The organism is Citrobacter sp. SX206 (assembly GCF_024181025.1).
GTDB lineage: Bacteria > Pseudomonadota > Gammaproteobacteria > Enterobacterales > Enterobacteriaceae > Citrobacter > Citrobacter youngae.
The window spans coordinates 863,502-1,094,187 of record NZ_CP049738.1; the positions used below are offsets into that span (position 1 = coordinate 863,502).

213 protein-coding genes, 8 tRNA genes and 7 pseudogenes (2 of these 228 only partly in view) are annotated in these 230,686 nt (G+C 51.5%); 136 read left to right on the forward strand and 92 right to left on the reverse strand.

Annotated features, from left to right (window positions below; all coding sequences use genetic code 11):
* From recC to recD, 4 genes are all read left to right on the forward strand, one after another.
* Positions 1 to 47: the final stretch of an exodeoxyribonuclease V subunit gamma gene (gene recC, locus G8S19_RS04200; RefSeq protein WP_048213104.1), read on the forward strand. It extends 3,322 nt beyond the left edge of the window; the window shows 47 of its 3,369 coding nt (coding positions 3,323-3,369); its start codon lies beyond the left edge, outside the window; it ends in the stop codon at positions 45 to 47.
* Positions 48 to 225: 178 nt separating this feature from the next.
* On the forward strand, positions 226 to 3,114 hold the full coding sequence (ptrA, locus tag G8S19_RS04205) for a pitrilysin (protein WP_199975368.1): 2,889 nt from the start codon (positions 226 to 228) through the stop codon (positions 3,112 to 3,114).
* Positions 3,107 to 6,652 carry an exodeoxyribonuclease V subunit beta gene (gene recB / locus G8S19_RS04210; protein ID WP_253686130.1) on the forward strand — a complete coding sequence of 1,182 codons (3,546 nt, stop codon included), beginning with the start codon at positions 3,107 to 3,109 and terminating at the stop codon, positions 6,650 to 6,652. The genes ptrA and recB overlap by 8 nt, the downstream gene beginning before the upstream one ends.
* Positions 6,649 to 8,469: an exodeoxyribonuclease V subunit alpha gene (gene recD, locus G8S19_RS04215; RefSeq protein WP_253686132.1), complete on the forward strand. Its 1,821-nt coding sequence runs from the start codon at positions 6,649 to 6,651 to the stop codon at positions 8,467 to 8,469. The genes recB and recD overlap by 4 nt, the downstream gene beginning before the upstream one ends.
* 47 nt (positions 8,470 to 8,516) lie before the next feature.
* On the opposite strand, the gene argA is transcribed toward recD, so the two are convergent.
* Complete coding sequence (gene argA / locus G8S19_RS04220) at positions 8,517 to 9,848, reverse strand: amino-acid N-acetyltransferase (protein WP_253686134.1); 1,332 nt, start codon at positions 9,846 to 9,848, stop codon at positions 8,517 to 8,519.
* A gap of 234 nt (positions 9,849 to 10,082) precedes the next feature.
* Here argA and amiC point away from each other — a divergent pair, with 234 nt between their 5' ends.
* The 10 genes from amiC (at position 10,083) to G8S19_RS04270 (ending at position 19,764) form a co-directional block, all read left to right on the forward strand.
* Positions 10,083 to 11,336: an N-acetylmuramoyl-L-alanine amidase AmiC gene (amiC, locus tag G8S19_RS04225; RefSeq protein WP_003034016.1), complete on the forward strand. Its 1,254-nt coding sequence runs from the start codon at positions 10,083 to 10,085 to the stop codon at positions 11,334 to 11,336.
* A 373-nt stretch (positions 11,337 to 11,709) separates the two neighbouring features.
* Complete coding sequence (locus G8S19_RS04230) at positions 11,710 to 12,279, forward strand: fimbrial protein (RefSeq protein WP_253686136.1); 570 nt, start codon at positions 11,710 to 11,712, stop codon at positions 12,277 to 12,279.
* Between the two features lie 61 nt (positions 12,280 to 12,340).
* A complete protein-coding gene (locus tag G8S19_RS04235; RefSeq protein WP_253686138.1) occupies positions 12,341 to 12,892 on the forward strand; it encodes a fimbrial protein in 552 nt (183 codons plus the stop codon).
* Between the two features lie 10 nt (positions 12,893 to 12,902).
* Positions 12,903 to 13,451: a fimbrial protein gene (locus tag G8S19_RS04240; protein WP_253686140.1), complete on the forward strand. Its 549-nt coding sequence runs from the start codon at positions 12,903 to 12,905 to the stop codon at positions 13,449 to 13,451.
* 12 nt (positions 13,452 to 13,463) lie between these two features.
* Positions 13,464 to 14,060, forward strand: coding sequence for a fimbrial protein (locus G8S19_RS04245; protein WP_253686142.1), 597 nt, complete (start codon positions 13,464 to 13,466; stop codon positions 14,058 to 14,060).
* 118 nt (positions 14,061 to 14,178) lie between these two features.
* Complete coding sequence (locus tag G8S19_RS04250; protein WP_124020865.1) at positions 14,179 to 14,865, forward strand: fimbria/pilus periplasmic chaperone; 687 nt, start codon at positions 14,179 to 14,181, stop codon at positions 14,863 to 14,865.
* Between the two features lie 40 nt (positions 14,866 to 14,905).
* Entirely contained in the window at positions 14,906 to 17,518 is a 2,613-nt protein-coding gene (locus G8S19_RS04255; RefSeq protein ID WP_199969718.1) for an outer membrane usher protein, read from the forward strand.
* A complete protein-coding gene (locus G8S19_RS04260) occupies positions 17,515 to 18,108 on the forward strand; it encodes a fimbrial protein (protein ID WP_199969720.1) in 594 nt (197 codons plus the stop codon). The genes G8S19_RS04255 and G8S19_RS04260 overlap by 4 nt, the downstream gene beginning before the upstream one ends.
* Positions 18,109 to 18,123: 15 nt before the next feature.
* The gene (locus tag G8S19_RS04265) at positions 18,124 to 18,708 is read left to right on the forward strand and encodes a hypothetical protein (RefSeq protein WP_101741622.1); all 585 of its coding nucleotides are present in this window, start codon (positions 18,124 to 18,126) and stop codon (positions 18,706 to 18,708) included.
* 12 nt (positions 18,709 to 18,720) lie between these two features.
* Positions 18,721 to 19,764 (forward strand): fimbrial protein, encoded by a 1,044-nt coding sequence (locus G8S19_RS04270; RefSeq protein ID WP_253686144.1) that lies wholly within the window; start codon positions 18,721 to 18,723, stop codon positions 19,762 to 19,764.
* Positions 19,765 to 19,905: 141 nt separating this feature from the next.
* Here G8S19_RS04270 and G8S19_RS04275 read toward each other — a convergent pair.
* From G8S19_RS04275 to G8S19_RS04285, 3 genes are all read right to left on the reverse strand, one after another.
* A tRNA-Met gene (locus G8S19_RS04275) sits at positions 19,906 to 19,982 on the reverse strand.
* Between the two features lie 152 nt (positions 19,983 to 20,134).
* A tRNA-Met gene (locus G8S19_RS04280) sits at positions 20,135 to 20,211 on the reverse strand.
* A 152-nt stretch (positions 20,212 to 20,363) separates the two neighbouring features.
* A tRNA-Met gene (locus G8S19_RS04285) sits at positions 20,364 to 20,440 on the reverse strand.
* Between the two features lie 205 nt (positions 20,441 to 20,645).
* On the opposite strand from G8S19_RS04285, the gene mltA reads away from it, so the two are divergent.
* Positions 20,646 to 21,743 carry a murein transglycosylase A gene (gene mltA / locus G8S19_RS04290; protein ID WP_042310759.1) on the forward strand — a complete coding sequence of 366 codons (1,098 nt, stop codon included), beginning with the start codon at positions 20,646 to 20,648 and terminating at the stop codon, positions 21,741 to 21,743.
* Between the two features lie 134 nt (positions 21,744 to 21,877).
* Positions 21,878 to 22,684, forward strand: coding sequence for a tRNA cyclic N6-threonylcarbamoyladenosine(37) synthase TcdA (gene tcdA / locus G8S19_RS04295; RefSeq protein ID WP_003825630.1), 807 nt, complete (start codon positions 21,878 to 21,880; stop codon positions 22,682 to 22,684).
* 68 nt (positions 22,685 to 22,752) lie between these two features.
* Here the strand turns inward: tcdA and csdE are convergent, their stop codons facing one another.
* Together csdE and csdA are read right to left on the reverse strand one after the other, a co-directional pair.
* Entirely contained in the window at positions 22,753 to 23,196 is a 444-nt protein-coding gene (gene csdE, locus G8S19_RS04300; protein WP_048213096.1) for a cysteine desulfurase sulfur acceptor subunit CsdE, read from the reverse strand.
* Positions 23,196 to 24,401, reverse strand: a complete 1,206-nt coding sequence (gene csdA, locus G8S19_RS04305) for a cysteine desulfurase CsdA (RefSeq protein ID WP_253686146.1) — start codon at positions 24,399 to 24,401, stop codon at positions 23,196 to 23,198. Before csdA ends, csdE begins: the two co-directional genes overlap by 1 nt.
* Positions 24,402 to 24,593: 192 nt before the next feature.
* Between csdA and G8S19_RS04310 the strand changes: the two genes are divergently transcribed.
* From G8S19_RS04310 to rlmM, 4 genes are all read left to right on the forward strand, one after another.
* Positions 24,594 to 24,821 (forward strand): YgdI/YgdR family lipoprotein, encoded by a 228-nt coding sequence (locus G8S19_RS04310; protein ID WP_048213094.1) that lies wholly within the window; start codon positions 24,594 to 24,596, stop codon positions 24,819 to 24,821.
* Positions 24,822 to 25,183: 362 nt separating this feature from the next.
* On the forward strand, positions 25,184 to 26,101 hold the full coding sequence (gene gcvA / locus G8S19_RS04315; protein ID WP_101741626.1) for a glycine cleavage system transcriptional regulator GcvA: 918 nt from the start codon (positions 25,184 to 25,186) through the stop codon (positions 26,099 to 26,101).
* 18 nt (positions 26,102 to 26,119) lie between these two features.
* Positions 26,120 to 26,515, forward strand: a complete 396-nt coding sequence (locus tag G8S19_RS04320; RefSeq protein WP_003034037.1) for a DUF423 domain-containing protein — start codon at positions 26,120 to 26,122, stop codon at positions 26,513 to 26,515.
* Positions 26,508 to 27,608, forward strand: coding sequence for a 23S rRNA (cytidine(2498)-2'-O)-methyltransferase RlmM (gene rlmM, locus G8S19_RS04325; RefSeq protein WP_048213093.1), 1,101 nt, complete (start codon positions 26,508 to 26,510; stop codon positions 27,606 to 27,608). Before G8S19_RS04320 ends, rlmM begins: the two co-directional genes overlap by 8 nt.
* A gap of 31 nt (positions 27,609 to 27,639) precedes the next feature.
* Here rlmM and fucR read toward each other — a convergent pair whose 3' ends face one another.
* The 4 genes from fucR to fucI form a co-directional block, all read right to left on the reverse strand.
* Positions 27,640 to 28,368 carry an L-fucose operon activator gene (gene fucR / locus G8S19_RS04330; RefSeq protein ID WP_253686149.1) on the reverse strand — a complete coding sequence of 243 codons (729 nt, stop codon included), beginning with the start codon at positions 28,366 to 28,368 and terminating at the stop codon, positions 27,640 to 27,642.
* 58 nt (positions 28,369 to 28,426) lie between these two features.
* Positions 28,427 to 28,849 (reverse strand): L-fucose mutarotase, encoded by a 423-nt coding sequence (gene fucU, locus G8S19_RS04335; RefSeq protein ID WP_124020860.1) that lies wholly within the window; start codon positions 28,847 to 28,849, stop codon positions 28,427 to 28,429.
* A gap of 1 nt (position 28,850) precedes the next feature.
* Positions 28,851 to 30,269, reverse strand: coding sequence for an L-fuculokinase (fucK, locus tag G8S19_RS04340; RefSeq protein ID WP_124020859.1), 1,419 nt, complete (start codon positions 30,267 to 30,269; stop codon positions 28,851 to 28,853).
* A 113-nt stretch (positions 30,270 to 30,382) separates the two neighbouring features.
* On the reverse strand, positions 30,383 to 32,158 hold the full coding sequence (gene fucI / locus G8S19_RS04345) for an L-fucose isomerase (protein ID WP_124020858.1): 1,776 nt from the start codon (positions 32,156 to 32,158) through the stop codon (positions 30,383 to 30,385).
* A 464-nt stretch (positions 32,159 to 32,622) separates the two neighbouring features.
* Between fucI and G8S19_RS04350 the strand changes: the two genes are divergently transcribed.
* From G8S19_RS04350 to fucO, 7 genes are all read left to right on the forward strand, one after another.
* Entirely contained in the window at positions 32,623 to 34,122 is a 1,500-nt protein-coding gene (locus G8S19_RS04350) for a sugar ABC transporter ATP-binding protein (RefSeq protein WP_199969736.1), read from the forward strand.
* Between the two features lie 3 nt (positions 34,123 to 34,125).
* On the forward strand, positions 34,126 to 35,109 hold the full coding sequence (locus tag G8S19_RS04355; RefSeq protein ID WP_003034055.1) for an ABC transporter permease: 984 nt from the start codon (positions 34,126 to 34,128) through the stop codon (positions 35,107 to 35,109).
* A gap of 73 nt (positions 35,110 to 35,182) precedes the next feature.
* Positions 35,183 to 36,133, forward strand: a complete 951-nt coding sequence (locus tag G8S19_RS04360; RefSeq protein WP_061068495.1) for an ABC transporter substrate-binding protein — start codon at positions 35,183 to 35,185, stop codon at positions 36,131 to 36,133.
* 53 nt (positions 36,134 to 36,186) lie between these two features.
* Positions 36,187 to 37,767: an FGGY-family carbohydrate kinase gene (locus G8S19_RS04365; protein WP_199969738.1), complete on the forward strand. Its 1,581-nt coding sequence runs from the start codon at positions 36,187 to 36,189 to the stop codon at positions 37,765 to 37,767.
* Between the two features lie 66 nt (positions 37,768 to 37,833).
* The gene (locus G8S19_RS04370; RefSeq protein WP_061068493.1) at positions 37,834 to 38,832 is read left to right on the forward strand and encodes a LacI family DNA-binding transcriptional regulator; all 999 of its coding nucleotides are present in this window, start codon (positions 37,834 to 37,836) and stop codon (positions 38,830 to 38,832) included.
* A 142-nt stretch (positions 38,833 to 38,974) separates the two neighbouring features.
* Complete coding sequence (fucA, locus tag G8S19_RS04375; protein ID WP_005130946.1) at positions 38,975 to 39,622, forward strand: L-fuculose-phosphate aldolase; 648 nt, start codon at positions 38,975 to 38,977, stop codon at positions 39,620 to 39,622.
* Between the two features lie 27 nt (positions 39,623 to 39,649).
* Positions 39,650 to 40,798, forward strand: a complete 1,149-nt coding sequence (fucO, locus tag G8S19_RS04380; RefSeq protein ID WP_124020856.1) for a lactaldehyde reductase — start codon at positions 39,650 to 39,652, stop codon at positions 40,796 to 40,798.
* Between the two features lie 75 nt (positions 40,799 to 40,873).
* Here fucO and xni read toward each other — a convergent pair whose 3' ends face one another.
* From xni to queF, 5 genes are all read right to left on the reverse strand, one after another.
* Positions 40,874 to 41,629, reverse strand: coding sequence for a flap endonuclease Xni (xni, locus tag G8S19_RS04385; RefSeq protein ID WP_061068492.1), 756 nt, complete (start codon positions 41,627 to 41,629; stop codon positions 40,874 to 40,876).
* 151 nt (positions 41,630 to 41,780) lie between these two features.
* Positions 41,781 to 43,148: an L-serine ammonia-lyase gene (locus tag G8S19_RS04390; RefSeq protein ID WP_253686151.1), complete on the reverse strand. Its 1,368-nt coding sequence runs from the start codon at positions 43,146 to 43,148 to the stop codon at positions 41,781 to 41,783.
* 53 nt (positions 43,149 to 43,201) lie between these two features.
* The gene (locus G8S19_RS04395) at positions 43,202 to 44,491 is read right to left on the reverse strand and encodes an HAAAP family serine/threonine permease (RefSeq protein WP_003034073.1); all 1,290 of its coding nucleotides are present in this window, start codon (positions 44,489 to 44,491) and stop codon (positions 43,202 to 43,204) included.
* 559 nt (positions 44,492 to 45,050) lie between these two features.
* Positions 45,051 to 46,415, reverse strand: coding sequence for a nucleotide 5'-monophosphate nucleosidase PpnN (gene ppnN / locus G8S19_RS04400; protein WP_005130941.1), 1,365 nt, complete (start codon positions 46,413 to 46,415; stop codon positions 45,051 to 45,053).
* Positions 46,416 to 46,528: 113 nt separating this feature from the next.
* Complete coding sequence (queF, locus tag G8S19_RS04405; protein WP_048213082.1) at positions 46,529 to 47,377, reverse strand: NADPH-dependent 7-cyano-7-deazaguanine reductase QueF; 849 nt, start codon at positions 47,375 to 47,377, stop codon at positions 46,529 to 46,531.
* Between the two features lie 68 nt (positions 47,378 to 47,445).
* Here queF and syd point away from each other — a divergent pair, with 68 nt between their 5' ends.
* The 8 genes from syd (at position 47,446) to G8S19_RS04445 (ending at position 55,829) form a co-directional block, all read left to right on the forward strand.
* Positions 47,446 to 47,991, forward strand: coding sequence for a SecY-interacting protein (gene syd / locus G8S19_RS04410; RefSeq protein WP_048213081.1), 546 nt, complete (start codon positions 47,446 to 47,448; stop codon positions 47,989 to 47,991).
* A gap of 633 nt (positions 47,992 to 48,624) precedes the next feature.
* Positions 48,625 to 48,954: a YqcC family protein gene (locus G8S19_RS04415; RefSeq protein WP_048213080.1), complete on the forward strand. Its 330-nt coding sequence runs from the start codon at positions 48,625 to 48,627 to the stop codon at positions 48,952 to 48,954.
* A complete protein-coding gene (gene truC / locus G8S19_RS04420; protein ID WP_253686153.1) occupies positions 48,954 to 49,736 on the forward strand; it encodes a tRNA pseudouridine(65) synthase TruC in 783 nt (260 codons plus the stop codon). Before G8S19_RS04415 ends, truC begins: the two co-directional genes overlap by 1 nt.
* A 19-nt stretch (positions 49,737 to 49,755) precedes the next feature.
* Positions 49,756 to 50,205: a flavodoxin gene (locus G8S19_RS04425; RefSeq protein ID WP_101741634.1), complete on the forward strand. Its 450-nt coding sequence runs from the start codon at positions 49,756 to 49,758 to the stop codon at positions 50,203 to 50,205.
* Positions 50,206 to 50,551: 346 nt separating this feature from the next.
* The gene (gene gudP / locus G8S19_RS04430; protein WP_061068486.1) at positions 50,552 to 51,904 is read left to right on the forward strand and encodes a galactarate/glucarate/glycerate transporter GudP; all 1,353 of its coding nucleotides are present in this window, start codon (positions 50,552 to 50,554) and stop codon (positions 51,902 to 51,904) included.
* A 2-nt stretch (positions 51,905 to 51,906) separates the two neighbouring features.
* Positions 51,907 to 53,247: an enolase C-terminal domain-like protein gene (locus G8S19_RS04435; protein ID WP_061068485.1), complete on the forward strand. Its 1,341-nt coding sequence runs from the start codon at positions 51,907 to 51,909 to the stop codon at positions 53,245 to 53,247.
* A 20-nt stretch (positions 53,248 to 53,267) separates the two neighbouring features.
* Positions 53,268 to 54,608, forward strand: a complete 1,341-nt coding sequence (gene gudD / locus G8S19_RS04440) for a glucarate dehydratase (RefSeq protein WP_124020852.1) — start codon at positions 53,268 to 53,270, stop codon at positions 54,606 to 54,608.
* Between the two features lie 78 nt (positions 54,609 to 54,686).
* Entirely contained in the window at positions 54,687 to 55,829 is a 1,143-nt protein-coding gene (locus G8S19_RS04445) for a glycerate kinase (RefSeq protein WP_115642959.1), read from the forward strand.
* A gap of 127 nt (positions 55,830 to 55,956) precedes the next feature.
* Here the strand turns inward: G8S19_RS04445 and barA are convergent, their stop codons facing one another.
* Positions 55,957 to 58,713, reverse strand: coding sequence for a two-component sensor histidine kinase BarA (gene barA / locus G8S19_RS04450; RefSeq protein WP_048213074.1), 2,757 nt, complete (start codon positions 58,711 to 58,713; stop codon positions 55,957 to 55,959).
* A gap of 57 nt (positions 58,714 to 58,770) precedes the next feature.
* On the opposite strand from barA, the gene rlmD reads away from it, so the two are divergent.
* The 5 genes from rlmD to eno all read left to right on the forward strand — a co-directional run bounded on the left by rlmD (position 58,771) and on the right by eno (position 66,573).
* Complete coding sequence (gene rlmD / locus G8S19_RS04455; protein WP_124020851.1) at positions 58,771 to 60,069, forward strand: 23S rRNA (uracil(1939)-C(5))-methyltransferase RlmD; 1,299 nt, start codon at positions 58,771 to 58,773, stop codon at positions 60,067 to 60,069.
* A 100-nt stretch (positions 60,070 to 60,169) separates the two neighbouring features.
* On the forward strand, positions 60,170 to 62,404 hold the full coding sequence (gene relA, locus G8S19_RS04460; protein ID WP_048213072.1) for a GTP diphosphokinase: 2,235 nt from the start codon (positions 60,170 to 60,172) through the stop codon (positions 62,402 to 62,404).
* A gap of 130 nt (positions 62,405 to 62,534) precedes the next feature.
* A complete protein-coding gene (gene mazG / locus G8S19_RS04465; protein WP_048213071.1) occupies positions 62,535 to 63,326 on the forward strand; it encodes a nucleoside triphosphate pyrophosphohydrolase in 792 nt (263 codons plus the stop codon).
* A 224-nt stretch (positions 63,327 to 63,550) separates the two neighbouring features.
* Positions 63,551 to 65,188 (forward strand): glutamine hydrolyzing CTP synthase, encoded by a 1,638-nt coding sequence (pyrG, locus tag G8S19_RS04470; protein ID WP_005130912.1) that lies wholly within the window; start codon positions 63,551 to 63,553, stop codon positions 65,186 to 65,188.
* An 86-nt stretch (positions 65,189 to 65,274) separates the two neighbouring features.
* On the forward strand, positions 65,275 to 66,573 hold the full coding sequence (eno, locus tag G8S19_RS04475) for a phosphopyruvate hydratase (RefSeq protein ID WP_003034129.1): 1,299 nt from the start codon (positions 65,275 to 65,277) through the stop codon (positions 66,571 to 66,573).
* Between the two features lie 69 nt (positions 66,574 to 66,642).
* Here the strand turns inward: eno and G8S19_RS04480 are convergent, their stop codons facing one another.
* Positions 66,643 to 67,752, reverse strand: coding sequence for an SDR family oxidoreductase (locus tag G8S19_RS04480; RefSeq protein ID WP_115601559.1), 1,110 nt, complete (start codon positions 67,750 to 67,752; stop codon positions 66,643 to 66,645).
* Positions 67,753 to 68,181: 429 nt separating this feature from the next.
* On the opposite strand from G8S19_RS04480, the gene queE reads away from it, so the two are divergent.
* Entirely contained in the window at positions 68,182 to 68,853 is a 672-nt protein-coding gene (queE, locus tag G8S19_RS04485; protein ID WP_048213069.1) for a 7-carboxy-7-deazaguanine synthase QueE, read from the forward strand.
* Between the two features lie 96 nt (positions 68,854 to 68,949).
* On the opposite strand, the gene queD is transcribed toward queE, so the two are convergent.
* Positions 68,950 to 69,312, reverse strand: coding sequence for a 6-carboxytetrahydropterin synthase QueD (queD, locus tag G8S19_RS04490; protein WP_048213068.1), 363 nt, complete (start codon positions 69,310 to 69,312; stop codon positions 68,950 to 68,952).
* Positions 69,313 to 69,617: 305 nt separating this feature from the next.
* Here queD and cysJ point away from each other — a divergent pair, with 305 nt between their 5' ends.
* The 3 genes from cysJ (at position 69,618) to cysH (ending at position 73,965) form a co-directional block, all read left to right on the forward strand.
* Positions 69,618 to 71,417, forward strand: coding sequence for an NADPH-dependent assimilatory sulfite reductase flavoprotein subunit (gene cysJ, locus G8S19_RS04495; RefSeq protein WP_253686155.1), 1,800 nt, complete (start codon positions 69,618 to 69,620; stop codon positions 71,415 to 71,417).
* On the forward strand, positions 71,417 to 73,129 hold the full coding sequence (cysI, locus tag G8S19_RS04500; protein ID WP_199969748.1) for an assimilatory sulfite reductase (NADPH) hemoprotein subunit: 1,713 nt from the start codon (positions 71,417 to 71,419) through the stop codon (positions 73,127 to 73,129). Before cysJ ends, cysI begins: the two co-directional genes overlap by 1 nt.
* Before the next feature lie 101 nt (positions 73,130 to 73,230).
* Entirely contained in the window at positions 73,231 to 73,965 is a 735-nt protein-coding gene (cysH, locus tag G8S19_RS04505; protein WP_048213065.1) for a phosphoadenosine phosphosulfate reductase, read from the forward strand.
* Between the two features lie 44 nt (positions 73,966 to 74,009).
* Here cysH and G8S19_RS04510 read toward each other — a convergent pair whose 3' ends face one another.
* A complete protein-coding gene (locus G8S19_RS04510) occupies positions 74,010 to 75,053 on the reverse strand; it encodes an aminopeptidase (protein ID WP_061068477.1) in 1,044 nt (347 codons plus the stop codon).
* A 254-nt stretch (positions 75,054 to 75,307) separates the two neighbouring features.
* Between G8S19_RS04510 and cysD the strand changes: the two genes are divergently transcribed.
* From cysD to rpoS, 12 genes are all read left to right on the forward strand, one after another.
* Positions 75,308 to 76,216, forward strand: a complete 909-nt coding sequence (gene cysD, locus G8S19_RS04515) for a sulfate adenylyltransferase subunit CysD (RefSeq protein ID WP_005130891.1) — start codon at positions 75,308 to 75,310, stop codon at positions 76,214 to 76,216.
* A gap of 9 nt (positions 76,217 to 76,225) precedes the next feature.
* Positions 76,226 to 77,653, forward strand: coding sequence for a sulfate adenylyltransferase subunit CysN (gene cysN / locus G8S19_RS04520; RefSeq protein WP_253686157.1), 1,428 nt, complete (start codon positions 76,226 to 76,228; stop codon positions 77,651 to 77,653).
* Positions 77,653 to 78,258, forward strand: a complete 606-nt coding sequence (gene cysC / locus G8S19_RS04525) for an adenylyl-sulfate kinase (RefSeq protein WP_048213061.1) — start codon at positions 77,653 to 77,655, stop codon at positions 78,256 to 78,258. The genes cysN and cysC overlap by 1 nt, the downstream gene beginning before the upstream one ends.
* A gap of 47 nt (positions 78,259 to 78,305) precedes the next feature.
* The gene (locus G8S19_RS04530; protein ID WP_048213060.1) at positions 78,306 to 78,629 is read left to right on the forward strand and encodes a DUF3561 family protein; all 324 of its coding nucleotides are present in this window, start codon (positions 78,306 to 78,308) and stop codon (positions 78,627 to 78,629) included.
* 215 nt (positions 78,630 to 78,844) lie between these two features.
* Positions 78,845 to 79,156, forward strand: a complete 312-nt coding sequence (gene ftsB / locus G8S19_RS04535) for a cell division protein FtsB (RefSeq protein WP_003034163.1) — start codon at positions 78,845 to 78,847, stop codon at positions 79,154 to 79,156.
* An 18-nt stretch (positions 79,157 to 79,174) separates the two neighbouring features.
* Positions 79,175 to 79,870 carry a 2-C-methyl-D-erythritol 4-phosphate cytidylyltransferase gene (ispD, locus tag G8S19_RS04540; protein WP_048213058.1) on the forward strand — a complete coding sequence of 232 codons (696 nt, stop codon included), beginning with the start codon at positions 79,175 to 79,177 and terminating at the stop codon, positions 79,868 to 79,870.
* A gap of 66 nt (positions 79,871 to 79,936) precedes the next feature.
* Entirely contained in the window at positions 79,937 to 80,416 is a 480-nt protein-coding gene (gene ispF / locus G8S19_RS04545; RefSeq protein WP_003034167.1) for a 2-C-methyl-D-erythritol 2,4-cyclodiphosphate synthase, read from the forward strand.
* Positions 80,413 to 81,462: a tRNA pseudouridine(13) synthase TruD gene (gene truD, locus G8S19_RS04550; protein WP_253686159.1), complete on the forward strand. Its 1,050-nt coding sequence runs from the start codon at positions 80,413 to 80,415 to the stop codon at positions 81,460 to 81,462. Before ispF ends, truD begins: the two co-directional genes overlap by 4 nt.
* Positions 81,443 to 82,204 carry a 5'/3'-nucleotidase SurE gene (gene surE / locus G8S19_RS04555; protein WP_003825728.1) on the forward strand — a complete coding sequence of 254 codons (762 nt, stop codon included), beginning with the start codon at positions 81,443 to 81,445 and terminating at the stop codon, positions 82,202 to 82,204. Before truD ends, surE begins: the two co-directional genes overlap by 20 nt.
* The gene (pcm, locus tag G8S19_RS04560; RefSeq protein WP_101741643.1) at positions 82,198 to 82,824 is read left to right on the forward strand and encodes a protein-L-isoaspartate O-methyltransferase; all 627 of its coding nucleotides are present in this window, start codon (positions 82,198 to 82,200) and stop codon (positions 82,822 to 82,824) included. The genes surE and pcm overlap by 7 nt, the downstream gene beginning before the upstream one ends.
* Before the next feature lie 186 nt (positions 82,825 to 83,010).
* Positions 83,011 to 84,093, forward strand: a complete 1,083-nt coding sequence (gene nlpD / locus G8S19_RS04565) for a murein hydrolase activator NlpD (protein WP_306308092.1) — start codon at positions 83,011 to 83,013, stop codon at positions 84,091 to 84,093.
* Positions 84,094 to 84,154: 61 nt separating this feature from the next.
* Complete coding sequence (gene rpoS / locus G8S19_RS04570) at positions 84,155 to 85,147, forward strand: RNA polymerase sigma factor RpoS (protein ID WP_000081498.1); 993 nt, start codon at positions 84,155 to 84,157, stop codon at positions 85,145 to 85,147.
* A 143-nt stretch (positions 85,148 to 85,290) separates the two neighbouring features.
* Here rpoS and G8S19_RS04575 read toward each other — a convergent pair whose 3' ends face one another.
* Entirely contained in the window at positions 85,291 to 85,695 is a 405-nt protein-coding gene (locus G8S19_RS04575) for a MarR family winged helix-turn-helix transcriptional regulator (protein ID WP_048213054.1), read from the reverse strand.
* A gap of 159 nt (positions 85,696 to 85,854) precedes the next feature.
* Here G8S19_RS04575 and G8S19_RS04580 point away from each other — a divergent pair, with 159 nt between their 5' ends.
* Genes G8S19_RS04580 through G8S19_RS04590 form a run of 3 tightly spaced genes read left to right on the forward strand, consistent with a single transcriptional unit; the run spans position 85,855 to position 88,122 of the window.
* The gene (locus G8S19_RS04580) at positions 85,855 to 86,448 is read left to right on the forward strand and encodes a non-oxidative hydroxyarylic acid decarboxylases subunit B (RefSeq protein ID WP_253686161.1); all 594 of its coding nucleotides are present in this window, start codon (positions 85,855 to 85,857) and stop codon (positions 86,446 to 86,448) included.
* Complete coding sequence (locus G8S19_RS04585) at positions 86,448 to 87,875, forward strand: non-oxidative hydroxyarylic acid decarboxylases subunit C (protein WP_061068472.1); 1,428 nt, start codon at positions 86,448 to 86,450, stop codon at positions 87,873 to 87,875. The genes G8S19_RS04580 and G8S19_RS04585 overlap by 1 nt, the downstream gene beginning before the upstream one ends.
* 10 nt (positions 87,876 to 87,885) lie before the next feature.
* A complete protein-coding gene (locus tag G8S19_RS04590; protein WP_061068471.1) occupies positions 87,886 to 88,122 on the forward strand; it encodes a non-oxidative hydroxyarylic acid decarboxylases subunit D in 237 nt (78 codons plus the stop codon).
* A 122-nt stretch (positions 88,123 to 88,244) separates the two neighbouring features.
* Here the strand turns inward: G8S19_RS04590 and mutS are convergent, their stop codons facing one another.
* Positions 88,245 to 90,806, reverse strand: a complete 2,562-nt coding sequence (mutS, locus tag G8S19_RS04595) for a DNA mismatch repair protein MutS (protein ID WP_253686163.1) — start codon at positions 90,804 to 90,806, stop codon at positions 88,245 to 88,247.
* Between the two features lie 152 nt (positions 90,807 to 90,958).
* Here mutS and G8S19_RS04600 point away from each other — a divergent pair, with 152 nt between their 5' ends.
* Positions 90,959 to 91,201 (forward strand): DUF4102 domain-containing protein, encoded by a 243-nt coding sequence (locus G8S19_RS04600; protein ID WP_323527945.1) that lies wholly within the window; start codon positions 90,959 to 90,961, stop codon positions 91,199 to 91,201.
* A gap of 23 nt (positions 91,202 to 91,224) precedes the next feature.
* Positions 91,225 to 91,734: pseudogene (locus G8S19_RS04605) on the forward strand (transposase); the annotation flags it as partial.
* 187 nt (positions 91,735 to 91,921) lie between these two features.
* Here the strand turns inward: G8S19_RS04605 and sitD are convergent.
* The 6 genes from sitD to G8S19_RS04635 form a co-directional block, all read right to left on the reverse strand.
* Positions 91,922 to 92,773: an iron/manganese ABC transporter permease subunit SitD gene (gene sitD / locus G8S19_RS04610; protein WP_048213041.1), complete on the reverse strand. Its 852-nt coding sequence runs from the start codon at positions 92,771 to 92,773 to the stop codon at positions 91,922 to 91,924.
* Positions 92,764 to 93,627 carry an iron/manganese ABC transporter permease subunit SitC gene (sitC, locus tag G8S19_RS04615; protein WP_121584979.1) on the reverse strand — a complete coding sequence of 288 codons (864 nt, stop codon included), beginning with the start codon at positions 93,625 to 93,627 and terminating at the stop codon, positions 92,764 to 92,766. The genes sitD and sitC overlap by 10 nt, the downstream gene beginning before the upstream one ends.
* 2 nt (positions 93,628 to 93,629) lie before the next feature.
* Complete coding sequence (sitB, locus tag G8S19_RS04620; protein ID WP_048213039.1) at positions 93,630 to 94,445, reverse strand: iron/manganese ABC transporter ATP-binding protein SitB; 816 nt, start codon at positions 94,443 to 94,445, stop codon at positions 93,630 to 93,632.
* A complete protein-coding gene (locus G8S19_RS04625) occupies positions 94,442 to 95,359 on the reverse strand; it encodes a metal ABC transporter substrate-binding protein (protein ID WP_048213038.1) in 918 nt (305 codons plus the stop codon). The genes sitB and G8S19_RS04625 overlap by 4 nt, the downstream gene beginning before the upstream one ends.
* A 182-nt stretch (positions 95,360 to 95,541) precedes the next feature.
* Positions 95,542 to 96,315, reverse strand: a complete 774-nt coding sequence (locus tag G8S19_RS04630; protein ID WP_061068468.1) for a DUF4886 domain-containing protein — start codon at positions 96,313 to 96,315, stop codon at positions 95,542 to 95,544.
* 10 nt (positions 96,316 to 96,325) lie between these two features.
* Positions 96,326 to 97,366, reverse strand: a complete 1,041-nt coding sequence (locus G8S19_RS04635; RefSeq protein ID WP_061068467.1) for a porin — start codon at positions 97,364 to 97,366, stop codon at positions 96,326 to 96,328.
* A gap of 405 nt (positions 97,367 to 97,771) precedes the next feature.
* Between G8S19_RS04635 and G8S19_RS04640 the strand changes: the two genes are divergently transcribed.
* On the forward strand, positions 97,772 to 99,142 hold the full coding sequence (locus G8S19_RS04640; RefSeq protein WP_124020834.1) for an adenylosuccinate lyase family protein: 1,371 nt from the start codon (positions 97,772 to 97,774) through the stop codon (positions 99,140 to 99,142).
* A gap of 46 nt (positions 99,143 to 99,188) precedes the next feature.
* On the opposite strand, the gene G8S19_RS04645 is transcribed toward G8S19_RS04640, so the two are convergent.
* Positions 99,189 to 100,082: a MurR/RpiR family transcriptional regulator gene (locus tag G8S19_RS04645; RefSeq protein WP_061068465.1), complete on the reverse strand. Its 894-nt coding sequence runs from the start codon at positions 100,080 to 100,082 to the stop codon at positions 99,189 to 99,191.
* A 353-nt stretch (positions 100,083 to 100,435) separates the two neighbouring features.
* Here G8S19_RS04645 and dcuC point away from each other — a divergent pair, with 353 nt between their 5' ends.
* From dcuC to G8S19_RS04660, 3 genes are all read left to right on the forward strand, one after another.
* On the forward strand, positions 100,436 to 101,803 hold the full coding sequence (gene dcuC, locus G8S19_RS04650) for a C4-dicarboxylate transporter DcuC (RefSeq protein ID WP_124020833.1): 1,368 nt from the start codon (positions 100,436 to 100,438) through the stop codon (positions 101,801 to 101,803).
* Between the two features lie 51 nt (positions 101,804 to 101,854).
* Entirely contained in the window at positions 101,855 to 103,549 is a 1,695-nt protein-coding gene (locus G8S19_RS04655) for an NAD-dependent malic enzyme (protein ID WP_061068463.1), read from the forward strand.
* 86 nt (positions 103,550 to 103,635) lie between these two features.
* Positions 103,636 to 103,980, forward strand: a complete 345-nt coding sequence (locus G8S19_RS04660) for a nitrous oxide-stimulated promoter family protein (protein WP_048213037.1) — start codon at positions 103,636 to 103,638, stop codon at positions 103,978 to 103,980.
* A 125-nt stretch (positions 103,981 to 104,105) separates the two neighbouring features.
* Here G8S19_RS04660 and G8S19_RS04665 read toward each other — a convergent pair whose 3' ends face one another.
* From G8S19_RS04665 to hypA, 7 genes are all read right to left on the reverse strand, one after another.
* Positions 104,106 to 104,534 carry a molybdopterin-binding protein gene (locus G8S19_RS04665; protein WP_003037421.1) on the reverse strand — a complete coding sequence of 143 codons (429 nt, stop codon included), beginning with the start codon at positions 104,532 to 104,534 and terminating at the stop codon, positions 104,106 to 104,108.
* Positions 104,535 to 104,578: 44 nt separating this feature from the next.
* On the reverse strand, positions 104,579 to 106,657 hold the full coding sequence (flhA, locus tag G8S19_RS04670) for a formate hydrogenlyase transcriptional activator FlhA (protein WP_061068462.1): 2,079 nt from the start codon (positions 106,655 to 106,657) through the stop codon (positions 104,579 to 104,581).
* Between the two features lie 128 nt (positions 106,658 to 106,785).
* Positions 106,786 to 107,796 carry a hydrogenase expression/formation protein HypE gene (gene hypE / locus G8S19_RS04675; RefSeq protein ID WP_124020832.1) on the reverse strand — a complete coding sequence of 337 codons (1,011 nt, stop codon included), beginning with the start codon at positions 107,794 to 107,796 and terminating at the stop codon, positions 106,786 to 106,788.
* Positions 107,793 to 108,914 carry a hydrogenase formation protein HypD gene (gene hypD / locus G8S19_RS04680; protein WP_137382771.1) on the reverse strand — a complete coding sequence of 374 codons (1,122 nt, stop codon included), beginning with the start codon at positions 108,912 to 108,914 and terminating at the stop codon, positions 107,793 to 107,795. Before hypD ends, hypE begins: the two co-directional genes overlap by 4 nt.
* Positions 108,915 to 109,187, reverse strand: coding sequence for a hydrogenase 3 maturation protein HypC (gene hypC / locus G8S19_RS04685; RefSeq protein WP_003037411.1), 273 nt, complete (start codon positions 109,185 to 109,187; stop codon positions 108,915 to 108,917).
* Positions 109,178 to 110,050, reverse strand: coding sequence for a hydrogenase nickel incorporation protein HypB (hypB, locus tag G8S19_RS04690; RefSeq protein WP_124020831.1), 873 nt, complete (start codon positions 110,048 to 110,050; stop codon positions 109,178 to 109,180). Before hypB ends, hypC begins: the two co-directional genes overlap by 10 nt.
* Positions 110,051 to 110,134: 84 nt before the next feature.
* On the reverse strand, positions 110,135 to 110,491 hold the full coding sequence (gene hypA / locus G8S19_RS04695; protein WP_101741655.1) for a hydrogenase maturation nickel metallochaperone HypA: 357 nt from the start codon (positions 110,489 to 110,491) through the stop codon (positions 110,135 to 110,137).
* Positions 110,492 to 110,689: 198 nt separating this feature from the next.
* On the opposite strand from hypA, the gene hycA reads away from it, so the two are divergent.
* From hycA to hycI, 9 genes are all read left to right on the forward strand, one after another.
* Positions 110,690 to 111,148 (forward strand): formate hydrogenlyase regulator HycA, encoded by a 459-nt coding sequence (hycA, locus tag G8S19_RS04700; RefSeq protein ID WP_048213032.1) that lies wholly within the window; start codon positions 110,690 to 110,692, stop codon positions 111,146 to 111,148.
* 142 nt (positions 111,149 to 111,290) lie between these two features.
* Positions 111,291 to 111,902 (forward strand): formate hydrogenlyase subunit HycB, encoded by a 612-nt coding sequence (gene hycB / locus G8S19_RS04705; RefSeq protein ID WP_043017341.1) that lies wholly within the window; start codon positions 111,291 to 111,293, stop codon positions 111,900 to 111,902.
* A complete protein-coding gene (gene hycC / locus G8S19_RS04710; protein ID WP_137382774.1) occupies positions 111,899 to 113,725 on the forward strand; it encodes a formate hydrogenlyase subunit 3 in 1,827 nt (608 codons plus the stop codon). Before hycB ends, hycC begins: the two co-directional genes overlap by 4 nt.
* Before the next feature lie 2 nt (positions 113,726 to 113,727).
* Positions 113,728 to 114,651, forward strand: coding sequence for a respiratory chain complex I subunit 1 family protein (locus tag G8S19_RS04715; RefSeq protein WP_137378908.1), 924 nt, complete (start codon positions 113,728 to 113,730; stop codon positions 114,649 to 114,651).
* 17 nt (positions 114,652 to 114,668) lie between these two features.
* The gene (hycE, locus tag G8S19_RS04720; RefSeq protein WP_005130590.1) at positions 114,669 to 116,378 is read left to right on the forward strand and encodes a formate hydrogenlyase subunit HycE; all 1,710 of its coding nucleotides are present in this window, start codon (positions 114,669 to 114,671) and stop codon (positions 116,376 to 116,378) included.
* A 9-nt stretch (positions 116,379 to 116,387) separates the two neighbouring features.
* Positions 116,388 to 116,930 (forward strand): formate hydrogenlyase subunit HycF, encoded by a 543-nt coding sequence (gene hycF, locus G8S19_RS04725; protein WP_115601580.1) that lies wholly within the window; start codon positions 116,388 to 116,390, stop codon positions 116,928 to 116,930.
* Positions 116,930 to 117,697 (forward strand): formate hydrogenlyase subunit HycG, encoded by a 768-nt coding sequence (gene hycG, locus G8S19_RS04730; protein WP_003037388.1) that lies wholly within the window; start codon positions 116,930 to 116,932, stop codon positions 117,695 to 117,697. The genes hycF and hycG overlap by 1 nt, the downstream gene beginning before the upstream one ends.
* Complete coding sequence (locus G8S19_RS04735) at positions 117,694 to 118,104, forward strand: formate hydrogenlyase maturation HycH family protein (RefSeq protein WP_005130585.1); 411 nt, start codon at positions 117,694 to 117,696, stop codon at positions 118,102 to 118,104. The genes hycG and G8S19_RS04735 overlap by 4 nt, the downstream gene beginning before the upstream one ends.
* A complete protein-coding gene (hycI, locus tag G8S19_RS04740) occupies positions 118,097 to 118,567 on the forward strand; it encodes a hydrogenase maturation peptidase HycI (protein ID WP_003037382.1) in 471 nt (156 codons plus the stop codon). The genes G8S19_RS04735 and hycI overlap by 8 nt, the downstream gene beginning before the upstream one ends.
* Before the next feature lie 53 nt (positions 118,568 to 118,620).
* On the opposite strand, the gene G8S19_RS04745 is transcribed toward hycI, so the two are convergent.
* The 3 genes from G8S19_RS04745 to ascF all read right to left on the reverse strand — a co-directional run bounded on the left by G8S19_RS04745 (position 118,621) and on the right by ascF (position 121,934).
* Positions 118,621 to 118,860, reverse strand: coding sequence for a SymE family type I addiction module toxin (locus G8S19_RS04745; protein ID WP_061068454.1), 240 nt, complete (start codon positions 118,858 to 118,860; stop codon positions 118,621 to 118,623).
* A 172-nt stretch (positions 118,861 to 119,032) separates the two neighbouring features.
* On the reverse strand, positions 119,033 to 120,457 hold the full coding sequence (locus G8S19_RS04750) for a 6-phospho-beta-glucosidase (RefSeq protein WP_253686165.1): 1,425 nt from the start codon (positions 120,455 to 120,457) through the stop codon (positions 119,033 to 119,035).
* A 22-nt stretch (positions 120,458 to 120,479) separates the two neighbouring features.
* Positions 120,480 to 121,934 (reverse strand): PTS cellobiose/arbutin/salicin transporter subunit IIBC, encoded by a 1,455-nt coding sequence (gene ascF, locus G8S19_RS04755; protein ID WP_253686167.1) that lies wholly within the window; start codon positions 121,932 to 121,934, stop codon positions 120,480 to 120,482.
* Between the two features lie 264 nt (positions 121,935 to 122,198).
* Here ascF and G8S19_RS04760 point away from each other — a divergent pair, with 264 nt between their 5' ends.
* The 3 genes from G8S19_RS04760 (at position 122,199) to hypF (ending at position 126,287) form a co-directional block, all read left to right on the forward strand.
* The gene (locus G8S19_RS04760; protein ID WP_048213491.1) at positions 122,199 to 123,206 is read left to right on the forward strand and encodes a LacI family DNA-binding transcriptional regulator; all 1,008 of its coding nucleotides are present in this window, start codon (positions 122,199 to 122,201) and stop codon (positions 123,204 to 123,206) included.
* 151 nt (positions 123,207 to 123,357) lie between these two features.
* Positions 123,358 to 123,903, forward strand: coding sequence for an electron transport protein HydN (gene hydN, locus G8S19_RS04765; protein ID WP_003037366.1), 546 nt, complete (start codon positions 123,358 to 123,360; stop codon positions 123,901 to 123,903).
* Between the two features lie 143 nt (positions 123,904 to 124,046).
* Entirely contained in the window at positions 124,047 to 126,287 is a 2,241-nt protein-coding gene (gene hypF, locus G8S19_RS04770; RefSeq protein WP_253686169.1) for a carbamoyltransferase HypF, read from the forward strand.
* A 161-nt stretch (positions 126,288 to 126,448) separates the two neighbouring features.
* On the opposite strand, the gene norW is transcribed toward hypF, so the two are convergent.
* The gene (gene norW, locus G8S19_RS04775; RefSeq protein ID WP_003037362.1) at positions 126,449 to 127,582 is read right to left on the reverse strand and encodes an NADH:flavorubredoxin reductase NorW; all 1,134 of its coding nucleotides are present in this window, start codon (positions 127,580 to 127,582) and stop codon (positions 126,449 to 126,451) included.
* Positions 127,579 to 129,027, reverse strand: coding sequence for an anaerobic nitric oxide reductase flavorubredoxin (norV, locus tag G8S19_RS04780; protein ID WP_003037359.1), 1,449 nt, complete (start codon positions 129,025 to 129,027; stop codon positions 127,579 to 127,581). The genes norW and norV overlap by 4 nt, the downstream gene beginning before the upstream one ends.
* 188 nt (positions 129,028 to 129,215) lie before the next feature.
* Between norV and norR the strand changes: the two genes are divergently transcribed.
* On the forward strand, positions 129,216 to 130,736 hold the full coding sequence (gene norR / locus G8S19_RS04785) for a nitric oxide reductase transcriptional regulator NorR (RefSeq protein WP_044713357.1): 1,521 nt from the start codon (positions 129,216 to 129,218) through the stop codon (positions 130,734 to 130,736).
* Here norR and gutQ read toward each other — a convergent pair.
* The 7 genes from gutQ to srlA form a co-directional block, all read right to left on the reverse strand.
* Positions 130,733 to 131,698, reverse strand: a complete 966-nt coding sequence (gene gutQ, locus G8S19_RS04790) for an arabinose-5-phosphate isomerase GutQ (protein WP_003037353.1) — start codon at positions 131,696 to 131,698, stop codon at positions 130,733 to 130,735. The two genes, norR and gutQ, sit on opposite strands and share 4 nt — an antisense overlap.
* Positions 131,691 to 132,464 carry a DNA-binding transcriptional repressor gene (locus tag G8S19_RS04795; protein WP_048213021.1) on the reverse strand — a complete coding sequence of 258 codons (774 nt, stop codon included), beginning with the start codon at positions 132,462 to 132,464 and terminating at the stop codon, positions 131,691 to 131,693. Before G8S19_RS04795 ends, gutQ begins: the two co-directional genes overlap by 8 nt.
* A gap of 68 nt (positions 132,465 to 132,532) precedes the next feature.
* On the reverse strand, positions 132,533 to 132,892 hold the full coding sequence (gene gutM, locus G8S19_RS04800; protein WP_048213020.1) for a transcriptional regulator GutM: 360 nt from the start codon (positions 132,890 to 132,892) through the stop codon (positions 132,533 to 132,535).
* A 55-nt stretch (positions 132,893 to 132,947) separates the two neighbouring features.
* Positions 132,948 to 133,727: a sorbitol-6-phosphate dehydrogenase gene (srlD, locus tag G8S19_RS04805; protein ID WP_005130555.1), complete on the reverse strand. Its 780-nt coding sequence runs from the start codon at positions 133,725 to 133,727 to the stop codon at positions 132,948 to 132,950.
* A gap of 17 nt (positions 133,728 to 133,744) precedes the next feature.
* Entirely contained in the window at positions 133,745 to 134,107 is a 363-nt protein-coding gene (srlB, locus tag G8S19_RS04810; protein ID WP_048213019.1) for a PTS glucitol/sorbitol transporter subunit IIA, read from the reverse strand.
* 13 nt (positions 134,108 to 134,120) lie between these two features.
* Positions 134,121 to 135,092: a PTS glucitol/sorbitol transporter subunit IIB gene (locus G8S19_RS04815; RefSeq protein WP_124020818.1), complete on the reverse strand. Its 972-nt coding sequence runs from the start codon at positions 135,090 to 135,092 to the stop codon at positions 134,121 to 134,123.
* Entirely contained in the window at positions 135,089 to 135,652 is a 564-nt protein-coding gene (gene srlA / locus G8S19_RS04820) for a PTS glucitol/sorbitol transporter subunit IIC (protein WP_048213017.1), read from the reverse strand. Before srlA ends, G8S19_RS04815 begins: the two co-directional genes overlap by 4 nt.
* Positions 135,653 to 135,916: 264 nt before the next feature.
* Between srlA and mltB the strand changes: the two genes are divergently transcribed.
* From mltB to luxS, 15 genes are all read left to right on the forward strand, one after another.
* Positions 135,917 to 136,996 (forward strand): lytic murein transglycosylase B, encoded by a 1,080-nt coding sequence (gene mltB / locus G8S19_RS04825; protein ID WP_048213016.1) that lies wholly within the window; start codon positions 135,917 to 135,919, stop codon positions 136,994 to 136,996.
* Positions 136,997 to 137,187: 191 nt separating this feature from the next.
* Complete coding sequence (pncC, locus tag G8S19_RS04830) at positions 137,188 to 137,685, forward strand: nicotinamide-nucleotide amidase (protein ID WP_115601590.1); 498 nt, start codon at positions 137,188 to 137,190, stop codon at positions 137,683 to 137,685.
* 92 nt (positions 137,686 to 137,777) lie between these two features.
* The gene (gene recA / locus G8S19_RS04835; RefSeq protein ID WP_003037330.1) at positions 137,778 to 138,842 is read left to right on the forward strand and encodes a recombinase RecA; all 1,065 of its coding nucleotides are present in this window, start codon (positions 137,778 to 137,780) and stop codon (positions 138,840 to 138,842) included.
* Between the two features lie 72 nt (positions 138,843 to 138,914).
* Positions 138,915 to 139,415, forward strand: a complete 501-nt coding sequence (recX, locus tag G8S19_RS04840; protein ID WP_101741666.1) for a recombination regulator RecX — start codon at positions 138,915 to 138,917, stop codon at positions 139,413 to 139,415.
* 128 nt (positions 139,416 to 139,543) lie between these two features.
* Positions 139,544 to 142,171, forward strand: a complete 2,628-nt coding sequence (gene alaS, locus G8S19_RS04845) for an alanine--tRNA ligase (RefSeq protein ID WP_253686171.1) — start codon at positions 139,544 to 139,546, stop codon at positions 142,169 to 142,171.
* Between the two features lie 238 nt (positions 142,172 to 142,409).
* Positions 142,410 to 142,595 carry a carbon storage regulator CsrA gene (gene csrA, locus G8S19_RS04850; RefSeq protein ID WP_000906486.1) on the forward strand — a complete coding sequence of 62 codons (186 nt, stop codon included), beginning with the start codon at positions 142,410 to 142,412 and terminating at the stop codon, positions 142,593 to 142,595.
* 336 nt (positions 142,596 to 142,931) lie between these two features.
* Positions 142,932 to 143,024: transfer RNA gene (locus G8S19_RS04855), tRNA-Ser, on the forward strand.
* 3 nt (positions 143,025 to 143,027) lie between these two features.
* Positions 143,028 to 143,104: transfer RNA gene (locus tag G8S19_RS04860), tRNA-Arg, on the forward strand.
* A 90-nt stretch (positions 143,105 to 143,194) separates the two neighbouring features.
* Positions 143,195 to 143,271 (forward strand) — tRNA-Arg (locus G8S19_RS04865).
* 39 nt (positions 143,272 to 143,310) lie between these two features.
* Positions 143,311 to 143,387: transfer RNA gene (locus G8S19_RS04870), tRNA-Arg, on the forward strand.
* Positions 143,388 to 143,426: 39 nt separating this feature from the next.
* Positions 143,427 to 143,503: transfer RNA gene (locus tag G8S19_RS04875), tRNA-Arg, on the forward strand.
* Between the two features lie 116 nt (positions 143,504 to 143,619).
* Positions 143,620 to 144,186, forward strand: coding sequence for a fructose-1-phosphate/6-phosphogluconate phosphatase (gene yqaB, locus G8S19_RS04880; protein ID WP_048213012.1), 567 nt, complete (start codon positions 143,620 to 143,622; stop codon positions 144,184 to 144,186).
* Positions 144,183 to 144,611 carry a YqaA family protein gene (locus tag G8S19_RS04885; RefSeq protein WP_253686173.1) on the forward strand — a complete coding sequence of 143 codons (429 nt, stop codon included), beginning with the start codon at positions 144,183 to 144,185 and terminating at the stop codon, positions 144,609 to 144,611. The genes yqaB and G8S19_RS04885 overlap by 4 nt, the downstream gene beginning before the upstream one ends.
* A gap of 77 nt (positions 144,612 to 144,688) precedes the next feature.
* The gene (gene gshA, locus G8S19_RS04890; RefSeq protein ID WP_115642987.1) at positions 144,689 to 146,248 is read left to right on the forward strand and encodes a glutamate--cysteine ligase; all 1,560 of its coding nucleotides are present in this window, start codon (positions 144,689 to 144,691) and stop codon (positions 146,246 to 146,248) included.
* 149 nt (positions 146,249 to 146,397) lie between these two features.
* The gene (gene luxS / locus G8S19_RS04895; RefSeq protein ID WP_005130532.1) at positions 146,398 to 146,913 is read left to right on the forward strand and encodes an S-ribosylhomocysteine lyase; all 516 of its coding nucleotides are present in this window, start codon (positions 146,398 to 146,400) and stop codon (positions 146,911 to 146,913) included.
* 175 nt (positions 146,914 to 147,088) lie between these two features.
* Here the strand turns inward: luxS and G8S19_RS04900 are convergent, their stop codons facing one another.
* The 15 genes from G8S19_RS04900 to G8S19_RS04970 form a co-directional block, all read right to left on the reverse strand.
* Entirely contained in the window at positions 147,089 to 148,432 is a 1,344-nt protein-coding gene (locus G8S19_RS04900; RefSeq protein WP_249932618.1) for a pentapeptide repeat-containing protein, read from the reverse strand.
* A 178-nt stretch (positions 148,433 to 148,610) separates the two neighbouring features.
* The gene (emrB, locus tag G8S19_RS04905; protein ID WP_061068443.1) at positions 148,611 to 150,149 is read right to left on the reverse strand and encodes a multidrug efflux MFS transporter permease subunit EmrB; all 1,539 of its coding nucleotides are present in this window, start codon (positions 150,147 to 150,149) and stop codon (positions 148,611 to 148,613) included.
* Between the two features lie 16 nt (positions 150,150 to 150,165).
* The gene (emrA, locus tag G8S19_RS04910; protein ID WP_048213008.1) at positions 150,166 to 151,338 is read right to left on the reverse strand and encodes a multidrug efflux MFS transporter periplasmic adaptor subunit EmrA; all 1,173 of its coding nucleotides are present in this window, start codon (positions 151,336 to 151,338) and stop codon (positions 150,166 to 150,168) included.
* Between the two features lie 127 nt (positions 151,339 to 151,465).
* Positions 151,466 to 151,996, reverse strand: coding sequence for a transcriptional repressor MprA (mprA, locus tag G8S19_RS04915; protein WP_005122929.1), 531 nt, complete (start codon positions 151,994 to 151,996; stop codon positions 151,466 to 151,468).
* A 90-nt stretch (positions 151,997 to 152,086) separates the two neighbouring features.
* Complete coding sequence (gene ygaH / locus G8S19_RS04920; protein ID WP_005122930.1) at positions 152,087 to 152,422, reverse strand: L-valine transporter subunit YgaH; 336 nt, start codon at positions 152,420 to 152,422, stop codon at positions 152,087 to 152,089.
* Positions 152,412 to 153,149 (reverse strand): AzlC family ABC transporter permease, encoded by a 738-nt coding sequence (locus tag G8S19_RS04925; protein WP_253686175.1) that lies wholly within the window; start codon positions 153,147 to 153,149, stop codon positions 152,412 to 152,414. Before G8S19_RS04925 ends, ygaH begins: the two co-directional genes overlap by 11 nt.
* Before the next feature lie 122 nt (positions 153,150 to 153,271).
* A complete protein-coding gene (locus G8S19_RS04930; protein ID WP_137378897.1) occupies positions 153,272 to 154,456 on the reverse strand; it encodes an MFS transporter in 1,185 nt (394 codons plus the stop codon).
* Between the two features lie 190 nt (positions 154,457 to 154,646).
* Positions 154,647 to 155,642 (reverse strand): glycine betaine/L-proline ABC transporter substrate-binding protein ProX, encoded by a 996-nt coding sequence (gene proX / locus G8S19_RS04935; protein ID WP_115601593.1) that lies wholly within the window; start codon positions 155,640 to 155,642, stop codon positions 154,647 to 154,649.
* 189 nt (positions 155,643 to 155,831) lie between these two features.
* Positions 155,832 to 156,896, reverse strand: coding sequence for a glycine betaine/L-proline ABC transporter permease ProW (gene proW, locus G8S19_RS04940; RefSeq protein WP_253686177.1), 1,065 nt, complete (start codon positions 156,894 to 156,896; stop codon positions 155,832 to 155,834).
* A complete protein-coding gene (gene proV, locus G8S19_RS04945; RefSeq protein ID WP_101742938.1) occupies positions 156,889 to 158,091 on the reverse strand; it encodes a glycine betaine/L-proline ABC transporter ATP-binding protein ProV in 1,203 nt (400 codons plus the stop codon). The genes proW and proV overlap by 8 nt, the downstream gene beginning before the upstream one ends.
* Before the next feature lie 354 nt (positions 158,092 to 158,445).
* The gene (gene nrdF / locus G8S19_RS04950; protein WP_253686179.1) at positions 158,446 to 159,405 is read right to left on the reverse strand and encodes a class 1b ribonucleoside-diphosphate reductase subunit beta; all 960 of its coding nucleotides are present in this window, start codon (positions 159,403 to 159,405) and stop codon (positions 158,446 to 158,448) included.
* 10 nt (positions 159,406 to 159,415) lie between these two features.
* A complete protein-coding gene (nrdE, locus tag G8S19_RS04955) occupies positions 159,416 to 161,560 on the reverse strand; it encodes a class 1b ribonucleoside-diphosphate reductase subunit alpha (protein ID WP_101742940.1) in 2,145 nt (714 codons plus the stop codon).
* On the reverse strand, positions 161,533 to 161,943 hold the full coding sequence (gene nrdI, locus G8S19_RS04960) for a class Ib ribonucleoside-diphosphate reductase assembly flavoprotein NrdI (RefSeq protein WP_199954456.1): 411 nt from the start codon (positions 161,941 to 161,943) through the stop codon (positions 161,533 to 161,535). Before nrdI ends, nrdE begins: the two co-directional genes overlap by 28 nt.
* Positions 161,940 to 162,185 carry a glutaredoxin-like protein NrdH gene (gene nrdH, locus G8S19_RS04965; protein WP_048213000.1) on the reverse strand — a complete coding sequence of 82 codons (246 nt, stop codon included), beginning with the start codon at positions 162,183 to 162,185 and terminating at the stop codon, positions 161,940 to 161,942. The genes nrdI and nrdH overlap by 4 nt, the downstream gene beginning before the upstream one ends.
* Positions 162,186 to 162,466: 281 nt before the next feature.
* Positions 162,467 to 162,898, reverse strand: coding sequence for a carboxymuconolactone decarboxylase family protein (locus tag G8S19_RS04970; protein ID WP_048212999.1), 432 nt, complete (start codon positions 162,896 to 162,898; stop codon positions 162,467 to 162,469).
* Between the two features lie 90 nt (positions 162,899 to 162,988).
* On the opposite strand from G8S19_RS04970, the gene G8S19_RS04975 reads away from it, so the two are divergent.
* Entirely contained in the window at positions 162,989 to 164,323 is a 1,335-nt protein-coding gene (locus G8S19_RS04975) for a PLP-dependent aminotransferase family protein (protein WP_253686181.1), read from the forward strand.
* A 248-nt stretch (positions 164,324 to 164,571) separates the two neighbouring features.
* Complete coding sequence (locus tag G8S19_RS04980; protein ID WP_003037262.1) at positions 164,572 to 164,922, forward strand: DUF2002 family protein; 351 nt, start codon at positions 164,572 to 164,574, stop codon at positions 164,920 to 164,922.
* A 36-nt stretch (positions 164,923 to 164,958) separates the two neighbouring features.
* On the opposite strand, the gene alaE is transcribed toward G8S19_RS04980, so the two are convergent.
* Positions 164,959 to 165,408, reverse strand: a complete 450-nt coding sequence (gene alaE, locus G8S19_RS04985; protein ID WP_016154144.1) for an L-alanine exporter AlaE — start codon at positions 165,406 to 165,408, stop codon at positions 164,959 to 164,961.
* Between the two features lie 554 nt (positions 165,409 to 165,962).
* On the opposite strand from alaE, the gene stpA reads away from it, so the two are divergent.
* Positions 165,963 to 166,364 carry a DNA-binding protein StpA gene (gene stpA / locus G8S19_RS04990; protein ID WP_048212996.1) on the forward strand — a complete coding sequence of 134 codons (402 nt, stop codon included), beginning with the start codon at positions 165,963 to 165,965 and terminating at the stop codon, positions 166,362 to 166,364.
* A gap of 35 nt (positions 166,365 to 166,399) precedes the next feature.
* Here stpA and G8S19_RS04995 read toward each other — a convergent pair whose 3' ends face one another.
* The 3 genes from G8S19_RS04995 to G8S19_RS05005 form a co-directional block, all read right to left on the reverse strand.
* A complete protein-coding gene (locus G8S19_RS04995) occupies positions 166,400 to 166,579 on the reverse strand; it encodes a hypothetical protein (RefSeq protein WP_048212995.1) in 180 nt (59 codons plus the stop codon).
* Between the two features lie 90 nt (positions 166,580 to 166,669).
* The gene (locus G8S19_RS05000; RefSeq protein ID WP_101742945.1) at positions 166,670 to 167,197 is read right to left on the reverse strand and encodes a rhodanese family protein; all 528 of its coding nucleotides are present in this window, start codon (positions 167,195 to 167,197) and stop codon (positions 166,670 to 166,672) included.
* A 9-nt stretch (positions 167,198 to 167,206) separates the two neighbouring features.
* A complete protein-coding gene (locus tag G8S19_RS05005; RefSeq protein WP_048212993.1) occupies positions 167,207 to 167,506 on the reverse strand; it encodes a helix-turn-helix transcriptional regulator in 300 nt (99 codons plus the stop codon).
* A gap of 184 nt (positions 167,507 to 167,690) precedes the next feature.
* Between G8S19_RS05005 and G8S19_RS05010 the strand changes: the two genes are divergently transcribed.
* Together G8S19_RS05010 and lysM are read left to right on the forward strand one after the other, a co-directional pair.
* Positions 167,691 to 167,849 (forward strand): YqaE/Pmp3 family membrane protein, encoded by a 159-nt coding sequence (locus G8S19_RS05010; RefSeq protein WP_003037242.1) that lies wholly within the window; start codon positions 167,691 to 167,693, stop codon positions 167,847 to 167,849.
* Positions 167,850 to 167,944: 95 nt separating this feature from the next.
* A complete protein-coding gene (lysM, locus tag G8S19_RS05015; RefSeq protein ID WP_124020809.1) occupies positions 167,945 to 168,394 on the forward strand; it encodes a peptidoglycan-binding protein LysM in 450 nt (149 codons plus the stop codon).
* 12 nt (positions 168,395 to 168,406) lie between these two features.
* Here the strand turns inward: lysM and csiR are convergent, their stop codons facing one another.
* The 7 genes from csiR to G8S19_RS05050 form a co-directional block, all read right to left on the reverse strand.
* Positions 168,407 to 169,093, reverse strand: coding sequence for a DNA-binding transcriptional regulator CsiR (gene csiR / locus G8S19_RS05020; protein WP_016150866.1), 687 nt, complete (start codon positions 169,091 to 169,093; stop codon positions 168,407 to 168,409).
* Positions 169,094 to 169,138: 45 nt separating this feature from the next.
* Positions 169,139 to 170,539, reverse strand: coding sequence for a GABA permease (gene gabP / locus G8S19_RS05025; protein WP_116360832.1), 1,401 nt, complete (start codon positions 170,537 to 170,539; stop codon positions 169,139 to 169,141).
* A gap of 142 nt (positions 170,540 to 170,681) precedes the next feature.
* Complete coding sequence (gabT, locus tag G8S19_RS05030; protein WP_115601603.1) at positions 170,682 to 171,965, reverse strand: 4-aminobutyrate--2-oxoglutarate transaminase; 1,284 nt, start codon at positions 171,963 to 171,965, stop codon at positions 170,682 to 170,684.
* A 25-nt stretch (positions 171,966 to 171,990) separates the two neighbouring features.
* Positions 171,991 to 173,439 (reverse strand): NADP-dependent succinate-semialdehyde dehydrogenase, encoded by a 1,449-nt coding sequence (gene gabD, locus G8S19_RS05035; protein WP_048212989.1) that lies wholly within the window; start codon positions 173,437 to 173,439, stop codon positions 171,991 to 171,993.
* 23 nt (positions 173,440 to 173,462) lie between these two features.
* Positions 173,463 to 174,731, reverse strand: coding sequence for an L-2-hydroxyglutarate oxidase (lhgO, locus tag G8S19_RS05040; protein WP_124021023.1), 1,269 nt, complete (start codon positions 174,729 to 174,731; stop codon positions 173,463 to 173,465).
* Between the two features lie 19 nt (positions 174,732 to 174,750).
* Positions 174,751 to 175,728, reverse strand: coding sequence for a glutarate dioxygenase GlaH (gene glaH / locus G8S19_RS05045; protein WP_048212987.1), 978 nt, complete (start codon positions 175,726 to 175,728; stop codon positions 174,751 to 174,753).
* A 259-nt stretch (positions 175,729 to 175,987) separates the two neighbouring features.
* Positions 175,988 to 176,590: a short chain dehydrogenase gene (locus G8S19_RS05050; RefSeq protein ID WP_253686183.1), complete on the reverse strand. Its 603-nt coding sequence runs from the start codon at positions 176,588 to 176,590 to the stop codon at positions 175,988 to 175,990.
* 98 nt (positions 176,591 to 176,688) lie between these two features.
* On the opposite strand from G8S19_RS05050, the gene G8S19_RS05055 reads away from it, so the two are divergent.
* Positions 176,689 to 177,585, forward strand: coding sequence for a LysR family transcriptional regulator (locus G8S19_RS05055; RefSeq protein ID WP_124021024.1), 897 nt, complete (start codon positions 176,689 to 176,691; stop codon positions 177,583 to 177,585).
* A 91-nt stretch (positions 177,586 to 177,676) separates the two neighbouring features.
* Here the strand turns inward: G8S19_RS05055 and G8S19_RS05060 are convergent, their stop codons facing one another.
* The 3 genes from G8S19_RS05060 to G8S19_RS05070 are packed head-to-tail and all read right to left on the reverse strand — an operon-like array spanning position 177,677 to position 180,628.
* Complete coding sequence (locus G8S19_RS05060) at positions 177,677 to 179,191, reverse strand: tripartite tricarboxylate transporter permease (RefSeq protein ID WP_115601608.1); 1,515 nt, start codon at positions 179,189 to 179,191, stop codon at positions 177,677 to 177,679.
* Between the two features lie 10 nt (positions 179,192 to 179,201).
* Positions 179,202 to 179,636: a tripartite tricarboxylate transporter TctB family protein gene (locus tag G8S19_RS05065; protein ID WP_086523429.1), complete on the reverse strand. Its 435-nt coding sequence runs from the start codon at positions 179,634 to 179,636 to the stop codon at positions 179,202 to 179,204.
* Positions 179,637 to 179,650: 14 nt separating this feature from the next.
* Positions 179,651 to 180,628: a tripartite tricarboxylate transporter substrate binding protein gene (locus tag G8S19_RS05070; RefSeq protein ID WP_061068421.1), complete on the reverse strand. Its 978-nt coding sequence runs from the start codon at positions 180,626 to 180,628 to the stop codon at positions 179,651 to 179,653.
* A gap of 153 nt (positions 180,629 to 180,781) precedes the next feature.
* On the opposite strand from G8S19_RS05070, the gene tctD reads away from it, so the two are divergent.
* From tctD to G8S19_RS05135, 13 genes are all read left to right on the forward strand, one after another.
* A complete protein-coding gene (gene tctD / locus G8S19_RS05075) occupies positions 180,782 to 181,456 on the forward strand; it encodes a transcriptional regulator TctD (RefSeq protein WP_048212982.1) in 675 nt (224 codons plus the stop codon).
* A complete protein-coding gene (locus G8S19_RS05080) occupies positions 181,443 to 182,855 on the forward strand; it encodes a sensor histidine kinase (protein WP_126320148.1) in 1,413 nt (470 codons plus the stop codon). Before tctD ends, G8S19_RS05080 begins: the two co-directional genes overlap by 14 nt.
* A gap of 450 nt (positions 182,856 to 183,305) precedes the next feature.
* The gene (locus tag G8S19_RS05085) at positions 183,306 to 184,721 is read left to right on the forward strand and encodes an undecaprenyl-phosphate glucose phosphotransferase (protein ID WP_061068418.1); all 1,416 of its coding nucleotides are present in this window, start codon (positions 183,306 to 183,308) and stop codon (positions 184,719 to 184,721) included.
* Positions 184,711 to 185,997, forward strand: a complete 1,287-nt coding sequence (locus G8S19_RS05090; RefSeq protein WP_253686185.1) for an outer membrane beta-barrel protein — start codon at positions 184,711 to 184,713, stop codon at positions 185,995 to 185,997. Before G8S19_RS05085 ends, G8S19_RS05090 begins: the two co-directional genes overlap by 11 nt.
* Before the next feature lies 1 nt (position 185,998).
* Positions 185,999 to 186,556, forward strand: coding sequence for a polysaccharide biosynthesis/export family protein (locus G8S19_RS05095; protein ID WP_048212978.1), 558 nt, complete (start codon positions 185,999 to 186,001; stop codon positions 186,554 to 186,556).
* Positions 186,557 to 186,558: 2 nt separating this feature from the next.
* Entirely contained in the window at positions 186,559 to 188,676 is a 2,118-nt protein-coding gene (locus G8S19_RS05100; protein ID WP_253686187.1) for a polysaccharide biosynthesis tyrosine autokinase, read from the forward strand.
* Positions 188,673 to 189,884: a lipopolysaccharide biosynthesis protein gene (locus tag G8S19_RS05105; RefSeq protein ID WP_048212976.1), complete on the forward strand. Its 1,212-nt coding sequence runs from the start codon at positions 188,673 to 188,675 to the stop codon at positions 189,882 to 189,884. Before G8S19_RS05100 ends, G8S19_RS05105 begins: the two co-directional genes overlap by 4 nt.
* Complete coding sequence (locus tag G8S19_RS05110; protein WP_048212975.1) at positions 189,881 to 191,266, forward strand: hypothetical protein; 1,386 nt, start codon at positions 189,881 to 189,883, stop codon at positions 191,264 to 191,266. Before G8S19_RS05105 ends, G8S19_RS05110 begins: the two co-directional genes overlap by 4 nt.
* A complete protein-coding gene (locus G8S19_RS05115) occupies positions 191,256 to 192,245 on the forward strand; it encodes a glycosyltransferase family 2 protein (RefSeq protein ID WP_048212974.1) in 990 nt (329 codons plus the stop codon). The genes G8S19_RS05110 and G8S19_RS05115 overlap by 11 nt, the downstream gene beginning before the upstream one ends.
* Before the next feature lie 14 nt (positions 192,246 to 192,259).
* A complete protein-coding gene (locus tag G8S19_RS05120) occupies positions 192,260 to 193,471 on the forward strand; it encodes a glycosyltransferase family 4 protein (protein WP_048212973.1) in 1,212 nt (403 codons plus the stop codon).
* A 1-nt stretch (position 193,472) separates the two neighbouring features.
* On the forward strand, positions 193,473 to 194,585 hold the full coding sequence (locus G8S19_RS05125; protein WP_048212972.1) for a glycosyltransferase family 4 protein: 1,113 nt from the start codon (positions 193,473 to 193,475) through the stop codon (positions 194,583 to 194,585).
* 2 nt (positions 194,586 to 194,587) lie between these two features.
* Positions 194,588 to 194,995, forward strand: a complete 408-nt coding sequence (locus G8S19_RS05130) for a hypothetical protein (protein WP_101742956.1) — start codon at positions 194,588 to 194,590, stop codon at positions 194,993 to 194,995.
* A 31-nt stretch (positions 194,996 to 195,026) separates the two neighbouring features.
* Complete coding sequence (locus tag G8S19_RS05135; RefSeq protein WP_253686189.1) at positions 195,027 to 196,418, forward strand: DUF4832 domain-containing protein; 1,392 nt, start codon at positions 195,027 to 195,029, stop codon at positions 196,416 to 196,418.
* 47 nt (positions 196,419 to 196,465) lie between these two features.
* Here G8S19_RS05135 and galE read toward each other — a convergent pair whose 3' ends face one another.
* The 7 genes from galE to G8S19_RS05170 all read right to left on the reverse strand — a co-directional run bounded on the left by galE (position 196,466) and on the right by G8S19_RS05170 (position 205,422).
* Positions 196,466 to 197,482 carry a UDP-glucose 4-epimerase GalE gene (gene galE, locus G8S19_RS05140; RefSeq protein WP_061068412.1) on the reverse strand — a complete coding sequence of 339 codons (1,017 nt, stop codon included), beginning with the start codon at positions 197,480 to 197,482 and terminating at the stop codon, positions 196,466 to 196,468.
* 65 nt (positions 197,483 to 197,547) lie between these two features.
* Complete coding sequence (locus tag G8S19_RS05145) at positions 197,548 to 198,486, reverse strand: hypothetical protein (protein WP_116360819.1); 939 nt, start codon at positions 198,484 to 198,486, stop codon at positions 197,548 to 197,550.
* A 153-nt stretch (positions 198,487 to 198,639) separates the two neighbouring features.
* Positions 198,640 to 199,275 carry a carbonic anhydrase gene (locus tag G8S19_RS05150; RefSeq protein ID WP_005122990.1) on the reverse strand — a complete coding sequence of 212 codons (636 nt, stop codon included), beginning with the start codon at positions 199,273 to 199,275 and terminating at the stop codon, positions 198,640 to 198,642.
* Between the two features lie 155 nt (positions 199,276 to 199,430).
* Positions 199,431 to 200,603 (reverse strand): MalY/PatB family protein, encoded by a 1,173-nt coding sequence (locus G8S19_RS05155; RefSeq protein WP_253686191.1) that lies wholly within the window; start codon positions 200,601 to 200,603, stop codon positions 199,431 to 199,433.
* A 141-nt stretch (positions 200,604 to 200,744) separates the two neighbouring features.
* Positions 200,745 to 202,205 (reverse strand): Na+/H+ antiporter NhaC, encoded by a 1,461-nt coding sequence (gene nhaC / locus G8S19_RS05160; RefSeq protein ID WP_253686193.1) that lies wholly within the window; start codon positions 202,203 to 202,205, stop codon positions 200,745 to 200,747.
* 194 nt (positions 202,206 to 202,399) lie between these two features.
* Complete coding sequence (gene melR, locus G8S19_RS05165; RefSeq protein ID WP_253686195.1) at positions 202,400 to 203,338, reverse strand: transcriptional regulator MelR; 939 nt, start codon at positions 203,336 to 203,338, stop codon at positions 202,400 to 202,402.
* A gap of 335 nt (positions 203,339 to 203,673) precedes the next feature.
* Positions 203,674 to 205,422 (reverse strand): sigma-54-dependent Fis family transcriptional regulator, encoded by a 1,749-nt coding sequence (locus G8S19_RS05170; RefSeq protein ID WP_137346407.1) that lies wholly within the window; start codon positions 205,420 to 205,422, stop codon positions 203,674 to 203,676.
* 380 nt (positions 205,423 to 205,802) lie between these two features.
* On the opposite strand from G8S19_RS05170, the gene dpaL reads away from it, so the two are divergent.
* From dpaL to G8S19_RS05190, 4 genes are all read left to right on the forward strand, one after another.
* Positions 205,803 to 207,017, forward strand: a complete 1,215-nt coding sequence (dpaL, locus tag G8S19_RS05175) for a diaminopropionate ammonia-lyase (RefSeq protein WP_040233393.1) — start codon at positions 205,803 to 205,805, stop codon at positions 207,015 to 207,017.
* Between the two features lie 33 nt (positions 207,018 to 207,050).
* Positions 207,051 to 208,235, forward strand: coding sequence for a YgeY family selenium metabolism-linked hydrolase (locus G8S19_RS05180; RefSeq protein WP_115643005.1), 1,185 nt, complete (start codon positions 207,051 to 207,053; stop codon positions 208,233 to 208,235).
* Between the two features lie 68 nt (positions 208,236 to 208,303).
* Positions 208,304 to 209,896, forward strand: coding sequence for an amidohydrolase family protein (locus G8S19_RS05185; protein WP_061068407.1), 1,593 nt, complete (start codon positions 208,304 to 208,306; stop codon positions 209,894 to 209,896).
* 78 nt (positions 209,897 to 209,974) lie between these two features.
* The gene (locus G8S19_RS05190) at positions 209,975 to 211,261 is read left to right on the forward strand and encodes an MFS transporter (protein ID WP_048212961.1); all 1,287 of its coding nucleotides are present in this window, start codon (positions 209,975 to 209,977) and stop codon (positions 211,259 to 211,261) included.
* Between the two features lie 868 nt (positions 211,262 to 212,129).
* Here the strand turns inward: G8S19_RS05190 and G8S19_RS05195 are convergent.
* Positions 212,130 to 212,588, reverse strand: coding sequence for a GNAT family N-acetyltransferase (locus G8S19_RS05195; protein WP_048212960.1), 459 nt, complete (start codon positions 212,586 to 212,588; stop codon positions 212,130 to 212,132).
* A 126-nt stretch (positions 212,589 to 212,714) separates the two neighbouring features.
* Between G8S19_RS05195 and G8S19_RS05200 the strand changes: the two genes are divergently transcribed.
* Both G8S19_RS05200 and G8S19_RS05205 read left to right on the forward strand, forming a co-directional pair.
* Positions 212,715 to 214,184 carry a PLP-dependent aminotransferase family protein gene (locus tag G8S19_RS05200; RefSeq protein ID WP_121584943.1) on the forward strand — a complete coding sequence of 490 codons (1,470 nt, stop codon included), beginning with the start codon at positions 212,715 to 212,717 and terminating at the stop codon, positions 214,182 to 214,184.
* 228 nt (positions 214,185 to 214,412) lie between these two features.
* Positions 214,413 to 215,138, forward strand: a complete 726-nt coding sequence (locus tag G8S19_RS05205) for a GNAT family N-acetyltransferase (protein WP_253686197.1) — start codon at positions 214,413 to 214,415, stop codon at positions 215,136 to 215,138.
* A 194-nt stretch (positions 215,139 to 215,332) separates the two neighbouring features.
* On the opposite strand, the gene G8S19_RS05210 is transcribed toward G8S19_RS05205, so the two are convergent.
* Positions 215,333 to 216,130: a hypothetical protein gene (locus G8S19_RS05210; RefSeq protein WP_253686199.1), complete on the reverse strand. Its 798-nt coding sequence runs from the start codon at positions 216,128 to 216,130 to the stop codon at positions 215,333 to 215,335.
* Positions 216,131 to 216,172: 42 nt separating this feature from the next.
* Positions 216,173 to 216,388 (reverse strand): annotated as a pseudogene (locus tag G8S19_RS05215) (tyrosine-type recombinase/integrase); the annotation flags it as partial.
* Here G8S19_RS05215 and G8S19_RS05220 point away from each other — a divergent pair.
* From G8S19_RS05220 to G8S19_RS05245, 7 genes and pseudogenes are all read left to right on the forward strand, one after another.
* A pseudogene (locus G8S19_RS05220) lies at positions 216,385 to 216,711 on the forward strand (terminase small subunit); the annotation flags it as partial. The pseudogenes G8S19_RS05215 and G8S19_RS05220 sit on opposite strands and share 4 nt — an antisense overlap.
* Positions 216,686 to 216,925 (forward strand): annotated as a pseudogene (locus tag G8S19_RS05225) (phage terminase large subunit family protein); the annotation flags it as partial. The pseudogenes G8S19_RS05220 and G8S19_RS05225, both read left to right, overlap by 26 nt.
* A pseudogene (locus G8S19_RS05230) lies at positions 216,919 to 217,722 on the forward strand (major capsid protein); the annotation flags it as partial. The pseudogenes G8S19_RS05225 and G8S19_RS05230, both read left to right, overlap by 7 nt.
* 45 nt (positions 217,723 to 217,767) lie before the next feature.
* Positions 217,768 to 217,848: pseudogene (gene gpFI, locus G8S19_RS22455) on the forward strand (DNA-packaging protein FI); the annotation flags it as partial.
* A 60-nt stretch (positions 217,849 to 217,908) separates the two neighbouring features.
* A pseudogene (locus G8S19_RS05235) lies at positions 217,909 to 218,646 on the forward strand (host specificity protein J); the annotation flags it as partial.
* 50 nt (positions 218,647 to 218,696) lie between these two features.
* On the forward strand, positions 218,697 to 219,236 hold the full coding sequence (locus tag G8S19_RS05240) for a DUF6453 family protein (protein ID WP_253686201.1): 540 nt from the start codon (positions 218,697 to 218,699) through the stop codon (positions 219,234 to 219,236).
* Positions 219,237 to 219,246: 10 nt separating this feature from the next.
* Positions 219,247 to 220,674 (forward strand): phage tail protein, encoded by a 1,428-nt coding sequence (locus G8S19_RS05245; RefSeq protein ID WP_253686203.1) that lies wholly within the window; start codon positions 219,247 to 219,249, stop codon positions 220,672 to 220,674.
* A gap of 53 nt (positions 220,675 to 220,727) precedes the next feature.
* On the opposite strand, the gene G8S19_RS05250 is transcribed toward G8S19_RS05245, so the two are convergent.
* A complete protein-coding gene (locus G8S19_RS05250) occupies positions 220,728 to 220,970 on the reverse strand; it encodes a DinI family protein (RefSeq protein WP_253686205.1) in 243 nt (80 codons plus the stop codon).
* A 77-nt stretch (positions 220,971 to 221,047) separates the two neighbouring features.
* Between G8S19_RS05250 and G8S19_RS05255 the strand changes: the two genes are divergently transcribed.
* The 3 genes from G8S19_RS05255 to G8S19_RS05265 are packed head-to-tail and all read left to right on the forward strand — an operon-like array spanning position 221,048 to position 223,413.
* Positions 221,048 to 221,467 (forward strand): translesion error-prone DNA polymerase V autoproteolytic subunit, encoded by a 420-nt coding sequence (locus G8S19_RS05255; protein WP_124021212.1) that lies wholly within the window; start codon positions 221,048 to 221,050, stop codon positions 221,465 to 221,467.
* Positions 221,468 to 221,469: 2 nt separating this feature from the next.
* Complete coding sequence (locus G8S19_RS05260) at positions 221,470 to 222,738, forward strand: Y-family DNA polymerase (protein WP_253686207.1); 1,269 nt, start codon at positions 221,470 to 221,472, stop codon at positions 222,736 to 222,738.
* Between the two features lie 60 nt (positions 222,739 to 222,798).
* Complete coding sequence (locus G8S19_RS05265) at positions 222,799 to 223,413, forward strand: hypothetical protein (protein ID WP_200048673.1); 615 nt, start codon at positions 222,799 to 222,801, stop codon at positions 223,411 to 223,413.
* Positions 223,414 to 223,437: 24 nt separating this feature from the next.
* Here G8S19_RS05265 and G8S19_RS05270 read toward each other — a convergent pair whose 3' ends face one another.
* From G8S19_RS05270 to G8S19_RS05290, 5 genes are all read right to left on the reverse strand, one after another.
* Complete coding sequence (locus G8S19_RS05270; RefSeq protein WP_253686209.1) at positions 223,438 to 224,109, reverse strand: SOS response-associated peptidase; 672 nt, start codon at positions 224,107 to 224,109, stop codon at positions 223,438 to 223,440.
* Positions 224,110 to 224,382: 273 nt separating this feature from the next.
* Positions 224,383 to 224,709 carry a hypothetical protein gene (locus G8S19_RS05275; RefSeq protein WP_200048675.1) on the reverse strand — a complete coding sequence of 109 codons (327 nt, stop codon included), beginning with the start codon at positions 224,707 to 224,709 and terminating at the stop codon, positions 224,383 to 224,385.
* A gap of 277 nt (positions 224,710 to 224,986) precedes the next feature.
* The gene (locus G8S19_RS05280) at positions 224,987 to 226,030 is read right to left on the reverse strand and encodes a hypothetical protein (protein ID WP_253686211.1); all 1,044 of its coding nucleotides are present in this window, start codon (positions 226,028 to 226,030) and stop codon (positions 224,987 to 224,989) included.
* Positions 226,031 to 226,074: 44 nt separating this feature from the next.
* Positions 226,075 to 227,097, reverse strand: a complete 1,023-nt coding sequence (locus tag G8S19_RS05285) for a site-specific integrase (RefSeq protein WP_253686213.1) — start codon at positions 227,095 to 227,097, stop codon at positions 226,075 to 226,077.
* A 1-nt stretch (position 227,098) separates the two neighbouring features.
* Positions 227,099 to 227,731: a phage repressor protein CI gene (locus G8S19_RS05290; protein WP_253686215.1), complete on the reverse strand. Its 633-nt coding sequence runs from the start codon at positions 227,729 to 227,731 to the stop codon at positions 227,099 to 227,101.
* 119 nt (positions 227,732 to 227,850) lie between these two features.
* Here G8S19_RS05290 and G8S19_RS05295 point away from each other — a divergent pair, with 119 nt between their 5' ends.
* The 8 genes from G8S19_RS05295 to G8S19_RS05330 form a co-directional block, all read left to right on the forward strand.
* Complete coding sequence (locus tag G8S19_RS05295) at positions 227,851 to 228,093, forward strand: Rha family transcriptional regulator (RefSeq protein WP_000102106.1); 243 nt, start codon at positions 227,851 to 227,853, stop codon at positions 228,091 to 228,093.
* A gap of 32 nt (positions 228,094 to 228,125) precedes the next feature.
* Positions 228,126 to 228,635, forward strand: a complete 510-nt coding sequence (locus G8S19_RS05300; protein WP_253686217.1) for a phage regulatory CII family protein — start codon at positions 228,126 to 228,128, stop codon at positions 228,633 to 228,635.
* Positions 228,636 to 228,642: 7 nt separating this feature from the next.
* A complete protein-coding gene (locus G8S19_RS05305) occupies positions 228,643 to 228,843 on the forward strand; it encodes a phage filamentation protein Fil family protein (protein ID WP_253686219.1) in 201 nt (66 codons plus the stop codon).
* Positions 228,807 to 229,148 carry a DUF5347 family protein gene (locus G8S19_RS05310; protein ID WP_253686221.1) on the forward strand — a complete coding sequence of 114 codons (342 nt, stop codon included), beginning with the start codon at positions 228,807 to 228,809 and terminating at the stop codon, positions 229,146 to 229,148. Before G8S19_RS05305 ends, G8S19_RS05310 begins: the two co-directional genes overlap by 37 nt.
* A 67-nt stretch (positions 229,149 to 229,215) precedes the next feature.
* On the forward strand, positions 229,216 to 229,449 hold the full coding sequence (locus G8S19_RS05315) for a DUF2732 family protein (protein WP_001244238.1): 234 nt from the start codon (positions 229,216 to 229,218) through the stop codon (positions 229,447 to 229,449).
* A complete protein-coding gene (locus tag G8S19_RS05320; protein WP_253686223.1) occupies positions 229,449 to 229,676 on the forward strand; it encodes a TraR/DksA family transcriptional regulator in 228 nt (75 codons plus the stop codon). The genes G8S19_RS05315 and G8S19_RS05320 overlap by 1 nt, the downstream gene beginning before the upstream one ends.
* Entirely contained in the window at positions 229,673 to 230,530 is an 858-nt protein-coding gene (locus G8S19_RS05325; RefSeq protein WP_253686225.1) for a DNA adenine methylase, read from the forward strand. Before G8S19_RS05320 ends, G8S19_RS05325 begins: the two co-directional genes overlap by 4 nt.
* Positions 230,521 to 230,686: the 5' portion of a replication endonuclease gene (locus G8S19_RS05330; RefSeq protein ID WP_253686227.1), read on the forward strand. 2,243 nt of this gene lie beyond the right edge of the window; the window shows 166 of its 2,409 coding nt (coding positions 1-166); it begins with the start codon at positions 230,521 to 230,523; its stop codon lies beyond the right edge, outside the window. Before G8S19_RS05325 ends, G8S19_RS05330 begins: the two co-directional genes overlap by 10 nt.

Sequence of the window (230,686 nt, forward strand, 5' to 3'; positions counted from 1 at the left end):
AGTCTCAGCGTTACCTGTTACCGATTTTTCGATTTAATCAGTCGTGATGATTGTATAAAAATTGCGCAATTTGATGGCTTCCACTATGATGCGCTTTCTGTCACGGACTGATTCTTACAAAGAGAAGAGGCTGACGCGTTCAGCACAGAGTCTTGCCCTGTTCAGAACACGCTTAATGCGTTGTTTGCAGTGAACAGGTGAATACGTTAATGATGAGGTTTGTGAATGCCCCGCAGCACCTGGTTTAGCGCATTACTGTTGTTCGTCGCCCTTTGGGTTCCCGTAAGTCAGGCTGATACCGGTTGGCAGCCTTTAGCTGAAACCATCCGTAAAAGCGATAAAGACACCCGTCAGTATCAGGCCGTGCGCCTTGATAACGGTATGGTCGTATTGCTGGTATCCGATCCGCAGGCCGTGAAATCCCTTTCTGCACTGGTGGTCCCCGTGGGTTCGCTGGAAGATCCGGACGATCATCAGGGGCTGGCGCATTATCTCGAACACATGTGTCTGATGGGGTCGAAAAAATACCCGCAGCCGGACAGCCTGTCTGAATTTCTGAAAATGCACGGCGGCAGCCATAATGCCAGCACCGCGCCTTATCGTACGGCTTTCTATCTTGAGGTTGAAAACGACGCGCTGGTGGGGGCTGTAGATCGCCTGGCAGACGCTATTGCCGATCCGTTACTGGATAAAAAATATGCCGATCGCGAGCGTAACGCGGTTAACTCCGAGCTGACGCTGGCGCGTACCCGAGACGGGATGCGTATGGCGCAGGTGAGTGCGGAGACTATTAACCCGGCGCACCCTGGTTCGCGCTTCTCCGGCGGAAATCTGGAAACATTAAGCGATAAACCGGGTAATCCGGTGGTACAGGCGTTACACAAATTTCATGAAAAGTACTACTCCGCGAACCTGATGAAGGCGGTGATTTATAGCAATAAACCATTGCCAGAGCTGGCGCGGATAGCGGCTGACACCTTTGGTCGCGTGCCAAACAGAAATATCGAAAAACCGGAAATAACCGTCCCGGTTGTCACCGACGCGCAAAAGGGCGTCATCATCCACTATGTTCCGGCAATGCCGCGTAAAGTGCTGCGCGTCGAGTTTCGTATTGATAACAATAGCGCGCAGTTCCGCAGTAAAACCGATGAGCTGGTGACCTACCTGATTGGCAATCGTAGTCCGGGCACATTGTCTGACTGGTTGCAAAAGCAGGGGCTGGTTGAAGGTATTCGTGCGGACTCCGATCCGGTGGTCAATGGGAATAGCGGCGTATTAGCCATTTCCGCGACGTTAACCGACAAAGGGCTGGCGAATCGCGATGAAGTTGTTGCTGCAATCTTTAGCTATCTCAACCTGTTACGTGAAAAAGGTATCGATAAACGCTATTTTGACGAACTGGCGCACGTGCTGGATCTCGATTTTCGTTATCCCTCTATCACCCGTGATATGGACTACGTTGAATGGCTGGCGGATACCATGATCCGCGTTCCCGTCGAGCATACTCTGGATGCGGTGAATATTGCCGACCAGTACGATGCCAAAGCCGTTGAGCAACGTCTGGCAATGATGACGCCGCAGAATGCGCGTATCTGGTATATCAGCGCGAAAGAGCCGCATAATAAAACTGCTTACTTTGTCGATGCGCCTTATCAGGTAGATAAAATCAGCGACAAAACCTTTGCCGACTGGCAGCAAAAAGCGCAGGGCATTGCGTTGTCATTACCGGAGTTGAACCCCTACATTCCTGATGATTTCACGCTGATTAAGGCGGATAAAAAATACGCTCACCCGGAACTGATCGTTGATGAGCCGGATTTACGCGTGGTGTATGCGCCGAGCCAGTATTTTGCCAGCGAGCCAAAGGTTGATGTCAGCGTGATACTGCGTAACCCGAAAGCGATGGACAGCGCCCGCAATCAGGTCTTATTCGCCCTGAACGATTATCTGGCGGGTATTGCACTCGACCAGTTAAGTAACCAGGCCGCAGTGGGAGGTATTGGTTTTTCTACTAACGCGAATAACGGCCTGATGCTTAACGCCAACGGCTATACTCAGCGTTTGCCGCAGCTTTTCCAGGCGCTGCTGAGCGGTTATTTCAGTTACACCTCAACAGATGAACAGCTGGAACAGGCGAAATCCTGGTACGCCCAGATGATGGACTCGGCGGAGAAAGGCAAAGCCTACGATCAGGCGATCATGCCGGTTCAGATGCTGTCTCAGGTACCGTACTTCTCACGCGATGAGCGCCGTAAGCTGCTGCCTTCCATCACCCTGAAAGAGGTAATGGCCTATCGCGACGCCTTGAAAACCGGGGCGCGTCCCGAATTCCTGGTGGTCGGTAATATGAGCGAAGCTCAGGCGAAAACCATGGCGCGGGATATCCAGAAGCAGCTTGGTGCGAACGGCTCACAGTGGTGCCGAAACAAAGATGTTGTGGTAGACAAGAAGCAGTCTGTCATCTTTGAAAAAGCGGGCAGTAGTACGGATTCCGCGCTGGCGGCGGTATTTGTGCCAACTGGATACGATGAGTACACCAGTTCAGCCTATAGCGCCATGTTAGGGCAGATTGTTCAACCGTGGTTCTACAATCAACTGCGTACTGAAGAGCAATTAGGTTATGCCGTCTTTGCTTTCCCAATGAGCGTTGGCCGCCAGTGGGGAATGGGCTTCCTGTTGCAAAGCAGCGACAAGCAACCGTCCTATCTCTGGGAACGCTATAAGGCATTTTTCCCCACGGCGGAAGCGAAGCTGCGGGCGATGAAACCTGAAGAGTTCGCACAAATTCAGCAGGCGATTATTGCGCAAATGCTCCAGGCCCCGCAAACGCTTGGGGCAGAAGCCTCGCAGTTAAGCAAAGATTTTGATCGCGGCAATATGCGCTTCGATTCACGTGATAAAATAGTGGCTCAGATTAAACTGCTGACGCCGCAAAAGCTTGCCGACTTCTTCCATCAGGCGGTGGTTGAGCCGCAAGGCATGGCGATACTGTCACAGGTTTCCGGCAGTCAGAACGGGAAAGCAGAATATGTGCACCCGGAAGGCTGGAAAGTGTGGCAGACCGTCAGCGCGTTGCAGCAAACCTTACCCCTGATGAGTGATAAGAATGAATGATGCCGCTGAGTCCCTTGATCCACTCCGCTTGCCCCTGACGGGCGAGCGCCTGATTGAAGCCTCTGCGGGCACCGGTAAAACCTTTACCATCGCCGCCCTGTATTTACGTTTACTGCTTGGACTGGGCGGCTCTGCCGCCTTTCCTCGTCCGCTGACCGTCGAAGAACTGTTAGTGGTCACCTTCACCGAGGCGGCTACTGAAGAGCTGCGCGGTCGAATTCGTAGCAACATCCATGAACTGCGTATTGCCTGCCTGCGTGAAACCACCGATAACCCGCTATACGCCCGTCTGTTAGATGAAATCGCCGATAAAAAACAGGCCGCCCAGTGGCTGCTATTGGCAGAAAGACAGATGGATGAAGCGGCGGTGTTTACCATTCACGGCTTTTGCCAGCGTATGCTCAGCCTCAACGCTTTTGAGTCAGGCATGCTGTTTGAGCAACAACTGATCGAAGATGAATCGCTGCTGCGCTATCAGGCCTGTGCGGACTTCTGGCGTCGACACTGCTATCCGCTGCCCCGTGACATTGCGCAGGTGATTTTTGAAACGTGGAAAGGACCGCAGGCGCTGCTGAGAGATATCGATCGCTATCTGCAAGGGGAAGCACCGGTTATCAAGGCTCCACCGCCCGATGACGAAACACTGGCAACCCGGCACGAACAAATCCTCGCGCGCATTAATCAAATTAAGCAGCAATGGCGCGATGCCGTTGATGAGCTGGATGGCCTGCTGGAAGCCTCCGGGATCGACCGGCGTAAATTTAATCGCGGTAACCAGGGTAAGTGGATCGAAAAGATCAGCGCGTGGGCGCAGGAAGAAACCCAAAGCTATCAGTTGCCTGATGCGCTGGAGAAATTCTCCCAGCGCTTTTTAGAAGAGCGAACCAAAGCGGGCGGCGTAACGCCTCAGCACCCGCTTTTCGTCGCTATTGATCAACTGCTTGGCCAACCGCTGACAATCCGCGATCTGGTGATCACCCGGGCACTGGCGGAGATCCGCACGGCGGTTGCCGAGGAGAAACGCCGCCGCGGCGAGCTGGGTTTTGACGATATGCTCAGCCGTCTGGATGCGGCGTTGCGCAGTGAAAGCGGTGATGCACTGGCGACGGCTATTCGTACCCGTTTTCCGGTCGCGATGATTGATGAGTTCCAGGATACCGACCCGCAGCAATACCGTATTTTCCGCCGTATCTGGCAGCATCAGCCGGATACCACACTTCTGCTGATTGGCGATCCGAAACAGGCGATTTACGCGTTTCGCGGCGCGGATATCTTTACCTATATGAAGGCGCGCAGCGAAGTCAGCGCGCACTATACGCTCGATACTAACTGGCGTTCGGCTCCTGGCATGGTCAATAGCGTGAATACGATTTTCAGCCAGATGAACGACGCCTTTATGTTCCGCGACATCCCCTTCAGCCCGGTAAAATCCGCAGAGAAAAACCAGTCGCTTCAGTTTGTTTTACACGGTGAAACGCAGCCAGCCATGAGTATGTGGCTGATGGAAGGGGAAAGCTGTGGCGTCGGCGACTATCAGAACTACATGGCGCAGGTGTGCGCCACGCAAATTCGCGACTGGCTTAAGGCCGGGTATTCTGGCGCTGCGCAACTGGTCAGCGGTAAAACGTCCAGGCCGGTACGCGCCTCGGACATCAGCGTACTGGTTCGTAGCCGTCAGGAGGCGGCGCTGGTCCGCGATGCGCTGACGCAACTGGCCATTCCCTCTGTTTATCTCTCCAACCGTGACAGCGTGTTTGAAACGCTGGAAGCGCAGGAACTGCTGTGGGTGCTGCAAGCGGTGATGACGCCGGAGCGTGAGAACACGCTGCGTAGCGCGCTGGCAACCTCAATGATGGGGCTGAATGCGCAGGATCTCGAAGCGTTAAATAACGACGAAAATGCCTGGGATGCGGTGGTCGAGGAGTTCGATGGCTATCGTCAGATCTGGCATAAACGCGGCGTGATGCCGATGCTGCGCGCGCTGATGTCAGCCCGCCATATTGCGGAAAACCTGCTGGCGACGGCGGGAGGCGAACGCCGCCTGACCGATATTTTACATATCAGCGAACTGCTCCAGGAAGCCGGATCGCAACTGGAAAGCGAGCATGCGCTGGTGCGCTGGCTATCTCAGCATATTCTTGAACCCGACAGCAATGCGTCCAGTCAGCAGCTCAGGCTCGAAAGCGACAAGCATTTGGTTAAAATCGTCACCATCCATAAATCGAAAGGGCTGGAATATCCGCTGGTCTGGCTGCCGTTTATCACTAATTTCCGCGTCCAGGATCAGGCTTTCTACCACGATCGCAGCTCCTTTGAAGCGGTGCTGGATCTCAGCGATGCCGCGGAGAGCGTTGAGCTGGCCGAAGCGGAACGTCTGGCAGAAGACTTGCGCTTGCTCTATGTTGCGCTCACCCGTTCGGTATGGCACTGCAGCCTTGGCGTGGCGCCGTTGGTACGCCGTCGGGGCGATAAGAAAGGGGATACCGATGTGCATCAGAGCGCCCTTGGCCGCCTGCTGCAAAAAGGCGAGCCGATGGATGCCGCGGGTCTGCGTGGCGCTATTGAGGCGCTGTGCGGTGAGGATATCGCCTGCCTGACGCCAGCTAAGCCTGACGGCGAACCCTGGCAGGTTGCGCAGGCTGTTAGCAGCGAACTGAGTGCAAAAATTCTGCAGCGTACGCCTGGTGACAGCTGGCGCGTGACCAGCTATTCCGGTCTGCAACAGCGTGGGCATGGTATTGCGCAGGATCTGATCCCGCGACTGGATATCGATGCCGCAGGCGTCGGTGAGGTTATTGAAGAGTCAGGACTCACGCCGCATCAGTTTCCGCGCGGCGCTTCGCCGGGTACATTTTTGCATAGCCTGTTTGAAGATCTCGACTTCACCCAACCGGTAGAGCCGCATTGGGTCGAAGAAAAACTGGCGTTGGGCGGTTATGATGCACACTGGACGCCGGTTTTGACCGCATGGTTGGACGCCATTTTGCAGGCGCCTCTCAACGAGACCGGCGTGAGTTTGAGTCAGCTTTCCGCGCGTGAAAAACAGGTGGAGATGGAGTTTTATCTGCCGATTTCGCAGCCGCTGATGGCCAGCCAACTTGATGCGTTGATCCGCCAATACGATCCGCTTTCGGCTGGCTGCCCGCCGCTGGACTTTATGCAGGTACGCGGCATGCTGAAAGGGTTTATTGACCTGGTGTTCCGCCACCAGGGGCGTTATTACCTGCTCGACTACAAGTCAAACTGGCTGGGCGAAGACAGTTCTGCGTATACCCAGCAGGCAATGGCCTCTGCCATGCAGGCGCATCGCTACGACCTGCAGTATCAACTTTATACCCTCGCGCTGCATCGCTACTTGCGCCATCGCATTGCTGATTACGATTATGAACGCCATTTTGGCGGCGTTATTTATCTCTTCCTGCGTGGCGTTGACCGTGAAAATCCGCAGCAGGGAATTTACGCTACCCGACCCGATGGGGAATTGATCTCGTTGATGGACGAGTTGTTTGCAGGTGCGGCTCTGGAGGAGATGCAATGACAATCCAGAAACGATTACTGGAGGCCGTGGAACAAAAACAGCTCCGCCCTCTGGATGCCCAGTTTGCACTGACGGTTGCCGGAAATGATAACCCTGCCGTTGCGCTGGCGGCGGCGTTGCTCAGCCGCGAAGCAGGAGAAGGGCACGTCTGCTTACCGCTTTCGCGGTTATCCCGAAGTGAGGACGCCCATCCTCTGTTAAGCGCCTGGCTCGCTGAAGCGGGAGAGCCCGAAGACTGGGCGGAATGCCTGCTGGCCTCCGGCGCGGTAAGCCGTGGCGAGCAATCGACGCCGATGGTATTGTACGGCGATCGCCTGTACCTGAACCGCATGTGGCATAACGAACGCGCGGTAGCGCGCTTTTTCGGTGAAGTTAACCACGCCATTGAGGTGGATGAACAACGGCTGACCCACACGCTGGCGGCGCTGTTTCCACCCGTTGAAGGCGTTAACTGGCAAAAAGTGGCGGCTGCTGTGGCGCTGACCCGCCGTATATCGGTGATCTCCGGCGGGCCGGGGACCGGAAAAACGACAACGGTGGCGAGGCTTCTGGCGGCGTTGATTCAGATGGCGGACGGTGAACGCTGTCGTATTCGTCTGGCGGCGCCAACGGGAAAAGCGGCAGCCCGTCTGACCGCCTCGCTGGGCGCGGCGCTGCGAGAACTGCCGCTGACCGATGAGCAAAAGAAGCGCATTCCCGATGATGCCAGTACATTGCACCGATTATTGGGCGCTCAACCTGGAAGCCAACGCCTGCGGCATCATGCAGGAAACCCACTGCATCTGGACGTGCTGGTGGTGGATGAAGCCTCGATGATCGATTTGCCGATGATGTCGCGCCTTATCGATGCGCTACCGCCACATGGGCGGGTGATTTTTCTTGGCGATCGCGACCAGCTCGCTTCCGTTGAAGCGGGGGCGGTGCTGGGGGATATCTGTGCTTTCGTCGGTGATGGCTTTACCCCGGAGCGTGCCCGCCAGCTTAGTCGCCTGACTGAAACCACTATTCCGGCAGGTTCGGGAACTCAGGCGGCTGCTCTGCGCGACAGTTTGTGCCTGCTGCAAAAGAGCTACCGTTTCGGTAGCGATTCCGGAATCGGCCAGTTGGCTGCGGCGATTAATCGTGGTGACAAAGCCGCGATAAAAACGGTCTTCCAGCAGGGATTTGACGACATCGAAAAACGCGCTCTGCACAGCAGCGAAGATTACGCAGCGATGCTGGAGGAAGCGCTGGCGGGTTATGGACACTATCTCGATTTACTGCGCGAGCGCGCCGAGCCGGATGCTGTCATTCAGGCCTTCAATGAGTATCAGCTATTGTGCGCCCTGCGGGAAGGCCCGTTTGGCGTGGGTGGCTTGAATGAACGCATTGAGCAGGTGATGGCGCAAAAGCGCAAAATTCACCGTTCGACGCATAGCCGCTGGTATGAGGGAAGGCCGGTAATGATCGCGCGCAATGACAGTTCGTTGGGATTATTTAACGGTGATATTGGTATTGCCCTCGATCGTGGGCAGGGCCTGAGAGTGTGGTTTGCGCTGCCGGACGGTTCAATCAAATCGGTCCAGCCCAGCCGCTTGCCGGAACATGAAACGACCTGGGCAATGACCGTCCATAAATCGCAGGGATCTGAGTTTGACCACGCGGCGTTAATTTTACCCAACCAGCACTCACCCGTGGTGACCCGTGAGCTAGTCTATACCGCCGTCACCCGCGCACGCCGTCGTTTGTCACTGTATGCCGATGAACGGATATTGAGTAGCGCCATTGCCACCCGAACCGAACGCCGCAGCGGATTGTCGGCGCTGTTTAATCAATAATATTTGCTGGCCGGATAAGGCAGTTATGCCGCATCCGGCAACCACTCTTATGCCAAATCCGCCATCAGCACTTTTGACCGCCGCTGATAGTTGTACATCTCTTTTTTGCTTTCCGGCAGCAGATCGATATCGACCGGCGTGAAGCCGCGCTCCTGGAACCAGTGAATGCTGCGCGTCGTCAGCACGAACAGCTTGCTAAGCCCCATTTGCCGGGCTTGCACGGCGATCCGCTCCAGCAAAACTTCGCCGCGCGAAGAGCTTCGATAGTCAGGGTGTACCGCCACGCAGGCCATTTCGCCAATTCTTTCTTCCGGGAAGGGGTACAGGGCGGCACAGGCGATGGTCAGGTTATCGCGCTGAATAATGGTGAACTTGTCGATCTCCATTTCCAGCTGCTCGCGGGAGCGACGAACCAGAATACCTTGCTGCTCCAGCGGGCGGATCAGCTCCAGAATCCCGCCGATATCATTGATGGTGGCGCGACGGATCTGCTCGGCACTCTCCATCACGATTTGCGTCCCTATCCCATCGCGTGAGAACAGTTCCTGCAACAGCGCACCGTCTTCCTGATAGCTAATCAGATGGCAGCGACGTACCCCACTGCGACAGGCTTTGACCGCACCACGCAGGAAGCGCACGGTGCCAGAGCTGTAATCGCCGATCTCTTCCTGTGCTTCAACGCGTGCCTGGGCCTCGTTGGGGAACAGTTCGGAAATAATATCGCCATCATCGTTGGTGACACCCTGAGACGAGCAAAAACCGATCATCTTTTCTGCTTTCAGTTTGATCGCCAGCTGCGTGGCGACCTCTTCTGACGTCAGATTAAAGCTCTCACCAGTGACGGAAACGGCGACCGGGCCCATCAACACAATCGCGCCGCTATCTAACTGGCGGTGAATGGCATCTTCATCGATGCGACGAATACGCCCGCTATGGCAGTAATCTACGCCGTCATCAACGCCCAGCGGCTGGGAGATAATAAAATTACCGCTGACCACATTGATGTGTGCACCCTGCAATGGCGTATTATTCAGGCTCATCGACAGGCGGGCGGTAATATCAAGCTGAAGTAGCCCTGCAGCCTGTTTGACCAGCTCCAGCGTTTTCGCATCGGTGACGCGCGTGTTTTTGTGGTACACCGGCTCATGATGATGCGCCGCAAGATTGGCATCAATCTGCGGTCGTGCGCCATAGACCACGACCAGGCGGATGCCGAGGCTATGAAGAAGACCAATGTCATTGACGATACTGGAAAAGTTTTCATGCTCGATGGCTTCGCCGCCCAGCATAATGACAAACGTTTTTCCCCGATGGGTATTGATATAGGGAACAGAATGGCGGAATCCCTGTACCAGTTCGGTTCTACGCTCCTTCACCACGGCACACCCTCATTGCATTATTATTCGTAATTTGTGTATTTTTATTCTGTTTTGGTTCTGTGCGCAAGCGTAATTTTTACCCATACCGAAGATTTTTATCAGTAATACCGTGAATATAAAAAGAATGTTTACCCTTTTATAGATGACAGATTATGCGTCATTCGCTAAAGTTTCCGGTCAATTCGGACGTTTTACGTATTACCTCAATACAGATTTCTTTTGCTCGGGAGAAGCATGTCGGGATCCAACTCAGCAATCAGTCGCCGCCGTTTACTGAAAGGTGCGGGTGCTATGTGGCTTTTAAGCGTCAGCCAGGTTGGTCTGGCTGCCGTGAGTCAGGTCGTTGCGGTGCGCATCTGGCCTGCATCCAGCTATACCCGCGTCACGGTAGAATCTAACCGTCTGCTGAAATACAAACAGTTTGCCCTGAGTAATCCTGAGCGTGTGGTTGTGGATATTGAAGACGTTAATCTGAACTCGGTGCTCAAGGGCATTGGGACGCAGATTCGTCCTGACGATCCGTATATTAAGTCGGCGCGCGTAGGCCAGTTTGATCCAAAGACCGTGCGGATGGTGTTCGAGCTGAAACAGAATGTGAAGCCGCAACTTTTTGCGCTGGCTCCGGTGGCAGGCTTTAAAGAACGTCTGGTGATGGATCTCTACCCCGCGAATGCCCAGGACGTTCAGGACCCGCTGCTGGCATTGCTGGAAGATTACAACAAGGGCGATCTGGATAAACAGGTGCCACCTGCGCAAAGTGGCCCGCAGCCGGGTAAAGCGGGGCGCGATCGTCCCATTGTCATTATGTTGGATCCAGGCCACGGCGGAGAAGACTCCGGTGCGGTGGGGAAATACAAGACGCGTGAAAAAGATGTGGTACTGCAGATTGCCCGCCGCCTGCGAGCCCTCATAGAGAAAGAGGGCAACATGAAGGTCTTTATGACACGAAATGAAGATATCTTCATTCCGCTTAAAGTCCGCGTGGCGAAAGCGCAGAAGCAGCGTGCAGACCTGTTTGTCTCGATTCACGCCGATGCCTTTACCAGTCGACAACCCAGCGGTTCTTCAGTGTTTGCGCTCTCGACCAAAGGCGCGACCAGTACCGCAGCGAAATATCTGGCGCAGACCCAGAACGCCTCGGATCTCATTGGTGGCGTCAGTAAGAGCGGTGACCGTTACGTCGACCACACCATGTTCGACATGGTGCAGTCGCTGACCATCGCCGACAGCCTGAAGTTTGGTAAAGCGGTATTGAATAAGCTTGGTAAAATCAACAACCTGCATAAGAATCAGGTTGAACAGGCCGGGTTTGCGGTACTAAAAGCGCCGGATATCCCGTCCATTCTGGTCGAAACGGCATTTATCAGTAACGTTGAGGAAGAGCGCAAACTCAAAACGGCGACCTTCCAGCAGGAAGTTGCAGAGTCGATTCTGGCAGGGATTAAAGCCTATTTTGCCGATGGGGCGACGCTGGCGAGAAGGGGATAAATACACGTCCTGGCATTCTGATGCGATATAAAGAATGATTGTCCAGGACGAAATATTATAGTGGGAATATTTACTGGTTCATCTAATATTATCGGATAAATTACCGATAACGTATATTCATAAAGTATCTGGTTGATTATATAATTTTAAAATTAATATATCTGTTTGAAGTTTATTTTTAATTATTTGGCGGTGTTATTTTATTTATTAATTGATAATTATTTTATATTGATGTTTTCCTAAAAATAAATCTGATGATGTTTTCTGGCACATAGTGTCTCTTCACTTGGGATATAATTTTATCGCATTACCTCTGGCAGGAATGCAGACACCATAAATTATGGTATTGGATATTTATCACCAAGGGAAAAAAATGAAAAAATTCACTATTGCAGCCATTGCTATGGCATTTGCAGGAAGCGCTTTTGCGGGCGATCAGGACTCTGCGGATATTCATTTTGCAGGTGAAGTGCAGACTAATATCTGTACGGCGGAGCTTTTAGGGGGAGGAACTTCAGTGCAACTGGATCCGACTGACGTTAAAACCGTAACGGCAGCCACCACTGACTCGGTAATGAAAAAAGACTTCACTGTCTCTCTGGATTGTACTGCTCAGGGCGCTAAAGACAAAATTACCGGTGCGAGCTATGCCACTGTAACAGGCTATCTGGCGGCGGCAAAAGGTACAGCGGTTAATGCCAGCACTTCTGCGCTGGATAACACTGACGTTACGGCTGCGGGTGCGCAAGGGGTTGGTTTCCAGGTGCAAAACAAAGACAGCAGCAATGCAGTCCAGACGTTTACCACCGCTGATCGCCAGGCGAAAGTGATCGATACTGCGGCGCCAATGCTGTTTAACTACAACGTCGGCTACCTGAAAACCGGCACCGTCAGCGGCGGTTTGGTTGCAGCTGACGCCATGTTTATCGCAACGTATCAGTAATATAAAAATAATGCCAGGCAGGGCCGTTGAGCCCTGCTTTTTCATCCAGGAGGGAGGGCGTATGCGTAAAGGAAAACCGTTATTGTTGCTCCTGATGATATTCGGCCTGTTAAGCGGGCAAATATCTTTGGCTGCTACCGGTGCCGAATTTATCGTACGGGGGAGTATTTATAAAACGACCTGTACCGTACAAACGCCGGGAGACGGTACTTCGATAGCGTTGGAGGAAGTGACCACACAGGCATTACTTGATGCACGAAGCTTTCCTGTTTCGCCGAAGGAATTTACCATTAATATCAGTTGTTCCACGCCTTCCGTGTGGCATGAAGTGACGGGCAAATTTACTACTGACGGGGAGATCGAAGGTTCCAATGTTTCTGCTCATTTAAAAAATACGATTACCGATACGACTGGCGCAAAATATGTCGGTCTACAAATTAAAGATAAAATTACTGATACTGTTGTTGATTTTAGTGCAACGCAGCAGTTCACGTTAGCTTTTAGTAATGAGAACAGCGCCTCATTTAAGTTTGAAGTGGGTTATATGCCTTATGGTGTACCGGAAAAAGGCGATGTACATGCGGCGGCGACCTTTACCCTGACCTATGCCTGACGGAGCGTCTGTGAATAAATTAATTGTTCTGATGCTGTCTGGGCTGACGTGGGTTAATTCAGCGGGTGCTGCTGATACGCTGGAATATGAATTTACCGGTCGGGTGACGGAGTCAACTTGTAAGGTGGAACTTTACTCGTGGGGAAGCGTAGTAGATAGTATTATTGGTAGTTCGAGCATCATGGTCAATACTATGCCAGCCATAGGCGATATTAGGTGGTTATCGAAAATGGGAGAGTATTATTTCCGCGTTTCCTGCCCGTCCGGGTATAAGGCGTCAGCAGTGACCGGAAAAATAAGTACATCGCAGGAGGTTGATGCCGCCACCCTCGCAATAAAATCTGAAGATAGAAATAATCAGTTTGGCTTCGTTTTTAAAGATACCGATCAGAATGTGATGATTGATTTTAGCACGGTGGAAAATACGCAGACCCTTGTCCAGGATGGCGATGTAAAAAGGGCTGATTTTAATTTTATCGTGGGGGTTGTGCCTTATGGTGTGAACGTGAACTACGGTGAGCTGCAAGCTTCTATTATGTTTACTGCCACATTTCAGTAATCGGGGAAGAAAATGAAATATTTATCATTCCTTTTTTCTCTGCTGGCCTTCAGTGCTTATGGCACCGTGACGATTGACGACACGATACAGACGCCTGAAATTGTTGTTTCGGCTTTCGTCGAGCCTATGCCCACACAATGTAAAGTATGGGTCGAGGTGGATGGCGTGAGCAGCACCACTATTGCGTTAGAGACGGCTTCCCTGAAGGAACTTCAGGGGGCGACTTCAGGCGCGCTGCATCAAAAGAATTTCGCTATACGTTCTGAGTGCACTCATGCCGAGGCCTATCAGCCGAATATTCGTTGGGTGACGAGCGGAGAGACCGACCCTGCAACCTATGCGCTAAAAAATACTACCTTATCAGGCGCGGTAAACGTTGGTTTCCTGGTACAGGATCAATCAACACCACCGGGCTCAGTCGTGAATTTCCAGACGGGTAGCCGAAAAGATTATGAAATAGTAGGTAGCGGCCGTTGTTATAGAATGTCTGACGATAGGGAGGGGTGCTATAACTGGGCGTCAACCTATTCCGTTGGTTATATCGCCTACGGTACTCCCGGCGCGGGCATTGTTACTGCCGATGCTACCGTAATTATTAATGTTGAATAAAATAGCTAAAATATATTTGGTTGGCTTATATATCAGCTCTACATAGTGTAAAAATATTGTTTCTGTCAAAGGGATTTATATGAAAAGGTATTCATGTTCGTTATTTATTGCGTGTTTAATGACGCTTACTACAACTTCATCACTGGCCAGCGTGGTGATTCAGGGAACGCGGGTTATTTACCCTGAATCGGCGAAAGAAGTAACGGTGAAAATGGTCAATGAGGGTAAGTCGCCTTTATTGGTCCAATCCTGGCTGGATGACGGTAATGAAAACGGCGACCCGGCCAAAATGAAGCTACCGTTTATTGTCACTCCCCCCGTCTCGCGTCTTGACCCACAAAAAGGCCAGAGCGTGCGTATTACCTGGACCGGTCAGGCGTTAGCGCAGGATAAAGAGAGTATTTTTTGGTTTAACGTGCTGGAAATTCCGCCTAAAGATAAGAATGCGGAAGGGAAAAGCAAGCTTAATCTGGCTTTACGTTCGCGGATTAAATTCTTTTATCGTCCGGCCTCACTGAAGGGCAGTTTTATTGATGGTTTAAATAATGTTAAGTGGTCGCTGGTTAATGACGCGGGTAACGTGGCGATCGTCCTGAAAAATGAATCGCCTTATTATCTCTCGCTGATTGGTGGCGCGGTATGGGCTGGGGCGAAAAAATATGACTACAAACCGAAAATGTTGAGCCCTTTTAGTGAGGAACGCTTTGTCGTACCGCAATTAACCACAACTTCCATTAATAAAGTGTCATGGGTTGCGTTGAATGATTACGGCGCGGATGCGGAAGTTGTCAAAACGGTTAAATAAAAAATACCCGCAGAGTAACAGGATTATTAATTAAAAGGGAATGATGGTGCGCCGATTATCGCGATCTATTTATTTATCGACGTTTCTGACTGGCTTTTTTTCGCTGACATCCGCACAGGCAGATGAAGGTACGCCCGATGAAAGCGCCAGCACCGAGATGGTGGAGTTTAGTGACGCCTTTTTAATGGGTGATGCGGGCAGCCAGCTTGACCTGAAGCGTTTTTCACGTGGTAATCCTGTTCTTGCCGGAACATACAACGTTAAAGTTTTCCTTAATGGCAAGGAAATGTTCAAAACTCCGCTGACTTTTCACGAAAACAATACGGATTATGCGTCGGCGTGTTTTACCCATGCGCTGCTGGAACAGCTCAATGTGGATCCCGAGTCGCTAAATCAGGAGGATGAGGATGGCTGTTATGATCTGGCCGCCACCCTGCCGAAGTCTTCCAGCCGCTACGACCCATTGACGCAGGAGCTGAATGTAACCATCCCGCAGGTCTATCTGGTCAGTCATCCTGCCGGCTATATTCCTCCTTCGCGTTGGGATTCCGGGATCCCGATGGCGCTGCTCTCCTATAACGCCAACGCCTGGCATTCCAAAAGCGACAATACCACGCAGGACACCTTTTACTCCGGGTTGATGTTGGGTTTGAACCTTGGCGCATGGCGTTTACGCTCAAATGGCGCATACAACTGGGATAACGATAACGGCGGAGAGTACAGCAGCTACGATCTTTTTATTGCACGCGACATTGTGCCGCTGCGTGCAAAACTGGAAGCCGGGGACGTACGCACCAACGCCAACATGATGGATTCCATTTCGCTGGACGGTGTGCACCTTTACAACGATGCGCAGATGGACCCCTCGGCTAACAGCTATGTGCCGGTGATTCGCGGCGTCGCGAACAGCAATGCCAAAGTAACGGTACGCCAGGAAGGTCGTATTGTTACGCAGGTCACCGTCCCGCCGGGGCCGTTCGCCATCAGCGACTACTATGCCGCACAAAACGGCAGCGATCTGGATGTTACCGTTGAGGAGTCTGACGGTAGTACGCGCGTATTTTCTATGCCCTATGCCTCTATTGCCCATTTGCTGCGTCCTGGTGAAGTGGACTGGGATATCGGTATCGGCACGGTGGATAAAGACACAGTTGATGAAACCCTGTGGGCGGGAGTCGCCACCGCCTCTTACGGCTTGAGCAATATGTTTACCGCCTACGGCGGCGTACAAATGGCAGAAAACTTATACACCGCCGGAATGCTCGGCATGGCAATGAATACCAGTATCGGGGCGTTTTCATTCGACGTGACGCACTCACAAACCACCGCCGATGACGTTGGCACCTTAAAAGGGCAGAGCTACAGCCTTAACTACAGCAAAAATTTCACGGCGACGGGGACCACCTTCAGCGTGGTTGGCTATCGTTTTTCCTCTGAAAACTACATGTCGATGAACGATGCGCTGTCACTCAAAAATACGCTGAATAATTATGCTTCCGATAAAAACACCACGACGCAGGAGGCGTATCACGCCTATACACGTACGCGCAACGAGATACAGGCCAACGTCTATCAGGATGTGACTATCAATGGTGAAAGTTATGGCTCGTTTTATCTGAATGGAACCTGGCGTAGCTATTGGGGCGATGATGGCAATACCTCGCAGTATTCCGTAGGTTATAGCAACTCTGTGGGGAGCGTGAGTTACAGCATTTCCGCCCAGCGCAGCTATGACGAATTTGGCGAAGAAGACGATAGCATCAACCTCGGTTTCTCTATTCCGTTGGGGTCAGGCTCCAGCGTGGACTATCGTCCGTTCTCCAGTATGAGCGTCAACAGCAGTAGCGACTTTAAAGGTAACGACAGCGTCAGCGCGATGGCGACAGGGAGTTCTCGGGACAATATGTATAACTACTCCCTGAACACCACGAGCAGCCGCAACAAAGACAGCGAAGACCTCACCACGATAGGCAGTTGGGTGACGCGCAACGGCGCGTACAGTACCACCTCATTGTCGGCGACGCAGGGGCTTAACGGCGATCAACAGTACTCGCTAAGTACAACCGGTGGCGTGGTGCTGCACAGCGGCGGGCTGACGCTGGCCTCCGGCTATTTAACGCCAGACTCGACGATGGCGCTGGTGCACGCCAGCGGGGCGAAAGGCGCGTCCGCCTCAATGGGCAATGGGCAGATAGACGGTTTTGGCAATATGGTCGTCACCAGCCTGAGTCCCTACCGGGAAAACACCGTCGGTCTGAATATTGACACGATGGAAAACGATGTGGCGATTAGTAATACCACCGGTGTCGTGGTGCCGACCAGCGGGGCGCTGGTGCGTGTGGATATCGAAACCGACGCCCGTAAAGCGTTTATGCTGGAACTGATGCGCGACGATGGCGGGTTTATTCCGCTGGCGGCAGATGTGCAGGATGGTGCTGGCAGCTCGGTCGGCACCGTAGGCCAGGCGGGGATTGCCTTTGTGCGCGGCATGGATGACAGCGGTACGCTCTCCGTCATTTGGGGCAGTGGCGCAGAAAGCCGCTGTCAGGTGAGCTATCAGTTAGATGGCAATGCCAGCATGATCGGTAAAACGCCGCTTATCTCCGGTCTGCGCTGCCGGATGTCCTCAACCAGCGTGAAGGTGACGCCATGATCCATCATCGAATTTTTCGCCATGTAGTATTAGGCCTGTGTTCATTTTGCTTTAGCGCTGCTGCTTTTGCTGATTGCCTGGCAAAAAGTGATCCGTTGAAATGTATGGGGAGTACCAAGACGGTTGATGTAACCTTTACTGCAACTCTTCAAACTCCTTCGTGCAATGTTTCTTTAGGGGGAGAGAGTAATCTGGGAGGAAAGTCTCTCGTTATTGATTTTGGTCAGATTATAGCGCGTGATCTGGATGTTAATGATGAACGTTATAACCGTCCTTTAGGTATATTTTTAACTGGTTGTGACAATATGCTTAATAAAGCAAAGGTGACTTTTTCCATAAATAGTGCTGATCTCTGTCCAGATCTCTATAAAACATGCCAGGGGACGGGGACAATGTTGGGATTAAAAATTAAGGATCGAGTCAAGGGAGATTTTATTGCATTCAACAGCGAGAGGGATATGACGTTGAATAGTAATGGTGAGGGGTATTTCACGATTTACGATATATATATTATGGCAGCCTTTGGGGGTGCTACAAGTCATTCTGGTTATTTCGAGGAATCGTTTCAAATCATTGTCCGTTATAACTAAATACCTGGGGTTATCATGCGCTATTATCTTCCTTACCTGTTCACGTTAATCCTGTCTTCTCCAGCGCTGGCGGCAGAAACGTTTATTGTTGCACCTACGATGGATGTTACTGTAACGGCAACAACCGTATTACCCGTATGTAATGTTAGTGTTGCACAGGAGATAACCCTTCCTGATACAGATATAAGCCAGTTTGCTGCCGGCGGTGTATTGAACGCTTTAGCTCCTACTGATTACAGTGGAGGAGATATCTATACGCCGTTTAATATTACGCTCACCAACTGTGGCAGCGAAACGGCGTCAATATCCAGAACAATGCGTTTAACGCTTCGTAATATAGGTGCCGAACCTATTATTGATGGCGTATTCAGCGATTATTTACAAAACAGTACCAACGTTGGCATTGTTATTTTTAATACGGATGGCGCCAGCGCAAGAAATGTCCTGCTGGATGAAATTATATTCACTAATCAAATTGCTACGAATAGTGAACAAGTCTTCCATTTCGCGACGCGTTTTCAGAAAGTGGGCAACGGCGAAAGTGGCGTCGCAAGCGGATTGTATGCAGCGAAAGTTTCCGTGACCGCAGCGTATGAATAAAAAGGATATGTTATGCTGAAAAAATATGGATTTATCATGCTGTTATTGCTGGGCTTATGTGGTGTTCGCGGCGCATTGGCGAGTTGTGCATTTACCACGCCAACGGGAACAAATATTGAGCAAACTATGGCATCGTCGCCCGTAACGGCGGTCATGCTGACAAGCACAAATTTGCAGCAGTTATTCCAAAGTTCATTACTGGCCGGTGGGCCGATTATTTCCACCTGTAATCCGTCCACGGGATCTGCCATCACCGTATCGGGGGATACTTTTTCTGCGGCTCCACTGTCTGAAACGATGCCTGATGGTGGTTTGCTGCTTTACACTAGCGCCAATGGATTTGGTTATGGATTCTGGTACACCGTGACCTATGGCGATGGCAGTGGAAGCGTTTCGGGGCATCTTAAAAAAGGGGGGATGTTCAGTGCGACGCCTGCCCAGCTTAATGGCGCCAGGTGGGAGTTTCAGGCCGAATTATGGTATGCGGGGGGATACTATAGCGATCGGGTTAAAGCGAGTCAGATTGCGGCAGAGAATATTACGTATTTTAAAGTGGGCTTTAGTAATGTTATGAAAGGGTTTCATTTTAATTCCCCTGCCATTCCGATTACGCCAACCACTTGTAACTTGTCTATTGACAGGTCAAAAGTCGATTTTGGTTCGTTTAACTTTCTGCTCTATGGCGGAACGGGGGGAGTTAAAAATGGGCCGTATCAAGAGATAAGTGTTAGTAACAATAACTGCAAGATGACGACTAAAATTGAGACTCGTATACTGAGTAATGGGAATCCGGTGAGTTCTGACCAGCATTTGTTGCTAAACAAACTGGCTGGTGATGATGCCGCCAGCGGTTTTGGTGTGGCGCTTTATACTTTTTACAATCCCCTTATCATTGATGCTCTTTCGGGGAACGGAGACATTCGTGGCCCGTTCACTTCCGCGCCGAAAGAGTTTGATACCTCTGGTCCTATTTACTTATATCTTGAGCCAGACGGTACGCCGCTAAGGAATGGGAAATTCGAGGCTACCGCTACTATTAACGTCAGCTACTATTAACCCCAATGAACGACCACTGCCTGTGTCTTTGATCGATACGGGCGGATGACAGAACGGCAGACACAAAAAAACCGCATAAAGCGAAACGCTTTTGCGGTTTTATTTTTCAAGGTCTTATTAAATGACCTTAACAGAATATGTTGGTTGCGGGGGCCGGATTTGAACCGACGACCTTCGGGTTATGAGCCCGACGAGCTACCAGGCTGCTCCACCCCGCGTCCGTCTTTTTGCTTCGTATTTCAAACCACATCTGCGTTGGCTTTCCTCGTTCACCTCAGTCACTTACTGGAGTAAGCTTCTAAAGATTCACTGCGTCGCCGCCTTGCTGTGCTTTGAACTACTTTGCAAAAATATTACATCAGATTTTAATTGGTTGCGGGGGCCGGATTTGAACCGACGACCTTCGGGTTATGAGCCCGACGAGCTACCAGGCTGCTCCACCCCGCGTCCGTTTTTTTGCTTCTTATTTCAAACCACACCTGCGTTGGCTTTCCTCGTTCACCTCAGTCACTTACTGGAGTAAGCTCCTAAGGATTCACTGCGTCGCCGCCTTGCTGTGATTCGAACTACTTTGCAAAAATATTACATCAAATTTTAATTGGTTGCGGGGGCCAGATTTGAACTGACGACCTTCGGGTTATGAGCCCGACGAGCTACCAGGCTGCTCCACCCCGCGTCCGTGGATGCGCACTATACTCTGCTAACGATTTCATGCAACCCTTTTTTCACCTTGATCACGTTTTTGAGGTGAAGATGAACAAAAACAACACCCTTTGGACTATTTTTTGCGCAAAATTTGCGTTGGGGTATGCATTCGCATTTCATTAGGTTCAGGGGTTTGTTATCTTCGTCTCGCATTCGGGCAACATAAGACGAGAACAATGAAAGGACGTTGGGCAAAATATCTTCTGGCGGGAGCAGTCGTCGCGATGCTCGCCGCGTGTTCCTCAAAACCCACCGATCGTGGGCAGCAGTATAAAGACGGGAAATTTACCCAGCCTTTCTCACTGGTGAACCAGCCTGATGCGGTTGGCGCGCCAATTAACGCCGGTGATTTCGCCGAGCAGGTTAATCAAATTCGCAGCGCATCGCCACGTTTGTACGGTAACCAGAGTAACGTTTACAACGCTATCCAGCAGTGGCTACGTGCGGGCGGTGATACGCGCAGTATGCGCCAGTTTGGTATTGACGCCTGGCAAATGGAAGGGGCGGACAACTACGGTAACGTTCAGTTTACCGGTTACTACACACCGGTTATTCAGGCGCGCCATACGCGCCAGGGCGAGTTTCAGTATCCTATCTATCGTATGCCGCCAAAACGTGGGCGCTTACCAAGCCGTGCCGAGATCTATGCTGGCGCGCTGAGCGACAATTACATTCTGGCGTACAGCAACTCCCTGATGGATAACTTCATTATGGATGTTCAGGGCAGTGGTTACATCGATTTTGGCGATGGCAGCCCGCTGAACTTCTTTAGCTATGCCGGGAAAAACGGTCATGCCTACCGCAGTATTGGTAAGGTGCTTATCGACCGTGGCGAAGTGAAAAAAGAAGATATGTCGATGCAGGCCATTCGCCATTGGGGTGAAACGCACAGCGAAGCCGAAGTGCGTGAGCTGCTGGAGCAGAACCCATCGTTTGTCTTCTTTAAACCGCAATCTTTTGCGCCGGTGAAAGGGGCCAGCGCGGTACCGCTGATTGGTCGCGCATCCGTGGCTTCTGACCGCAGCATCATTCCTGCGGGCACAACGTTACTGGCGGAAGTCCCGTTACTGGACAATAACGGCAAGTTTACCGGTCAGTACGAACTGCGCCTGATGGTGGCGTTAGATGTGGGGGGCGCGATCAAAGGGCAACACTTCGATATCTACCAGGGCATTGGCGCAGACGCCGGACACCGTGCGGGGTGGTATAATCACTACGGACGCGTGTGGGTGCTGAAAACAGCGGCCAACGCGGGTAACGTATTCAGCGGTTAATTGCCGGATGGCGCTTCGCTTATCCGGCCTGGATTATTGAGTAGGCCTGATAAGGCGTAGCCGCCATCAGGCAGTGATGCAGTCATCAAGGGCGGCATTTGTCCGCTCTTTTTGTTTTCTATATCTGAGGTTCTATGTCTGTGGTTATAAGTGATGCCTGGCGTCAGCGTTTTGGCGGTACGGCGCGTCTGTATGGCGAAAATGCGCTGCAACTGTTTGCTCAATCGCACGTTTGCGTGGTTGGGATTGGCGGAGTGGGGTCATGGGCGGCGGAAGCGTTGGCGCGAACCGGCATTGGCGCCATCACGCTTATCGATATGGATGATGTGTGTGTCACTAATACTAACCGCCAGATCCATGCTCTGCGCGATAACGTTGGCCTGGCAAAAGCTGAAGTGATGGCTGAACGTATCCGTCAGATTAACCCGGAGTGCCGGGTGAACGTAGTTGATGATTTTGTTACGCCAGATAACGTTGCAGAGTATATGAACGCGGGCTTTTCGTATGTCATCGATGCTATCGACAGCGTGCGCCCGAAGGCGGCGCTGATCGCTTATTGTCGGCGCAATAAAATTCCGCTGGTGACCACTGGTGGTGCGGGCGGGCAGATTGATCCTACGCAGATTCAGGTGGTTGATTTGGCAAAAACCATCCAGGACCCGCTGGCGGCGAAGCTACGTGAGCGACTGAAAAGCGATTTTGGGGTGGTGAAAAACAGCAAAGGCAAACTGGGCGTGGACTGTGTGTTCTCGACCGAAGCGCTGGTGTATCCGCAGGCAGATGGCTCGGTATGTGCAATGAAGGCTACGGCGGAAGGGCCGAAGCGTATGGATTGCGCATCCGGATTTGGCGCTGCCACCATGGTGACGGCGACATTTGGTTTTGTTGCGGTCTCTCACGCGCTGAAGAAAATGATGGCGAAAGCCGCGCGTCAGGCCTGATTGTATCGGATGGCGTGACGCTTATCCGACCTACGGTTCACGCAGCGTTGTAGGCCGGATAAGACGCATCAGCGTTGCCATCCGGCATCCTGAGCTGCCTCAATGAGCGCATTCAGCCCCTGACTACGTGACGCGCTCAGTTGTGCGCTTAAGCCCAACTCATCAAATAACGCCATCGGCGAACGCGTCTGTAACTCCGCGGTAGTTTTACCTTCGATAGCCGTGAGTAGTACCGCCAGCAGGCCGCGCACAATTCGGCCTTCACTATCACCGAAGAAGTGAAGTGTGCCATTCTCATGCAGACTGTACCCCAGCCAAACGCGGTTTTCGCATCCGGCAATCTCTTTTGCCTGCGCTTTCAGATCATCTGAAAGGGCCGGAAGTTGCTTGCCCAGTAAAATAAGTTGACGATATTTATCTTCCCACTGGGTGAGCGGGATAAAAGTATTCCGTAACGTCTCTTCCGTTACGATTGTGCCAAACGGGTGTCCGGCGAGCAGAGGGCTTGTCATTAGTCCACCAATATTTCCAGTGCGCGGTCAACGGCTGCGACCAACGCATCCACATCGCTTTGCGTATTATAAGGTGCAAATGAGGCGCGCAGCGTCCCGGAGACGCCCAGCTCCGCCAGCAGCGGTTGTGCGCAGTGCTGCCCCGCTCGCAGCGCAATGCCATATTCGGCCAGTAGCGTCACCATGTCGCTGTGATGAACGCCTGCGAAATCAAAGGCTAACAGACTGGATTCCTGGCAGCGGAAGGAACGAAATCCTGGCCGCTTTGCCAGCATATCTTCTGCCAACGTCGCCAGACTGCGGCTCCAGTTTTCGGCTTGCACGATATCAATATCCGCAAGCCATTCAAGCGCCGCACTTAATCCAATGACGCCCGCAACGTTCGGCGTGCCTGCCTCAAGCTTCCACGGTGCCGCTTGTGTGGAGAAACCATCAAAGCTGACTTCGCTAATCATTTTACCGCCGCCGAGCCACGGTGACATGGCCTCCAACAGTTCTGGTTTACCATACAATACGCCAATGCCCGTCGGACCATATAATTTGTGTCCGGAAAAGGCATAGAAATCAATATCTAACTGCTGAACGTCAGCGGGGAAATGTACAATTCCCTGAGCGCCATCCACCATCACCACCATGCCTGCCGCATGAGCAAGCGTAATCGCGCGGGCTAAGTCAGGGCAGCCACCGGTGACGTTCGACATCTGACCGAGAGCCAGAATGCGACTGCGTGGGGTGATGAGGTCCGCCAGACGCTCAGTGTCAGGCAGCAAATGGGCATTGAGCGGAAGCTTGATGACGTTGGCCCCCGTTTGCTCCGCCACCATCAGCCAGGGAACCAGGTTGGCGTGATGTTCCGCTACGCTGACGATAATCTCGTCGCCCGGTTGTAAGCGCGGACGCGCATAACTTTGGGCAACCATATTGATAGCTTCCGTCGTGCCACGGGTCCAGACGATTGTTTTGTCATCCGGCGCGTTAATCAGCCGTGCGACTTTTTCCCGCGCGGCTTCATAGCGCGCGGTCAGACGCTGGGCTTCAGCAAACTGGCTGCGATGGACGTTCCCGGCGCTCAGACTATAAAACTGATGGGTCGCCTCAATCACCGCCAGCGGCTTCAATGCCGTCGCGGCGCTGTCGAGATAGACACCTGCATCGTTGAGTGCGGGAAATTGTGCGCGAAACTGCGTGGGGTTAAAAGCGTTCATGGTATTCCTCAGTTCAGTAAACGGATCGTGGCGCAAAAAGGGCGCAGACACAAGGGTTGCGCTAACCATCGGAATCCTCTGGATATCCCCGCAAAGTCTGTGCAGTGTCTTATGCTAGATAGTGTTAGGCGAATAATTTTGCCTGTTATGAAATTCGTTTTATCTGGCATAAATTGCTGTGAGGAGAAGAATATGAAAAAGACTACCGCCATAATCTCTGCCTGTATGCTGACTTTTGCCCTGAGCGCATGTTCCGGTCCGAATTACGTGATGCACACCAACGATGGCCGGACAATCGTGTCTGACGGTAAGCCAAAGACCGATAATGAGACAGGAATGATTTCGTATAAAGACGCTAACGGCAACAAACAGCAGATTAACCGTACCGATGTGAAAGAGATGGTAGAACTGGAGAAATAGCCGGTCGTCATTGGCAGACACACGGACAAAAAAAAGCACCGCAATTTGGCGGTGCTACATTAATCACTATGGACAGACAGGGTAAATGTACAGGAAGTGAAAAAGGGTAGCTTTGCTACCATGGTCTGAATCGCAGACCAATTGCAAACACAACAACACAACATCACAACCGTAAGCCAAAAGCCCACCAGAACACGCATTCCGATAAAACTTTTCGTTCCGGCTTCAGGAAGTGCCGCCACTATAGGTATTTGCTGGTAGAACCTCAACGGACAATTTATAATGGCTCAGATAAAAAAAACTAATAGGTTACAGCCTGTTAGCTAATTGTTAAATTCATTTAACATCAAAGCCTAAAAGTCATGTCAAAACGATTACCACCCTTAAATGCGTTGCGTGTTTTTGATGCTGCAGCGCGTCATTTGAGCTTTACTCGCGCAGCAGAAGAGCTTTTTGTGACGCAGGCCGCAGTAAGTCATCAAATCAAGTCTCTTGAGGATTTCCTGGGGCTGAAGCTATTTCGTCGACGCAATCGATCTTTGCTGTTAACGGAAGAAGGTCAAAGCTACTTCCTCGACATCAAAGAGATTTTTTCGCAATTAACCGACGCGACGCGTAAACTTCAGGCACGTAGTGCAAAAGGTGCACTTACCGTCAGTTTATTGCCCAGTTTTGCGATCCAATGGCTGGTGCCCAGACTCTCTAGCTTTAACTCAGCTTATCCGGGAATCGATGTCAGGATCCAGGCGGTGGACCGTCAGGAAGACAAACTGGCGGACGATGTAGATGTGGCGATTTTCTACGGACGCGGCAACTGGCCGGGTCTGCGCGTTGAAAAATTGTACGCAGAATATTTATTGCCGGTCTGCTCGCCGCTATTACTCACCGGTGATAAGCCGTTGAAGACGCCCGACGATCTGGCTAAACATACATTATTGCACGATGCGTCGCGCCGTGACTGGCAAGCCTATACGCGCCAGCTTGGACTGAATCATATCAACGTACAGCAGGGACCTATCTTCAGCCATAGCGCCATGGTGCTACAGGCTGCTATCCATGGACAGGGCGTTGCGTTGGCCAATAACGTTATGGCGCAGTCCGAAATTGAAGCCGGACGTCTGGTTTGTCCATTTAATGATGTTCTGGTCAGCAAAAACGCATTTTATCTGGTTTGTCATGACAGTCAGGCAGAACTGGGTAAAATAGCCGCCTTCCGTCAGTGGATACTGGCGAAAGCGGCCACGGAACAAGAAAAATTCCGCTTTCGTTATGAACAATAATTTACGTAGGGTATTAACATGACCAGCCGTTTTATGCTGATTTTTGCCGCCGTCAGTGGCTTTATCTTTGTAGCTCTGGGAGCCTTTGGGGCACATGTTCTGAGTAAAACCCTCGGCGTTGTTGAAATGGGGTGGATCCAGACTGGCCTTGAGTATCAGGCATTTCATACGCTGGCTATTTTTGGTCTGGCCGTCGCCATGCAGCGACGCATCAGCATTTGGTTTTACTGGAGTAGTGTGTTCCTGGCATTAGGGACTGTGCTGTTTAGCGGCAGTCTGTATTGCCTCGCGCTTTCTCATTTACGCCTGTGGGCGTTTGTTACCCCTGTCGGTGGTTTTAGCTTCCTTGTAGGCTGGGCACTGATGTTAGTGGGCGCTATTCGATTGAAACGTAAGGGCGTAAGCCATGAATAAGGTTGTATTGTTGTGTCGCCCGGGTTTTGAAAAAGAGTGCGCTGCAGAAATTACGGATAAAGCAGGGCGTCGCGAAATCTTTGGTTTCGCCCGCGTCAAAGAAAATGCGGGTTATGTCATCTTTGAATGCTATCAGCAGGAAGATGCGGAAAAGCTGGTTAAAGAGTTGCCGTTTAGCTCGCTGATTTTTGCCCGCCAAATGTTTGTTGTCGGCGAGCTACTGCAATATTTGCCGCCGGAAGACCGCATCACACCGATCGTCGGTATGCTGCAGGGCGTGGTGGAGAAAGGCGGCGATTTGCGTGTCGAAGTTGCCGACACGAATGAAAGCAAAGAGCTGGTTAAGTTTTGCCGCAAATTTACCGTACCGCTGCGCGCCGCGCTGCGTGAAGCGGGCGTGCTGGCAAAACATGAAACGCCAAAACGTCCGGTAGTTCACGTCTTCTTTATTGCGCCAGGCTGTTGCTATACCGGCTATTCCTGGCCTGACAATAACTCCCCGTTCTACATGGGGATTCCGCGTCTGAAGTTCCCGGCGGATGCGCCGAGCCGTTCAACGTTGAAGCTGGAAGAGGCGCTGCACGTGTTTATCCCTGCCGATGAGTGGGATGAGCGTCTGGCCAATGGAATGTATGCCGTTGATTTAGGAGCATGTCCTGGCGGTTGGACCTATCAGCTGGTTAAACGCAACATGTGGGTGTACTCGGTGGATAATGGTCCGATGGCGCAAAGCCTGATGGATACCGGGCAGGTCACCTGGCTGCGGGAGGATGGATTTAAGTATCGCCCGAATCGCAACAACATCTCATGGATGGTGTGCGACATGGTGGAGAAGCCAGCGAAGGTTGCCGCGCTGATGGCACAATGGCTGGTCAACGGCTGGTGTCGTGAGACGATTTTCAACCTCAAGCTGCCGATGAAAAAACGCTACGAAGAGGTATCACAGAACCTGGCTTACATTCAGGCCCAGCTTGATGAACATGGCGTAAATGCCCAGATTCAGGCGCGTCAGCTTTATCACGACCGTGAAGAAGTCACCGTGCACGTGCGTCGTCTGTGGGCTGCCGTCGGCGGTCGTCGCGACGAACGATAATACTTATATGCCGGATGGCGGCGTGAACGCCTCATCCGGCGTGGGTTGTTTCAATCATTTCTGTATCTGAAATAATATGCGTCACATTTTCCAGATGCCCAATCTGCGTCTCACCCGAGCGATTAAATTTACTCTTATCAATCAATAATAATGACTGCGCCGCACGCTTAAGCAGGATGGATTTAAAATCGGCGTTGGTAGCGTTGGAATCCCAAAGTGTACCGCCACGGTCGATCCCCTCGCAGGAAAAGATGAACAGGTCGATATCAAGTGACTTTAGCTGTGAGATGAGCGATGGATTAACGTAGCAACCGTATTTACGCTCAAGGCGACCGTCGGAACTGATCAACTGAATATTTTCACGTTTACCCAATTCGAGGCAAATCGGTTGGCTATTCGTAAATACGTGAATGTTAATGTCTGGCAACAGGCGAGCCAGGTACCAGCAAGTAGAACTGGCATCCAGCGCGATCACCATACCTTCCTCTATCCACGTTAACGCGTCTCTGGCGATATCTGCTTTGTGGGAATAATGGCTTTTCAGTCTGATATGAAACGGCTCGCCGCAGTCCTGGTTTACCCGATGTATCACTTTGGCGCGCCCGTGATTACGCAGTACCTTACCCTGCGCCTGCAGTTGCGTAAGATCGCGACGGATAGTTTCTTTACTGACATTGAGCTGTGAGGATAAGGTTTCAGTCGTCAGACTTTTATGGTTGCTCAACAGATCCAGGATTGCTTGCAGGCGCGCTGCTTTCATGTTTTCTCACCCCATCATGCGATGAATGCCCGTACCTGTCGGGCATTCAGGTAAGAGATTATGGCGTTACCCCTTTTTTTAACAGGATATTTCCGTACTTTGCCCGCTCCCCTGTAATAACGATTGCGAATACTTTTTGTGCGCGTTCATAAAATGCATAACGGTCAATGCGAGTGATGTCCGGGCAAGGTGTTTGTAATGACAGTGCCTGCCGATATCGCGCTTCTACGTCGAGGTCGAGCGAGTCTCCTTCGACGGCGGCCATCATCACGAGTGGTGGGGCGTAACTGTCCAGTTCAAACAGTGGAATAATCGCCTGCAGCAGGTCGCTGACCAGCAGGCCGTCGGCGCGAATCACCTGCGGTCCCATGCTGTGGGCCGGGAAGTGGGCATCGGAAAAGATAATCTCATCGCCGTGACCCATTTCCGCCAGCACCTTCAGCAGGTCGGGCGAAATTAAGGGAGATATCGTTTTGAGCATGTTACTCGACTCCTGTCAGTTCGGATTCGGTTTGCGGATAAAAGTAACGGTACTGATACCGCACCTGTGCACGGGCCTGTTCCGGTGAGGTAAATTCCCTAATACCTGACCAGGCAAACATCGCGGCGCCCGCCACGGTGGTTTCGGCATCATCCAGCACTTTGACCGGGATTTTGAGCACGTTCGCTTTGATCTGATTCCACAATGCGTTGCGGCTTCCCCCGCCAACCAAAAGCAGCTCGGTCGCCTGGAAGTGACCGATTTTTTCCAGCGAGTGCAGATTTCGCTGCAGTTGTTCTGTCAGCCCTTCCAGCGCGGCGCGATAAAAATGCCCGCGGGTGGTATTGAGCGTCACGCCTTGCCAGCCCGCGTTCGCGCCGGTGAGCAGATCGCACTGCATTTTTACCCCATCAGCCCCTGCCGGAACGGCCTGCGCTTCATCGATTAGCGTTTGCCAGGGCGTATCGGTAGTCCATAACAGCTTACGTACCCATTCGAGGACGCCGGAAGCCAGCCACTGCATGCCGGGGTTATTGAGTCCTGGCTGGCTATCCAGTTCACAGGTGGAACCCGCATAATGGCTAAGCTGGGCGGTGTCCACCTGCGCACTGCGCACCATCAGAATTTCCCATGTGCCGGAAGAGAGCACCGGTTCGTCTGGCTGAGCTCCCGCGCCAAATAGCGCAAACTGCGTGTCGTGTCCGGCAGAGATGACCGGAATACCAGCGGGAAGACCGAGCAGGCTGGCGGCCTCGTGTTGCAGTACCCCAATCTGTTCGCCCGCTTCCACCAGACGTGGAAACAGTCGGCGCGGTATGCCGGTTGCCTGCAAAATGTCATCACTGAAATCGCGCTGCTGGATGTTTAGCATCTGGCTGGTGCCCGCCATGGTAATATCGGTGGTGAACTCGCCGGTGAGGCGATGGTTGAGCAGTGATGAAATAAATAGCCAGGCGTGTGCCTGTTCCAGCAATTGTGGGTGATTCTCTTTAAGCCATACCAGCTTGTACAGCGTGTTGAAGCTGAACGCGCCGACGCCGGAAATTTCCTGCAGCTGCTGCGGTGACATGTAGCGGTGGATATTCTCCATGACCGCCGTGGTACGTGGGCATTTCCAGCTGATCACCGGATACAGTTGCTTGCCGTTTTTATCAACCAGCGCGCCGTCTACGCCAAAGGTGGTGACTGCGATCCCGCGAACCTCGCAGGCGGTCAGTTGCGCAGAGAGCCGCTGACAGCAGTCGGCAAAACGTTGCAGAATGGCCTCCAGCGACCACTGATGCCAGCTACTATTTTCTGTGGCGATATCACTGGAATTGGGGGTTGAGGCGCGGGCAACGATTTTTCCCTGAGGGTCAACGGCGATAGCCCGCACGTTGGTCGCGCCACAGTCGAGGACCAGGATAACGTCTTGTTTCATAATTGCTCCCCAAACGTAGCCGGATGGCGCTGCGCTTATCCGGCCTACAAAACCTTCCACTTCGTAGGCCTGATAAGACGTGTAAGCGTCGCCATCAGGCAATCGCTCGATGTTTAACGCTTATACAGCGGGCCATAGTTCTGGCAGGCGCGGTAATCCTGGCCTTCGCTGTCCATACCGTGGGCTGCCCATGCGGAAGGGCGGTAAATTTTCTCTTCTTCCACGTTGTGCATACACACCGGAATACGCAGCATGGCGGCGAGCGTAATAAAGTCTGCGCCGACGTGACCAATCGTCAGCACACCGTGGTTTGCGCCCCAGTTAGCCATCACGGAATAGACATCGCTGAACGGGCCTTTACCGGTTAAGCGTGGAGCAAACCAGGTGGTCGGCCAGGTGGAGTTGGTGCGCGCATCAAGCTGGTCATGCATGTCTTTCGGCAATTCCACGCTCCAGCCTTCGGCGATTTGCAGCACCGGTCCCAGGCCTTTGATGATGTTGATGCGGGTCATGGTGAATGGCACGCCGCCCTCGGTCAGGAAGCGAGAAGAGTAGCCGCCCCCGCGGAAGTATTCGTGAATAGCCGGGCACCATTCGGTTGCCGCCAGGCAATCATCCGCTTCTTTCTGCGAGATTTCCCAGTGCGGCTTCATGGTTGGTTTCCCTTCGCCGTCGCGCTGTTTGCAGGAGCCGTCCAGCGCTGCTGAACCGGAGTTAATCAGGTGAATAATGCCGTGCTCAGCAAGGCCGGTCAGCGGTTTACCCGTGACGCGTTCTACCGCCTCTGGCGACCAGTAGGTACGCACATCGGCAAAGACCTGTGCCGTGCCGGTGAGCTGGTGGCCAAACAACATTGCGACACCGTTCAGGCTGTCGTTCTCGGTGGCGACGACATACGGTTCGCGCACGCCATTCCAGTCAAATGAGCTGTTGAGCAACGCTTCGGCGGTGTCGCCGTTTGGATATTGATCCGTCCAGTGGCGCTGGCCCTGGAAACCGGCGGCAATCGCGTTGTACCCCATCGACTCTTCAACCCGGCCTTTCTCTGCCAGTTTCTGGTTACCCTGCATCATGTCGCGAATGCACATGGCCATCAGCAGGCTCTCTTTCAGCACTGCACGGCTCTGTTCTTCATTTCGCTTATACTGTTGTGCGTTCTGATCCTCGCCATAACGGAAATGTTTATCCGCCCATGCCAGGGCAATTTCCAGCTCCGCTTCGTCATAGATCTTCTGGTCAATGCGACGACGCAATTCGGTCATATCAACAGGTTGAACCTTCATTCCCAGCCAGGATTCAAAGAAGTTATGGTCGACAATAGAGCCTGCAATTCCCATTGAAACGCCGCCGACGGACAGATAGCTTTTACCTTTCATGCTGGCAACGGCTAAACCTGCCCGAGTGAAACGCAGCAGTTTTTCTTCAACATCGGCAGGGATAGTGGTATCACCTGCATCCTGCACGTCATGACCGTAAATAGAGAAGGCGGGAAGCCCTTTTTGATTATGTGCAGCCAGTGCTGCAGCCAGATACACGGCACCTGGACGCTCCGTCCCGTTGAAACCCCAGATGGCTTTCGGGCGCATAGGGTCCATATCGATAGTTTCGCTGCCGTAGCACCAACACGGCGTGACGGTAATTGTCACGCCGACGTTCAGGCTACTAAATTTTTCTTCACAGGCGGCAGATTCAGCCAATCCGGCAATACAGGTGTCTGCGATAACGCACTCGATCTGTGCCCCGCAGGCATGACGAAGTTTCTCGGAAATCAGTGCGGCAGTGGCTTTTGCCATGTTCATGGTTTGTTCTTCGAGCGACTCGCGTACACCCATACGACGCCCATCAATCACCGGACGAATACCGATTTTCGGTAAACTATTTTTTTTCATTCGAGGTTCCTCATCTCACTTTATGCCGTGCTGCAAAAGCGGATGTCGGACACCACTGTCGCAGTTGGCTGAATTACCCATTTTTGCTAACTCGAGTTAGCTTAGGTATTAGAGAGTTTTTTGCACAACTTTTTTGTTATGGAACTGTGAGAAGCCTCACGAGAAGTGGTTAAAATTCGATCTGCGTCAAATAAACAAATACAGTTTTTTTCATTAAATTCTTTTTAAATTAATAAGATAAAATAAATTGTCTGTTCAGTGTCACAGTTTTAAACCAAATGATTTGGCTATTTTTGGCAGCTAAAATAGCTTTAAAAGGCAATCGCTAACTCGAGTTAGCATCGTTGATAAAACGCATATGATCTTGTAGACACATTCGCATTAACGGTGACGATGGCTTCCTGGCAACGCTGTTTTTCGCCTGATTCACTGATTACAGTTTCTGTATATTGAGGAAAGCAGCAATGTCTGAAACATTTTTACAGATGAGTCATATTACGAAACGTTTTCCCGGCGTATTAGCGTTGAGTAATGTGGATTTTACTTTACGCAAAGGTGAGGTTCATGCGCTGTTGGGGGAGAATGGCGCGGGAAAGTCTACCCTGATGAAAATTTTATCCGGTGTATATCAACCTGATGAAGGGGATATTATTTTTGAGAACCAACCCGTTTCGTTTGCAAACCCATTGAGCGCACAAAGCGTAGGTATCACCATTATTCATCAGGAGTTTAACCTTTTTCCTGAACTGACGGTCGAAGACAATATATTTATTGGCAGGGAGTTTTGCAAAAATAATCGCTGGCGTCTGGATGAGAAACAACAGCGGCAGGCTGCGATCGATATTTTGCAAAAATTAAACCTGAATATCTCCCCAGACACGATGGTTGCCGATCTTACTGTTGCTCAGCAACAAATGGTTGAGATTGCGAAAGCGATATCGGTGAATGCCAAGATTCTTATTATGGATGAACCAACGGCGGCGTTGACGGAAACCGAAATTGACAGTTTATTCCGGGTTACACGCTTACTTAAAGAACAGGGAACGGGCATCGTTTATATCTCGCACCGACTGGAGGAACTGGCGCTGATAGCCGATCGCGCTACCGTCATGCGTGATGGACAGTTTATTGCCACCGTGGATTATGACTCGGTCAAAATCAGCGACCTGATTGCCATGATGGTTGGGCGTGACCTTGGCAATATCTATCCCCGTCGGGAGCCGCAACCCCAGCGTAAACCGGTGCTGGAAGTCAGTGGCCTGACGCGCAAAGGCGTACTGAACAATATCGATTTTACCTTGCATCAGGGGGAAATCTTAGGTTTTGCTGGGCTGATGGGGGCCGGGCGTACTGAGCTGGCACGGGCTATCTTTGGTGCCGATCCTATCGACAGCGGAACCATCAAGTTGAACGGTAAAGAGACGGTAATCAAGGATATTCCTGATGCCATCCAGCAGGGTATTAGCTACTTAACCGAGGACAGAAAAAAAGAGGGCCTGGCATTAGGATTGTCCGTTGAACGCAATATTATGCTAGGAAATTACCCCGAATATTCCAACCGATATGGCAATGTGGACAGCAAACGTTGTCAGCAAACCAGCGAAGAGCAGGTGAAAGCACTGCGTATTAAGACGCCGCATCTTGAACAGGCTGCGTTGAATTTAAGTGGCGGTAATCAGCAAAAAATTATTATTGCCAGATGGGTATGCAAAGACACCGACATTCTCATCTTTGATGAACCCACCCGCGGTATTGATGTGGGAGCCAAACTTGAAATTTATGAATTAATGAATCGACTGGTGGCAAAAGGGAAATCAATTATCATGATTTCCTCTGAATTACCGGAAGTGCTGGGTATGTGCGATCGCATTTTAGTTATGCGTAATGGGCGTATTACCGGAGAGTTAGCTTCTGATGACGCCACACAAGAAAAAATCATGCAATATGCGACGTTAGAGGACTAATTTATGACTATCTCTGTAACCTCTTCAGACAGCAATAATAAGAAAATAAAAATTAACAAAGAGCTTTTAATGCGCCTGGCGCCGCTTTTGAGTCTGATTATTCTGGTGATATTTTTTAGTTTTGGATCACCTTTCTTCTTTAACACTGAAAACATTATGACAATTGCCCTGCAAACCTCGGTGATTGGCATCATGGCGATTGGCGTTACCTTCGTCATTATCACTTCAGGAATCGACCTTTCTCTTGGCTCGGTAGTGGCCTTTTCTGGTGTTGCGGTAGGTATCAGCGCCACGCTGGGATTACCTCTGCCCGTATGTATTTTGGCGGGTGTGCTGGCGGGTGGATTATGCGGCTATATCAATGGATTGCTGGTCACTAAAATGACTATTCCGCCCTTTATTGCCACCCTGGGTCTGATGATGTCCGTCAGAGGCATCAATATGGTAATGACTGACGGCCGGGCAATTTACTTTGCTGATTATCCCACATTCAAGATGCTGGCGCAGGGACGCTTGTTCGATGTGCTGCCTTACCCCGTTTTTTACCTCGTGGTTGTCGCACTGATCGCCGCATATATCCTCAAGAAAACGGTGATTGGCCGCTATGTCTATGCCGTGGGCAGTAATGAGGTTGCTGCACATCTTTCCGGGATTAAAGTCCAGCGCGTGAAAATTTTCGTCTACGCATTTTGTGGTCTGCTGACCGGGATTGCCGGGGTCATTCTGGCCTCTCGTTTGAACTCGGGCCAGCCGACCGTCGGCGTGGGCTATGAACTGGAAGCCATTGCTGCGGTGGTCATTGGCGGTACCAGCCTGATGGGGGGGATTGGCACTATTGGCGGCACCATTATCGGCGCATTCATTATGAGCGTGTTGAAAAATGGTCTGAACCTGATGGGCGTCTCGCAGTTCTGGCAAATGGTGGCCATGGGCGTAGTCGTTATCGCCGCGGTTTATCTCGACACTTTACGCAAAAAAATTCGTTGATTTACGCACCCGGAAGTCACGGGACAACATAACCCTGACGTTTAGGGTGACTCACTCAGAACGGAGTAAAACAATGAGAACCAGGAATTTTGTCTATGCGTTATCCCTGCTGGCCTGCATGACATCCAGCGCACTGGCTAAAGATATGAACCTTCCTGTGGTCAGTAAAGGCTTCCAGCATGAATTCTGGCAGACCGTAAAAATGGGTACCGAAGCGGCAGCGAAAGAGTTGGGCGATAAGACCAGCTATGTTGGGCCTGCCGATGAAACTCAGATTGCCGAGCAGATTCAGTTGGTTGAAAACGCAATGGCGCAAAAACCTAATGGGTTGCTGTTGGCGGCATTAGACGCCAATGCGCTTGCGCCATTAGTGGAAACAGCGAATTCACGCGGCATCAAGGTGGTGACGTTTGACTCAGGCGTAAATTCTGACATTCCTGTCAGCTTTGTGGCAACGAATAACCGTAAAGCAGGGGCTGAAGCGGCAGATGCTCTCGCTGCACAAGTGGGTAGCAAAGGGAAAGTCGGCATTATTGCGCACGTGGCTGGAACCTCTTCCGCAATTGAACGTTCGGAAGGTTTTGTGGCCAGAATGAAGGAAAAATATCCGGATATCAAAGTTCTGCCGGTTCAGTACAGTGATGGCGATCCGCAAAAAGCGATGGATAAAACCATCGATATGATCCAGGCAAACCCCGATATTGCCGGGATCTACGGCACCAATGAAGGCTCAACGCTGGGTGTGGCGAACGCCATTGATAGCCAAAACCTGAAAGGTAAAGTGAAGGTGATTGGTTTTGATAGCACCGAAGCAATCATTGCCTTCTTGAAATCTGGCGTGATCCAGGGCTTTGTTGTACAGGATGCGTACCAGATTGGCTATCAGGGTATTAAGACGCTGAATGCGGCCGTGTCAGGTCAGTCAGTACCGAAAGAAATTGATATTCCGGTGAAATTTGTTAATGCGCAGAACATTGATACACCGGAAATCGACAAGCTATTGCACCCATTCGGTAAAAAATAAGACCGCGGGGGCGGTACATTCGCCCCATTATTAGCCAGCGTCAGGGAGCTACTATGAGCAGTGGATATTTCCTCGGAGTGGATGTCGGTTCCGCCAGTGTCAGGGCTGGTGTTTTTGATGCCAGTGGCAAACGGCTGGCTTTTGCGACATTCCCTATCTCGCAGTTTCGACCAGGCCCCGAGCGGGTAGAGCAGTCATCTGCCGAAATCTGGCAGCAGGTTTGCCATGCCGTGAAGGAGGCTGTGTCGTCAGCCGGGGTTGGCGTTGAGGAGATCCGCTCGCTGGGGTTTGATGCCACCTGTTCGTTAGTGGCTCTGGATGAACAGGGGCAGGGGCTGGCGGTTTCACCTGGTGAACCGTCAGACCACAACATCATCATGTGGATGGATCATCGTGCGGTGCAGGAGACGCAGCGTATCAACGCTACACAGGACCCGGCGTTGCGTTATGTCGGTGGTGAAGTCAGTGTCGAAATGGAACTACCCAAAGCGTTGTGGCTAAAAAACCATTTCCCCGCGACCTGGCAGAGTGCACACCGCTTCTACGATCTGGCGGATTTTTTGGTCTGGAAAGCCACCGCTTGTGATGTTGCTGGTCTGTGTACTTTAACCTGTAAATGGAACTATCTGGCACATGAGCAACGCTTTAGCCACTCCCTGCTGGATGCGGTTGAATTAACTGATTTACTCAACAAAATTCCGTCACGGATCCTGCCCCCGGGCGCGGCCGTTGGGACGCTCAGCCCCGATGCGGCACAGGCGCTGGGATTGACGACAGCGGTGGTAGTCGCCAGTGGCATGATTGATGCGCATGCGGGTGGCGTGGCGCTTGCCGGTGCCGAGCCTGCGGGAACATTGGCGTTGATCAGCGGAACATCAAATTGCCATATGCTGTGCAGCGAGCAGGAGATTCATACATCGGGTGTATGGGGGCCGTACTGGTCCGCTATGCTGCCTGGTTACTGGCTGACGGAAGGGGGGCAAAGCGCGGCTGGGGCGCTGGTTGACTGGACGCTTCAGGAGTCGGGTGCCAGCGCTGAGCTGTTTCACAAAGCTGAGGCCCGGGGTTGCCATCCCATCGTTTTAGTTAATGAATGGGTTGCCGCACTTGAGGAGCAGGAGTCTGAGCCTGGTCGTTATCTGCATGTGCTGGCCGATCACCACGGTAACCGTTCCCCGCGTGCACGACCCGATGCCCGGGGCAGCGTTTGCGGTTTGACGCTTGAACGAGGTGAGATGCAGGTTGCTCGTCTGTATCTGGCGACATTACAGGCGATTGCCTGCGGCACGCGACACATTATGGAAGTGATGCGCGAAAACGGTCATACCATTTCTCGACTGACGCTATGTGGCGGTGCAACACACAATCCTCTGTGGTTGCGAGAGTATGCAGACGCCACCGGATGCGATATTCATCTTATGCAGGAAGAAGATGCGGTGACGTTAGGTGCGGCTATCACCGGTGCAGTGGCCAGCGGGGTGTGGGCAGATGTTCCCTCCGCCTGCCGGGCGATGGTTTGCCCAGGTGGGGTGATTAAAGCGAATCCGGCACGACAGGACTTCTATGACCGTAAATACCAGGCATATCTGATGATGTGGGATCAACAGCAGGCGCTTAACCAGGTTATGCAGTAAGACAAAAGTTTAAAATACTTTTATGATTGTGAATTGACGTTTTTGGATGTGAACTGGGACATATAAATGGCTAAAACAGTAGAACAGATAGCCAGCGATCTGAATTTATCGGTGACGACCGTGCGACTGGTGCTGAACGGGAAGGCTGAGCAATATCGTATCAGTGTCAAAACCCAAACGCGTATTAATGAATACGTTGAACGGTATGGTTATGTCATAAACCATTCAGCCCGCAGCCTGAAACTGAATAAAACAGATACGTTGGGGCTGATTGTACCCAATATATCTAACGTCTTTTTTGCCACACTGGCCGAGAAACTTGAACAACGTTGTCGTCGTTCTGGATATCAATTAACGATTAGTTGTACCTACGATGATGTTGATTACGAAAACAAATTAACGAAAGCGTTAATAGCTCGTAATGTTGATGGCCTGTTTATTGTTCCTTCAACATTAGAGAATCAGCAACACCATTTGCGTCAGGTCAGAAAACCGATGGTGCTACTCGACAGGGATTTTAAGTATACCGATAACGCGCTGGTTGAAAGTCATAACATTTTAGGCGGTGAAAAGCTGACGCAAAGTTTGTTTGATGCAGGCAAATCTCCGATCTGGTTTTTAGTCGGGGATACCGGATTGCCCAGTATTGGCGATCGTTTAAAAGGTTACCTTAACGCGTTGAACAATAATGGAATTTCTCATCGTGACTGGGTGCGTGAAGGTCCGGATAATACGCCGGATGGTGGTTATCGGTTGATGGATAAATTGATCAACGAACAGGGCTGTCCGCAGGCGTTTATTGCCTCATCATTACCTGTACTGGAAGGTGCCGTCATTGCTATTCGCAATCGTTTCGGTGTGATTCCACCGGATATTAATATCGGGACATTTGATGAACATCCCATGCTGGGATTCCTCGCGAATAATGTCTGGTCGATGCAGCAGGATGAAAATGTCTGGGCGGAAAAAGCTTTCGCTATGATGATGAGTGCTATTGATGACCAGCCCATTAAAGAAACTGTAAAAGTTGAGATGAAACTAATTAAGCGCGTAAGACAACAATAATTCGTCGCACTAACTAAATCGGCCAACTGAATCTGAATAAATGTGTTCAGTGGCTGCTCATACCTGAAACCTGACCCGTCTTACTCTGCGGCTGCATTTTTTCGCAATAAAGACGAGGGGCAACTGTACCCGGAGAATCATTATGGAAAGAATGCGTTTATCACGTGAAATCATCGAAACCTGCCTTGAAATGACCCGTCTTGGGTTGAATCAGGGGACCGCAGGAAATGTAAGTGCGCGCTATGAAAATGGAATGCTGATCACACCCAGCGGTATCCCTTACGAAAGACTCACTGAAAACATGATCGTGTTCGTAGATAACGACGGCAAATATGATAAAGGACAATTACCTTCCAGTGAATGGCGTTTTCACCTGGCGGCTTATCAGACGCGCCCGGATGCCAATGCAGTCGTTCATAACCATGCGATTCATTGCACCGCCGTGTCGATTTTGAACCGTCCTATTCCGGCAATCCATTACATGATTGCCGCGGCTGGGGGGAACTCTATCCCGTGTGCGCCGTATGCGACGTTTGGTACACGAGAGCTGTCAGAGCATGTGAGCGTCGCGCTGAAAAGCCGTAAGGCAACGTTGTTGCAGCACCACGGGTTGATTGCCTGTGAAGCGAATCTGGAAAAAGCACTATGGCTGGCGCATGAAGTCGAAGTCCTGGCCCGCCTTTATCTAAGCACCCTGGCGATTGTCGACCCGGTGCCGGTGCTGGATGACGAAGAGATCGCCATTGTGCTGGAGAAATTCAAATCTTACGGATTACGAATTGAAGAGTAATTTCGCATAGCGAAAAGGAGAAATACGATGGCGAACAGAATGATTCTGAATGAAACGGCATGGTTTGGCCGGGGAGCTGTTGGGGCATTAACGGACGAGGTCATCCGTCGGGGTTATCGCAAGGCTTTGATTGTCACCGATGCAAACCTGGTACAGTGCGGCGTTGTCGATAAGGTGACATCCCGTATGGATGCCGCCGGTTTGCCGTGGGAAATCTATTCCGGTGTGATCCCAAATCCTACAATTGCAGTGGTGAAGGAGGGATTGGAAGTCTTTCAGCAAAGTGGCGCAGATTATCTGATAGCTATAGGCGGCGGCTCCCCGCAGGATACCTGCAAAGCGATTGGCATTATCCACAATAACCCTGAGTTTGCCGATGTACGCAGCCTTGAAGGGTTATCGCCAACACGTGCTGCGAGCGTACCGGTGATGGCAATCCCTACGACGGCAGGGACGGCGGCGGAAGTGACCATTAACTACGTGATCACGGACGAAGAAAATCGGCGTAAATTTGTCTGTGTCGATCCGCATGACATTCCGCAGGTGGCGTTTATTGATGCCGATATGATGGATGGTATGCCTGCCGCGTTAAAAGCGGCGACCGGGGTCGATGCGTTGACCCATGCTATTGAAGGTTATATTACGCGGGCGGCGTGGGCACTCACTGACGCGTTGCACATCAAAGCCATTGAGATCATTGCCGGGGCGTTGCGCGGCTCTGTTAATGGTGACAGCCAGTCTGGTGAGGCAATGGCGCTGGGTCAGTACGTTGCCGGAATGGGATTTTCAAACGTCGGTCTGGGGCTCGTGCACGGGATGGCACACCCGCTAGGGGCCTTTTATAACACTCCGCACGGCGTCGCCAATGCCATTTTGTTACCGCACGTGATGCACTACAACGCCGAATACACCGGAGAGAAATTCCGCGATATCGCCCGGGTGATGGGGGTGAAAGTGGAAGGTTTAACGCTGGAAGAGGCGCGTAAGGCTGCGGTAGATGCTGTGTTTGCGCTTAACCGCGATGTGGGGATCCCGCCGCACTTACGTGATGTGGGGGTACGTAAGGAAGATATTCCTGCGCTGGCGCAGGCGGCATTTGACGATGTTTGCACTGGCGGTAATCCGCGTGAAGCAAGCATTGCCGATATTGTCGAGCTTTACCATACCGCCTGGTAATCACCTGGCGTTTATCCGGCCTACTGGAGGGACGATGCGTAGGCCGGATAAGCGCAGCGCCATCCGGCAATAAGACTACCGTGCCAGCCGTAGCTGCTGGAGATTTCCGTCAATATGTAAGTCCGTTTGCAGCCGCGCGATATCACGGCACAGAAACGCCATCTCCTGGTGCATCTCCAGTTTCTTGCGCCACTTTTCCGGCACGTCTTCCAGATGTGCGTAAATCCCTTCCAGATGCTGAAACTGCATGAGTAGCTGTGTTGCACTCTTGGGACCAATACCTGCAACGCCCGGCACTTTTGAGCTGCTGATCCCGGCCAGTCCCCAATAATCTGGCAATTGCTGAGGCATTACACCAAATTCTTTCTCAATGAACGGCGCGTCCAGCCAGCGCTTCTGGAAATAGTCGCGAATGCGTAATGTTGGGGAGAGCAGTTGGCAATAACCTTTATCTGTCGAAACGATGGTGGCCTGATGTCCCGCCTGGGTGACTTTCACCGCCAGCGTTGCGGCTAAATCATCGGCTTCATTCCCGCTCGAGACCCAACAACAGACGCCGTGTTGTTCAAAAGCGGCGCGTAAGGCGGGCATTTCCTTGTGTAAATCGTCAGGCATTGGCGGGCGACCGGCTTTGTAGTCAGGTAAGCGTTGGTGACGCCAGCCGCTGTTGCGCGCTTCGTCATCAAATACCGCCACGGCGTGTGTGGGCTGACTGTGCACAATCAACTGATCGAGCGCGTGCTGGCACGTCTCCACGCAGGGCGACCCCTGGACGGCGTGAATGCGACGAATGAGATTGAGTGCATCGACAATGAGCAGATGGACGGCCACGGTGTTCTCCCTGATAAATCAGGCTGTAGGGTAACATTCACAGTGGGGGGAGGCGAAGATCTGAAACAACATTTTGCCGGATGGCGGCTGACGCCTTATCCGGCCTACAAATGACTGTGGCACTGTAGGCCGGATAAGTTTGCGCCAGGGATTAATCGCAGGTAACGATCTTCATCGCCAGACCGCCACGCGAGGTTTCGCGGTATTTGGCATTCATATCTTTACCTGTCTCGTACATGGTCTCGATAACTTTATCGAGGCATACACGAGGCTCGCTGGTACGGCGCAGCGCCATACGAGCAGCGTTCACCGCTTTCACCGATGCAATGGCGTTACGCTCAATGCACGGAACCTGAACTTGTCCGGCAACTGGATCGCAGGTCAGACCCAGGTTGTGTTCCATACCGATTTCTGCGGCGATACATACCTGCGTCGGGCTACCGCCCAGCAGTTCTACCAGACCCGCCGCCGCCATAGAACACGCCACGCCGACTTCACCCTGACAGCCCACTTCAGCACCCGAAATTGAGGCATTCATCTTGTACAGGGAACCGATGGCGCTCGCGACCAGCATATAGCGTGCCAGTGAGTTAGCGTTCACTTCGCGGATAAACTTGTCATAGTACGCCAGCACTGCAGGAACAATCCCGCATGCGCCGTTCGTCGGGGCGGTAACTACACGTCCACCGGCAGCGTTCTCTTCGTTCACGGCCAGCGCAAACATGTTGATCCAGTCTACAACCGCCATCGGGTCAGTCGTGGTTTTGTCACTGCTAACCAGCATACGACGCAGTGCTGCCGCACGACGCGGAACGCGCAGTTTGCCCGGCAATACGCCTTCGGTGGTGATACCGCGTTCAATTCCACTGCGCATCACTTCCCAGACGTTTGCAAAGTGCTGTTCCAGCTCTTCTTTGCTGTGCAGGGCTAGTTCGTTCTGCATCATCAGGCCGGAAAGTGATAGTCCGGTTTCCTGACAGTGTCGTTGCAAATCGGCTGCGGATGTATACGGATACGGCACGTTTACCGGATTGTTATTCGGCAAACCAAAGTGTTCTTCATCAACGATAAATCCACCGCCGATGGAATAGTACGTCTGGCTGTAAATGGCTTTTTCGCCTGCCAGTGCGGTAATACGCATCCCGTTTTCGTGCAGGGACAGATTGTCCGCATGGAAATTCATGCACTTATCAACCGGGAATTCGACCTCATGTTGACCGTCCGCCAGCAGCAAACGTCCATGAGTATTCACATCCTGGATAAAGGCCGGGATAGCATCAATGTCTACGGTATCCGGCAGATTACCCGCCAGGCCCATAATAATCGCGATGTCGGTATGGTGACCTTTCCCGGTCAGGGACAGAGAGCCATAGACATCAACCACTACGCGGGTTACGTCAGTGAGAATTCCGCGTGCAATCAGGTCATCCGTGAATTGTTTGCCTGCTTTCATCGGGCCAACAGTATGGGAGCTGGAAGGGCCAATGCCGATTTTGAAAATATCGAATACGCTAATCATGAGGCGTCCATTGTGTATCGAGGTGCGCCGCCCCGAAGAGCGGCGCAGGGGAATTAACTGAACAGAGAGTAGAAAATAGCGGAGATAGCGATCAGGCCCATAATCACAACGAACACGTTGCTGATATGGCCGCTGTATTTACGCATTGCCGGTACTTTCTGAATCGCATACATCGGCATCAGGAACAGAATCATCGCGATGATTGGGCCACCCAGGGTCTCAATCATACCGAGGATGCTCGGGTTCAGCGTCGCCACAATCCAGGTGGTTACCAGCATGAACAGTGCAGTGATTTTGTTCAGTTTGTTGATTTCGATGGATTTGCCTTTGCCGCGCAGAGACTTAATCACCATCCCGTTGAAGCCTTCACGTGCGCCCAGGTAGTGGCCGAGGAAGGATTTGGTGATAGCGATAATCGCGATGATCGGTGCCATCCAGGCAATAATCGGTGCGTTAAAGTGGTTTGCCAGGTAAGACAGGATAGAGATGTTCTGTTCTTTCGCTGCAGCCAGATCCGCCGGAGTCAGGCTGAATACGCAGCTGAAGACGAAGAACATAACGGTCAGTACCATCATGATGTGAGCGAATGCCAGAATCTTGGAGCATTTCTTCTCTGCTTCATCACCGTACTCTTCACGCTTCGCCACGGCGAAGGAGGAGATGATCGGGGAGTGGTTGAAGGAGAACACCATTACCGGAATCGCCAGCCACAGGGTCAACAGCAGGCCGTTGCCGGTGGTTGCCGCAGAGTCAAAAGACATGGTTTCCAGAATCGCACCGCTCCACTGAGGGATCAGGTACAGCGCCAGCAGCATCAGAGCCGCAACGAACGGGAATACCAGGATGCTCATCGCCTTAACGATCATCTGCTCACCGAAGCGCACGATGGTCATCATGCCGACAATCAGGATCAGAGAGAGGATTGCACGCGGCGGCGGCGTAATCGCCAACTGGTGAGTCAGGAAGCTTTCAACGGTGTTGGTGATTGCTACGCTGTAAACCAACAGAATCGGGTAGATAGCGAAGAAGTAGAGCAGAGTAATCAGTTTACCTGCGCCAACGCCAAAGTGTTCTTCTACAACTTCAGTGATGTCTTCACCCGGATTTTTACCGGACAACACGAAGCGGGTCAGACCACGGTGAGCAAAGAAGGTCATTGGGAAGGCAAGAATGGCCATGATGATCAGCGGGATCATACCGCCAACGCCTGCGTTAATTGGCAGGAATAATACACCCGCGCCAATCGCCGTGCCGTAAAGGCCCAGCATCCACATGGTGTCTGTCTTGCGCCATGCGCTGCGGGTCTGGCCCGTAACGATAGTGCTGGTTTGCGTGTTTTCCATCTGTTTCTCCTGGAGGAAGCTTAAAAAGTCGGGTTTGGGTTCAATCCAATGAAAAAATACCCGACTGTAAAACGAAATTCGTTTAGCGATTTTTATATAATTTTTCGCCGTAATAATTTTCGGGCGGAAAGATACATTTAAGTAATGAATGTATCAGTGATCGCGATCTCAAATGCAATAATCCACCTTTTATGTGGATAAATTTGGACCATTAATCTGTTAAAAAATAGTCAAAGCGAATTTACGGGCGTGAAGGCTAACATTAACGACATATGGCATGAAAGACAGGGCGCGAAGATACGAGGGTTGCGCTATAAAAACTGTTGTTTTTAGTGAATTCTGATGACTAATTATAATTTGCGGTGATAAATCACGGTTTCCCCTGGGAGGTAATCGTTTGCGTTTTGGGGCTCGCCAGACGAAAGATAATTGATATTTATGTTATTGCGTGAGCTATGTGACTGGTATCACTAAAAAAGCCGGTTGGCTGATGCGCCAAATCCGGCTTTGATATGGACAAAACTGTCACCGCTATAGCGCTGCTAGCGGGTGTTGAAGGTTATGCGCAGATCTCGTAGCACGGGATATACGCAGTGCCCGGTAACTTCATACGATGTTGTGCAACAAAGCCCTGCAGGAGATCGTCCATGCGGCGCATCATCTCAGGGTCACCGTGGATTTTGTACGGGCCAAACTCTTCAATGGCGCGAATGCCGACTTCTTTCACGTTCCCCGCGACAATCCCGGAGAATGCGCGACGCAGGTCTGCAGCCAGCACTTCAACAGGCTGGTCTGGATACAGTTTCAGATTCGCCATGTTTTCGTGGGACGGTTCGAACGGCATCTGCAAATCAGGTGCGATACGAATTGACCAGTTAAAGCTGTAAGCATCACCTGTGTCGCGACGGTTTTCTTTCACCAGCGGCATCGCTTTTTTCATCAGACGAGCGACTTCCGCTGCATCGTCAATGATAATGCGATAGTGACGGCGCGCCTCTTCTCCCAGCGTGTGCACGATAAATTCGTCCAGCACGCGGAAGTAATCGGCGCTCTCTTTTGGCCCGGTCAGGATCAATGGCAGAACTTGATCTTTGTTGGCCGGATTCATCAGGATACCCAGCAGATACAACAGCTCTTCTGCTGTCCCTACGCCGCCCGGGAAGATGATAATGCCGTGAGCGATACGCACGAACGCTTCCAGACGTTTTTCAATGTCCGGCATGATGATGAGTTCGTTAACCAGCGGGTTTGGTGGTTCCGCCGCGATAATTGACGGCTCGGTCATACCAATAAAGCGGCTGTCTTTGTAGCGCTGCTGAGCGTGGCCGACCGCGGCGCCTTTCATTGGCGCTTCCATCGCGCCCGGACCACACCCGGTGCAGATGTTCAGTTCACGCAGGCCTAACTGAGTGCCCACGCGACGCGCATACAAGTATTCGTTCTCGTTGATGGAGTGACCGCCCCAGCAGACGACCATGTTCGGCGCTTCACCGACGTGAAGCGCCCGGGCGTTACGCAGAATGGAGAAGACCAGGTTGGTGATGTGAACCGAGCTTTCGAGATCCAGATGCTGGAAACGACCCGCGTTATGGATCTGGCCATTGACGAAAAGAATGTCGCGCAGTACGGCAAACAGGTTGGCCTGCAGCGCGCGAATGATGCGCCCATCGACAAACGCGTCTTCAGGTGGGTTGATCAGTTCCAGCTTCACGCCGCGTTCACGGCGCAGCACGTTAATGTCGAAACTTTCAAAACGAGACAGCAGCTCTTTGCTGTTGTCTGTCAAACTGCCGGAGTTCAGAACGGCAAGCGAACAGTTACGAAACAGTTGATACAGGTCGCTGCTGGCCGTGCGTTTAAGCATATCGACTTCCAGCTGCGACAACATGTCCATTGAGCCAAGCGGGCTAATATGTGTAATCAAGTAAACTCCTTACGGGACGAGAGATATCATCCTCTACTGATTACAATAGCCCTGGCTTATGACCTTTCACAACCTTGCGCGCGGAATCCGACACGCAAAATTGAGAAAAAAGATTACTGACGCACCAGTCTGCCTGTTGCGGGGGTGAAATCTGTGTTGGTGCGCCATGGGTTGATATCGAGGCCGCCGCGTCGCGTGTAGCGTGCGTATACGCTCAGTTTCTCCGGCTGACAGAAACGCAGCAGGTCATTGAAAATGCGTTCCACACACTGCTCGTGAAATTCATTGTGGTGGCGGAAGGAGACCAGATAGCGCAGCAACTTTTCCCTGTCGATTTTGCGACCGCGATACTGAATTTGTATGGAACCCCAGTCAGGCTGGTGGGTGATCAGGCAGTTGGATTTTAGCAGATGGCTGACCAGCGTCTCTTCCACCGCTTTTTCACCGCTTACGGCATTTTCCAGATAGTCGGTGCTGAACTGGTAGTTATCGATGACGATATCCTGATTGTCGATACAGGTGCCATTGAAGTGGGCTATCGGCTGCCCTTCCTGTTCGTCAAGACGATAGAGCGCTACGCTGACATCACCTTGCGCGCAGGCGCGTAGATCGTGTTCCAGCGTCTGACGGACGTGTTCCCATGAGTCAAAACGCGTCTGATTAAAACTGTTCAGATACAGCTTAAAACTTTTTGATTCAATCAGATTAACGCTGGTGTAATCCAGCTCCACATGGCCGACCGCAACCTGCGGTAAGCCGTTGGCATTCAGCCATGACAGTTCATACAGCGTCCAGATATCGGCGCCGTGAAAAGGCAGATTATCGGCCTTTAGATCCAGCGGGTCGCGGTTCAGGCTGCGCGGAACACCCTGCAGCAGGCTGGCGTCGTAAATATCCCGGTAATCCGTTGATTTTCCGAGAGTCAGGCCGTCAAGCGCCTGATGATTTTCATAAGAGGACATGTTTCACCGTCATAAACCAGATACACTATGCGACAAGTGTATCCTGGCTTTTGTGAAGAGAGAAATCAGTGGACGAATTGACAGCACAGGCGTTGGCAGCCTTTACGACGCGTTATTGCGATGCATGGCATGAAAAAAACGGCAGCTGGCCGCTGAGTGAAGAGCTGTATGGCGTACCGTCTCCGTGCATCATCTCCTCCACGAACGATGCGGTGTACTGGCAACCGCAGCCTTTTGTGGGCGAGCCGAATGTAAACGCGGTTGAACGCGCCTTTGATATTGTGGTACAACCCGCTGTTCATGCGTTTTATACCACCCAGTTTGCCGGGGACATGCACGCACAATTTGCGGATGAGAAACTTACTCTGCTGCAAACCTGGTCTGAAGATGACTTCAGGCGCGTACAGGAAAACCTGATCGGCCACCTGGTTACGCAAAAACGCCTTAAGCTCTCTCCTACACTTTTTATTGCCACACTGGACAATGAACTTGATGTTATTTCAGTGTGCAACTTGTCTGGGGAAGTCTGCAAGGAAACGCTGGGAACCCGTAAACGGACGGTTCTGGCGGCCTCGCTTGCGGAATTTCTTACTCAACTTAAGCCTGTTCTGTAATCCAGTTTGCCCTAGGGCGTGTGAGAGATCTCTTACAAACCCTGTAGGAGATTGCCAGGTGTTCAGTAAAGACTTCATCGACCGATATAATGTTAACTATTTATAATTCAATTGGTTAATGTTTTATTGATAACTTTCATATGAAAATAATCATTAGGGTATGTCTGTAAGTGTCTTGTAAGACAATGCGAAACAGGCGATTCTATCTCTGTCGACAAGGAGTCGCACAACGAAGTGAACATCAGGATGATGACACTTCGGCAGGACACACCAGGACGGTGCTGCAAGGACAGGTTTCAGGATGAAGCAAAGAGGAAAACGCGGGAAGCGTTAAAGGACACCTCCAGGATGGAGAACGAGAGCCGGTCAGGATGTTCGGCGGGTCAGGATGGCCAGGACACTTCAGGATGAAGTTTTCACATCGGGGTGATGTGAGCAGGATGCAAAAGTTCAGGATGAACGCGGTCGCAAGACCACAGGAAAAGTTGTCACGGATGAGCAGGGAGCACTAAAAGTAGCTGGAATGCTGCGAAACGAACCGGGAGCACTGTTTTTACAGTGCTCCCTTTTTTTTATTTCCTTTCTACTGGTGCTATTCTTCGCGCCAGATTTTTCATCATTGAGGTTAATTTCATGACGACTCATGACCGTGTGCGCGAGCAGTTGCATGCGCTTGAAGCACTGCTGCGTGAACATAATCACTGGCGGATGGATGAGCCAGAAGCGCATCTGTTTTCCAGCACGCAGCCTTTTTGTATGGATACCATGGAGCCGGTTGAATGGCTGCAGTGGGTGTTGATTCCCCGCATGCATGCGCTGCTTGATAATGCGCAGCCACTTCCAGAAGCGTTCGCTATTGCGCCATATTATGAAATGGCGCTGGCAGCCGATCATCCACAGCGCGATGTGATCCTGATTGCATTGCAGGATCTGGATGCGCTATTTACCAGTGATAACGCCTGATGCTGGAGATTCTCTATCTGGACCAATGGCTGGTTGCAGTCAACAAACCTTCGGGCTGGCTGGTTCATCGTAGCTGGCTCGACCGCGATGAGAAAGTGGTGGTCATGCAAACGGTGCGCGACCAGATTGGTCAGCACGTTTTTACCGCCCACCGACTCGACAGACCGACATCCGGTGTGCTGTTGATGGGGCTGTCCAGCGAGGCCGGACGACGGCTGGCACAGCAGTTTGAGCAGCATCAAATCCAAAAACGCTATCATGCGATTGTGCGTGGCTGGCTGATGGATGATGCCGTGCTGGATTATCCTTTGGTGGAAGAGCTGGACAAGATTGCCGATAAATTTGCCCGTGACGACAAAGGCCCACAGCCTGCGGTAACCCATTATCGCGGCCTGGCGACGGTTGAAATGCCGGTGGCGACCGGACGTTATCCGACCACCCGTTACGGGCTGGTGGAGCTGGATCCTAAAACCGGTCGAAAACACCAGCTCAGACGTCACCTGGCGCATTTGCGTCATCCGATTATTGGCGACAGCAAGCACGGTGATTTGCGACAAAACCGCAGCGCCGCAGAGCATTTTGGCTGCCAGCGCCTGATGTTGCATGCCAGCCAGCTTGAACTTACGCACCCCTTCACCGGTGAACCTCTGGTTATTCGCGCCGGGCTGGATGACGTCTGGATGCAGGCGCTATCACAGTTTGGCTGGCGTGGACTTCTCCCTGAGAATGAAAGGGTTGAGTTCAGCGAGCTGTCAGGTCAGGATAAGCAGATAGATTCTTAAGTCCCAGGAGATTACGGTTATGGCGGAAATTGGAATTTTTGTCGGCACGATGTACGGAAACGCGCTGCTGGTTGCCGAAGAGGCCGAAGCTATCCTCGCAAATCAGGGGCATAAAGCTACGGTTTATGAAGATCCGGAACTGGCTGACTGGGAAAAGTACAAAGACAAGTACATCCTGGTCGTAACGTCAACGACGGGACAAGGCGATCTGCCGGACAGCATCGTGCCGCTGTTTCAGGGAATTAAAGACCAACTGGGTTTTCAGCCCGACGTTCACTACGGCATTATTGCGCTCGGTGACAGTTCATATGCCAATTTCTGCGGCGGTGGTAAGCAGTTTGATGCGCTTTTGCAGGAACAGAGCGCCCAGCGTGTAGGTGAGATGCTGCTGATTGATGCCGGTGAACATCCGGAACCGGAAAGCGAATCCAACCCTTGGGTAGAACACTGGGCAACGCTCCTCAAATAGAATATTACCCAACCATCCGCACAGTTCGAATCATAAGCCGGGTAAGGCGTCGCCATTACCCGGCAATAAATCCCCCTCAAACGCCAATTTCGTGAAGCATCTTCCATTCCCTTAGGCTTATGCCATAAACAACCTCATTCACCCCTCGCAATGTTGTGTTTTTGCACGGTGAGGGTAAGAGGCACTCCTTCATATACTTTTCCCGTCAGTTCCCGAAAAGGCAGCGAGTCAGAATAAAACGGCCCTGAGCTGTACCAAAACTGCCACACACTAACCTCTCATTCTGATCACCCTACAGGTGCTGTACAGAATGAACTGGCGAAAGCCACGATTCAGGAGTGCAACAATGAGTTCATTAAGTCAGGCGGCGAGCAGCGCGGAAAAACGCACTAACGCTCGCTACTGGATAGTGGTGATGTTGTTTATCGTCACATCCTTCAACTACGGCGATCGCGCCACCTTATCCATTGCCGGTTCGGAGATGGCCAAAGACATTGGCCTTGATGCCGTCGGGATGGGGTATGTATTTTCCGCTTTTTCATGGGCCTATGTTATCGGCCAGATCCCCGGCGGCTGGTTGCTTGACCGCTTTGGTTCAAAACGCGTTTATTTCTGGTCCATCTTTATCTGGTCCATGTTTACCCTGCTGCAGGGCTTTGTCGATATCTTTAGCGGCTTCGGCATTATCGTTGCGTTGTTTACCCTGCGCTTCCTTGTGGGGTTAGCTGAAGCGCCATCCTTCCCCGGCAACAGTCGCATAGTTGCTGCATGGTTCCCGGCACAGGAGAGGGGCACGGCGGTCGCAATCTTTAACTCTGCGCAGTACTTTGCCACCGTTATCTTCGCGCCAATCATGGGCTGGCTGACCCACGAAGTAGGCTGGTCACACGTATTCTTCTTTATGGGCGGACTCGGGATCATCATCAGCTTTGTCTGGCTGAAGGTGATTCATGAACCAAACCAGCACCCGGGTGTAAACCAAAAAGAGCTGGATTACATTGCCGAAGGTGGCGCACTGATCAACATGGATCAGGCAGCCGCTAAAGCTAAAGTTCCGTTCAGCGTGAAATGGGGACAAATCAAACAGTTGTTGGGTTCCCGCATGATGATTGGTATCTACATCGGTCAGTACTGTATTAACGCGCTGACCTACTTCTTTATCACCTGGTTCCCGGTCTATCTGGTACAGGCGCGCGGTATGTCGATTCTGAAAGCGGGATTTGTCGCGTCGGTCCCGGCTATTTGCGGATTCGCAGGCGGCGTGCTCGGCGGCATTATTTCCGACTGGCTGATGCGTCGCACCGGTTCGCTGAATATCGCCCGCAAAACGCCAATCGTGTTGGGTATGTTGCTGTCAATGGTGATGGTGTTCTGTAACTACGTCAACGTTGAGTGGATGATTATCGGCTTTATGGCGCTGGCTTTCTTCGGTAAAGGTATTGGTGCACTGGGCTGGGCGGTAATGGCAGACACGGCCCCCAAAGAGATTAGCGGCCTGAGCGGCGGTCTGTTCAACATGTTCGGTAATATCTCCGGCATCGTGACACCGATTGCTATTGGCTACATTGTGGGCACGACGGGGTCGTTTAATGGTGCCTTGATTTACGTTGGGGTGCATGCGCTGATTGCTGTGGTGAGCTATCTGGTGCTGGTCGGTGATATTAAACGTATCGAACTGAAACCTGTCGCAGGACAATGATGATGACAACACAATCAAGCCCCGTTATTACCGATATGAAGGTCATCCCGGTGGCCGGGCATGACAGCATGCTGCTCAATATTGGCGGTGCGCACAACGCATATTTCACTCGCAATATTGTGGTTCTTACCGATAACGCCGGTAATACCGGCGTCGGTGAAGCGCCGGGCGGTGAAGTGATTTATCAGACTCTGGTTGACGCTATCCCGATGGTATTGGGTCAGGAAGTGGCCCGCCTGAATAAGGTGGTCCAGCAGGTACATAAAGGCAATCAGGCTGCTGACTTTGATACTTTCGGCAAAGGTGCCTGGACATTTGAGCTGCGCGTCAATGCGGTGGCGGCACTGGAGGCCGCGCTGCTGGATCTGCTGGGCAAAGCGCTGAATGTACCGGTCTGCGAGCTGTTAGGTCCGGGTAAGCAGCGTGATGCAGTGACCGTGCTCGGGTATCTGTTCTATGTAGGTGATCGCTGCAAAACCGATTTGCCGTATCTGGAAAGTACGCCGGGTAAACATGAGTGGTATCAATTACGTCACCAGCAAGCGATGACCAGCGACGCGGTGGTGCGTCTGGCGCAGGCGTCACAGGATCGTTATGGCTTTAAAGATTTCAAACTGAAGGGCGGTGTGCTGCCGGGCGAGCAGGAAATCGACACCGCTCGTGCGCTGAAAAAATGTTTCCCGGATGCGCGTATTACCGTCGATCCAAACGGTGCCTGGCTGCTGGATGAAGCCATCTCCCTGTGCAAAGGCCTGAATGATGTGCTGACCTATGCCGAAGATCCGTGCGGCGCTGAACAGGGCTTTTCCGGGCGCGAAGTGATGGCCGAGTTCCGCCGCGCGACTGGTTTGCCGGTGGCGACCAACATGATTGCTACCAACTGGCGCGAAATGGGCCACGCGGTAATGCTGAATGCAGTCGATATTCCGCTGGCCGATCCGCACTTCTGGACGCTTTCCGGCGCGGTACGCGTGGCGCAGTTGTGCGATGACTGGGGCCTGACCTGGGGATGCCATTCTAATAACCACTTTGATATTTCGCTGGCGATGTTCACCCACGTCGGTGCGGCTGCGCCGGGTAATCCAACGGCTATTGATACCCACTGGATCTGGCAGGAGGGTGATTGCCGCCTGACCAAAAATCCGCTGGAGATTAAAAACGGAAAAATTGCGGTACCCGATGCGCCCGGTCTGGGCGTGGAACTGGACTGGGATCAGGTGCAGAAAGCGCATGAAGCCTATAAGGCGCTGCCCGGCGGCGCGCGTAATGACGCAGGCCCAATGCAGTATCTGATCCCCGGATGGACTTTTGACCGTAAACGTCCCGTTTTCGGCCGCCACTAATTTTGAATAAGGACTTAATTATGAGCGCACAATTTTCTACCCCACTGGTTACCTCTATGCAGGTTATTCCGGTTGCGGGCCACGACAGCATGTTGATGAACCTGAGCGGCGCACATGCTCCGTTCTTCACGCGCAATATTGTGATTATTAAAGATAACTCCGGTCATACCGGCGTGGGTGAAATTCCCGGCGGAGAAAAAATCCGTAAAACGCTGGAAGATGCGATTCCGCTGGTGGTGGGCAAAACGTTAGGTGAATACAAAAACGTGCTGAATGCGGTACGCAATACTTTTGCCGATCGTGATGCGGGCGGTCGCGGTTTGCAGACCTTTGATTTACGTACCACTATTCATGTGGTTACTGGGATCGAAGCGGCCATGTTGGATCTGTTAGGTCAGCATCTGGGCGTAAACGTCGCCTCTCTGCTGGGTGATGGACAGCAGCGTAGCGAAGTAGAAATGCTGGGTTACCTGTTCTTCGTGGGTAACCGTAAGGCAACGCCGCTGCCGTACCAGAGTCAGCCGGATGAGACGTGCGACTGGTATCGTCTGCGTCATGAAGAGGCGATGACCCCGGATGCGGTTGTGCGCCTGGCTGAAGCCGCGTATGAAAAATATGGCTTTAACGACTTTAAACTGAAAGGTGGCGTGCTGGCAGGGGAAGAGGAAGCGGAATCTATCGTCGCGTTGGCGAAGCGTTTTCCGCAGGCCCGCGTAACGCTCGATCCCAACGGCGCCTGGTCGTTGAATGAAGCGATCAAGATCGGTAAGTATCTGAAAGGATCGCTGGCTTATGCTGAAGATCCATGTGGCGCAGAGCAGGGGTTCTCTGGGCGTGAAGTGATGGCGGAATTCCGCCGTGCTACTGGCCTGCCGACGGCGACCAATATGATTGCTACCGACTGGCGTCAGATGGGGCACACGCTGTCGTTGCAGTCTGTGGATATTCCGCTGGCTGACCCGCATTTCTGGACCATGCAGGGGTCTGTTCGCGTAGCGCAGATGTGTCATGAGTTTGGCCTCACCTGGGGTTCACACTCTAACAACCACTTTGATATTTCGCTGGCGATGTTCACTCATGTGGCTGCTGCTGCGCCGGGTAAAATTACGGCCATTGATACCCACTGGATCTGGCAGGAAGGTAACCAACGCCTGACCAAAGAACCGTTCGACATTAAAGGCGGCATGGTACAGGTACCAGCGAAGCCGGGTCTGGGTGTAGAACTGGATATGGACCAGGTGATGAAAGCGCACGAACTGTACCAGCAACATGGCCTGGGAGCGCGTGATGACGCGATGGGAATGCAGTACCTGATCCCGAACTGGACCTTCGATAATAAACGCCCATGCATGGTGCGCTAAGTGTTATGCCGGTTCTGACAGGAACCGGCACATCTCCAGGTGTATGATTAACAGAATCAACATGCGTAAGGACGGCTTATGAAAATAGTAATTGCACCGGATTCTTATAAAGAGAGTTTGAGTGCGCTTGAGGTGGCAACTGCCATTGAGCAGGGTTTTCGTGAGATCTGGCCTGATGCGGATTACGTAAAGATACCGGTCGCTGATGGTGGTGAAGGAACGGTCGAGGCGATGGTTGCCGCTACGGCGGGCCACCTTGTGCATGTTGATGTTACGGGGCCCCTGGGAAGTAAGGTACAGGCATTTTATGGGGTATCAGGAGATGAGCGCTCAGCGTTTATCGAGATGGCGGCCGCCAGTGGGTTAGAGCGAGTTCCGGCAGGGTTACGCGACCCGCTGAAAACCACCTCATGGGGGACCGGAGAGTTGATTCGCCATGCGCTGGATGCGGGTGTAGAACACATCATCATCGGGATTGGCGGTAGTGCGACCAATGATGGTGGTGCCGGTATGGTGCAGGCACTGGGCGCCAAATTGCTTGATGCACAGAATAACCAGATTGCACAAGGCGGGATCGGTCTGGAAGCGCTCACCAGGATCGATATTTCAGCGTTAGATAAGCGCCTTGCCACCTGTCGTATCGAAGTGGCCTGTGATGTCACGAACCCGCTGACCGGTAAAGAGGGCGCTTCTGCAGTATTTGGCCCACAAAAAGGGGCAACGCCAGAGATGATCACCCGTCTGGATAATGCGCTGACGCACTATGCACAACTGATTGCCCGCGATCTGGACGTTAACGTGCTGGATCTGGCCGGTGGAGGCGCTGCCGGAGGCATGGGAGCTGCACTGTATGCGTTTTGCGGCGCGCAGCTACGCCGTGGTATCGAGATCGTGACGGATGCGTTACACCTCGACGACTGCGTTGCGGATGCAGATCTAGTTGTGACCGGGGAAGGGCGTATTGACAGTCAGACGATCCATGGCAAAGTCCCGGTAGGCGTAGCGAACGTTGCAAAGCGATATAATAAGCCCGTCATTGGTATTGCAGGCAGCCTGACGCCAGATGTTAGCGTGGTGCATGAGCATGGAATTGATGCTGTTTTTAGCGTGATTTATACCATTTGCACGCTGGATGAGGCGCTGGATAATGCGAGTGAAAATGTGCGGATGACGGCACGAAACGTGGCCGCAACGCTTAAAGCAGGGCAGCAATTACGCTGAGTTGTAGGTCGGAGAAGGCGTTTACGCCGCTCCGGCGATGTGCCCGATGGCGCGACGCCTATCGGGCCTACGGTAAACAGCGAAACCTGTCGGCCGGATAAGGCGTTTACGCCGCATTCGGCGAATATCACCCCAATATCCGTTTCGCTTCTCGCCCGACGTTGTCCATCTCATCAAGAAGCTCTAAAAACTCTGGTTCCAGATCTTCTTCTTTGGTCCCGCTACGTAACTGCTGTTCAATAAGCTGGCACAGGTTTTTCATGCGGGGAACCCCGCTGTAACCGCAGCTGCCGTGTAGTTTATGAATCAAATCCACCAACCCTTCAGGGTTTTCACCCACCAGTTGCTCTTCAATTCTGTTACGGACTTCAGGCAAGAAATCGATCAGCATTTGCAGCATATCCCGCGCCAGATCGTTTTTACCGGCAGCCTGTCTCAAAGCCAGTTGCCAGTCGAGGGTCGTATTCGGGTTGACCACGGGGTCAGGGGGGGCCGCCACGATAGCCCGGGCTGATGTGCCGGCACCGGGCTTATAGCGCAACAGCAAACTGTGCAATTTATCTTCTTCAATCGGCTTAGCCAGGTAGTCATTCATTCCGGCGCTGAGTAACTTCTCTTTTTGCCCTGCCATGGCATGTGCTGTTACCGCAATAACCGGTGTCTGCTGCTGGTGTGGAAGCTGATGGATCAGTTCGCAGGCACGAATACCGTCCATGTCTGGCATCTGAATATCCATCAGGATCAGATCAAACTGCATTTGCTTGGCTCTGTCCACCGCCTGCTGCCCGCTGTCGCACAGCTCGACGTGCTGAACCTTATCTTCAAGTAATGCGCCGATAAGCTTCAGGTTCGCCGGGTTGTCGTCCACCGCCATCACGGTCATCGCAATCTTGCTTTCATCTAACAACTGGCGTTCTGCACCCTGGTTCAGGTGGCAATATTCGGTTAACGCAGGCAGCAATCGGGTTGAGGTGAGCGGTTTTAACAGACATGCCGCCGCGCCGCCTTGCTTTAATTTTTCAGCGTTAATCTGCGCATGGCAAGGCAGCGCCAGCAACAGGAAATCGGTCATTGCGGCTGCGCTTGCCAGACGTTTATGCTGCATGGTGAGCGGCTCGTGGAAAGTGACGGGGACACCAAGTAGCAGAATATCGTAGTGTTCTGCCGGTAATGCAGAGAATGAAGGACTGTAAATCACCTCCAGCGGCGTTTCACTCAAGATATCTAACGTGCATTGCGCGGCGGTAGCATTTGGTTCAACGTAAGCTAGTCGTTTTCCGGCCAGACAGCGGGTGGTTGAACGATCGCTGATAACATTAGGATTGAGATCAAGACTGATGTGGAACCAGAAAGTGGAACCGCGATTGGGTTGGCTATGGAACGAGATATCCCCACCCATTTCATTGACCAGTTTTTGTGTGATCACAAGGCCAAGTCCGGTACCGCCGTGACGGCGCGAAATGCTGGCATCAGCCTGACGGAAAGCCTGGAACAGACGGGACTGATCGCGTTCCGGGATGCCAATACCGGTATCGCGGATTTGAACTTCAATCTGGACTTTGGTGTTACTGAGCGCGCGTTTTTCAACCAGAATGTCGATATTGCCGCTCTCAGTAAATTTGATGGCATTGCCGACCAGGTTGGTAATGACCTGTTGCAGGCGCAGCGGATCGCCAATCACATTGTCCGGAACGTCATTTTTAATATTCAGTGTTAGCTCCAGCCCTTTGTCATGGGAGGAGTGCGCTAACAGCGTTACGACGTCATCCAGTGTGCTGCGCAGCGGGAACGGTATGCTTTCCAGAATCAGTTTACCCGCTTCCAGTTTAGAGAAGTCGAGCACATCATTGATGATAGCAAGCAGGTTGTTAGCAGAGCGCTCAATTGTATTCAGGTGATCGCGCTGGGTGGTATTTAACTCGGTTTTCAGTGTCAGGCGTGTAAAGCCAATGACACCGTTTAGCGGTGTACGTAGCTCATGAGACATGTTCGCCAGGAACTCTGATTTAATACGTGCAGCTTCCTGGGCGCGTTTCTTCGCCAGATCCAGTTCAACGTTCTGGATTTCCATCTGCTCCAGCGTTTCGCGCAGATCTGAAGTCGCCTGATCGATATTGTGCTGCATCTCTTCATGGTAGGCGGCGAGAGACATTGCCATCGAGTTGATGCCATTCTTCAGCATATCCAGTTCGCCCAACATGAAACCTTCCACGCGGCTATCGAGCTGACCTCTACGTATTCGGTCAACGGTATTCACCATGTTGCGAATTGGTCCGGTCACGTCGCGCATCAGACGCCAGCCGAAAATTAACGCAATGCCAATACAAAACAGCATCATGACGCTGGAGATAAAGATCTCTTTGTACTGCTGTAATCGCACGGACTTGAGGTCCAGCTCAAGCGCCACATACCCCAACATATTTTTGGTGTTTTTGGCATCGCTAACGGCAGATTCATCAGGTGAATAGCTTTCCGATATAATAGGGGTACGCAGGATCATGATATCCCCGTGCCGGGTTACGCTCAGCTTTCGCGGAAACGGCGATCCGGTAGCCAATTGCATCTCTGACGGATCAAGATGAAAGTTGGAGGTGACGAACAGTTGGTTATTTTCGTCATAGACGGAAATTGCCCGCACAATATCGGAATGGCGACGATGCAACACGCTGATAAGCTGGCCGATGGATTCCCGGTTTTGCAAGTTCATGCCGTATTCGCTGGAAACCGCGAGTGGCTCGATGATGCTGGCACCAGCATCTTCCAGTTGACGCTGCAAGTCGTTATAGCGATGCACAACAAAAAAGATACTGAGCAGCAAACCTATCAGGACGGTCGGGGCCAGGATCAGAATCATCATGCGTGCGCGCAGGCTGTAGTTGGTCATGGAGTTCCGTTATGGGACAATTAGGGTCACACTGTTAAATAGAGAAATATCTCGTCGATGGCGCAATTCTACTCTGCAAAACGACGCGTGACGACGCGTCAGATCATAACCGTTACCGTCAATGACCTTGATTCTTTTGGTCAGGGCGTTGCTCGTCATAACGGGAAAGCCCTGTTTATACCGGAATTGCTGCCTCAGGAAAGCGCAGAAGTGGTGATAACTGAAGATAAAAAACAGTTCGCCCGCGCGCAAGTCAAACGTCGTTTAAACGACAGTTCGGAACGTGAAGTGCCACGTTGTCCACATTTTGGGGTCTGTGGTGGCTGTCAACAGCAGCACGCCAGCATCTCGTTGCAGCAGCGTAGCAAAAGTGCAGCGTTATCGCGTTTAATGAAATGTGAGGTGACAGAAGTTATCGCCGATACCCCGTGGGGCTATCGACGCCGCGCGCGTTTAAGTCTGAACTATCGCTCGAAAGAGCAGCAATTGCAGATGGGATTTCGCAAGTCCGGCTCCAGCGACATTATTGATGTGAAGCAATGCCCTATTTTGGTGCCCCAACTTGAGGCGTTGCTGCCTGAAATTCGGGCATGCCTGCAGAGTCTGCAGGGGCTGCGTCACTTGGGGCATGTCGAATTGGTGCAGGCTGGAAGTGGAACTCTGATGATTTTGCGCCACACCTCACCATTGAGTGCCGCGGATAAAGAAAAACTGGAACACTTTTCGCATTCTCAGGGACTGTCTTTGTTTCTGGCTCCGCAAAGCGAGATACTGGAATCAAATTCAGAAGAATCGCCCTGGTATGATTCAAATGGACTACGTTTAACCTTCAGCCCGCGTGATTTTATCCAGGTCAATGAAGGGGTAAACCAAAAAATGGTTTCCTGTGCGCTGGAATGGCTGGATGTGCAGCGAGAGGACCGGGTGCTCGATTTGTTCTGTGGTATGGGGAATTTTACGTTGCCGTTGGCCGTACGAGCAGCGAGCGTTGTGGGTGTTGAAGGTGTCCCTGCGCTGGTGGAAAAAGGCCGGGAAAATGCGCGGAATAACGGACTACACAATGTGACATTCTTTCATGAAAACCTTGAAGAAGATGTCACCAAACAACCATGGGCAAAGAACGGATTTGATAAAGTATTGCTCGATCCTGCGCGTGCGGGGGCTGCCGGCGTGATGCAACATATTATAAAGTTAAACCCTGGCCGCGTTGTTTATGTATCCTGTAATCCTGCTACGCTGGCTCGTGACAGCGAAGCGTTACTCAATGCAGGATATACCGTTCGGCGACTGGCGATGCTCGATATGTTCCCGCACACTGGACATCTGGAATCGATGGTCCTGTTTGAGCGTTTGTAATGAATTTTATACCCATTGGATTTCGGGTTGTAATGCAACGTGAAAGACAATGGGTACGGCTTGTCGACTTCGACAGGCCATGCCCCTTAAGGAGAGGACGATGGTTGCGGTAAGAAGTGCACATATAAATAAAGCTGGTGAGTTTGATCCTAAGAAATGGATCGCGAGTCTTGGGATCTCCAGCCAGCAGTCGTGTGAACGCTTAGCCGAAACCTGGGCGTATTGCCTGCAGCAGACACAGGGGCATCCGGATGCGGATCTGCTGCTGTGGCGTGGCGTCGAAATGGTGGAAATACTCTCCATGCTGAGCATGGACATCGACACGCTGCGAGCGGCGATGCTGTTCCCTCTGGCGGATGCCAATGTGGTGAGTGAAGACATCCTGCGCGAGAGCGTAGGCACGTCAATCGTTAACCTTATCCATGGTGTGCGTGATATGGCGGCGATACGCCAACTTAAAGCCACGCATACCGATTCAGTCTCTTCCGAGCAGGTCGATAACGTTCGTCGCATGCTGCTGGCAATGGTCGACGACTTCCGCTGCGTGGTCATCAAGCTGGCGGAACGTATTGCCCATTTGCGAGAAGTGAAAGATGCGCCGGAAGATGAACGCGTACTGGCGGCAAAAGAGTGCACCAATATCTACGCCCCGCTGGCTAACCGATTAGGCATCGGGCAATTAAAATGGGAACTGGAAGATTACTGCTTCCGTTACCTGCACCCGGCTGAATACAAACGTATTGCCAAACTGCTGCATGAACGTCGTATCGACAGGGAACATTACATTGATGAATTCGTCGGTCATTTGCGCTCAGAGATGAAAACGGAAGGCGTCAAAGCCGAAGTTTACGGACGTCCGAAGCACATCTATAGCATCTGGCGCAAAATGCAGAAAAAGCAGCTGGCTTTTGACGAACTGTTCGATGTGCGTGCGGTGCGTATCGTGGCTGAGCGTTTACAGGATTGCTATGCCGCGCTGGGGATTGTGCATACTCACTATCGCCATCTGCCTGATGAGTTCGACGACTACGTTGCCAATCCAAAGCCTAACGGTTACCAGTCAATCCATACGGTTGTGCTGGGGCCTGGCGGTAAAACCATTGAAATCCAGATCCGTACCAAACAGATGCACGAAGATGCTGAGCTGGGTGTTGCCGCGCACTGGAAGTACAAAGAAGGTACTGCTTCAGGCGCGGCGCGCTCTGGTCATGAAGACCGCATTGCGTGGCTGCGTAAACTGATAGCCTGGCAGGAAGAGATGGCGGATTCCGGTGAAATGCTGGATGAAGTGCGTAGCCAGGTCTTTGATGACAGAGTTTACGTCTTTACGCCAAAAGGCGATGTTGTGGACTTACCGGCGGGCTCAACGCCGCTCGATTTTGCTTATCACATCCACAGTGATGTGGGGCATCGTTGCATTGGCGCGAAAATTGGCGGGCGCATCGTACCGTTTACCTATCAGCTGCAGATGGGCGATCAAATTGAAATCATCACTCAGAAACAGCCAAACCCAAGCCGCGACTGGTTGAACCCTAACCTGGGCTATGTGACCACCAGCCGGGGGCGCTCGAAGATCCACGCCTGGTTCCGTAAACAGGATCGCGACAAAAACATCCTGGCGGGCCGCCAGATCCTCGACGATGAGCTGGCACATTTAGGTATTAGCCTGAAAGAAGCGGAAAAACATCTGCTGCCGCGCTATAGCTTCAATGAGCTGGATGAGCTGCTGGCGGCGATTGGCGGAGGAGACATCCGCCTCAACCAGATGGTGAACTTCCTGCAGGCGCAGTTTAATAAACCAAGCGCTGCCGAACAGGATGCCGCCGCGCTGAAACAACTTCAGCAGAAAACGCAGGCGCCGCAGAGTCGCCGAAAAGACGACGGTCGCGTGGTGGTTGAAGGGGTGGGTAACCTGATGCACCACATCGCTCGCTGCTGCCAGCCGATTCCCGGCGATGAGATTGTCGGGTTTATCACCCAGGGACGCGGTATTTCCGTCCACCGGGCGGATTGCGAACAGCTGAATGAACTGCGCTCGCATGCGCCGGAACGTATTGTTGACGCGGTTTGGGGCGAAAGCTACTCGGCAGGGTATTCGCTGGTGGTTCGCGTCCAGGCTAACGATCGCAGCGGCTTGTTACGTGATATCACGACGATTCTTGCCAACGAAAAGGTGAACGTGCTGGGGGTTGCCAGCCGGAGTGATACCAAACAACAGTTGGCCACCATTGATATGACCATCGAAATCTATAACCTGCAGGTACTCGGACGTGTGCTCGGCAAGCTGAACCAGGTGCCGGATGTGATCGACGCACGCCGTCTGCACGGTAATTAATTATTTTGTAGGCCGGATGATCTTGCAGGCCTGATAAAACGCGTCAGCGTTGCCATCAGGCATTGCTATATCGCCGGATGTTGGCTGTCGCCTTATCCGGCCTGCCATATTGAAATTTCAGGATATTCCAATGAACCAAATCGATCGACTGCTCGGTATTATGCAGCGCCTGCGCGACCCGGAAAACGGTTGTCCGTGGGATAAAGAGCAGACATTCGCCACTATTGCCCCTTACACCCTCGAAGAAACCTATGAAGTACTTGATGCCATTGCGCGCGAAGACTTCGACGATCTGCGTGGTGAATTAGGCGATCTGTTGTTCCAGGTGGTGTTTTACGCCCAGATGGCACAGGAAGAAGGGCGCTTCAACTTTGATGATATCTGTGCTGCGATAAGCGATAAGCTTGAACGCCGCCACCCGCATGTTTTCGCAGATGTTTCTGCCAGTAACAGCACCGAGGTGCTAACCCGTTGGGAGCAAATCAAAACAGAAGAACGTGCCGAGAAGTCACAGCATTCCGCGCTGGACGATATTCCCCGTAGTTTACCGGCGCTAATGCGCGCCCAGAAAATCCAGAAACGTTGCTCAAATGTTGGCTTCGACTGGAAAACATTAGGGCCGGTTGTCGACAAGGTTTACGAAGAGATTGACGAAGTCATGTTCGAGGCGAAGCAGGCTGTCGTTGACCAGGCTAAACTGGAGGAGGAAATGGGCGACCTGCTGTTTGCCACGGTCAATATGGCCCGTCATTTAGGCACTAAAGCAGAGACTGCTTTGCAGAAAGCGAATGAAAAATTCGAGCGCCGTTTTCGTGAGGTTGAGCGAATTGTGGCTGCCCGCGGTCTGGAAATGACAGGTGTTGATCTGGAAACAATGGAAGAAGTCTGGCAACAGGTAAAACGACAGGAAATTGATCTCTAAGGGATTTCGTCGGTCAAGGGCGATTTGTGTGATTTTTTAAATAACAAGCGCTTGATTTACGTCAAAAACATTTACCCCAAAGGGGCTATTTTCTCACTCCCGATGTTAATGTGAGCCTGGTGAAGAGGAGGAATAATGAAAGTTTGTGGCGCTCGTCATGTTCGGGTATACTACTTTCCCGTCTTGGTAATTCCATCGTTTCACCCTAACTTCTCAGGTCCAGCATGACAACGAACTATATTTTTGTGACCGGCGGGGTCGTATCCTCTCTGGGAAAAGGCATTGCCGCAGCCTCCCTGGCAGCCATTCTTGAAGCCCGTGGCCTCAATGTAACCATGATGAAACTGGATCCGTACATCAACGTCGATCCAGGTACTATGAGCCCTATCCAACACGGGGAAGTGTTCGTTACCGAAGACGGCGCTGAAACCGACCTGGACCTGGGTCACTATGAGCGTTTCATTCGTACGAAAATGAGCCGCCGTAACAACTTCACCACCGGTCGTATCTACTCCGACGTTCTGCGTAAAGAACGCCGTGGCGACTACCTGGGCGCGACCGTTCAGGTTATCCCGCACATCACGAATGCCATTAAAGAACGCGTTCTGGAAGGCGGCGAAGGTCATGATGTTGTTCTGGTTGAAATCGGCGGAACCGTTGGCGATATCGAATCTCTGCCGTTCCTTGAAGCGATTCGCCAGATGGCCGTAGAAATTGGCCGTGAGCACACGTTGTTTATGCATCTGACGCTGGTTCCGTACATGGCGGCGGCAGGTGAAGTCAAAACTAAACCGACTCAGCACTCGGTAAAAGAGCTGCTTTCTATCGGTATTCAGCCAGATATCCTGATTTGTCGCTCCGATCGCGCAGTTCCGGCTAATGAACGTGCGAAAATTGCATTGTTCTGTAACGTTCCGGAAAAAGCGGTGATTTCTCTGAAAGATGTCGATTCCATCTATAAAATTCCGGGCCTGTTGAAATCTCAGGGCCTTGACGATTATATTTGTAAACGATTCAGCTTGAACTGTCCGGAAGCGAATCTGTCAGAATGGGAACAGGTTATCTACGAAGAAGCGAATCCGGCAGGCGAAGTGACTATTGGTATGGTCGGCAAGTACATTGAACTGCCGGATGCCTATAAGTCAGTTATCGAAGCGCTGAAGCACGGTGGCTTGAAGAATCGTGTCACCGTCAACATCAAGCTGATTGATTCGCAAGATGTCGAAACGCGCGGCGTTGAGATCCTGAAAGGTCTTGATGCAATCCTGATTCCTGGCGGCTTCGGCTACCGTGGTGTTGAAGGTAAAATCGCGACAGCGCGCTTTGCGCGTGAGAACAATATTCCTTATCTGGGCATTTGCCTGGGTATGCAGGTTGCGTTGATTGAGTTTGCTCGTAACGTCGTGGGAATGGACAACGCCAACTCCACAGAATTTGTGCCAGACTGTAAGTACCCGGTGGTGGCCCTGATTACTGAATGGCGTGATGAAGACGGCAACGTCGAAGTCCGTACCGAGAAGAGCGATCTGGGTGGCACAATGCGTCTTGGTGCGCAACAGTGTCAGCTGAGCGATGAGAGTCTGGTTCGTCAACTGTACGGTACGCCGACAATTGTTGAACGCCATCGCCACCGCTACGAAGTCAACAATATGCTGTTGAAACAGATTGAAGCTGCGGGTCTGCGTGTTGCAGGCCGTTCCGGTGATGATCAGTTGGTCGAGATCATTGAGGTACCGAATCATCCGTGGTTCGTGGCCTGTCAGTTCCACCCGGAATTTACTTCCACGCCACGTGATGGACACCCGCTGTTCGCCGGCTTTGTGAAAGCCGCCAGTGAACATCAGAAGCGTCAGGCGAAGTAAGAAGTAAAAAGTTAGAACGGCAATGCACCCATCAGGGTGCATTGTTTGTCTGGAGTTTTAGTTTAACTTGTACTGAGGAAAACCTAATGTCCAAAATCGTTAAAATCATCGGTCGTGAAATCATCGACTCCCGTGGTAACCCGACTGTTGAAGCCGAAGTACACCTGGAAGGTGGTTTCGTTGGTATGGCAGCAGCTCCGTCAGGTGCTTCTACTGGTTCCCGCGAAGCACTGGAACTGCGCGATGGCGACAAATCCCGCTTCATGGGTAAAGGCGTACTGAAAGCTGTTGCAGCTGTTAACGGCCCGATTGCTCAGGCTCTGCTGGGTAAAGATGCTAAAGATCAGGCTGGCATCGACAAGATCATGATCGATCTGGACGGTACTGAAAACAAATCCAACTTCGGTGCAAACGCCATCCTGGCTGTGTCCCTGGCGAACGCCAAAGCAGCAGCTGCTGCTAAAGGCCTGCCGCTGTATGCACACATCGCTGAACTGAACGGCACTCCGGGCAAATACTCCATGCCGGTTCCGATGATGAACATCATCAACGGTGGTGAGCACGCTGACAACAACGTCGACATCCAGGAATTCATGATTCAGCCTGTTGGCGCTAAAACCCTGAAAGAAGCTGTACGTATGGGTTCTGAAGTGTTCCACAACCTGGCTAAAGTTCTGAAAGCCAAAGGTATGAACACTGCAGTGGGTGACGAAGGCGGCTATGCGCCGAACCTGGGTTCCAACGCTGAAGCTCTGGCGGTAATCGCTGAAGCGGTTAAAGCAGCTGGCTACGAGCTGGGCAAAGACATCACTCTGGCGATGGACTGTGCAGCGTCTGAATTCTACAAAGACGGTAAATACGTTCTGGCTGGCGAAGGCAACAAAGCATTCACCTCCGAAGAATTCACTCATTTCCTGGAAGAACTGACCAAACAGTACCCGATCGTGTCCATCGAAGATGGTCTGGACGAGTCTGACTGGGACGGTTTCGCATACCAGACTAAAGTACTGGGCGATAAAATCCAGCTGGTTGGTGACGACCTGTTCGTAACCAACACCAAGATCCTGAAAGAAGGCATCGAAAAAGGCATCGTTAACTCCATCCTGATCAAATTCAACCAGATCGGTTCTCTGACCGAAACTCTGGCTGCGATCAAAATGGCGAAAGACGCTGGCTACACCGCTGTCATCTCTCACCGTTCTGGCGAAACTGAAGACGCTACCATCGCTGACCTGGCTGTTGGTACCGCTGCAGGCCAGATCAAAACAGGTTCTATGAGCCGTTCTGACCGCGTTGCTAAGTACAACCAGCTGATTCGTATCGAAGAAGCTCTGGGTGAACAAGCTCCGTACAACGGTCGTAAAGAGATCAAAGGTCAGGCGTAATCCTGTTCTTTCTCTGATTTAAAAATGCCAGCCTTCGGGCTGGCATTTTTTTGCCTGCACAATAGCAACCTATTTAAAGTCCACTGCCATTTGCTGTGGAATAGTCAGCCCACGTGTCGTCTGTACACAGCGCTCAATGTAATCGGTAAAACGCGGCGGCTTCGGCATCCCCATGCTGAGCAGCTTATCATTGCTGAATCGCACGTTCAGCGTTGCGAACGCGCCGTAAAGACGCATGGCTTTCAGCATTAGTCGTTCGTTGCAGGGGCCAAAAATATTCTTCAGTTCACGGCGCATTTGGACCAGCGTTTCATAGCTGACCTGTGCGTATTTATTGCCGACGGGAGCTTGTTCCAGCGCAGATGCCATCGCGTTATCAATATCTGCAAACCTCACGCTATTTTCTTCTCCTGCTGAGATGTGCACCACTTCACCGCGAGCAAGTGGACTGCTCAGTAACATCAGCAATGCATCGGCGCAATAATCAACCGGGATCACGTCAATACGGTCTTCCATCGAACACATAAATTTTTGTAGCATCAGACCCATGCTGAATACCCAGAAAATACTGCTGGAGGGTTTACAGCCGTGATGAGTATGGCCAACAACGATCGAAGGCCGCGCGATAACCAGTGGTAATGTTGGGCATTCCTGTTGTATCAGACGTTCTATCGTGGATTTAGAGTGCGTATACTCAACCAGATGCTCAGCACGCTCGCGAAACTCTGCACTTTCGGCCACCAGTGAATCGGGGTCTGGGGAGCATGACATTGCTGTACCAACGTGAAGAAAACGCTGCAGGCTGCCGACACAGGCCATTCTCCGGGCGAACTTCAGCGTTCCTTCGACATTGACTTTCCAGATAAGCGGGTTGTTGCCAAAAGAGGCGACGGCGGCGCAATTGATGACATGAGTAACCTGGCCCAGACGCGGGTCGTTAAGAAACGCTTCAGGTTCTACTAAATCACCCAACAGGATATTCCGCGGGCTAAGTGTTGCCAATTTTTCTTCTGCAATATTGAATTTGCGCAGATTTTCCTTTATCCGTTCCAGCGCAGATACATCATTACTGGCACGAACTAAAAGCAGCAGATTAAATCCATTTGTCTGATTCAGAATGTTTTCTAAAACGGCTCCGCCCAAAAAACCGGTTGCGCCAGTAATTAATAGTGTATTCATGAATGCAGTCTCATTAGGGGTGGTTGACTGGATTCTAGGCGCGGATAATTAAACGGAGATTAAATGGAAAATTAGCGTAAGTTTAGGTTTCTTAAGCCTATTCTAATATAAAAAGATACCGCGGATCGAATTTGACTATGCGTGATGCTAATAAATTCATAATTTCATGTTTCCGTTTGTACATGCTTGAAATATTTTACTTTTAAAATATTTATACTATTTTTATAAGGTTATTATCAATAATATTTTGTTACATCAAAACGCTGCCTGAACAGCTATGAAATTAGATCACAGCTCTTCGATCATTGCAGGTGCAAACACGAGATCATGTTTCATGATTTTTAACTCAGGGGACAGCGCAGCCGGGGGCAAGACCTGAGCGTGCAAATCTGCAATAATACGCGTCCATAACCCTAAACAGAGATGACTATGCAGTACCCGATTAACGAGATGTTCCAGACCCTGCAAGGTGAGGGTTACTTTACCGGCGTCCCCGCCATTTTTATTCGTTTACAGGGATGCCCGGTTGGCTGTGCCTGGTGCGATACCAAACACACCTGGGATAAGCTTGAGGATCGGGAAGTCTCCCTGTACAGCATCCTGGCTAAGACGAAAGAGAGTGATAAATGGGGTGCGGCGAGCAGTGAAGATCTGCTGGCTGTTATTCAGCGTCAGGGCTATACCGCCCGTCATGTGGTGATAACCGGTGGTGAGCCCTGCATTCATGATCTGATGCCGTTGACTGACCTGCTGGAAAAGAACGGCTTTAGCTGCCAGATTGAAACCAGCGGCACCCATGAAGTGCGCTGTACGCCGAATACCTGGGTGACCGTATCGCCGAAGGTAAATATGCGCGGCGGTTATGATGTGCTGTCGCAGGCACTGGAGCGCGCGAATGAAATCAAACATCCGGTTGGTCGCGTTCGCGATATTGAAGCACTGGATGAACTGTTGGCCACGTTGAGCGACGAAAAACCACGCATCATCGCTCTACAGCCAATCAGTCAGAAAGAAGATGCGACGCGTTTGTGTATTGATACCTGTATTGCGCGTAACTGGCGTTTGTCGATGCAAACCCACAAATATCTGAATATTGCCTGATAAGTTTTGCCGGGGCGCTTCGCTTGTCCGGCCTACGCTTGCTAATAAGGTAGGCCGGGATCAGTCGCGGTGCGTCGCCATCCGGCAAGGTCGGGATCACTCGCCGCGATACACGCAGCCTGCTGTGCAGGTTTCTTTTACCATTACTGCGCTCAGCAGTGGAACCACCGGTTTAACCTGCTCCCAAATCCATTTTGCCAGCACTTCACTGGTTGGGTTTTCGAGGCCCGGAATATCGTTCAGATAGTAGTGATCGAGTCTGTCGTAGGTCGGCTTAAACGCCGCTTTTAACTCAGAAAAATCCATGATCCAACCGGTATGCGGATCGACTTCACCGGTAATTTCAAGACGCACCATAAATGAGTGACCATGCAGGCGGCCACATTTATGCCCTTCTGGTACATGCGGCAGGCGGTGAGCGGCTTCGAAGGTGAAATCTTTAAACAAGGTGGTGGACATTTTTTACTCTCAAGAATGCGAAAAACCGCCGTAGGGTACCGTAAAGTACAATTTTTATCATTAGTTAAAAGGGCGCTAAGCATCAGAACGTCATATTTACGCTGTTAATGTTTGATAACTATTTATATATCATATAGTTATTAAATCGTTTTTGTCGTTAATGACTATAACTAAAACAGGTTAGTCCATTTGGTTATTTGTTATTTCTATCCCTTCTTTAATTGTTACTATCCCCGCCGTTAACCTTATCTTCAGTTTGGGTTTTATTGCTGAAATCCGCTTTGCTTACTGGAACATGACAACGCATGACGACACAGGCCCCACCTTCCGCTTTGCTACCGCTAAATCCGGAGCAACTGGCACGCCTTCAGGCAGCCACGACTGACTTCACTCCCGCACAGCTCGCGTGGGTTTCTGGCTATTTCTGGGGCGTGCTGAATCAGCAGCCTGGCAGCAATGCGGCGGCCCCTGCGCCTGCTGCTGAAATGCCCGGTATTACGCTTATCTCCGCCTCGCAAACCGGTAATGCGCGTCGTGTGGCGGAAGCCCTGCGCGATGATTTGATCGCTGCGAAGCTCAACGTTACTCTGATCAACGCTGGCGACTATAAATTCAAACAAATCGCCAATGAAAAATTACTGATCGTGGTGGCGTCGACGCAAGGGGAAGGTGAGCCGGCGGAAGAAGCCGTGGCGCTGCATAAATTCCTGTTTTCGAAAAAAGCGCCGAAGCTTGAGAACACCGCTTTTGCCGTGTTTGGTTTGGGCGATACCTCCTATGAGTTCTTCTGTAAGGCGGGGAAAGATTTCGACAGCAGGCTGGCGGAACTGGGCGGCGAGCGCCTGCTGGATCGGGTGGATGCGGATGTCGAATACCAGGCCGCTGCCGCGCAGTGGCGTGAGCGTCTGGTTGAGGTTCTGAAAGCGCGTGCGCCGTCTGCACCGTCTGTGCAAGTTGCTGCGAGTGGTGCGGTAAACGAAGTACACACCAGCCCGTATACCAAAGAAGCGCCGCTGGCGGCGTCACTTGCGGTGAATCAGAAAATCACCGGTCGCGACTCGCTAAAAGATGTGCGCCATATCGAAATCGATCTCGGCGATTCCGGCCTGCGCTACCAGCCGGGCGACGCGCTGGGCGTGTGGTATCAGAACGATCCTGCGCTGGTTAAAGAGCTGGCAGAGCTGCTGTGGCTGAAGGGTGATGAACCGGTCACGGTTAATGGCAAAACGCTGCCGCTGGCGGAAGCCTTACAGTGGCACTTTGAGCTGACGGTCAACACCGCCAATATCGTGGAAAACTACGCCACGCTAACGCGCAGTGAATCGCTGCTGCCGCTGGTGGGCGATAAAGCGCAGTTGCAGCATTACGCCGCCACCACGCCAATCGTCGATATGGTGCGTTTCTCCCCGGCACAACTGGACGCTCAGGCGTTAGTTGATCTTCTGCGCCCGCTGACCCCGCGTTTGTACTCCATTGCTTCCTCCCAGGCGGAAGTCGAAAGTGAAGTGCACGTGACTGTTGGCGTCGTGCGTTACGACATTGAAGGCCGCGCCCGCGCCGGTGGTGCCTCCAGCTTCCTCGCCGATCGTGTGGAAGAAGAGGGCGAAGTTCGCGTCTTCATCGAACATAACGACAACTTCCGCCTGCCGGCGAACCCGCAGACGCCGGTTATCATGATTGGCCCGGGTACCGGTATCGCACCGTTCCGTGCCTTTATGCAGCAGCGTGCTGCCGATGGCGCAGAAGGTAAAAACTGGTTGTTCTTCGGCAACCCGCACTTCACCGAGGATTTCCTGTATCAGGTGGAATGGCAGCGCTACGTCAAAGAGGGCGTGTTGAGCCGAATTGACCTGGCCTGGTCTCGCGATCAAAAAGAAAAAATCTACGTACAAGACAAACTGCGCCAACAGGGCGCGGAACTGTGGCGCTGGATCAATGACGGTGCCCACATTTATGTCTGCGGCGACGCTAATCGCATGGCGAAAGACGTTGAGCAGGCATTGCTGGAAGTGATTGCTGAATTCGGTGCAATGGACATCGAAGCGGCGGATGAATTTTTAAGTGAGCTGCGCGTTGAGCGCCGTTATCAGCGAGATGTCTACTAATGAGCGAAAAATACCCAGGGCCTTTAGTGGTCGAAGGCAAACTGACTGACGCCGAGCGCATGAAGCGTGAAAGTAATTTCCTGCGCGGCACCATCGCGGAAGACCTGAACGACGGTCTGACCGGCGGCTTCCACGGCGATAACTTCCTGCTGATCCGTTTCCACGGCATGTACCAGCAGGACGACCGCGATATTCGCGCCGAACGTGCCGAGCAGAAGCTGGAGCCGCGCCACGCGATGCTGCTGCGCTGCCGTCTGCCGGGCGGGGTGATCACCCCAACCCAGTGGAAGGCCATCGACAAATTTGCCGCTGATAACACCATTTACGGCAGTATTCGTCTGACCAACCGTCAGACCTTTCAGTTCCATGGCATTCTGAAGAAGAACGTGAAGCCGGTACACCAGATGCTGCATTCGGTGGGGCTGGACGCACTGGCGACCGCCAACGATATGAACCGTAACGTGCTGTGCACCTCCAACCCGTATGAATCTGAGCTGCACGCCGAAGCCTACGAGTGGGCGAAAAAGATCTCCGAACATCTGCTGCCGCGCACCCGCGCCTATGCAGAGATCTGGCTTGATCAGGAAAAAGTCGCGACCACAGACGAGGAGCCGATCCTCGGTCAAACCTATCTGCCGCGTAAGTTTAAAACCACGGTCGTGATCCCACCGCAGAACGATATCGATCTGCACGCCAACGATATGAATTTCGTGGCGATTGCCGAAAACGGCAAGCTGGTAGGCTTTAATCTGTTGGTCGGCGGTGGTTTGTCGATTGAGCATGGCAATAAGAAAACCTACGCCCGTACGGCGAGCGAATTTGGCTATCTGCCGCTTGAACACACGCTGGCGGTGGCGGAAGCGGTGGTGACGACGCAGCGTGACTGGGGCAACCGTACCGACCGTAAAAACGCTAAAACCAAATACACCCTTGAACGCGTTGGTATCGACACGTTCAAAGAGGAAGTGGAGCGTCGTGCGGGGATCAAATTTGAGCCGATCCGCCCATACGAGTTCACCGGTCGTGGCGACAGGATTGGTTGGGTGAAAGGGATCGACAATAACTGGCATCTGACGCTGTTTATTGAAAATGGCCGTATTCTGGATTACCCGGGCCGTCCGCTGAAAACCGGCCTGTTGGAGATCGCGAAGATCCACAAAGGCGATTTCCGTATTACCGCTAACCAGAACCTGATTATTGCCGGTGTACCGGAAAGCCAGAAAGCGAAGGTAGAGAAGCTGGCGCGCGATCATGGGCTGATGAATTCGGTGAAACCGCAGCGTGAAAACTCGATGGCCTGCGTGTCGTTCCCGACCTGTCCGCTGGCGATGGCCGAAGCCGAGCGTTTCCTGCCGTCGTTCACCGACAAAGTGGAAGCGATTCTGGAAAAACACGGCATTCCTGACGAGCATATTGTGATGCGTGTGACGGGATGCCCGAACGGCTGTGGCCGCGCAATGCTGGCCGAGCTGGGGCTGGTGGGCAAAGCGCCGGGGCGCTACAACGTGCACCTGGGCGGTAACCGCATGGGAACACGTATTCCGCGTATGTATCGCGAAAACATTACGGAATCGGAAATTCTCGACGCCGTTGACGAACTGGTTGGGCGCTGGGCGAAAGAGCGTGAAGCGGGTGAAGGCTTCGGCGACTTTACGGTGCGTGCGGGCATCATTCGCCCGGTGCTCGATCCAGCGCGTGATTTCTGGGAATAACATGAATTGCCGGATGGCGGCATAAATGCCTTATCAGGCCTACGCAGACGGTAGGCCTGATAAGCGCAGCGCCATCAGGCAAGGCATACAGCGAGGAACTTATGTCCAAACTCGATCTAAACACGCTGAATGAACTGCCGAAAGTCGAACGCGTATTAGCACTGGCAGAAACCAACGCCGAACTGGAAAAACTGAGTGCCGAGGATCGTGTGGCGTGGGCGCTGGAAAACCTGCCCGGCGAATATGTTCTGTCATCAAGCTTCGGTATTCAGGCGGCGGTCAGCCTGCATCTGGTGAACCAGGTTCGCCCGGATATCCCGGTGATCCTGACCGATACCGGTTATCTGTTCCCGGAAACCTACCAGTTTATTGACGAGTTAACGGACAAACTCAAGCTGAATCTCCAGGTTTATCGCGCGAAAGAGAGCGCCGCCTGGCAGGAGGCACGCTACGGTAAGCTGTGGGAACAGGGCGTCGAAGGCATTGAGAAATACAATGACATCAACAAAGTCGAACCCATGAACCGGGCGCTGAAAGAACTGAATGTACAAACCTGGTTTGCGGGTCTGCGCCGCGAACAGTCCGGTAGCCGTGCACATTTACCGGTATTGGCTATTCAGCGTGGTGTATTTAAAGTGCTGCCGATTATCGACTGGGACAACCGTACGGTATACCAGTATCTGCAAAAACACGGTCTGAAGTATCATCCACTGTGGGATCAAGGCTATCTGTCAGTCGGCGATACCCATACCACCCGCAAATGGGAGCCGGGGATGGCGGAAGAAGAGACGCGGTTCTTTGGGCTGAAAAGAGAGTGCGGGCTGCACGAAGGGTAACGGCTAAAAGCCCGGTAACGTTTACATTTTACCGGGCTTCTTCTTCAGGATTTACCTGCTTTCGCCAGTTCTTTTACCAGCGGCAGCATGATGCGTACGACGTCGCGGCTGCGATGTTCAATCCGGCCTGGAAGCGCTTTATCAATATGCTGCTGGTTGTCCAGACGCACGTCGTGCCAGCTGTTACCTGCGGGGAAAGAGGCGGTTTTAGCGCGTTGCTGATAGCCGTCTTTTTTACCCAGGTTCCAGTTGGTTGCTTCTACCGAGAGCACGGCGATTCCCGCTTTGTCGAAGACCTCGGCATCGTTACAACATCCGGTTCCTTTCGGATAGTCTTTGTTCAGGCCCGGGTTGGTACTGGCGACGATACCGCGGCTGTGTGCAATTGCCAGCGCCCGGTCGCGCGTCAGTTTTCGTACGGCTTCCGGGGTTCTTTTCCCACTATTGAAGTAGAGCTTATCCCCGACGATCAGGTTATCGAGGTTGATAACCAGCAGCGTATTTTTCTTCTCAGCCGCACTCATGCGCTTGAGGATATTTTCTGCGCCGAGTTTGCCTTCTTCCTCGCCGCTGGTGGCGATAAACCGAATGCCGTACTGTGTCGGCACATTTTTAAGTTTTTCAGCCAATTCCAGCATGACACCCAAACCTGCGGCGTTATCGTCGATGCCCTGTAAGGTTAATCCGCCCAGATTAGCATCGGAATCGGCATCGCTCAGCGCGGCGTAAGTGTCGAGGTGCGCCATGATAATAATCTGCTGCGGCGCTTTGCCTTCATGCGCTGCAATGACGGTGCTGCCCGTAACGTTATGCCAGTTCTTACGGTTGTCTTTGGCGGTATAAACATAACGGCTATTAAACGTCCGAATATCACTGCGATAGCCCATCTGCTGAAATTGCTGACGTAAATAATCAGCAGATAGCATTTCTGCCGGAGAGCCCGTCACGCGGCCAGGGAAGAATGTTGCGATATATCGGGCCTGAGTATTTGCGATATCTCCAGGTCTGGAGGATGTTGCCTGTGCAGGAAGGATAAAACACGCGCCGAGCGCCATGGCAGCAATAAGGTGGCGCGTTGCGGAAAACATAATGAGTCCTTAAATACCAAGCAGAAATTTTCAGCCGCTAGTATGAAACTGTGATCGAGGTAAAACAATTTCATTTGCTCCTAAATGCCCGAAATCCGGCGGCTTAAGCACTTTTTGAACTTTGCTTTTCCAAATCGTTATTCCTTTGAGGAACTACTCATTCCAATTCGTAATTTCATTCGCTCTCTTGCCCTCCCTATAGTCAGGTTATCTGAACTTCGTTAGCAAAATAACGGCAATACATAGGAACGGTTATGGATCAAAAACGACTTACCCACCTGCGGCAACTGGAAGCGGAGAGCATCCATATCATTCGTGAGGTGGCCGCCGAGTTTTCGAATCCGGTGATGATGTATTCCATCGGCAAGGATTCCAGCGTAATGCTGCATCTGGCGCGCAAAGCGTTTTATCCTGGTTCACTGCCGTTTCCTCTGCTACACGTTGATACCGGCTGGAAATTCAGCGAGATGTATGAGTTTCGTGACCGTACGGCAAAAGCCTACGGCTGCGAACTTCTGGTGCATAAAAACCCGGAAGGGGTGGCGATGGGCATCAACCCGTTTGTCCATGGTAGCGCCAAGCATACCGACATTATGAAAACCGAGGGGTTGAAGCAGGCGCTGAACAAATACGGTTTTGACGCAGCATTCGGTGGCGCGCGCCGTGATGAAGAGAAATCGCGCGCGAAAGAGCGCATCTATTCCTTCCGCGATCGTTTTCATCGCTGGGACCCGAAAAACCAGCGTCCGGAGCTGTGGCATAACTACAACGGCCAGATTAACAAAGGCGAAAGCATTCGCGTATTCCCGCTCTCTAACTGGACGGAACAGGATATCTGGCAGTACATCTGGCTGGAGAACATCGACATTGTTCCGCTGTACCTTGCCGCAGAGCGTCCGGTGCTTGAGCGCGATGGCATGTTGATGATGATTGATGACGACAGAATCGATCTGCAACCCGGTGAAGTGATTAAAAAACGCATGGTGCGTTTCCGCACGCTCGGCTGCTGGCCGCTCACTGGCGCGGTGGAGTCAGACGCGCAGACGCTGCCGGAAATTATCGAAGAGATGCTGGTCTCAACCACCAGTGAACGTCAGGGGCGCGTGATTGACCGCGACCAGGCGGGCTCCATGGAGCTGAAGAAACGTCAGGGGTATTTCTAAGGAGCCGCCATGAATACGACACTTGCACAACAAATTGCTAATGAAGGCGGCGTTGAAGCCTGGATGGTTGCCCAGCAACACAAAAGTCTGCTGCGCTTTTTAACCTGCGGTAGCGTGGATGACGGGAAAAGTACCCTGATTGGACGTTTGTTGCATGATACCCGACAGATCTACGAAGATCAGCTTTCATCGCTGCACAATGACAGTAAACGTCACGGTACCCAGGGCGAAAAGCTCGATCTGGCGCTGTTGGTTGATGGCTTGCAGGCCGAGCGTGAGCAGGGCATCACCATCGACGTGGCTTACCGTTATTTCTCTACCGAGAAGCGTAAATTTATCATTGCGGATACCCCCGGCCATGAGCAGTACACCCGCAATATGGCAACCGGTGCGTCGACCTGCGATCTGGCGATCCTGCTGATCGATGCACGTAAAGGCGTGCTGGATCAGACGCGTCGTCACAGCTTTATCTCCACGCTGTTGGGAATAAAACATCTGATCGTTGCGATCAACAAAATGGATCTGGTGGATTTTAGCGAAGAGACATTTAACCGGATTCGTGAAGATTATCTGACCTTTGCAGAGCAGTTGCCGGGCAACCTGGATATCCGTTTTGTACCGCTTTCAGCACTGGAAGGTGACAACGTGGCGTCGCAAAGTTTCAGCATGCCGTGGTACAGCGGCCCGACGCTGCTGGAAGTGCTTGAAACTGTTGAAATCCAGCGCGTTGTCGATACTCAGCCGATGCGATTCCCGGTGCAGTATGTGAACCGCCCAAATCTTGATTTTCGTGGTTATGCCGGAACGTTGGCCTCCGGTAGAGTGAAGGTGGGACAGCGCGTCAAAGTGCTACCGTCCGGCGTTGAGTCCAGCGTAGCGCGGATCGTGACCTTCGATGGCGACTTGCAGGAAGCGCACGCGGGTGAAGCCATTACCCTGGTGCTGAAAGATGAGATCGATATCAGCCGTGGCGACCTGTTACTTGATGCCGGTGAAGCGTTGCCGGCGGTACAAAGCGCTGCCGTTGATGTGGTGTGGATGGCGGAACAACCGTTGTCGCCAGGGCTGAGCTATGACATCAAAGTGGCGGGCAAGAAGACGCGTGCGCGTGTTGATAGCGTGGAGTATCAGGTCGATATTAATAACCTTACCCAACGTGACGTTGAAGCGCTGCCGCTAAACGGCATCGGCCTGGTTAATCTGACCTTTGATGAACCGCTGGTGCTGGATACCTATCAGCATAATCCGGTCACGGGCGGCCTGATTATCATTGACCGTCTGACTAACGTTACCGTCGGGGCTGGACTGGTACGCGAGCCGATCGTCCAGGAGCAGGCCACGACATCCCAGTTCAGCGCGTTTGAGCTGGAGCTTAATGCGCTGGTGCGTCGCTATTTCCCACACTGGGGTGCGCGCGATCTGCTGGGAGGAAAATAATGGCGCTGCATGACGAAAACGTCGTCTGGCATGCCCATCCTGTTACGCCGCAACAGCGGGAGCAACACCACGGGCATCGTGGTGTTGTGCTGTGGTTCACCGGACTCTCTGGTTCGGGTAAATCCACGGTGGCGGGAGCGCTGGAAGAAGCGTTGCACAAGCTGGGGGTTAGCACTTATCTGCTGGATGGCGATAACGTGCGCCACGGTCTGTGTAGCGATCTTGGATTTAGCGATGCCGATCGTAAGGAGAATATTCGTCGGGTTGGTGAGGTGGCTAACCTGATGGTGGATGCGGGCCTTGTGGTGTTGACCGCCTTTATTTCACCGCATCGCGCCGAGCGCAAAATGGTTCGTGAGCGGGTTGGCGAAGGGCGTTTTATAGAGGTGTTTGTCGATACGCCGCTGGCGACCTGTGAATCACGTGATCCAAAAGGGCTGTATAAAAAAGCGCGGGCGGGTGAGTTGCGCAATTTTACTGGCATTGATTCGGTATACGAAGCGCCTGAATCGCCAGAAATTCATCTTGATGGTGAACAATTGGTAACAAATTTGGTACCCCAATTATTAGACCTGCTGAGGCAGGAAGATATTATCAGATCCTGAGACACCCGAGCTCACATGCCCGGTCAGTCACGGTCACAGGATTAGATATGCGTAACAGCCATAACATTACTATTACAGAGTCAGATACCTTCGCCGCCGACGACGAAACCACCTGGTCACTACCGGGGGCCGTGGTCGGTTTTATTGCGTGGTTGTTGGCGCTGGGATTCCCGTGTCTGATGTATGGCCCTAATACACTGTTTTTTTTCATTTATACCTGGCCCTTTTTCCTCGCGTTGCTGCCCGTCGCCATTGTGGCGGGTATTGCCCTGCATTCGCTTATGCAGGGACGGCTGCTGCTAAGCGTTACGTTTACCCTGCTGGTGGTCGGGTCGATGTTTGGCGCATTGTTCCTGTGGCTGCTGGGCTAGGTTCACTTCCCTTTTTTCATGGTGAGTGGTGCCGCATAACGGCAGCTCTAATTCAAACCGTAACCAACAATGAGATTATGTTCTCCTTACACGGGGTATACGTAACAACGGGCAAATGTGGTACATTTGCCCGCGTTGTCGCGGCATTCCCGACCGTTGATGTAAAGTTGTCTGCGGAAGTTATGGGATGTAAATGCCGTTTTTCAGGGGGCAGGATGGGTAAACTAACGCTGCTGTTGCTGGCTTTATTAGTCTGGCTGCAGTATTCGCTGTGGTTCGGTAAGAACGGCATACATGACTATAGTCGCGTCAACGATGATGTTGCTGCGCAGCAAGCTACAAACGCGAAACTTAAAGCGCGTAACGATCAGCTCTTTGCTGAAATTGACGATCTCAATGGCGGACAAGAGGCTATTGAGGAGCGTGCGCGCAACGAACTCAGTATGACTAAGCCGGGCGAAACCTTTTATCGTCTGGTGCCTGACGCGTCTAAACGTGCTCAGACTGCAGGGCAAAACAATCGATAAACCGTCCAGGGATTTAACATGGCAGCCACTTTATTGGACGTTTGCGCCGTGGTGCCGGCTGCCGGGTTTGGCCGCCGAATGCAAACAGAGTGTCCTAAGCAGTATCTCTCTATTGGCAATAAAACCATTCTTGAACACTCGGTGGATGCGCTGCTGGCTCATCCCCGGGTGACGCGAGTCGTCATCGCTATCAGCCCAGGCGACAGTCGCTTTGCCCAACTTCCACTTGCTGCGCACCCGCAAATTACCGTAGTGGATGGCGGCAACGAGCGTGCTGATTCTGTCCTTGCCGGTTTGCAAGCCGCAGGGGAGGCTCAGTGGGTACTGGTGCATGATGCCGCACGTCCGTGCCTGCACCAGGATGATTTAGCCCGCTTACTGGCAATAAGTGAAGCCAGCCGTATCGGCGGTATCCTGGCGGCTCCCGTACGCGACACAATGAAACGTGCCGAGCCTGGTAAGACCGAGATTGCTCATACGGTCGAACGCACCGATTTATGGCACGCGTTGACGCCGCAGTTTTTCCCACGCGAGCTGTTGCACGACTGCCTGACGCGAGCGCTCAACGAAGGCGCAACCATTACGGATGAGGCTTCGGCACTGGAATATTGCGGCTTTCATCCGCTGCTGGTCGAAGGACGCGCTGACAACATTAAAGTCACCCGCCCGGAAGATCTGGCGCTGGCGGAATTTTATCTGACCCGAACTATCTAGACACCTCATCCTTCACGCTGCAACGAGGCAGCCTGCAGGATGTTGTGTATACCAGGAGAAGACATAATGCGAATTGGACACGGTTTCGACGTACACGCTTTTGGCGGCGTTGGCCCAATTATCATTGGTGGTGTGCGCATTCCGTATGAAAAAGGTTTGCTGGCGCATTCTGATGGTGATGTTGCGTTACACGCGCTAACCGATGCTCTGCTGGGCGCGGCTGCGCTGGGGGATATCGGTAAGCTATTCCCGGACACCGACCCGGCCTTTAAAGGCGCAGATAGTCGTGAATTATTGCGTGAAGCCTGGCGGCGTATTCAGGCCAAAGGCTATACGCTTGGTAATGTAGATGTGACGATTATTGCACAGGCGCCGAAGATGCTGCCGCACATTCCGCAAATGCGGGTGTTTATTGCCGAAGACCTCGGCTGCCATATGGATGATGTTAACGTGAAAGCGACCACCACGGAAAAACTCGGTTTTACCGGGCGTGGGGAAGGGATTGCCTGTGAAGCGGTGGCGTTACTCATTAAGGCAACGAAATGACTGCGTTTGAAGACCTGACCTATCTCCATGGTAAACCGCTGGGCCATGGCGTTCTGAAAGCGAATCCGGAAGACTTTGTCGTCGTCGAAGATTTAGGCTTTGAACCCGATGGCGAAGGCGAGCACATTTTGGTGCGTATCCTGAAAAACGGCTGTAACACCCGTTTTGTCGCTGACGCGCTGGCGAAATTCCTGAAAATTCACGCCCGGGAAGTTAGCTTTGCTGGCCAGAAAGACAAGCATGCGGTCACGGAACAGTGGCTGTGCGCGCGTGTACCGGGCAATGCGATGCCTGATTTAAGCAAATTTGAGCTTGAAGGCTGTAAAGTGCTGGAGTACGCGCGCCACAAGCGTAAGCTGCGTTTAGGGGCGCTGAAAGGCAACGCGTTTACGCTGGTGTTGCGTGAAGTGAGCGAGCGTGATGATGTTGAAGCGCGTTTACAGGCGATTAGCGAGCGCGGCGTACCGAACTATTTCGGCGCTCAGCGTTTTGGTATCGGCGGCAGCAACCTGCAAGGGGCGTTGCGCTGGGCGCAAAGCGATGCGCCGGTGCGCGATCGCAATAAACGCAGTTTTTGGTTGTCGGCGGCCCGTAGCGCGTTGTTTAATCAGATAGTCAGTGAACGCCTGAAAAAAACAGACTTTAATCAAGTTGTTGACGGCGATGCGCTACAATTGTCGGGACGCGGAAGCTGGTTTGTCGCCACACAGGAAGAACAAACTGAATTACAGCGTCGCGTCGATGAGAAAGAATTGATGATAACAGCGGCATTGCCGGGCAGCGGTGAGTGGGGAACTCAACGCGATGCGCTGGCGTTTGAAGAAGCCGCTATTGCTGACGAAACCGCGCTGCAGTCTCTGTTATTGCGCGAGAAAGTCGACGCGTCGCGCCGCGCTATGTTGCTGTATCCACAACAATTAAGCTGGAACTGGTGGGATGACGTAACCGTTGAGTTGCGCTTCTGGCTACCGGCAGGTAGCTTCGCCACCAGTGTTGTAAGGGAACTTATTAACACAATGGGTGATTATGCGTATATTGCTGAGTAACGATGATGGGGTCCACGCGCCCGGTATACAAACGCTGGCGAAAGCGCTGCGTGAGTTTGCTGACGTACAGGTGGTTGCCCCGGATCGTAACCGCAGTGGCGCGTCTAACTCGCTGACGCTGGAGTCTTCACTTCGCACGTTTACCTATGATAATGGCGATATCGCTGTACAAATGGGGACACCCACCGACTGCGTCTATCTGGGCGTGAACGCATTAATGCGTCCGCGTCCGGACATTGTCGTTTCTGGTATTAACGCGGGTCCTAATCTGGGTGATGATGTTATCTATTCTGGTACCGTGGCGGCGGCGATGGAAGGTCGTCATCTGGGGTTCCCTGCGCTGGCGGTCTCACTCGATGGGCATAAACACTACGATACTGCTGCCGCAGTAACCTGCCGGATTTTACGCGCGTTAAGCCGCGAACCGCTGCGCACCGGTCGCATTCTGAATATCAACGTGCCGGATTTACCCCTGGATCAGATCAAAGGTATTCGCGTTACCCGCTGCGGCAGCCGCCATCCGGCGGATCAGGTGATTCCACAGCAGGACCCCCGCGGCAATACGCTGTACTGGATCGGACCACCGGGCGAAAAATGCGATGCCGGTCCGGATACGGATTTTGCTGCCGTTGATGAAGGTTATGTTTCCATCACGCCGCTGCATGTCGATTTAACCGCATATGGCGCGCATGAGGTGGTTTCTGACTGGTTAGACAGCGTGGGAGCCGACACGCAATGGTAAGCAGACGCGTACACACTCTTCTTGAACAATTACGTGCGCAGGGCATCAGAGATGAGCTTGTTCTCGATGCACTTGCCGCCGTGCCGCGTGAAAAATTCATTGATGAGGCGTTTGAACATAAGGCCTGGGACAATATTGCCCTGCCGATTGGTCAGGGGCAGACCATCTCACAGCCCTATATGGTGGCTCGCATGACCGAGCTGCTGGAGCTAACACCGCAGTCTCGGGTGCTGGAAATTGGTACCGGCTCTGGCTACCAGACGGCGATCCTGGCTCATCTGGTGCAGCACGTGTGCTCTGTTGAGCGCATTAAAGGTTTGCAATGGCAGGCGCGTCGTCGCCTGAAACAGCTTGATTTACATAATGTTTCGACCCGTCATGGTGATGGATGGCAAGGCTGGCAGGCGCGAGCGCCGTTTGACGCTATCATTGTGACGGCAGCACCGCCGGAGATCCCAACGGCATTGATGATGCAGTTGGATGAAGGCGGCATTCTCGTCTTGCCCGTGGGCGATGAGCACCAGTTTTTGAAACGGGTGCGTCGTCGGGGAGGCGAATTTATTATCGACACCGTGGAGGCCGTACGCTTTGTTCCCTTAGTCAAAGGGGAGCTGGCGTAGCTAACGCTGCTGAATACCTGGAGTTTTCCTGGATATTCTGGAATTAGTAAGCGTATCGTGGTCACGTTTTCCAGTGTCCAGTCCGATGCCTTGCACGGTGATTACGTCACTGGGTATTAACCAAATTTTCCTGGGGGATAAATGAGCGCGGGAAGCCACAAATTTACCGTTCGCCGCATGGCGGCATTGTCACTGGTTTCGTTATGGCTGGCAGGTTGTTCAAACACCTCGAATCCACCAGCGCCAGTCAGCTCTGTTGGCGGCAATGCATCATCGAACACCAGCTCCGGCATGCTGATCACGCCTCCACCAAAAATGGGATCAACGGCGACAGTACAACAAACGCCACAGATCCAACCGGTGCAACGCCCGGCGACTCAGCCAACACAGGTTCAGCCGGTTGCAGAACAGCCTGTCCAGATGGAGAACGGGCGGATTGTGTACAATCGTCAGTATGGGAATATTCCGAAAGGTAGCTATACGGGTGGCAGTACCTATACTGTTAAGAAAGGCGACACGCTTTTCTATATTGCCTGGATTACCGGGAACGATTTCCGTGACCTCGCACAACGCAATAACGTTCCGGCCCCGTATGGCCTGAATGTCGGACAAACTCTGCAAGTGGGCAACGCGTCGGGTGCACCGATTACCGGTGGTAATGCCATCACCCAGGCGGATGCAGCACAGCAAGGAGTTGTGACCAACCCTGCACAAAATTCCACCGTTGCTGTTGCTTCGAAACCAACAATTACGTATTCTGAGGATTCAGGTGAACAAAGTGCTAACAAAATGTTGCCGAACAACAAGCCTGCTGGGACCGTCGTCACAGCGCCTGTAACGGCTCCGGCAGTTAGTGCAACCGAATCGACTGCAAGCTCAACTTCTACCAGTTCGCCGATTTCTACCTGGCGCTGGCCGACTGACGGCAAAGTGATCGAAAACTTCGCAGCTACCGAAGGTGGCAATAAAGGGATCGACATTGCAGGCAGCAAAGGACAGGCTATTGTCGCGACCGCAGATGGACGCGTCGTGTATGCCGGTAATGCGCTGCGTGGTTACGGTAATCTTATTATCATCAAACACAACGATGATTACCTGAGTGCCTACGCCCATAACGATACAATGCTGGTCCGGGAACAACAAGAAATCAAGGCGGGGCAGAAGATAGCTACCATGGGTAGCACCGGAACCAGTTCTACACGCTTGCATTTTGAAATTCGTTACAAGGGGAAATCCGTAAACCCGCTGCGCTATTTACCGCAGCGATAATTCGGCGGAACCAGGCTTTCACGTGCTAGTTCCGTTAGGGATCACGGGTAGGAGCCACCTTATGAGTCAGAATACGCTGAAAGTTCATGATTTAAATGAAGATGCGGAATTTGATGAGAACGGAGTAGAGGCTTTTGATGAGAAAGCCTTGAGTGAAGAGGAACCCAGTGATAACGACCTGGCTGAAGAAGAGCTGTTATCGCAGGGGGCCACACAGCGTGTGTTGGACGCGACTCAGCTTTACCTTGGTGAGATTGGTTATTCGCCACTGTTAACAGCCGAAGAAGAAGTTTATTTTGCGCGTCGCGCACTGCGTGGAGATGTCGCTTCTCGCCGCCGCATGATTGAAAGTAACCTGCGTCTGGTGGTGAAAATTGCTCGTCGTTATGGCAATCGTGGTCTGGCATTGCTGGACCTGATTGAAGAGGGCAATCTGGGGCTTATCCGTGCCGTCGAGAAGTTTGACCCTGAGCGCGGGTTCCGCTTCTCAACATACGCAACCTGGTGGATCCGCCAGACGATCGAACGGGCGATTATGAATCAAACCCGTACGATCCGACTGCCGATTCACATTGTAAAAGAGCTGAATGTCTATCTGCGTACCGCGCGTGAGTTGTCGCATAAACTGGACCACGAACCGAGTGCAGAAGAGATTGCGGAACAACTGGATAAACCGGTTGATGACGTCAGCCGTATGCTCCGACTCAACGAGCGCATTACTTCGGTAGACACCCCGCTGGGTGGCGATTCCGAAAAAGCGTTGCTGGATATTCTGGCCGACGAAAAGGAAAACGGTCCGGAAGACACCACGCAAGACGATGATATGAAACAGAGCATCGTCAAATGGCTGTTCGAACTGAACGCCAAACAGCGTGAGGTGCTGGCACGTCGTTTTGGTCTGCTGGGGTACGAAGCTGCGACACTGGAAGATGTGGGCCGTGAAATTGGCCTGACCCGTGAACGTGTTCGTCAGATTCAGGTTGAAGGCCTGCGTCGTCTGCGTGAAATCCTGCAGACACAGGGGCTGAATATCGAAGCGCTGTTCCGCGAGTAAGCACAAGTTCTATCAAGAAAGGCCAGTCTCGGTGAGGCTGGCCTTTTTCTTTGTTTGTTGCCTGATGGCACTGCGTTTATCAGGCTCTACGGAGAGCAGGGCTTTGTGGGCCGGATAAGACGTTTACGTCGCCATCCGGCAAATCAGTTCATCATCTTACGCACCAACTGCGTAAACTGTTCGCGCTCTTCCCCGCTAAGTCGGCCCAGAAACTCATCATCCACGCTATCTCCCAACGGGGTTGCGCTGGCCAGTAACGCTTCTCCTTGCGCGGTCAAATAAACAAACCGCCGACGCTTATCCGCCGGGTCGTGCTCACGCCTGACCAGATTGCGTTTTTCCATCCGGCTCAGCATTTCCGCAAGCGTCGCCTTGGTACAGACTGCAGCCTCGGTCAGGGTAACCTGCTCAATGCCGGGCTGTTCAGCGATGGCCCGCATCACTGCGTACTGAGGTTTGGTCAGTTCCGGTAATGCATGCTGCCAGCGAGCCGTATGCTTTTGAAAAAGCTGACGTAGTAAGTGAAACGCGGTATTTCGTAACTCCATGGGAACTCCGGGCAAACGATCGGTCTCTATCATAGCGGGTAACGCGTGATTTTTTAATAAGCGCGACTTTAGCTATCTGTGCCAGGTGTCCTTGCCCGGAGTCGGTTGTGGGAGTATGTTATGCAAAATGTTCGTACACGAACAATATTGAGAGGTTGAATGAGACTCATCGTAGGAATGACCGGGGCAACGGGAGCGCCGCTTGGTGTGGCGCTACTACAAGCGCTGCGGCAAATGCCGGAAGTGGAAACGCATCTGGTGTTATCGAAGTGGGCTAAAACGACGATTGAGCTCGAAACGCCGTACAGCGTTAACGATGTGTCTGCGCTGGCGAACTACTGCCACCATCCGGCGGACCAGGCAGCGAGTATTTCCTCTGGCTCGTTTCGCACTGACGGCATGATCATTATCCCCTGCAGCATGAAAACCCTGGCCGGTATTCGCGCAGGCTACGCGGAAGGCCTGGTGGGGCGCGCCGCTGATGTGGTGCTGAAAGAAGGGCGCAAGCTGGTGCTGGTTCCGCGTGAAATGCCGCTGAGCACCATTCATCTGGAAAATATGCTCGCACTTTCCCGTATGGGCGTCGCAATGGTTCCGCCGATGCCCGCGTTTTACAACCGTCCGCAAACGGTCGATGACATTACGCAGCACATTGTCGCTCGCGTTCTCGATCAGTTTGGTCTGGAACACCCAAACGCCCGTCGCTGGCAGGGGTTACGGCAGGCGCAGAATTTTTTACAGGAGAATGAGTAATGGCATTTGATGATTTGCGTAGCTTTTTGCAGGCGCTGGACGACCAGGGACAATTGCTGAAAATCAGTGAAGAAGTGAACGCCGAACCGGATTTAGCAGCGGCTGCCAATGCCACCGGACGTATTGGCGACGGGGCGCCTGCGCTGTGGTTTGACAACATTCGTGGATTTACCGATGCCCGTGTGGCAATGAACACTATCGGCTCCTGGCAGAACCATGCAATCTCGTTGGGTTTACCACCGAATACGCCGGTGAAAAAACAGATCGATGAATTCATTCGCCGCTGGGATAAATTTCCGGTTACGCCGGAGCGTCGTGCCAACCCGGCGTGGGCGGAAAACAGCGTCGACGGTGACGATATCAACCTGTTTGATATTCTGCCGCTGTTTCGTCTGAACGATGGCGACGGTGGTTTCTACCTTGATAAAGCCTGCGTGGTTTCGCGCGATCCGCTGGATGTCGACAATTTCGGTAAGCAGAACGTCGGTATTTACCGTATGGAAGTAAAAGGCAAGCGTAAGCTGGGCCTGCAACCGGTGCCGATGCACGATATTGCGCTGCACCTGCATAAGGCTGAAGAGCGCGGCGAGGATCTACCGATTGCGATCACCCTTGGCAACGATCCGATCATCACTCTGATGGGGGCAACGCCGCTGAAGTACGATCAATCTGAATACGAAATGGCGGGGGCGCTACGAGAAAGCCCGTACCCGATCGCCACCGCACCGCTCACCGGTTTTGACGTACCGTGGGGTTCAGAAGTGATCCTCGAAGGGGTCATTGAAAGCCGCAAGCGTGAAATAGAAGGGCCATTTGGTGAATTTACCGGGCACTACTCTGGCGGGCGCAACATGACTGTGGTGCGCATTGATAAAGTCTCTTATCGCAGTAAACCTATTTTTGAATCGCTGTATCTCGGGATGCCGTGGACGGAAATCGACTATCTGATGGGGCCAGCAACCTGTGTACCGCTGTATCAACAGTTGAAGGCAGAATTCCCGGAAGTGCAGGCGGTGAACGCCATGTACACCCACGGTTTGCTGGCGATTATCTCCACCAAAAAACGCTACGGCGGCTTTGCCCGTGCGGTAGGGTTGCGGGCGATGACCACGCCGCACGGTCTGGGTTACGTGAAAATGGTGATTATGGTTGATGAGGATGTTGATCCGTTCAACTTACCGCAGGTGATGTGGGCGCTGTCGTCGAAGGTTAACCCGGCGGGGGATCTGGTGCAATTGCCGAATATGTCGGTGCTGGAGCTTGATCCGGGTTCCAGTCCGGCGGGGATTACCGACAAGTTAATTATTGATGCCACCACGCCGGTCGCGCCGGATAACCGTGGGCACTACAGCCAGCCGGTATGTGATTTACCGGAAACGAAAGCCTGGGCTGAAAAGCTGACCGCCATGCTGGCTAACCGTAAATAAGGAGTTGTAGATGATTTGTCCACGTTGTGCCGATGAACATATTGAAGTGATGGCGAACTCGCCGGTAAAAGGCGTCTGGACGGTATATCAGTGCCAGCATTGTCTGTACACCTGGCGTAATACTGAACCGCTACGTCGCACCAGCCGTGAGCACTACCCGCAGGCGTTTCGCATGACGCAGAAGGATATTGATGAAGCACCGATGGTGCCAAGTATCCCCCCTCTGTTGGCGGAAGATAAGCGCTAATCAAAAATGCAGGCGAGGCGAAGCCCCGCCCGGTAAATTTGCCCGATGGCGCTGTGCTTATCGGGCCTACAAATCAGGCCGTAGGCCGGATGAGACGGAGCCGTCATCCGGCATCACGAGTATTACACCAGACTCTTCAACCGATAGATCCACTCCAGTGCCTGGCGCGGCGTCAGCGAATCCGGGTCAATATTCTCCAGTGCTTCAACGGCAGGTGATGTCTCTTCCGGTGCACTGAGCAGTGACATCTGCGTCCCATCAACCTGCGTTGCCGCGGCGTTTGGCGTGATGCTTTCCAGCTCGCGCAGTTTTTGCCGTGCGCGTTTGATAACCTCTTTCGGAACGCCAGCCAGTGCCGCGACCGCCAGACCATAGCTCTTACTCGCCGCGCCATCCTGTACGCTGTGCATAAAGGCGATGGTATCGCCATGCTCTAACGCATCCAGATGTACGTTCGCTACGCCTTCCATTTTTTCCGGTAACTGAGTCAGTTCGAAGTAGTGGGTAGCAAACAGCGTGAGTGCTTTGATTTTATTCGCCAGATTTTCAGCACAAGCCCAGGCCAGAGATAAACCGTCATAGGTTGAGGTCCCGCGCCCAATCTCATCCATCAGCACCAGGCTGTTCTCAGTGGCGTTATGCAGAATATTGGCCGTTTCGGTCATTTCTACCATGAAGGTTGAACGACCGGATGCGAGGTCATCCGCTGCGCCCACACGGGTAAAGATACGGTCGATTGGACCTATTTCTACCTTTTGTGCCGGCACATAGCTACCGATGTAGGCCAGCAACGCAATCAGCGCGGTCTGGCGCATATAGGTGCTTTTACCGCCCATATTTGGCCCGGTGATAATCAGCATCCGCCGCTGCGGGGAAAGGTTAAGTGGGTTGGCGATAAACGGCTCACTCAGCACCTGTTCCACCACCGGATGGCGACCCTCTGCAATACGGATACCGGGCTTATCGCTGAATGTCGGGCAGGTGTAGTTCAGGGTATAAGCGCGTTCGGCCAGGTTGACCAGCACGTCAAGCTCTGCCAGTGCGCTGGCGCTCTGCTGTAAATCAGCCAGATGCGGCAACAGCATGTCGAACAGCTCGTCATACAGCTGTTTTTCCAGTGCCAGCGCTTTGCCTTTTGAGGTCAGAACTTTGTCTTCGTACTCTTTCAGCTCAGGAATAATGTAGCGCTCGGCATTTTTCAGTGTCTGACGGCGTACGTAGTTAATCGGTGCCAGATGACTCTGTCCACGACTGATCTGAATGTAGTAACCGTGGACGGCGTTAAATCCAACTTTCAATGTGTCCAGGCCGGTGCGCTCGCGCTCGCGGATCTCCAGTCTGTCCAGATAATCGGTTGCGCCATCAGCCAGCGCTCGCCATTCGTCCAGCTCTTCGTTATAGCCCGGTGCGATAACGCCACCGTCGCGTACCAGCACTGGCGGGGCATCAACCACGGCACGCTCCAGCAGTTCACGCAGTTCCGTGAACTCGCCCATTTTCTCGCGCAGCATCTGTACGGGAGCGCTGTTTACGTTTTCCAGTTGAGCGCGCAGTTCCGGTAATTGCTGGAAGGCGTGACGCATCCGCGCCAGATCGCGTGGGCGCGCGGTACGCAGTGCCAGACGTGCCAGAATACGTTCCAGATCGCCCACCTGACGTAGTACGGGTTGCAATTCGCTGGTGGAATCCTGCAGCGCGCCGATGGTCTGCTGGCGCTCGATCAGTATCTGCGTATCGCGGACTGGCATATGCAGCCAGCGTTTGAGCATACGGCTACCCATTGGCGTCACGGTGCAATCGAGCACCGATGCCAGCGTGTTTTCTACGCCACCGGCCAGGTTCTGGGTAATTTCCAGATTGCGGCGCGTGGCGGCATCCATAATGATGCTGTCCTGCTGGCGTTCCATGGTGATGGAGCGAATATGTGGCAGTGAGGTGCGCTGGGTATCTTTGACATATTGCAGCAGGCAGCCGGCAGCGCATAATCCACGCGGCGCGTTTCCCACACCAAAGCCGATCAGATCCCGTGTGCCAAACTGCAGGTTTAACTGCTGGCGGGCGGTATCAATTTCAAACTCCCACAGCGGACGACGACGCAGGCCGCGACGGCCTTCGATCAGCGACGTTTCTGCGAAATCCTCGGCATACAGCAATTCGGCAGGATTGGTGCGCTGTAGTTCCGCAGCCATCGTCTCACGGTCTGCGGGTTCACTGACGCGAAAACGCCCGGAGCTGATGTCCAGTGTGGCGTAGCCAAAGCCTTTACTGTCCTGCCAGACGGCGGCCAGCAGGTTGTCCTGACGTTCCTGTAAAAGTGCTTCATCGCTGATGGTGCCCGGTGTGACGATGCGTACCACTTTGCGTTCAACCGGCCCTTTGCTGGTTGCTGGATCGCCAATCTGCTCGCAAATAGCGACAGATTCCCCCTGATTGACCAGCTTAGCGAGGTAGTTTTCCACCGCATGGTGGGGAATGCCCGCCATCGGGATGGGCTCGCCTGCCGATGCGCCACGTTTGGTCAGCGAGATATCGAGCAACTGCGACGCACGTTTCGCGTCGTCATAAAACAGTTCGTAAAAGTCGCCCATGCGGTAAAACAGCAGGATCTCCGGGTGCTGAGCCTTCAGCTTGAGATACTGCTGCATCATGGGGGTGTGAGAGTCTAGATTTTCTATTGTACTCATTGGAGTGTGATGTCCATATTTCTTAATTTTTAATGAGTTAGTGAATTTTATGGTTATCATTAGGTTTCACGTTGTCTCATCGAATATCATGAAATCCTACAGTTAACAGTAGGAATTCATGACTGCATAAGGTGCATGATAACGGAGTCTTTATGGTAGTAAAACAAGAGGGAAAGCCACTTTCGTTTAAAGCGGTAAAAATGATGAAGCCTGGTGGCAAAGATGAAGCTTACGTGGGCGAAAATCGTGGTTTACGTCTCTCATGTGGTGCCACCGGGATGAAGTCTTTTTCCTACCGTTACGCGAGTCCCCGACTGGTAAACTTGTTCAGTTTAAAATTGGTAACTTTCCACAACTTCTCTCGTTTGCTGCACGTTTTAAACTCCACGAATTAAAGCTTCTCCGTCGGGCCTGCCGGAGTCTGAACCAGAACTGGTCTGTCGACTTTATGCCTGATACCCAGGTCTGTGGCCGTCGTTTTCGCACGTTCAATGTCGTTGATGACTTTAACCGTGAGGCGTTGTCGATTGAAATCGAACTGAATCAGCCAGCTCTGCGCGTGGTCCGTGTGCTCGACAGGATCGCGGCAAATCGCGGCGATCCGGTCACGCTACGCATGGATAATGGTCCGGAATTTATCTCACTGGCACTGGCTGAATGGACAGAGAAACATGCAGTAAAACTGGAGTTTATCCAGCCGGGTAAGCCGACACAGAACGCTTTTATTGAGCGCTTTAACCGAACATACCGTACAGAAATACCCGATTTTTATCTGTTCAGAATGCTGAATGAAGTGCGGGAAATCACGGAGAAATGGTTATCTGAATATAACTGTGAACGCCCGCATGAATCACTGAACAATATGACACCGGAGGAATACCGACAGCACTATTATCTGGCCGGGATCTCAAAAAATGCCTGGAACTAAAACGGGTCTATTTACACCACACCCCAATGTACCATTGAAGTGTGGCTGGTGAAGTTTGTATCAAATTACTCATTCATTTCGTGGTTGCTCTTTTTTATCTTATTGAATATCGATAATACTCGTCAGGATGCGGAAACGAGGTTTTAGAGGCATAAGCATCATTAGCTGACATATCATGAAGCATTATTTATACATCATGCAGCTGAAGTTGATTCTCTAAACGCCGATCGCGCAGCGTTGAATAAATAAAGGTGATGACAAACAGCAGGGAAAATAAAACGACTATGGTCGGCGCGGGGGCACTGTCGATGAAAAATGACAGGTATACACCCAGAAATGACGTTGCAACCGATATGGCGGTAGCCAGTAATAATGCCTGGGCGAACCTGCGCGTCATTAAAATCGCAATCGCACCGGGGGCAATCAGCAAGGAGATCGACAAAATAATACCTACCGACTTTAGCGTCGCGACGATAGTCAGGGCTATCATACACAGCAGACCATAATGCAGCAGTGTGGTGTTAAGACCGCTGGCCTTTGCCTGGTGCGGATCGAACGCATGCAGTAGCAGATCTTTCCATTTAAGCCCGATGATAAGCGCTATCCCCAAAGCGATAACCGCAGTCTGCGCAATGTCGCCCAGCGAAACGCCCAGCATGTCACCGAACAAAATATGGTCCAGATGAATTTCAGACTGGATTGACACATACAGCACCAGTCCGGCGCCAAACATACCGGAAAAGACGATCCCCATCAGGGTATCGCGCTTGATACGGCTATTATCGTCAAGATACCCGGTGGCGACCGCGCAGAACAATCCGGCGACAAAAGCGCCAATCGCCAGCGGAATACCCGCAATCCAGGCCAGTACAATCCCCGGAAAGACCGCATGGCTCATGGCATCCCCCATCAGCGCCCAACCTTTCAATACCAAAAATACCGACAGCAGCGCGCAGGGGACGGCGACGATAACGGAGATGGTCAGCGCGTTGACCATAAAGCTGAACTGAAAGGGTTCCAGTAATGTGGTTAAGAACATGAGGACTCCTTGTTCACCAGTCGGGCGCGTCGGCGATTCGCCAGCAGACCATGTTTTGGTGCGAAGACAAATGCCAGCAGGAACAGCAATGTTTGCAGAACGACGATAATTCCGCCGGTTGCGCCGTCCAGCCAGTAGCTCAGCCAGGCACCAGAAAAGCTGGTCAGGCTGCCGATAGCTACGGCGATGGTGAGCAGGCGTGGAAAACGATCGGTCAACAGCCAGGCTGTGGCGCCGGGCGTGACCACCAGGCAAATGACCAGAAATGCGCCGACGGTTTGCAGTGCAGCAACGGTGGAAACGGAGAGCAGCGTAAAAAATAGCAGCTTCAGCCGACCAGGATTCAGACCAATAGAGCGTGCATGGTTTTCATCGAAAAAGACCACCATCAGGTCTTTCCACTTCAGCAGCAGGATAGTCAGTGAGATGACGCCGATGATCGCCAGTTGCAAAATATCTTCCGGCGCAATCGCCAGCACGTTACCGAGAATAATGGTCTGGATGTTCACCGACATCGGATTGAGCGACACCATAAACAGCCCGATACCGAAAAAAGACGAAAAAATCAGTCCGATAATCGCATCTTCTTTCAGGCGTGAGCGCTGATTGAGAAACAGCATACTGCCCGCAGCCAGTCCCCCGGAAAGAAATGCCCCCAGCGCGAAGGGAAGCCCTAACATATATGCCCCGGCAACACCGGGGACGATGGAATGCGATAGCGCATCGCCAATAAGCGACCAGCCTTTGAGCATCAGGTAGCATGAGAGGAACGCGCACAGGCCGCCGACCATCGCCGAAACCCACATGGCGTTGAGCATGTACTGGTAACCAAAGGGTTCTGTCAGCCAGTTCATGACTATTCCCCCTCGCGTGCCGCGCGGCGCGAAATAAACGGGCGCTCATCATCGGTAATCACATGCTGCTCACCCCCACTCAATGCGACGTGACGCAGAACGCCGCTAAATGCCTGTTCAAGGTTCTCGGTGGTAAAGGTGGTGTCAGTTGGACCGCTTGCCAGCACGGTGCCTTTAATCATTACCGTGTAATCACAAAACTCGGTGACCGAGCCCAGGTTATGGGTGGAGACCAGCATGGTTCGGCCCTCATCACGCAATTCGCGCAGCAGGTCGATGATACGGGCCTCGGTTTTTACATCCACGCCGGTGAAGGGTTCATCCAGTAAAATGACCTGCCCATCTTGTGCAATGGCCCTTGCCAGGAAAACGCGTTTTTTCTGACCACCGGACAGTTCACCAATCTGGCGATGGCGATATTCCAGCATATCGACCCGCGCCAGTGCAGCATCCACGCAGGCGTGATCGTGCGCCTTTGGCCGACGCAGCCAGCCCATATGGCCAAAACGTCCCATCATGACCACATCTTCCACCAGTACCGGAAATGACCAGTCCACCTCTTCAGACTGGGGCACATAAGCAATCAGATTCTGTTTTAGCGCCTTGTTGACCGGCTGTTGCAGGATAGAGATTTCCCCCTGTGCCAGCCGGACAAACCCCATCAACGCCTTAAACAGTGTTGATTTCCCGGAACCGTTGACACCAACCAGCGCGGCAATCGAGCCGCCCGGAACCTGAAACGTAGCATCCCGCAGTGCGGTGTGGCCGTTGCGATACGTCACCGTAACCTGATTCACGGTAATCGCAGATTGACTCATGGTTGACTCCCAAGGCCGTTATTGATGCCGTTAACAATGGTTTGTGTGGTGACGCGCAGTAGATCCAGATAGGTCGGGACCGGGCCGTCGGCAGCGCTGAGTGAATCGACGTACAGCACGCCGCCGTAATGTGCGCCAGACTCCCGGGCTACCTGACGCGCGGGTTTGTCGGACACGGTACTTTCGCTAAATACCGTGGGGATCTGATGCGCACGTAAGGTATCGATCACCTTGCGTACCTGCTTCGGCGTACCTTGTTGATCGGCGTTGATCGGCCATAAGTACAGTTCTTTCAGGTCGTTATCGCGCGCCAGATAGGAGAACGCCCCTTCGCTAGTGACCAGCCAGCGTTTATCGGCAGGAATTTTGGCAAGTTCGGCCTGGAGCGGCGCGAGCGTTTGCTGAATTTCTGCTTTATAGCGATCGGCATTCTTCTGGTAGGTCGCTGCGTTTTCCGGGTCATATTTCATTAACGCATCGCGAATGTTATCCACGTAAATCAGTGCGTTGTCTGCTGACATCCAGGCATGCGGATTGGGTTTTCCATTGTATGGCCCTTCGCTGATGCCCATCGGTTTTACGCCGTTTGAGACCATCACTTCCGGTACGCCGGACAGATGTTGGTAGAAGCGGGTAAACCAGAGTTCCAGATTGAGACCATTAGAGAGAATTAACTGCGCGCCCTGCGCCCGCTTAATGTCGCCTGGCGTGGGCTGGTATTCGTGAATCTCTGCCCCGGGTTTGGTGATTGAACTGACGTCTGCCGCATCGCCTGCCACATTGCTTGCCATATCAGCAATGATCGTAAACGTCGTGATGACCTTGAACTTTTCTTTCGCCCAGGCAGGCGACAGCGTAAGTGCCGTCAACAGGCTGGCAAGGAGAACTGACTTCAGACGAGGCAGATGCGGCATAGTATCCCTCACAACAAAGTGGTTAATTTATCATCGAATATAGCCTTTGCTATGTTATATAGCACATGGCATAAATAAATGAAAATAATTCTTATTTGCGTAGGGTGCTAAGGAATAGATGGGGGATAATGTGTTTTACGCCGGTACGATTGCCGGCGTGTTGGGAACGAATAACCCGGTGATTATGACTTTTGGAACTCGGTGACGGTTTCCCATGCTACCTGTTGTAACACTTTGGCGGTGGCTGGGGTCATGTCCGTATCAACAGGGAGCGCGCCGCCGACTGGAGACTGGTTATACAGGGTAGCGAAGAATACGCAGGCAGCGAGATACGTTCCAGAAATCGAAGGATGTACACCATCATGATAATACAGGTTAATTTCTGGGTGCGTTTTACGTGCTTTCTCGAAAGCCAGACCTACCGGAGCCACATATCCCCCCGTTTTTTGCGCAATCGAGATATAAGCATCTGCCAGTTTTTGGCTATCTTCGGGTTTGTCTTTTTTCGGCCAGGTCATGAAATAGACAACTTTTGCACCGGCTTTATGCGCCATCTCAGCCATTTGGGTTGCAGAGTCCACGAAGTTTTGTCGGGTACTTTCTTTCTTTGAAATCGTTTCTGTTGAGTTCCCCTGCAGGATGACGACATCCCATTTCTGTAGCGTGTTCTGATAGCGCATATTCTCAATTTGCCAGCCTAAATGACCGCTGGAAATCGTGATCCCCCGATACTTATAGCCTTTGGCATGGTCTGGCAGTAGGGACTGCGTTAAATCCCGCAGGCGGGTATTAATATTATTGTTATAGAAAGTGAAAGAGTTACCATAAAGCGCGACAATTTTATTCTCGCCATCCATTTTCGCATGTGCGGAAGGTGCTAATAACGTATCCGCGTGAGCACAGAGACTACTTAATGCGAGGGTCGTCGCTGCGGCAAGCAATGTTATCTTTTTCATTTTTTATCTCTTAGAAATCATAACGGAGCCCAACGATGAGCGCGTCATCATTGGTTTTTTTGTTCTTACTGGCGAACTCTTTATCGTAAGTAAATGATAACCACGTATCTTCAGCCAATGTTAATTGCGCTTCAGCACGCCAGTCTTCTTTTTCAGCAATATCTTTACCATCTTCATTTAAAAAACTATATCCGGTGAGAACCTTGACGGTGCCAAAATTGTAGGAAATGAGTGAATCCATCCCTTTATAATTATTATCGCTTTTGTTATCGCGAGAAATAGAAGTACGCAATGCGGTTACCGCGACTTCATAGGCTTTATAGCTGAGTTGTAATCCTCCCATAATTTGATCGTTTTGATTACGCCCATCGGTGGTCACTACGCCATCCTGTCGTTTGTAACGACTGGCCGCTATCGCAGGTGTAATCCTAAAATCGCCAAATTTGAAAGACTTACGATAGCTGGCCATTGCCCCGTAATCCAGCGCTTCGTTATCACTGTTGCCGTTACCGGAGACCCATGCCAGCTGGATTTCGTTACCGGCAAATTTGGCGTTCCACTGAACGGTGCCGTCCTGTCGGTTGAACTGGTAAGAATCATCAATGGTTGTAATACCATAGCTGTAGATATTGGGGGTGAAGTTTTTATACTTATCGGTCATTTTCATCACCTGATACAACGGGTTCTTGGTTCTCCCGGTGATCAGCTCGCCCCATGTTTTATTTGACAGGCCGACATAGGAATAACGGGCCTCCATATCGCTTTCACCGGTATTGTTATCATTTTTTTCGGTACGCACCTGCCATTCCAGGCGCCCCACGATTTTAGTTTCTGGCAGAAGGTCCAGATCCCGGGTGAGATAAATACCGACACGGCCACCCAGATCGCTTCGGCTTTCGCTACCAGCAAATGAATTCTGGCCACTCGCAATTTTTCCCTCAACGCGGCCATAAATATCCAGCGTATTTCCGTCCTTATTATAGACGTTTAAGGCGAACGCCGAGGAACTCATACCCATTAGTAATATTAGTGAATAATTTTTTAGCTTCATGTCATCCCTCAAACTTGCATTAATTTCCTGACCATAAAATAAAGTTCACAGCGGGATAATTGTTTGTGGAAAAGGAATGGCAGCGGTATGGGAATCATTTTTTCTCGTAATGAAATGTGATTATTCACGCATAAATATCTCTATATTTGCTATTATATTAATGATTCTAATATTTTATGAACGATTCTTTTGAAATATTACGGCTATTTGATCTACATTTTAAAAATTACTGTGAAGTGCATCGCATTTCTACTGGATAGAAAAGCTAAAATGGGAAAGTTGTATTCTCATAATTATTTTTGGGGTGGGAATACTATTTTCCCCTATAAATTGGCAGACAGATCCCGCAAAATTGATTAATCACATTTTCGATTATCACGCATTCATTGGCCGGAGAGGCGCTGTATGTACGGGAAGCAAACAACGGTATTTGATTCTGACCTTTATTCATCATTGTTCACTCAGGCCAGGATGCGGGAAATATGGTCTGACGACAATCTGCTGCGTTGTTGGTTGCGCTTTGAGGCGACGGTCGCTCGCGTGCAAAGTGAGTTGGGGATTATCCCTGAACAGGCGGCCGTTGAAATTGAACAAACCTGTCGGGAAATACAGATAGACTGGCCAGCGCTGGCGCAGGAAACACAGACGGTCGGCATGGCGATAAAACCGCTGATCGATCAGATCTCCGCCAGCGGAACGCCGCTGGTAAGTCAGTTTCTGCATTGGGGATGCACCACTCAGGATTTACTCGACTCAGGCATGGCGATGAGATTGCAGCAAACGCTGCGGCTATTGCGTGAGCAATTGCTTGATGTTGGCGAAACCATGAAAACGATGGCGTTACGACATGCTCGTACGGTAATGGTTGCTCGCACCAATTCGGTGGATGCCTCTGCAACGACGTGGGGGCTGCATGTTTGCAGTTATCTGGCGGAGATAAACCGCCACCTGACAAGGCTCCAGCAGCTGTATCCGCGCGCCGTTACCGGACTCTTTGGCGGTGCGGTAGGCAACCTGGCTTCTGTGGGCGAGCAGGGAATGGAAACGCGCAAGCGGCTGATGTTAGCGCTGGGTCTGAACGTGCCCTGCGGGATTAATAATGCCAGCCAGGATGCGGTTGTTGAGGTTGTGCAGTTTTTTGCTCTTATCCACGGCACGCTGTGTCGCCTGGCTAACGATGTCGAAACCATGGGACGCACGCCGATTGCCGAAGTGCTTGAAGGAGAAGGCGGCGGCGGGTCAAGCACGATGCCGCACAAAGTGAATCCGCGCGCCAGTAACATGATGCAAACGTTGGCAAGGATGGGGTGGATGTATGCTTCCGGCGCGCCAGCAATGCTGGATCAACAGGATGTGCGAGCCGCCTCAATGCGGGTACTGAACTGGACGATCCTCCCGGAGGCCTCTAATGCGTTATCGACCAGCCTGATGCGCGCAAAAAATCTGCTTTCGCATCTCATTGTTAATGAAGAGAAGATGCGCGCTAATTTTGACTGCTCGAAGCACTTTATTATGTCGGAATCGCTGACGATGAAACTTGCCGCCAAAATTGGCAGAGAGTCCGCTTATAACCTGGTGAAAAACCTGCTGAAGCATGCAACCGGCGAGCACTGCTTCATGGAGATCGTACAGGCTAGCCCGGAAATCCGCGCGTCATTGTCTGTGGCAGAAATTACCGCCGCCTGTGAGCCGCTGTCATATATCGGGGCTAACGATGCGCTCATTGCGGAAACAATTGCTGAGTTCGATCGCGTGAAAACCGCAGAGATTGCCTGATTCGTCATGCTGCCGGGCGGGATAACTCTCCTGGCGGCTGGCAGCGCTAAGTATTATGAGCCGATGCAGAAAATGTTTCGAAGAAGACGAACAATTCTTCCAGTTGGGCAAAATTCCCCTCGCTATCTCCTTTCTCATAAGCCAGATGCAGAATGAGTTCGATAAAAAAGAAGCCAAGAATACGGCTTTGAAAAATGGAATGTACGTCGCTTGGGAGAACAAACTGCAGATCGCAGAACTTACCGTAAGGGTTCGCCTCTGAGTTGGTCACCAACACTACGACGGCATTCTTTTTTCTGAACCATTTTGCAATATTGAGCGCGACCCGGTTAAATCGATAGTAAGAGAACACAATCAGGACGTCCTCCTCCTTGATATTGATGAGGCATTTGGGGAGTTCGCTGATGTCTGTTGGTAATAGGGTAATATCGCTGCGAAAGTACTTTAGCAACGTACAAAAATGCGTCGCCATGGCATGAGAAGATGAAGGACCGACGACATAAATATGGCGTTGATTGTTTAATACCAGATCGATAAACGCATTCAGGCTTTCAATATCGATATTATTTTTAAATTGACTAAATAACGTTGATATTTTATGCGTGAAATCAGTAACAATACTTTCTGTCGTGATGCTGGAATTGTTACGCAGTTTGATGTTTTTCTCAAAAGGTGCTGATAGTTTATTTTTTGACAGTGTAATGTCTAATGCTTTACGGAAAGCGGCATAACCGGTAAAACCTATTTTATTCAGGAATCGACCGATAGTAGCTTTACTTACCATCGCATTCTGCGAGAGATCAACAATGCCATGATAGGGGAGTTCATTGAAGTGCTTATTAATGTACTCATTAAGTCGGCACTCAGATTCTGTAAGATCGCCCATATTAAGAGTAAGTGAGTTATACTCATCCAGACTTAACGTGTTTTTTTTGTACATAGATAACACCCGATGGCTGTTGTATATCAACGCTGTTATAGGGTAATACGCTTTCGACGTCAATCATTGAATGAATATCCTGGAAACCCGCATCCAGCCTTTTTTGGAGGATGTGACCGTATTCAGATGAGTTGCGATCTTACTCACAAAAAGAGGTGGGAAAACACCTTTCCCGTATTTTACAACCACACAACCCATTACAATTAAATCTCAATATTTGAGTATGTAATACGATAAATTTACGTACATATTATAACTGCTTATATATGGATGTGATTTCCCGGTATCCTGCATAAGCTATGATGATATGACGGGTAACCCTACCAGATTTGTATGGCATAGGAATTGTTATTATGACGGCGTTTATTATAGCAATAGTGATAACAGTTATTGCTGCATGGTTAATTGTTAAAAATTATCAGCCGCAAACTGTTTTATTACTCGCTGGACTGGCATTATTGACCATCACAGTACTGTTTTATCCAGAAAACAGCATTCTCTATGATAAAGCGAAATCCACGGGGTCAACCTGGCTGGATATCTTTAGCTTTGCCAAAGAGTCGCTTACCACACAAATTGCGGGTATCGGTCTTATCATTATGGCGGCGGGGGGATTTGCCAGCTATATGGATCACATTAAAGCGTCGAATGCGATGGTCAATATGTGCATTCGTCCGCTACAGGTGATTAAAGCACCTTACCTGATCCTTGCGCTGGGGTATATCTGCGCGCAGCTTCTGCACGTGGCAATTTCAAGTGCGGCGGGGTTGGCGATGTTGCTGCTGGTGACATTCTTCCCGGTTCTGGTTCGCCTCGGGGTCAGTAAAGCCTCTGCGGCCGCGATGATTGGCCTGTGCGCGTTTATGGATTTGGGGCCTGCGGTAGGCACGGCGAATCTGGCGGCGAAGCATGCCGGCATGGAAAGCGCTATCTATTTCGCGCATTACCAGATGCCGGTTGCGGTGGCGGTTATGCTGGCCGTGGCGGTGGTGATTTACTTCACCGCGAAGTATTTCGACAAAAAAGATGGCTTCGTACCGGGCGAGCAAAGCGTCGCGCAAGCGGAAGAAGAGGGCCGCAAAGTGCCGGCGATTTATGCGCTGCTGCCGGTCCTGCCTGTGGTGCTGGTGCTGGTCTTTAGCCCTTTGGTTATCAAATCCATCAAAATTGATGTGGTCACGGCGATGATCCTCGGCGCAGTTGTCGCATTTTTCTTCGAACTGGCGACCACTCGCGATTTTAAAAGCTGCTGTAAAGGAATACAGGTCTTTTTCAAAGGCATGGGCAGCATGTTTACCAGTATCGTTTCCTTGCTGGTATGTGCGGATATCTATGCCCAGGGGCTGCAGAAAATTGGCGCGGTGGACTACCTGTTGCAGTCAGTGCAAAACGCAGGTCTGGGCTTTACCAGCATGACGCTGGTGATGACCGCGCTGGTGGGCGTCACCGCCGTCCTGACCGGCTCTGGTGTTGCCGCCTTTTTCTCCTTCTCCGGACTGGCCCCCTCCATTGCAGCAAAATTTGGTGAGAGCGCCGTCAATATGATCCTGCCTATGCAGTTAATGGCGGGAATGGGGCGCTCAATGTCCCCAGTGGCTGGAATCATTATTGCGGTGAGTAAAGCAGGAGAATGTTCACCGTTTATGATCGTCAGAAGAACGCTGCTTCCAGCGCTGGCCGGTATTGCGGCGATGCTGGTTGCCAACTATGTCCTAATTTGAATCCCGAGAGCCTGCTAATGCAGGCTCTTATTTTTTATCTGGTTGTAATTTATGGATGGCAACGTGACAAACGATGTTTTATACGTCCCGTTTACGGGGAAGTTACTGCTTGAATCTCCGTTATTAAACAAGGGAAGCAGCTTCACGCAGCAAGAAAGGCACGACTTTAACCTGAGTGGGCTACTGCCTTGCGCCATTGAGAATATTGATGAACAAGCCGAACGGGCGTATCAACAATATCTTGAGGCTGAGTCCCACAACGCTCGACATATTTACCTGCGTAATATCCAGGATACCAACGAAACGTTATTTTATTACCTGCTGAAAAAGTATCTTCCAGAGATGCTGCCCATCGTTTATACCCCGGTAGTCGGGGCCGCCTGTGAAAAATTCTCGTGGATATATCGTCGTGCGCGCGGTGTTTTTATCTCCTGGCCCGATCGCGATCGTATTGACGATATTTTGCATGATATTCCACGGCACCATATCAAGGTCATCGTCGTCACCGATGGTGAGCGCATTCTGGGGCTGGGCGACCAGGGCGTTGGCGGTATGGGAATTCCTATCGGGAAACTGTCGCTCTATACCGTCTGTGGCGGGGTAAATCCGGCGAATACGCTACCTATTTTACTGGATGTCGGCACGAATAATGCGCGACTGCTGGACGATCCGCGCTATATCGGCTGGCGTCATCCGCGCATAACTGGTGAAGACTATTTCGCATTTATTGGAATGTTTATTGCTGCCGTAAAACGGCGCTGGCCTAACGTTCTGCTGCAGTTTGAAGATTTTGCCCAGCATACCGCGGTACCGCTGCTGGACCGTTATCGCGATGAGCTGTGCTGTTTTAACGATGATATTCAGGGCACGGCGTCGGTGGCTCTGGCGACTTTGGTTGCTGCCTGCCGAGGCAGCGGTCGTGACTTCCGTCAGCAATCAATCGTAATTGTGGGGGCGGGGGCTGCGGGATGTGGGATTGCCCGGCATATTATTGCCTGTCGCATCAGTGAAGGAATGAGCCAGGCTGAAGCCAGACGGACCATTTTTATGGTGGATCGCGACGGTCTGGTGATGACCACCAATAATGCCTTAGCTGATTTCCAGCAACCGCTGGCGCAGTCGCCCGAGGAAATTTCTGACTGGCAGTATGAGGGGCCGGCACCGTCGTTACTGGAGGTGATCCACAATGCCAAACCGGCGGTTATGCTGGGGGTGTCGGGTCAGGCTGGATTGTTCTCGCAGGAGGTAATTAGCACGATGTACCAATACTGCGACCGTCCGATTGTTATGCCGTTGTCGAATCCCACTTCGAGAATGGAAGCGCGACCAGAAGATATCATTCGCTGGACCGAGGGACAGGCCATCATTGCGACCGGCAGTCCCTGCGGTGTGATTGAATTTAATGGACGCTCCATTCCGGTGGCGCAGTGCAATAACGTGTATGTTTTCCCGGCCATCGGTCTGGGGGCTATCGCCAGCGGCGCGACACGCGTAACAGAGGCTATGCTGATGGCGGCAAGCCGTGCGCTGGCCGATGCTTCCCCGTTGGTGCGTAACGGGGAAGGCGCTCTGTTGCCGGAGATTGGGACAATCTGCGAGGTGACCCGCAGCATTGCCTTTGAGGTCGGTAAGGCGGCACAGCAGTCGGGTGTGGCAGAGAAGATGAGCGACGACGCGCTGTCGCAGAGTATTAAAGATAACTTTTGGCTACCGCACTACCGTCCTTATAAACGCAGGGCTATTTAGCCGTTGTGACGAGTAAGCGGTACTCGGGTCTTGGTTGCCTTCATGATTAAGGTGTATTATTTATGCAACTTAATTATGGAGGCATCATGTCCGGCAAACGTATTGCTCGTGAAAAAATGACGATCCAAAAGATGATCTCGCTGTACGAAAGCCAGTGTCCGGAAGCTTCAGATGAACAGGGGCATTACGATGCGTTGTTTGCTTATGCGCAAAAGCGCCTGGACAAGTGCGTGTTTGGCGAGGAAAAACCGGCCTGCAAACAGTGTCCGGTACACTGCTATCAACCTGCTAAACGCGAAGAGATGAAGCAAATTATGCGTTGGGCCGGGCCGAGAATGCTCTGGCGTCACCCGATTCTGACCGTTCGCCATCTGATTGATGACAAGCGTCCCGTCCCGGAATTACCTGAGAAATATCAGCGCAAGAAGTAATCTGGTTATTTTGTGCCGGATGGCGGCGATGCCTTATCCGGCCAGCAAGCGCAGGCTCACCTATCGCGTAGGCCCGATAAGCGTAGCGCCATCGGGCAATTTAACTATCCGGTACCGGATGGCGGTTACGCTTTGGTGGCAATAAGAATGGCCGAGGCTTTGATCAGCGCGATGACCCGGCTTCCCTGGCTCAGTTTCATCTCTTGCTGACTTTCGTTCGTCACGACCGCGACAATGTCAAAACCGGCATCAGTTTTGATGTGTACGGTGGCGTTAACGGCGCCTTCGGTTACCTGTGAAACGCTACCGGCAAATTGGTTACGGGCAGAGAATTTCAGGCCACAGTCTTCAGTTGCCAGCGTCACCCACGGCGCTTTAATCAGCGCAATGGCTTCTTTTCCTTTCGCCAGACCCAGTGCCTGCTGGCTGCTATGGGTCACAATCGCGACCAGTTTTGCGCCGCCAGCCAGCGTCAGTTCAACTTCATCATTCACTGCACCAGTGGCAACTGCACTGACTGTACCGGTTAATTGATTACGTGCTGATACCGCCATACTGCCTCCTTTCGTTGAGTTATCACCCAGTATAGCCACAATGGCTAAACCAGCGCATCCTTATCAATACCTAATCGCTTCATACGCGACAACAACGTGGTTCGTTTTAGCCCCAATCGCTGCGCAGCACCTTTAGGACCGGCAACCACGCCGTTGGTCTCTTTCAGGACGCGCATAATCAACTGGTATTCATCTTCGCCGTCCTGCGCAACTTCGGTGGCTACCGGCGGTGCGGACGGCGTCAACGCGGCAATATCCGGCAGGGACAGCTGTAGCACGTTGCCTCGGGTAAGCAGAACCGCGCGCTCCACCACGTTTTCCAGTTCGCGCACGTTACCCGGCCACTCCATGCTGCTCAAGGTACGAAGCGCTTCCGCAGGAATACTGTCGATATTGCGTCCCATCCGGCGAGCAATTTTAAAGGTAAAGGCTTTCACCAGCAGTGGGATATCTTCCGGGCGCTCGCGCAGCGGAGGTAAATGGATTGGGAAAACGTTCAGCCGGTAATACAGATCGTTACGGAATTCCCGATCGGCAACCATCTTTTTCAGATCGCGGTTAGTGGCGGCGATCAACCGAACGTCGGTTTGGATCAGCTTGTTGCTGCCCAGGCGTTCAAATTCCTGCTCTTGCAGTACGCGCAGCAGCTTAGGCTGTAGCTCCAGCGGCATGTCACCTACTTCATCGAGGAACAGCGAGCTTTTATCCGCCAGTTCAAAACGCCCAATTCGCTGTGTGCTGGCCCCGGTAAACGCGCCGCGTTCGTGACCAAACAGGTCGCTTTCCAGTAATCCGGCAGGCATTGCCGCGCAGTTCATCTTCACCATCCGGCGGGCGTTACGGCCACTCAGATTATGAATCGCTCTGGCGATCAGCTCTTTACCCGTACCTGTCTCACCCAGAATCAATACGGTGCTGTCGCTCTGCGCCACCATTTCGACCTGTTTGAGTACGCTGTACATGGCTTCGCTGCGACCGATAATTTCGCCGAACTCACTGTCCACATTGTTCAGTTGCTCGGTCAGCGCCAGGTTTTCATCGACCAGACGTTCTTTCAGGCGATGTATCTCCTGATAGGCAAGCGCGTTATCTACCGCAATGGCTACGCGTTCGGCAATCTGGCGCAACAGTTTCAGGTTGGCGGTGGTGAAAACTTTTTCTTCACACTGCGCCAGTTTGAGCACGCCAAGCATCGTGTTGCCGGACATCAGCGGCAGCAGGCACAGAGTCTGTAGCTGGTTGCCCCAGGTTTCGAACAGCATCCGTTCGTAAGGGGCGAGCGTATCGCGTTCGCTCAGATTAATCAGCAGCATCTCTTTGCTTTTGAAAACGCGTTCAGAAAGCGTACCTGCTTCATCCACTTCACTTTGTTCGTGCGCCGGATGATGTTCATCCAGATAGTGGGTGGAATAAATGCTGAGCTTGTTTTTGCGATCGCTGCGTAACACGATGCTGATGGCATCAATGTCGAAGTAGTGATGGATCTCTTTGGCGACTTCGCTGACCAGCTCGTCAATGTCCAGGCGGGAGAGCACCGCATTGGTGATGGCGACGAGGATACGAAAGTTGTCACGTTCGCGACACAGCAAATCGTAATCGACGTTGTTGCTGACTCTGCTCTGAATTTGTTCCGCAACGACGCCGACTATCTGGGTAAAGGTCTGCAGCCGGTTGTACTCTTTTTCACTCCACGGACGATCTTCGTTGCGGATGAATTCACAGCCGCCAAAGATGCGTCCATCCGCCGCCAGCGGCAGCAGGCAGTAGTGGCCAAATTCAGAATACAGTCCACCTGAAGCCAACTGTGGCCAGGTTTCCGTAAACTCATGATAGTTGCAGTGCAGCGCATCGGGGCGAGACAAAATACGGCGTACCGGGCCATGGGCCAGTACCGTTTCATCTTCATAATCGATGGGTTTACCATTTTCACGCGTCGCAAAATAACGCGCACGCTGCGTTTGTGCCTGCCATAACACAATAGCCGCGCAGTCGGCCAGCGCTGAACGCTTGACCAGCTGCGAAAGCGCCTCGCTGAGAGACGGGAGATCGGGCTGCTGTAATAATGTACGAGTAATATCGAACAGGCCTTGCTGTCCGAGGTCACTCATCGGTGTATACGACATATTGCTTTTCCAGGAAAAGCACCGCAGAACGGTGCGAAAACGGTAAATGAATTATAGGTATAAGTCGTAAATTGTTGCCGGATAGCGATTTCAGCTTATCCGGCCTACACGTTGCCGCTAATGGGCTATTAGCATATACGAGGTAAGGGTTCGGCGTGTGGTAAATCGAGTGTTCGTTTCACGCCGTACAGTCCGGCAAGACGCACACCCTTGCGTTCTACCACTTCGCCAATCATTGCGGCATCGCGTCCTAACGGATGCGCGCGCAGTGCGGCAAGTGCCGTTTCAGCGGCCTGACGCTCAACGGCAATCACCAGCTTGCCTTCGTTAGCAAAGTTGAGCGCATCCAGACCCAGCAGTTCGCAAACGCCACGCACCGCGGGCTTCACGGGCAGGGCCGCTTCAGACAGCTCAATGCCGAATCCGCATGATGCGGCAAATTCATGCGTGACCGCATTCACGCCGCCACGGGTCGCGTCACGCAGCGCCTTCACGCCGGGAATATCACGTAGCGTCTGGATAAGCGGCGTCAATACCGCGCAGTCGCTGGCCAGCTCGCCATCAAGACCCAACTGTTCGCGCAGGTTAAGGATAGTTGCACCATGATCGCCAAGCGTACCGCTGACCAGCAGCACATCGCCCACGCTCAGGGTCTGGGCACCCCAGTGAATGTTAGCCGGGATCGCGCCCATTCCGGCGGTGTTGATAAACAGTTTGTCCGCCGCGCCGCGCTGTACAACCTTGGTGTCGCCGGTGACGATGGCAATGCCCGCTTCGCGCGCGGTGGCCGCCATGCTGTTAACGACGGTTTTCAGCGTCTCCATTGGTAAACCTTCTTCGAGGATAAAACCGCAGGAGAGATAGCGTGGGATCGCGCCGCTGACCGCCACGTCGTTAGCCGTACCACAGATAGCCAGCTTGCCGATATTGCCACCAGGGAAGAACAACGGATCGATAACGTAGCTGTCGGTTGAAAACGCCAGACGATCGCCTTCCGCGACCAGTTGCGCCAGTTCCAGACGCGCCTGATCTTCTTGTTCCGCCAGCCACGGATTCGCAAATGCTTCCATAAACAGACTGTTGATCAACTGCTGCATAGCCTGACCGCCGCTACCGTGGGCGAGTTGTACGCTGTTCATGCTTCACACTCCTGCTGACGATACTGATACCAGGCGGCACATGCGCCTTCGGAGGAGACCATCAGGGCACCAAATGCGGTCTCCGGGTTACAGGTTTTACCAAATAATGGGCACTGATGCGGTTTGCATCTGCCGGTCAATACCTCTCCGCAACGGGCGCGCGGATCGTCATAGACCTGCTGCGGCGCAGGCTGGAAATGCGCTTCGGCGTCAAAACGCTGATAGTCAGGCGTCAGGTGAACGCCTGATGATTCAATGACGCCCAGACCTCGCCATTCGCTGTCACCGTTGACACTGAATACGTCGGCGATAGCCTGCTGGGCTAACGCGTTACCGGCATCCGGTACCACGCGGCGATACTGGTTCTCAACCTGGCTTTGAGCCGCTATTTTCTGCTCAATCAGCATCACCACGCCTTGCAGTAGATCAAGCGGCTCGAAACCGGCGACCACCAGCGGGCGATGGAAATCTGAGGCAATGAAATTATAGGCGTCAGTGCCAATCACCATACTGACGTGACCCGGCGCCAAAAAGGCGTCGATACCGTTGTCCGGCTGTTCCAGCAGACTGCGCAGCGTTGGGATCAAGGTGATGTGCTGGCAGAAAAAGTAAAAGTTCTGCACATCGCGCTGTTTGGCCTGCTGCAGAGTGATGGCGGTTGTCGGCATGGTGGTTTCAAAACCCAGGCCAAAGAACACCACTTTGCGCGTTGGGTTTTCCTCGGCCAGCTTCAGCGCATCCATTGGGGAATAGACGATACGGACATCCGCGCCGCGCGCTTTGGCCTGTAGCAGTGAGCCCTGTTTTCCTGGGACACGCATCGCGTCGCCAAAGGTGCAGAAAATCACTTCCGGGTGGCTGGCGATTTCGACACAGCTGTCAATTCTGCCCATCGGCAGAACGCACACCGGACAGCCTGGACCGTGAATAAACTCCACGTTTGCGGGCAGAAGCTGATCGAGACCGAATTTAAAGATAGCATGGGTATGGCCACCACAAACTTCCATAATGCGCAGTGGGCGTTCAGCGGTGTAGGAGAGGTGAGCGGCACGTTCGCACAGATGCTCTATCAACTGCATCACCTGTTCTGGTGCGCGATATTCGTCAACAAAACGCATTTATTTTTCCTCGCCATACAGCAACGCGCCGACATCCGGCTCAACGTCAAACATGTTTTGCAGCGCGTCGAGCGTGTCGCGCGCTTCAGCTTCATTAATGATGCTCATGGCGAAACCGACGTGAACCAGTACCCACTGGCCGAGGCGCGGTTGGCCATGTTCATCACAGCTACCGACCAGCGTCAGATCGACGTCGCGCTGAATACCGCAAACGTCGACCTTAGCCTGGTTGCCATCAATGGTGCGGATTTGACCCGGAACACCTATGCACATCGCTGATTCTCCAGCCATGACAGCCATTGATCCATCCCTTCACCACTGGTGGCGGAAATCAGGATGATTTCAATATCCGGGTTCACTTCCCGGGCGCTGGCGATGCACTTTTCAACATCAAAATTGAGGTAAGGCAGCAGATCCACTTTGTTGAGCAGCATCAGTGATGCAGCCGCAAACATATGCGGGTACTTCAGCGGCTTATCTTCGCCTTCGGTAACAGAGAGCACGGCGACTTTATGACGCTCGCCAAGGTCAAAGCTGGCCGGGCAGACCAGGTTACCAACGTTCTCAATGAACAGAATGCCGTTGTCATCAAGCGGCAGACGTGGCGCGGCATCGGCAATCATTTGCGCATCGAGGTGACAACCTTTACCGGTGTTGACCTGGATTGCGGGGGTGCCGGTGGCGCGAATACGGGCGGCATCGTTAACCGTCTGCTGGTCGCCTTCAATGACGGCACATGGCACGCTGTCTTTCAGCTTCATCAGCGTTTCGGTCAGCAGCGTCGTTTTACCGGAGCCAGGGCTTGAGACAAGGTTCAGTACCAGATGCTGACGGGCAGCAAAGCGGGCGCGGTTGCGCTCGGCCAGACGATTGTTTTTGTCCAGCACGTCTATTTCGACTTCCAGCATGCGGCGCTGGCTCATGCCTGGCGCGTGGGTGCCTGCTTCACCGTGACCGTAGTGCAGATCGCCTTCAGCGGTCTGGCTCGGTGCGAAACTGGAGGTTTTCACACCGGTAATATTCAGTGCCGGGCGAGCCGCCGGGGCAAATGGCGCGCTGCGGAACGCCGAGTGGGGGTTATGTTCATCACCCTCTATATATAGGTTGCCTTCAGCGCAACCACATGTCGTACACATCGCTCACTCCTGATCTTTATCTTGCGGTATATCTGTTGCCGGGTGGCGGCTTTGCCTTATCCGGCCTGGCAGGTGTCACCGGAATTAGTCTTCGGCGTCGCCTATTTCAATTCTTCGAATCTGTAAGCCATCGTCGGCCACAATTCTCAGCATATCGCTATTGCATTGCGGACACCGACGCACGCGCTGCGTCAGCAACGTGACGTATTGCTGACAAGATTCGCACCAACATTCGGCTTCTTGTTCTTCGAGGTGGAGTTTACAACCTTCTGCAAGGGTGCCACGGCATACCAGATCAAAACAAAAGGCGAGAGCGCTGGTTTCTACGCAAGAAAATGCGCCAATTTTGAGCCAGACCCCAGTTACCCGCTTTGCGCCGTGTTGGGTGGCCTGTTGTTCAATCAATTCCAGTGCCCGTTGGCAGAGGGTTATTTCGTGCATATCGCCTCCTAAGATGTTGCCGTTTTAAAAGCAATAAACATGCCAGGTTGAATTTTCACGTTCGTGACAATGTCGACGATGACGAAATGACATGTCGTCATCGCACCATGAATCCATAACCATATGAAAATAAACAATATTAATTTTGGCATGAAATGTGCTTAAGGCTGTTCATCTCTGCTAAACGGGTAACCTGACATGACTATTTGGGAAATAAGCGAAAAAGCCGATTACATCGCTGAACGGCATCGTCGCCTACAGGACCAGTGGCGTATCTACTGCAACTCGCTGGTTCAGGGGATCACCCTGTCAAAAGCGCGTTTGCATCATGCGATGAGCTGCGCGCCGGACAAGGATTTGTGCTTTGTCCTTTTTGAACACTTCACTATCTACGTCACGCTGGCGGACGGCTTTAACAGCCACACCATCGAGTACTACGTTGAAACGAAAGACGGTGATGATAAGCAACTGATTGCACAGGCAGAGTTGACCCTCGACGGTAAAGTCGATGAGCGCATCAGCAACCGCGATCGCGAGCAGGTGCTGGAGCACTATCTCGAAAAAATCGCCAGCGTCTACGACAGCCTGTACACCGCGGTTGAAAACAATATGCCGGTGAATTTAAGCCAGCTGGTTGAAGGACATAACCCGGCTTAAGCCTCGGGTGTTGCCCACTTGAGTCATGATGCGGTTTGTTCTGCATCACGACGGTTTAGGGAATGGGCATGTCGAAAAATGTCGAAATGACATTTTACAGACATGTTTTCGTCAAAAATGACTATCACCTGAGGAATGCCTGGTGAATCGTTTTGTAATTGCTGACTCCACTCTTTGTATTGGCTGCCACACATGTGAAGCCGCCTGCTCAGAGACACATCGCCAGCATGGCCTGCAGTCAATGCCGCGCCTGAAAGTGATGTTAAATGAAAAAGAATCCGCGCCGCAGCTTTGCCACCAGTGTGAAGATGCGCCTTGCGCCACCGTGTGTCCGGTTAATGCCATTAACCGCGTTGATGGCGCCGTACAGCTGAATGAAAGCCTGTGCGTAAGCTGCAAACTGTGCGGGATCGCCTGTCCGTTCGGCGCGATTGAGTTTTCCGGCAGCCGTCCGCTGCACATCCCGGCGAACGCCAATACGCCAAAAGCGCCTCCGGCTCCGCCAGCGCCTGCGCGTGTGAGCACGCTGCTGGACTGGGTTCCGGGCGTTCGCGCCATCGCGGTGAAATGCGATCTGTGCAGTTTTGACGAGCTTGGTCCGGCCTGCGTGCGCATGTGCCCAACCAAAGCCCTGCACCTGGTGAGCAACATGGATATCGCCCGCGCCAGCAAACGTAAGCGTGAGCTGACTTTCAATACCGATTTCGGCGATCTCACCTTGTTTCAGCAGGCTCAGAGTGGGGATGCAAAATGAGCGCAATTTCACTGATTAACAGCGGCGTGGCCTGGTTTACAGCGGCTGCGGTTCTGGCTTTTCTGTTTTCATTTCATAAATCGCTGAGCGGCTGGATTGCCGGGGTTGGCGGTGCGGTAGGCAGCCTGTGTACCGCAGCCGCCGGTTTTACCGTTCTGACCAATGCGCTGGCGGTGACTGGCGTGATGCCGTTTATCGGTCACAGTCTGCAAGTGACGCCGCTGAATGCTATCTGGCTGATTACGCTGGGCCTGTGCGGCCTGTTTGTCAGCCTGTACAACATTGACTGGCATCGTCATCCGCAGGTGAAGGCTAACGGCCTGCTGGTGAATCTGCTGATGGCCGCGGCAGTGTGCGCAGTGGTTGCCAGCAACCTCGGTACGCTGGTGGTGATGGCGGAAATCATGGCGCTGTGCGCGGTGTTCCTGACTGGCTGCAGCAAAGAAGGCAAGCTGTGGTTTGCGCTGGGGCGTATCGGTACGCTGCTGCTGGCGCTCGCGTGTTATCTGGTGTGGCAACGCTACGGCACCCTCGAGCTGCGTCTGCTTGACCTGCGTACCCAGGAGCTGCCGCTCGGCTCCGATATCTGGCTGCTGGGCGTGGCGGGCTTTGGCTTGTTGGCAGGGATTATCCCGCTGCACGGTTGGGTGCCTCAGGCACATGCTAACGCCAGCGCGCCGGCGGCGGCATTGTTCTCTACCGTGGTTATGAAAGTCGGTTTGCTGGGCATTCTCTCCCTGTCGCTGCTGGGCGGTAACGCGCCGCTGTGGTGGGGCGTTACGCTGCTGGTGTTAGGCATGATCACCGCGTTTGTCGGTGGGTTGTATGCGCTGATGGAACATAACATCCAGCGTCTGCTGGCGTACCACACGCTGGAAAACATCGGCATTATTCTGCTGGGGCTGGGCGCTGGCGTGACCGGGATTTCCCTCAATCAACCGGCACTGATTGCGCTGGGTCTGACCGGCGGTCTGTATCATCTGGTTAACCACAGTTTGTTCAAAAGCGTCCTGTTCCTGGGCGCGGGCAGCATCTGGTTCCGTACCGGTCATCGTGATATCGAAAAACTGGGCGGGATCGGTAAACGCATGCCGGTGATTTCTCTGGCGATGCTGGTTGGTCTGATGGCGATGGCAGCACTGCCGCCGCTGAACGGTTTTGCCGGTGAGTGGGTTATCTATCAATCCTTCTTTAAGCTCGGCAACAGTGGCGCTTTTGTCGGCAGTTTGTTAGGGCCGTTGCTGGCGGTCGGGCTGGCGATTACCGGCGCACTGGCGGTGATGTGTATGGCGAAAGTCTATGGCGTTACGTTCCTTGGCGCACCGCGCACGAAGGAAGCTGAAAACGCCTGCTGCGCGCCAATCCTGATGGGCGTGAGCGTGGTTGCGCTGGCTATCTGTTGCGTGATCGGCGGCGTGGCTGCGCCGTGGCTGCTGCCGATGATTTCCTCTGCCGTTCCGCTGCCGCTGGAAACTGCGAACACCACCGTTTCTCAGCCAATGATCACGCTGCTGCTGATCGCATGTCCGCTGCTGCCGTTCATCATCATGGCAATTTTCAAAGGCAACCGTCTGCCGTCGCGTTCACGCGGTGCGGCATGGGTGTGTGGTTACGATCACGAGCAGTCAATGGTCATTACCGCGCACGGTTTTGCCATGCCGGTGAAAGAAGCCTTTGCCCCGGTACTCAAACTACGTAAGTGGTTGAATCCGGTATCACTGGTTCCGGGCTGGCAGAATGCGGCTGCGCCGGTGCTGTTCCGTCGCCTGGCGCTGATTGAGCTGGCGGTGCTGGTGGTGATTGTGGTTTCACGAGGAGCCTGAAAATGAGTGTTTTATATCCGTTAATTCAGGCGCTGGTGTTGTTTGCCGTTGCGCCGCTGCTGTCCGGCGTTACCCGCGTGGCGCGCGCGCGTTTGCACAATCGCCGTGGTCCGGGCGTTTTGCAGGAATACCGCGACATTATCAAACTGCTGGGCCGTCAGAGCATTGCGCCTGCGGATTCCAGCTGGGTCTTCCGCCTGACGCCGTTTGTGATGGTGGGCGTGATGCTGACTATCGCCACTGCGCTACCGGTAGTGACCGTTGGCTCACCGCTACCACAACTGGGCGATCTGATCACCTTAATTTACCTGTTCGCCATTGCCCGTTTCTTCTTCTCTATCGCGGGACTGGATACCGGTAGCCCGTTTACCGCCATTGGTGCCAGCCGTGAAGCGATGCTCGGCGTGCTGGTTGAACCTATCCTGCTGCTGGGGCTGTGGGTAGCGGCACAGGTTGCGGGTTCAACCCATATCAGCAACATCGCCGATACCGTTTACCACTGGCCTGCTGCGCGCAGCATCCCGCTGATTCTGGCACTGTGCGCCTGTGCTTTCGCCACCTTTATCGAAATGGGCAAACTGCCGTTCGATCTGGCGGAAGCCGAGCAGGAGCTGCAGGAAGGTCCATTGACCGAATACAGCGGCAGCGGTTTTGCGGTGCTGAAATGGGGCATTAGCCTCAAGCAACTGGTCGTTCTGCAAATGTTCGTCGGTGTGTTCCTGCCGTGGGGACAGATGGAAACCTTTACCGCAGGTGGACTGCTGCTGGCGCTGGTGATTGCCATCGTCAAGCTGGTCCTCGGCGTGCTGGTCATCGCCCTGTTCGAAAACAGCATGGCGCGTCTGCGTTTTTGCGCCACTTCACGCGTGACCTGGGCCGGTTTTGGGTTTGCGTTTTTAGCGTTCGTCTCCTTGCTGGTGGCGTGATTTAAGAGAGTTTGAGCATGTCTGAAGAAAAATTAGGTCAACACTATCTCGCTGCGCTGCACCAGGCCTTCCCGGGTGTGGTGCTGGATGAAGCCTGGCAGACCAAAGATCAGCTGACGATCACCGTCAAGGTGAACTACCTGCCGGAAGTGGTGGAATTCCTGTACTACAAACAGGGCGGCTGGTTGTCCGTGCTGTTTGGTAACGACGAGCGCCAGCTGTGCGGCCATTACGCTGTTTACTACGTGATGTCGATGGAGCAGGGCACCAAATGCTGGATAACCGTCCGCGTTGAAGTCGATGCCAATAAACTGGAGTTCCCGTCCGTCACGCCACGCGTTCCGGCTGCGGTCTGGGGCGAGCGCGAAGTGCGCGATATGTACGGTTTAATCCCGGTTGGTTTGCCGGATGAGCGTCGCCTGGTACTGCCGGATGACTGGCCGGACGAACTCTATCCGCTGCGTAAAGACAGCATGGATTATCGTCAGCGTCCGGCGCCGACTACCGATGCGGAAACCTACGAGTTCATCAACGAACTGGGCGACAAGAAAAATAACGTGGTGCCGATTGGCCCGTTGCACGTCACCTCCGATGAACCCGGTCACTTCCGCCTGTTCGTGGACGGCGAGAACATTATCGACGCCGACTACCGCCTATTCTATGTCCACCGCGGCATGGAGAAACTGGCGGAAACCCGTATGGGTTACAACGAAGTGACGTTCCTGTCAGATCGTGTGTGTGGCATCTGCGGCTTTGCGCATAGCACCGCCTATACCACCTCCGTTGAGAATGCGATGGGCATCGTGGTGCCGGAACGTGCGCAGATGATCCGTGCCATTCTACTGGAAGTTGAGCGTCTGCACTCGCACCTGCTGAACCTCGGCCTGGCCTGTCACTTCACCGGTTTTGACTCCGGCTTTATGCAGTTCTTCCGCGTGCGTGAAACGTCGATGAAGATGGCGGAGATCCTCACCGGGGCACGTAAAACTTACGGTCTGAACCTGATCGGCGGTATCCGTCGTGATCTGCTGAAAGAAGATATGATCCAGACCCGTCAACTGGCGCAGCAGATGCGTCGGGACGTGCAGGAACTGGTCGATATGCTGCTCAGCACGCCGAATATGGAACAGCGTACGGTCGGTATTGGTCGTCTGGACCCGGAAATTGCTCGTGACTTCAGTAACGTCGGCCCGATGGTTCGCGCCAGCGGCCACGCGCGCGACACCCGCGCCGATCACCCGTTTGTCGGTTATGGTCTGCTGCCGATGGAAGTTCATAGCGAGCAAGGCTGCGACGTTATTTCTCGTCTGAAAGTTCGTATTAATGAAGTCTACACCGCACTGAATATGATCGACTTTGGTCTGGATAACCTGCCGGGCGGCCCGCTGATGGTGGAAGGCTTTACCTACATTCCTCACCGTTTCGCACTGGGCTTTGCTGAAGCGCCGCGTGGAGATGACATCCACTGGAGCATGACCGGCGACAACCAGAAACTGTATCGCTGGCGCTGCCGTGCGGCGACCTACGCCAACTGGCCGACGCTGCGCTACATGCTGCGTGGTAATACCGTTTCCGATGCGCCGCTGATTATCGGTAGCCTCGATCCTTGCTACTCCTGTACTGACCGTATGACCGTGGTCGATGTACGTAAGAAGAAGAGCAAAGTCGTGCCGTACAAAGAACTTGAGCGCTACAGCATCGAGCGTAAAAACTCGCCGCTGAAATAAGGAATCGCCATGTTTACCTTTATCAAAAAAGTCATCAAAACCGGGGCGCCGACGTCGTCGTATCCGCTGGAGCCGATTGCGGTCGATAAAAACTTCCGTGGCAAACCGGAACATAATCCGCAGCAGTGTATTGGCTGCGCGGCCTGTGTGAATGCGTGCCCGTCGAACGCGTTGACGGTAGAAACCGATCTGGCCACCAATGAGCTGGCGTGGCAGTTCAATCTCGGTCGCTGCATCTTCTGCGCCCGTTGCGAAGAAGTTTGCCCGACGGCGGCAATCAAGCTGTCGCAGGAGTATGAGCTGGCGGTGTGGAAGAAAGCGGATTTCCTGCAGCAGTCTCGCTTTGCGCTGTGTAATTGCCGCGTATGTAACCGCCCGTTTGCGGTACAAAAAGAGATTGATTACGCCATTGCGCTGCTAAAGCACAACGGTGATAGCCGCGCGGAAAACCACCGTGAAAGCTTTGAGACCTGCCCGGACTGTAAGCGCCAGAAATGCCTGGTGCCGTCTGACCGTATTGAACTGACTCGCCATATGAAAGAGGCCAGCTGATGAGCAATTTATTAGGCCCACGTGACGCCAACGGTATTCCGGTACCGATGACGGTGGATGAATCCATTGCCAGCATGAAAGCGTCGCTGCTAAAAAGCATCAAGCGTTCAGCGTACGTTTACCGTGTGGACTGCGGCGGCTGCAACGGTTGCGAAATCGAAATCTTCGCCACGCTTTCTCCGCTGTTTGACGCCGAACGTTTTGGCATCAAAGTGGTACCGTCCCCGCGCCATGCGGATATCCTGCTGTTTACCGGCGCGGTAACCCGTGCCATGCGCTCTCCGGCGCTGCGCGCCTGGCAGTCTGCGCCAGACCCGAAAATTTGTATCTCTTACGGTGCTTGCGGTAACAGCGGCGGTATTTTCCACGACTTATACTGCGTATGGGGCGGCACGGACAAAATCGTACCGGTGGATGTGTATATCCCTGGCTGCCCGCCAACGCCTGCAGCCACGCTGTATGGTTTTGCCATGGCGCTGGGTCTGCTGGAACAAAAAATTCACGCGCGTGCGCCGGGTGAACTGGACGAACAGCCGGCGGAAATTCTGCATCCGGATATGGTTCAGCCGCTGCGCGTGAAGGTGGATCGCGAGGCTCGCCGTCTGGCGGGATACCGCTACGGTCGCCAGATTGCTGATGACTATATGACGCAGTTAGGGCAGGGCGAGCATCAGGTGGCGCGCTGGCTGGAAGCGGAAAACGATCCGCGTCTGACCGAGATCGTCACGCATCTTAACCATGTTGTCGAAGAGGCGCGTATCCGATGAGTGAAACGGTGGTGTTCAGTCAACTGAGCCGTAAGTTTATTGATGAGAACGATGCGACGCCCGCTGAGGCGCAGCAGGTTGTCTATTACAGCCTGGCGATTGGTCACCACCTTGGGATCATCGATTGCCTGGAAGCGGCGTTAACTTGTCCATGGGATGACTATCTGGCATGGATTGCTACCCTTGCTGAGGGAAGCGAAGCCCGCCGGAAAATGGAAGGTGTGCCGAAATACGGCGAGATCGTTATCGATTTCAACCATGTGCAAATGCTGGCACGCGCGTTCGATGATGCGCGTGCCGTACAGACCCCGCAGCAGCAGGAGTGGAGTAAGCTGATGCTTAGCATGCTGCACGACATACACCAGGAAAGCGCCATCTATCTGATGGTGAGGAGACACCGTGACTGACGTTTTATTATGTGTGGGTAACAGCATGATGGGCGATGACGGCGCGGGCCCGCTGCTGGCTGAAATGTGTGCTGCAAATCCTCAAGGCAACTGGGTTGTCATCGACGGCGGTAGCGCGCCGGAGAACGATATTGTCGCCATCCGTGAACTGCGTCCGCAACGTTTGTTGATTGTTGATGCCACCGATATGGGGCTGAACCCAGGTGAAATCCGCATTATCGATCCCGATGACATTGCCGAGATGTTCATGATGACCACCCATAACATGCCGCTGAATTACCTGGTCGATCAGTTGAAAGACGACGTTGGTGAGGTGATTTTCCTCGGCATTCAACCGGACATCGTCGGTTTTTACTACCCGATGACACAGCCGATCAAAGATGCTGTTGATACCGTCTATCAGCGATTAGCCGGTTGGGAAGGACACGGTGGATTCTCCGAGCTGGAAGCGCCAGAAGAGTAAACCGTATCAGTGCCGGATGTGAGTGACATCCGGCCTGTTTCCCGCCTTCCTCGTTACTCAATGGCCTGCTCTATAATTAATTTCCCCTGCATCACTGACACACTCACTGCCGTACCGGTAGGAAACCCTGCTTGTTCCAGCCAGTCGCCGTTCAGCGTGAGTGAGGCGTGCCGACTGATTCGTCGCGTGTAACCCGTTTTGGGATCTTCATGGCGTTTTCTGACATAGCCAACTTTCAATCGACGTACGGGTTTAGTGATAGCCACTGCTGTTGTGCCATTTTTATCAGACATGCACGTTTCCTTGTGGTGAACGGCCAGGATTAAAAACTACTGAATAAAATGCCAGTAAAAAAAGATGAGGGCAAACCTGAAACTGGAAGGACGATTCCACATCTGGAATGTAATAAATGAAATGAAAATATGTAATTCTGCCGGAAGGCTGTAACCCCCTCCGGCAGATCTGTTATGCCAGATCGGCGCCGTTACTGGCGATCACTTTTTTGTACCACCAGAATGATTTCTTACGGGTGCGCGCCAGCGTGCCGTTGCCCGCATCATCGCGGTCCACATACACAAAACCGTAGCGTTTGCTCATCTCACCGGTTGAGGCAGAAACCAGGTCAATACAGCCCCAGGTGGTGTAACCCATCAGCGGCACGCCATCTTCAATCGCGTCTGCCATGGCGCGAATGTGCTCGCGTAAATAGCTGATGCGATAGTCGTCATTGATCTCGCCGTTAGTATCAATTTCATCTTTCGCCCCCAGCCCGTTCTCCACCAGAAATAGCGGTTTCTGGTAGCGGTCATACATCATATTCATGGTGATGCGCAGACCGAGCGGATCGATGCCCCAGCCCCATTCGCTGGCGGCAATGTATGGATTACGTAGCGATTTCACCACGTTGGCGGCGCTGGTATTGCCGGTGTTCATTTCCGCCGAGGCGCAGCGCGATGCGTAATAGCTGAACGAGACGAAATCGACGGTGTTTTTCAGGATGTCGTCATCTTCCGGGGCTTTTTCTATGACCACGCCTTTTTCGCGAAACACGCGGGCAGAATAAGCCGGGTAGGCCCCGCGCGCCTGCACATCAATAAAGAACAGGTTTTCGCGGTCTTTTTCCAGCGCGGTCCACACATCTTCTGGTTTACAGGAATAAGGATAAAAATTACCGCCAGCCAGCATACAACCGACCTGGTTTTGCGGATTAATTTCATGGGCTATTTTAGTCGCCAGGGCGCTGGCTATCAGTTCGTGGTGAGCGGACTGATATTTCACCTGATCCTGATTTTCACCTTCTTCAAATACCAGCCCGGCGCCTGAAAAGGGGCTGTGCAGCATAATGTTGATTTCGTTGAACGTCAGCCAGTACTTCACCAGTCCGTCAAAGGCCTCAAAGCAGGTCCGGGCGTAGCGGGTAAAGAACTCCACCATTTTACGGCTACGCCATGAACCGTACTCGGTGACCAGATGCATTGGCACATCGAAGTGACACAGCGTGACCAGCGGCTCAATACCGTATTTTTTACACTCGGCAAACACCGCCCGGTAAAATGCGATACCCTCTTCATTCGGCGTCAGCTCATCGCCGTTAGGGTAGAGACGGCTCCAGGCAATGGAAGTACGAAATACCGTAAAACCCATTTCCGCCATCAGCGCGATATCTTCTTTATAGCGATGATAAAAGTCGATCGCCTGATGGCTGGGATAAAATTCGTTATCCCGCAACGTAAAGCGCTTTTCCTGTCCCAGTTTGACGGGCATGCGACTTGTGCCGTGAGGGATCATATCGACGGTCGTCAGCCCTTTGCCACCTTCCCGGTACGCCCCTTCAGACTGGTTGGCGGCCAGTGCGCCGCCCCATAAAAATCCTTGCGGAAAAACAGACATAATTAACCTCAGTTCATACCAGTCAAATGCTGGCTCCATTGATATTGCCCGGTTGTGCGGCCTGATTTTTTCTGGCCTGCGCGGCGGCATCTTCGACAGGAATATCTTCAAAGCCGAGAATCAGTGTTAATACAAAGGAAAGCACCACAGCCAGCGCCATCACGCCAAACACCCATACGATAGTCATCGGATTGGCCGGATCGAAAAACTGTACGCTGGTGAACAGACCTGGAGCCGCCATGGAGTGGCTTGCAAGTCCGGCCATGCCGGCAACGGCACCGCAGATAAAACCGCTGATAAGACTCGCAATCAGTGGTCGTTTCAGGCGGATCGCCACGCCATACAGCGCGGGTTCGGAAATCCCTGCCATGATGGCAGAGGCGGCTGCCGCTAACGCCGTCTGACGCAGTTCCGGGTTTTTGGTTTTCCATGCCACTGCCAGCGATGAACCGCCTAACGACAAGTTGGCGCCGATTTCCGACGGCATCACCATGCCTTCTTTTCCGGTTTCGGCAATGGTCTGAATAATGGTTGGCGTAAAGACACGGTGCATACCGGTCATCACCAGCAGCGGCCACAATGCGCCCATAATGGCCACTGACAGCCAACCGAGATAGCCGTGAATGGTATACACCAGCGCTGAAATCGCGCTACCGATCCAGATACCGATCGGGCCAATGATGACGATGGCGAGCGGCGAGGCGATCAGCACGATCAGCATTGGTTTCAGGAAGTTTTTGGTGACTGCCGGAGTGATGCGATCGACCCAACGTTCGATGTATGACAGGCACCAGGTCATCACCAGCGCCGGGATCACCGTGTAGGTATATTTCACCGCCGTCACCGGGATCAGGGCAAACTCAACGTGCTCACCCTGCGCGGCCTTCGCCATCAGATCGATGAAGCTGGGATGCACCAGTACACCCGCGATGGCGATTGCCAGTGACATGTTGGTTTTGAATTTGATAGCGGCCGATGCGGCGACCATCAGCGGCAGGAAGAAAAATGCGCCGTCGCCGATCATGGTCAGAATAGTGAGCGTGGACGATCCTTTCTCCAGCACGCCGGTCATTTCGAGGATCATTGCCAGCAGCTTGAGCATTGATCCGCCGATAATCGCCGGGATCAACGGAGACATGGTGCCGATCAGCGCGTCGAGGATCCCCGCGCCAATCCGCTTCAGCGTCAGTCGGGGTTTGGTTTGCGGCTCAGCGGGCTGCATATTGGCAGGCAACAGGCTGACCACTTCGCGATACGCCTGCGAAACGGTATTGCCGATGATCACCTGACACTGGTTATCGCTACGCACCACGCCAAGCACGCCAGAAAGCGTCTTCAGCGTCGCGCTGTCGACCTGCGAGTCATCTTTGATAACGAAACGCAAACGGGTCATACAGTGGGTCACTGCTGTGATGTTGTCAACGCCTCCCAGAGCCGTCACAACGGAGCGCGCCAGCGCTGCATAATTCTTGGACATCGGATTTAATCCTGTTTTATCAGTAGGGTACGTTATGTTTTATCCGTTTACGTTGGGTCGCTTTTCTGGGTTATGAAACGCAGATAGGAAACCGGTTCCACAAAAGAATGTTTAATTTATTTATATTGAGCAAGATTTAATTTTGATCATTTATTGTAATTGTGATGTTTGTCACTGGATGTTGGCGTCTGCGATGTAGCAGCAAGGACAGCGGCGAAACGGTGCAGTACACTGCGTCACATTGAGAGAATAGGGATGAGTAATATGACCACGATGCTGGAGGTGGCGAAGCGTGCCGGGGTGTCGAAAGCGACAGTTTCCCGGGTGCTTTCCGGAAACGGTTATGTCAGCCAGGAGACCAAAGACCGCGTGTTTCAGGCCATTGAAGAGAGTGGTTACCGCCCAAACTTGCTGGCGCGCAGTCTGGCGGCGAAAACCACGCAGACGCTGGGACTGGTGGTGACGAACACCCTTTATCACGGCGTCTATTTCAGCGAACTGTTGTTTCATACCGCACGCATGGCGGAGGATAAGGGGCGTCAGCTGTTGCTGGCTGACGGTAAGCACAGCGCTGAGGAAGAACGCCAGGCGATCCAATACCTTCTGGACTTACGCTGCGACGCGATTATGATCTATCCGCGTTTTCTCAGTGTGGATGAGATAGACGATATCATCGACGCCCATACTCAGCCGATTATGGTGCTTAACCGACGCCTGCGGAAAAACAGTAGCCACAGCGTATGGTGTGATCAAAAGCAGACCAGCTTTAACGCCGTTACTCAGCTCATTGCCGCCGGGCATAAAGAGATTGGTTTTATTACCGGCTCGATGGATTCTCCAACCGGCGTGGAGCGACTTTCAGGTTATAAAGACGCGCTGGCACATCATGGTATTGCGCTTAATAATGACTTGATTGTTAAGGGAAAGTGGACGCCAGCCTGCGGTGCTGCGGGCGTTGATGCGTTGCTTTCACGTAAGGTCAATTTTACCGCGCTGGTGGCCAGCAATGACGATATGGCGATCGGCGCGATGAAGCAGTTACACGCCCATGGTGTGCGGGTGCCTTTACAGGTGTCGGTGATTGGCTTCGATGATATCACCCTCGCACCATACACTATTCCTGCGCTTTCCAGCGTAAAAATTCCGGTAACAGAAATGATTCAGGAAACGATTGGGCGCCTGATCTTTATGTTGGGTGACGGGGCGTTTACGCCGCCAAAGACTTTCACCGGTGAACTCATCCAGCGCGACTCTGTTGCGCCGCCCGCTTAGCGCTGACGGCTGTCATTTGTCATCGTCACTAGTGACGATGACACGCCATCTTTGTATTCATTATAATAAAAATCCTTTAATAACAGTAAATTAAATTCTGGCACGATTTATGAATGCTTCGGCAGATATTCTGTCATTGCTGGAGAAATTGATGAACCGTTTCATCATTGCAGACGCCAATAAATGCATTGGTTGCCGTACCTGTGAAGTGGCCTGCGTGGTATCCCATCAGGATAACCAGGACTGCGCATCGCTGACCCCTGAAACTTTTTTACCCCGCATTCACGTCATCAAAGGCGTTAATGTCTCCACGGCGACGCTGTGCCGCCAGTGTGAAGACGCGCCGTGCGCTAACGTCTGCCCGAACGGTGCGATCAGCCGTGATAAAGGTTTTGTTCACGTAATGCAGGAACGCTGCATTGGCTGTAAAACTTGCGTTGTGGCTTGTCCTTACGGCGCAATGGAAGTAGTCGTGCGTCCGGTTGTGCGTAACAGCGGCGCGGGTTTGAACGTCCGTGCAGAAAAAGCTGAAGCCAATAAGTGCGACCTGTGCCACCATCGCGAGGCCGGTCCTGCCTGTATGGAAGTGTGCCCGACTCACGCGCTGATTTATGTAGATCGCAATAAGCTTGAGCAACTTAGCGCGGAAAAACGCCGTCGCGCGGCGCTGGATTCCACCGCATCTTTGCTGTTCTGATATCTGAAAATCCGCGTAAAATACGGTAGTACTTATGCCGGATGGCGGCTTCGCCTTATCCGGTCTACTGTTCGCATCCCCGTAGGCCTGATAAGCATCGCGCCATCAGGCTAACCGGGATTGATGACTGCGGGAATAATCTAATGACAATAAACACCCTCTCCGGCGTACAGTTGCGTATTCGCGGCAAAGTACAGGGCGTCGGATTTCGCCCCTACGTCTGGCAACTGGCGCAGCGGTTACAACTGCATGGCGATGTGTGTAACGACGGTGATGGTGTGGTTGTGCGTTTACAGGAAGATCCGGCGGAATTTATTGCGCAGTTACATCAACACTGCCCACCGCTGGCGCGCATTGACAGCGTTGAGAGCGAAGCAATCGCCTGGACGCAGCAGCCTGCCGATTTCTCGATTCGTCAAAGTGCTGGCGGTACGATGAATACGCAAATCGTTCCGGATGCCGCGACTTGTCCCGAATGCCTTGTTGAAATGAATACCCCCGGCGAACGTCGCTACCGATACCCCTTTATCAACTGCACCCACTGTGGTCCACGCTTTACGATTATCCGCGCCATGCCCTATGACCGCCCGTTCACCGTGATGGCGTCGTTCCCACTCTGTGCGCAATGTGACAAAGAGTATCGTGACCCGTATGATCGTCGCTTCCATGCCCAGCCCGTTGCCTGTCCGGCGTGCGGCCCTCATCTTGAGTGGTTCAGCACGGATGAGCGGGCGGAGAAAGAAGAGGCGCTGCAGGCGGCGGTATCGCGACTGAAAGTAGGCGGTATTGTGGCGGTTAAAGGCATTGGTGGGTTTCATCTGGTGTGCGATGCGCGCAATGATGACGCCGTCGCGCTGCTTAGGCTGCGTAAACACCGTCCGGCGAAACCGCTGGCGGTAATGCTGCCAGGTGATGACGGACTGCCTGAACCCGCGCGTCGTTTACTCACAACCCCCGCCGCACCGATCGTGCTGGTGCAGAAACGCTATGTCGCTGCATTGAGCGAGGGCATTGCGCCAGGGTTAACGGAAGTGGGCGTCATGCTGCCCGCGAATCCATTGCAGCATTTGCTCTTACAAGAGATGAATTGTCCACTGGTGATGACCTCCGGCAACCTCAGCGGCAGGCCTCCGGCCATTACCAACGCCCAGGCGCTGGAAGATTTAAGTGCGATTGCTGATGGTTTCCTGCTGCATAACCGCGAAATTGTGCAGCGGATGGATGACTCCGTGGTGCGTGACAGTGGGGAAATGCTGCGTCGTTCCCGGGGTTACGTGCCGGATGCGGTCGCGCTGCCGCCAGGATTTCGCGACGTGCCGCCGATGCTGTGCTTAGGCGCGGATCTGAAAAATACCTTCTGCCTGGTGCGTGGCGAACAGGCGGTTATCAGCCAGCATTTAGGCGATCTCAGCGATGACGGCATTCAGCAGCAGTGGCGTGATGCGCTACGCCTGATCCAGAATATTTATGATTTTACGCCACAGCGTATCGTGCATGATGCCCACCCTGGCTATGTTTCCAGCCAGTGGGCCAGCGAAATGAATCTGCCAACCGAAACGGTATTGCATCACCATGCTCATGCCGCCGCATGTCTTGCCGAGCACGGCTGGCCGCTCGATGGCGGCGATGTGATTGCTCTGACGCTGGACGGTATCGGCATGGGGGAAAATGGCGCGTTGTGGGGCGGCGAATGTCTGCGGGTCAACTATCGTGAATGCGAACACCTTGGCGGCTTACCGGCGGTAGCGCTGGCGGGCGGCGATTTAGCGGCAAAACAGCCATGGCGCAATCTGCTCGCGCAGTGCCTGCGTTTTGTTCCTGACTGGCAGCGTTACCCAGAAACATCGGGGCTACAGCATCAAAACTGGAACGTACTGGCGCGCGCCATCGAGCGGGGAATCAATGCCCCGCTGGCATCGTCGTGCGGACGACTGTTTGATGCGGTTGCCGCCGCGTTGCATTGTGCGCCGGAATCGTTGAGTTATGAAGGTGAGGCGGCCTGTGCGCTGGAGGCGCTGGCATCGCAGTGTGCAGGTGTTGATCACCCTGTTACGGTGCCGCTTAATGGCAATCAACTGGACTTAGCAATTTTTTGGCAGCAATGGCTGACCTGGCAGACCGCCCCTGCAGAAAGAGCGTGGGCGTTTCACGACGCGCTGGCGTGTGGTTTTGCCACGCTGATGCGTGAGCAGGCCGAAGCGCGCGGAATTAAAACGTTAGTATTCAGCGGTGGCGTGATGCATAACCGCTTATTGTCGGCCCGTCTGGCGTTTTATCTGCGTGATTTTACCTTACTGTTCCCGCAGCGTTTACCGGCGGGCGACGGCGGGTTGTCATTGGGGCAGGGCGTGATTGCCGCGGCGCGGGTGTTGATGCAAAAATAAAAAAAGCCCCGGGACTGGCGGGGCAAGAAAAACATGTCGGGGCATACCGACAAGTGGCAACGCACATCCATGTGCGTGAGGTTAATAAATCAGTAGCAGCGTTGCCGGGCAAAGTCATAGGCCGGATAAGACGCGAAGCGGCGCCATCCGGCATCACAGACTTACACGGGCAACGTTTTCAGCAGCGCAAAGGCCTCTTTCATGCGGTCTTCACTGACGACAAATGCACACAGCTGGCCTTCGTCGTTCATCCCTCTGGCTACCATCCCCTGTGCTTCGGCGGCGATGTGCCAGTTCAGATCGCGGCGCTGGGTTTCCCCGGCCAAATGTAAAGGCAGTTCTGGCGTTTTGACTTTTACCAGCATGGCTGGCAGTTTCAATGGCGCATTGCCGCCGAGCAGGTTTTTCGCCAGATACATGGCGCTCAGCTGAATCGGCTGCAGGAACGGGAGCACCTGACCGTTAATCTCCGCACAGTCGCCGAGAGCATAAATGTCCGGGTGGCTGGTTTGCAGGTAGCTGTCGACGCAGACGCCACGATTGATGTTCAATCCGGCGCGACGCGCCAGTGCGGTTTCCGGTCGCAGTCCGGTGGCGGCAATCACCGCATCGACTTCTACGTTGCGGCTACGATCGAGCGTGGCGCGAATACCGGTGCTGGTTTTCTCCAGGCTCTGAAGCTGTGATTTCAGCAGCAGGTGTACGCCCATATCGGTCAGACGATGCTGTAAGCGACTGCTGACTTCTGGCGGCATCAGCGAAGCCAGAATGCTGGCGGCGTTGTCGATAAGCGTTACCGCTTTACCGGCACGACAAAAATCCATCGCCAGTTCACTACCAATCAAGCCGCCGCCGACAATCAGCACCCGCTGGGCGTCACGCAATTGCGTTTCACAAGCGCGATACTCTTGTTGGCTGTTCAACGTGAGCATTAACTCACGTCCGGTAACCGGCGGTACAAAGGCTGAAGCGCCCGTCGCCAGCACCAGCTTGTCGTACTGCCACTGCTTGTCCTGACTTTTCACTACGTGGGCATCGGCGTCGATGTCGGTTACCCAGGTATGTGGAAACAGGCGCAAATTAAACTGTTCGGCAAACTCCCCCGCCGACTGGCGGGTGAGGTCGTCTGCACGCTGTGACTGACTGATAACGTGGCTGAGATCGGGCTTGTTGTACTCATCCATGCTGTCCGCGGCAATCAAGGTCAGCGGAACATTCGCATCCTGCTTACGGATATTTTTGACTAACTGGCGGGCGGCGAAGCCCGAACCAATGATGACAATGCCGTGACTCATTTTGCCTCCGTTGCCAGTACGTCGAAGACGTCTTTACCTAGTGAGCATTCCGGGCACAGGAAGTTGTCCGGAACTTCGCTCCATGGCGTACCCGGTGCAACGTCCTGCAACGGTTCGCCTTTCGCCGGATCGTAAATCCACTGGCACACGCTGCACTGCATGCTTGGACCAAGATCGGCGGCAGCCGCAGCGGCACATGCACAGGCTTCTTCCTGGGCTACGGCTTTCACGGTTGTTTCCGGCAATGGAGCCAGCGCCCACTGACGCGCGATTTCACGGCCGTGCTGGCGGCACAGTTCCAGTGCATCCTGGTCCGGACGCCATTTCGCTTTCAGGCTCAGTGACATCTCGAAACCTGCATCCTGCAAACGCGTGGACAAACGGTCTACTGCACCGCCGCTCCAGCCGTGTGAACCAAAGGCGCTGGCACGCTTGTTACGAAAACGCAGGCCGGTCATCTCTTCCACCAGACCGGCGATTTTCGGCATCATCACGTTGTTCATTGTGGAAGTCCCGACCAGCACGCCTTTAGAGCGGAAGACGTTGGTCAAAACTTCGTTTTTGTCGCTGCGGGCGACGTTAAAGATTTTCACCGCTACATTCGGGTCAACTTCGTTGATGCCCTGGGCAATCGCGTCCGCCATCATGCGGGTGTTGTTGGACATAGTGTCGTAGAAAATGGTGATGCGGTCTTCCTGATAATCTGCCGCCCATTTCAGGTACAGCTCAACGATTTGTGTCGGGTTGTCGCGCCATACCACGCCATGGGAAGTGGCAATCATATCGACCGGCAGGTTGAAGCCGAGGATCTCAGTAATTTTCGGTGTAACCAGACGGCTGAATGGCGTCAGGATGTTGGCGTAGTAACGCTGGCACTGTTCGAACAGTTCAGTCTGGTCAACTTCGTCGTTAAACAGACGTTCGTCGCAGTAGTGCTGACCGAAGGCGTCGTTACTGAACAGCACCGCATCGCCGGTCATGTAGGTCATCATACTGTCCGGCCAGTGCAGCATCGGCGTTTCAACGAAGATCAGCTGCTTGCCGTTACCAATGTCCAGCGAATCACCGGTTTTCACCACGTTAAAGTTCCATTCCGGGTGATGGTGGTGCCCGTTGATAGAGTCAATGGCGTTGGCTGTGCAGTAAATCGGCGTGTCCGGGATGCAGGACATCAGCTCGGTCAGCGCCCCGGCGTGGTCTTCTTCTGCATGGTTAATGATGATGTAGTCGATATCCGCGAGGTCAATTTCACTGCGCAGGTTCTGCACGAATTCACGGCTAAACTTGTGGTCTACTGTATCGATCAGGACATTTTTTTCTTCACGGATGAGATAGCTGTTGTAGCTGCTGCCGCGCAGCGTTTTGTATTCAGTTCCGTGGAAATCACGCACTTCCCAGTCACGTTGGCCAACCCAATGAATGTTATTTTTAACCAGAATAGACATAGCAACCTCAATTAATTCAGCGTTTTTCAAAAAAGATGTTTTGCTAATTGCAGGTTGCGTGCCAACTTTTTATTTGTTTGATTTTAAAGGATTAGTTGTTTTACCACCTATAAGGTGGTAGTCAAAATGACTATATTTTTTATTGTCAATATGACAATATGAATTGTCAAAATGACAATGAGGTAGCCATGAGCTTTTCCGTAGACGTGCTGGCGGGCATCGCCATTGAATTACAAAGCGGTATTGGGCATCAGGACCGTTTTCAACGACTGATAACCACCTTGCGTCAGGTGCTGGAGTGCGACGCGTCGGCACTGCTGCGCTACGAGTCGCGACAGTTTATTCCACTGGCAATCGATGGGCTGGCGCAGGATGTTCTCGGCAGGCGCTTTACGCTGGAAGGGCATCCGCGTCTGGAGGCGATTGCCCGCGCCGGGGACGTGGTACGTTTTCCTGCCGACAGCGATTTGCCCGACCCGTATGATGGTCTGATTCCGGGGCAGGAGAGTCTGAAGGTGCATGCCTGTATTGGGCTGCCGTTGTTCGCCGGTCAAAATTTGATTGGCGCGTTAACGCTGGATGGCATGGAGCCCGATCAGTTCGATGTTTTCAGCGATGAGGAGCTTAGGCTGATTGCCGCGCTGGCGGCTGGCGCATTGAGCAATGCGTTGCTGATTGAACAGCTGGAAAGCCAGAATATGCTGCCAGGTTCGTCAACCAACTTTGAGCAGGTGACGGAAACCCAGATGATTGGCCTGTCGCCCAATATGATGCAGTTGAAAAAAGAGATTGAGATTGTGGCGGGGTCCGATCTCAACGTGCTGATTAGCGGCGAAACAGGGACCGGGAAGGAGCTGGTGGCTAAAGCTATCCATGAAGGTTCGCCGCGCGCGGTGAATCCACTTGTGTATCTGAACTGCGCGGCGTTGCCGGAAAGCGTTGCCGAAAGCGAACTGTTTGGTCACGTAAAAGGCGCGTTTACCGGGGCTATCAGCAATCGTAGCGGTAAGTTTGAAATGGCCGACAATGGGACGCTATTTCTCGACGAGATAGGCGAACTCTCGCTGGCGCTACAGGCTAAGCTGCTGCGCGTATTGCAGTACGGTGATATTCAGCGCGTGGGTGACGATCGCAGCTTGCGCGTGGATGTGCGAGTGCTGGCGGCGACGAACCGTGATTTACGCGAAGAGGTGTTGGCCGGGAATTTCCGTGCGGATTTGTTCCACCGGCTGAGCGTCTTTCCCCTTTCGGTACCGCCTCTGCGTGAGCGCGGTGAAGATGTGGTTTTGCTGGCGGGTTATTTTTGCGAACAGTGTCGGCTGCGGCTGGGACTTTCCCGCGTGGTGTTAAGTCCTGGCGCGCGTAGTCATCTGTTGAGCTACGCCTGGCCCGGGAATGTGCGCGAGCTGGAACATGCCATTCACCGCGCGGTGGTTCTGGCAAGGGCGACCAGGGCAGGGGATGAAGTGGTGCTGGAGGCGCAGCATTTTGCCCTGCAGGATGAAGCGCCAGTAACACCGGCGGCGGAAGTTGTTGCGGAGATCCCACAGCATCACAACCTGCGTGAAGCAACAGAGTCGTTCCAGCGGGAGATGATCCGCCGGGCGCTGGCACAAAATAACCATAGTTGGGCGGCAAGTGCGCGGGCGCTGGAAACAGACGTCGCCAACCTGCACCGGCTGGCGAAGCGTCTGGGGTTGAAGGATTAGATAATACCGGCCTGATAGAAATCCTGCAGGTTGATAGCACCGGTGAGTTTACCGTTTTCATCGACCACCGGTGCGGCAGTAATTTTGCGCTTCATCAGGATCTCTTTGGCGTCAATCGCGCGGCTCTGCGCCTGCAGTGTAATGCCATTCTGGGTCATTGCTTCGCTAACCTGAGTGGTGAGCGCTCCGCCGCCAACCAGCCAGCGGCGCAGGTCGCCGTCGGTAAAGACCCCTTTCACCAGTGACTGGTCGTCGCAGACAGCGACCAGGCCAAGACCCGTGCGGCTGAGCTCCAGCATCGCGTCCATGACGCTGGTGGTAAGCGTCACCTGCGGGATGGCATCGTCACGGCGCATCAGATGATGCACTTTATTTAACAGACGAGCGCCCAGCGCACCTGCCGGATGCGAGCGGGCAAAATCTTCTTCGTTAAAGCCGCGCGCCTGCATCACGGCGATGGCCAGCGCATCGCCCATCATCAGCGTGTTAACGGTGCTGGAGGTCGGCGCCAGGCGCATCGGACAGGCTTCGCGCTCAACGGAAATATCCAGTACGGCTTTGGCCGCCAGGCCCAGCGGTGAGGTCGGCTTTCCGGTCATTGCCAGCAGGGCGACGGATTTGTCTTCCAGGCGCGGAATGATGAGATCCAGCTCCTTCGCACCGCCGGAATAGGAGATAAACAGCATCACGTCACGGCTTTCAATCATGCCTAAGTCGCCGTGCAGCGCTTCTGCCGGATGCACAAAAAAGGCAGGCGTGCCGGTACTGGCGAGGGTCGCCGCAATTTTTTTGCCAATATGACCTGATTTACCAATCCCGGAGACAATGACTTTGCCTTCACAGTGGATGATAGTATTGGCAGCGCGGACAAAATCATCGCCCAGTCGCTCAGGCAAACGGCTGGCTTCCTGTAGTTCCAGCATTAACGTCTGACGGCCCGCGTTCAGTAGTGCATCACTCATTGGTTTCTCCGGTTATGATCACTTCAATCCCTTTTGCTTCCAGCGCCTGACGAAATGCAGGGTCGATACCCGCATCGGTAATCAGCTTGTCGACGCTTTCCAGACTGCATACAACATTAGGGCTTTTGCGCCCAAATTTTGACGAGTCAGCCATCAGAATCACTTCGCGAGCGGCATTACACATCGCTTTACTGACGCTAAACACCTCATTAAAAGTGGTCACGCCGGCATTGAGGTCAATGCCGTCGGTGCCCATGAAGAGTTTATCAAAGCTGAACTGCTCAAAGGCGTTTTCTGCCAGCTGACCGTGAAATGACGCAGATTTTTTGCGAAAGGTCCCGCCGGGCATCAGGATGGTTTGCTCGTTGTCCAGCTCCGAAAGGGCGTTAACAATGTGCAGGCTGTTGGTCATAACGGTGATGTTGCTAAAGCGCGTGAGCATTGGCACCATCTGCAGTACGGTGCTGCCCGCATCCAGAATAATCGAGTCGCCATCGTGTATGAAACGGACGGCGGCTTCGGCAATCCGCTCTTTTTTATGCGTGTTGATTAGCGTTTTGTGATCGATTGGCGGGTCGGATTCGTCTTTATTTAATACCACGCCGCCATAGGTACGAATGACGGTGCCGGCATTCTCCAGAATGACCAGGTCTTTGCGAATGGTCGTGCCGGTGGTGTCAAAGTAGTGGGCCAGTTCTTCAACCGAGCATTTTCCCTGCTTTTGCAGGTGCTCCAGTATGGCAGCCTGACGCTGACGAGGTTTCATAGGCGTGATTACCCTGACTATAGGTTGCAAAATGATAATTTCGCAAGCTATTAGCATTCACAACGAAATTACCCATGTTTCAGTTTAAGCGCTAATGATAGTGCATTCTGCGATAGCGGATCATGGGGAAAGATCACATCAGGCTGTAATTCATCAAGATGTTTGCCCATTATTGTGGCAATTTTGCCGGGTCTGGCGAATACCGTAAGACCTTTCATAAATAACGTATCGGTAACCCGCTGCTGCTCATCTAACGCAATGGCGATCACCACGCGGGGTTTAAAACGTCCGCCGGAGCGCCCCACGCCAACCCGACCCCGTTGGCAGAGCTTATCGAAAGCCCGATTAAAGCGGGATATTTGCCAGCCACCGAGCGCCAGTTGCAGGCACCAGGCGATAGCGGCGACGGTAATCAGTGCGGAAACCATAATGTACTCCTTTGATTTTGCCGGATAAGCGTAGCCGCCATCCGGCAATTCAACATTAAAACATCACCTGACCGCCGGTCACGTTGATGGACTGCCCGGTGCAGTAAGAGGCTTTTGGACTGGCGTAAAACAGCAGCATGTTCAGCACGTCCTGATAATCGCAGCCGCGTTTGAGTGGAACCTTATCAATGTAGTACTGCTCAACTTCGTCTGGCTTAAGGCCAAGCTTGGTCGCATATTGCGGTAGTAACGACTGGAACATCGGTGATTTCAGCAGGTTGCCGAGCATCAATGAATGCACGGTGATCCCGTATTCCGCCAGATCCAGCGCCAGCGACTGGGTTAAGCCCACGCCGCCAAATTTTGCCGCGCTATAGCCAGAGTTGTGTTTACTGCCCACTTTCCCTGATTTGGAGTTGATCTGGATAATGCGCCCCTGAACGCCATCGCGGATCATCAGGCGTGAGAACTCACGTGCGCAGAGGAAGTAGCCGACCAGATTCACCTGCAGCGAGCGGTCGAAATCCCCAAGCTGAAAATCACTAATAAATGCGGCTTTAGCGATACCGGCGCTGTAAACCAGCAGATCGACACGGCCAAATATTTCATCCACTCCGCGTGATAGCGCCAGCACGCTCTGTTCGCTGGTGGCATCTGCGCCAAAACCGTAGGCGGTGCCATCGCCAAACTCGGCGTTAATTTCTTGCGCCACGTTGGCGGCTTTATCGCTTTGAATATCCACCACCGCGACGCGGTATCCTTCTGTCGCAAGCCCACGGCAAAGGAATGCCCCAAGGGTCTGGCCTCCACCAATGACAACGGCAACCTGATTCATCTTTATCTCCTTCAATCTTAAGCAACAAACTTCAAAATACAGCCCGGCGCGATACCGTCCGGTACGGGGCCTGCAACGTGTACGGTGCCGGGGAATTCCGCTTCGCTCAGTCCGTCAAAACGCAGGGTGATATGCCCCAGTTCACGTAAATTTTGTTCCGCTACGCTGCCAACGGCGGTGACCGGGTAGTGATGCTGGCCCAGTTCAAACTGGATCCCGGCTTGCAACGAACCGTTCAGCTCGCCGTGGCAATGAATGAAGCAAAACTCCTCGATATCCGCTGGCGCGCCTTCACGAAAGGTAATCAACATCTGGTCGCTGAGTGCATCCGGGGCGCTCTGGCCGATACGGGTGATGGTGGTCTGATAAATCACGGTCATTTTTGAGTGCCTCTTATTGGTAAATAAAGCCGGAAACAAACCAGGCGATGAGAACGGTAGGCGCGCCGGTGAGAAAACGACTCACCAGAACGGATGGCACGCCGACGCGAACCGTGTCCTGACGCGCTTCGGCCAGCGACAGCCCGACAGGAATAAAGTCGCATGCAGCCTGAGCGTTAATGGCGAACAGGGCAGGTAGCGCCAGATGAGGGGGAATATTCCCCAAACCAATCTGTACGCCGATCAAAACGCCGATAACCTGGGCGATAACCGCACCGGGGCCGAGGAAAGGCGACAGCAGCGGGAAAGAACAAATCAGCGCCAGGGTCACCAGCCCCAGCGGATGGCTGGCTAACGGTGCGAGTCCATGGGCTATCCAGTCACCCAAACCGGAAGCCATAATGATGCCAATCAGTGCCGAGACAAACGCCATAAACGGCAGAATGGTTTTCAGCACAGTATCAATCGTGTCGCGCCCGGACTGGAACAGCACTGCAACGGCTGAACCCATGCCCATTCCCACTTTTGCCAACAGGCCGTCGCTTTGTTCGGTAATCTTTTTGCTGGTATCGTAATCGCGACCGATAGTGCTGCTTGCCGGCGTTGGCGTAGCGGATGCTTCACCGACAACGGTGATATTTTCTTCTTTCACGCCAGAGACATAGATATCTTCAATAATGTATTGTGCCAGTGGACCGGATTTCCCGGTCGCGTGAATATTCACCGTCGGGATACGACGTTTTGGATAGATCCCGCAGCGCAGTGTGCCGCCGCAGTCGATGATCGCTACACCGATTTCATTCTCTGGTGGTTCACCTTCTTTGAAGCCATCAACGGCCTGCCAGCCGGTCAGATTCGCCAGCTTGTCGACAATCGCCGGGCGCGTTCCGGCAGTGATATAGACAATTTTCTTCCCGGGCGTTGCTTCCAGTTCAAGCGGACCACCCCAACCACCGGTGCCTTTTTCAATACGAATACGCGTCATGATGTTGCTCCCGCCAGATGCACTTTCTGCTCAAGTTGAATGCCCATTTTTTTCTCAAAGATGGCGGTGGTGAAATCGGTCACCCAGCCACGGAAGAAGTTGGTCACCAGACCGACCAGCAAATAGCTCACCGCGAGCGGGCCGAGCGGGAGGCCCAGCGTCGTCAAGCCGCTGGCAATCCCCAGATAGACAAACAACTCTCCGGGGTTAATGTGTGGGAACAAGCCGTTCATTGAGTGGCAGCTATAGGACGCTGCTGCGTAATAGCTGGGCTTATATCTCTCTGGCATAAAACGGCCCAGGCTCAGCGTCATGGGGTTACAAAAAACGAATGTGCCGATGCACGGCAGCAGCAGGTAGCGGGACAATGGGTTTCCGGCGCAGCGCTGGGCAAAACGTTCAATACGCTGCTGGCCAATAAAGTTAATCAGCGCATTCATGATGACCAGCAGGCTAATCAGCAGTGGAAGAATACCGGTCACCATGCCGGTAAAGACCTCTCCGCCTTTCTGGAACAGCCCGATAAACCACTCCGCACCGAGTGTGATGGTGTCGATCATTATTCTCTCCTGTAGGGATTTTAGTTACCTTGCCAAACGGTAACCAATTTTAATCAGATCGAAAGATTTAAAAGTGTTATTTTGATCTCAAAATGAAAGTAAAATATTTTAATTTGAAAGTTATTGCGTGAGTGCTCGCAAATGTGCGGCTCAGAGATGAAAGGGGATGTAAATTCTGTGAAGGAGAGCGACTACCGCTTCCTTGTATGACGGAGGATGCTTTACCATACTTCCCCCAGGCTGAATTTGTTTAATGGATGTCTCATGTTCAAGCGTCGTTATGTAGCGTTACTCCCCCTTTTCGTACTGCTTGCTGCCTGTAGCAGCAAACCCAAACCTTCAGAGACTCAAACGACTACGGGTACGCCATCCGGCGGCTTCCTGCTTGAGCCGCAGCACAACGTCATGCAAACAAGCGGCGACTTCGCCAATAATCCGAATGCACAGCAGTTCATCGAGAAAATGGTGAACAAGCACGGCTTTGACCGCCAGCAATTGCAGGAGATCCTGTCGCAGGCCAAGCGTCTGGACTCGGTATTGCGTTTGATGGACCGCCAGGCGCCGACGACGCAACCGCCAGCCGGACCTAACGGCGCATGGCTGCGGTATCGTAAACAGTTCATCACGCCGGATAACGTGCAAAACGGCGTGGCGTTCTGGAATCAATACGAAGATGCGCTGAACCGCGCGTGGCAGGTATACGGCGTACCGCCGGAAATTATCGTTGGTATTATTGGCGTAGAAACTCGCTGGGGCCGCGTGATGGGTAAAACGCGGATTCTGGATGCGCTGGCGACGCTGTCGTTTAACTATCCTCGTCGGGCGGAATACTTCTCTGGTGAACTGGAAACCTTCCTGCTGATGGCGCGAGATGAAAGCGACGATCCGCTCGATTTGAAAGGTTCTTTCGCGGGGGCAATGGGCTACGGCCAATTTATGCCGTCTTCCTATAAACAATATGCCGTTGATTTCAATGGCGATGGGCACATTAACCTGTGGGATCCGGTTGATGCCATCGGTAGCGTGGCGAACTATTTCAAAGGTCACGGCTGGGTGAAAGGCGATACGGTCGCGGTTCCGGCAAATGGTCAGGCGCCTGGGCTGGCTAACGGCTTTAAAACCCAGTACAGCATTTCTCAGCTTGCCGCCGCGGGCCTGACGCCGCAGCAGTCGTTGGGGAATCATCAGCAGGCCAGCCTGCTGCGCCTGGATATCGGTACCGGCTACCAGTACTGGTATGGGTTGCCGAACTTCTACACCATCACCCGCTACAACCACAGTACCCACTACGCGATGGCCGTGTGGCAATTGGGTCAGGCGGTGGCGCTGGCGCGCGTGCAGTAATCGCTCCCCCGGCCTACCGGAGGATATCTCTTGTAGGCCGGAGAAGATGCCCTGACATCCCCATCTGGCAGATCTTATTTGTGCAACGGAGCAATTTTTGGAATCCTCCTCGTAAAACGTTCTCCCCATCCCCATATTGGTTATGAAAGTGCTATCTTGTCCGGCATATTTTTTAACTGACAGAGGCTGAAATGACCGACAGTGAACTGATGCAGTTAAGCGAGCAGGTTGGCCTGGCGCTGAAAGCGCGCGGGGCAACAGTGACGACGGCGGAATCCTGTACCGGCGGCTGGGTAGCCAAAGCGATTACGGATATTGCCGGAAGCTCCGCCTGGTTTGAACGCGGGTTTGTGACCTACAGCAATGAAGCCAAAGCGCAGATGATTGGCGTGCGCGAAGAGACGCTGACCCAGCATGGCGCGGTGAGTGAACCGGTGGTCGTTGAAATGGCGATTGGCGCGCTAAAAGCCGCCCGTGCAGACTTCGCCGTCTCGATTAGCGGTATCGCAGGACCCGATGGCGGTAGTGAAGACAAGCCCGTGGGGACGGTATGGTTTGCCTTTGCCAGCGCAAGCGGCGAGGGGATTACCCGCCGGGAATGCTTTATCGGCGATCGCGATGCGGTACGTCGACAGGCGACTGTCTACGCGTTACAAACCCTGTGGCAACAATTTCTACAAAACACTTGATACTGTATGAGCATACAGTATAATTGCCTCAACAGAACATTATCTATCACGTTTCGCGGTTTAACCCGAAAGCGGCATGACAGGAGTAATTAATGGCTATCGACGAAAACAAACAGAAAGCGTTGGCGGCAGCGCTGGGTCAGATCGAAAAGCAATTCGGTAAAGGCTCCATCATGCGCCTCGGTGAAGACCGTTCCATGGACGTGGAAACCATCTCCACCGGTTCGCTTTCTCTGGATATCGCATTGGGCGCGGGCGGTTTGCCAATGGGCCGTATCGTCGAAATCTACGGGCCTGAATCCTCCGGTAAAACAACGCTGACACTGCAGGTTATTGCCGCCGCACAGCGCGAAGGTAAAACCTGTGCGTTCATCGATGCGGAACACGCGCTGGACCCTGTTTATGCCCGTAAGCTTGGCGTTGATATCGATAACCTGCTGTGTTCTCAGCCGGATACCGGTGAGCAAGCGCTGGAAATCTGTGATGCGCTGGCGCGTTCCGGCGCGGTTGACGTTATCGTGGTCGACTCCGTTGCCGCATTGACGCCGAAGGCTGAAATCGAAGGCGAGATTGGCGACTCTCACATGGGCCTTGCGGCACGTATGATGAGCCAGGCAATGCGTAAACTGGCCGGTAACCTGAAGCAGTCCAACACGCTGCTGATTTTCATCAACCAGATCCGTATGAAGATTGGCGTTATGTTCGGTAACCCGGAAACCACCACCGGTGGCAACGCCCTGAAATTCTATGCGTCTGTTCGTCTGGATATCCGTCGTATTGGCGCGGTGAAAGAAGGCGACAACGTGGTAGGTAGCGAAACCCGCGTTAAGGTCGTGAAAAACAAAATTGCAGCGCCGTTTAAACAGGCTGAATTCCAGATTCTTTACGGTGAAGGCATCAACTTCTACGGCGAACTGGTTGACCTGGGCGTGAAAGAGAAGCTGATTGAAAAAGCGGGTGCATGGTACAGCTACAACGGTGAGAAAATCGGTCAGGGTAAAGCGAACGCAACCAACTGGCTGAAAGAAAACCCGGCAACCGCGAAAGAAATTGAGAAGAAATTACGTGAGTTACTGCTCAATAACCAGGATTCAACGCCTGATTTCTCCGTTGATGACAGTGGTGAAGACGTAAAAGAAACGAACGAAGATTTCTGATAACCTGTTTTGAATCGCATATAGTAAAGGGCTGCATATCATGCAGCCCTTTTTCATTTCTGAAGGCTCACTATGACAGATTCAACTTCCCGCCGCTCTGCTTACTCCCGATTACTTGACCGCGCCGTGCGAATACTTGCGATGCGCGACCACAGTGAGCAGGAACTGCGGCGTAAGCTGGCCGCTCCGGTGATGGGAAAAAATGGACCGGAAGACATTGATGCTACGCCGGAGGATTACGACAAGGTCATCGCCTGGTGTATTGAAAGTCGCTATCTGGATGATGACCGCTTCGTTCAGCAGTTTATCGCCAGCCGCAGTCGTAAGGGCTACGGACCTGCCCGCGTGCGTCAGGAATTAAATCAGAAAGGGATCGCGCGTGAGTCCATTGAGCGTGCTATGCGCGAGTGTGAAATTGACTGGGCAGTGCTTGCGCGCGAGCAGGCCGTCCGGAAGTACGGTGAACCTTTACCTGTGGAATTTTCAGATAAGGTAAAGGTCCAGCGTTTTTTGCTCTATCGCGGCTATCTGATGGAAGATATTCAGGCAATATGGCGAAATTTTGACGATTGAGCGCATACGGGATTTTACTTCCCAGTAAAGAAAACTTATCTTATTCCCACTTTTCGATTGCCAGAGGCGCAGTTTACGTGCCGATGCTGGTAATGACATTTCGTTAGCTTGATTTCTTCAGGATAATTATGAGCAAGAGCACCGCTGAGATCCGTCAGGCGTTTCTCGATTTTTTCCATAGTAAAGGACATCAGGTAGTTGCCAGCAGCTCCCTGGTACCGAACAATGACCCTACTTTGTTGTTTACCAACGCCGGGATGAACCAGTTCAAGGATGTTTTCCTTGGCCTCGACAAGCGTAATTATTCCCGCGCAACCACCTCGCAGCGTTGCGTACGTGCGGGCGGTAAGCACAACGACCTGGAAAACGTCGGTTACACTGCACGTCACCATACCTTTTTCGAAATGCTGGGCAACTTCAGCTTCGGCGATTACTTCAAACACGACGCCATTCAATACGCATGGGAACTGTTGACCGGTGAAAACTGGTTTGCCCTGCCAAAAGAGCGTCTGTGGGTCACCGTCTATGAAACTGACGATGAAGCCTATGAAATCTGGGAAAAAGAAGTCGGTATTCCGCGCGAACGTATCATCCGTATCGGTGATAACAAAGGCGCGGCTTATGCTTCCGACAACTTCTGGCAGATGGGTGATACCGGTCCTTGCGGTCCGTGCACCGAAATTTTCTACGACCACGGCGACCACATTTGGGGTGGCCCTCCGGGAAGCGCGGAAGAAGATGGCGATCGCTACATTGAGATCTGGAACATCGTCTTCATGCAGTTCAACCGTCAGGCTGACGGCACCATGGAACCGCTGCCGAAACCGTCCGTGGATACCGGTATGGGTCTGGAGCGTATTGCGGCCGTGCTGCAACACGTTAACTCCAACTACGAAATTGACCTGTTCCGTTCACTGATTGAGTCCGTGGCGAAAGTCACCGGCGCGACCGATCTGAGCAATAAATCACTGCGCGTTATCGCCGACCATATCCGTTCCTGTGCGTTCCTGATTGCCGATGGCGTTGTTCCGTCTAATGAAAACCGTGGCTATGTGCTGCGCCGTATCATTCGTCGCGCAGTTCGTCATGGCAACATGCTGGGCGCGAAGGACACCTTCTTCTACAAGCTGGTTGGTCCGCTGGTAGATGTAATGGGTTCCGCGGGCGAAGAGCTGAAGCGTCAGCAGGCTATGGTTGAGCAGGTTCTGAAAACCGAAGAAGAGCAGTTTGCACGTACTCTGGAGCGTGGTCTGGCGCTGCTGGATGAAGAACTGGCAAAATTGTCTGGCGATACGCTGGACGGCGAAACCGCATTCCGTCTGTATGACACCTACGGTTTCCCGGTTGACCTGACGGCAGACGTTTGCCGCGAGCGTAACATTAAGGTTGATGAAGCCGGCTTTGAAGCCGCAATGGAAGAACAGCGCCGTCGCGCACGTGAAGCCAGCGGCTTTGGTGCAGACTACAATGCGATGATTCGCGTTGATGGTGCTTCTGAATTTAAAGGCTACGAGCACCTGGAACTGAACGGCAAAGTCACCGCGCTGTTTGTTGATGGTAAAGCGGTAGACGCCATTAACGCAGGTCAGGATGCCGTTGTCGTTCTTGACCAGACACCGTTCTATGCGGAATCTGGTGGTCAGGTTGGCGATAAAGGCGAACTGAAAGGTGCGGGCTTCGCGTTTGCCGTTAGCGACACGCAGAAATATGGTCAGGCGATTGGTCACATCGGCAAACTGTCTGCGGGCTCTCTGAAAGTTGGCGATGCCGTGCAGGCAGATGTGGATGAAGCGCGTCGTGCGCGTATTCGCCTGAACCACTCCGCAACGCATCTGATGCACGCGGCGCTGCGCCAGGTTCTGGGCACGCACGTGGCACAGAAAGGTTCGCTGGTTAACGATAAAATTCTGCGCTTCGACTTCTCTCATACCGAAGCGATGAAGCCTGCTGAAATCCGTGCCGTTGAAGATCTGGTGAATGCGCAAATTCGTCGCAACCTGCCGATTGAAACGAACATCATGGATCTTGAGGCGGCAAAAGCCAAAGGTGCAATGGCGCTGTTTGGTGAGAAATACGATGACCACGTGCGTGTACTGAGTATGGGTGATTTCTCTACCGAACTGTGTGGTGGTACTCACGCCAGCCGTACGGGCGATATCGGTCTGTTCCGTATTATCTCCGAGTCTGGTACTGCTGCGGGCGTTCGTCGTATCGAAGCCGTGACCGGTGAAGGTGCTCTTAATACCGTGCATGCTGAAAGCGATCGCTTAAGCGATATTGCGCAGTTGCTGAAAGGCGATAGCCAGAATATCGGTGACAAAGTTCGTTCCGTACTGGAACGTACGCGTCAGCTCGAAAAAGAATTGCAGCAATTGAAGGAACAGGCCGCAGCGCAGGAAAGTGCGAACCTTTCCAGCAAAGCCGTTGATATCAATGGCGTGAAGCTGTTGGTCAGCGAGCTTGCGGACGTTGAACCGAAAATGCTGCGTACCATGGTTGATGATCTGAAAAATCAGCTGGGTTCTACTGTTGTCGTACTGGCAACAGTTGCTGAAGGTAAGGTTTCTCTGATTGCGGGCGTGTCTAAGGATGTGACAGACCGCGTGAAAGCAGGGGAACTGATTGGGATGGTCGCTCAGCAGGTAGGCGGCAAGGGTGGTGGTCGTCCGGACATGGCGCAAGCCGGTGGTACGGATGCTGCGGCTCTGCCGGCAGCGTTAGCCAGTGTGAAAGGCTGGGTTAGCGCAAAACTGTAAAAATTATAAGCGTAAGCCGACGCTGCGGACTTCAATCCGCAGCGTTTGCGTCAACGCTATCGACAACGATAAAGTCAGGTTGAAGTTGTGTATATCGGCTAAACTTAGGTTTAACAGAATGTGATGCCGTGACTGCTTACACTTAGGTGTTTGTCATCGCTTACTTTTTGGCGTTATATGATGGATAATGCCGGGATACAGAGAGACCCGACTCTTTTAATCTTTCAAGGAGCAAAGAATGCTGATTCTGACTCGTCGAGTTGGTGAGACCCTCATGATAGGCGATGAGGTCACCGTGACAGTTTTAGGGGTGAAGGGCAACCAGGTGCGCATTGGCGTCAACGCCCCGAAAGAAGTTTCTGTCCATCGTGAAGAGATCTACCAGCGTATCCAGGCTGAAAAATCCCAGCAGTCCAGTTACTAAGGTTTTCGCGTCTCACCTTTCTGGTGAGGCGCAACCTGATTGAGTTACCCTTTTTCTTCTCTGTTCTTCTTCGTCCTCCCCATTTTTTCGATTCCACTGGGCGTAATGCCTTTCCCTACGAAGTTTCCGTTTGTTCACTGCTTCAGGAAATTGCCAATTTATCTGTTGATAAAACACTCTTTTTGCCGTTTTTGCAGACTAATTGCGCGTGAAATGTGCAAACGATAAAAGCTCTGGAAAAATTGTTTGACTTATAAGTCCCAGAAAGTAATATGTGCGCCACGCAGCGACGATGAGCAGAAACAAGTTCTTCGAAGCACTCGCAAGAGGCGTGTTGGTGAGGTGGCCGAGAGGCTGAAGGCGCTCCCCTGCTAAGGGAGTATGCGGTCAAAAGCTGCATCCGGGGTTCGAATCCCCGCCTCACCGCCATTTGCATCCGTAGCTCAGCTGGATAGAGTACTCGGCTACGAACCGAGCGGTCGGAGGTTCGAATCCTCCCGGATGCACCATCTTCTCTGCAATAACGCATTAGCGTTGTTACGGAAATCGATATCACTTTAGCAGCGATATCAAATCTGCAGTAAGTAAGTTTTCCTGATGCATCCGTAGCTCAGCTGGATAGAGTACTCGGCTACGAACCGAGCGGTCGGAGGTTCGAATCCTCCCGGATGCACCATCTTCTTTGCAGTATCAGTAGTAATCAGCAATTCCCGATGCATCCGTAGCTCAGCTGGATAGAGTACTCGGCTACGAACCGAGCGGTCGGAGGTTCGAATCCTCCCGGATGCACCATCTTCTTTGCAGTATCAGTAGTAATCAGCAATTCCCGATGCATCCGTAGCTCAGCTGGATAGAGTACTCGGCTACGAACCGAGCGGTCGGAGGTTCGAATCCTCCCGGATGCACCATCTCCCCCTTTAAATTATTTCCACATATTCTCTGAATGCCCCTCAATTCGCTGTCAGCGACAAAATCAATCAATTACGATAAAATAACGTCTGGTCATTCGGCTTGTGAGAAGACGATGTACGAACGTTATGCGGGTTTGATTTTTGATATGGATGGCACCATCCTGGATACCGAGCCAACGCACCGTAAGGCGTGGCATGAGGTATTGGGGCATTATGGGCTGCGTTTTGATGAACAAGCCATGGTCGCCCTCAACGGCTCCCCAACGTGGCGTATTGCCCAGTCGGTAATTGAATTGAATCATGCCGATCTCGACCCCCATGCCTTAGCGCGTGAAAAAACCGACAAGGTGAGAAGCATGTTGCTGGATAGCGTCCAGCCTCTGCCGTTGGTTGACGTCGTGAAAGCCTGGCATGGTCGTCGGCCTATGGCGGTAGGAACGGGGAGTGAAAGCGCGATTGCAGAAGCGCTGCTTACTCACCTTGGGCTGCGTCGTTATTTTGATGCCGTGGTGGCGGCCGATCACGTACAACGCCACAAACCGGCTCCTGATACGTTTTTGCTCTGTGCTGAACGTATGGGCGTTGAACCGGCGCGTTGCGTCGTGTTTGAAGATGCCGATTTTGGACTTCAGGCGGCGCGTGCCGCAGGAATGGACGCCGTGGATGTCCGGTTATTGTGAGTGATGGACTGTCGCTCCTCTCGCTGTTTGCCAGCAGCTTTCTCAGCGCCACGCTATTACCTGGAAATTCTGAAGTTGTTTTAGTTGCCTTACTGGTTTCTGGAGCGAGTCATCCCTGGGTCTTAGTTTTAACAGCAACAATGGGTAATAGCCTTGGAGGGTTAACTAACGTTATCCTTGGGCGTTTCTTTCCGTTGCGTAAAACATCGCGCTGGCAAGAAAAAGCCACTGGCTGGCTGAGGCGCTATGGCGCTGTCACACTATTATTAAGCTGGATGCCGGTTGTGGGTGATTTACTGTGCTTGTTAGCGGGATGGATGCGCATTTCGTGGGGCCCAGTTCTCATTTTTTTATGTCTTGGCAAAGCGCTGCGCTATGTTGTGGTCGCGGCGGTTACGACGCAAGGCATTATGTGGTGGCACTAATTGTGTTGTGGAATAACCTGCAGGTTGACCAATACCATTATGCTAATTAAAACGATTTTGACAGGCGGGAGGTCAATTTGATCCCGGACGTATCACAGGCGCTGGCCTGGCTGGAAAAACATCCTCATGCGTTAGAGGGGATTCAACGCGGGCTCGAGCGCGAAACGCTGCGTGTTAATGCTGATGGTTCATTGGCAACGACAGGCCATCCTGAAGTGTTAGGCTCAGCGCTAACGCATAAATGGATAACCACTGACTTTGCCGAAACACTGCTGGAGTTTATTACTCCACCGGGCGATGACATTCACAAAATGCTCACGTTCATGCGCGATCTGCATCGCTATACTGCCAGGAATCTTGGCGATGAGCGTATGTGGCCGTTGAGCATGCCTTGCTATATTGCCGAAGGTCAGGATATCGAGCTGGCGCAGTACGGTACGTCGAATATCGGTCGTCTGAAAACCCTTTACCGTGAAGGCCTCAAAAACCGTTACGGCGCGTTGATGCAGACTATCTCCGGCGTACACTACAACTTCTCGCTGCCGATGGCTTTCTGGCAGGCGAAATGTGGCGTAACAGATGGCGATGAAGACGCTAAAGAAAAAGTGTCAGCAGGGTATTTCCGTCTGATTCGCAACTACTACCGTTTTGGTTGGGTGATCCCGTATCTGTTTGGCGCCTCTCCGGCCATTTGTTCCTCCTTCCTGCAAGGAAAACCGACAACGCTGCCGTTTGAAAAAACCGATTGTGGTATGTATTACCTGCCTTATGCCACGTCGCTGCGTCTGAGTGACCTGGGTTATACCAATAAGTCGCAAAGCAATCTCGGAATTACGTTTAACGATTTGCATGAGTATGTGGCAGGATTGAAGCGCGCGATTAAAACGCCTTCAGAGGAGTACGCGGCGATCGGTCTGGAGAAAGACGGTAAGCGCCTGCAAATCAACAGCAACGTTTTGCAGATCGAAAATGAACTGTATGCGCCAATTCGTCCGAAACGCGTGACTCGCAGCGGTGAAACGCCGTCTGATGCGCTTCTACGCGGCGGCATTGAGTATATCGAAGTGCGTTCGCTCGACATCAACCCCTTCTCGCCAATCGGCGTAGATGAACAACAGGTGCGCTTCCTCGATTTGTTCATGGTTTGGTGCGTTCTGGCTGATGCCCCGGAAATGAGTAGCGACGAGCTGCTGTGTACGCGTAAAAACTGGAATCGCGTTATTCTGGAAGGGCGCAAGCCAGGCCTGACGTTAGGTATTGGTTGTGAAACGGCTCAGTTCCCGTTGCCTAAAGTGGGTAAAGATCTGTTCCGTGATCTGAAACGTGTGGCACAAACGCTGGACGGCATTCACGGAGGAGAGGAATATCAAAAAGTATGTGACGAACTGGTTGCCTGCTTTGATAATCCTGAGCTGACATTCTCAGCGCGGATCCTGCGGTCTATGATTGATACTGGTATCGGTGGCACGGGTAAAGCGTTGGGTGAAGCGTACCGTAACCTGTTGCGCGAAGAGCCGTTGGAAATATTGCAGGAAGCTGAATTTATTGCTGAAACCGAGGCTTCGAAGCGTCGTCAGCAGGAGATTGAAGCGGCAGATACTGAGCCGTTTGGTGTGTGGCTGGAAAAGCACGCCTGATACAAAAGAAAAAGGCCACTCGGGAGTGGCCAAAATTTCATCTCTGAAAACAGGGATGATGATAACAAATGCGCGTCTTTCATATACTCAGACTCGCCCCGGAACAAAGAGTTCAGAATATTTTAAAAAAATTTATCGGAGGTGGCTAAATGCCGTTGTTAGATAGTTTTACTGTCGATCACACCCGGATGGAAGCTCCCGCGGTCCGGGTTGCAAAAACGATGAATACCCCGCATGGCGACGCAATCACCGTGTTTGATCTGCGTTTTTGCATTCCGAACAAAGAAGTGATGCCTGAGAAAGGTATTCATACGCTGGAACACCTGTTTGCTGGTTTTATGCGTAACCACCTGAATGGCAACGGTGTCGAGATTATCGATATTTCGCCAATGGGTTGCCGTACCGGCTTCTACATGAGCCTGATTGGAACGCCGGACGAACAACGCGTAGCTGATGCCTGGAAAGCGGCAATGGCAGATGTGTTGAAAGTGCAGGATCAGAATCAGATCCCGGAACTGAACGTCTACCAGTGCGGTACGTATCAGATGCATTCCCTCAGCGAAGCGCAGGACATTGCACGTCATATTCTGGAACGTGATGTCCGCGTTAACAGCAATGAGGAGCTGGCGCTGCCAAAAGACAAGCTGCAGGAACTGCATATTTAGTTGTCATGCTGGATGGTGACGCTCACGCTTCTCATCTGGTCTACAAATAATAGGCTCCAGCCGGTATAAAAAAGCCAGTTCAGATGAACTGGCTTTTTTTTATCAATGCGCGTGACCATCGCACCTTTAAATGACATCGTCAGAATGTAGTTGCAAGCGCTATTGAGTTTTACCTTTATGTTTTATTAAAAATAACATCAATTAATTTACCAAACTCTCTATAAAAAGAAGTATATTGTCCAAAGATTTCTACGTCTTCTAAGATTTCTGGGGTTATTACACTGACATTGGTACAATAGTCATATTTCCCCATCATAATCTCACCTTTGTCCAGTATTTTACAATAACTCTCTTGGCTAGTGATGTTAAAGGATTCCAGATCATCTTTTAGATCCTTGATGAAATCCTTGTACTCTGTGGTCGTACTGAGTCCTCTCGAAAGTAGTGCCATTTTATCTGCATCAAAGTAACCGGATTGTACGGCTTCATTCCATTTATCTAGAGTTGTTATTTTCCTAAGGCTTGATTCGGCAGGAATGATATCTTTATATACAGCAGGTTGTTCAAAAAAGAGTTTTGAAAATTTGTCGATAACTTGCTTTAAGTTACCCATTCCTGCTTCTGAAAATTTCTGCATGGTATAATGCAATATTGATTCATTAGCAATAATGTTTCCTGCGATTGAATATGAAACCATCATGTCTGAATCTTTTTCTTCAATCAATGTTTTACTAAACAATTGTTGACACTCTGGTTTAGCCATATTCTTAATGGATTCGAATAATTTATTATTTTTACTGAAGATATTTTTTCCCAACAACATTATCTCATTCAACCTTGCTGCTGCTTCAGGCTGACTATCTTCGCTAAAATTGTCACGTATTAAACTAGTATCAAGTAGTTGTTCAGTTGCTATACTTGTTCTACTTAGATTTGCCTCGGAAAGGTCAGCATTACTCAAATCTAAATCGCTCATATCAAGTTCGCTTAAATCTTCCCCTGATAGATCGAGACATCCAGTATCAATATATTTTTGTTGGGCTTCTGATAGATTGTTTTTATCCAGAAAATATATGGTACTAAGATATCTGGCCCCTGATATGAACTGCGCTTCACTTAATTGTAACTCTAATGGTTCAGATACGTTTTCTTCACTAATATTCAGTGAGTATGCTCCATCCGTGTCCTTACTTATACATAATTCATATTCACCTTGTAGCGATTTTTCTGACTTATCAATAGTGAATCTAATAGAAATGTCGGGGTTATCAATAATACTGTTCAGTGTTTTTCGCGGGGACATACCCTCGGAAGCCAAAGAGCTCGCGAGACTATTGATGACTGACTTAAGACGCTTCTCCCCTGAGTCCTTAATTCCAAAAGTAAAAATGTACTTCAGACACTCGACTACGCCATGTAGTTTAGTTGCTTCTTTGTGCAATGTTTTATCGTCTGGGCTCATTGCAGCGCTTACCAGTATATCTATATGTTTTTGTGCTAAAGCATTAATGTTGTCCATTGACATCGCCTTATTGATTGGTTTATCACTAAGGCGATTCTCTTACTAAGAGACAACGAAAAATATCAAAAACTGCTCTGGTTTAGCATTAATTTATATTGAATGAGTCAATGAATTGAACCCAATATAGATTCAATATCTATATTGGGTTTTGATTCTCAGTACCGACAAATCGCTATTAGTGCGCGCCGCCGCCGCCGCTGCCTGCACCGAATGGCGGTTTGGCAAACCATACCAGGCCGAGAAGCACGAGGAAAATCCCTGCAGACATCCAGAAGATTTCGTTAGCAGAAATAATCAGCCCCTGGTTGGTGATTTGCTGCGCCAGCCAGCCGGATGCCTGTTCTTTGGTCATCCCTAATCCCTGCAGCTGGTTATACATGGCCTGTGCATTAGGATTATAAGGGTTTACTGACTCCGTCAGTTGCGCATGGTGCAGCGACTCACGGCTAGTCCACATCGTTGTGGTGATCGATGTGCCAATAGAACCCGCCAGCGTTCGCGTAAAGTTAGACAGGCTCGATGCTGCCGCCATTCGTTCAGGCGGTAACCCCGATAGCGTGATGGTGGTCAGTGGCATAAAGAAGCAGGCTACCGCGAACCCCTGAATAAACTGCGGCCAGGCCGATGCGCCAAAATCCATACCGGGTTCGAATGTCCACGCACGCCAGTAGAAACAGACGGCATACATGATGAAGCTGAACGTGACCAGCCGACGCATATCCAGCTTGTGTGCGAAACGGCCGATAATCGGCGACAGGATCACCGGAATCACCCCAACCGGCGCAGACGCCAGACCTGCCCAGGTTGCCGTATATCCGTACACCTCCTGCAATAACTGCGGTAACAGGACGATTGCGCCGAAGTAGAGCATATAGGCCAGACTGATACACAGACAGCCGATGGTAAAGTTGCGCGACTTAAACAGCGAGAGATCGACAATGGGGTGCTCATCGGTAAGCTCCCAGACGATGAGGAAGCTGATTGCCACCACGGCGACAACCGTCAGGATAATAATTTCCTGCGAGGCGAACCAGTCCAATTCTTTGCCGCGGTCGAGCATAATCTGCAAACTGCCGATACCAATGACCAGCAAAGCCAGACCAATGGCGTCGATACGCCGCTGCTCGGTTTTGGTTTCCCGACCTCGCAAAGTTTGCAGCGTCATTAATACCACTACAGCACCGATTGGCACGTTGATAAAAAATATCCAGCCCCAGTGATAGTTGTCGCTGATATAGCCCCCCAGAATAGGACCACATATCGGGGCAACAATCACCGTCATCGACCATAGCGCGAGGGCGATGGAACGCTTGGCGGGTGGATAGTTATTCAATAACAGGCTTTGTGACAGCGGAATCAATGGACCAGCGACAATACCCTGAATGACGCGGAAGAAAATCAGCATGTTCAGGCTGGTGGACATCCCGCATGCCCACGACGCAATGACGAAGGCGATAGTTGACCACATGAATAGTCTGACTTCGCCAACGCGTTTGGCCAGCCAGCCGGTGATCGGAATTGAGATAGCGTTCGCCACCCCGAATGAGGTGATCACCCAGGTTCCCTGGCTCAGCGAAGAGCCGAGGTTCCCGGCGATAGTGGGGATCGCCACGTTAGCAATGGTGGAGTCCAGCACCTGCATGAATGTCGCCAGGGACAGCGCAATCGTCATAATGACGAGCTGCGCGCCTTCAAGCGGTTTTTGCTGTTGCATCACACGCACCTTTAAATTAGCCCGCGTTGGCCTGCACGATCTCTTCGATCATCTTATTGACCGGATCAAGGTTGATTTCACGTGCATTACTTTCTGATACTGGCGTGGTGCGGACCTGGCTTGCCAGGATCTGCCCGTCACGATTAGCGGTATCTACCGTAACCAGTGTTGACAAACCAATACGCAGTGGATGTTGTGCCAGCTGCTGCGCATCCAGTTCGATACGTACCGGCAAACGCTGGACGACTTTGATCCAGTTACCGGTCGCGTTTTGCGCCGGCAGCAGGGAGAACGCGCTGCCCGTACCCATATCCAGGCCGACGACTTTCCCGGTGTATTTCACGTCATCGCCGTAAATATCACTGATAACGGTCGCCGGTTGGCCAATACGCATGTGCGCCAGCTGTGTTTCTTTGAAGTTGGCATCCACCCACAGGTTAGTGGCCGGAACAACCGCCATCAGTGGCGTAGTCGGGCTAATTTGCGCGCCAGGCTGCACGGCACGACGGGAAACATAGCCGGTCATCGGGCTAACAATTTTGGTACGTTCCAGTGCCAGCCAGGCATTACGCACTTCGGTGGCAGCCTGTTGTACAGCAGGTTGATCTTCCAGCTTGCTACCCAGAATCATTGCCTGGTTCGCATTATATTGTTGGATTGCGACATCAAGCTGAGCCTGAGCGCTGGCGACGGCATCGCGGGCATGTTGCAGTTCTTCGCGGCCAATCAGGTTGGCATTACCCAGCGGGACACGGCGATTAAAGTCGCTTTGTGCCTGGGCCAGTGCAGTTCTCTGCACTTCAATGCTGGCCTGCAGTTGCTTGCTGTTGATCATCAACTGGTGCGTCTGGCGCACGCTGGAGGCCAGCGCAGTTTTGGCTTTTTCAAATGCCTGTTTGGCATCTGTCTGGTCGAGAGTGACCAGCACATCGCCCTGTTTTACAAAGTCAGTGTTATCAGCCCAGACTTTCGTCACGCTGCCTGATACCTGCGCCATAATTTGAACCTGGTTCCCTGCCACGTACGCATCGTCTGTCTCTTCGATATGACGCAGTACTAAAAACCAATAAATCCCATATGCCACGGCAATGATAATAAAGAGCAAGGTCAGCAGGAGTAGCATACTTTTACGTTTGCCATTCTTCTTGACCGGTTGCTGCGGGGTTTGAGTCTCCGCATTTGCGCTCATGTTGTTCTCCACGATCTTATTTTTTCACATCGGCTGAGCCGACCTGTTTATCAGACAGGCCAGCAGTATGCGTGCTGGCCTGTCGGTTTTTCATTTATAAATCTGGATTTCTGAGCGAGTCAGCGCGTTAGCGCAGCGCTTCTAACACCGCGCCATCCTGCTCCATCTGATCAAGACGGGTCAGAAGTTTACGGGTGATATGCTCAAGTTGATCTTTTTCGGTGGTGCTGAGAGATGACCAAAGCTGATGAAGGCAGTTATGCTGAGGCGGTAATACCTCCTGCAAAAAAGCATGGCCTTTTTCGGTCAATTGCAGATGCAGACAGCGGCGATCGTTATCGCTTTCGCGGCGCTCGATCCAGCCACGCTTTTCTAACTCATCCGCGATACGGGTGGCGTTAGTCCGTGACGAGCCAAGTGCGCAACTCAGTTCAGAAGGCTGAATACTGTGGTTTTCCTGAGACTCCAGCGTAATCAACGCCATAAACAACGTCTCGTTAATCCCTTGAGCTTTCAGCATCTTATTGCGGTTTTCCAGCAGCTTGCCCTGCATATGCATGCAAAGACGAGTCAGAAGCACTTCCTGATAAGGGAACTCTTCGTAGCGGCTGGCGCGAAATTTTAGCATTTGTTCAATGGGCGTAAACGAACTATCCATTTGGGTATAACCTCATTAATTTCAGCCGATATAGTAACGACAGTGACAAATAAAGTAAATGTATTATTTATTTAAAATGATTATTTTAATCTATAAGACAAACAACATTTTCCAGGCTAATCCATAGCCCAGGGCACTCAGTAAGGTCGGAATGATGATGCTGCGGGTCTTATAGAAGCTTGCACCCAGTACCACAAACCCCACCAGCGTAGGCACAAAACGACGGGCGTCGTGCATCACTTCTGGCGCAGTAGACACCACCAGCAGGGCGCAAATTGATGCAATACCGATGGTGTCGAGTAATATTCCAGTGGCTCCGCGTTTTGTCGGGCGCACATTCCCCATTCGCAAACGCAGTGGTAAATAGCGAAAACAGTAATTGACGCAGCCGACCAGCAGGCCGAGCAGCAGAACCTCATAACTCATCAGGACCTCCCTGCCAGAACGACTGAATGAGCGCGGTCAGGCATCCACAGGCTATGCCCGCCAGGATGGCCGCCGGGATAGAGAACAGCGTCACGCCAGCCAGCGCACCGGCTAATGCCGCCGTGACGCATAGCGTTTGCTTACGCTGGAAAGAGGCCAGCAGAAAACTCATAAACAGTGCCGGGAGCATAAACCCCAGCGCCGCTTCTACCGCCGGGAACCCCTTCAGTAAGCCAGTGCCGGAAAACGCGCCGAGCACCGTACCAAACACCCAGGAGGCCCAGGAGCATAGCGCAATGCCGATCATCCAGTTTTCACTCCAGCGCCGGTTATCCCGCACCAGCTTCGCCGTTGCCGCGGCAAAGACTTCGTCGGTGAGGCCAAAGGCCCATAGCGCGCTTTTAGGTTTGCTTAGCTGTCGGGCGATACGGCTACGCAGAGAAGAGCCGTACAAAACGTGGCGAACATCCATCGCCATGACGGTCAGAGCCGCGACCCACAGTGAGCTGCCTGCGGCGAGCATGGTTGTGATGACAAACTGGCTGGCGCCGGCGTAAATGATGCAGGAGAAAAAAATGCTTTCAACGGGAGTAAAGCCCAGGCGAGTCGCATTCATACCAAATGCAAATGCGACCGGAATATAACTGATAACTATCGGTAGGCTGTCTTTGAATCCTTCAGTTAACGTTGCAGAACGGGATTCAGACTGGGGAACAGGGCTTTCCATAGGATTATAGGCTTCATTACCGAAATTAAAATAACCTGGCTCAATGCGTTATAACCTTAGCAGACTGATGGGCTCCTTAACACCCTGAGGAGCCCAATCAAAGATAAACAGACGTTATACGCCTAATTTACGGCTTCCTGGCGGTGAAAACCTCGCCACCAGACCAGCAGGTTGAGTACGGCAACAGTCACACCTGCCAGACAAACGCCAGCCCAGCCGGCATGCTGCCAGGCTGAAGCTGAAATCAGCGAACCTGCCGCACCACCAATGAAATAGCTGGTCATGTACCCGGCAGTCAGGCGATTACGTGCGTCCGGGTGAATGCGATAGATAACGGTCTGGTTGGTGATATGTACCCCCTGAACGGTCAGATCCAGTACCAGGATACCGATAATCAGCATCGGCACTGAAGTATGTCCGAACCAGATAGCCAGCCAGGAGAGCAACAGTAGCAGCAGGCCTGCGGTAGTCGTGAGGTGTGATTTACCCTTATCGGCAAAACCGCCCGCCGGACGAGCGCCTAACGCACCGGCGGCCCCGGCCAGACCGAACAGACCAATCATCCCCTCTGAATAGTTAAACGGCGGTGCGGCGAGTAAAAATGCCATCGATGTCCAGAGGATACTGAAGTTGGCAAAGGTCAGGCAGCCCAGCATCGCGCGGGTGCGGAGTAATTTATCGTGGATAAACAGGCTAAACACGGAGCCCAATAGCTGCGGGTAGTTAAGATGGGTCTCTGATTTCATCTTTGGCAAACCACGCCACAGGGCAATCGCCATCAACGCCATCAATACTGAGGCCACCCAAAACACGGTGCGCCAGCCGCCGAGATTCGCCAGCAATCCTGCAACCGTTCGCGCCAGCAAAATCCCCAGCAACAGGCCGCTCATAATCGTGCCGACAACCTTACCGCGCTTGTCTGGCGTGGCGAGCGTCGCCGCCAGCGGAACCAGGATCTGTGCGACAACTGAGAACAACCCGGTTAGCGCAGTACCGAGGATCAGCATGCCCAGCGACTGACTGCTGGCAGTAATCAACATGCCACCTGCTGCGAGCAACGTCATGGAAACGATCAGCCTCCGACGCTCAAACATATCGCCAAGCGGTACTAAAAACAGCAGGCCAGCCGCGTAGCCAAGCTGTGCGGCGGTGACAATAAACCCTGCGGTACTGGCAGACAGCGAAAAGTTACGCGCGATGGTGTCGAGCAGCGGCTGGGCGTAATAATTACTGGCAACGGCGAGGCCGGTCGCCACAGACATTAAAACAATCAGTGCCGGGCTAAGCCCGTGAGTGGGTTTGGTCATTGTTTTCAACTGAATAATGGGGTGCAGAAAACAATCATAACGGAAGTGATTAAATGTTGCTGATTTGTTGGGTGATGGATTGTGCGGTGAGGGAGGGGCGTGTAGACCGGATAAGGCGCATCACGCCACCATCCGGCATTGGTGTGGTTACCGGGCCTGATAGCGCTATGCCTATCAGGCCTACGGGGGGTTATTTCTGCGCAGCCAGCGCTTCTTTCACCCAGCCGTCGAACTGCTGCTGGTGGGCTTTGATCCAGCCGTCAACGTGGCCCTGAACGTCAGCTTCTGAGGCTTTCCCATCATGCATCATTGCGTTCTGCGCGTTGATATCCGCCAGCGGCAGCTTCATGATGGCAAACAGTTTCGCTGCAGCCGGGTTTTTCTCCGCCCAGGCTTTATTGGCGACAATATGCATCGTGTTCACCGGGAAGCCGTAGTTGGCGCCGTTGGGCAGTTTGGTATCAATGTCTTTCTGTTCGCCAGGCAGGGAAGAGAACGGCACCTGCAGCCAGACGACATCTTTGCCCGGTTTCATCACGTCGCTCACCCAGTATGGTGTCCAGGTGTAGTACAGGATCGGTTTGCCTTCTTTAAAGCGGGTAATGGTATCGGCCATCATCGCCGCATAGTTACCGTGGCTGACCTCGACTGTTTTTTCCAGATCGAAGGCTTTGTTCTGGTGGTTAATAACCGCTTCGCAGCCCCAGCCCGGTGAGCAGCCCATCATGTCAGCTTTACCATCGCCGTTAGTATCAAAGATTTTGGCGATCTTCGGATCTTTTAGCTGGGCAATATTGGTGATTTTGTACTGCTCAGCGGTTTTCTTATCGATCAGATAACCCTGTGCGGCACCCGTAACAAATACCCCCTCGCGATAAAACTTTTTGTCTCCGCCCGCTGCGGCGTACATATCATCATGCAGCGGCTGCCAGTTCACGGCGGTAAACGTCGCATCGCCAGAGGCAATAGAGGTATAGCCGACGTTGTAGTCAACTTCGCTGGTTTTGTTAACGGTGTAACCCAGTTTCTCCAGCGCACGGGCGACTAACTGCGTCTGGAAGGACTCTTCAGAGATGGTGCTCTGGATTGGCTGTACAGTGATGCCTTTGCCCGGCAGGTCGGCAGCGAAAGTGCTGGTGGAGACAAGGGTGGCAAACGCTGTGGCAATAATGATTTTCTGTCGCATCGTTGTTCCTTATTGCACTTCATCCTTCAAGCCGCCTCTTTGTTGGCTGCACTCATGCACCCCAGTCACGTACTACTTGTACGCTCCTGGGGATACATTCGTTTGCCGCCGCGATGCAACTTGAACGATTTTGCGCAAGTTAATGAATTGTCGGCCCGGTAAGCAATGCGCTACCGGGCAACGGGTGAATTACTTCGTGAAAGGGCGAGTGATAAGCCCAACAGGACCGGTGGTGTACCAGCGGCGGTTGCCACGGCTACGCGAGTCGCGACCGACGGCCTGCGTCAGGCGGTCAAGAATGATGGCGAGGATCACGATCCCAACCCCGCCGACGGTGGCAAGCCCCATATCCAGACGACCGATACCGCGCAGAACCATCTGACCCAGTCCGCCGACGGCGATCATCGACGCGATAACCACCATGGAGAGTGCCAGCATCAGCGTCTGGTTCACCCCGGCCATAATGGTGGGCATCGCCAGCGGGAGCTGCACTTTAAACAGCATCTGACGCGGGCTGGCACCAAACGAGCGCGAGGCTTCAATCAGATCGGCTGGCACCTGGTTAATCCCCAGAATAGTCAGACGCACAATTGGCGGCAGGGCGAAGATAATCGTCACCACTACGCCCGGGACGTTACCAATACCGAACAACATGACAATCGGCACCAGATAGACGAACGCAGGTGTGGTTTGCATCGCATCCAGCAGCGGGCGAACAATTTTTGCTGCCCGAGGGCTACGCGCTAACCAGATCCCCATTGGCAGGCCAATCACCACGCAGAACAGCAGCGCGGTCAGTACCAGCGCCAGGGTGATCATGGCTTGCGACCAGGCACCGATAGCACCGATCGCAACCAATGAAATCAGCGTGGCGACGCCCATTCCGACGCCAGAAATTTGCCACGCGATAAGCGCAAAAATGATGATGGCGACCGGCGCAGGCATACCCAACAGCAGTTGTTGAAAGCCGTTGAGAATGTAATCCACCGGGACACGAATGCCCTGGAAGACCGGACGGAAATGGGTGACCACCCAATCAATCCCTTCGGTGACCCAGCTATCCAGCGGGATCAGCGTTTTATGGAATGGATCCATAATATTGAAATGCTCTGGTGCCGGCGCGGGGGCGCTGGTCAGCCAGTCTGCGCTACCACCGTCGGCAGGCGTGCCTGCGGGCGTCCCCCAGGCATCAGCAGATTGCGCGGCGCTATCGGCCGCAGGTGTGGTATCCCACGGATTAGTTTGATCAGCCATTGTTTACCCCCTCACGATCTAAAGCCTGTAACAGCATGCGTTTTGAAATGACGCCCACATACTGCTGTTCCTCATCAACAACCGGCACCGCGCACGGGGCCTGGCCGACATGAGAAAGCAACTCGCTGAGAGGAGTTTGTGCATCTACGGCTAACGGCTCATCGATCAATGCCGCTTCAATACCTTGCGCCTGACTTAACGCTGTTTTTAAGGAGTCGATTGAAACAACACCAACGAATTTATTACCGCGTTCGATCACGTAACCATATTCGCGATCTTTGTCCTGCAGTAATTGCAGGGCTGAACGGGGGCCGACGCCTGGTGTTTTACGAATTAGCCCTTCAGGGCTACGACGGGATATATCTTTCGCACTGAAGACCTGGCTAATATCAACGCCGCGGAAGAAGGTGCGTACATAATCATTGGCCGGATTATTCAGGATTTCATCCGGCGTGCCGACCTGCACCACTTCACCGTTTTGCATAATGGCAATTCTGTCGCCAATACGCATGGCTTCGTCGAGGTCGTGCGAAATAAAGACCACGGTGCGCTGATGCTTCGCCTGTAGTTTTACCAGTTCATCCTGCATTTCGGTACGAATTAAGGGATCGAGGGCTGAGAAGGCCTCATCCATTAATAAGATGTCAGGATTAATGGCTAATGCACGGGCGAGGCCCACACGCTGGCGCATCCCCCCGGAAAGTTCATCCGGGTAGCCGTGAGCATAATTCTCCAGACCAACCTGACGTAGCGCATCTAACGCTTTTTCACGACGTTCATCCGCACCAACACCGGCTAATTCCATGCCGAATGCCGTATTGTCCAGCACCGTCATGTGTGGCATCAGGGCAAAGGACTGGAACACCATCGCAATCTTTTTTCTGCGCACCTCGCGAAGCTCAGCATCGGATATCCGGGCGATGTCTACGCCGTCAATCAATACCTGCCCGCGGGTGGGTTCAATCAGGCGATTGAGAAGGCGTACCATTGTGGATTTACCCGAACCGGATAATCCCATGATGACAAATATCTCGCCTTCTTCAATGGCCAGACTGGCGTCTTTAACGCCAAGCGATAGCCCTGTTTTATCCAGAATCTGCTCTTTTGAAAGTCCTTTTTCAATATATTTGAAGGCTCTCTGCGGATGCTCTCCAAATATCTTATAGAGATTTTTAACTTCTAATTTAATTGCCATGCAATAGAATGATTCCTGTTATTTGTTTATATCGATATATTACCTGATGGAAATAGTGACCTTTTTCTACCCTAACATACTGAGAATCTGAGACAACCCTGAATTTGGTTGTGGCATGAATATTGCCAAAGGCCAGATGGCGGGACTTCCCGTGATATAAGGGCTGAGCGCGAATGTGAACGGGTTAATATTTTTTGTAAATGGCAATGAAAAATCGCCTGAATTGTTGGAATGCAGGCGAATAATGCGGCTGATATTGAGTGTAGATCACACAATTATATTTGCACGACAAAAGTGTGATCCTGTTAAAATATTTCCGCGAAAAATGTACGGTATTTCCCGTAGGAATGATTGCTAGAAATTCCAGTCGTCATCTTCGGTTTCGACCGCTTTACCCATCACATAAGATGACCCTGAACCGGAGAAGAAATCGTGGTTTTCGTCAGCATTGGGTGAGAGTGCAGCGAGGATTGCCGGGTTCACATCCGCCATTTCTGCCGGGAACAGGGCCTCATAACCTAAATTCATTAACGCCTTATTGGCGTTGTAGCAGAGAAAGGCTTTGACGTCTTCCTCCCACGGGGTTTCCGCATACAATTCCTCCGTATAACGCGCTTCGTTATCATATAATTCCATCAACAGATCGAGGGCATAATTCTGTAGCGCTTCACGCGTAGAGGGTGAAACGTGCTCCAGACCTTTTTGATATTTATAGCCAATGTAATAACCATGAACCGCTTCATCACGAATGATCAGGCGGATAAGGTCAGCGGTATTCGTCAGCTTGCCGCGGCTGGAGAAATACATCGGTAGCCAGAAGCCGGAATAGAACAGAAAGGATTCCAGAAATACGCTGGCTATTTTCTTTTTCAACGGCTCCGCGCCGGCGTAATGCGTCAGAATTATCTGTGCCTTGTGCTGGAGTGGAGTATTTTCTTCACTCCAGAGGTAAGCCGCATCCACATCTTTGGTCTGACAAAGCGTGGAAAAAATAGAACTGTAGGAACGGGCGTGCACGGCTTCCATAAAGCTGATATTCGACAGTACCGCCTCTTCATGTGGCGTGATTGAATCCGCCATCAGCGCGGGGGCTCCGGCGATATTCTGAATCGTGTCGAGCAGCGTCAGACCGGTAAATACGCGGATAGTGAGCTGCTGCTCGGCAGCGCTCAACGTTTGCCAGGCCGGGATATCATTGGAAAGCGGGACTTTTTCCGGTAGCCAGAAGTTACTGGTCAGGCGATTCCATACCTCAAGATCTTTATCATCTTCAATCTTGTTCCAGTTGATGGCGCTGACGCGAGATAGTTTCATTTGGTTCTCCTTACAGTGCGCATGACACGCAACCCTCAATTTCGGTTCCTTCCAGCGCCAACTGGCGTAACCGGATGTAGTACAACGATTTGATACCCTTACGCCAGGCGTAGATCTGTGCCTTGTTGATATCTCGAGTGGTAGCGGTATCGGGGAAAAAGAGCGTCAGTGAGAGTCCCTGATCAACATGCCGCGTCGCTTCGGCGTAGGTATCAATGATCTTTTGTGGGCCAATCTCGTAGGCATCCTGATACAAGGCCAGATTCTCATTGGTCATAAACGGGGCAGGGTAGTAAACGCGCCCGGTTTTGCCCTCTTTGCGAATCTCCACTTTCGATACAATCGGGTGAATGCTTGACGTGGCATGGTTGATGTAGGAAATGGAACCGGTGGGCGGAACCGCCTGTAAATTCTGGTTATAAATACCGTAGCGCATCACATCTTCACGCAGTTGCGCCCACATCTCGCGCGTCGGCAGCGTAATGCCGCTGGCGGCGAACAGTGAGCGTACCTTGTCGGTTTTTGGCTGCCAGTCGCCCTGCAGATACTGGCTAAAATACTCGCCGCTGGCGTAGCGTGACTGTTTGAATCCGGCAAAGGTTTTACCGCGCTCGCGGGCGATCTTCATTGACGTATTCAGCGCATGCCATGTGATGGTGTAGAAATAGAGATTGGTGAAATCCAGCCCTTCTGGCGAACCGTAGGCAATCCCTTCCCGCGCCAGATACCCGTGCAGGTTCATCTGCCCAAGGCCAATCGCGTGCGACGCGCTGTTCCCGGCTTCAATTGAGGGTACGCTGCGGATATGGCTCATGTCCGAAACGGCGGTTAAGCCACGAACTGCCGTCTCCACGGTGCGGCCAAAATCGGGTGAATCCATGGTATGGGCAATGTTCAACGAGCCGAGATTGCAGGAGATATCGTGCCCGATCTGCTCGTAATTGAGATTTTCATCGTAGGTGGAGGCGCTGTTAACCTGCAAAATCTCTGAGCACAGATTGCTCATATTGATCCGACCGGCAATCGGATTGGCACGATTCACCGTATCTTCAAACATGATGTATGGGTAGCCTGACTCAAACTGGATCTCGGCCAGCCGCTGGAAGAACTCGCGGGCGTTAATGTATTTTTTGCGCACGCGTTCGTCGGCCACCAGTTCGTCATACCGCTCACTCACGGCGATATCACCGAACGGTTTGCCGTAAATCCGTTCCACGTCATACGGCGAGAACAGCGCCATCCGGGCATTTTCTTTCGCCAGTCGAAAGGTAACATCCGGGATCACCACGCCAAGCGAGAGCGTTTTGATGCGGATTTTCTCGTCGGCGTTTTCGCGCTTGGTATCGAGAAAACGTAAAATATCCGGATGGTGTGCGTGCAGATACACCGCGCCTGCGCCCTGACGCGCGCCGAGCTGATTCGCATAAGAAAACGCATCTTCCAGCATTTTCATGACCGGGATCACCCCGGAAGACTGGTTTTCAATACGCTTAATAGGCGCACCTGCCTCGCGCAGATTCGAGAGTAAAAATGCCACGCCGCCGCCGCGTTTAGAGAGCTGCAGCGCTGAGTTAACCGCCCGACCGATGGACTCCATGTTGTCTTCAATGCGTAGCAGGAAGCAGGAAACCAGTTCGCCACGCTGTTGCTTACCGCAGTTTAAAAAGGTTGGCGTGGCGGGTTGAAAACGACCAGAGAGCATTTCATCAGTGAGCTGCATGGCAAGCACTTCATCGCCCTGCGCCAGCGTGAGCGCCACCATCGTCACCCGATCCTCAAAATTTTCGAGATAGCGCTTACCGTCGAACGTTTTCAGCGTATAGCTGGTGTAGAACTTCCATGCGCCAAGGAACGTCTGGAAACGGAATCCACTGGCGTGGGCATGGGCGAATAGCTTCAGCACGAACGCGCGATCGTAGCGGGCTAACACGCTGGCATCGTAATAGCCTTCATCCACCAACGTTTCCAGGCGCTGCTGTTGGCTGGCAAACGCCACTGAGTTGGGGCGGACGTGGGCGGCAAAGAAAGCCTCTACCGCCTGATGATCTTTATCGAACTGAATACGCCCGGCTTTATCGTACAGATTTAGCATGGCGTTCAGGGCGTGATAATCCAGTGCGGGCTGGATTACGCGTTCTGCGGTTGTCGTTGCCAAAATTCGCTCACTCCTTTTCGAACGTTTTCGATATCGCTTTGGGTGCCCATTAGCTCAAAACGATAAAGCCACGGCACGCCGCATTTTTGTGAAATGACATCACCCGCGCGACCGTATGCATCACCGAAATTGCGGTTGCCGGAGGCGATCACGCCACGGATTAATGCCCGGTTATGAGGATCGTTTAAAAAGCGGATCACCTGACGCGGGACTGCGCCTGCCGTACCGCCGCCGCCGTAAGACGGCACGATTAAAATGTAAGGCTCGTCCACCTGGATCCGCTCGCGTTCATTAAGCGGAATGCGGATGGCAGGTAACCCCAGACGCTGCATAAATCGGTGCGTATTTTCGGAGCTGCTGGAGAAGTAGACGAGCGTCGTCATGCGCTGGCCACGCGTGGTTCCGGATGCAGACGGTTGATCATGTCCGGGCGAAACCCTGACCAACTGGTTTCACCCGCGACTACGACCGGTAACTGGCGAAAACCTTGCTCGCGCAGGCTATCTGCCAGTTCAGGCTGCAAATCGACATTCACCATCTCAAAGTCAAAACCACGGCTTTCCATTGCCCGTTTGGTGGCATGGCACTGAACACAGTTATTGCGAGTGTAAATAATAATACGCATGATTCGTATTTCCATTTAAAAATAAAAGATCGGCGCGATAGAGGGCGTCGGGTTGTGTGTGTCCTGATAGGAAAGATACTAGATGTAGTTTTAAAAAGATTCAACCATACAAGATATGGGAATTTTAGATTGATGATACCCAGGGTGATGAGCGGGGCGGGGGAAGGTTAACTGGCGGTTCTAAATTGCCCGAAGGCGCTAAGCTTATCGGGCCTACGGGCAACAGGAGAGCACATCCCAGGTCGGATAAGGCGTTTATGCCGCCATCCGGCAGCGCAAAATTACATACGCATTCCCACCGCCAGACGGTTAAAGCAGTTCATCAGGCTAATGGCAAACGTCAGGTCGCTAATTTCTTTCGCGCTAAAATGGTCGAGCAGCGGCAGATAAACATCATCTTCGGCATGGGTGCTGGCGATATCGGTGACGGATTCGGCCCACGCCAGCGCCGCACGTTCCTGCTCGCTGAAGTGGTGACTCACCCGCCAGCCTGCCAGCGCATCCAGTTTGGCCTGCGCAACACCGGATTTGCGCAGCGCTTTACTGTGCATTTCCAGACAAAAGGCGCAGCCGTTGATTTGCGAAACTCGCAGGTAAATCAGTTCCGTCAGCGTGGGTTCCAGCGCGCAGTTCTCCAGCGCTTTGCTTGCCTGAACCAGGGCGTTATAGACTTCAGGGCTGAGTTCATAATAGGGCTGGCGTAACATGGTCATAGTATTTCTCCTCGTTTGGATGACCCGCAATGTAGCACTATAATGGACTGCTATAGAGAGCCATATTGTTGCCAAAAAAGCAGACCATAAATGCCGCGTTATCAGCACATCGCCCGTCAGTTAAAAAACGCAATTGAGAAAGGTGAACTCAAACCCGGAACCCGATTGCCATCAAGTCGGACCTGGGCCCAGGAATTGGGTGTGTCACGCTCGACGGTGGAAAATGCCTACGCCGAGCTGGTGGCGCAGGGCTGGCTCGCGCGGCGTGGGCAGGCCGGAACATTTGTCAGTGAGCAACTGCGACCCGAAAGGGCGCCTGCGTCTCCCGCGATCTTCGCCGGAGAAAACCCCAGACCGCACCCTTTTCAAATGGGATTACCCGCACTCGATCTCTTCCCGCGTGACGTCTGGGCGCGGGTGATGGGACTGCGTTTACGCACTCAAACGCGTTTTGACCTTGCGGTGGGAGATGTTTGCGGCGAACGCGCGTTACGTCAGGCGATTGTGGATTACCTGCGCGTTTCACGCAGCATTGAGTGCCAGCCGGAGCAGATTTTTATTACGTCAGGCTACGCGGCATCAGTGACGTTAATTCTGCGCGCCCTGTCTCAACCCGGTGAGGGAATGTGGGTCGAAGATCCCGGCTTTCCGTTGATTCGGCCCGTGGTGGCTCAGGAACGCATTGAGCTGATGCCGGTGGCGGTTGATGCCGATGGTCTGGATGTCTGCGCCGGGATCCGCGACTTTCCACAGGCGCGTTTTGTCATGCTCACCCCCGCACACCAAAGTCCGCTGGGCGTGGCTCTGTCATTAGATCGCCGTCATCGGTTGCTGGAGTGGGCGACTCGCGAACAGGCGTGGATTATTGAAGATGATTACGACAGTGAATTTCGCTACCACGGTAAACCGTTGCCGCCGCTTAAAAGTCTGGATGCGCCCCAGCGGGTGATTTATGCCGGCACGTTCAGCAAATCGATGTTTCCGGCGTTGCGCACGGCATGGCTGGTGGTACCCCTGACCCAGGTTGAACGTTTTCGCCAGCAGGCGTCGCTAACGGCCTGTAGCGTTCCGGTTTTATGGCAGCAAACGCTGGCGGATTTTATGCAAGACGGTCATTTCTGGCGGCACTTAAAACGAATGCGACAACATTATGCTGAACGAAGACAATGGATGGAAAACGCCCTGACCGAACAAGGATTTAATGTCATTCCTCAGGAAGGGGGGATCCAACTGGTAATGACCGTAGACGGCGATGATGTTGCGCTAGTGTGCAAAGCGAATCAGGCCGGGCTGGCGGTTCAGGCCTTAAGCCGTTGGCGAATGACTTCAGCAGGGAAAGGGGGGATCTTGCTGTCATTTACCAACATCAGCTCGGTTGCAATGGCGCAGCAGGCGGCGTACCAACTGCGGATGGCGCTGACATAAATCTATACCCGTCATACTTCAAGTTGCATGTGCGTTGGCTGCGTTCGTTCACCCCAGTCACTTACTTTAGTAAGCTCCTGGGGATTCGCTCTCTTGCCGCCTTCCTGCAACTCGAATTATTTAGGGTATATACGGTTCTTAAGATATTCGTCCCATCGTGTTCACTCGTTTATGGACTTTTCTGAAAGCGTTGCTAATGCTGAATCAGGTAAGGTAAGCCCGCAGTAAAAGATAACGAGGAAAATAATATGTATTTACGACCTGATGAGGTGGCGCGTGTACTTGAAAAAGTGGGCTTTACCGTTGATGTAGTCACACAGAAAACATACGGTTATCGACGTGGTGAGAATTATGTATACGTTAACCGTGAAGCACGTATGGGACGTACCGCATTAATTATCCATCCCACGCTAAAAGAGCGCAGCTCTTCGCTGGCAGAACCCGCGACGGATATTAAAACCTGCGATCACTATCAGCAATTCCCACTGTATTTAGCCGGTGAGACACACGAGCATTATGGTATTCCGCACGGCTTTAGCTCGCGTATTGCGCTTGAGCGTTATCTGAGCGGGTTGTTTGGCGACGTTAATTCTAACTAATAACGCGACTGGCAGGGCCAGTCGCGAAGAAGCGTGTCAGGCTTTAGCCTGATGATAGCTGCTGACCTTAAACAAGCGGCGGCAATAATCAAGGAAGTAGCCATACACTGCACCCATCAGCATTGAGACCACGATGTTGGAGCTTACCGCAGCTGTGATCTGGTGCCAGTCTGCGCCAACCGTCAGCAGAATAATCACATATACCGGTGACTGGAACGTGACATAGGCCAGCACATCCGCCAGGTTTTTCCCCCATCCTGCCTGCGTGGCTTTGCGTGCCGCGCGCATAAACAAATCGCGGTACATACCGTATGGCCAGGCGATCAGGATGTTGACGGGGATAGCGACCAGTCTGGAGTACAGTGACTGTTCGAAACTCATTCCTGAAAGGAATATCTCGATCAACATGTTCACGACAGAACAATAAACAACCATCGCGAACGTGTCTGCTACTGCATGACGCAAGCGTGACTGCGGAGAGAACATGTTAATGCTCCTTGTAAAAAGGGGGAAAAAGGTTTTCAATACCTTCTTGCTAGTGATTTGTCTTGCTGCTTTCGCGTTTGAGTAGGATATCTGCCTGGATAATAACTATCAACTAGCTTAAAATTTTTATTTATTGCCTTTTTGTCGATAAAATGCTCTGCAGTGGTTTGTTTTTTGTTCGTTTTGGTGTTTTCGTTGTCATGAAAATTAAAACCATTAAAAATCAATAGGTTGTTTTGACTTGTTTTTCTGAACTTTTTGCGCTCCTTTTTGAATGTTGACGAATATTGTGCATATCTACCGCAACGCCTGCGCGATGCCTGTATTGGTTTATCTGGTGCGGCAGCGAGATATCCAAAGTCTATTTATTCTGGTTGCTGGCCGAATATAAAATATCGCTGACTAAAGATCACCGTATGACAAGATAAATAATAATAGCGATTGTCGTTTTAATATCTTGCGACAAAAAAGAGACTGGAAAAAGAAAAAACACTCGCATACAATTTGCTTCGTAATACCTATTTCTGTTTTTGCGTTAAAGAGGTTTTATTAATATGAGTTCAATGTTAAAAAACTTAAATAATATTCGATCGCTACGGGTCATGGCGCGTGAATTATCCGTCGAGGTTCTGGACGATATGCTGGAAAAACTTCGGGTAGTCACCAAAGAACGACGTGACGAAGAAGAACTGCTGCAGCGCCAACGTGCAGAACAGCAGGAAAAAATTAATACACTGCTGGCGATGATGAGAGCTGATGGGATTGATCCTGAAGAACTGTTGAGCATGTCGGCGGCAACATCGCGTTCGGTTAAGAAACGTCAGCCGCGTCCGGCGAAATATCGTTTTACGGATACTAATGGTGAAACAAAAACATGGACAGGACAAGGCCGCACGCCAAAGCCGATTGCACAGGCGCTGGCTGCCGGTAAATCTCTCGATGATTTTTTGATCTAATATCAATGCGGTGAGGGGAACCTCACCGCTTATTTTCAGCAGACGCCGAAATCGCCTTCTTCAGAATATCGCGTGACATCAGCAACTTTTAGGGTGTATTTTTCGCCACTTTCATTGCTGGCTTGTACCGCCACAATTTGATCGTCATTGACTTCAACAACCTTCAGTTTTGGACCGCCCATACGCGGTTGAACCAGATCGCCAGGTTTAAACATATTGTTGCGCTCCTTTATTTATCATTTATCGCAGAACTCACCATAGATCACGTCAACCGGCGGGTACAGTGCTGTTTCAATGATTACTGCTTAATGAGTACGTCGGTTCCAGGGCATTTTGTCCAGCAGACGCGCCATGCCGCAAAAGCCGGTCACGCCAGCGAGAATCAGCCCCGCACCGACAAAACCGCTGAGTAAGAAGAAGCCGCTGTTAACGGCGTAACCGAGAATGACGCCAAGCAAGGCAAGGCTACCTGCGGCTATCTGCACCTGACGCATCAGCGGTAACGGTTGTGAACTGTCTTTCGCCACCGGCAACCCTGCGGCTTTCCAGCCGTCAATTCCACCTTCCAGCAGCCAGACCTGCGCGGGCGCAGCAATGGCGCTCAGTTTTGTTGCCGCATTTTGTGTACGTTTGCCTGACTGGCAGTGAAAAATCACCTGCTCGGCGCGTAAATTCGCAGGCAGCGATCCCTGCTCAAGCGCGGGCAACGGTGCCAGATGAGCCTCAGGAATATGCTCGTGCAGATACTCGTCAGCGTCGCGGATATCAATCAATTTTGCACCCTGTGCGACCAGTGTCTGCGCCTCGCGCGGGGAAATCGTCCCAATAGTCATGATGGCTCCTTATGGGCAATACAGTGTTTTTAATGTAGCGATCAGCGAATTCACGGCCGCATTTTTAATGGAGTAGAGGATGCGCTGGGCATCGCGCTGGCTTGCTATCAGACCTTCTTCACGCATACGCGCCAGATGCTGGGAAGTGGCGGAAGGGCTAAGGCCGGTAACACGGGCTAACTCGCCTGCGCTGGTACCGGGTGAACCGCAGAGCATGCACAAAATCAGCAACCGTTTCGGGTTACTCATCGCTTTTAGCAGGGCGGCAGCTTGTTCAGCGCTGGCCTGGAGTTGTTCAAGTTCAGTCATATGTATTTAAGCATAATCTAAATTAAGCATATTCTAAAATAAACAACCAACGTACGCCAGCGTAAAGAGCGTAAAGGAGGGTAAAACAGCCGCGGAATGCTGGCGGAGTTGGGTAGAATGGCTACTCTTAGAGATAAAATCTCTTTTTAAACAATGATTAATTTTTTGCTTGTAGGGAGTGTGTATGGGTTTCTGGAGAATCGTTTTTACTATTATTTTGCCTCCGCTCGGCGTGTTGCTGGGTAAAGGATTCGGTTGGGCATTTATCCTCAATATCGTTCTGACGCTGCTGGGCTACATCCCAGGTCTGATCCACGCCTTCTGGATACAGACGCGTAACTAATTCCCCTTCTACAGCGGCGCTTTGGCGCCGTTTTCTTTGCGCCTCGTTCTCCTCTGCTACACTTTTGGGGTTGATTGTTAATTACCGAGGTGGATATGGGACTCTTCAATTTTGTAAAAGATGCGGGTGAAAAACTGTGGGATGCGGTCACTGGAAATCATGACACAGCCGATCAGGCAAAAAAAGTGCAGGAACATCTGAATAAAACCGGTATTCCGGATGCGGATAAAGTGGACGTCCAAATTAACGAAGGCAAAGCCACCGTTTCTGGTGATGGATTAAGTCAGGAAGCGAAAGAAAAAATCCTGATTGCGATTGGTAATATCTCTGGTATCGCCAGCGTCGATGATCAGGTTAAAACCTCTGCGCCCGCGAGCGAAAGCCAGTTTTATACCGTGAAATCAGGGGATACCCTGAGCGCGATTGCCAAACAGGTTTACGGTAACGCCAATTTGTATAATCAAATATTTGAAGCCAATAAACCGATGCTGAAAAGCCCGGATAAAATTTATCCCGGGCAGGTTTTACGTATTCCGGAGCAGTAATATTATTCAGGCTTATTCCGTCAGCAATTTACCGGACATCGCCTGTTGAATAATCGGAATCGGCGTCAGCAGGTGCTGGCGCATTAATTCGCTGGCGCGCGCGGCATCGCGTGCCAGAATAGCTTCGGTCAGTGTTTGGTGCTGATCGTGTTTGTCTTCCAGCATCTCCACCGACAGCACCGTTTTTCGCAGCCAGATAAACCGGTAGCGCGCCGCCAAATCGAACAGTCGTTCGCGCATTTGCAGCAGATATTGTGAACCGCAACCGGCGACAATCGCCGAGTGAAACGCCTGATGGCGCTGATCCCACTCGTCGAGCATCTGTTCGCTGGCATCAATGGCTTCAAGCTTACTAAGCATATGCGCGCGCGCCAGAATTTCAGCCTCCCAGGCGTCGTCGCCGCGTTCAATGGCCAGCGCGACCAGCATGGCTTCCATATTGGCGCGGGCATCGAAAATATCGAGCAACTCCTGCTCTGACATCGGGGCGACACGATACCCTTTCTGATTCACCACCGTCACCAACCGCTCGGCAACTAACTGCGAAAGCGCTTCGCGCAGTGGCCCAACGCCAAGATCATAACGCGAGGTCAGCAGGCTCATACGCAGTTTTTCATCAGGCTGATACACACCGCGGATGATGTCGTTCTTCAGCCAGCGGTATCCATCAATGGCCGTCGGTTGGGGAATGGCGGTCATGGTCATACTCCTGAAAGGATTTCCCGGCCTGCGCCGGGAACAGGTTTAATGCGTATTTTGCAATGGTGCTTTTTGCCACGATAGCAGTTTTTTCCAGCGTGACATAATGGGCACGGTGCAAATAATTCCTATGGCTAACAATCCGGTAGAGATAACTTCCAGCTGTTGCGCCGGGCGAAACAGCATCACCACCAGCACAAAGATAATAAACGCGATCACCAGCCAGGTAAGCCACGGATAGAGCCACATTTTCAGTTTAATTTCGCCGCCTCGCGCCAGCAGGATTTTGCGCATCCGCAGTTGAGAAACGGCAATGACCAGATAGACCAGCAGTGCGATGGCACCGGAACTGTCGATCAGGAATTTAAACACCTTGGCCGGGGCGTAATAGTTGACGATGACGGTGAGGAATGCCGCCCCGGTAGACAGCAACACCGCCACATACGGCGTTTTACTGCGGTTTGTTTTACCCATAAAGGCGGGGGCATCGCCACGACGGCTCAGGGAATAGAGCATGCGTGATGATGTATACAGCGCGGAGTTGAGACAGCTAGTCACCGACAGCAAAATGACGCAATCCATGATCAGTTTCGCGTGTGGGATATGCAGTAGCTCCAGCACCGAGCGGTAAGAACCGACTTCTTTCAGTCCCGGCATGTTCCACGGGATCAGTGCCACCACCACAAAAATAGAGCACAGATAGAAGATGGAGATACGCCAGATAACCGAGTTGGTGGCGCGAACGATATGTTTATCCGGGGTATCGGATTCGGCGGCGGCGATGGTAACTATCTCTGCGCCCATAAAGGAGAACATGGTGATTAACATTGCGCTGATCACGGCGCCAAAACCGTTGGGCATAAAGCCGCCCTGATCCCACAGGCGCGAAACCCCGCTGACCTCAGCGTAGGGATAGAAGCCGCTAATCGCCGCTGCGCCGAGGGTGATAAACGCCAGAATGGCAATCACTTTGCACAGCGCCAGCCAGAACTCGAACTCACCGTAATTTTTGACGCTCAGCAAATTACTGCCGGTTAATGCCAGCGTGATAACCAGAGAAAACAGCCAGATAGGAATGCCAGGCACCCAGGAGTGAAGAATGATGGCGGCGATATTCGCCTCCAGCGGGATAACCAACACCCAGAACCACCAGTACAACCAGCCGATGGTGTAACCCGCCCAAGGGCCGATGGCCTTATCGGCGTATGTGGAAAAAGAACCGGTATCCGGTGTGGCGACGGCCATTTCGGCCAACATGCGCATAATCATCACCACCAGCAATCCGGCGAACAGATAGGCTAATAATACTGCGGGACCGGCTTCTGCAATCGCCACGCTTGAACCGACAAACAGACTTGCGCCGATTACCCCGGCAATAGACAGCATGGTGACGTGGCGTGATTTCAGCCCGCCCCCTAAATCATGTGATTGTGACAGTTGCCCCATCTTTAAACCTCTCGAAAGTATTTCACTTGGGAGAGCACCCCGGCATTCCCGCGCCGGGGCACGCGTATTATTGTTATTGACCCTGTTTGCCGGATGGCGGCTCCGCCTTATCCGGCTTAAAACTCCCCGTTTTGATACGGGTTTAACCCTGTTTTGCCTCGGCAAAACACTGGGCGATAATGTCCAGCCCCTGGCGGATTTGCGCATCTTCAATGGTCAACGGGACAAGTATGCGCAGCACGTTGTAGTAAGGCCCGCAGGAGAGCAGGATCAGCCCTTTATCTCGCGCACGCGCGACAATTTCGGCGGTCAGTTTAGCGTCTGGTTTCGTGTGGTCGCCATCTTCGAACAGTTCGATAGCAATCATCGCGCCCAGCCCGCGTACGTCGCCAATCTCGCGGTGGGTTTCCGCGATAGCCAGCAGGCCTTCACGCAGGGTTTGCCCCAGCTCGTTGGCTTTTTGCAGCAGATCTTCCTGCTCGAAAATGTTCAGTACCGCCAGCGCAGCGGCACAGGCAATTGGGTTACCGGCATAGGTACCGCCCAGACCGCCCGGTGGAATAGCGTCCATGACGTCGGCGCGTCCGGTCACGCCGGCCAGTGGGAAGCCTCCGGCGATGGATTTAGCGAAGGTGGTGAGATCGGGCGCAACGCCCATCTGCTCCATGGCAAACAACGTACCGGTACGACCCGCGCCGCTCTGTACTTCATCGGCAATCAGCATGATCCCGTGTTCGTCACAAATGGCGCGCAGGCGCTGCATAAAGGCCGGCGAGGCGGCGTAAAAACCCCCCTCGCCCTGAACGGGTTCAATCACGATGGCGGCAACGTCTTCCGGCGCGGCATCGTTTTTGAAGATGCGATGAATGCTGGCGATAGCATCGTCGTCACTGATGCCGTGCAGCGGGCACGGGTAAAGCGCGCGATACACGTGGCCCGGCATCAGTCCCATTCCGGCAGAGTATGGGTTCACTTTCCCTGTCAGCGACAGGGTGTAGTGGGTACGGCCGTGGTAAGCACCGCTAAAGGCGATGGTCCCGGTACGTTTGGTGGCGGCGCGAGCGATTTTTACCGCGTTTTCCACCGCTTCGGAGCCGGTGGTGACTAGCAGTGTTTTCTTGGCGAAATCACCCGGCACTTTCTTGTTCATGATTTCGCACAGCTCCAGGTATGGCTCATAGGCCAGTACCTGGAAACAGGTATGGGACAGCTTTTTCAACTGCGCTTCTACCGCAGAGACAATCTGCGGATGCAGGTGCCCGGTATTCAACACTGCAATACCTCCGGCAAAATCGAGGAATTCACGGCCTTCAACGTCCCAGACCCGACAGTTTTCTGCACGCTCGGCGAAAATTGGATGGATCTGGCCTACGCCACGGGGAACGGCGTTGCTGCGACGTTGCATGAGTTCTTTGTTGGTGCTCATCAGGTGTTCTCCAGTATTTATTTTATTAAAGGCCGATACACATATATTTGATTTCTAAGTAGTCTTCGATGCCGTATTTTGATCCTTCACGGCCAAGACCGGAGGCTTTGATTCCCCCAAACGGGGCAACTTCATTTGAGATGATGCCGGTATTAATCCCGACGATGCCGTACTCCAGCGCTTCGCCAACGCGGAAGACGCGGCTTAAATCTCGGGCGTAGAAGTAGGCCGCCAGCCCAAATTCGGTGTCGTTGGCCTGAGCAATGACGTCCGCTTCATCTTTAAAGCGAAACAGCGGCGCCAGTGGGCCAAACGTCTCTTCTTTGGCGACTTTCGCGTTGTCAGGCACATCTACCAGAATGGTGGGCTGGAAGAAGTTACCGCCGAGCGCATGAGGTTTACCGCCCGCGATAATGCGCGCGCCTTTATCCAGAGCATCAGCGATGTGTTCCTGCACTTTGGCAACCGCTTTATCGTCGATCAGCGGTCCGGTAGTGACCTCTGGTTGCAGACCATCGCCGAGATGCAGTTTGCTCACCGCCTGCTGAAGTTTTTCGGCAAAACGCTCATACACGCCGTCCTGAACGTACAGGCGGTTGGCGCAGACGCAGGTTTGCCCGGCGTTACGGAATTTCGAGGCCAGCGCACCTTCCACGGCTTTATCAAGGTCGGCATCGTCAAAGACGATAAATGGCGCATTGCCGCCCAGTTCCAGCGACACCTTCTTGATATCTTTGGCGCACTGTTGCATTAGCTGACGGCCAATTTCGGTTGAGCCGGTAAACGACAGCTTGCGTACCAGCGGGTTGCCAGTCAGCTCATTACCGACCGCGCTCGCAGAACCGGTCACCACGCTGAAAACACCTGCCGGGATCCCGGCGCGATTAGCCAGCTCTGCCAGCGCCAGCGCGGAGAATGGCGTCTGGCTGGCGGGTTTAAGCACCATCGTGCAACCTGCTGCCAGCGCCGGACCGGCTTTACGGGTGATCATCGCTGAGGGAAAGTTCCACGGCGTAATCGCGGCGGTAACGCCGATCGGCTGCTTAATGACGATCAGGCGTTTGTCGGCCTGATGACCAGGGATCGTATCGCCATAAATGCGTTTGCCCTCTTCGGCAAACCACTCAATAAAGGAAGCGGCGTAGGTGATTTCGCCTTTGGCTTCCGCCAGCGGTTTGCCCTGTTCCAGGGTCATCAGACGGGCGAGATCGTCCTGATGTTCAATCATCAGGTTGAACCAGCGGCGCAGGATGTTGGCCCGCTCTTTGGCGGTTAGCGCCCGCCACGCGGGCAGGGCGCGATTCGCGGCGTTAATCGCTTCGCGGGTTTCATCCGCCCCCATTTTCGGTACGCTACCTAATTTCTGACCGTTGGCGGGGTTGGTCACCGCGAGGGTCTCGCCGCTGTTGGCGTCACGCCAGTGGCCGTCGATCAGTGCCTGCTGGCGAAACAAGGTGGGATCGTTAAGTTGCATAATTGCTTCCTGTCTTAAAAAGGTTAACGGGTGAATGCGGCGTGTAATGTCTCCACGCTACGTGCCGCACGCAGCGTGCGTCCGGGATTACTCTGGTTCTCCAGCAGCGCATGAACTTTGCTGACAATATGTGCACCGATAGGGATTGCCGATGTTGCCGCCGGAGAAGGCGCGTTACAGGTGTGAATTGAGCGTGGCGTGGTGACAAACAGAAAATCGTCAATTAGCTTGCCATCAGGTGATACCGCCTGTGCCCGCACGCCCGCAGGCCACGGTTGCAGATCCTTAAGCGTCAGGCTCGGGCAATACTTTTGCACCAGCCGCAAATATCCGCTTTTGCACAGCGAGTTCTTCATTTCGCCAAGCCCGGATCGCAGGTTGTTTTGCAGCACGCGGCGAATACCAGAAGAGCCGAGGATCTCCAGCGTATCGCTGAGCGAGAAGTCACGCTTACGGTAGCCTTCACGTTTAAATGCCAGCACGGCGTTGGGGCCGACCGTGACGCTGCCGTCAATCATCCGGGTCAGATGAACACCGAGAAACGGCATCGCCGGATCGGGGATGGGGTAGATCAGATGGTTAACTATCTGATTATGTTCTGGCGCCAGACGGAAATATTCGCCACGGAACGGACAGATGATAAAGCCAGGTTCAACGCCGAGCATTTTCACCAGTCGGTCCGCCATCAGGCCAGAACAACTAATCAGCGTCGCGCCTTCATATTCCTGGCCCTGACGGGTATGGACAATCACGCCCGCAGCGTGCTCTTTCAGCGCGCTGACCTCGGCGTTGTAAATAATCTCACCGCCTTTGGCCTGGAAAATCTTCGCCATCGCGGCGGTGACTTCGCGGTAGCTGACGATCCCGCTCGACGGGACAAAAATCCCGCCCAGCCCGGTAATGTTTGGCTCACGCTCATGCAATTCTTCGGCGTTTAACCACTCGCGCTCTAAACCGTTAGCGGCAGTGCGATCCCATAACGCGCGCATCCGCTCCATTTCCAGCTCTGAGGTGGCGACCAGCATCTTTCCGCAGACGTCATAGCGGATGCCGTTTTGGTCGCAAAAGGCTTTGGTGGCGCGATTTCCGGCCAGGCAAAACTGCGCCTTCAGGCTGCCGGGGGTGTAATAGACCCCGGCATGAATGACACCGCTGTTGTGGCCCGTCTGGTGGCAGGCCGGGCCGGACTCTTTTTCCAGTAGCGCGATTCTGGCGTCCGGATAGACATCAATCAGTTGCATGGCGGTCGACATGCCGATAATGCCGCCGCCAATAATCACAAAATCATACATCCGCTTTTTTCCTTCGCGCTTACTGATGAGTCTGGTAGTGGTTTGTCGCGTAAGCGAAATAGCCACGCTGGCGCATCAGTTCGCGGCGCAGGTCTGGGTGCGAGGTGAAACGATCGCGACCGTGCAGCCAGAACAGGTTGTTGATCAACAGGAATTTACCCACTGAAACCGGTACGGAAATAATACTTTTGCTGGTTTCCAGCGCGTCGGACAGGTCGCTCAGCCAGACGCCTTCTTCATAGTCTTTTGGCTGGACGAACTGGTCGATGTAGCGCATCACCGGACGACCCTGCTGGTCAACGTCAAATACCGGATGGAACACGTCCTGGCTCACGTTTTTGCTTGGCGGCGCGGCAAAGCGCATGGGGCGACGCGCCAGCGGGTGGGTAAAGTACTGATCCAGATGTTCCCAGTCGTCAAGGTGCAGCAGCAGCGAGTTACCGCCGGTCATGTTCTGCTCGTCAATTTTCATCATCAGCACATAGTCGGTGATTTCTTCGAGGTAGGTTCCGTCGTTATGTAGCTCCATAACACGGTGCGGCTGGCGCAGATAGCTGTCTGAGTTATCAACGTTTTTCACCACAAAACGCGCATAGTATTGCCCGCTCATCGCATCAAAATTCGAGCGTCCGATAAGATGCGCTACCGCCGTGGCCAGCTTGACCATCTCTTCCGCCTGCGCCACATCATCCACGCCCACGGCATTGATCAGCAGTGCGCCTTCGGCACGATCGAGCAACGTTTTCAGCAACAGAGGCTGCAACTGATTGCCGCACAGGTCATCGAGGATTTTGCCGACTTTGAAGCGCAAGAAAGATTTGTATTCCAGGGCCTGTACCGGCCACTGCGCCACGGCCTGCAGAAATTGCTCAGTGGTCTCAGCGGAAAAAGTCAGCTCCAGCAGGCGTGGGGACTGGGCTGATGGTTTCAGCGTGAAACCGCTGTAGTGCTGGGCTGGATCTTCAGCGTTCGGTTTTACGGCAGTCAGTGCGTTCATCAAATCGTTCCTCTCAGTAGATTGTCAGGGAGATATGGCGCAGCTCGTTTCGTAGCCATAAATTAAAAATATCTACATTTTTGAAAAACGCGCACATAATGAGCTTGTTTGTTTATTATTTGTGATCAAAAGCAACAAATATTTAACATTATAAAAGGTGAGGTTAAATGAAAAACGCGGGAGATAAACTGGAGAATGTTATTTAGAAACAGAGGATTAATAATACTGCCGCTGCAGGGGCACAGCGGCAGTAAAAATGTTAGTAACCGACTTTATAAATACGTCCGGTTTGAATGCCTTCCACGCTGCGGCGGTAAGCGTTGGCCACAGTTGCCGCTGGCACACTTTCAAAGCCTGGGAAGAATCCATCGTAGGCTTCAGCAGATTCACTCAGTACGGTCGGGCTTATCAGGTTAATACGCTGACCACGTTCCAGCTCACAGGCAGCCGCGCGCACAAATCCTTCCAGCCCGGCATTGATCGTTGCCGCATTTGCCCCCTGGGCAATGGGCTCATGGGCGATAATGCCGCTGATAAGCGTAATGGAACCGCCATCATTCAGGTAATGTTGCCCGGTTAAGGCCAGACGCACCTGGCCTAACAACTTATCCTGCAGGCCCTGATTAAATTCACTGTCGGTCATCGTTGATAGCGGGCCAAAGAACAGATTGCCGGTGGCGGAAACAATCGCATCCACGCGTCCTGTTTTTTCAAATAGCGCCTGTACGCTCTCTTGTGAGGTGATATCGACCTGGTTATCACCCTGCGTGCGGCCCACGCGGATAACCTCATGTTTACGGCTCAACGTCTCTGTGACTGCACGACCCACTGTACCGCTGGCACCAATAATGACGATTTTCATAACCACCTCCGCAATAGTGTGAGTCGCTATTCTTTAATGAAAATGAAATCAGATAAACTGGTTAAAAGTTAGATGATTGCTAACCAGAGGTTTGTAATATGGATAAGCTGCGCAGCATGGAAACGTTTATCGCGGTGGTGGAAAGTGGAAGCTTTACCGGTGCGGCAACGCGACTGGAGATATCTGCGGTGATGGTGGGGAAATATATCGCCCTGCTGGAAGCGCAGCTCGGTACGCGTCTGCTGGAACGTAACACACGCCGTCAGAGTCTGACCGACGCCGGGCGCGTCTATTTTGAAGAAGCCCGTCGCGTGCTGGAGCAGGTATCGATAGCCGAACGTTCGGTAGAGCGTCTGCGGCTGGCACCAGCAGGGACGCTACGCATAAGCGCGCCCACGTCTTTTGGCGCCTGTGTTATCTCGCCGCTGGCCGCGGGTTTTTTGCAAACCTGGCCAGAGGTACGCATTGAGTTAGATCTGACTAACCGAATGGTGGATCTGGTCGATGAAGGTGTCGATCTGGCGATACGTATTGGTGATATTCATCAGACGGATGTGGTGGCGAAATATCTGTGTCCGTACCGTATGGCCATCTGTGCGTCGCCGGACTATCTTGCCCGATACGGCACTCCTCGAACGCCCGTGGATCTGGTGGATCATCTGTGTTTGTCGCATACCGTGTGGACGGCACGTAATGAATGGAAACTGCCGGGTGTGGTGGGTGAGGTCAGGTGGAAACGTGATGCGATTCTACGCTGTAATGATGGCCACGGCCTGCGTATGGCGGCGGTAGCGGGAGCCGGGCTGCTGTTACAACCAGAGGTTTTATTGGCAGAAGAGCTCGCGAATGGTCGGCTGGTCCGGGTGCTGGAGGGGTTTACGCCAGAGCCGCGGCCAATTCATTTGTTGTGGCGCCAGGATTTGCGTCCACTGCCCAAGTTGACGCAGTTTGTTGAACATGTGCTGGAAGGAACGCTGGGGCTGCGCGGAAAATAAAAATGCCGGATGGCGTTGCGCTTATCCGGCCTACAACCGAGCCAAATTGTAGGCCGGATAGGGCGCAATAGCGCCGCCATCCGGCAATTTGTTAGCCGATGTCCACCTGCGGCTTATTGTTGCGTTTGCGGATCAGGCGCAGCACTGGCGGGATAACGATAACCATGACCGCCATCACCAGCAGGACTTTCGCCACGCCGCTGGCCCACAGAATATCCATGCTGCCATTACTGATGGACAGGGCGCGACGCAGGTTCTGCTCCAGCATTTCCCCGAGCACAAATCCGAGAATTAACGGAGACATCGGGAAGTGCATTTTACGCAAAATGTATCCCAGTACGCCGAGACCGACCATCAGTACCAGATCGAAGGTCGTACTGTGGACGGCATACACGCCGACCGCCGAAACCGCCGCAATGGCCGGAACCAGGAACCACAGCGGAATGGTCAGCATGCGGGTGAACAGACCGATTAACGGAATGTTCATCACCAGCAGCATCACGTTGGCAATCAGCAGCGCCGCGATCAGTCCCCAGACGATATCCGGTTGTTCGGTGAACATTGCCGGGCCTGGCGTGATGTTGTACAGCGTCAGCGCACCCATCATTACCGCCGTGGTGCCCGAACCTGGTACGCCGAGCGTCAGCATTGGGATAAACGAGCCACAGGCCGAGGCATTGTTGGCCGCCTCAGGTGCGGCAACACCACGAATGTCCCCCTTCCCAAAGCTGTCGCTGTTACCGCTGAGCTTCTTCTCGGTCATGTAGGTGATAGCACTGGCGATGGTGGCCCCTGCGCCGGGCAGGACGCCGACGAAAAAGCCAATCACCGATGAACGCAGGGTGGCCCCTACGCACTGCGCGCCTTCTTTGGCGTTGAACAACATACGGCCCGTTTTACGTACCAGCGTCTGACCACTGCTGGTATGTTCCAGCATTAATAATATTTCTGAGACAGAGAACAGCCCAATCACTACCACGATAAATTGCACACCGTCGGAGAGATGAACACTGTCAAAGGTGAAGCGATAAACCCCGGTGTTGGCGTCTACGCCGACGGTCGCGAGTCCGAGACCGATAAGCGCTGCCAGAAATGATTTCAGTGGGTTCTGCGCCATCATGCTGCCGAGACAGGCAATGGCGAAGACCATTAAGGCAAAGTATTCTGCAGGACCGAATGACAGCGACCATTGTGCTAACGCCGGGGCAAACAGAATGATGCCGCCGATAGCGATAAGCGAACCGAAGAAAGAACTGACCGCTGAGATAGAAAGCGCCACGCCGCCGCGTCCCTGTTGGGCCATTGGATAGCCGTCAAGGGCGGTCATAATGGCTGCCGCATCGCCAGGAACATTGAGCAGGATAGAGGAGATGCGCCCGCCGTACTCGCAGCCGATATAAACAGTCGCCAACAGGATCAGCGCAGATTCCGCAGGGAGATGCAAAGCGAAGGCCAGCGGCAGCAGGATCGCCACGCCATTGATCGGCCCCAGGCCCGGCAGCAACCCAACGATGGTGCCGACAAAGCAGCCGATCAAGGCAATAACCAGGTTTTCCGGTGTCATCGCCACTGCGAAACCCTGAGAAAGATAAATCCAGGTATCCATCGTTTCTCCGTTAACCCAGCCAGGCGCCGAGTGGTAAGGTGACGTCAAGCAGTCGGTCGAAGGCGTACCACAACAGAATGCCGAGAACCGAACCGGAAATGCCCGCTGCCGGGATGGTTGCGCCGAACAGCATGCCAATCACCACGGTGAGAATGGCAGTGGCAATGGGAAAGCCCAACCATTCAAACCCCCAGGCGTACATCAGCAGCACAATCACCATCGTGAGCAACTTTTTCAGCACGTGGCGGCGAGGCCAACTGATGGTGTCCGGGTGGCGCAACAGCAGCGCGACGGCACACAAGAGCATCAAGCTAATAATGCCAAGCGGAAAGGGACGCGGCCCAACGGGTTCATAGCTGTATTCGCTGCTGATTTGCCAGGCCACGAACAGCCCGGCTATACAGAGCAACAGCCAGATACCCGCGAAAATACGATCGCTCATCATCTTTGCCCCCGGGCTTATTTCGCCAGACCGAAGGCTTTTGCCTGCTCACGATAATCGGTGACCTGTTTCTTCACGTAGTCATCGAGTTGCTTACCGCTCATGTTGAACTCGAACAGGCCACGCAGATCACGCTGCTTTTTAAATTCGTCGGTCTGTTGGAGCTTATTAAAGGCATCAACCCACCACTGGTAATCCGCATCGCTCACTTTTGGCCCAACGTAGAAGCCACGAATAATCGGCCAAACAAGGTCATAGCCCTGCTCTTTGGCGGTAGGGACATTGGCTAACTGGCCCGGCAGACGTTCATCAGAGAACACCGCGAGTACGCGGATCTTGTCGCCGCTGAGATAGGGCACCATTTCACTGAGATCGCCGGAAACCACCTGGACGTGATTGCCCATCAACGCGGTCACCGGTTCGCCACCCCCCTCGAAGGCGACGTAGCGCATTTTGTGCGGATCAACGTTGGCTTTTTGCGCCAGCAGCGCCGACTTCATCCAGTCCTGGCTACCGATAGAAGCACCCGCGCCAATCACCACGCTGTTGGGATCTTTCTCCATGGCAGTCAGCAGGTCTTTCAGCGTCTTCCAGGGGGAATCACTACGCACGGCAATCATGCCGTAGTCAGTGCCTACACTTGCCAGCCAACGCACGTCATCGACGCCATAGCGGCCGAATTTACCTTGCGACAGATTTAGCAGGGAGCCGCCGGAGAAGGCCACGACGGTTCCGGCTTCGGCAGGACGTTGCGCGACGATAGCGTTATAGGCCACGGCACCCACGCCACCGGGCATATAGGTCACGCGCATCGGTTTTTCGATGGCGCCAGTTTCCATCATGCTCACCTGAATCAGCTTACAGGTGAGGTCGAACCCACCGCCGGGTTTTGCCGGAGCAATGCATTCGGTGCGCGATGGCGCTTGTTCGGCTAAAGCAGAAGTACTCATCAATAAAATGCTTGCAGTAAGGGTACGAAGTAATTGTTTTTTCATTGTTTATCCTCACGCCGGAAAACCGGATTTTCGGGTACGGAAGAAGATTTTTGTGATTATGTGAGCCGATGTGTAGCAGTTCGGTTGCGTGATTGTTAAAACATTAACCTTTCAATTCCCTTTCAATGCGGCAGAAACTTTACAGGATGTGATATGCGTCTCTTATTAGCGGAAGATAACCGTGAGTTAGCTCACTGGCTGGAGAAAGCGCTGGTGCAAAACGGTTTTGCCGTCGACTGCGTGTTTGATGGCCAGTCGGCCGATCATCTTTTACACAGTGAAACCTACGCGCTGGCGGTACTGGATATCAACATGCCGGGGTTGGATGGTCTGGAAGTCGTCCAGCGCCTACGCAAACGCGGGCAGACGCTGCCGGTTTTGTTGCTGACGGCGCGCAGCGCGGTAGCCGATCGGGTGAAGGGACTGAACGTCGGGGCCGATGATTATCTGGCTAAGCCGTTTGAGATTGAAGAGCTTGATGCCCGGCTGCGGGCCTTGCTGCGGCGTAGCGCAGGCCAGGTGCAAGGGATACAGCAACTGGGGGCGTTAGCGTTTCATGATGAAGGTTACTTTCTGTTGCAAGGACAACCGTTGGCGCTTACGCCGCGTGAGCAGGCCCTGCTGACAGTCCTGATGTACCGTCGACTGCGTCCGGTTTCACGTCAACAGTTGTTTGAGCAGGTGTTCAGTTTGAGCGATGAGGTCAGCCCCGAAAGCATTGAGCTGTATATCCATCGGTTGCGGAAGAAACTGCAAGGGAGCGACGTGCGTATAGCCACGCTGCGTGGCCTGGGTTATGTGCTGGAACGCTGCGATGAGATGGGTTAAGCCCCAGTCGTTGTACCTGCAACTGCTGATGTTTCTGGGGCTACCGCTGCTGTTGCTGTGGGGACTCTCGGCGTTTAACAGCTACGTTAGCGCATTACAGGCCGCGACGCAGGCGTATGACCGGACGCTGCTCTCATCGGCCAGAACGGTTTCTGAGCGGCTGGTGGTGCGCAATAAACACCTGGAAGTCAACGTGCCGTGGGTGGTACTGGACAGCTTTGAACTGAACATGAACGACAGGCTGTATTACAAGGTGGTCGATCCGGCGGGGAAGGTTATCTCGGGCTATGACGATTTACCGGCCATGCCGCCCGCGACCTCGCGTACCCGGCTGTATCCGGCGTTAGCGTGGTTTTATCACACGGAATATCGCGGTGAGGCGATCCGCGTGGCACGCCTGCTCCAGCCGGTCAATGAGGGCGGTATTGTCGGCATGGCTGAAATTTATGTCGCCGAAACGCTGCAATCGCGGCGCTATCTGGCGCGACAGCTGCTGTTTTCCTCGTGGGTTTCGCAAGGGCTGCTGGTGCTGCTCACCTTGGTTCTGGTCGGCTGGCTGCTGCGCCGGGTGTTACGCCCGATGCGCCAGCTGTCTTCGCTGATGGTGCGTCGTGAGCCGGGGCTACTGACGCCGCTGCCTGAGCTGCTGCCGTGGTCGGAAACCCGTTTGCTGATTGTCGCGTTCAACCGCTATATCGATCGACTGCGAGGGCTTATCTCCCGCCAGGAACGCTTCAGCGCAGATGCTTCCCATCAGCTCAAAACACCACTGGCAGTGCTGAAAACTCAGGCGGCGGTGGCTCTCGCCAGTCAGCAGCCGCAGCAGTGGTACGAGAGTCTGCAAGCCATGAGTACCACGCTGGATAACACTATTCAGCTGACGGAAAGGTTGTTACAGCTTTCAGCGGTGAAGCGTAAAGAGCAAGGGGAAAGGCACTTTTCGCCCGTTAATCTGTATGACGTGGTGCAAACCAGCTGTTTTACCCGTCTGGCGCAGGCGCGCAGTAAAGCTATCGATCTGGGGTATGAAGGGAAGCAGGAGGCGCTGTGGATTGAAGGGGATGAGGTGCTACTCGGTGAACTGTGCGGAAATCTGCTGGATAATGCGCTGAAATATACGCCAGCGCAGGGCGTGGTGACGGCGCGTTTAATGTGCGAGGGAGAAGCTGTGGTGCTGGTGGTTGAAGATAGCGGGCCAGGTATTGATGCACAACAGGTGCATCAGGCGTTACAGCCCTTTCATCGTCTGGATAACGTCGGCAACGTCCCGGGGGCAGGGATAGGCCTGGCTCTGGTCAACGATATTGCGCGTCTACACCGTACACACCCGCAGTTGTCGCGCAGCGATACGTTAGGAGGACTGAGCGTACGAGTACGATTTTTAAGCATCACGAACTGATATCTTTATTTCACTGGTGCAGATTATTCTTAAGAAAATTACAGATAAGAAAGCCGATCATTATTAATAATAACGGAAAGTGATTTATTGATCTCATCTGTATTGCGGTGCAGTTAATTAATTTCAACGGCTATTTAGGGGAAAAAGAGAAACGATTTATGCTATTCGTCATACATATAACGGCTTTTCATAGTCTACGAAGTGCTATCTGTCAATAACGGTTGTGTTGTAAATTCTCATCTTTTTTGGCGGTGGTGATAAAACGTTCATTCGGAAATTAATGATGAAAATCATAATGATATAAATGGAACGTGGGTGATAGTCACACTAGTCAACATTATTTTTTACATTTACTGACAATGTACCATTGCGTTTTTTAGACTTGTGATATAATTAGCAACATGAAAAGAGAAAAAAACAATTAAATATCAATAAATAATGGGCTGAGATATGCTTAAAAATTCGCTAAAGATTAGCAGTCAAGGATATCCAGTCTTTTTAAAACTGGTCGATTTTATTGTAATCAATATTACATTAATTTTTAGCGCCCATCTGTTAAATATGGTGCCGTTTAAGACCATTGTCATTCTGAGCATCCTCTTCTCAGTGTTTTTCCTGTTGCTTGCTGAATACACAAAAATGTACCAGCAGAAGATAAAAACCATCGGCATACGTAACCAAAAACGGCTGCTTTTCTGTACGCTGCTGGCAATCTCGTTCAACGAAGTGATCAGCATGACGGTGGCCGAACCGGAGTCACTTGGATACCTGACAAGTCTGACACCGTCATTTTTATCCCCTATTGTTTACTGGTATTTCATTCCTTTACCTTTTCTTTATTTTATTCGCTTTTTCATTTTTAAATATTCAACGAAAAAAAATATTCGTGTGGCGATTATTGGTCTTACCGACAACGGCGTGGCAGCAGAAAATGCATTGATAGCTGAATACTCCAATATCAAATTAGATTTGGCTTTTTATGATGAACGCGCGTTGTCCCGCTGTGGTGATATCGTGGATAAGATAAAAAGTCCCTTTCGCGGTCCTGTCATTAATCTGGTTGAAGAGGCTAAGCAAGGGAATATCGACGAGATCTATATCGCATTGCCGATGGTGGCATTACATCGTATTCGTCACTTTTTGGCCATGATGTCAGATACCACGGTAGATACCTATATTGTTCCTGATTTTTATACCTACAGTAACAATATGTCCAAGCTGCGCTCGATCCACAACCTGCAAACCATTGGCATTTTTAGCTCACCGTTTGAAGGGGCCGGTTCATTTATTAAACGTGCGGAAGACCTGATTCTCGGTAGTATCATTATGGTGATGATCTCCTCACTGATGTTAGCGATTGCTATTGGTATTAAACTTACCTCCCGTGGTCCGGTGTTTTTCAAACAAGATCGATACGGCCTGAGCGGACAAAAAATTAAGGTATGGAAGTTTCGCTCGATGCGAGTTATGGAGAATTCCGATACGGTTATCCAGGCCACTAAGAATGATCCGCGCGTGACAAAATTTGGTAGTTTCTTGCGACGCACCTCTCTTGATGAACTCCCGCAATTCATTAATGTATTGCAGGGAAGTATGTCTATTGTCGGTCCCAGACCTCATGCGGTTACGCATAATGAACAGTACCGCAAACAGGTCGAAAATTACATGATCCGCCATAAAGTTAAGCCGGGGATCACCGGGCTTGCGCAGATTAACGGTTTCCGTGGGGAAATCGATGCACTTTATAAGATGGAAAAGCGCGTTCAGTATGATATTGAATATATTCAAAACTGGTCGTTATGGCTGGATATAAAAATTATTATTAAAACTATTTTCAAAGGATTTGTCGGTAAGAATGCATACTAAATTAATAGTTATTACCGGAATCGTGATATCGCAGTCCGCATGGGCTGATCTAACACCGAAATCACACATTGGCTTTGCGGGGATCGACTTCCAGGGCCAAACTGCTGTGGATTACGGTTATGATGATAACGTAACTTATCAGCCCCATAACCGCGATGCGATAGGTTCAGCGTTCCAGAGCGCGGCACCTGTGTTTAGTATGATCGGTGAGCGCGGTCAGGATAAGTATTTGCTAATGTATTCAGGCGATTATCGTAACTACTCAAGCGATTCTGCCGATAACTATAACGACCATTTTTTCCGTTTTAACGGTGCCTGGCGTTATGGGCAAATGCACGGCTTAACCCTGAATCTGGAAGATTCAATTGGGCATGAATCTCGTGGCCGCGATATCACAGAGGGCTTTTTGCCCAACCAGTTCCGCCAGTATGGAATTAACTCTCCACTGACGAATAATTTTATCAACAGTGAGTTGCGCTATAGCTATGGCGCACCAGATGGACGCGGCAAAGCGGAACTGGCACTGTTATATAAAAAACTGACGTTCGGGAATACCTCGGATGTGCAGGATACCAGCCCGGATTTTTACAATTATATTCAGCAGCAGGAATGGCATGAAAATAGTCTGGTGGCTGAAATTTTTGACCAATACACCTCCAGAACGCGCTTTCGCTATAGTTTTATTACTAATCAGCGTCACTATGATAACAACTCAGAAAAAGACAGTAATGAATACTATTTGCTTTACGGTCTGAAATCGCAGTTGACGGGGAAAACCAACGTCGACATGAATATTTCATGGCTGTACAAAACATTTGAAAATGCCGCAAACTCGAGTGATTTTAATGGTCTAAACTGGGATATAAAGGGGGAGTGGAAGCCGTTAAATCAGTCAGTCTTCACCGCCCATTCTGCTCAAAGTATTAAAGATCCCTCGGAAGTTGGGGGGTATATCTTAGTGACTGAGTATGGGATTTCTTACCAGCATTTCTGGCTGGGCAATCGTTTTTCTACTTTGCTGGACTACTCATACACCACGGAAGACTATAAAAAACAGAACAAGGATCGACATGATAAAAATGGTGTATTTAGTGTAACCATGAGCTATGACTACACGCCGTCTGTCAATTTTGAGATTAAATATCAATTAGATACCTTGAATTCAAATAAGGATACTGATTCGTTTTATATCGGTCCCGACGACAGTAAGGAAGTCATTAGAACGTTGGGTTATGATAATTCTATGATTATGCTTAAAGCTAAGGTTCAGATCTAAAATGAAAATAATAGAACTGTGCGCGTTTTTGCTATTCAGTATCCTGTTGGTCGGATGCACAACGTCCAGGCCACCATTAATGGACGATCCTGCTGCGGTGGCAGAGGATTACCGAATTGGGGCGGGGGATACTGTCAATATCGTTGTTTACGGGGAACCCGAAATGACGATGAAATTTATCGTGGATAAGAGTGGAACAATAAACTTCCCTTATATCGGCGTGCTGGGTTTAAAAGATAAAACACCAGAACAGGTGAATATTGAATTAACACAACGCTTGCGCAACGGGTACATGGTTAATCCCATGGTGACCGTGAGTCTTGCCGAGTTCCGCAAATTCTACGTGTCAGGGGAAGTAAAAAGCCCGAATGGATTCGCCTGGGAGCCGGGACTTACCGTAGAGAAAGCTATTGCTCAGGCGGGGGGATTTACTGACCGTGCAGATCGCAAAGATATCAACATTCGCCTCTCCGGTAGTAATCAGCTACTTGAGAATGTTGATTTAACGCACTCTGTTCGTCCTGGGGATGTCGTGATTATTGGCATGGGGTTCTTCTAACGATGAAACTATCTATAGTGGAAAACGGCAAGCAACGAGAAAACTCCGTCGATTTCTCCCGCTTTGCCAAAGAACTGAAAAAGAATGCCTGGAAAATCGCGCTGGCCGGCATTATTGCCGGGGTAGTGGCGTATCCCTTGATCAGCATGATGTCATCAAAATATGTCTCGACGGCGACGGTGCTGATTAAGGCACAAGCCGATAACGTTTCGCCGTTTCCACAGGTGGATGGTTTTGATTCAACGCGTAGTGGATATTACGAAACGCAATATGCGCTGATGCAGTCACGCATTATCCTCGAGCAGGCGGTCCGCGATCTGAAGCTGGATGAAAACCCGGATTTTACCGGGGCGAAGCCCGGCTCTGGTAGTGAAGATCAGCAACTGAGGGTTGATCAGGCGCTGAAAACATTGTCGAAAGATCTGAAGGTCATCGGTATCCGTACCACTAATCTGGCCTCTATTTCTTATGAATCTTCATCGCCTCAACTTTCAGCTGAGATAGCCAATGGCGTCGCTCAGGCCTTTATCAACTACACGGTAGAACAAAAGCGTCTGAAAGCAGAGCAGGCTCGCAATCTCAACTTTGAAAAAATGGAAGAGATTCAGAAATCGATAGCGAAACAAAAAGAGGAAATGGATAGCTACCTGAAAAACTCTGGGCTGCTGACCTTCCGTGGTATTGATGGTTTTGAAACAGAGCAGTTAAGCATTGTGACCAACCGTCTTGCCGATGCGACCCAACGCCGTGTCGCCGCGGAGTCTGTTTATAATGAAGTAAATAGCCGAGGGAAATCTTCAGGCGATATCATTTCGCTGCCATCAGTTTCTGATCATGCGCAAATTCAGGATTTACGCATTGCGCTGATTCAGGCGCAGCGCACGTTGTCGGAACTGCGCAAAGTGTATGGGCCTAAAAGTGCCAATATTTTAAAAGCAGAAGCCGATGTGCAATCAATCCAAAATCAAACGGGTCGGGTACTGGGTGAGTTAAAACTTGGCTTACGTCAGCAGTATTTGGCTGCGCTGGCCGATGAAAAGAATTACCAGCAGCAGGTTGCTGAGCAAAAAGAGATCTTCCAGAAGATGGCATCAAAACGGGATGCCTGGAACAGCCAAAAATTGGCGTTAGATAAAATGGAAGATCTGTATAAGACGCTTTATCAGCGGACTCAGGAATTGTCGCTGTCCGGGGTTAATGCGGATGCGGTGCTGTATGATCCAGCCGTTCCCCCGTTAAAGCCGTCTAAGCCGAATAAATCGTTGCTGCTCGTGATGGTGGTGATGTTGGTTGTGGTATTCAGCATCATGTATTTCATCGTCAAAGCGGCAATGGATAATTCAATTAGTACCCTGAGCCGTCTGAAGAAACGTCTCAATGTCGAGCCATTGGGCGAAATTCGTCGATTTACCGGCACTTCGGGACGCGCGCAGGTGCGGGATATGATACTGAAGAACCCGCTGAATGCCGATATCATCCACGGTATTCGCACCCGAATTATGCTGGATAATCGATCGCTGCAGACGGTCGCTATTACTTCGGCGGAGCAGGGTGAAGGGCGCTCCCTGTTGGCGAATCTGTTGGCCAGTTCATTCAGCTTCGATCAGAAAACGTTGCTTATTGATGCTGATTTCTTCAATACCAACGGCCTGTCTTCTGAACTGGCATCAGCGACTTCTGCTGGTGTGGCGGAGCTGTTGCAGGGAGAGGCTCCGCTAGAAAAAGTACGGGTTAAGATCACTGAAAATCTTGATTTCATTCCCCACGGTAAGACGACCATTTCCTCTTTACTGATGCTGTCGTCAGAGCGCGTTGAACCCGTGATGCGCGAACTGAAGTCGCAGTATCAACGCATTATTATTGACGTTGCAGCGGTGAATCAAAGTCAGGATATCCAACTGATCAAACGAGCCGTTGATGGGGTTATCTTCATCGTGAAAGCCGGGACCGGTTCTGCGGAGAATATCGCCAGCGCACTGGATAAGATTGAGGATAATCAGGGCGTGGTGATTGGCGCAGTGTTGAATGCGGTCGAAGAAAAAAACCTTGAAACGCAGGAAGGGTTGCGCTCATTGAACTTCAATACTGACCAACTGATGACTACGCCAGGTCGTGTATGAGTTTACTGAAGAGCGCTTCTACGATAGCCAGTTCATCAGTCGTTTCGCAGCTGATTGGTGCGCTGTCTATCTGGTTGATCTCACATAAGTACGATATGGCAGAGGTTGGGCTGTATGCGCTCAACTACAGTATCGCGGTGGTGGGGGCTCAGGTGTGTACCTTTGCCTCCCAGTTGTTGATTCCCAAACAGCAGGATGACGAGCTGGCGCAAAATGTGGTGTTCTGTTTGCTGCAAAGCGCGCTCATTGCGTTACCGTATGCCGTCCTGACCGCGTGGTTGTTTCACCAGAACATACTGTTTCTCTATTTGCTGACGCTTTCAACGGCGTGGGCGTTAATATCGGAAAACTTATCGCTGCGGACAGCCAACTTTTATTTTCTAATCTTTCAGCGTATTTCTGTCTCCGTGGTGGTGGTGCTCTCGGTACTGCTCACGCACCAGGTACAGACATTTTACTGGTCGTGGGCCTGCGCCATGATTTTGCTGACCACTAGCTGTATTTTTCATTCGTTTGATATTCGTTCGGTGACGTCGCAGCATTTGCGCCCGGCAAGTAATTTGCGATTTTTTAAACAGAATATTCATCATATCACTAAAGTTGGTAGTGCTGAGGTGCTGGCAATGGCGAGCAGTAACTTGCCTATTATGCTGATTAACTTCTGGTTTTCGGCGCTGACGGCGGGATATTTTTCCGTTGTAAGCCGGTTCTGTCTGGCACCGGTAGTGATTATCGGCAACGCGGTACGCAATACCATTTTTTCTAAATGGTCCATCGACTTTAGAAATAACACCTTCAATTATCAGGAGTATACGAAGGTGCGTATGCTGCTGCTAGTGCTGGGGGTTGTCTGTACCTTAGGCGTCTTTATTTTCTATCCCATTGTGATGCGCCTGGGTTTTAGCGAAGACTGGATTAACTCCATTGAGACGTCGCGCTACATGCTGCCCTATTTGTTCCCGGCGCTGGCGATAAGTCCTTTAACGGTGATTGAGCTTATTTTTGGCTCGCACCGCTATTTTCTGCGTATCCAACTTGAACAGTTGGCGATTGTGCTACTGGCGTTTGTGGTTGTTCCCTATTTTTACCATGATTATGCGGCGTCAGTAATATTGTTCTCTTCACTGACATTTATTCGCTATGCGTTCATTTACCTGAAAATGAACAAGCGGGCCAATCTCCTGAAAAACAAGCCGGTGACGCCATGACACTGAATACCGGAAATTATTTACAGGTCTACACCTTTATAACGCTGATCCTGTGTGGTCTGGTGCAGTATTTCACCGGCATGCAGTCCGTGTTGTGGATCCCGTTTTTCCTGACATTGCTGATGGTGGGATTACTGGTGATGCAGACGCGAGATGGGGCGCTGCGTCTGGATGCACAGGAAACCATTATCCTCGCGCTGTATTTTTCCTTTCTGGTGCTGGCGGGAACATCGACCCTGATTCAGGGCGGGGTCACCGTGGCAATTGTGGCCTTCAAAAACGAAATCGCGTTATCACTGGTGATGGTTTGTTTGCTGTTAGGTTTTTGCCGTGAATCGCAGATATATCGGGCGACGCGCTATCTGTACTGGGTGTTCTATGCGCAAATCCCGGTGATGATTTATCAGGTTTTGCTGGTTGTTCCTCAGCGTGTGGCCGTACGCGGGGAAGATGAAAAATGGGACTCCGTGGTCGGAACATTCGGCGGAGACCCAATGGGTGGCGGCAATACGGCGGCGATGGGGTTATTTTGCCTGTTAATTATGTTGCTGAAACTCTCTGAATATAAGCACGGGCTTGCGACGTTTAAATCCGCAGCGCTGCATATCATCCTTGGAATAGGGTTATGCATCATTGGCGAGGTCAAGTTTGTCATCCTGCTGTCACCGATATTTCTGGCGTGGGTGTGGATATCGCCGAGCTATGTTAAAGATGTCAGTAAGGTAAACCTGAAGACGTTATTTATCATTGTGGCAGGAATGCTGGTGCTCATCGGCCTGTCGATTATGATACTGGCCTGGTACTACTCTTCCGCTTTTGGCAGCGATCCGACAAAAGGCTCATTAAGCATTTTTATTGATTCATTGAGCTATATCTTTGATCCGAACTACATCATGTCGACCGGAGAGTTGGGGCGTTTCACAACGTTTCTGTTCTGGTTAAAAAATAACGATCTATGGGGACTGTCGGGCACATTATTTGGCTATGGGCTTAATGCCACAAACAGTGGTAGTACGGTCTCCCCTGGGTTTTTGAACATTATCTATAACCTGATTTTAGACTCGACTGCGCTGAGTATGCTGCTGTGGGAAGTTGGCATTATTGGCACGCTGCTGTTTATTGGCTTGTTTATTTATATTCTGAAAGTATGTCAGCCAAAACCAGTATTGATGCTTGAACAGCTGGATAAACAGGATCTGCAGTTACTGAGCTTTGCGCCCGCGTTTAACGCTTTCGCTATCAGTTGTTTAATCAGCTTACCTTACAGCCAGATATTGATGATTACGCCGATGTTACAGTTCCTGTTCTATTTATCGCTGGGGGCGAGCTTAGTGATTCGTCGAACCGTACTTCGCAGTGCAGGGGGATGGTATGGACAATAAGCCATTTATTTCAGTGAGTATTAAGACGCTCAACGAATCTAAAGGTATTGAGAAAACGATCGACAGCATTCGGCGTCAGTTGGTCGGGTATCCGCATAAAATTATTGTGGCTGACAGTCTGTCGACAGATAACACCCAGCAGTTGGCAGCCAATAAAGGCGTCACGGTAGTGTCACTCACCGATCCAGGCGATCGCTGTTGTGGGGTGGGCCATCAGTTGGGCTATCTGTACAGCGAAGGGGAATATTTATTACTGATGGATGGAGATATGGAGCTGGAAGATGGCTTCATTGACCAGGCTGTTGCCTTTTTGCAGGCGGAACCGGACTATGCCGGGGTGGCCGGTACCGTCGAAATGGATGATGCCGTTAACTATGAGTTTAAGTCTCGTAAGCAGCGGATCAATAAAATCTATCCTCTTGGCGATAGCGATCATCTGGGAGGCGGTGGACTGTATCGTCGGTCGGCAATTGAAAAAATTGGTTATCTGACCAACCGTAATTTGCACGCTTATGAAGAAGCTGAGCTGGGTCTGCGTTTAATCGAAGCGGGTTATAAACTGCGGCGTTTGGATATTCCTTACTTCAGCCATACGTCACACACGCTGTCGACGTTTAAGATGCTGGCGCGCCGCTGGACCAGCGGTTATTACCAGGCTCCGGGTGAGCTTTTGCGTTGTAGTTGGGGGAAACCCTGGTTTTCCCAGTCATTCAACATCGTGAGGAATGAGGCGGTATTTGCGCTCTACCTTATTCTCTTATTTGTTGCGCTGCTCACCTTTAATATCAACGTGTTTGCCGTTGCGCTTCTACCCTTACTGGCATTTGCCTTGTTGAAGATTGTGCAAAACCGCTCGTTAACAGATGGGCTGCAAAGCGTTATTAATTTAATCGTACGTTCAGCGGGGTTGATCAAAGGTATTTTTTATCCGGTACGCGATCCGCTGACTCCGCCCAGCAATAAAATCATTCATGAATAACCGGGGCAGGCGCCATGAAAGTATTATTAGTTAACAAGTTTTTTTTCATCAAAGGCGGCGCGGAAACGGTTTATTTTCAAGAACGCGACATGCTGAAACAGGCTGGTGTGCAGGTCATTGATTTTTCCATGCAGCATGAGAAAAATTTCCCCTCTGATTATGCGGATTATTTCGTCAGCAATGTCGATTACCATAAAGAGAGTAATCTGTTGGGGGGCATCAAAACCGCGGTTAACTTTATTCATAACACCCAGGCCTGCAAAAAAATGCTGGCGCTTTTACAAAAAGAACGCCCTGATATCGTTCACTTTCATAATATTTACCATCAGTTGACGCCGGCGTTGATTAAAGTGGCGCGCAATTTTGGCTGTAAAACGGTGCTGACGGCGCACGACTATAAGATTGTCTGTCCTGCATACTCTATGTTACGCGATGGGAAGGTGTGTGATGCCTGTATCACCGGTACCGTTTTCAATGCCTTCCGCTATCGCTGTCAGGAAGGCTCTGCCTCTAAAAGCTTGCTGCTCTCGTTAGAAGCGACCTGGCAATACATTGCCCAAAATTATCAGGCTCTGGATGTCATTGTTTCACCGAGCGTCTTTCTACGCGGCGTGTTACTCCGCACGTTGCCGAAATCACGAATCGATGTGATCGTCAATGGTGTTGATGATAGCCAGCCCATCGATGAGGTCGTCGATGACGGTTATATACTGTACTTCGGCCGCCTGAGCCGTGAAAAGGGTGTGGCAACGTTGCTGGCCGCTCATCAGAAAATGCGTAACCCGGCTCCGCTGAAAATAGTGGGGCACGGTCCGTTGCATGACGAGTTAGTGGCGAAATACCCGGAAGCTGAGTTTTTAGGTTATGTACAACAAGGGGATGCCCTCAATCAGCTCATTAAGCATGCCCGTGTGGTGATCCTCCCCTCTGAATGTTATGAAAACTGCTCAATGGCGGTGCTGGAGGCGATGTCTTTCGCGAAACCGGTGATCGGGGCGCGCATTGGCGGGATCCCCGAACAAATACGTGACGGTATTGAAGGGGTTTTATTTGAGCCGGGTAATGCGCAGGAACTGGCGAAGGCGATGGATACTCTGGTTGATGACCCGGATAAAGCTCGTGTCATGGGCTTACGGGGGCGCGCACGCCTGAGTGAAAAATATGCGCTTAGCAAACATATGGATACCTTACAGGCGTTATATAAAGAACTTCTGGGCAGGCCATAGAATGAGTAAAAAAATAACGGTTTTTGGAACCCGCGGTATTCCGGATGTATTGGGCGGTGTGGAAACCCACTGCCAGAATCTTTATCCGGCGATTAAACAACAGTTTGACGTTGATATTTGTGTTATCGCCCGCTCGCCGTATGTTAGCTACAAACGATCTTCTTATAAGAAAGTTGAGACCTATGCGCTGTGGGCTCCCAAAAAACGGTCACTGGAAGCGATTGTGCATTCCGTTTTAGCGGCGTTTAGAACCTGTGTCGACCGTTCTGATATTGTGCATGTCCATGCGATAGGACCGGGTTTGGTGATCCCATTATTACGCGTGTTAGGTAAGAAGGTGGTTTTTACCCACCACGGACCTGATTACGATCGTCAAAAATGGGGATTCGTCGCCAAAAAAATATTGCTGCTGGGTGAACGCTGGGCGGTGAGATATGCCAATGAGGTGATAGTGATTTCTGAGGTTATTAACCAACTAATTCAGAAAAAACATGCTCGCTATGATGCGCATTTGATTTTCAACGGCGTCAATAAGCCCCGTCCGTTGTCAGATCAAACCCTTCATGCCACGCTTTCCCGCTTTGGACTCGAGGCGAAAAACTATTTCGTGGTGGTCGGACGGTTTGTGGAAGAAAAGGGGATGCATGATGCCATCTCTGCGTACAAACTAAGTGGTTTGCAACAGCCGCTAGTGCTCATTGGCGATGCAGATCACCCAACGGAATACAGTATTCGACTCAAGCAACTTGCCGCTGATACCCCTGGTGTGGTGATGACCGGGTTTTTAAGGGGAGATGAACTTCAGGCGGTGTTTTCGCAGGCCAGGCTGTTCGTTATGCCTTCCTACCATGAAGGGCTACCGATTGCACTTCTGGAGGCGATGTCGTATTCCCTTCCGGCGGTGGTGAGCGACATTCCCGCAAATTTGGAAGTGCAGTTGCCGTCTGAGGCCTATTTTCGGGTCGGCTCATTGTCCAGCCTTGCTGAGAAATTAACCGCCTGGGCCAGCGCAAATAGCGTGGACTATCGTGTCTATTTGCAAAATTATGACTGGCAGGAAATTGCCAGAAAAACAGTCAATGTCTATCACTCAATTGATAAAGATATAGGTTAATTTTGACCAGTCCTCAGAATCGCCCCCCCGTCATCGAACGATTTTATGCGCAACTTGATGAGCATATATCGGAGGGACTGACTCCGGAACAAAAAGACGGGATCGAGAAAGCGATCGTCGCCAGCACTCTGGCATCAAGACATCGGATCGATATTCGCAGAAGTTTTCCATTTTTCGGTAAACGCTTTTATCTGGTTTTTTTATTCGGCAGAGACTTACGTCAGCGGCATCGTCAGGAGTCGACCTTATCGACCATGTTGCTCACTTTTTTGCTGCTGCTAGGCACGTTGTTTGTCACCTGCTGCGTATTACTGACGCTATATATGATCAAATCCGCATTGGGTATTGATGTATTCCAACATTTTCACGTTGGTATCTGGGACTGGTGGTTAAGCCTGAAAGACCGCTAGTGTTATCAAACCTGTGGAGGGCGTCACTGCGATGAAGTGTAAATGGTTTTCTGCGCTGTTGTGTCTGTTCTGTCCGCTGACGGTATTGGCCGCATTAACGACCGTAACCCCCAAAGCATTGACGGGCCCACTGACAAACCCAGGTATCGGGGTCGCCAGTTTTCATCAAGGATATGGTGAAACGCTTGGACTGGCGGATTATCCCGACACCGGCTTTGAATATGAGCGCTTTTACTGGCGTGACCTTGAGCCTGTCGAAGGCCAGTACAATTTTGCACTGGTTGATGACGCTTTTAAGTATGCCGCGGCGCATCGACCGGCGATGAACGTCGGACTGCGGTTTATGGCGCTTGCTGAGCCGGAAACCGGTTCACAAATTCCTGACTGGTTGATTAACAAAGGCGTAAAGGGAACCTGGACGCCTGACAAAAAAACCTTTATCCCTGATTTAGACGATCCCCTATTTATTGAATATAGCCAGCGCCTGCTGAACGCGATGGGTAAACGCTATGATGGTAACGAGAACCTGGCTTTCGTGGATATCGGCATGGTGGGGGCGTGGGGAGAGTGGCATAACAGCAACTTCCCGATGCTGAAGCCATTGCTGGAGCGCTATACCACGGCGCAGTTGGACCGCTATGTGACGATGCATTTTACGGCTTTCCCCAGTACGCCAAAAATCATGCTGATGAGTGGTGGGCAAAGTCTGGCGAATGCGGTCGCGCGCGGGGCAGGCTGGCGTGCGGACTGCCTGGGCGATCTCCGCGTGTTTTCTGCTTCCTGGAACCATATGGCGGATGATTATCCGCAACGGCTGCAGGCCGCACAGAAAAGCTATTCAGGATTTAATGATGCCTGGAAACATGCGCCAGTGAGCTTTGAGATCTGCTCGTACATGCAGGACTGGAAAAATACGTTTCACTATACGCGAGCGGAAGTGCAGGGGATTTTTGACTGGGCGGTGAAGCAACATACCAGTACGATTAACCTGAAATCGAGAACAGTGCCCCGTGAGTATCGTCCGATTGTCGACGAGGCACTGACAAAACTGGGCTATCGGTTTCGCTTAGCATCTCTGAGCCACGAGTCCGTCTGGGAAGGTGGACAAGAATTCACCCTGACAAGCACCTGGTATAATGAGGGTAACGCGCCGATTTACTTGCCCTACACGCTGGCATTTCGTCTGGTCGATGAGGCCAATAAGGTGGTGGCACAAGGGAATGCCCCGGAAGATATACGTCACTGGCTGCCCGGAAAGTACTCACTGAGTTACCCGATGCCGATGCCCGGGACGCTGCCGAAAGGGAAATATGCTATTGAGACGGCGATAGTGGATAAAACCGGTGCGGCAAGAATTCACTTTGCCAATGAAGGGAAGCAGAGCAACGGTTGGTATCGCGTCTCTGCGGTAACGGTGAAATAGCCTGCCATAGTAAGGAGCCTGGTAACCAGGCTCCTTATCGTTAAAAATTAAACGTGATAGCCATCTGGATTGTTTTTTTGCCAGTTCCAGGTGTCGCGTATCATTTCATCCAGGGTGTAGATGGCCTGCCATCCCAACTCTTTTCGTGCTAACGACGGGTCTGACCAACACTCGGCAATATCCCCGGGCCTTCTGGCCACAATCTTATAATTAATGCGGGTTTGCGCCGCTTTCTCGAAGGCTGCAATCAGGTTAAGTACGGAATACCCGATACCGGTACCGAGGTTGATGACTTTGTATGCCGCACCTTTTTCCTGGCAATCCAGTGCCGCTAAATGGCCAGTTGCCAGATCCATCACATGGATGTAATCACGCACACCGGTGCCGTCAGGGGTTGGATAGTCATTTCCATAGACCGACACGCTTTCCAGCTTGCCAATCGCCACCTGAGAAATATACGGTACCAGATTGTTGGGGATACCATTCGGATCTTCGCCAATCCTGCCCGATGGATGCGCGCCAACTGGGTTAAAGTAGCGTAGGCAGGTGATTCGGAAATCGGGCTGTGCGCGGGAAAAGTCTGCCAGAATTTGCTCGACCATGAATTTTGATGTGCCATACGGATTGGTGGTACCACCGGTTGGCGATTGTTCACTTAATGGAACGCTTTCCGGGTTGCCGTATACCGTGGCGGAAGAGCTGAAAATAAAGTGCTTCACCCCCGCAGCTAACATCTCACGCAGTAAAACCAGCGTGCCGGTGACATTATTGTCATAATAGGCAAGCGGCTCTTTTATTGATTCTGAAACTGATTTTAATCCAGCAAAATGAATGACATCGGTGATGTTATGGTTAGAGAAAATCGTTTTCAGAATATCGTTGTTCAGCACATCAGCAATATAAACAATGGGCGCTTTGCCGGTCAGTTCCGCAACCCGGTCCAGGGATGTTTGTGAGGAGTTGGAAAGGTTATCGATGACCACAACATCATCACCTCTTTCCAGAAGCGTCAGCACGGTATGTGAACCAATATAACCAGCACCACCAGTGACTAAAATTGCCATACAGTCTCCAGATATTTTTTTGCAAACAATCATTAATTCATTAATGCCACCGGCATAAATAAATGTTATTGGCGGCGTCGGTTAAGGTAATAATTCCGGTATTTCACCCTGCATTTATAAGATATTTTTTTAAGTATAGAAAACAGGCTGAATTTGCTTATCTTACTATCATACACGATATAGTTATCGGTGAAGTTCAGCGTGTGGACTCCCTCGCTTTGGTTGATGCTGGCATCGATCTGCGCAATCAAATGCTCATCAAAGCTGGATGCATTAATCGTGATTAACTCTTTGATATAAACCGACTTTCCGTACGTCTCTGGTGTGCATTCCTGGGTGAGGAAATAGAGTCTATTCTCAACGCAATGTGGTGCGCCAGCGCCTCGGGGGTGTTGATTCGACAGGTTAAGCGTTGGCACTATTTTTTGCCATGGCCCGGTTACATCATTGGCTGTATGGATAACTAACTCATCTTCCATCGTGGTGGATAAAAGATAAAGATTTTCATGCAACGAAACGACGACGTTATCGGTGAGCGCCTGATCAGGTACTAATACTTTTACCTGTTTCCAGCGCGTAGGGAAATCTATCGACTGGAATAAGATAACCTCTTTCCTTTCTGAAGACTCCGGGATCATGAAAAGCTGATCGTTGTTGTAAAATAAAAAAGGAAATGATAGATGGCATTTTAGGTTATCAAAACCGTCGAGTTTCACATCCTCAAGCTCAACCAGGTTAGCATCAAGGATACGGCAGCGCAGGATACCTTGCGAATTACGAAAGCTTAATGCTTCATAAAACACATAAACTTTATTGTCTTTTTCAATAATGAAAGGATCGGCCTGAAAGGTATATTTCTTTTTGAGCTGTTGGGCTCGGGTGCGGTTTAGAATGTCCAGCGTGTTAGTGGGAAAGGTATGCGAACCATTACTTTTCAGGATCATAATATCCCACGACTCATGAAAAAATAACATATTAATCAGTCTGTTATTTTTCGTTCGCATGCGTACCTGCTCCTTTTTATCGCTTAATCTATTGCGGGTTCCACGACAGCCACACCGATGGCTAGTGTAAAAGCTAGTCGCATGAGGGGTGTTTGTCTACTAACAGAAATCGTAGTGAGAGGATTGCCAGAGCATCCGTGCTCCAGTGCAGCTTTACTCGAAATGGACGTGTGGATTATCGGCCAGTGAAACGTAAGTCTTGCTGTTCTTATCCAGAGTACGAATTTCTCCGCTTTCGATGTCGTAGACCCAGCCGTGCAGACGAATCGCGTTGTTGCGCAGGCCAACAGCCACGCAAGGATGCGTTTTAATGTTGTTCAACTGGGCAATTACGTTTTCTTCTACCATGGCATTCACTTTATCGATTTCGTTAGCCCAGGTTTTCTTTTCAACCACGGCTTTCGCGGCATCGGCATAGTGCAACCAGTGGGCGACAGCAGGCATCGGATCCAGGGGTTGGCTTTCTGCGATGGCTTTCATCGCGCCGCAGTTGGAGTGACCACAGATAACGATATCAGTCACGCCTAGAGCAACGACCGCGTACTCAATGGTAGCAGACACGCCACCAGGCTCCGGGCCAAAAGACGGTACGATATTACCGGCGTTACGGATAACGAAAAGCTGTCCTGGCTCTTGCTGCGTCACTAACTCTGGCACCAGACGGCTGTCAGAACAGGAGATGAAAAGCGCTTTAGGATTCTGGCTGGATGCCAGGCTGCGGAAGAGTTCCTTACGTTGAGGGAAAATCTCTTTTTGGAAGTTGAGGAAGCCCTCAATGATATGTTGCATAGCAGTGTCTCTTTTCTCTGTTTAAGCAGGTTATGATGAAGATCACACTTTCCAGTTTAACACCAGCCGACAGAAGGGAAAGACTTTATAGCAGTTCGGTCAATATCTTTGGGCAATTTTGCCCTGACGAAGCAGGGCAAGCGTAGCGGCCTGCGTTATGCGTTCAGCCGTTTCTGGTATGCCGCTTTTAGCCTGTTCATCGCCTCTACCAGTACGGCGCGCGGACAGCCAACGTTCAGACGCATGTGCCCCTCTCCGCCTGGACCATATTGTGACCCTGGTGACAGGCCAAGTCTGGCTTCATGGACAAAAAAATCGCTTAGCTGCGTCTCGCTAAGCGCCATTTTTTCGGCATTCAGAAAGAGCAGATAGGATGCGCCACCATAGACAATTGAAATCAACGGACAGTGCATTTCGATTTCATTTCTAACAAATGCCACGTTATCAGCCAGATAAGCCAATAATTCCCGGTGCCAGTCACCGCAATGGGTATAGGCGCTATAAATCGTTGCCTGTTGCAGTGAGTGAGTCTCTGCAAGATAACAGTTATCGAGAAAATGATAGAACCGGTGACGCAGTTCATCATTCTTTATAATGGCTATCCCTCCCTGTATCGCCGCCGTGTTGAAGGTCTTGCTGACAGAGGTCAGTACGATTGACTGACACCCTGCTGCGTCATCAAGGGTAAAAAAGGGCCGGTGTTGCTTACCTGGCAGGGTTAAATCGCTATGCACTTCATCGGAGAGAATGATGACGCCGGCCTGCTGGCAATAGTGACTGATCTTTTCAAGCGTTTCCCGTGACCACACCATTCCACCAGGATTATGTGGCGAGGGAAAAAGAAACATTTTGCACTGTTTAAGTTTCTCGCTGAAATCTTGCCAGTCAAATTCATAGCAACCGTCTTTTTCAATGAGGCGGGTCTGGAGTAAATGTCTGCCGCTGGTTTTCACCAGGTTAGGGTAGGGGTCATATATTGGGGTACAGGTTAATATATTGTCTCCCGTGCGGGTGAGTGCCAGCAAGGACATGACAATGGTTTTTATGACACCGGGAACAAAATGCAGCCAGTGCGATTTAATCTTGGCATCATATTGTTTTGCGTACCACTGGACAACGGATTCTTTCCATTGCGGATAATCCAGGTTATAGCCCTGAACAGGCCGCTCTACTACTGTGCGTAATGTATCCATGATGGGTTCTGGCGTCACAAAATCCATATCCGCAATCCATAGTGGTAATACATCGCTGGTACCGTACATTTGTTGTAATTGTCCGTATTTACGACAATTAACATCCCTTGTGACAATATCATCAAACAAAGACATTGCTAACTCCTGGATAGTCTCTGAAATAAATAATTTAAGCCGCGTGAAATAAACCAGAGATTTTTATGCACACGTCATGTACATATCTGGTTGATATAGTAAAATACCCTTGGTGATAGCTGTCTTTAGCTATTTATCACTTTATGATTCTTGTTCAACTCTATTGGTAGTCAGTTCATTAGACTCATATTTAGCAATGCCAATACCGGTTGCTGCCCACAGCAATGCAAAGATGACGCCGCTGTAACATAGAATTGCCCATGGCAGGTAATCAAGAGTTGTCACGCCCAGCATCGTGGCGCAATAAACACCAGAAGCAGACCATGGAATAATAGGTTCGACAACGGTTCCGGCATCTTCGGTGGTTCGCGAAAGGTTCTTCGCGGCCAGTCCACGTTTTTTGTATTCATCTTTAAAGGCATCGCCGCACAATAACAACGGTAAGGTTCCATTGGCGGTACAGGCGCAGATGGTGAACGTCGTAACAATGGTGGTAGCGACCAGGCGGAATGTTGATTTAACCCCTTTTGTCAGCGCGTTAATAACCGTGTGCAGGGATCCAGTCGCACTCATGGCACCAGCAAAACTAAAGGCGCTGAAGACGGTCACAAAACTGCTGAACATAGAGATTGCGCCGCCTCGCTCTAATAAGCGCGAGACATCAGATGACAGTGCAGGAACAGGGTCTCCGGTAAGCATCGCGAGTTTAAAGCCGCTGACCACGGATTCACCGACCGAAGATGCGCTGAATTGTTGAAAAACCAGAGCCAGAATCATTGATACGATGGTGGACAAAAACAACATCGGGATAGGCGGTTTTTTCGATAGTGAGCCGTACAAAACTATAATCGGTGGTAGCAACAACAGAAGGTTGAACTGATAAATTTGGCCGATAGCGTTCATTAACTGGGTGATATTTTCTGGTGTACTGACAGCGGCATCAATGCCCATTCCCATATAGCTATAAACCACGCAGCAAATAATGAATCCCGGACCGGTAGTCCACAGCAAATGGCCAATATGGGAGTACAGATTTACACCGGCAGCCAGTGCCGCCATATTGGTTGAATCAGAGACCGGCGAGAGTTTATCGCCAAACCAGCAACCTGAAACAATGGCTCCAGCGGCGATGGGCAGAGAGACATTAAGGCCAATGGCGACACCAATCATGGCAATTCCGACGGTACCAATGGAACCCCATGAGGTGCCGGTACACACTGAGATCAATGCCCCCAGCATAAATGCTGAAATATAAAAATACTGAGGGTTAATCCACTTCAAACCATAATAGATCATCATCGGGATGGTACCTGATACCATCCAGGAGCCAATCAAAAACCCGATACTGGCGACAATCAGAATGACTGGCAGTGCTTCTGATATTTTATTGCAAATCGATTGCAGAATATCATCCCATGTATAACCATGAGCAATGGCGATAAATGAAGCGGCTGCCGTTCCCATCAGGATCATAGGTTCGGCACGAATATTGAATATAAAATATCCTATGCTAATCCCGCCCAGCATGATCACCATAGGTAATACTGACCAAAAGAAAGAGAGTTTTTTTCTGTAGTGTGAGGTACAGCTATTTTGTTCCATAATTCCATCCCAATCGTTAACGGTTGAACAAGCCAAAGAAATACCTGCTACAGGCCAATCAATAATGGAGTGGCGTAGTTACGTGAGTTGTTGAACGAACTCTATTTTATTAACTGTTTCAGGCGATCTTTTCTGGCCTGCTGTTATGATGTTCATATTTCAGCAGTAAAATAAGAGATAGATTTGATAGTCAATTATCCCTCCGCATAAGGTGGATGATTTCGGCGTTGCTGGCTGAGCTTGCGATACTGCTGAGGCGGCATACCGACGTATTTATGAAATGAGCTATAAAATCGACTGCTGGAGCGAAAACCCGCAATCATCGCGATATCCAGAATGGTTTTATCGGTGTCGCTGAGTAATGCCCGTACATGGTTGATGCGCATCGCCGTAATATATTGTTTCATCGTCAGTTGCATTACGCGATGAAAGATACCCATCGCATAATTAGGATTAAGTTTGACGTGATCGGCAATGGCCTCGACGGTCAGCAATTTGTCACAGTTGGCGGCAATAAATTCCAGCATCTGGCTGACGTAAAATTGTGAATGCCGCGAAATGCTATTCTTCTGGGTTCGTGCAGTTTGGTTTCCCAATACTGTCCGCCAGCCTGAGAGGTTAAACCGCTTGAGCATCAGGGCGATTTCATCAATGGCTAACTGACGAATCTGTTCGTTATCGCTGTTGAGTTCATTTTGCCAACGTTGAACCTCAAAAACGCTAAGCTGCTGGGATGCCGATGAGGTAATCACCCTGCCGTGCGTTACGTGATTAATCAGCTCTCTATCCAGCGGCCAGGACAAAAATAAATGCATGGGCAAGTTGAAGATAGCCATTTGCTTACAGTGCCCGGCATTCGTGAGCTGATGAGGGGTACACGCCCAGAATAGTGTGATAAAGCCTTGTTTGCTCTGTACCACTTCGTCATTGAACAGGTACTCAACATCACCATCAAATGGCACATTCACTTCAACCTGGCCATGCCAGTGACTGTAAGTCATGGCCAGCGGCTCCCGCAACTCGACATCCATACGCTGATACTCTGAATAGAGTGCCAGTGGGCTACGAGTCTTTTTTTCATAGCTGCGACACATATGGGGATCATGCGGCAGCTGCGGAATACTTTTAGCCATTACGGGTTGGTTCCTGAAGAGTGAATTTGACCTTGTGGTAGCGCCAAAGCATGCACATAGCTTAACCGAAAAAAATCACCGTTTTCTCTCCATTTTCGCGAAATTATTCCCAAAAACTCAGATCCTGTGCCTGTTGATTGCCGATCTGAGATAGCGGGAATGGCGAGTTTTAATTTTAAAAGCGCTCAACCATAAGGGACTTTGCTGTACCTGTGGGATGGCGGCTCTGACGCCCTATCCGGCCTACTAAAGCTTGTAAGACGTAGGCCTGATAAGCGAGCATTGATGATCGGCAGTATTGGATAATGCAGATTTTGTCGTTGAGAAGGCGAGGCTCATAAGCCATAGAGTTTTAGTTTTCGGTACAGCGTCGCAATGCTGATCCCCAGTTCTGTCGCGGCTTGTTTCTTACCCTCAACGCTTGAACCAAATCGCTGTATGACGTTTTCAATGGCATCTCTCTCTGCTTGTTTGCCCTGGTGGGCAAGCTGGCGAGGTTGCGCCATCATTGTGCTTTTTCTGCCATCGGCTGCGGTAAGCAGGTAAGGGGGCAGATGGCTGGCGTTGATCCCGGCGGCTTCTCCGCGCATGACAAAAATGTACTCGATGACATTGCGCAGTTCACGGATGTTGCCCGGCCAGTGCCAGGCATAAAGGCGGTTAATAACATCATCGGGAAGTTTTTGCGGCGGTCGCTGGTAGCTTAGCGAGAATTCATCGGCAAAATATTGTGCCAGGACGGCGATATCCGCCCGGCGTTCACGCAGGGAAGGAAGTACCAGAGGGACCACGTTCAGGCGATAGAAAAGATCTTCACGAAACTGATTATTCTCGACCATCGCGCTGATGTTTTTGTTGGTTGCGGCAATAATCCGCACGTCAATATTGATGGTGTTGTTAGACCCCACACGGGTGATGGCTTTTTCCTGCAGCACCCTGAGCAGCTTGGCCTGCAAATGCAGTGGCATATCGCCAATCTCGTCGAGGAACAGGCTACCCCCATTGGCCAGCTCAAATTTCCCCACACGGCCTTTGGGATCGGCACCGCTGAATGCGCCGCGTACGTAGCCAAACAGTTCGCTTTCCAGGAGTTGTTCAGGGATAGCGGCGCAGTTGATGGTCACGAAAGGGGCGGCTTTACGCGGGCTGCTCTGATGAATAGCAAATGCCACAACTTCTTTACCTGAACCACTTTCCCCGGTGATCAGTACACTGGCATAGCTGTTGGCGATTTTGCTAATGGTACTTCTGAGTTGTTCCATTGAGGGGGAATGGCCAATAAGACGTACCTGTGTGTCAGACTCATAGGGCGAGGGAGCAATCGTGCTCAGATAGTCGTGCGCATCGCGAAAGATAACCATAGTTAATCGGTCGTTATCCAGTGACGAGAGCGAGATTTGTTTACACAGCACATGGTGTTTTTGCCCTTCAAGCGTCAGCCATGCTTCCTCATCGCCATACAAACTGTCTCCGGTCGTTTCAATGGTCAGAGGTAATCCCTGAACTTCACGGTTAAGTATGCGATCTGCTGAATGGTTGGCATGCCAGATGCGGCCCTTGCCATCGATGGCCACAACGCCGCGATCCATTGCATCAATCAGACGACGAAAGGCACCGAGCGTCTCCTGCGCGCGTAAGCGTTCCAGGCATTCAAAGACCTTACTGGAGATCATGACGGCAATTTGCTCTATAAACGTGACAAATTTATCGATCTGGCTAAGCAAAGTGTCACGCTGTGTTTGCGTTGAGCAAATAATGCCGATCACCCCAATGACGCGGTTATTGAGAAAAATAGGGGCGTTCAAATCCAGCATTTCAGAGCAGTAATGGTGTTTTTCACACAGTTGACATAGAGGATGTTCACCGGGGTTTTTGATCAAAACCGTCTCACGGACCTGCAAAACATGCCGATAGATATAACCATTTTTTGCCACGTTCTCATTGAGCATATGTCGGTATTTACCGGTGCCAGCAATGCGCATTAAAGATTCATCAATGATTTCTACATCAGTCCCGGTAATGCCGGAAATAGCGTCGGCATAATTGCATATATCATCCTGGATATTGCTCAGTACTGAAATCATGATACTTCTCCGGTAAGGTGTCTCATTTCTCAAGGAAAATGATAAATAGGCGAACCATTGCAAAATTGATTTGCGAAAAATCAATCTAGCGTATTGTTTTTGGATGTTTTTTTAATTTTATCCTTCGTGATCACACTATTTATCATTTATGAGAATTTATCAAAACCAGGCGATAAACTAATGACGGCTGTTTTTACCTTGCTACCATTAAAAGTTGATTAATTTATTGAAATAAAAGAATTTATTAAATTATTTCTAGTTTTTTCCTCATTCTCTAAAAAACTGGTAAGCATTTTGCTTTTATGGATTACCGATAGCGTAAATAACTCTGTATTACACCGATTACAGGGAATGAATTACCAGGATAATGAGGTTTTATGATGCAGCAAAACTTATCATTTTTTATCAACCAGACGCCGTTTACCGAGCACCCTAACGCACCTCTGGCCCCCTTTAGTCGCCAGGAACTGGTAAAAGCGTTGAATTTTCATCGGTCTATTCCGGGATACGCTCCAACACCGCTGTATACGTTGCCGGCACTTTCACAAAAACTGGGCGTAAAAAATATTTACCTCAAAGATGAGTCTCAACGTTTTGGCCTGAAAGCGTTCAAAGCGCTGGGCGGCGCCTACGCGATGGCATGCCATATCGCGGAATTAGTGGGGAAGGATATCAGTGAATTGCCGTTTGATGTCATGACCAGTGAAGCAGTACGCCATGACCTGAAGACCGTGACGTTTGCCACCACCACCGATGGTAACCACGGGCGCGGAGTGGCGTGGATGGCGCGCCAGCTAAAGCAAAATGCGGTGGTTTACATGCCGAAAGGATCTTCACAGCAGCGGCTGGCATCTATCCGCAATGAAGGCGCTACCGCTGAAATCGTGGATATGAACTATGACGATGCCGTGCGTATGACCGCAGATCAGGCGCAAAAGTATGGCTGGATCGTTGTGCAGGACACGGCCTGGGAAGGGTACGAAAAGATCCCGCAGTGGATTATGCAGGGCTACGGCACGCTGATGCTGGAAGCGATTGATCAACTCCATCAGGTCGCCCCGACGCATGTTTTCGTTCAGGCCGGTGTGGGTTCATTTGCGGGAATGGTGCAGGGTATGGTGACGGCCGCATGGGGCGAAAATCGTCCGAAAGTGATCGTCGCCGAAGCGTTAATTGCCGACTGTCTCTATCGTTCAGCCCGTGCAAAAGAGGGGGATGCTGTTGCGGTAGGCGGCGATTTACAGACCGTGATGGCGGGTCTGGCCTGTGGTGAGGCAAACAGCATTGGCTGGAAGTTACTGCGTGATTATGCCACCGCATTTGCTTCCTGCCCTGATGAAGTCGCGGCGCTGGGCATGCGTATGTTGGGCAACCCGCTGGCGGGCGACCCACAAATTATTTCAGGTGAGTCTGGGGCCGTCACGACAGGTCTTCTGGCGCTGTTGATGACCTCCCCGGATTTGGCCCAAACCCGTGAGCAACTGGGTCTGGATGAGCATTCCCGCGTGTTGCTGATAAGTACTGAAGGTGATACCGACCCGCAACAATATTTGGATATTGTCTGGGGCGGTCAGTACCCGGGCATCAATAAATAATTTCCTGATTGAGAGTATTAACGGAGAAACCCCATGTTATCTGCAACCCGTATTGAAGAAGTTATTAAAAATTGCCAGGCGCTGATCCAGCAAAAAAGTTATTCAGGTCAGGAAGGGGACGTGGTAAATGCCATAAAAATAATGATGCAGCATTACCAGTTCGACGACATCCATGTTGATAAATACGGCAATATCGTTGGCGGTATTGTGGGAAATCAGCCGGGGAAAACGCTGGTTCTGGATGGTCATATCGATACTGTGCCGGTGAACGAAGAGAAGTGGACCCGCAACCCGTACGGCGGTGATATTGACGATGGCAAAATTTATGGTCGTGGCACCACCGATATGAAAGGTGCTGTTGCTGCGATGATCTCTGCCGTAGGTTTTTTCGGCCAGGATACTCAGCGTAATTTCGCCGGGAAAATTTACGTCGCCTGTATCGTTCATGAAGAGTGTTTTGAAGGCATTGCCGCTCGTCTGGTCAGTGAGCGCTATCAGCCTGATTACGTCATTATTGGCGAAGCTTCTGAACTGAATCTGAAAATCGGCCAGCGTGGTCGTGCTGAAATTGTGGTTGAAACCTTTGGTAAACCTGCCCACTCCGCCAACCCGCAGGCAGGAATTAACGCGGTGTACAAAATGGCGCAGTTGATCGACAAAATTCGCACCATTACTCCGCCAACCCACCCGGTTCTTGGCCCCGGTATCCTGGAACTGACAGACATTAAATCGTCGCCGTATCCTGGCGCATCAGTGGTGCCGGATTACTGCCGCGCCACTTACGATCGCCGCTTGCTGGTGGGCGAAACCAAAGAAAGTGTTATTGCGCCACTGGAAAATGCACTTGCAGAGCTAACCGCCCAGGACCCGCAGTTCAAAGCCCGCGTCTCTTACGCGGTTGGCAAGGAGTCTTGCTATACCGGAGCCACCATTGAGGGTGAGCGTTTCTTCCCTGGCTGGGTTTATGACGAGTCTGACGAGTTCGTGCAGGCAGCGTTGGCGGGTGTTCGCGAGGCTGGCTTTAATCCAACCATTACGCAGTACTCATTTTGTACCAACGGCAGCCACTACGCGGGGGAAGCGGGGATCAAAACCATCGGGTTTGGGCCGTCGCGTGAAAACCTGGCGCATACCATCGACGAGTATATCGAGATTGATCAGTTGACCGGATCGGCCCGCGGCTATTACAGCATCATCCAGACACTCTATCGCCGTTAAAAAATAAAGATAAATACCTCTTACCTTACAGGTGGTGCTGCTACGCGGCACCGCAATGGAGAATAACGATGAAAACCATTTTTAAAAACGGAAATGTGATTGATGGAACGGGTAATCCAGGCCGAATTGCCGATGTAATGGTTGATGAAGGGCATATTGTCGAAATTGGTCAAATTGATGTTGGCGTCAATGAACAGGTTATTGATGCAACAGGGAAAATTATTTGCCCGGGCTTTATTGATACTCACACACACTCTGATCTGTCAGCCATTATTAATCCTGCGCTGTCAGCGAAAATCCGCCAGGGGATTACTACCGAGTTGCTGGGGCAGGATGGCGTAGCGCTGGCACCATTGCCGGAGGAATATATTCCGGCATGGCGTAAAAATATTGCCGGACTGGACGGCGACACCGACAAAATTGACTGGAAATATAAAAACACGGACGGTTATCTCAACCTGTTGGCATCCCGACATCCGGCGACAAACCTGGCATATCTGGTGCCACACGGTAACGTACGCATGGAAGCGATGGGCCTGGATGGACGCCCTTCCACGCGTGAAGATGTGGCGAAGATGTGTGAAGTCCTTGAACGTGAGCTAAAAGCCGGGGCGTTTGGTCTTTCAACTGGGCTTATCTATATGCCGTGTGCTTTTGGTGATACCGCTGAAATGATTGAGTTGTGCAAGGTCACGGCGAAATATGACGGGATCTTTGTGGTACACCAGCGCAGTGAGGCTGACGATATCATCAGTTCAACGCAGGAACTGATCGATATCGCTAAAGCTACCGGCGTCTGGTTGCATATTTCACATATGAAGGTCTGTGGGAAGAAAAACTGGGGGCTGATTGACCAGATGTTGGGCATGCTGGAGCAGGCCCAGGAAGAGGGGATCCGTATCTCTTACGACCAGTATCCGTATGTGGCGGGCAGCACCATGCTCGGCGTGATCCTGCCTCCGTGGGTCCACTCTGGCGGGACGGACAAATTACTTGAGCGTCTGGCCTCGCCTGAATTGCGCGCCAAAATGATAGAGGATATCCAGCAGGGCATTCCTGGTTGGGATAACTTCATTGATTTTGCAGGCCTGGATCAGATTTTTGTCACCAGCGTCAAGACAGAGAAAAATCAGGATGCTGTTGGTCTGAACCTTGTTCAACTGGGGGAATTGCGCGGTAAAGATCCGTACAACGCTACCTTCGATCTGTTGTTTGAAGAAGAAAACGCCGTTGGCATGGTCGACTTTTACGGCACTGAAGAACACGTCATTAAGTTTCTCTGCCGGCCGGAACAGAACGTGTGCACTGACGGACTGATGGGCGCGGGTAAACCACACCCACGTGTGTTTGGCGCCTTCCCGCGCGTGCTGGGTAAATACGTGCGTGAAGAAGGATGCCTGAGCTGGGAAGCGGCAATCCGCAAGATGACAGGCAAACCCGCTGAGGTGTTGGGTCTGCAGGATCGCGGACTACTGAAGGTAGGGTATGCGGCGGATATTGTGATGTTCGATCCCAAGACTATTGCGGATAAGGGGACATTTGTTGAACCGAATCAATATCCGGAAGGGATTGAAATCGTGATGGTTAATGGACGCATAGCCTTAATTAATGGCACGGAAAGTTATGCCTGTAGCGGTACTGTTATCAGAAAACAATATTAATAAATAACGCTAAACACGCATGGATCTATCGCGACCATTTATGGCCGCGGTAGATCACTACACCCCAAGGACATCACAATGAACCTACAAACATCTTTACCTTCAGGTAAACCTAAGACCTGGAAAGCAAGATATACCGTCCTGACATTAATCTGGCTGGCATGGCTACTCTCGTTCCTCGACAGAATGGTCATGAGCGTTTCGTTGCCTTATATCGGCAAAGATTTAAATCTTGATACAACTCAACAAGGTTTAATTATTAGCGCCTTTTTCATTGGTTACGCCGCGTTCCAAATCCCCGGTGGTTTACTGGCGGATAAGTTTGGCTCACGTAAAATTATGGCTATTGGTATTGCCTGGTGGTCAGTTTTCACCAGCTTAACCGGTGCGGTATTAACGCTGCCGTTGATGCTGGCTGTTCGCTTCTTCTTCGGTATTGGCGAAGGGTGCTTCCCATCAGCTTCCTGGAAAATGATTTCCACCTATTTCCCTTCGAAAGAACGCGGTCGAGCTACAGCAATTCAGTCAACGGTAAATACCTTAGGCCCCGCACTGGCGGTAGTGGTCGCGGCAAGTATTATCGGGGCGTTTGGCTGGCACATGGTTTTTATTGTGCTGGGGATCCCGGGCCTGTTTATTGCTGCGGGTATCTACTTATTCACACGTGACAACCCGAAAGATCACCCTGCGATTACGCAACAGGATCTGGCCGATTTAGCCGCTGACGATCAGGGCGGCCTGCAAAATACGAGCGCTATCGCGTTTAAAGACGTGCTCAAGATGCCGGTGCTCTGGCAGATGGCCAGTATCTGGTTCTTGTTTGATATCACCTTCTGGGGGTTTTCAACCTGGTTGCCAAGCTACCTGATTACCGTGCGTGAATTTTCACTGGCGAAAACGGGAGTGATGGCGGCAATTCCGTTCCTGTTTGGCGCGGGTGGGACATTAATCGGCGGATATTGCTCAGATAAATTCAAACCGATGCGCAAGACGTTGTATGTCGTGACGTCGGTTATTGCGGCGGGCTTCCTGTATCTGACCTTCAGCGTCAGCAGCGCGGATATGGCGGTGGTTTATCAGTGTATCTCTGCGCTGTTTATGTTTTTTGCCATGGCGACATTTTGGGGCATTTTAATGGATACCATCCCCAGCAATATCATGGGGCGGGCTTCCGGTATTGTTAACTTTGGCGGTCAGATGGCGGGGGTAGTTTCTGCGCCGATTATTGGCTGGCTTATCCAAAGCAGCGGCGGAAGTTACAACAGTGCATTTATCTTTATGATCGCCGCCCTGTTATGTTCCGCTGTGGTGACGTTGACCGTAAAAGGTTCGCATGCCGTAGGTGCAATACCCAGTAAAGCCTGATTAGTGTCAAACGCCTGTGGCTCTGCTGTTCCAGAGCCACAGGATTTACAGTTATGCTGTTAAATTAAACCTTTAATCGCTCTCTCTAAGAAAAACAATAGTAGTTTTTTTAAACTGCAAAAATAAGATGTCTTACTGTTTATTTCTCCTGGGTCGGGATAGGTGCATATAACATTGTTATTAGGGTAACAATTTGTATAGGCGTCAAGGTGATTTAAAACTCTGGCTATTTTATATATCTCTTTGGTGGATGAACTACATTTAGAACAATTGCATTGTCACTCGATATTTTCAGGGTTAATTATTAATAATAAAACAGGAGACTATGACAAAGCCAGGGCTGCGTAAGTTGCTATTCCGGCACCCTGTTTTTCTCCTTTATGTGTGAAAGTAACGCGTTAATGTTGGGAAAACATCCCGCCTGGTTACACTATTATTTCACTACCCAGCTCCTCAAACATCTCCAGATCGCCAGTTAGCCAAATTGATATCACCCAAAATTATGAGAAAGTATATTTACTGATATATTATCTCATGCCGCACCGATGCAACCCGGCGGCTTGTTTAGAGGTCGCTCCGGCAATATAGAGATGCAAAACAAGTGTAGGGACATTTTATGTGAAAATAAAACTCATGAGCAGTAAGATATATGCAACGTGTTGAAAATTAATGTTTGTTTATTGATGGGAAGTTTAAAATATATGAATATATCACTTTTTAGCGTAGCGGGTATTTGGTCTCAGAAATCTGATGATTTCGGATTCTGCGGCTTTGCGAAACAGAGCCGCAGACGATGTGTTGAAAAATGAAGGTACAGTACGGGGGGATGTTTACATAGAACTACCCGATTAAATGGGTATTATTTATTTTACATACGGTACTCGATCATCCCACTCTTGCTGGCAACCCAGTCATAAAGGCGCTGACCGCGGAGGTTTGTTTCATGTGTGTGCCAGTATAATCTTGCCGCATGGCGCTTGCGGGCGTGTTTTTGAACATACTCGATAAGCTGCTTGCCGATGTGTTTGCCCCGGGTTTCTTCACTAACAAATAAGTCCTCCAGATAGCAATAATCAGACTCCGCCCAGGTTGAGCGGTGAAAGAGATAATGTACCAGACCGACAATTTTACCGTCAGATTTTGCGACAGCACAGAAAACAGGCTCCACAGGATTGAGAAAACGCCCCCAGGTTAATTGTGTGACCTTGTCTGAAATTTCAGTACGGTAAAAAATCTGGTAATTTATCCAAAGCGGTAGCCAGCCCGCGTAGTCTTGCTGGGTGACGGGTTCGATAGTAATCGGTGCAGTTGTGTTTTGGTTACTCATAGGTCTCCTGATAATTTTAGTCAGAGTGGTTTTCTATGGCGGTTATCCTAAATATTGCATAAGCCACCGCAAAGAGACACTTTGCAAATATTTCCAGGATCCACTTTTAACGTAAGAGTGAGTGCAATGAAAAAAAATAGTGCACCTTTATTTCAGGAGCTTTTTTTAGAGCAAGGCGTTATTAAGGAACAGGTGTACCATGCGCTACGCAACGCAATCGTAGAAGGCCGTTTGCCGCCAGGGACAAAGATACCCTCAACCCGGGGACTGTCCGAGATGATGTCAATTTCACGGAACTCGGTAATTGCGGGTTATGACCGGCTGTTAGACGAAGGGTATATTCAGACGCGCAAAGGCGCTGGAACCTTTGTCACGCCAAGTCTTCCTGACCGCAGCATCAGCGGTCTCTATCCTGAATTACAGCAAGGGGATGAACTGCCTGTTGATGGGCAGCTAAATGCGGATATCGTATCCGTTCGTGGTTTATGGTCTGGCGATGTTGAAGGGCGTGAAATGAACCGTCTGTTTGCCGTCGGTGTGGGCTGTACCGATCTCTTTCCTCATTCATTATGGGGCAAGTTACTGGGACGAGTCTGGAGACAATCCCGGCATCAACTCGGCTCTCATACCAGCCCCTGCGGTTTTTATCCCTTACGGAAAGCAATTTGTCACTACGTGAAAACAACGCGAGGGGTTAACTGTAGTGAAGATCAGATAATTATCGTAAACGGTATTCAGCAGGCGTTAAATATTACTGCCCGGGCGTTGCTTACAAAAGGAAATGACGTTTGGCTGGACGACCCTGGTTATAAAGGTGCGCGCGGGGTATTTATGTCAACAGGGGCAATTGTGAGACCTGTGCCGGTGGATAACGAAGGAATGAATGTTCGATACGGCATTGATTATTTCCCTCATGCGAAACTGGCCTATGTTGTTCCTTCCGATCAGTACCCGCTTAGCGGGACACTCAGTTTATCCCGACGACTTGAGCTACTGGAATGGGCTCGGGTTAACCGGGCATGGATATTTGAAGATGATTACAATAGTGAGTTTCGTTATACCGCACGCTCTTTGCAAGCCTTGCAGGGATTAGATCAGCATCAGCGGGTAATATATTCAGGGACATTTTCAAAAATGATGTACCCAGAATTTCGTTTAGGTTTTTTAGTTGTTCCGCCAGGATTAAAAGAACAGTTTATCGTGACAAAATATTTTTCCGATATTGGCTCCAGTTATCTTGAGCAGGCGGTACTGGCGAGTTTTATTGAAGAAGGACATTACGCCAGCCATGTACGACGGGTTCGTAAGGCATGCTACGAGAGGCGAACGGCGTTGGTCAATGCTATTCAATGCTATCTTGCCGATAAAATGACCGTTCAGCCTTCTGATTCTGGGGTGCATATTGTCTGCTGGTTGCATGCCGGGTTGACCGGAGATGAGGTCGAACTGAAAGCCAGAATGCTGGGGATGGGGATTCAATCATTGAGTCATTATTATCATGGTGATATCTCCCGGCAGGGGATTATGATCGGTTTTGCGAATCACCCGCCAGAGGTTATTGTTGAGGGAATTCGTCGTCTTGCCCATGCCATGTAGCGTCGCTTTGATGCTGATAGCGATGGCACGTAATAATGTCAGTATTTCTTATTTCCACAACAGTGGCATGACCGGCATTTTTTAATTGCGGATAAGCAATACGGTGCTGATGTTCGGTATAGCATCGTCATGTGGATCTGTTAAAAACATCCATTGTGGTTCTTTTTACCCTGTCAGTTGTCTCTTACTCTGCAGTCATTTGACACTCTATTATGAGAGGTAAATAGCATGTCATCCACGTTTAATGAATTCCAGCAACCCGTTGGTTTAGCGTTACCTGACTGGCAAGGTGCGCGATTTCCTACGGCTCAGCAGATCACCGGTCGTTATTGCAAACTTGAGCGTATTAACGTCGAACGCCACGCAAAGACGCTTTATGACGCCTATTGCGATACGCCTGACTCTCGCGACTGGACCTATCTCGCGACAGGGCCATTCACGACCTTTGATTCTTTCTTAAGCTATTTAACGAAGATTGCGGCGCAGACCGACCCCATGCATTTTGCTGTAATCGATTTGGCCAGCATGCAGGCTGTCGGCACGCTGGCACTTATGCGCATTGATGCATCGAATGGCGTAATAGAAGTGGGTTGGGTGACCTATTCATCACGCATGAAACGTTCGCGGGTTTCAACGGAGGTCATGTCGCTGCTGTTAGACTATGTTTTTGAGGGGCTGGGGTATCGCCGCGTTGAATGGAAATGCGATGCGCTTAATGCGCCTTCTCGTGCGGCAGCAACACGCTTTGGTTTTACCTTTGAAGGCATATTCCGGCAGGCCGTTGTTGTGCACCAGCGTAATCGGGACACCGCGTGGTATTCGATCATTGATAGTGAATACCCAGCGCTACGCGAAGCGTTCACTCTGTGGCTTGATGAGGGTAATTTTGATAGCAAAGGACAACAGATTAAGCGCCTGACAACGTTGATAAACAATGAAAGCACGACGGCATAGGTGCCAATTTTCTCTGGATTTGGCTGGATGTTCTCGGTCTGTAACGGGTACAAAAAAGCCCGCAGGGCTTGCGCCGTGCGGGCTATTGGGACTTCATCGGATGACTCTGGTAATCACCGATGGAGAATTTTGGGCTGGCGGGAGTTGAACCCGCGTCCGAATTTATGTAACCTGTTGTTTATAATTAATTTAATTTATCTAAAAATTGCCGTGTATCTTCTGCGTATCCTTTCAAGTGCTACTGCTGTCTTGCTTTGAACTGGAGCGATTGTAAGAGTGAATTCCATATCGTAGCCATTGTCACCAATTTTTACGTTCGTATTTTTAAATGTAGAAATGAAAATATTTGTTGTTTTTGTACCAGTGATATCTTCATATCTAATTATTAGTTTGGGACCTTGTTTTGAACGAAACATATCAATAATATCTATATTGTCACCTACGCATTCACGAGTTAATAAAATTAACATTAGGTTGGGGATATCTAGTTTGACTTCTTCCTTATGAACAGCCCAAGGTAAAATGTAGTCTATATCTTTATATTTTTCTGTGCGGAAAATCCAGTCTCGATCTTTATTATTTAAAATATGAATGTACTGCAAACCAAACTTGTCATATTTATAGACATAATTCCCTGAGTTTAATTCATCTAGGTTTTTATTTGGGTCTGTGCTGTCCCATTTTTTAAGACCACTACTTATAAGTGATTTTTCGTAATCAAAAACCCAATCATATTCAATTTTTATTGCAGGTCCTAGTCCGACATTTATTACTGGTAATTTTGATTTAAAAATCTCTGAGAATCTGTCTATTTTTATAGAATTTCTGGATTTTACTTCAGGCACATGAATTATAATGTTTTTTGTTATTAATTGAACTTTGTTTGCAATTTTACGCTGTATAATCGTTTGCCTTATTGCAAGGTAGGCTGCAATTGCTGAAAAAACACTCGCAATAAGTCCACCTAAACCGACCCATGTTGGCTCTGCCATTTTGTAATCCCTGCTTCTCATAGAAACAGGGATTATTTGCCACTAGAGTGTTTTTTTCAATGGATTCATTGATGTGTTGTTATCGTATTCTTTCAAATACCTACCATAGTGCCTAAAAAGCATTTCAGGGCCCTTATGCCCCATTTGAGCAGCCAGCCAGAACAAGTTAGCTCCGCAGCTGATTAGGCGTGTCGCAAAAGTGTGGCGTGTCTGGTATGGGTTGCGATACCTAATACCAGCTTTACGTAATGTAGGAATCCGACCTCCAGCCAGGTACGATTGACTATGAGCGTCACCGCCTCACCCGGGCGCAGGCAGACGCCCAGGAACTAAAAAATGCAAAAGATTCCGCTGAGGTGGTGGAAACCGCATTCTGCACGTTCGTGCTGTCGCGGATGGCCGGAGAAGTAGCCAGCATTCTTGATGGAGTTCCTCTGTCGGTTCAGCGGCGCTTCCCGGAGCTGGAAAACCGACATATTGATTTCCTGAAGAAGGACATCATTAAGGCCATGAACAAAGCAGCTGCGCTGGATGAAATAATACCGGGGTTGCTGAGTGAATATATCGAACAGTCAGGTTAAGGGGCTGCAGCACTCTGCGCGCGCGGGGCTACTTTCGCTGTACCGGCCTGAGCCGCAAACGGCGGTTGAATGGGCAGACGATAATTACTATCTCCCCAAAGAGTCGGCCTACCAGGAAGGGCGCTGGGAAACTTTGCCGTTTCAGCGCGCGATTATGAATGCGATGGGTAACGATTACATACGTGAAGTTAACGTTGTTAAGTCTGCCCGTGTTACGTCAAGCCCAAGCACGAGGTAAACCCGCAGATGACGCTGCGCCGCCTGCCGGATGAAGACCCTCAAAATCTGGCTGACCCGGCCTACCGCCGCCGTCGCATTATCCTGCAGAACATGAAGGATGAAGAACTGGCGATTGCCCAGGTGGAGGAGAAGCAGGCAGTGGCTGCTGTCCTCAACGGTAAATACACCATGACCGGCGAAGCGTTTGAGCCGGTTGAAGTGGATATGGGACGCAGTGCCGGAAACAACATCATCCAGGCAGGTGCTGCGGCATGGAGCACCCGCGACAAAGAAACTTATGACCCCACTGACGATATTGAAACCTATGCGCTGAACGCCAGCGGCGTGGTCAATATCATCGTCTTTGATCCGAAGGGCTGGGCGTTGTTCCGTTCATTCAAAGCGGTAAAAGAGAAGCTCGACACCCGCCGGGGTTCTAACTCTGAACTGGAAACGGCGCTGAAGGATCTGGGTGAAGCAGTTTCCTATAAGGGAATGTATGGTGATGTGGCCATTGTCGTCTATTCCGGGCAATACATTGAAGATGACACCAAAAAGAACTACCTGCCGGATTTGAGTATGGTGCTGGGTAATACCCAGGCGCGCGGTTTGCGCACCTACGGCTGTATTCAGGATGTTGATGCCCAGCGTGAAGGCATTAACGCCTCCGCGCGCTATCCGAAAAACTGGGTACAGACAGGCGATCCGGCGCGTGAGTTCACCATGATTCAGTCTGCACCACTGATGCTGCTGGCTGACCCGGATGCATTCGTGTCTGTCAAACTCGCCTGATGTCCATTCTGTGGCCCTGCGGGGCCCTGTTCCGGAGTTGTTCTTATGACAGAAAAAGAAAAGTTGATTGCGCGGCTTAATGAGCTTGGCGTGCAGCTTGGTCGGGAAGTGAATACCAGTGGCACCATTCAGGAGCTCTCTATGCGCATTGCAGAGCTGGAGGAAGAACTGAATGACGGCACGGATAACGGCACGGAGCCGCGTTATGTCTGCAACGTGTATGTACAGGACAGGAATGATGCTTACACCGTGCTGCGCGACTTCGCGGCTATCTTCCGCGGGATGACCTACTGGGGCGGGGATCAGATCGTCTGTCTGGCAGATATGCCGCGTGACATCGATTACAGCTACACCCGGGCGAATGTCATTGACGGCAAGTTCACCTATTCCAGCAGCACGACCAAAACGCGTTACACCACGGCACTTGTCTCCTGGTCCGATCCGGATAATGCCTACGCTGATGCGATGGAACCGGTATTTGAGCAGAATCTGGTGGCGCGCTACGGCTTCAACCAGCTGGAGCTGACTGCCATCGGCTGCACCCGGCAGTCAGAGGCAAACCGCAAAGGGCGCTGGGGGATCCTGACCAACAACAAAGACCGGGTGGTGTCGTTTGGTGTGGGGCTGGACGGTAACATTCCGCAGCCTGGCTATATTATTGCGGTCGCGGATGAAATGCTTTCCGGTAAAGTCACTGGCGGGCGTATCAGCGCGGTAAATGGCAGGGCTATCACCCTGGATCGCGTTGCTGATGTGGAGCCCGGCGGCCGACTTATTCTCAATCTGCCATCAGGGGCTTCTCAAAGCCGTACCGTGCAGGCGGTCAGCGGCAGGGTTGTGACGGTAACCACGGCCTATTCCGAGACACCGCAGGTGGAATGTGTGTGGGTGGTCGAATCCGATGAGCTCTACGCCCAGCAGTACTGGTTGCGAACTCTACCGACTTCACCGCCATATCTAATCAGGCCGCGCTGATGACCTGCGCCTGGTCCGGGCGCATCAAAGTTAACGGTATCGCATCGCTCCCGGTTGGCGGCATCCCTTTTGGGAAATGGGATAACCCGAATGTATCGGTGGGGTTTGATGGTGGCAGCATTATTGTTCGCGATATCTCGTATACAGGCAGGGATGACGTGGCCGGAACGGCGACAATTGACCTGGTGATATTCAATCAGACAGCACCTGTTGGCGGTGACGGTATCACCATGACGAACGCCGCTGGCCAGGTGACATTCTCCACGCTGAAGCGGCCTTTTGTATATGACCGGCAAATTCAGATTACCGATGCGTTCCAGAACATTGGCGGCGGGTTCTGTCAGATCGTTTATACCGGTGCGCAGGTCCGTATGGACGGCGGTTACGGCAATCTCCGAATGAAGGGTGTCGTGATGTCCGGGGGGAGTGTCAGGTCTGCATACAACCGGGTTTTTGGTAACTATGCCAGCAAAGGCTGGGATATGACCCGAAACAGAAATATCACCATGCCCATTCTCGTTCTCCCAAATATGTACTGAGGAAAATTTTATGTCAGCAGGAACACTCACCCTGACGAATAACTCTGCCCAGGTATCAGGGGCTGGGACTTCATTTACTACCGAACTCGCGGTAGGCGATTTTGTTGTTGCTACTGTAGGCGGCATTCCATATACGCTCCCGGTCAAAACAATCGAAAGCAATACAGGGCTGACGCTGGTCAGTAACTTTACCGGTCCCACGCAATCGGGTGCAGCATGGTCAGCAGTTCCACGTGTGGCACTGAATATGGTTACTGCCGCGCTGGTGACCCAGAGCGCGGAGGCGCTTCGCGGCCTGAACTACGACAAACAGAACTGGCAGCAATTTTTCACTGCAGATGGTGATGTAACCATTACGCTCCCTGATACCAGCCAGACAACAGGACCATCAGCGAAAAAGTTAATCAGTAGTGTAAACCTTAAGGCGGATAAGTCTGCTCTCAATGATTACGCCAAAAAAGGGGCTAACTCTGACATCACCAGTCTGGAAGGACTCACTATCCCCCTGAGTATTACGCGTGGGGGAACTGGAAGTAATAGTGAATCCGGGGCGAGAACTAAACTTGGTCTGGGAACCTCGGCAACCAGAAATGCGGGCACAGATGACGGAAATGTACCTATTGTAGGGAGTATGTGGGGTTTTGGGCATGGAACAGCGGGGCATATTGTTATAAATGCCACTTCGAATAATGACATCTATTCGGCACTTATTAATTATGGAAGTTGTGTTTTCAGAAACAACGCATCTATCACTTCCACATCTTCTACAACATACGGTGCTGGTATCTGGTTACAAACAGGGGATACGGCGGGAGCGATTCAGATACCCTACTCTCCAGGGGGGAGCGTCACAGTCGTATCGGCCCAGGCAGGTGTCGGAGTATTCTCGCGGACAATGTACGACACTGCCAACACCACAGTGGACGGTAATGGTTTCATTAAAAAAGCATCTCCGATTGTTAAACTGAAAGGCGACGGATCGGCGGAAGTTAACTACCAGGCAGAGGGGGCCTTCACAGAACGTCTTGACGTTGGCGTTTATCGTATTTCTGGCGTTTTGGGCTTCAACTCAGCTCCAGCATGGGGGGGTATCGATGGCGGCATTGAGATACCGCTCGACCGAAACAAACAGCCCCTGTTGTGGGTGGATTATAAAGTCGAGTCAGATGGTTCCATTCTGCTGAAAACGTACCACCGGACACATCCATCGGCACCGGAGTTTGCCCGTAATTTAATTGGCTACGTATCTGATAATGAAACTTTTATTGAAACCGTAAAAGACGGGGAACCTGTCGATATCCCTGCTGGGCGCTGGGTGGATCTGCGTGTTGAAATGCCTGCAGACAGTATCTTTAATCAACGTCAGGAGGAAATGAGGATAGCAATGGAACAGGCTGAGCAGGCTCGTTCTGAAAATCAGCGGGAGCCTCAGCAATAGATCGTTGCCGCAGCTGCGTCGCATGCAATGACGTCACTGCGGCATATTGCCCCTTAATCTGACACCTGCCACATATCAGCCTCTTCAAACATTTCCTGAACAGTCCGGCTTATCTGTTCTTTCTCATGCTTGCTGGCGTCAGTGTTGATCGCCGGCAGTGTCATCATCGGTTTTACACGGACATCAGCATCCGGGAAAATCCGGTGAACCCTCTTGCTAAGTTCGCCCAGAATGATGTCTTTTGCACCCGGCAGACCATCAAAATTCCTTTTGTCATAAACGAGTTCCACGAACATGCTTTAGCTCCTCTTTACTGTGTATAATGACAGTATATACTGTATGTATGAACAGTATCAATGCGAGTGAGTTTATTATGAAGTTTTATTCACCAGTCGAGCTACGTCAGATAGTTGCGCTTCCTTTATTTGGCGATTTGGTTCCATGCGGATTTCCTTCGCCAGCGCAGGATTATGTTGAGAAACGTATTGATCTCAACGAGCTGTTAGTGCAACACCCAAGTGCTACCTATTTCGTAAAATCATCTGGCGATTCCATGATCGGTGCGGGTATTGGTAATGGCGATTTGCTGGTCGTCGATCGGTCAAGAAAGCCTGTACATGGAGATATTGTGATAGCTGCCATTGATGGCGAGTTTACTGTTAAACGTCTGCAGTTAAACCCGGTCGTTATGCTTGTTCCTGAAAACAGTGCTTATGCACCCATTATGATAAACAGCGAAGATACGCTGGATATCTTTGGCGTTGTAACGTTTATCGTGAAAACGGCAAGCTGAACATGTTTGCTCTGGTTGATGTGAACTCGTTTTATGCCAGTTGTGAGACTGCATTTCGGCCAGACCTGAAGGGAAGGCCGGTTGTGGTTCTCTCAAACAACGATGGCTGTGTTATTGCCCGTAACGCTGAAGCCAAAACGATTGGTGTGAAAATGGGAGACCCATATTTCAGGCAAAAGGACTTATTCCGCCGATGTGGTGTTGTTTGCTTCAGCAGCAATTATGAACTGTATGCGGATATGTCCAGCAGGGTAATGGCCACACTGGAGGCATTGTCACCACGATGCGAAATTTATTCGATAGACGAAGCTTTCTGTGACCTTTCCGGTGTGAGGAATTGCCGCGTTCTGGAGGATTTTGGGCGTGAGTTAAAAGATGCGGTTTATCAAAATACTGGCCTGGCGGTCGGCGTTGGCATTGCTCAGACAAAAACGCTGGCCAAGCTGGCAAATCACGCCGCAAAAAAATGGCAGAAACAGACGGGTGGAGTGGTGGATTTATCTAACCTCGAACGCCAGCGCAAACTTATGTCTGCACTTCCGGTTGATGAGGTCTGGGGTATCGGGCGGCGTATCGGCAAGAAGCTGGAGGCCATGGGGATTAAAACAGTTCTTGAGCTGGCTGATACTGATATACGTTTTATCCGGAAGCACTTCAATGTTGTCCTGGAGAGAACTGTGCGCGAGCTTCGTGGAGAGCCATGCCTTGAACTGGAGGAGTTTGCACCAGTAAAGCAGGAGATTGTTTGTTCCCGGTCGTTTGGGGAACGCATTACCAATTATGACGCTATGCGGCAGGCCATCTGCAGTTATGCGTCGCGCGCTGCGGAAAAGTTGCGTGGCGAGCATCAGTTTTGCAGGTTCATATCGGCCTTTGTCAAAACGTCACCCTTTGCGCTGAACGAACCGTACTACGGTAACAGTGCGTCAGTGAAGCTGCTCACCCCGACACAGGATAGTCGGGACATTATTGCAGCAGCGACGCGAAGCCTGGATGCAATATGGAAAGACGGGCACCGATATCAGAAAGCAGGAGTCATGCTGGGAGACTTCTTCAGTCAGGGCATCGCCCAGTTGAATCTGTTCGATGATAACGCGCCTCGCCGGGACAGTGAGAAGTTGATGGAAGTTTTGGATCATCTGAACGCGAAAGATGGAAAGGGCACGCTCTACTTTGCTGTACAGGGTATACAGCAGCAGTGGCAAATGAAGCGTGAGATGCTTTCGCCTCGGTACACGACAAGATTCTCGGATTTACTCATCGTTAGTTGAATTGTAAATAGCACATGATATATATTTTAAATATTTCATATGGTTATGGTGAGTGAAATAATGAACGAGTGGATGTTTAAGGATGAGCTGTGGAAGACAATTGTCGCGGCATTGCCAGTGATTGCCGCATTATGGAAAACTTGCGAATATATTTATAAATTTTTACGAAGTGGTAAAATTTTAAAACTTCGGCATTATTATAAAGAGTATGGCGAACATTTAGGAGTAGAAGATAAACAATTCATTACTAATCTAATAAGAAATAAAATAATGACTCAATTAACGGGAGTGTCCAATGATAGCACTAGGAATAAATTGCTATACATCTCAAATAGATGTGATTTGAGACTTCCAACTAGGAAGTTGGTGATCTTGAGTCGGTACTTAAAATATGATGGTAAGTATTTCTATTTCTTAATAGATAAAAAATACATAAGAAAACGGCGTTCAGCTTGGATTGCGGCAGTAGCCTACATGGCATATGCCATGGCTCCTATAAAAGTATATTATGATGGAGCACTGGATACGTTCCAGATTTTGCTTGCTATATTTTTCTCAGTTATTTGTATTCTACTTTCATCATTTCTAATGACGGCTTATCCCACAGTGAAAACAATTCAAGGATTAAATGGAAGGATGTTAAAAGTGAATGGCTCAAAATTCAGTGAAGTTTAGTAGAAGCTTTACCCCATACATGTATCACTTGATTGGACATAATATATGTGATCCTTGATTATTAACATTCCCAACGGCGCGCGTCACGGCGTGCCAGATAAATTTTTCAGCCGGCACGGCACCGTCGACTGCAATTTTCGCAGCTTCTTTCCCTCCAACATCCTGCCTCATCCATTCGCGAGCTGCATCTGGCGATAGTACTAGCGGTCGCCTGTCGTGAATATCTACCAGTCCTTTGTCGGCAGCAGCCGTCACTATCAGAAATCCTTCTGCATCGTCTTCACGTTCGAATGGTGTGCTGCCGATCGCAGCCATGAATATCGGCTGACCATCGGCGCGGTGAATAAAATAGGGCTGTTTTTTGTCGACTTCCTTCTTCCACTCAAACCAACCATCAGCAAAACAGATCGCACGACCATGTTGCCACAATGGTTTAAACATCCGACTTGTGGCCGCAGTCTCGGCGCGTGCGTTAATTAGCGGCGGTTTATCCCACCATCCAGGGGCGTATCCCCAAAGCACGGGATCAAGATGCAGTTGTTCATCACGTTCACACAGAAGCAGAACTTTGGTGCCTGGCGCTACGTTGAAACGTCCGATGGGTTCTGGATCGTATGGTATGTCGAGTTCGGCTTCTTCAGCGAGAATGGCGAGATAATCTTCACGCGTCATTGACTGTGAAAAGCGTCCACACATAGAAACCTCCAGCCATATGTCAGACTGAAAGTATAGGGTAGTAAGAAAAAGTGGTGCGCACCGTTAAAGATTTAAAAGGAGCTTGTAAGGTAAATCGGAATGATGGTTTTGTGAATTGATGAATTCCGAAAGTGAAAAACATTTGACGAGTTTTTCCCCCTTAATTCCCCGTGCACAAAGCAGGCATAAAAAAACCAGCCATAACAGGCTGGTTTTTAAAGGAGTTTGGGTCGGCACGAGAGGATTTGAACCTCCGATCCCCGACACCCCATGTTAGTGCGTTCCATCCTCAAGAGCTAAACGGCGGCAGAGGGTATCGTAAAAACTAATAATATCTTCAGTGACTTTCGAAATCTCAAGCTCATCCATCTGGGCAATAGTTGCTTGAACTTTTCCTTCTTGTCCGGTCGGATCAACGCTGGTCAATGTATCACAAAGATTTTCGAATTTTTCACGGAGGTCTGCAGGGATGTCTTCTGAAGTTTTAATATGTCCAATGCTAAAAATATAGGCATTTGACAAACGTTCCTTAGTGCTGCCAGTTCCAGCTAGAGTGAGAACTGCGATATGAAATTTTTCCCAAGCATAACTTAATGACATAGCCTTCTCCTTTACCCTTTGCATAAAAAAGCCCGCATCAGCGGGCTTTCATGTCACTTGGGAGCCGCGGCTCCTTTGCGTATCCTTTTTTGTCTCATCACCGTCTGGTCGGTGTCCTGTTGAGACTGCTAACTTCCTGTTTTTGCTAGTGCTGTCCTGGCACTGTCCAATCATGATTGGTGGAGCTGGCGGGAGTTGAACCCGCGTCCGAAATTCCTACATACTATATTTTAGCTATCTAAATCATGGGTTTATCAATATTATCAATAAGATGGTTTTAGTCTGTGTTAGGCATTTTTACCTCGTTAAACTTCTTTGTCGCCATTTTGCCGCCATTGGGAACTACTGTAACATCAGGGGTTGTATATTTATCCCAATGAGGAGAATAAATCGGACAATCCAGTCTAATATATTTATCAAAATGAAATCTAAAGTCTGTTTCATATATATAATTGACTATATGTTCATACGGGGCTAATTCGTCACCATAAATTATGGTTTTAATTTTTCTTGTTAGATATATACTTGCTTCAACAAATTCAAGAAATGAATTTTCTTCGTGAGCAAAAGTAATAATGCTGTTTCCTTTGATCGATATTTTATATCTTGCTCGCATGATATTATCGATGCAAAGTTTTTCGAAAATAATAACTATTTTGTTAGAAACTGAATTTATTATTCTAAGGTACTCTAGTGGTTTGTTTTCTGGATCCAATTCCCTTGGTTTTAATGAATTATTTATATCTTTAAGTAATATCTCTATTTCTTCTAGGAATTTGCTGTTTGGTTCGAAGTTGGATAAAATGTGTGTCGCTGAGTTGGGGTATATTTTTTTATAAAGTAAATAAGGGTTTGTAATTTTAATTTGGTCGGTTGTTGCTATTTTTTCATTACTGGTTGCGATGGATGAAATAATATTTCCGTCGTTGTTTGATAGGTTTAAGATTGTGAATGTAGATAAGTGGTTTATTTTTTCAATAAAGTTTTTTTCATGAGCAAAATGTCTGTCAATGGCATTTTTGCTATCAACTGCTTGTATTTGTGCTTCAGTTTGAATTGTGCGATGAATATTGTTTACTATCGATGCGAGAGGAACGGAACTTGCCAGTAGTAATAAAGGAAATTTACTGATCTCATAGAATCTATAATATCCGTGAGCGTTGAGGACAGGCGTTTTTCCACTCCATGCAAAGTAACCAAAGAAAAAAAATGAAAAAACAGGAAGTAAAATAGATAACCAAAATAACTTTTGGTGGTATAGGTTCCTTTTATCTAACTTGTACCATTCTCTCCATATGGAAATGATTAGAATTAAAATCATTATTGTTGCATAAATAAATATGTATATATAGTCGGGGTGTGTTTTCATATGTAATTTATACTATTCAGTGGGTTTTTGGTTACAGCATCTTCAAGATGTTCTGGGGAAAAGTGCGCATATACCATGGTCATCTTGATATCTGAGTGACCCAATATGTCTCTCAATACTAGGATATTTCCGCCATTCATCATAAAGTGGCTGGCGAATGTATGGCGCAGTACGTGGGTGCATTGGCCTTCAGGCAGGTCGATACCAGCGCGTTTCACTGCTCGCTCAAAGGCTTTTCTGCATGGCGTGAATAACTTCCCTCTGTTTTTGGGGAGTTCGTCATACAGATCCTGAGATATTGGCACGGTACGGTTTTTCTTGCCCTTGGTCTTGGTATAGGTGATTCGATATTTCGATAACTGATGGCCCTGCAGGTTTTCGGCTTCACTCCAGCGGGCGCCGGTGGCTAGGCAGATTTTTGCAATCATCAGCAGGCTGGGGCTTTGAGATTCTGCGCAGGCATCTAGCAGGCGTTTAATTTCTTCCGGGGTCAGGAACGCCAGTTCTCCCTCTGCAATTTTGAATGTTGGCAGTCCGGCGAGCGGATTGGGCGCTGACCAGTGGCCCAGCTTTTTCAGTGTGCCAAAAACTGATGATAGGTTGCGCTGTTCAAGGTTTACCGTGCGGGGCTTAACAGGTGACATAAGCGCGCCATCTTCATTTCGCACTTCACCTTTTAGCCGCGCTTCGCGGTATTTCGTAAAGTCACCGGCGGTCAGTTCTGAGGCGATGGGATCACTCAGACCATTACAGATAATTCTAAGTTTCGCCATCAGGCGTTTGGGGTCTGCAAGCGTCTGCCCGTAGAGTGAGTGCCATTGCTCTATCACCTCTGACAGATGTCGCCGATCCTCTTTTTCTCCTAGCCATGGTTTTTTGTTCACTTCATCCATGGTGAAGTTTTCGAATGCTATGGCCTCACCTTTTGTCGCAAATTGTTTGCGCACACGCTTACCGTCGCGCCCATTCGGGTAGCACTCGCACAACCATTTTCCGTTTGGTTGCTTTCTGATGGTCATATCAAAGGCTCTTAATTATTTTTAATGCGCGGCCTACAACCTCGATATCATCAAGGTTGCACTCAAAGGATGATTCGTCTTGATGGACCACCAATCTGTTTCCAGGAAGCCGTGTTAACTTCACGATACTTTTTATTCCGTCGATATCTACCAACCACATACCGTTAACTGGAGGTGTTTGGCTGCGGTCCACTAAATAAGAATCTCCAGAAGTATTCACCAGTAATAGGTTGCGTGAGTCTGAGGGGAGCAGGCTGGTATCAATGATTGCTTTCCCTGCCTCGACCAATAATCCACCGCTGAGAGTTGCCTTTTCAATTTCAGGGGAGACAAGTTCCGAAAGAGGTTTAACTTTGCCGGAGTTCACGAAATTGATATCTTTTTTATGGTCAATATTTGAACCTGGCTCTCCCTGCCCGGTAGTGAGCCACAGTAACGAAACTCCCGTTTCTAAAGCACACTGAATCACCCATTCCGCCGGAAAACTATCTCTTAAGTATCTGTTTGCCATGGTGCTTTTTGATGCACCTAGGTGATCACACAGTTGTTGTCTGGACTTAAAATCGTAGGCAGCCATTAGTCTATGGATAGCCTCTCTTCCCCCGGTATTCTCGCCAGCTTTCACCTGTATCATTTTTCAATCCTATTGACGTATCAAATATTGGATCGTAGTATCTCGATGTATCAATTATTGAATCAAATAAAACAAGATAAAACGACGTAAACCAAACCTTAACCGAGAGATATTGCACTATGAGCACTGATATTTCAATTCGTGTACCAAAAGAGATGGCTACGCCTGCAGAGTTCGCGGAATGGGAAGGTATCTCCCGTGGCTCCGTTTACCAGAAAATTCACCATGGTCAGCTTGCTAAGTACATGGTCAAGAAAGAAAAAAACAAAGGTCGCGTAAGCCTGCGTTACCTGATGTACAAAACCGACCAGGTTCGTGAATCCCTCGGTCATTCCAACTTTCGTGTCATTGTTGGTCAGTAAGTTCAATTATGAGAACTTTTTGAGAGGGGCACATGTTTGATTATAAGATTTCCAAACATCCACACTTTGACGAAGCCTGCCGGGCTTTCGCGCTGCGTCACAACATGGCGAAGCTGGCAGAACGCGCAGGAATGAATGTCCAGACGCTGCGCAATAAGCTGAACCCGGAGCAACCGCATCAACTTACGCCGCCGGAGATCTGGCTGCTGACTGATATCACAGAAGACTCAACGCTGGTTGACGGTTTTCTGGCTCAAATCCATTGCCTGCCGTGTGTGCCATTGAATGAAGTGGCAAAAGAGAACCTGCCGCATTACGTCATGAGTGCAACTGCGGAGATTGGGCGAGTAGCTGCAGGCGCAGTATCCGGTGATGTAAAAACCAGTGCGGGCCGCCGCGATGTTATCAACAGCATCAACTCTGTCACGCGCCTGATGGCACTCACCGCAGTTACATTACATGCGCGTTTGCAGGCGAATCCGGCGATGGCAAGCGCAGTAGATACCGTGACGGGCCTCGGCGCTTCGTTCGGTCTGATCTGAGGTGGTTATGCTGACTAAAGAACCATCTTTTGCATCACTGCTCGTTAAGCAAAGTCCTGCAATGCACTGCGGTCATGGCTGGATTATGGGGAAGGATGGCAAGCGCTGGCATCCGTGCCGCGCTCAGGATGCGTTGCTGGCTGAGCTGTCCACTAAAAAGCAGGGGAAACCATGGCTATTGAAGGCGATGCTGCGACTGTTCCGCTAAGCGCTGGCCTCCGCCTTAATGGGTTAAACCACATCGCGGAATTAAGGGCGAAAGTGTTTGGCTTAAATATTGATTCAGAGCTGGAGCGCTTTATTAGCGATATGCGGGACCAACGGGATATTAACCATGAGCAGAATAAACGCGCATTAGCCGCAATATTCTTTATGGCAAAGATTCCGGCGGAACGTCATAGCGTCAATGTTAGTGAGCTGGCGACTGACGAAAAGCGGGAGCTGATTAAAGCAATGAACCATTTCCGTACAGTGGTGAGTTTATTTCCAAATCGGCTAGCCATGCCGAATTAATCCACAACCGAAATTAAAGGCGTAAACCCGCCGGGCATCTTATTGCCCAAATTCAGGAGAAACAACAATGCGAAATATTGAAACCCGAATCACCAAAACAGGACCAGATGATGCTGGCCTTAACCAGATGCTAACTGATGCACGGATGGAAGAACGCCGGGCACGTGCTGCAGCAATGGCAGCCCGCCTTGATAGCCTGGCTTGCCATATCACGTCACGTCAGCTTAACCACGTTGAAGCGGCAGAGCTGCTGCGTATTGCGGCTGAAAACATTCAGAACGAAGCGCAGGAGATCCATTGATGGCTGATTCAATGGACCTTGTACAGCTGCGCGTTGAAGAAGAACGTCAGCGCCACATCCACACCGCCCGCAACAGAACGCCGGGCGTTTCTCGTGTTCTCTGCATTGATTGCGATGCACCGATCCCGCCAGCACGCCGCCGCGCCATTCCGGGCGTGCAGTGCTGTGTCACTTGTCAGGAGATTGCGGAGCTGAAAGGCAAACATTACGTAGGGGGTGCTGTATGAGCACTATCCTGAAATGGGCGGGTAATAAAACCGCCATCATGGCAGAACTGAAAAAACACCTTCCAGCAGGCCCGCGACTGGTTGAACCTTTCGCGGGTTCATGCGCTGTGATGATAGAGACAGACTATCCTCATTATCTTGTCGCGGATATTAATCCAGACCTGATTAATCTCTATCAGGTGATTAAGAATGATGTTGAATACTTCATCAAAGAGGGCAGATATCTTTTTGAAGCCCGTAATGATCCAGAGGCATATTATAAGACGAGACAGGAGTTTAACTTGCGCCATGGTGGCGCAATTGAACGCGCATTGTATTTCTTATATTTAAATCGCCATGGTTATCGCGGACTGTGTCGCTATAACTTGGACGGTTATTTTAATGTTCCTTACGGTAATTATAAAAAGCCGTACTTCCCTGAAAACGAAATACGCACATTTACAGAAAAAGCAAAACGCGCAACGTTTATCTGCGCCAGCTATGACGAGACACTTGCGCTGTTGCAGACGGGGGATGTTGTTTATTGTGATCCGCCATATGACGGCACGTTTAACGGATATCACACAGCAGGTTTTACAGAGGATGATCAGTACCATCTGGCGTCTATTCTTGAACGCAGGGCATCAGAAGGCCATCCGGTTATCGTGTCCAACAGCGATACGTCTCTGACCCGTTCGCTTTATCGTGATTTTACCCGCCATCGTATAACCGCTAAGCGCAGCATGGGCGTGGTTGCCGGTGATAGTAAAACTGCAGTAGAAATCATCGCCACAAAATCGGCATGCTGGTTTGGTGTTGATTTAGCGTCCGGTCCTGATATCTCGGTGGAAACTGAGGTGCGGGCGTGGCAGTGAGTAAATTCACATTACATCATGCACAAACCACCGGCGGCTCGAATGAGGCCGCCGTGGTCTTTCCATGGAATGCCCCAAAAAAAGCGGTTAACCCGTATCTGGATCCGGCGGAAGTTGCGCCGGAGTCTGCGCTTTCAAACCTCATCACTCTGTACG

Bases quoted from the DNA above. Each gene is read 5' to 3' on its own strand.
- G8S19_RS04510 (WP_061068477.1), bottom strand. From the start codon at position 75,053: ATGTTTTCCGCAACGCGCCACCTTATTGCTGCCATGGCGCTCGGCGCG.
- hypC (WP_003037411.1), bottom strand. From the start codon at position 109,187: ATGTGCATAGGTGTTCCGGGTCAAATCCGCACCATTGATGGCAACCAG.
- hycF (WP_115601580.1), top strand. From the start codon at position 116,388: ATGTTTACCTTTATCAAAAAAGTCATCAAAACCGGGGCGCCGACGTCG.
- G8S19_RS04900 (WP_249932618.1), bottom strand. From the start codon at position 148,432: ATGGACAACATTAATGCTTTAGCACAAAAACATATAGATATACTGGTA.
- G8S19_RS04750 (WP_253686165.1), bottom strand. From the start codon at position 120,457: ATGTCTGTTTTTCCGCAAGGATTTTTATGGGGCGGCGCACTGGCCGCC.
- emrA (WP_048213008.1), bottom strand. From the start codon at position 151,338: ATGAGCGCAAATGCGGAGACTCAAACCCCGCAGCAACCGGTCAAGAAG.
- yqaB (WP_048213012.1), top strand. From the start codon at position 143,620: ATGTACGAACGTTATGCGGGTTTGATTTTTGATATGGATGGCACCATC.
- gutM (WP_048213020.1), bottom strand. From the start codon at position 132,892: ATGGTTTCCGCACTGATTACCGTCGCCGCTATCGCCTGGTGCCTGCAA.
- G8S19_RS05200 (WP_121584943.1), top strand. From the start codon at position 212,715: ATGAAAAAAAATAGTGCACCTTTATTTCAGGAGCTTTTTTTAGAGCAA.
- hypE (WP_124020832.1), bottom strand. From the start codon at position 107,796: ATGAACAGCGTACAACTCGCCCACGGTAGCGGCGGTCAGGCTATGCAG.
- fucR (WP_253686149.1), bottom strand. From the start codon at position 28,368: ATGAAAGCAGCGCGCCTGCAAGCAATCCTGGATCTGTTGAGCAACCAT.
- G8S19_RS05255 (WP_124021212.1), top strand. From the start codon at position 221,048: ATGAAGTTTTATTCACCAGTCGAGCTACGTCAGATAGTTGCGCTTCCT.
- G8S19_RS04925 (WP_253686175.1), bottom strand. From the start codon at position 153,149: ATGGAAAGCCCTGTTCCCCAGTCTGAATCCCGTTCTGCAACGTTAACT.
- G8S19_RS04600 (WP_323527945.1), top strand. From the start codon at position 90,959: ATGGTAGTAAAACAAGAGGGAAAGCCACTTTCGTTTAAAGCGGTAAAA.
- G8S19_RS04310 (WP_048213094.1), top strand. From the start codon at position 24,594: ATGAAAAAGACTACCGCCATAATCTCTGCCTGTATGCTGACTTTTGCC.
- fucU (WP_124020860.1), bottom strand. From the start codon at position 28,849: ATGCTCAAAACGATATCTCCCTTAATTTCGCCCGACCTGCTGAAGGTG.
- G8S19_RS04255 (WP_199969718.1), top strand. From the start codon at position 14,906: ATGATGGTGCGCCGATTATCGCGATCTATTTATTTATCGACGTTTCTG.
- dpaL (WP_040233393.1), top strand. From the start codon at position 205,803: ATGCAGCAAAACTTATCATTTTTTATCAACCAGACGCCGTTTACCGAG.
- alaE (WP_016154144.1), bottom strand. From the start codon at position 165,408: ATGTTCTCTCCGCAGTCACGCTTGCGTCATGCAGTAGCAGACACGTTC.
- G8S19_RS05275 (WP_200048675.1), bottom strand. From the start codon at position 224,709: ATGTCATTAAGTTATGCTTGGGAAAAATTTCATATCGCAGTTCTCACT.
- fucK (WP_124020859.1), bottom strand. From the start codon at position 30,269: ATGAAACAAGACGTTATCCTGGTCCTCGACTGTGGCGCGACCAACGTG.
- fucI (WP_124020858.1), bottom strand. From the start codon at position 32,158: ATGAAAAAAAATAGTTTACCGAAAATCGGTATTCGTCCGGTGATTGAT.
- pyrG (WP_005130912.1), top strand. From the start codon at position 63,551: ATGACAACGAACTATATTTTTGTGACCGGCGGGGTCGTATCCTCTCTG.
- G8S19_RS04370 (WP_061068493.1), top strand. From the start codon at position 37,834: ATGGCTAAAACAGTAGAACAGATAGCCAGCGATCTGAATTTATCGGTG.
- mazG (WP_048213071.1), top strand. From the start codon at position 62,535: ATGAACCAAATCGATCGACTGCTCGGTATTATGCAGCGCCTGCGCGAC.
- amiC (WP_003034016.1), top strand. From the start codon at position 10,083: ATGTCGGGATCCAACTCAGCAATCAGTCGCCGCCGTTTACTGAAAGGT.
- hycC (WP_137382774.1), top strand. From the start codon at position 111,899: ATGAGCGCAATTTCACTGATTAACAGCGGCGTGGCCTGGTTTACAGCG.
- mltB (WP_048213016.1), top strand. From the start codon at position 135,917: ATGTTCAAGCGTCGTTATGTAGCGTTACTCCCCCTTTTCGTACTGCTT.
- gudD (WP_124020852.1), top strand. From the start codon at position 53,268: ATGAGCGCACAATTTTCTACCCCACTGGTTACCTCTATGCAGGTTATT.
- tcdA (WP_003825630.1), top strand. From the start codon at position 21,878: ATGTCTGTGGTTATAAGTGATGCCTGGCGTCAGCGTTTTGGCGGTACG.
- cysH (WP_048213065.1), top strand. From the start codon at position 73,231: ATGTCCAAACTCGATCTAAACACGCTGAATGAACTGCCGAAAGTCGAA.
- G8S19_RS04390 (WP_253686151.1), bottom strand. From the start codon at position 43,148: ATGATTAGCGTATTCGATATTTTCAAAATCGGCATTGGCCCTTCCAGC.
- G8S19_RS04580 (WP_253686161.1), top strand. From the start codon at position 85,855: ATGAGACTCATCGTAGGAATGACCGGGGCAACGGGAGCGCCGCTTGGT.
- fucA (WP_005130946.1), top strand. From the start codon at position 38,975: ATGGAAAGAATGCGTTTATCACGTGAAATCATCGAAACCTGCCTTGAA.
- G8S19_RS04235 (WP_253686138.1), top strand. From the start codon at position 12,341: ATGCGTAAAGGAAAACCGTTATTGTTGCTCCTGATGATATTCGGCCTG.
- G8S19_RS05190 (WP_048212961.1), top strand. From the start codon at position 209,975: ATGAACCTACAAACATCTTTACCTTCAGGTAAACCTAAGACCTGGAAA.
- G8S19_RS04350 (WP_199969736.1), top strand. From the start codon at position 32,623: ATGTCTGAAACATTTTTACAGATGAGTCATATTACGAAACGTTTTCCC.
- rlmM (WP_048213093.1), top strand. From the start codon at position 26,508: ATGAATAAGGTTGTATTGTTGTGTCGCCCGGGTTTTGAAAAAGAGTGC.
- recB (WP_253686130.1), top strand. From the start codon at position 3,107: ATGAATGATGCCGCTGAGTCCCTTGATCCACTCCGCTTGCCCCTGACG.
- G8S19_RS04260 (WP_199969720.1), top strand. From the start codon at position 17,515: ATGATCCATCATCGAATTTTTCGCCATGTAGTATTAGGCCTGTGTTCA.
- G8S19_RS05120 (WP_048212973.1), top strand. From the start codon at position 192,260: ATGAAAGTATTATTAGTTAACAAGTTTTTTTTCATCAAAGGCGGCGCG.
- srlB (WP_048213019.1), bottom strand. From the start codon at position 134,107: ATGACCGTGATTTATCAGACCACCATCACCCGTATCGGCCAGAGCGCC.
- G8S19_RS04745 (WP_061068454.1), bottom strand. From the start codon at position 118,860: ATGTCTGATAAAAATGGCACAACAGCAGTGGCTATCACTAAACCCGTA.
- gabD (WP_048212989.1), bottom strand. From the start codon at position 173,439: ATGCAACTTAACGATCCCACCTTGTTTCGCCAGCAGGCACTGATCGAC.
- G8S19_RS05005 (WP_048212993.1), bottom strand. From the start codon at position 167,506: ATGACTGAACTTGAACAACTCCAGGCCAGCGCTGAACAAGCTGCCGCC.
- G8S19_RS05295 (WP_000102106.1), top strand. From the start codon at position 227,851: ATGAGCACTGATATTTCAATTCGTGTACCAAAAGAGATGGCTACGCCT.
- G8S19_RS04265 (WP_101741622.1), top strand. From the start codon at position 18,124: ATGCGCTATTATCTTCCTTACCTGTTCACGTTAATCCTGTCTTCTCCA.
- hycG (WP_003037388.1), top strand. From the start codon at position 116,930: ATGAGCAATTTATTAGGCCCACGTGACGCCAACGGTATTCCGGTACCG.
- G8S19_RS04245 (WP_253686142.1), top strand. From the start codon at position 13,464: ATGAAATATTTATCATTCCTTTTTTCTCTGCTGGCCTTCAGTGCTTAT.
- stpA (WP_048212996.1), top strand. From the start codon at position 165,963: ATGAGTTCAATGTTAAAAAACTTAAATAATATTCGATCGCTACGGGTC.
- G8S19_RS05105 (WP_048212976.1), top strand. From the start codon at position 188,673: ATGAGTTTACTGAAGAGCGCTTCTACGATAGCCAGTTCATCAGTCGTT.
- hycE (WP_005130590.1), top strand. From the start codon at position 114,669: ATGTCTGAAGAAAAATTAGGTCAACACTATCTCGCTGCGCTGCACCAG.
- G8S19_RS04715 (WP_137378908.1), top strand. From the start codon at position 113,728: ATGAGTGTTTTATATCCGTTAATTCAGGCGCTGGTGTTGTTTGCCGTT.
- G8S19_RS05095 (WP_048212978.1), top strand. From the start codon at position 185,999: ATGAAAATAATAGAACTGTGCGCGTTTTTGCTATTCAGTATCCTGTTG.
- G8S19_RS05250 (WP_253686205.1), bottom strand. From the start codon at position 220,970: ATGTTCGTGGAACTCGTTTATGACAAAAGGAATTTTGATGGTCTGCCG.
- csdA (WP_253686146.1), bottom strand. From the start codon at position 24,401: ATGAACGCTTTTAACCCCACGCAGTTTCGCGCACAATTTCCCGCACTC.
- truD (WP_253686159.1), top strand. From the start codon at position 80,413: ATGACTGCGTTTGAAGACCTGACCTATCTCCATGGTAAACCGCTGGGC.
- hypA (WP_101741655.1), bottom strand. From the start codon at position 110,491: ATGCACGAAATAACCCTCTGCCAACGGGCACTGGAATTGATTGAACAA.
- G8S19_RS05285 (WP_253686213.1), bottom strand. From the start codon at position 227,097: ATGACCATCAGAAAGCAACCAAACGGAAAATGGTTGTGCGAGTGCTAC.
- barA (WP_048213074.1), bottom strand. From the start codon at position 58,713: ATGACCAACTACAGCCTGCGCGCACGCATGATGATTCTGATCCTGGCC.
- G8S19_RS04480 (WP_115601559.1), bottom strand. From the start codon at position 67,752: ATGAATACACTATTAATTACTGGCGCAACCGGTTTTTTGGGCGGAGCC.
- nrdH (WP_048213000.1), bottom strand. From the start codon at position 162,185: ATGCGTATTATTATTTACACTCGCAATAACTGTGTTCAGTGCCATGCC.
- G8S19_RS04735 (WP_005130585.1), top strand. From the start codon at position 117,694: ATGAGTGAAACGGTGGTGTTCAGTCAACTGAGCCGTAAGTTTATTGAT.
- G8S19_RS04445 (WP_115642959.1), top strand. From the start codon at position 54,687: ATGAAAATAGTAATTGCACCGGATTCTTATAAAGAGAGTTTGAGTGCG.
- ygaH (WP_005122930.1), bottom strand. From the start codon at position 152,422: ATGAGTTATGAGGTTCTGCTGCTCGGCCTGCTGGTCGGCTGCGTCAAT.
- csdE (WP_048213096.1), bottom strand. From the start codon at position 23,196: ATGACAAGCCCTCTGCTCGCCGGACACCCGTTTGGCACAATCGTAACG.
- G8S19_RS04995 (WP_048212995.1), bottom strand. From the start codon at position 166,579: ATGTTTAAACCTGGCGATCTGGTTCAACCGCGTATGGGCGGTCCAAAA.
- G8S19_RS04415 (WP_048213080.1), top strand. From the start codon at position 48,625: ATGACGACTCATGACCGTGTGCGCGAGCAGTTGCATGCGCTTGAAGCA.
- G8S19_RS04645 (WP_061068465.1), bottom strand. From the start codon at position 100,082: ATGTACAAAAAAAACACGTTAAGTCTGGATGAGTATAACTCACTTACT.
- mutS (WP_253686163.1), bottom strand. From the start codon at position 90,806: ATGAGTACAATAGAAAATCTAGACTCTCACACCCCCATGATGCAGCAG.
- ptrA (WP_199975368.1), top strand. From the start codon at position 226: ATGCCCCGCAGCACCTGGTTTAGCGCATTACTGTTGTTCGTCGCCCTT.
- G8S19_RS05290 (WP_253686215.1), bottom strand. From the start codon at position 227,731: ATGATACAGGTGAAAGCTGGCGAGAATACCGGGGGAAGAGAGGCTATC.
- hypF (WP_253686169.1), top strand. From the start codon at position 124,047: ATGACAATAAACACCCTCTCCGGCGTACAGTTGCGTATTCGCGGCAAA.
- nrdF (WP_253686179.1), bottom strand. From the start codon at position 159,405: ATGAAACTATCTCGCGTCAGCGCCATCAACTGGAACAAGATTGAAGAT.
- G8S19_RS05265 (WP_200048673.1), top strand. From the start codon at position 222,799: ATGAACGAGTGGATGTTTAAGGATGAGCTGTGGAAGACAATTGTCGCG.
- G8S19_RS04630 (WP_061068468.1), bottom strand. From the start codon at position 96,315: ATGAAAAAGATAACATTGCTTGCCGCAGCGACGACCCTCGCATTAAGT.
- hypB (WP_124020831.1), bottom strand. From the start codon at position 110,050: ATGTGTACGACATGTGGTTGCGCTGAAGGCAACCTATATATAGAGGGT.
- G8S19_RS05170 (WP_137346407.1), bottom strand. From the start codon at position 205,422: ATGATTTCAGTACTGAGCAATATCCAGGATGATATATGCAATTATGCC.
- cysD (WP_005130891.1), top strand. From the start codon at position 75,308: ATGGATCAAAAACGACTTACCCACCTGCGGCAACTGGAAGCGGAGAGC.
- G8S19_RS05135 (WP_253686189.1), top strand. From the start codon at position 195,027: ATGAAGTGTAAATGGTTTTCTGCGCTGTTGTGTCTGTTCTGTCCGCTG.
- G8S19_RS05125 (WP_048212972.1), top strand. From the start codon at position 193,473: ATGAGTAAAAAAATAACGGTTTTTGGAACCCGCGGTATTCCGGATGTA.
- nhaC (WP_253686193.1), bottom strand. From the start codon at position 202,205: ATGGAACAAAATAGCTGTACCTCACACTACAGAAAAAAACTCTCTTTC.
- G8S19_RS05050 (WP_253686183.1), bottom strand. From the start codon at position 176,590: ATGAAAATCGTCATTATTGGTGCCAGCGGTACAGTGGGTCGTGCAGTC.
- G8S19_RS04270 (WP_253686144.1), top strand. From the start codon at position 18,721: ATGCTGAAAAAATATGGATTTATCATGCTGTTATTGCTGGGCTTATGT.
- recX (WP_101741666.1), top strand. From the start codon at position 138,915: ATGACAGATTCAACTTCCCGCCGCTCTGCTTACTCCCGATTACTTGAC.
- G8S19_RS05070 (WP_061068421.1), bottom strand. From the start codon at position 180,628: ATGAAAAAACAATTACTTCGTACCCTTACTGCAAGCATTTTATTGATG.
- G8S19_RS05090 (WP_253686185.1), top strand. From the start codon at position 184,711: ATGCATACTAAATTAATAGTTATTACCGGAATCGTGATATCGCAGTCC.
- G8S19_RS05060 (WP_115601608.1), bottom strand. From the start codon at position 179,191: ATGGATACCTGGATTTATCTTTCTCAGGGTTTCGCAGTGGCGATGACA.
- mprA (WP_005122929.1), bottom strand. From the start codon at position 151,996: ATGGATAGTTCGTTTACGCCCATTGAACAAATGCTAAAATTTCGCGCC.
- G8S19_RS04425 (WP_101741634.1), top strand. From the start codon at position 49,756: ATGGCGGAAATTGGAATTTTTGTCGGCACGATGTACGGAAACGCGCTG.
- galE (WP_061068412.1), bottom strand. From the start codon at position 197,482: ATGGCAATTTTAGTCACTGGTGGTGCTGGTTATATTGGTTCACATACC.
- G8S19_RS04625 (WP_048213038.1), bottom strand. From the start codon at position 95,359: ATGCCGCATCTGCCTCGTCTGAAGTCAGTTCTCCTTGCCAGCCTGTTG.
- gcvA (WP_101741626.1), top strand. From the start codon at position 25,184: ATGTCAAAACGATTACCACCCTTAAATGCGTTGCGTGTTTTTGATGCT.
- cysI (WP_199969748.1), top strand. From the start codon at position 71,417: ATGAGCGAAAAATACCCAGGGCCTTTAGTGGTCGAAGGCAAACTGACT.
- G8S19_RS04795 (WP_048213021.1), bottom strand. From the start codon at position 132,464: ATGAAACCTCGTCAGCGTCAGGCTGCCATACTGGAGCACCTGCAAAAG.
- proW (WP_253686177.1), bottom strand. From the start codon at position 156,896: ATGGCTGATCAAACTAATCCGTGGGATACCACACCTGCGGCCGATAGC.
- G8S19_RS04930 (WP_137378897.1), bottom strand. From the start codon at position 154,456: ATGACCAAACCCACTCACGGGCTTAGCCCGGCACTGATTGTTTTAATG.
- emrB (WP_061068443.1), bottom strand. From the start codon at position 150,149: ATGCAACAGCAAAAACCGCTTGAAGGCGCGCAGCTCGTCATTATGACG.
- G8S19_RS05195 (WP_048212960.1), bottom strand. From the start codon at position 212,588: ATGAGTAACCAAAACACAACTGCACCGATTACTATCGAACCCGTCACC.
- G8S19_RS05245 (WP_253686203.1), top strand. From the start codon at position 219,247: ATGTCAGCAGGAACACTCACCCTGACGAATAACTCTGCCCAGGTATCA.
- G8S19_RS04640 (WP_124020834.1), top strand. From the start codon at position 97,772: ATGTACGGGAAGCAAACAACGGTATTTGATTCTGACCTTTATTCATCA.
- surE (WP_003825728.1), top strand. From the start codon at position 81,443: ATGCGTATATTGCTGAGTAACGATGATGGGGTCCACGCGCCCGGTATA.
- G8S19_RS04530 (WP_048213060.1), top strand. From the start codon at position 78,306: ATGCGTAACAGCCATAACATTACTATTACAGAGTCAGATACCTTCGCC.
- G8S19_RS05185 (WP_061068407.1), top strand. From the start codon at position 208,304: ATGAAAACCATTTTTAAAAACGGAAATGTGATTGATGGAACGGGTAAT.
- G8S19_RS04360 (WP_061068495.1), top strand. From the start codon at position 35,183: ATGAGAACCAGGAATTTTGTCTATGCGTTATCCCTGCTGGCCTGCATG.
- G8S19_RS04635 (WP_061068467.1), bottom strand. From the start codon at position 97,366: ATGAAGCTAAAAAATTATTCACTAATATTACTAATGGGTATGAGTTCC.
- cysJ (WP_253686155.1), top strand. From the start codon at position 69,618: ATGACGACACAGGCCCCACCTTCCGCTTTGCTACCGCTAAATCCGGAG.
- pncC (WP_115601590.1), top strand. From the start codon at position 137,188: ATGACCGACAGTGAACTGATGCAGTTAAGCGAGCAGGTTGGCCTGGCG.
- G8S19_RS05205 (WP_253686197.1), top strand. From the start codon at position 214,413: ATGTCATCCACGTTTAATGAATTCCAGCAACCCGTTGGTTTAGCGTTA.
- luxS (WP_005130532.1), top strand. From the start codon at position 146,398: ATGCCGTTGTTAGATAGTTTTACTGTCGATCACACCCGGATGGAAGCT.
- fucO (WP_124020856.1), top strand. From the start codon at position 39,650: ATGGCGAACAGAATGATTCTGAATGAAACGGCATGGTTTGGCCGGGGA.
- G8S19_RS05150 (WP_005122990.1), bottom strand. From the start codon at position 199,275: ATGCAACATATCATTGAGGGCTTCCTCAACTTCCAAAAAGAGATTTTC.
- G8S19_RS05085 (WP_061068418.1), top strand. From the start codon at position 183,306: ATGCTTAAAAATTCGCTAAAGATTAGCAGTCAAGGATATCCAGTCTTT.
- melR (WP_253686195.1), bottom strand. From the start codon at position 203,338: ATGGCTAAAAGTATTCCGCAGCTGCCGCATGATCCCCATATGTGTCGC.
- hypD (WP_137382771.1), bottom strand. From the start codon at position 108,914: ATGCGTTTTGTTGACGAATATCGCGCACCAGAACAGGTGATGCAGTTG.
- srlD (WP_005130555.1), bottom strand. From the start codon at position 133,727: ATGAATCAGGTTGCCGTTGTCATTGGTGGAGGCCAGACCCTTGGGGCA.
- norR (WP_044713357.1), top strand. From the start codon at position 129,216: ATGAGCTTTTCCGTAGACGTGCTGGCGGGCATCGCCATTGAATTACAA.
- truC (WP_253686153.1), top strand. From the start codon at position 48,954: ATGCTGGAGATTCTCTATCTGGACCAATGGCTGGTTGCAGTCAACAAA.
- rlmD (WP_124020851.1), top strand. From the start codon at position 58,771: ATGGCGCAATTCTACTCTGCAAAACGACGCGTGACGACGCGTCAGATC.
- srlA (WP_048213017.1), bottom strand. From the start codon at position 135,652: ATGATCGACACCATCACACTCGGTGCGGAGTGGTTTATCGGGCTGTTC.
- sitD (WP_048213041.1), bottom strand. From the start codon at position 92,773: ATGTTCTTAACCACATTACTGGAACCCTTTCAGTTCAGCTTTATGGTC.
- queF (WP_048213082.1), bottom strand. From the start codon at position 47,377: ATGTCCTCTTATGAAAATCATCAGGCGCTTGACGGCCTGACTCTCGGA.
- G8S19_RS04585 (WP_061068472.1), top strand. From the start codon at position 86,448: ATGGCATTTGATGATTTGCGTAGCTTTTTGCAGGCGCTGGACGACCAG.
- G8S19_RS05155 (WP_253686191.1), bottom strand. From the start codon at position 200,603: ATGTCTTTGTTTGATGATATTGTCACAAGGGATGTTAATTGTCGTAAA.
- G8S19_RS04970 (WP_048212999.1), bottom strand. From the start codon at position 162,898: ATGACCATGTTACGCCAGCCCTATTATGAACTCAGCCCTGAAGTCTAT.
- csiR (WP_016150866.1), bottom strand. From the start codon at position 169,093: ATGACCGCCATTCCCCAACCGACGGCCATTGATGGATACCGCTGGCTG.
- G8S19_RS04815 (WP_124020818.1), bottom strand. From the start codon at position 135,092: ATGACGCGTATTCGTATTGAAAAAGGCACCGGTGGTTGGGGTGGTCCG.
- G8S19_RS05055 (WP_124021024.1), top strand. From the start codon at position 176,689: ATGGATAAGCTGCGCAGCATGGAAACGTTTATCGCGGTGGTGGAAAGT.
- G8S19_RS04355 (WP_003034055.1), top strand. From the start codon at position 34,126: ATGACTATCTCTGTAACCTCTTCAGACAGCAATAATAAGAAAATAAAA.
- hydN (WP_003037366.1), top strand. From the start codon at position 123,358: ATGAACCGTTTCATCATTGCAGACGCCAATAAATGCATTGGTTGCCGT.
- recD (WP_253686132.1), top strand. From the start codon at position 6,649: ATGACAATCCAGAAACGATTACTGGAGGCCGTGGAACAAAAACAGCTC.
- pcm (WP_101741643.1), top strand. From the start codon at position 82,198: ATGGTAAGCAGACGCGTACACACTCTTCTTGAACAATTACGTGCGCAG.
- dcuC (WP_124020833.1), top strand. From the start codon at position 100,436: ATGACGGCGTTTATTATAGCAATAGTGATAACAGTTATTGCTGCATGG.
- G8S19_RS05210 (WP_253686199.1), bottom strand. From the start codon at position 216,130: ATGGCAGAGCCAACATGGGTCGGTTTAGGTGGACTTATTGCGAGTGTT.
- G8S19_RS04660 (WP_048213037.1), top strand. From the start codon at position 103,636: ATGTCCGGCAAACGTATTGCTCGTGAAAAAATGACGATCCAAAAGATG.
- sitB (WP_048213039.1), bottom strand. From the start codon at position 94,445: ATGAGTCAATCTGCGATTACCGTGAATCAGGTTACGGTGACGTATCGC.
- G8S19_RS05110 (WP_048212975.1), top strand. From the start codon at position 189,881: ATGACACTGAATACCGGAAATTATTTACAGGTCTACACCTTTATAACG.
- hycA (WP_048213032.1), top strand. From the start codon at position 110,690: ATGACTATTTGGGAAATAAGCGAAAAAGCCGATTACATCGCTGAACGG.
- gabT (WP_115601603.1), bottom strand. From the start codon at position 171,965: ATGAGCACCAACAAAGAACTCATGCAACGTCGCAGCAACGCCGTTCCC.
- glaH (WP_048212987.1), bottom strand. From the start codon at position 175,728: ATGAACGCACTGACTGCCGTAAAACCGAACGCTGAAGATCCAGCCCAG.
- G8S19_RS05180 (WP_115643005.1), top strand. From the start codon at position 207,051: ATGTTATCTGCAACCCGTATTGAAGAAGTTATTAAAAATTGCCAGGCG.
- relA (WP_048213072.1), top strand. From the start codon at position 60,170: ATGGTTGCGGTAAGAAGTGCACATATAAATAAAGCTGGTGAGTTTGAT.
- G8S19_RS05260 (WP_253686207.1), top strand. From the start codon at position 221,470: ATGTTTGCTCTGGTTGATGTGAACTCGTTTTATGCCAGTTGTGAGACT.
- alaS (WP_253686171.1), top strand. From the start codon at position 139,544: ATGAGCAAGAGCACCGCTGAGATCCGTCAGGCGTTTCTCGATTTTTTC.
- csrA (WP_000906486.1), top strand. From the start codon at position 142,410: ATGCTGATTCTGACTCGTCGAGTTGGTGAGACCCTCATGATAGGCGAT.
- G8S19_RS04230 (WP_253686136.1), top strand. From the start codon at position 11,710: ATGAAAAAATTCACTATTGCAGCCATTGCTATGGCATTTGCAGGAAGC.
- G8S19_RS05280 (WP_253686211.1), bottom strand. From the start codon at position 226,030: ATGATTTTAATTCTAATCATTTCCATATGGAGAGAATGGTACAAGTTA.
- ispF (WP_003034167.1), top strand. From the start codon at position 79,937: ATGCGAATTGGACACGGTTTCGACGTACACGCTTTTGGCGGCGTTGGC.
- G8S19_RS04980 (WP_003037262.1), top strand. From the start codon at position 164,572: ATGTATTTACGACCTGATGAGGTGGCGCGTGTACTTGAAAAAGTGGGC.
- G8S19_RS05300 (WP_253686217.1), top strand. From the start codon at position 228,126: ATGTTTGATTATAAGATTTCCAAACATCCACACTTTGACGAAGCCTGC.
- G8S19_RS05315 (WP_001244238.1), top strand. From the start codon at position 229,216: ATGCGAAATATTGAAACCCGAATCACCAAAACAGGACCAGATGATGCT.
- gutQ (WP_003037353.1), bottom strand. From the start codon at position 131,698: ATGAGTGATGCACTACTGAACGCGGGCCGTCAGACGTTAATGCTGGAA.
- G8S19_RS05325 (WP_253686225.1), top strand. From the start codon at position 229,673: ATGAGCACTATCCTGAAATGGGCGGGTAATAAAACCGCCATCATGGCA.
- lhgO (WP_124021023.1), bottom strand. From the start codon at position 174,731: ATGTATGATTTTGTGATTATTGGCGGCGGCATTATCGGCATGTCGACC.
- lysM (WP_124020809.1), top strand. From the start codon at position 167,945: ATGGGACTCTTCAATTTTGTAAAAGATGCGGGTGAAAAACTGTGGGAT.
- mltA (WP_042310759.1), top strand. From the start codon at position 20,646: ATGAAAGGACGTTGGGCAAAATATCTTCTGGCGGGAGCAGTCGTCGCG.
- cysC (WP_048213061.1), top strand. From the start codon at position 77,653: ATGGCGCTGCATGACGAAAACGTCGTCTGGCATGCCCATCCTGTTACG.
- G8S19_RS05080 (WP_126320148.1), top strand. From the start codon at position 181,443: ATGAGATGGGTTAAGCCCCAGTCGTTGTACCTGCAACTGCTGATGTTT.
- ascF (WP_253686167.1), bottom strand. From the start codon at position 121,934: ATGTCCAAGAATTATGCAGCGCTGGCGCGCTCCGTTGTGACGGCTCTG.
- G8S19_RS04655 (WP_061068463.1), top strand. From the start codon at position 101,855: ATGGATGGCAACGTGACAAACGATGTTTTATACGTCCCGTTTACGGGG.
- norW (WP_003037362.1), bottom strand. From the start codon at position 127,582: ATGAGTCACGGCATTGTCATCATTGGTTCGGGCTTCGCCGCCCGCCAG.
- proV (WP_101742938.1), bottom strand. From the start codon at position 158,091: ATGGCAATTAAATTAGAAGTTAAAAATCTCTATAAGATATTTGGAGAG.
- tctD (WP_048212982.1), top strand. From the start codon at position 180,782: ATGCGTCTCTTATTAGCGGAAGATAACCGTGAGTTAGCTCACTGGCTG.
- eno (WP_003034129.1), top strand. From the start codon at position 65,275: ATGTCCAAAATCGTTAAAATCATCGGTCGTGAAATCATCGACTCCCGT.
- G8S19_RS04435 (WP_061068485.1), top strand. From the start codon at position 51,907: ATGACAACACAATCAAGCCCCGTTATTACCGATATGAAGGTCATCCCG.
- gudP (WP_061068486.1), top strand. From the start codon at position 50,552: ATGAGTTCATTAAGTCAGGCGGCGAGCAGCGCGGAAAAACGCACTAAC.
- G8S19_RS04665 (WP_003037421.1), bottom strand. From the start codon at position 104,534: ATGGCGGTATCAGCACGTAATCAATTAACCGGTACAGTCAGTGCAGTT.
- G8S19_RS05010 (WP_003037242.1), top strand. From the start codon at position 167,691: ATGGGTTTCTGGAGAATCGTTTTTACTATTATTTTGCCTCCGCTCGGC.
- ispD (WP_048213058.1), top strand. From the start codon at position 79,175: ATGGCAGCCACTTTATTGGACGTTTGCGCCGTGGTGCCGGCTGCCGGG.
- G8S19_RS05145 (WP_116360819.1), bottom strand. From the start codon at position 198,486: ATGCGAACGAAAAATAACAGACTGATTAATATGTTATTTTTTCATGAG.
- G8S19_RS05240 (WP_253686201.1), top strand. From the start codon at position 218,697: ATGACCTGCGCCTGGTCCGGGCGCATCAAAGTTAACGGTATCGCATCG.
- G8S19_RS05065 (WP_086523429.1), bottom strand. From the start codon at position 179,636: ATGATGAGCGATCGTATTTTCGCGGGTATCTGGCTGTTGCTCTGTATA.
- cysN (WP_253686157.1), top strand. From the start codon at position 76,226: ATGAATACGACACTTGCACAACAAATTGCTAATGAAGGCGGCGTTGAA.
- G8S19_RS05115 (WP_048212974.1), top strand. From the start codon at position 191,256: ATGGACAATAAGCCATTTATTTCAGTGAGTATTAAGACGCTCAACGAA.
- queE (WP_048213069.1), top strand. From the start codon at position 68,182: ATGCAGTACCCGATTAACGAGATGTTCCAGACCCTGCAAGGTGAGGGT.
- G8S19_RS04250 (WP_124020865.1), top strand. From the start codon at position 14,179: ATGACGCTTACTACAACTTCATCACTGGCCAGCGTGGTGATTCAGGGA.
- G8S19_RS05305 (WP_253686219.1), top strand. From the start codon at position 228,643: ATGCTGACTAAAGAACCATCTTTTGCATCACTGCTCGTTAAGCAAAGT.
- norV (WP_003037359.1), bottom strand. From the start codon at position 129,027: ATGTCTATTCTGGTTAAAAATAACATTCATTGGGTTGGCCAACGTGAC.
- queD (WP_048213068.1), bottom strand. From the start codon at position 69,312: ATGTCCACCACCTTGTTTAAAGATTTCACCTTCGAAGCCGCTCACCGC.
- recA (WP_003037330.1), top strand. From the start codon at position 137,778: ATGGCTATCGACGAAAACAAACAGAAAGCGTTGGCGGCAGCGCTGGGT.
- sitC (WP_121584979.1), bottom strand. From the start codon at position 93,627: ATGAACTGGCTGACAGAACCCTTTGGTTACCAGTACATGCTCAACGCC.
- G8S19_RS04590 (WP_061068471.1), top strand. From the start codon at position 87,886: ATGATTTGTCCACGTTGTGCCGATGAACATATTGAAGTGATGGCGAAC.
- G8S19_RS05000 (WP_101742945.1), bottom strand. From the start codon at position 167,197: ATGACTATTGGGACGATTTCCCCGCGCGAGGCGCAGACACTGGTCGCA.
- G8S19_RS04760 (WP_048213491.1), top strand. From the start codon at position 122,199: ATGACCACGATGCTGGAGGTGGCGAAGCGTGCCGGGGTGTCGAAAGCG.
- nrdI (WP_199954456.1), bottom strand. From the start codon at position 161,943: ATGACGACGCTCGTCTACTTCTCCAGCAGCTCCGAAAATACGCACCGA.
- G8S19_RS05320 (WP_253686223.1), top strand. From the start codon at position 229,449: ATGGCTGATTCAATGGACCTTGTACAGCTGCGCGTTGAAGAAGAACGT.
- flhA (WP_061068462.1), bottom strand. From the start codon at position 106,657: ATGTCGTATACACCGATGAGTGACCTCGGACAGCAAGGCCTGTTCGAT.
- G8S19_RS05270 (WP_253686209.1), bottom strand. From the start codon at position 224,109: ATGTGTGGACGCTTTTCACAGTCAATGACGCGTGAAGATTATCTCGCC.
- rpoS (WP_000081498.1), top strand. From the start codon at position 84,155: ATGAGTCAGAATACGCTGAAAGTTCATGATTTAAATGAAGATGCGGAA.
- G8S19_RS04975 (WP_253686181.1), top strand. From the start codon at position 162,989: ATGCCGCGTTATCAGCACATCGCCCGTCAGTTAAAAAACGCAATTGAG.
- G8S19_RS05100 (WP_253686187.1), top strand. From the start codon at position 186,559: ATGAAACTATCTATAGTGGAAAACGGCAAGCAACGAGAAAACTCCGTC.
- G8S19_RS04365 (WP_199969738.1), top strand. From the start codon at position 36,187: ATGAGCAGTGGATATTTCCTCGGAGTGGATGTCGGTTCCGCCAGTGTC.
- gabP (WP_116360832.1), bottom strand. From the start codon at position 170,539: ATGGGGCAACTGTCACAATCACATGATTTAGGGGGCGGGCTGAAATCA.
- G8S19_RS05310 (WP_253686221.1), top strand. From the start codon at position 228,807: ATGGCTATTGAAGGCGATGCTGCGACTGTTCCGCTAAGCGCTGGCCTC.
- ftsB (WP_003034163.1), top strand. From the start codon at position 78,845: ATGGGTAAACTAACGCTGCTGTTGCTGGCTTTATTAGTCTGGCTGCAG.
- proX (WP_115601593.1), bottom strand. From the start codon at position 155,642: ATGCGACAGAAAATCATTATTGCCACAGCGTTTGCCACCCTTGTCTCC.
- G8S19_RS04320 (WP_003034037.1), top strand. From the start codon at position 26,120: ATGACCAGCCGTTTTATGCTGATTTTTGCCGCCGTCAGTGGCTTTATC.
- G8S19_RS04575 (WP_048213054.1), bottom strand. From the start codon at position 85,695: ATGGAGTTACGAAATACCGCGTTTCACTTACTACGTCAGCTTTTTCAA.
- G8S19_RS04395 (WP_003034073.1), bottom strand. From the start codon at position 44,491: ATGGAAAACACGCAAACCAGCACTATCGTTACGGGCCAGACCCGCAGC.